General features: G+C 72.9%; 158 protein-coding genes, 1 tRNA gene and 3 pseudogenes. 75 read left to right on the top strand and 87 right to left on the bottom strand.

Annotated features, from left to right (window positions below; translation table 11 throughout):
- From ACFXG1_RS01820 to ACFXG1_RS01800, 5 genes and pseudogenes are all read left to right on the top strand, one after another.
- Positions 1-424: pseudogene (locus ACFXG1_RS01820) on the top strand (acyltransferase domain-containing protein); the annotation flags it as partial.
- 63 nt (positions 425-487) lie between these two features.
- On the top strand, positions 488-4,309 hold the full coding sequence (locus tag ACFXG1_RS01815) for a thioester reductase domain-containing protein (RefSeq protein ID WP_384740274.1): 3,822 nt from the start codon (positions 488-490) through the stop codon (positions 4,307-4,309).
- A complete protein-coding gene (locus tag ACFXG1_RS01810) occupies positions 4,309-5,232 on the top strand; it encodes a thioesterase II family protein (protein ID WP_384718780.1) in 924 nt (307 codons plus the stop codon). The genes ACFXG1_RS01815 and ACFXG1_RS01810 overlap by 1 nt, the downstream gene beginning before the upstream one ends.
- A gap of 2 nt (positions 5,233-5,234) precedes the next feature.
- The gene (locus ACFXG1_RS01805) at positions 5,235-6,389 is read left to right on the top strand and encodes an acyl-CoA dehydrogenase family protein (protein WP_384740253.1); all 1,155 of its coding nucleotides are present in this window, start codon (positions 5,235-5,237) and stop codon (positions 6,387-6,389) included.
- A 138-nt stretch (positions 6,390-6,527) separates the two neighbouring features.
- Positions 6,528-7,265 carry a dienelactone hydrolase family protein gene (locus tag ACFXG1_RS01800; protein ID WP_384740271.1) on the top strand — a complete coding sequence of 246 codons (738 nt, stop codon included), beginning with the start codon at positions 6,528-6,530 and terminating at the stop codon, positions 7,263-7,265.
- 106 nt (positions 7,266-7,371) lie between these two features.
- On the opposite strand, the gene ACFXG1_RS01795 is transcribed toward ACFXG1_RS01800, so the two are convergent.
- Positions 7,372-8,952 carry an aspartate aminotransferase family protein gene (locus ACFXG1_RS01795; protein WP_384740249.1) on the bottom strand — a complete coding sequence of 527 codons (1,581 nt, stop codon included), beginning with the start codon at positions 8,950-8,952 and terminating at the stop codon, positions 7,372-7,374.
- Between the two features lie 203 nt (positions 8,953-9,155).
- Between ACFXG1_RS01795 and ACFXG1_RS01790 the strand changes: the two genes are divergently transcribed.
- Positions 9,156-10,499 carry an FAD-dependent oxidoreductase gene (locus tag ACFXG1_RS01790; protein WP_384723018.1) on the top strand — a complete coding sequence of 448 codons (1,344 nt, stop codon included), beginning with the start codon at positions 9,156-9,158 and terminating at the stop codon, positions 10,497-10,499.
- 123 nt (positions 10,500-10,622) lie between these two features.
- Here ACFXG1_RS01790 and ACFXG1_RS01785 read toward each other — a convergent pair whose 3' ends face one another.
- Positions 10,623-11,399, bottom strand: a complete 777-nt coding sequence (locus ACFXG1_RS01785; protein ID WP_384740246.1) for a siderophore-interacting protein — start codon at positions 11,397-11,399, stop codon at positions 10,623-10,625.
- 229 nt (positions 11,400-11,628) lie between these two features.
- Between ACFXG1_RS01785 and ACFXG1_RS01780 the strand changes: the two genes are divergently transcribed.
- From ACFXG1_RS01780 to ACFXG1_RS01750, 7 genes are all read left to right on the top strand, one after another.
- Positions 11,629-12,366 (top strand): TetR/AcrR family transcriptional regulator, encoded by a 738-nt coding sequence (locus ACFXG1_RS01780; RefSeq protein WP_384708336.1) that lies wholly within the window; start codon positions 11,629-11,631, stop codon positions 12,364-12,366.
- 404 nt (positions 12,367-12,770) lie between these two features.
- A complete protein-coding gene (locus ACFXG1_RS01775; protein ID WP_384708333.1) occupies positions 12,771-14,375 on the top strand; it encodes an MFS transporter in 1,605 nt (534 codons plus the stop codon).
- A gap of 124 nt (positions 14,376-14,499) precedes the next feature.
- The gene (locus ACFXG1_RS01770) at positions 14,500-15,804 is read left to right on the top strand and encodes a cytochrome P450 (RefSeq protein ID WP_384708330.1); all 1,305 of its coding nucleotides are present in this window, start codon (positions 14,500-14,502) and stop codon (positions 15,802-15,804) included.
- Positions 15,805-16,057: 253 nt separating this feature from the next.
- Positions 16,058-17,470 carry a family 2B encapsulin nanocompartment shell protein gene (locus tag ACFXG1_RS01765; protein WP_384708327.1) on the top strand — a complete coding sequence of 471 codons (1,413 nt, stop codon included), beginning with the start codon at positions 16,058-16,060 and terminating at the stop codon, positions 17,468-17,470.
- Positions 17,467-18,687 (top strand): family 2 encapsulin nanocompartment cargo protein terpene cyclase, encoded by a 1,221-nt coding sequence (locus ACFXG1_RS01760; RefSeq protein WP_384740268.1) that lies wholly within the window; start codon positions 17,467-17,469, stop codon positions 18,685-18,687. Before ACFXG1_RS01765 ends, ACFXG1_RS01760 begins: the two co-directional genes overlap by 4 nt.
- Positions 18,688-18,718: 31 nt before the next feature.
- A complete protein-coding gene (locus ACFXG1_RS01755; RefSeq protein ID WP_384708324.1) occupies positions 18,719-19,600 on the top strand; it encodes a geranyl diphosphate 2-C-methyltransferase in 882 nt (293 codons plus the stop codon).
- A 154-nt stretch (positions 19,601-19,754) separates the two neighbouring features.
- A complete protein-coding gene (locus ACFXG1_RS01750; RefSeq protein WP_384740240.1) occupies positions 19,755-21,200 on the top strand; it encodes a glyceraldehyde-3-phosphate dehydrogenase in 1,446 nt (481 codons plus the stop codon).
- Between the two features lie 130 nt (positions 21,201-21,330).
- Here the strand turns inward: ACFXG1_RS01750 and ACFXG1_RS01745 are convergent, their stop codons facing one another.
- The 16 genes from ACFXG1_RS01745 to ACFXG1_RS01670 all read right to left on the bottom strand — a co-directional run bounded on the left by ACFXG1_RS01745 (position 21,331) and on the right by ACFXG1_RS01670 (position 37,665).
- Positions 21,331-21,903, bottom strand: a complete 573-nt coding sequence (locus ACFXG1_RS01745) for a MarR family winged helix-turn-helix transcriptional regulator (RefSeq protein ID WP_384718680.1) — start codon at positions 21,901-21,903, stop codon at positions 21,331-21,333.
- 5 nt (positions 21,904-21,908) lie between these two features.
- The gene (locus ACFXG1_RS01740; protein WP_384718682.1) at positions 21,909-22,820 is read right to left on the bottom strand and encodes a class I SAM-dependent methyltransferase; all 912 of its coding nucleotides are present in this window, start codon (positions 22,818-22,820) and stop codon (positions 21,909-21,911) included.
- Positions 22,813-23,406 (bottom strand): VOC family protein, encoded by a 594-nt coding sequence (locus ACFXG1_RS01735; RefSeq protein WP_384718684.1) that lies wholly within the window; start codon positions 23,404-23,406, stop codon positions 22,813-22,815. The genes ACFXG1_RS01740 and ACFXG1_RS01735 overlap by 8 nt, the downstream gene beginning before the upstream one ends.
- Entirely contained in the window at positions 23,403-23,735 is a 333-nt protein-coding gene (locus ACFXG1_RS01730) for a hypothetical protein (protein ID WP_384718686.1), read from the bottom strand. Before ACFXG1_RS01730 ends, ACFXG1_RS01735 begins: the two co-directional genes overlap by 4 nt.
- On the bottom strand, positions 23,732-24,832 hold the full coding sequence (locus ACFXG1_RS01725; protein ID WP_384718688.1) for a class I SAM-dependent methyltransferase: 1,101 nt from the start codon (positions 24,830-24,832) through the stop codon (positions 23,732-23,734). The genes ACFXG1_RS01730 and ACFXG1_RS01725 overlap by 4 nt, the downstream gene beginning before the upstream one ends.
- 112 nt (positions 24,833-24,944) lie before the next feature.
- A complete protein-coding gene (locus ACFXG1_RS01720; protein WP_384718690.1) occupies positions 24,945-26,534 on the bottom strand; it encodes an ABC transporter substrate-binding protein in 1,590 nt (529 codons plus the stop codon).
- A 104-nt stretch (positions 26,535-26,638) separates the two neighbouring features.
- Positions 26,639-27,568: an oligopeptide/dipeptide ABC transporter ATP-binding protein gene (locus tag ACFXG1_RS01715; RefSeq protein WP_384740232.1), complete on the bottom strand. Its 930-nt coding sequence runs from the start codon at positions 27,566-27,568 to the stop codon at positions 26,639-26,641.
- Positions 27,565-28,599, bottom strand: a complete 1,035-nt coding sequence (locus tag ACFXG1_RS01710; protein WP_384720276.1) for an ABC transporter ATP-binding protein — start codon at positions 28,597-28,599, stop codon at positions 27,565-27,567. The genes ACFXG1_RS01715 and ACFXG1_RS01710 overlap by 4 nt, the downstream gene beginning before the upstream one ends.
- On the bottom strand, positions 28,599-29,507 hold the full coding sequence (locus ACFXG1_RS01705) for an ABC transporter permease (RefSeq protein ID WP_384720273.1): 909 nt from the start codon (positions 29,505-29,507) through the stop codon (positions 28,599-28,601). Before ACFXG1_RS01705 ends, ACFXG1_RS01710 begins: the two co-directional genes overlap by 1 nt.
- Positions 29,504-30,466 (bottom strand): ABC transporter permease, encoded by a 963-nt coding sequence (locus ACFXG1_RS01700; RefSeq protein ID WP_384720270.1) that lies wholly within the window; start codon positions 30,464-30,466, stop codon positions 29,504-29,506. Before ACFXG1_RS01700 ends, ACFXG1_RS01705 begins: the two co-directional genes overlap by 4 nt.
- 94 nt (positions 30,467-30,560) lie before the next feature.
- The gene (locus ACFXG1_RS01695) at positions 30,561-31,580 is read right to left on the bottom strand and encodes an SDR family oxidoreductase (protein WP_384719360.1); all 1,020 of its coding nucleotides are present in this window, start codon (positions 31,578-31,580) and stop codon (positions 30,561-30,563) included.
- Between the two features lie 61 nt (positions 31,581-31,641).
- Entirely contained in the window at positions 31,642-33,129 is a 1,488-nt protein-coding gene (locus ACFXG1_RS01690) for an aldehyde dehydrogenase family protein (RefSeq protein WP_384719358.1), read from the bottom strand.
- 14 nt (positions 33,130-33,143) lie between these two features.
- A complete protein-coding gene (locus tag ACFXG1_RS01685) occupies positions 33,144-33,887 on the bottom strand; it encodes a hypothetical protein (RefSeq protein WP_384719356.1) in 744 nt (247 codons plus the stop codon).
- Entirely contained in the window at positions 33,881-35,056 is a 1,176-nt protein-coding gene (locus tag ACFXG1_RS01680; protein WP_384719354.1) for an FAD-dependent oxidoreductase, read from the bottom strand. Before ACFXG1_RS01680 ends, ACFXG1_RS01685 begins: the two co-directional genes overlap by 7 nt.
- A gap of 182 nt (positions 35,057-35,238) precedes the next feature.
- A complete protein-coding gene (locus ACFXG1_RS01675) occupies positions 35,239-36,084 on the bottom strand; it encodes an HpcH/HpaI aldolase/citrate lyase family protein (protein WP_384740226.1) in 846 nt (281 codons plus the stop codon).
- 129 nt (positions 36,085-36,213) lie between these two features.
- Positions 36,214-37,665, bottom strand: a complete 1,452-nt coding sequence (locus tag ACFXG1_RS01670) for a dihydroorotase family protein (RefSeq protein ID WP_384718100.1) — start codon at positions 37,663-37,665, stop codon at positions 36,214-36,216.
- Positions 37,666-37,872: 207 nt separating this feature from the next.
- Here ACFXG1_RS01670 and ACFXG1_RS01665 point away from each other — a divergent pair, with 207 nt between their 5' ends.
- The 5 genes from ACFXG1_RS01665 (at position 37,873) to ACFXG1_RS01645 (ending at position 45,039) form a co-directional block, all read left to right on the top strand.
- Positions 37,873-39,141 carry a CaiB/BaiF CoA transferase family protein gene (locus ACFXG1_RS01665; RefSeq protein WP_384718098.1) on the top strand — a complete coding sequence of 423 codons (1,269 nt, stop codon included), beginning with the start codon at positions 37,873-37,875 and terminating at the stop codon, positions 39,139-39,141.
- A gap of 2 nt (positions 39,142-39,143) precedes the next feature.
- A complete protein-coding gene (locus ACFXG1_RS01660; protein ID WP_384718096.1) occupies positions 39,144-39,974 on the top strand; it encodes a cyclase family protein in 831 nt (276 codons plus the stop codon).
- On the top strand, positions 39,971-41,416 hold the full coding sequence (locus ACFXG1_RS01655; protein WP_384718094.1) for an MmgE/PrpD family protein: 1,446 nt from the start codon (positions 39,971-39,973) through the stop codon (positions 41,414-41,416). Before ACFXG1_RS01660 ends, ACFXG1_RS01655 begins: the two co-directional genes overlap by 4 nt.
- 101 nt (positions 41,417-41,517) lie before the next feature.
- Positions 41,518-42,339: an IclR family transcriptional regulator gene (locus ACFXG1_RS01650; RefSeq protein WP_384740221.1), complete on the top strand. Its 822-nt coding sequence runs from the start codon at positions 41,518-41,520 to the stop codon at positions 42,337-42,339.
- A 195-nt stretch (positions 42,340-42,534) separates the two neighbouring features.
- Entirely contained in the window at positions 42,535-45,039 is a 2,505-nt protein-coding gene (locus tag ACFXG1_RS01645; protein WP_384740218.1) for an ATP-dependent Clp protease ATP-binding subunit, read from the top strand.
- A gap of 13 nt (positions 45,040-45,052) precedes the next feature.
- Here ACFXG1_RS01645 and ACFXG1_RS01640 read toward each other — a convergent pair whose 3' ends face one another.
- Positions 45,053-46,549 (bottom strand): MFS transporter, encoded by a 1,497-nt coding sequence (locus ACFXG1_RS01640; RefSeq protein WP_384722512.1) that lies wholly within the window; start codon positions 46,547-46,549, stop codon positions 45,053-45,055.
- Positions 46,550-46,706: 157 nt separating this feature from the next.
- On the opposite strand from ACFXG1_RS01640, the gene ACFXG1_RS01635 reads away from it, so the two are divergent.
- From ACFXG1_RS01635 to ACFXG1_RS01625, 3 genes are all read left to right on the top strand, one after another.
- Positions 46,707-47,345, top strand: coding sequence for a LysE family translocator (locus ACFXG1_RS01635; RefSeq protein ID WP_384740265.1), 639 nt, complete (start codon positions 46,707-46,709; stop codon positions 47,343-47,345).
- A 61-nt stretch (positions 47,346-47,406) separates the two neighbouring features.
- A complete protein-coding gene (locus ACFXG1_RS01630; RefSeq protein WP_384740215.1) occupies positions 47,407-48,666 on the top strand; it encodes an epoxide hydrolase family protein in 1,260 nt (419 codons plus the stop codon).
- Positions 48,667-48,729: 63 nt separating this feature from the next.
- Positions 48,730-49,311 carry a YdeI family protein gene (locus tag ACFXG1_RS01625; protein WP_384740212.1) on the top strand — a complete coding sequence of 194 codons (582 nt, stop codon included), beginning with the start codon at positions 48,730-48,732 and terminating at the stop codon, positions 49,309-49,311.
- A 226-nt stretch (positions 49,312-49,537) separates the two neighbouring features.
- Here the strand turns inward: ACFXG1_RS01625 and cobF are convergent, their stop codons facing one another.
- On the bottom strand, positions 49,538-50,293 hold the full coding sequence (gene cobF / locus ACFXG1_RS01620) for a precorrin-6A synthase (deacetylating) (RefSeq protein ID WP_384720594.1): 756 nt from the start codon (positions 50,291-50,293) through the stop codon (positions 49,538-49,540).
- On the opposite strand from cobF, the pseudogene ACFXG1_RS01615 reads away from it, so the two are divergent.
- Both ACFXG1_RS01615 and ACFXG1_RS01610 read left to right on the top strand, forming a co-directional pair.
- Positions 50,286-50,657: pseudogene (locus ACFXG1_RS01615) on the top strand (hypothetical protein); the annotation flags it as partial. The gene cobF and the pseudogene ACFXG1_RS01615 sit on opposite strands and share 8 nt — an antisense overlap.
- Positions 50,658-50,828: 171 nt before the next feature.
- The gene (locus tag ACFXG1_RS01610; RefSeq protein ID WP_384720600.1) at positions 50,829-51,440 is read left to right on the top strand and encodes a lactate utilization protein C; all 612 of its coding nucleotides are present in this window, start codon (positions 50,829-50,831) and stop codon (positions 51,438-51,440) included.
- Here ACFXG1_RS01610 and ACFXG1_RS01605 read toward each other — a convergent pair.
- Positions 51,426-51,905: a DUF309 domain-containing protein gene (locus ACFXG1_RS01605; RefSeq protein WP_384720591.1), complete on the bottom strand. Its 480-nt coding sequence runs from the start codon at positions 51,903-51,905 to the stop codon at positions 51,426-51,428. The genes ACFXG1_RS01610 and ACFXG1_RS01605 overlap by 15 nt on opposite strands.
- Positions 51,906-52,020: 115 nt before the next feature.
- Between ACFXG1_RS01605 and ACFXG1_RS01600 the strand changes: the two genes are divergently transcribed.
- Positions 52,021-52,097 (top strand) — tRNA-Pro (locus ACFXG1_RS01600).
- Positions 52,098-52,262: 165 nt separating this feature from the next.
- On the opposite strand, the gene ACFXG1_RS01595 is transcribed toward ACFXG1_RS01600, so the two are convergent.
- Together ACFXG1_RS01595 and ACFXG1_RS01590 are read right to left on the bottom strand one after the other, a co-directional pair.
- A complete protein-coding gene (locus ACFXG1_RS01595; RefSeq protein ID WP_384720588.1) occupies positions 52,263-52,688 on the bottom strand; it encodes a hypothetical protein in 426 nt (141 codons plus the stop codon).
- A gap of 169 nt (positions 52,689-52,857) precedes the next feature.
- On the bottom strand, positions 52,858-53,061 hold the full coding sequence (locus ACFXG1_RS01590) for a cold-shock protein (RefSeq protein WP_384740208.1): 204 nt from the start codon (positions 53,059-53,061) through the stop codon (positions 52,858-52,860).
- A gap of 349 nt (positions 53,062-53,410) precedes the next feature.
- Here ACFXG1_RS01590 and ACFXG1_RS01585 point away from each other — a divergent pair, with 349 nt between their 5' ends.
- Together ACFXG1_RS01585 and ACFXG1_RS01580 are read left to right on the top strand one after the other, a co-directional pair.
- Entirely contained in the window at positions 53,411-53,503 is a 93-nt protein-coding gene (locus ACFXG1_RS01585) for a putative leader peptide (RefSeq protein ID WP_384714801.1), read from the top strand.
- 173 nt (positions 53,504-53,676) lie between these two features.
- Entirely contained in the window at positions 53,677-55,098 is a 1,422-nt protein-coding gene (locus tag ACFXG1_RS01580; protein ID WP_384714798.1) for a sulfatase, read from the top strand.
- A 71-nt stretch (positions 55,099-55,169) separates the two neighbouring features.
- Here the strand turns inward: ACFXG1_RS01580 and ACFXG1_RS01575 are convergent, their stop codons facing one another.
- Positions 55,170-55,895, bottom strand: coding sequence for a TetR/AcrR family transcriptional regulator (locus tag ACFXG1_RS01575; RefSeq protein ID WP_384714795.1), 726 nt, complete (start codon positions 55,893-55,895; stop codon positions 55,170-55,172).
- Positions 55,896-56,046: 151 nt separating this feature from the next.
- Here ACFXG1_RS01575 and ACFXG1_RS01570 point away from each other — a divergent pair, with 151 nt between their 5' ends.
- Positions 56,047-56,973 (top strand): NADP-dependent oxidoreductase, encoded by a 927-nt coding sequence (locus ACFXG1_RS01570; protein ID WP_384714792.1) that lies wholly within the window; start codon positions 56,047-56,049, stop codon positions 56,971-56,973.
- 60 nt (positions 56,974-57,033) lie between these two features.
- Here ACFXG1_RS01570 and ACFXG1_RS01565 read toward each other — a convergent pair whose 3' ends face one another.
- The 7 genes from ACFXG1_RS01565 to speB all read right to left on the bottom strand — a co-directional run bounded on the left by ACFXG1_RS01565 (position 57,034) and on the right by speB (position 64,257).
- Positions 57,034-57,792 (bottom strand): SDR family NAD(P)-dependent oxidoreductase, encoded by a 759-nt coding sequence (locus ACFXG1_RS01565; RefSeq protein ID WP_384714807.1) that lies wholly within the window; start codon positions 57,790-57,792, stop codon positions 57,034-57,036.
- A gap of 51 nt (positions 57,793-57,843) precedes the next feature.
- Positions 57,844-59,187 carry an MFS transporter gene (locus ACFXG1_RS01560; protein ID WP_384714789.1) on the bottom strand — a complete coding sequence of 448 codons (1,344 nt, stop codon included), beginning with the start codon at positions 59,185-59,187 and terminating at the stop codon, positions 57,844-57,846.
- 76 nt (positions 59,188-59,263) lie between these two features.
- A complete protein-coding gene (locus ACFXG1_RS01555) occupies positions 59,264-59,848 on the bottom strand; it encodes a TetR/AcrR family transcriptional regulator (protein ID WP_384714786.1) in 585 nt (194 codons plus the stop codon).
- Between the two features lie 139 nt (positions 59,849-59,987).
- Complete coding sequence (locus ACFXG1_RS01550; protein ID WP_384714783.1) at positions 59,988-60,947, bottom strand: carbon-nitrogen hydrolase family protein; 960 nt, start codon at positions 60,945-60,947, stop codon at positions 59,988-59,990.
- Positions 60,944-61,810 carry a nitrilase-related carbon-nitrogen hydrolase gene (locus tag ACFXG1_RS01545; protein ID WP_384740199.1) on the bottom strand — a complete coding sequence of 289 codons (867 nt, stop codon included), beginning with the start codon at positions 61,808-61,810 and terminating at the stop codon, positions 60,944-60,946. Before ACFXG1_RS01545 ends, ACFXG1_RS01550 begins: the two co-directional genes overlap by 4 nt.
- Positions 61,807-63,255: a purine-cytosine permease family protein gene (locus tag ACFXG1_RS01540; RefSeq protein ID WP_384740196.1), complete on the bottom strand. Its 1,449-nt coding sequence runs from the start codon at positions 63,253-63,255 to the stop codon at positions 61,807-61,809. The genes ACFXG1_RS01545 and ACFXG1_RS01540 overlap by 4 nt, the downstream gene beginning before the upstream one ends.
- Positions 63,256-63,264: 9 nt before the next feature.
- Positions 63,265-64,257 carry an agmatinase gene (gene speB / locus ACFXG1_RS01535; protein ID WP_384721210.1) on the bottom strand — a complete coding sequence of 331 codons (993 nt, stop codon included), beginning with the start codon at positions 64,255-64,257 and terminating at the stop codon, positions 63,265-63,267.
- Positions 64,258-64,406: 149 nt separating this feature from the next.
- Between speB and ACFXG1_RS01530 the strand changes: the two genes are divergently transcribed.
- Both ACFXG1_RS01530 and ACFXG1_RS01525 read left to right on the top strand, forming a co-directional pair.
- On the top strand, positions 64,407-64,991 hold the full coding sequence (locus ACFXG1_RS01530; protein ID WP_384721207.1) for a helix-turn-helix domain-containing protein: 585 nt from the start codon (positions 64,407-64,409) through the stop codon (positions 64,989-64,991).
- A 421-nt stretch (positions 64,992-65,412) separates the two neighbouring features.
- Positions 65,413-66,258, top strand: a complete 846-nt coding sequence (locus tag ACFXG1_RS01525; protein ID WP_384740192.1) for a DUF4097 family beta strand repeat-containing protein — start codon at positions 65,413-65,415, stop codon at positions 66,256-66,258.
- Positions 66,259-66,369: 111 nt separating this feature from the next.
- On the opposite strand, the gene ACFXG1_RS01520 is transcribed toward ACFXG1_RS01525, so the two are convergent.
- Both ACFXG1_RS01520 and ACFXG1_RS01515 read right to left on the bottom strand, forming a co-directional pair.
- A complete protein-coding gene (locus ACFXG1_RS01520) occupies positions 66,370-66,879 on the bottom strand; it encodes a hypothetical protein (protein WP_384719385.1) in 510 nt (169 codons plus the stop codon).
- Positions 66,880-67,158: 279 nt separating this feature from the next.
- The gene (locus ACFXG1_RS01515) at positions 67,159-68,562 is read right to left on the bottom strand and encodes a cellulose binding domain-containing protein (protein ID WP_384719387.1); all 1,404 of its coding nucleotides are present in this window, start codon (positions 68,560-68,562) and stop codon (positions 67,159-67,161) included.
- 308 nt (positions 68,563-68,870) lie between these two features.
- Between ACFXG1_RS01515 and ACFXG1_RS01510 the strand changes: the two genes are divergently transcribed.
- The gene (locus tag ACFXG1_RS01510) at positions 68,871-69,086 is read left to right on the top strand and encodes a hypothetical protein (protein ID WP_384719389.1); all 216 of its coding nucleotides are present in this window, start codon (positions 68,871-68,873) and stop codon (positions 69,084-69,086) included.
- 22 nt (positions 69,087-69,108) lie between these two features.
- On the opposite strand, the gene ACFXG1_RS01505 is transcribed toward ACFXG1_RS01510, so the two are convergent.
- From ACFXG1_RS01505 to ACFXG1_RS01465, 9 genes are all read right to left on the bottom strand, one after another.
- Positions 69,109-70,347: a GNAT family N-acetyltransferase gene (locus ACFXG1_RS01505; RefSeq protein WP_384719391.1), complete on the bottom strand. Its 1,239-nt coding sequence runs from the start codon at positions 70,345-70,347 to the stop codon at positions 69,109-69,111.
- 52 nt (positions 70,348-70,399) lie between these two features.
- A complete protein-coding gene (locus ACFXG1_RS01500; protein WP_384740187.1) occupies positions 70,400-71,599 on the bottom strand; it encodes a YncE family protein in 1,200 nt (399 codons plus the stop codon).
- Positions 71,600-71,805: 206 nt separating this feature from the next.
- Positions 71,806-73,131 (bottom strand): flavin monoamine oxidase family protein, encoded by a 1,326-nt coding sequence (locus ACFXG1_RS01495; protein WP_384722335.1) that lies wholly within the window; start codon positions 73,129-73,131, stop codon positions 71,806-71,808.
- A 91-nt stretch (positions 73,132-73,222) separates the two neighbouring features.
- Positions 73,223-74,467, bottom strand: coding sequence for a beta-ketoacyl-ACP synthase II (gene fabF, locus ACFXG1_RS01490; RefSeq protein WP_384740183.1), 1,245 nt, complete (start codon positions 74,465-74,467; stop codon positions 73,223-73,225).
- Positions 74,464-74,727 carry an acyl carrier protein gene (gene acpP / locus ACFXG1_RS01485; protein ID WP_384740180.1) on the bottom strand — a complete coding sequence of 88 codons (264 nt, stop codon included), beginning with the start codon at positions 74,725-74,727 and terminating at the stop codon, positions 74,464-74,466. Before acpP ends, fabF begins: the two co-directional genes overlap by 4 nt.
- Positions 74,728-74,942: 215 nt before the next feature.
- Positions 74,943-77,618, bottom strand: coding sequence for an aminotransferase class III-fold pyridoxal phosphate-dependent enzyme (locus tag ACFXG1_RS01480; protein WP_384714985.1), 2,676 nt, complete (start codon positions 77,616-77,618; stop codon positions 74,943-74,945).
- An 85-nt stretch (positions 77,619-77,703) separates the two neighbouring features.
- Positions 77,704-80,211, bottom strand: coding sequence for a hypothetical protein (locus ACFXG1_RS01475; RefSeq protein WP_384714988.1), 2,508 nt, complete (start codon positions 80,209-80,211; stop codon positions 77,704-77,706).
- Between the two features lie 481 nt (positions 80,212-80,692).
- On the bottom strand, positions 80,693-82,969 hold the full coding sequence (locus tag ACFXG1_RS01470) for an MMPL family transporter (RefSeq protein ID WP_384714991.1): 2,277 nt from the start codon (positions 82,967-82,969) through the stop codon (positions 80,693-80,695).
- A 326-nt stretch (positions 82,970-83,295) separates the two neighbouring features.
- Complete coding sequence (locus ACFXG1_RS01465; RefSeq protein WP_384722384.1) at positions 83,296-83,925, bottom strand: TetR/AcrR family transcriptional regulator; 630 nt, start codon at positions 83,923-83,925, stop codon at positions 83,296-83,298.
- A gap of 73 nt (positions 83,926-83,998) precedes the next feature.
- Between ACFXG1_RS01465 and ACFXG1_RS01460 the strand changes: the two genes are divergently transcribed.
- The 3 genes from ACFXG1_RS01460 to ACFXG1_RS01450 are packed head-to-tail and all read left to right on the top strand — an operon-like array spanning position 83,999 to position 87,148.
- Entirely contained in the window at positions 83,999-85,195 is a 1,197-nt protein-coding gene (locus tag ACFXG1_RS01460; protein ID WP_384740175.1) for an MFS transporter, read from the top strand.
- Entirely contained in the window at positions 85,192-86,004 is an 813-nt protein-coding gene (locus ACFXG1_RS01455; protein ID WP_384740172.1) for a thioesterase family protein, read from the top strand. Before ACFXG1_RS01460 ends, ACFXG1_RS01455 begins: the two co-directional genes overlap by 4 nt.
- A 4-nt stretch (positions 86,005-86,008) precedes the next feature.
- Positions 86,009-87,148 (top strand): sugar ABC transporter permease, encoded by a 1,140-nt coding sequence (locus ACFXG1_RS01450; protein ID WP_384724111.1) that lies wholly within the window; start codon positions 86,009-86,011, stop codon positions 87,146-87,148.
- 85 nt (positions 87,149-87,233) lie between these two features.
- On the opposite strand, the gene ACFXG1_RS01445 is transcribed toward ACFXG1_RS01450, so the two are convergent.
- The 4 genes from ACFXG1_RS01445 to ACFXG1_RS01430 form a co-directional block, all read right to left on the bottom strand.
- A complete protein-coding gene (locus tag ACFXG1_RS01445; RefSeq protein WP_384740167.1) occupies positions 87,234-88,490 on the bottom strand; it encodes an acyl-CoA dehydrogenase family protein in 1,257 nt (418 codons plus the stop codon).
- Positions 88,491-88,503: 13 nt separating this feature from the next.
- Positions 88,504-90,171: a class I adenylate-forming enzyme family protein gene (locus ACFXG1_RS01440; protein ID WP_384718828.1), complete on the bottom strand. Its 1,668-nt coding sequence runs from the start codon at positions 90,169-90,171 to the stop codon at positions 88,504-88,506.
- Positions 90,168-92,093 carry a CoA transferase gene (locus tag ACFXG1_RS01435; protein WP_384740164.1) on the bottom strand — a complete coding sequence of 642 codons (1,926 nt, stop codon included), beginning with the start codon at positions 92,091-92,093 and terminating at the stop codon, positions 90,168-90,170. The genes ACFXG1_RS01440 and ACFXG1_RS01435 overlap by 4 nt, the downstream gene beginning before the upstream one ends.
- A 201-nt stretch (positions 92,094-92,294) precedes the next feature.
- Complete coding sequence (locus ACFXG1_RS01430; RefSeq protein ID WP_384740161.1) at positions 92,295-93,977, bottom strand: AMP-binding protein; 1,683 nt, start codon at positions 93,975-93,977, stop codon at positions 92,295-92,297.
- Between the two features lie 286 nt (positions 93,978-94,263).
- Between ACFXG1_RS01430 and ACFXG1_RS01425 the strand changes: the two are divergent.
- Positions 94,264-95,487 (top strand): annotated as a pseudogene (locus tag ACFXG1_RS01425) (MFS transporter); the annotation flags it as partial.
- Between the two features lie 341 nt (positions 95,488-95,828).
- Here the strand turns inward: ACFXG1_RS01425 and ACFXG1_RS01420 are convergent.
- A complete protein-coding gene (locus ACFXG1_RS01420) occupies positions 95,829-96,245 on the bottom strand; it encodes a DUF1992 domain-containing protein (protein ID WP_384740158.1) in 417 nt (138 codons plus the stop codon).
- Between the two features lie 214 nt (positions 96,246-96,459).
- Here ACFXG1_RS01420 and ACFXG1_RS01415 point away from each other — a divergent pair, with 214 nt between their 5' ends.
- Positions 96,460-97,017: a DUF2165 domain-containing protein gene (locus tag ACFXG1_RS01415; protein WP_384719977.1), complete on the top strand. Its 558-nt coding sequence runs from the start codon at positions 96,460-96,462 to the stop codon at positions 97,015-97,017.
- 157 nt (positions 97,018-97,174) lie between these two features.
- Entirely contained in the window at positions 97,175-98,455 is a 1,281-nt protein-coding gene (locus ACFXG1_RS01410) for an SGNH/GDSL hydrolase family protein (RefSeq protein ID WP_384719971.1), read from the top strand.
- Between the two features lie 92 nt (positions 98,456-98,547).
- Here ACFXG1_RS01410 and ACFXG1_RS01405 read toward each other — a convergent pair whose 3' ends face one another.
- Together ACFXG1_RS01405 and ACFXG1_RS01400 are read right to left on the bottom strand one after the other, a co-directional pair.
- A complete protein-coding gene (locus ACFXG1_RS01405; RefSeq protein ID WP_384719973.1) occupies positions 98,548-99,006 on the bottom strand; it encodes an RNHCP domain-containing protein in 459 nt (152 codons plus the stop codon).
- Between the two features lie 53 nt (positions 99,007-99,059).
- On the bottom strand, positions 99,060-99,458 hold the full coding sequence (locus ACFXG1_RS01400) for an RNHCP domain-containing protein (protein WP_384719975.1): 399 nt from the start codon (positions 99,456-99,458) through the stop codon (positions 99,060-99,062).
- A 1,312-nt stretch (positions 99,459-100,770) separates the two neighbouring features.
- Here ACFXG1_RS01400 and ACFXG1_RS01395 point away from each other — a divergent pair.
- A complete protein-coding gene (locus ACFXG1_RS01395; RefSeq protein ID WP_384740153.1) occupies positions 100,771-101,661 on the top strand; it encodes a S1 family peptidase in 891 nt (296 codons plus the stop codon).
- A 213-nt stretch (positions 101,662-101,874) separates the two neighbouring features.
- Here ACFXG1_RS01395 and ACFXG1_RS01390 read toward each other — a convergent pair whose 3' ends face one another.
- The 4 genes from ACFXG1_RS01390 to ACFXG1_RS01375 all read right to left on the bottom strand — a co-directional run bounded on the left by ACFXG1_RS01390 (position 101,875) and on the right by ACFXG1_RS01375 (position 107,928).
- Positions 101,875-103,146 carry a TetR/AcrR family transcriptional regulator gene (locus ACFXG1_RS01390; RefSeq protein ID WP_384740150.1) on the bottom strand — a complete coding sequence of 424 codons (1,272 nt, stop codon included), beginning with the start codon at positions 103,144-103,146 and terminating at the stop codon, positions 101,875-101,877.
- Positions 103,147-103,427: 281 nt separating this feature from the next.
- A complete protein-coding gene (locus tag ACFXG1_RS01385; RefSeq protein ID WP_384740148.1) occupies positions 103,428-105,140 on the bottom strand; it encodes a class I adenylate-forming enzyme family protein in 1,713 nt (570 codons plus the stop codon).
- Positions 105,141-105,367: 227 nt separating this feature from the next.
- A complete protein-coding gene (locus tag ACFXG1_RS01380) occupies positions 105,368-106,372 on the bottom strand; it encodes an esterase/lipase family protein (protein WP_384740145.1) in 1,005 nt (334 codons plus the stop codon).
- 278 nt (positions 106,373-106,650) lie between these two features.
- Positions 106,651-107,928 (bottom strand): helix-turn-helix domain-containing protein, encoded by a 1,278-nt coding sequence (locus ACFXG1_RS01375; RefSeq protein ID WP_384740142.1) that lies wholly within the window; start codon positions 107,926-107,928, stop codon positions 106,651-106,653.
- A gap of 169 nt (positions 107,929-108,097) precedes the next feature.
- Here ACFXG1_RS01375 and ACFXG1_RS01370 point away from each other — a divergent pair, with 169 nt between their 5' ends.
- Complete coding sequence (locus ACFXG1_RS01370; RefSeq protein ID WP_384740139.1) at positions 108,098-108,535, top strand: hypothetical protein; 438 nt, start codon at positions 108,098-108,100, stop codon at positions 108,533-108,535.
- A gap of 64 nt (positions 108,536-108,599) precedes the next feature.
- On the opposite strand, the gene ACFXG1_RS01365 is transcribed toward ACFXG1_RS01370, so the two are convergent.
- The 4 genes from ACFXG1_RS01365 to ACFXG1_RS01350 form a co-directional block, all read right to left on the bottom strand.
- Positions 108,600-110,510 (bottom strand): hypothetical protein, encoded by a 1,911-nt coding sequence (locus ACFXG1_RS01365; protein ID WP_384716848.1) that lies wholly within the window; start codon positions 110,508-110,510, stop codon positions 108,600-108,602.
- A gap of 158 nt (positions 110,511-110,668) precedes the next feature.
- The gene (locus ACFXG1_RS01360) at positions 110,669-110,890 is read right to left on the bottom strand and encodes a response regulator transcription factor (protein WP_384716845.1); all 222 of its coding nucleotides are present in this window, start codon (positions 110,888-110,890) and stop codon (positions 110,669-110,671) included.
- Between the two features lie 161 nt (positions 110,891-111,051).
- Positions 111,052-112,002 carry a hypothetical protein gene (locus ACFXG1_RS01355; protein ID WP_384716843.1) on the bottom strand — a complete coding sequence of 317 codons (951 nt, stop codon included), beginning with the start codon at positions 112,000-112,002 and terminating at the stop codon, positions 111,052-111,054.
- A gap of 107 nt (positions 112,003-112,109) precedes the next feature.
- Positions 112,110-112,526 carry a hypothetical protein gene (locus ACFXG1_RS01350; RefSeq protein ID WP_384716841.1) on the bottom strand — a complete coding sequence of 139 codons (417 nt, stop codon included), beginning with the start codon at positions 112,524-112,526 and terminating at the stop codon, positions 112,110-112,112.
- Positions 112,527-112,787: 261 nt separating this feature from the next.
- Between ACFXG1_RS01350 and ACFXG1_RS01345 the strand changes: the two genes are divergently transcribed.
- From ACFXG1_RS01345 to ACFXG1_RS01335, 3 genes are all read left to right on the top strand, one after another.
- A complete protein-coding gene (locus tag ACFXG1_RS01345; RefSeq protein WP_384740134.1) occupies positions 112,788-114,329 on the top strand; it encodes a peptidoglycan-binding protein in 1,542 nt (513 codons plus the stop codon).
- On the top strand, positions 114,326-115,081 hold the full coding sequence (locus ACFXG1_RS01340) for an ABC transporter ATP-binding protein (protein ID WP_384720099.1): 756 nt from the start codon (positions 114,326-114,328) through the stop codon (positions 115,079-115,081). Before ACFXG1_RS01345 ends, ACFXG1_RS01340 begins: the two co-directional genes overlap by 4 nt.
- 80 nt (positions 115,082-115,161) lie before the next feature.
- Positions 115,162-116,313 (top strand): ABC transporter permease, encoded by a 1,152-nt coding sequence (locus tag ACFXG1_RS01335; RefSeq protein ID WP_384740131.1) that lies wholly within the window; start codon positions 115,162-115,164, stop codon positions 116,311-116,313.
- A gap of 187 nt (positions 116,314-116,500) precedes the next feature.
- Here ACFXG1_RS01335 and ACFXG1_RS01330 read toward each other — a convergent pair whose 3' ends face one another.
- From ACFXG1_RS01330 to ACFXG1_RS01315, 4 genes are all read right to left on the bottom strand, one after another.
- Positions 116,501-117,730, bottom strand: coding sequence for a hypothetical protein (locus ACFXG1_RS01330; protein ID WP_384740128.1), 1,230 nt, complete (start codon positions 117,728-117,730; stop codon positions 116,501-116,503).
- Positions 117,731-117,945: 215 nt separating this feature from the next.
- Positions 117,946-118,182 (bottom strand): hypothetical protein, encoded by a 237-nt coding sequence (locus ACFXG1_RS01325; RefSeq protein WP_384720093.1) that lies wholly within the window; start codon positions 118,180-118,182, stop codon positions 117,946-117,948.
- A 218-nt stretch (positions 118,183-118,400) separates the two neighbouring features.
- Entirely contained in the window at positions 118,401-119,930 is a 1,530-nt protein-coding gene (locus ACFXG1_RS01320; RefSeq protein ID WP_384740125.1) for an amino acid permease, read from the bottom strand.
- A gap of 61 nt (positions 119,931-119,991) precedes the next feature.
- Positions 119,992-120,987: a hypothetical protein gene (locus tag ACFXG1_RS01315; RefSeq protein WP_384719821.1), complete on the bottom strand. Its 996-nt coding sequence runs from the start codon at positions 120,985-120,987 to the stop codon at positions 119,992-119,994.
- 584 nt (positions 120,988-121,571) lie between these two features.
- Between ACFXG1_RS01315 and ACFXG1_RS01310 the strand changes: the two genes are divergently transcribed.
- The 4 genes from ACFXG1_RS01310 to ACFXG1_RS01295 all read left to right on the top strand — a co-directional run bounded on the left by ACFXG1_RS01310 (position 121,572) and on the right by ACFXG1_RS01295 (position 125,864).
- Positions 121,572-123,092 carry an AlkA N-terminal domain-containing protein gene (locus ACFXG1_RS01310; protein ID WP_384740121.1) on the top strand — a complete coding sequence of 507 codons (1,521 nt, stop codon included), beginning with the start codon at positions 121,572-121,574 and terminating at the stop codon, positions 123,090-123,092.
- A gap of 95 nt (positions 123,093-123,187) precedes the next feature.
- Positions 123,188-123,373 (top strand): hypothetical protein, encoded by a 186-nt coding sequence (locus ACFXG1_RS01305; protein ID WP_384721616.1) that lies wholly within the window; start codon positions 123,188-123,190, stop codon positions 123,371-123,373.
- Positions 123,374-123,537: 164 nt separating this feature from the next.
- Positions 123,538-125,091 carry a class I adenylate-forming enzyme family protein gene (locus tag ACFXG1_RS01300; protein WP_384740119.1) on the top strand — a complete coding sequence of 518 codons (1,554 nt, stop codon included), beginning with the start codon at positions 123,538-123,540 and terminating at the stop codon, positions 125,089-125,091.
- Complete coding sequence (locus ACFXG1_RS01295; protein WP_384721622.1) at positions 125,088-125,864, top strand: crotonase/enoyl-CoA hydratase family protein; 777 nt, start codon at positions 125,088-125,090, stop codon at positions 125,862-125,864. Before ACFXG1_RS01300 ends, ACFXG1_RS01295 begins: the two co-directional genes overlap by 4 nt.
- Positions 125,865-126,020: 156 nt before the next feature.
- Here the strand turns inward: ACFXG1_RS01295 and ACFXG1_RS01290 are convergent, their stop codons facing one another.
- Positions 126,021-126,491, bottom strand: coding sequence for a cold-shock protein (locus tag ACFXG1_RS01290; RefSeq protein ID WP_384740116.1), 471 nt, complete (start codon positions 126,489-126,491; stop codon positions 126,021-126,023).
- A gap of 402 nt (positions 126,492-126,893) precedes the next feature.
- Between ACFXG1_RS01290 and ACFXG1_RS01285 the strand changes: the two genes are divergently transcribed.
- The 4 genes from ACFXG1_RS01285 to ACFXG1_RS01270 all read left to right on the top strand — a co-directional run bounded on the left by ACFXG1_RS01285 (position 126,894) and on the right by ACFXG1_RS01270 (position 132,052).
- Complete coding sequence (locus ACFXG1_RS01285) at positions 126,894-128,162, top strand: MAB_1171c family putative transporter (RefSeq protein ID WP_384740113.1); 1,269 nt, start codon at positions 126,894-126,896, stop codon at positions 128,160-128,162.
- The gene (locus tag ACFXG1_RS01280) at positions 128,159-129,622 is read left to right on the top strand and encodes an FAD-dependent monooxygenase (protein ID WP_384740110.1); all 1,464 of its coding nucleotides are present in this window, start codon (positions 128,159-128,161) and stop codon (positions 129,620-129,622) included. Before ACFXG1_RS01285 ends, ACFXG1_RS01280 begins: the two co-directional genes overlap by 4 nt.
- A gap of 524 nt (positions 129,623-130,146) precedes the next feature.
- Positions 130,147-130,803: a toxin-antitoxin system, toxin component gene (locus tag ACFXG1_RS01275; protein ID WP_384721562.1), complete on the top strand. Its 657-nt coding sequence runs from the start codon at positions 130,147-130,149 to the stop codon at positions 130,801-130,803.
- A gap of 7 nt (positions 130,804-130,810) precedes the next feature.
- Positions 130,811-132,052 (top strand): MAB_1171c family putative transporter, encoded by a 1,242-nt coding sequence (locus tag ACFXG1_RS01270; RefSeq protein ID WP_384740107.1) that lies wholly within the window; start codon positions 130,811-130,813, stop codon positions 132,050-132,052.
- Between the two features lie 69 nt (positions 132,053-132,121).
- Here the strand turns inward: ACFXG1_RS01270 and ACFXG1_RS01265 are convergent, their stop codons facing one another.
- Positions 132,122-133,168, bottom strand: coding sequence for a helix-turn-helix domain-containing protein (locus tag ACFXG1_RS01265; protein ID WP_384740104.1), 1,047 nt, complete (start codon positions 133,166-133,168; stop codon positions 132,122-132,124).
- 850 nt (positions 133,169-134,018) lie between these two features.
- On the opposite strand from ACFXG1_RS01265, the gene ACFXG1_RS01260 reads away from it, so the two are divergent.
- Positions 134,019-134,237, top strand: coding sequence for a DUF5988 family protein (locus ACFXG1_RS01260; protein WP_384723572.1), 219 nt, complete (start codon positions 134,019-134,021; stop codon positions 134,235-134,237).
- Positions 134,238-134,316: 79 nt separating this feature from the next.
- Here ACFXG1_RS01260 and ACFXG1_RS01255 read toward each other — a convergent pair whose 3' ends face one another.
- Complete coding sequence (locus ACFXG1_RS01255; protein ID WP_384740100.1) at positions 134,317-134,736, bottom strand: cold-shock protein; 420 nt, start codon at positions 134,734-134,736, stop codon at positions 134,317-134,319.
- 192 nt (positions 134,737-134,928) lie between these two features.
- Here ACFXG1_RS01255 and ACFXG1_RS01250 point away from each other — a divergent pair, with 192 nt between their 5' ends.
- Both ACFXG1_RS01250 and ACFXG1_RS01245 read left to right on the top strand, forming a co-directional pair.
- Entirely contained in the window at positions 134,929-135,933 is a 1,005-nt protein-coding gene (locus ACFXG1_RS01250; RefSeq protein WP_384721543.1) for a GlxA family transcriptional regulator, read from the top strand.
- Entirely contained in the window at positions 135,930-136,733 is an 804-nt protein-coding gene (locus tag ACFXG1_RS01245) for a DJ-1/PfpI family protein (protein ID WP_384721540.1), read from the top strand. Before ACFXG1_RS01250 ends, ACFXG1_RS01245 begins: the two co-directional genes overlap by 4 nt.
- A 54-nt stretch (positions 136,734-136,787) precedes the next feature.
- On the opposite strand, the gene ACFXG1_RS01240 is transcribed toward ACFXG1_RS01245, so the two are convergent.
- Positions 136,788-137,687 carry an NAD(P)-dependent oxidoreductase gene (locus ACFXG1_RS01240; protein ID WP_384721537.1) on the bottom strand — a complete coding sequence of 300 codons (900 nt, stop codon included), beginning with the start codon at positions 137,685-137,687 and terminating at the stop codon, positions 136,788-136,790.
- A 228-nt stretch (positions 137,688-137,915) separates the two neighbouring features.
- Here ACFXG1_RS01240 and ACFXG1_RS01235 point away from each other — a divergent pair, with 228 nt between their 5' ends.
- Positions 137,916-138,482 carry a DinB family protein gene (locus ACFXG1_RS01235; RefSeq protein WP_384740096.1) on the top strand — a complete coding sequence of 189 codons (567 nt, stop codon included), beginning with the start codon at positions 137,916-137,918 and terminating at the stop codon, positions 138,480-138,482.
- A gap of 81 nt (positions 138,483-138,563) precedes the next feature.
- Here ACFXG1_RS01235 and ACFXG1_RS01230 read toward each other — a convergent pair whose 3' ends face one another.
- The 5 genes from ACFXG1_RS01230 to aztB all read right to left on the bottom strand — a co-directional run bounded on the left by ACFXG1_RS01230 (position 138,564) and on the right by aztB (position 143,815).
- Positions 138,564-139,208 (bottom strand): dihydrofolate reductase family protein, encoded by a 645-nt coding sequence (locus ACFXG1_RS01230; protein ID WP_384724001.1) that lies wholly within the window; start codon positions 139,206-139,208, stop codon positions 138,564-138,566.
- 212 nt (positions 139,209-139,420) lie between these two features.
- Positions 139,421-140,623 carry a zinc metallochaperone AztD gene (gene aztD, locus ACFXG1_RS01225; protein WP_384740092.1) on the bottom strand — a complete coding sequence of 401 codons (1,203 nt, stop codon included), beginning with the start codon at positions 140,621-140,623 and terminating at the stop codon, positions 139,421-139,423.
- Positions 140,624-140,704: 81 nt separating this feature from the next.
- The gene (gene aztC, locus ACFXG1_RS01220; protein WP_384714153.1) at positions 140,705-141,700 is read right to left on the bottom strand and encodes a zinc ABC transporter substrate-binding protein AztC; all 996 of its coding nucleotides are present in this window, start codon (positions 141,698-141,700) and stop codon (positions 140,705-140,707) included.
- Entirely contained in the window at positions 141,697-142,941 is a 1,245-nt protein-coding gene (locus ACFXG1_RS01215; RefSeq protein ID WP_384740087.1) for a hypothetical protein, read from the bottom strand. Before ACFXG1_RS01215 ends, aztC begins: the two co-directional genes overlap by 4 nt.
- A 10-nt stretch (positions 142,942-142,951) precedes the next feature.
- A complete protein-coding gene (aztB, locus tag ACFXG1_RS01210) occupies positions 142,952-143,815 on the bottom strand; it encodes a zinc ABC transporter permease AztB (RefSeq protein WP_384714147.1) in 864 nt (287 codons plus the stop codon).
- A 14-nt stretch (positions 143,816-143,829) separates the two neighbouring features.
- On the opposite strand from aztB, the gene aztA reads away from it, so the two are divergent.
- The 3 genes from aztA to ACFXG1_RS01195 all read left to right on the top strand — a co-directional run bounded on the left by aztA (position 143,830) and on the right by ACFXG1_RS01195 (position 146,498).
- The gene (gene aztA, locus ACFXG1_RS01205; RefSeq protein ID WP_384714145.1) at positions 143,830-144,579 is read left to right on the top strand and encodes a zinc ABC transporter ATP-binding protein AztA; all 750 of its coding nucleotides are present in this window, start codon (positions 143,830-143,832) and stop codon (positions 144,577-144,579) included.
- A 69-nt stretch (positions 144,580-144,648) separates the two neighbouring features.
- Positions 144,649-145,629 carry a dipeptidase gene (locus ACFXG1_RS01200; RefSeq protein ID WP_384714143.1) on the top strand — a complete coding sequence of 327 codons (981 nt, stop codon included), beginning with the start codon at positions 144,649-144,651 and terminating at the stop codon, positions 145,627-145,629.
- Between the two features lie 182 nt (positions 145,630-145,811).
- Positions 145,812-146,498, top strand: a complete 687-nt coding sequence (locus tag ACFXG1_RS01195) for an N-acetylmuramoyl-L-alanine amidase (RefSeq protein ID WP_384714140.1) — start codon at positions 145,812-145,814, stop codon at positions 146,496-146,498.
- A 54-nt stretch (positions 146,499-146,552) separates the two neighbouring features.
- Here ACFXG1_RS01195 and ACFXG1_RS01190 read toward each other — a convergent pair whose 3' ends face one another.
- The 5 genes from ACFXG1_RS01190 to ACFXG1_RS01170 all read right to left on the bottom strand — a co-directional run bounded on the left by ACFXG1_RS01190 (position 146,553) and on the right by ACFXG1_RS01170 (position 152,595).
- Entirely contained in the window at positions 146,553-147,416 is an 864-nt protein-coding gene (locus ACFXG1_RS01190; RefSeq protein ID WP_384714137.1) for a BTAD domain-containing putative transcriptional regulator, read from the bottom strand.
- Between the two features lie 130 nt (positions 147,417-147,546).
- Positions 147,547-148,857 carry an MFS transporter gene (locus ACFXG1_RS01185; protein WP_384714134.1) on the bottom strand — a complete coding sequence of 437 codons (1,311 nt, stop codon included), beginning with the start codon at positions 148,855-148,857 and terminating at the stop codon, positions 147,547-147,549.
- 133 nt (positions 148,858-148,990) lie between these two features.
- Positions 148,991-150,091: a SagB/ThcOx family dehydrogenase gene (locus tag ACFXG1_RS01180; protein ID WP_384740080.1), complete on the bottom strand. Its 1,101-nt coding sequence runs from the start codon at positions 150,089-150,091 to the stop codon at positions 148,991-148,993.
- Positions 150,092-150,631: 540 nt separating this feature from the next.
- Positions 150,632-151,396 (bottom strand): response regulator, encoded by a 765-nt coding sequence (locus ACFXG1_RS01175; RefSeq protein ID WP_384718822.1) that lies wholly within the window; start codon positions 151,394-151,396, stop codon positions 150,632-150,634.
- The gene (locus tag ACFXG1_RS01170) at positions 151,393-152,595 is read right to left on the bottom strand and encodes a sensor histidine kinase (protein WP_384718820.1); all 1,203 of its coding nucleotides are present in this window, start codon (positions 152,593-152,595) and stop codon (positions 151,393-151,395) included. The genes ACFXG1_RS01175 and ACFXG1_RS01170 overlap by 4 nt, the downstream gene beginning before the upstream one ends.
- A 166-nt stretch (positions 152,596-152,761) precedes the next feature.
- On the opposite strand from ACFXG1_RS01170, the gene ACFXG1_RS01165 reads away from it, so the two are divergent.
- From ACFXG1_RS01165 to ACFXG1_RS01150, 4 genes are all read left to right on the top strand, one after another.
- Positions 152,762-153,946, top strand: a complete 1,185-nt coding sequence (locus ACFXG1_RS01165; protein WP_384718818.1) for an alpha/beta hydrolase family protein — start codon at positions 152,762-152,764, stop codon at positions 153,944-153,946.
- A gap of 207 nt (positions 153,947-154,153) precedes the next feature.
- A complete protein-coding gene (panD, locus tag ACFXG1_RS01160) occupies positions 154,154-154,573 on the top strand; it encodes an aspartate 1-decarboxylase (protein ID WP_384718816.1) in 420 nt (139 codons plus the stop codon).
- Positions 154,574-154,626: 53 nt separating this feature from the next.
- A complete protein-coding gene (locus ACFXG1_RS01155) occupies positions 154,627-154,995 on the top strand; it encodes a GNAT family N-acetyltransferase (RefSeq protein WP_384718814.1) in 369 nt (122 codons plus the stop codon).
- A gap of 2 nt (positions 154,996-154,997) precedes the next feature.
- On the top strand, positions 154,998-155,627 hold the full coding sequence (locus ACFXG1_RS01150; RefSeq protein ID WP_384740074.1) for an aspartate/glutamate racemase family protein: 630 nt from the start codon (positions 154,998-155,000) through the stop codon (positions 155,625-155,627).
- 494 nt (positions 155,628-156,121) lie between these two features.
- On the opposite strand, the gene gndA is transcribed toward ACFXG1_RS01150, so the two are convergent.
- A complete protein-coding gene (gndA, locus tag ACFXG1_RS01145; RefSeq protein WP_384723879.1) occupies positions 156,122-157,564 on the bottom strand; it encodes an NADP-dependent phosphogluconate dehydrogenase in 1,443 nt (480 codons plus the stop codon).
- A gap of 417 nt (positions 157,565-157,981) precedes the next feature.
- Here gndA and ACFXG1_RS01140 point away from each other — a divergent pair, with 417 nt between their 5' ends.
- The gene (locus ACFXG1_RS01140) at positions 157,982-159,337 is read left to right on the top strand and encodes a transglycosylase family protein (protein WP_384740070.1); all 1,356 of its coding nucleotides are present in this window, start codon (positions 157,982-157,984) and stop codon (positions 159,335-159,337) included.
- Here ACFXG1_RS01140 and ACFXG1_RS01135 read toward each other — a convergent pair.
- Positions 159,329-160,507: a DMT family transporter gene (locus ACFXG1_RS01135; RefSeq protein WP_384740067.1), complete on the bottom strand. Its 1,179-nt coding sequence runs from the start codon at positions 160,505-160,507 to the stop codon at positions 159,329-159,331. The genes ACFXG1_RS01140 and ACFXG1_RS01135 overlap by 9 nt on opposite strands.
- 388 nt (positions 160,508-160,895) lie before the next feature.
- Between ACFXG1_RS01135 and ACFXG1_RS01130 the strand changes: the two genes are divergently transcribed.
- The 3 genes from ACFXG1_RS01130 to ACFXG1_RS01120 all read left to right on the top strand — a co-directional run bounded on the left by ACFXG1_RS01130 (position 160,896) and on the right by ACFXG1_RS01120 (position 163,982).
- Complete coding sequence (locus ACFXG1_RS01130; RefSeq protein WP_384740064.1) at positions 160,896-161,639, top strand: IucA/IucC family C-terminal-domain containing protein; 744 nt, start codon at positions 160,896-160,898, stop codon at positions 161,637-161,639.
- 171 nt (positions 161,640-161,810) lie between these two features.
- Positions 161,811-163,277 carry an SDR family NAD(P)-dependent oxidoreductase gene (locus ACFXG1_RS01125; protein WP_384719732.1) on the top strand — a complete coding sequence of 489 codons (1,467 nt, stop codon included), beginning with the start codon at positions 161,811-161,813 and terminating at the stop codon, positions 163,275-163,277.
- Positions 163,278-163,808: 531 nt separating this feature from the next.
- Positions 163,809-163,982 carry a hypothetical protein gene (locus ACFXG1_RS01120; RefSeq protein WP_384740061.1) on the top strand — a complete coding sequence of 58 codons (174 nt, stop codon included), beginning with the start codon at positions 163,809-163,811 and terminating at the stop codon, positions 163,980-163,982.
- Positions 163,983-164,157: 175 nt separating this feature from the next.
- Here the strand turns inward: ACFXG1_RS01120 and ACFXG1_RS01115 are convergent, their stop codons facing one another.
- Both ACFXG1_RS01115 and ACFXG1_RS01110 read right to left on the bottom strand, forming a co-directional pair.
- A complete protein-coding gene (locus tag ACFXG1_RS01115; protein WP_384723776.1) occupies positions 164,158-165,570 on the bottom strand; it encodes a lipase maturation factor family protein in 1,413 nt (470 codons plus the stop codon).
- Positions 165,554-166,186 carry a DUF1990 family protein gene (locus ACFXG1_RS01110; protein WP_384740260.1) on the bottom strand — a complete coding sequence of 211 codons (633 nt, stop codon included), beginning with the start codon at positions 166,184-166,186 and terminating at the stop codon, positions 165,554-165,556. The genes ACFXG1_RS01115 and ACFXG1_RS01110 overlap by 17 nt, the downstream gene beginning before the upstream one ends.
- A gap of 223 nt (positions 166,187-166,409) precedes the next feature.
- Between ACFXG1_RS01110 and ACFXG1_RS01105 the strand changes: the two genes are divergently transcribed.
- The 4 genes from ACFXG1_RS01105 to ACFXG1_RS01090 all read left to right on the top strand — a co-directional run bounded on the left by ACFXG1_RS01105 (position 166,410) and on the right by ACFXG1_RS01090 (position 172,488).
- The gene (locus ACFXG1_RS01105; protein ID WP_384718701.1) at positions 166,410-167,585 is read left to right on the top strand and encodes a DUF6777 domain-containing protein; all 1,176 of its coding nucleotides are present in this window, start codon (positions 166,410-166,412) and stop codon (positions 167,583-167,585) included.
- Between the two features lie 59 nt (positions 167,586-167,644).
- The gene (locus ACFXG1_RS01100) at positions 167,645-169,711 is read left to right on the top strand and encodes a SpoIIE family protein phosphatase (RefSeq protein WP_384718699.1); all 2,067 of its coding nucleotides are present in this window, start codon (positions 167,645-167,647) and stop codon (positions 169,709-169,711) included.
- Between the two features lie 415 nt (positions 169,712-170,126).
- Positions 170,127-171,530, top strand: coding sequence for a wax ester/triacylglycerol synthase family O-acyltransferase (locus ACFXG1_RS01095; protein ID WP_384740056.1), 1,404 nt, complete (start codon positions 170,127-170,129; stop codon positions 171,528-171,530).
- Positions 171,531-171,627: 97 nt separating this feature from the next.
- The gene (locus ACFXG1_RS01090; protein ID WP_384720131.1) at positions 171,628-172,488 is read left to right on the top strand and encodes an Fpg/Nei family DNA glycosylase; all 861 of its coding nucleotides are present in this window, start codon (positions 171,628-171,630) and stop codon (positions 172,486-172,488) included.
- Positions 172,489-172,505: 17 nt separating this feature from the next.
- Here the strand turns inward: ACFXG1_RS01090 and ACFXG1_RS01085 are convergent, their stop codons facing one another.
- From ACFXG1_RS01085 to ACFXG1_RS01075, 3 genes are read right to left on the bottom strand one after another with little or no spacing between them, the layout of a single operon-like run.
- Positions 172,506-173,120 carry a GNAT family N-acetyltransferase gene (locus ACFXG1_RS01085; RefSeq protein ID WP_384740053.1) on the bottom strand — a complete coding sequence of 205 codons (615 nt, stop codon included), beginning with the start codon at positions 173,118-173,120 and terminating at the stop codon, positions 172,506-172,508.
- Entirely contained in the window at positions 173,113-173,733 is a 621-nt protein-coding gene (locus ACFXG1_RS01080) for a hypothetical protein (protein WP_384720135.1), read from the bottom strand. The genes ACFXG1_RS01085 and ACFXG1_RS01080 overlap by 8 nt, the downstream gene beginning before the upstream one ends.
- Positions 173,723-174,316 (bottom strand): TetR/AcrR family transcriptional regulator, encoded by a 594-nt coding sequence (locus ACFXG1_RS01075; RefSeq protein ID WP_384720137.1) that lies wholly within the window; start codon positions 174,314-174,316, stop codon positions 173,723-173,725. Before ACFXG1_RS01075 ends, ACFXG1_RS01080 begins: the two co-directional genes overlap by 11 nt.
- A gap of 122 nt (positions 174,317-174,438) precedes the next feature.
- Here ACFXG1_RS01075 and ACFXG1_RS01070 point away from each other — a divergent pair, with 122 nt between their 5' ends.
- Positions 174,439-175,248, top strand: coding sequence for a LytR/AlgR family response regulator transcription factor (locus ACFXG1_RS01070; RefSeq protein WP_384740048.1), 810 nt, complete (start codon positions 174,439-174,441; stop codon positions 175,246-175,248).
- A 99-nt stretch (positions 175,249-175,347) separates the two neighbouring features.
- Here ACFXG1_RS01070 and ACFXG1_RS01065 read toward each other — a convergent pair whose 3' ends face one another.
- A complete protein-coding gene (locus ACFXG1_RS01065; protein ID WP_384740045.1) occupies positions 175,348-175,662 on the bottom strand; it encodes a hypothetical protein in 315 nt (104 codons plus the stop codon).
- A gap of 413 nt (positions 175,663-176,075) precedes the next feature.
- Between ACFXG1_RS01065 and ACFXG1_RS01060 the strand changes: the two genes are divergently transcribed.
- The 3 genes from ACFXG1_RS01060 to ACFXG1_RS01050 all read left to right on the top strand — a co-directional run bounded on the left by ACFXG1_RS01060 (position 176,076) and on the right by ACFXG1_RS01050 (position 179,592).
- Positions 176,076-176,456: a hypothetical protein gene (locus tag ACFXG1_RS01060; RefSeq protein ID WP_384716202.1), complete on the top strand. Its 381-nt coding sequence runs from the start codon at positions 176,076-176,078 to the stop codon at positions 176,454-176,456.
- Positions 176,457-176,551: 95 nt separating this feature from the next.
- A complete protein-coding gene (locus ACFXG1_RS01055; protein ID WP_384716205.1) occupies positions 176,552-178,378 on the top strand; it encodes a cation acetate symporter in 1,827 nt (608 codons plus the stop codon).
- The gene (locus ACFXG1_RS01050) at positions 178,375-179,592 is read left to right on the top strand and encodes a histidine kinase (protein WP_384716208.1); all 1,218 of its coding nucleotides are present in this window, start codon (positions 178,375-178,377) and stop codon (positions 179,590-179,592) included. The genes ACFXG1_RS01055 and ACFXG1_RS01050 overlap by 4 nt, the downstream gene beginning before the upstream one ends.
- Positions 179,593-179,663: 71 nt before the next feature.
- Here ACFXG1_RS01050 and ACFXG1_RS01045 read toward each other — a convergent pair whose 3' ends face one another.
- Positions 179,664-180,182: a hypothetical protein gene (locus ACFXG1_RS01045; RefSeq protein WP_384716211.1), complete on the bottom strand. Its 519-nt coding sequence runs from the start codon at positions 180,180-180,182 to the stop codon at positions 179,664-179,666.
- 250 nt (positions 180,183-180,432) lie between these two features.
- Positions 180,433-180,984, bottom strand: a complete 552-nt coding sequence (locus ACFXG1_RS01040; protein ID WP_384716214.1) for a sigma-70 family RNA polymerase sigma factor — start codon at positions 180,982-180,984, stop codon at positions 180,433-180,435.
- 367 nt (positions 180,985-181,351) lie between these two features.
- Here ACFXG1_RS01040 and ACFXG1_RS01035 point away from each other — a divergent pair, with 367 nt between their 5' ends.
- Complete coding sequence (locus tag ACFXG1_RS01035; RefSeq protein WP_384716217.1) at positions 181,352-182,599, top strand: CapA family protein; 1,248 nt, start codon at positions 181,352-181,354, stop codon at positions 182,597-182,599.
- A gap of 93 nt (positions 182,600-182,692) precedes the next feature.
- On the opposite strand, the gene ACFXG1_RS01030 is transcribed toward ACFXG1_RS01035, so the two are convergent.
- Positions 182,693-183,175, bottom strand: coding sequence for a universal stress protein (locus ACFXG1_RS01030; protein ID WP_384716220.1), 483 nt, complete (start codon positions 183,173-183,175; stop codon positions 182,693-182,695).
- Positions 183,176-183,522: 347 nt separating this feature from the next.
- Here ACFXG1_RS01030 and ACFXG1_RS01025 point away from each other — a divergent pair, with 347 nt between their 5' ends.
- Entirely contained in the window at positions 183,523-184,389 is an 867-nt protein-coding gene (locus tag ACFXG1_RS01025) for a polysaccharide deacetylase family protein (protein ID WP_384740257.1), read from the top strand.
- 75 nt (positions 184,390-184,464) lie between these two features.
- Here ACFXG1_RS01025 and ACFXG1_RS01020 read toward each other — a convergent pair whose 3' ends face one another.
- Positions 184,465-185,118 (bottom strand): class F sortase, encoded by a 654-nt coding sequence (locus ACFXG1_RS01020; RefSeq protein WP_384740039.1) that lies wholly within the window; start codon positions 185,116-185,118, stop codon positions 184,465-184,467.
- A 382-nt stretch (positions 185,119-185,500) separates the two neighbouring features.
- Here ACFXG1_RS01020 and ACFXG1_RS01015 point away from each other — a divergent pair, with 382 nt between their 5' ends.
- Positions 185,501-186,184, top strand: coding sequence for a hypothetical protein (locus ACFXG1_RS01015; RefSeq protein ID WP_384740036.1), 684 nt, complete (start codon positions 185,501-185,503; stop codon positions 186,182-186,184).
- Positions 186,185-186,537 lie beyond the last annotated feature (353 nt).

The following is a 186,537-nucleotide window of genomic DNA, read 5'->3' as shown; positions in this document are numbered from 1 at the left end:
GGGGCGGGGTGTTCGGTGGTGGCGGGTGGCGGTGGATTATGCGTCGCATTGTGGTCATGTGGAGGTGGTGGAGGAGGGGTTGTTGCGGGTGTTGGAAGGGGTTGTGGGGCGGAGTGGTGGTGTTGGTGGTGTGGGGTTTTATTCGACGGTGACGGGTGGGTTGTTGGATGGTGGTGAGTTGTCGGGGGGTTATTGGTATCGGAATGTGCGGGAGCGGGTTCGGTTTGATGAGGCGGTGGGTGCGGTGTTGGGGGAGGGGGGTGCGGTTCATTTTGTTGAGGTGTCGTGTCATCCGGTGTTGGTGGAGGGTGTGGTGTCGGTTGCTGAGGGGTTGGGTGTGGGTGGGTTGGTGGGTGTGTCGGGTTCGTTGCGTCGGGGTGATGGGGGTGCTGAGCGGTTTGTGTTGTCGTTGGGTGAGGCGTTTGTGGGTGGGGTGGGGGTTGATTGGGGTGCGGTGTTGGGTCGGGACGAGAGGGGTGTGGGTCGGGTGGAGTTGCCGACGTATGCCTTCGACCGCAAGCGCTACTGGATAGGGAACAAGGCCCAGCGGCAGGACGCGCCCGGCCTCGGCCTCGGCACCGCGGACCATGGACTGCTGGGCGCCGTCGTCCACCCCGCCGGCGGCGACGAGGCCATCCTCACCGGACGGATCGCCGCCCGGACCCATCCCCGCCTCGTCGACCGGCGGACCGAAGGGCCCGCACGGGTCCGCGACGCCGTCCTGGTGGACCTCGCGCTCCGGGCCGGGGACGAGTTCGGCTGCGCCACCGTCGCCGAACTGACCGTCACGTCCCCCCTGACGCTCCCCGCCCACGGCGGTCTCCAACTCCAGGTGAGGGTCGGACCGCCCGACGCCGGAGGACATCGCCCGGTGACCGTCGCCGCGCGCACCGACGCCGTCGACACCGAATGGACCGAACACGCCCGCGGCCTGCTCACGACCGCCGGGGCCGCGCCGGGACCCGGCCTCGTCCCATGGCCGCCGCCCGGTGCCGAAGCCGTCGATGTCCCCCCGCCGCCCGGCGACGGCACCCCGGGCCTGCCGGAGCCCGCCGAGATCACGGCAGTCTGGCGCCGCGACGACACCGTGTGGGCCGAGATCCTCCTGACGGAGACCGCCAGGGCCGACGCCGACCGGTTCGGGCTCCACCCGGCGCTCCTCGACACGGCCATCGGCCTGGCCGCCGCCCCGTCCGACGGGACCGCCCCCCGGTCCGCGACCCGCTGGGAGCGGGTACAGCTCCACGCCACCGGCGCCACCGCGATCCGCGTGGAGGTCACCGGCGCCGACGGCGTCCACACCGTCCGCGCCGCCGACCGCACCGGCCGGCCCGTCGCGAGCGCCGACGCCGTCACCCTCGCCCCCCTGGACGCCGAAGGACTGAGCACAGCCGCCGCCCGCGCCCACGACGCCCTGTTCCGGATCGACTGGACCCCCGTCGCCCTGCCGGACGCCGCCCCCCTGAGGTGGGGCGTCCTGCCCGGCGACACAGGCCCGCGCCTCCCCGGCGCCGAAGCCCTCGGCGACGTACCGTCGGCGGCCGAAGGCGCGGGGCGGCTGGACGCCGTACTGACCGCGTACCGGACACCACCCGGCGGCGGATCGCCCGACGAGACGCACCGCGCGACGGCCGGGACGCTGGAGACCGTACGGGAGTGGCTCGCCGACGACCGGCTCGCGGACACCCGGCTCATGGCGGTCACCCACGGCGCCGTACCGGCCGGGGACGGCCGGGTCACCGACCCCGGCGCCGCCGCCCTCTGGGGACTCCTGCGCTCCGCCCAGTCCGAGGCACCCGGCCGGATCCAGCTCGTCGACCTCGACGACGCCCCCGAGTCCGCGGCCGCCCTGGCGGCGGTTGTCGCCTCCGGCGAACCCCAGACCGCGATCCGGTCGGGGCACGCGACCGTACCCCGGCTGCGCCGTACCCCACCGCCCGCGCCCTCGGCGGCCACCGGCCCCGGCTGGGACCCCGACGGCACCGTACTGATCACCGGCGGTACCGGATCCCTGGGCTCCCTCGTCGCCCGCCACCTCGCCGGGAAACACGGCGTCTCCCGGCTGCTGCTGCTCAGTAGGCGCGGCCCCGAAGCGCCCGGCGCCGCCGCCCTCAAGGCCGAACTGGCCGCGCTGGGCGCCGAAGCCGACATCGTCGCCTGCGACGCCGCCGACCGCGACGCCCTGGCCCGGCTGCTGGCGGAGCTGCCCGCCGACCGTCCCCTGACGGCCGTCGTCCACACCGCCGGTGTCCTCGACGACGCGATGATCCCCGACCAGAGCGCCGAACGGCTGCGGACCGTGCTGCGCCCCAAGGCGGACGCGGCGTGGAACCTGCACGACCTCACCCGGGACCACGACCTCTCGGCGTTCGTCCTGTTCTCCTCCGTCGCCGGCGTCATCGGCGGCGTGGGCCAGGCCAACTACGCCGCCGCCAACGCCTACCTCGACGGTCTCGCCGCCCACCGCGCGGCCATCGGCCTCCCCGCCACCTCGATCGCCTGGGGAGTGTGGGAGCAGGAGGCCGGGATGACCGGGCATCTGAGCGACGCCGATCTGAACCGGCTCTCCCGCGGTGGATTCCGGCCCGTCCCGCAGGACCGGGGCGTCGCCCTGCTGGACGCCGCCCTCGCCCTCCGTACCCCCGTCCTGGTCGCCACCCCCATCGACGTCGGCACCCTCCGGGAACGCCCGGCACAGCTCCCGGTCGTCCTCACCGGCCTGGTACGGACCCCGGTCCGCGACACCGCCCGCAATATCGACAACGGCTTCGACTCCCTCGGCGGACGGCTCGGCCAACTGGCCGAGCCCGAGCAGCGGAGCCTCGTCCTCGGACTCGTCAGGGCCGAGGCGGCGGCCGTACTCGGCCATACCGACACCGCCGGGATCGGCCCCGACCAGCCCTTCCCGGCCCTCGGCTTCGACTCCCTGACCTCCATCGAGCTGCGCAACCGGCTGAGCGCGACGACGGGCCGCCGTCTCCCCGCCACCGTCGTCTTCGACCGGCCGACGCCCTCGGGCCTCGCCGACTACCTCCGTACGGTCCTCGTCGACGCCGGATCCGACGAGGCGCCCGCCGCGTCCCGGCGGACCGTCGACTTCGCCGCGGAGATCGGCCTCCCCGACGACGTGGTCCCGGCGGCGGAGATCCGTACCGCGGCCGCCGACCCCGACGAGGTCCTCGTCACCGGCGCCACCGGATTCCTCGGCGCCTTCCTGCTCCGCGATCTGATGCGCACCACCCGCGCCACCGTCCATGTCCTGGTACGCGGCCGGGACGAGGCCGACGCCCGGGACCGGCTGCGCCGCAACCTCGACTGGTACCGGCTCACCGGCGATATCGACGAGACCCGGCTGAAGGTGGTGACCGGCGATCTCGCCCAGCCCCGGCTGGGCCTCGGCGAAGCCGCCTTCGACGCCCTCGCGCACCGCGTCGACGCCGTCTACCACGCGGCGGCGCAGGTCAACTGGCTCTATCCGTACGAGGAGCTGAAGGCGTCCAACGTCACCGGCACCACCGAACTGCTGCGGCTCGCCGCCCGCCACCGGACCGTACCCCTCCACTACGTCTCGACCGTCGGTGTCTTCCGCCCCTCCGACACCGGTACGCCCCGGAGGACCGGCGATCCCACCGGGCCCGGCGCCGAACTGCCCACCGGCTATGTGCAGAGCAAGTGGGTCGCCGAGCGGAACATCGCGATCGCCCGGGAACGCGGACTGCCGGTCTCCGTCTACCGGGTCGACGTGGTCTGCGGCGACCAGGTCAACGGCGCCTGCCAGACCAGCGACTTCGTCTGGCTCAGCCTCAAGGGGCTCATCCAGGCCGGAGCCGTACCGGAAGGGCTGGGCGGCCGGCTCGGCCTCGTCCCCGTCGACTACGTCACCGGCGCCCTCCTCGCGCTCTCCCGGCGGGAGGCCGCGGCCGGCGGGACCTTCCACCTCGCCAACCCGCAGGACACCGGCTTCGCCGAATGCGTCGAGCATCTGCGGTCCTTCGGCTACCGCTTCGAGACGCTCGACCGGGACGCCTGGTCCGAGCGGGTGCGGGGGGACCGGGACAACGCGATGCTCCCCCTCTTCGGCGCCTTCGAACTGATGGCACACGACGAAGCGCCCGGAACCCGCCTCGACGTCACCGACACCGAGGCGGCGCTGGCGGGCACCGGCGTCGAATGCCCGCCGGTGGCCAAGGAACTCTTCGCCCTCTACACCGACTTCTTCACCGAGGCCGGCTACTTCCCGGCCCCGCCGATCGCCGCCGGTACCACCACCGACACCGCACCCATCACCGTCACCGACAGGGAGAACTGATGCCCGCGCACTCCCTCACCGGCGCACCGGCCGCGGCGGGTACGACACCGGACGCCCGCTGGCTCCGCCGGCTGACCCCGCCGGGACGGGCCCCCGCCGTCCGGCTGATCTGCTTCCCCCACGCGGGCGGCGCCGCGGGCGCCTTCGCCCCGCTGGCCCGCGCCCTGGACCCGTCGGTCGACGCGCTCGGGGTGCAGTACCCGGGACGGCAGGACCGCCGGCACGAGACGCCCCTGGACATCCCCGGACTCGCCGACCGGATCGCCGACGCCCTCACGGACGACGCCTTCACGGACGATGCCCCGGCGCACTCCGCCGGCGGGCCCTACGCCTTCTTCGGGCACAGCATGGGCGCCCTGGTCGCCTTCGAGACCGCCGCCCGCCTGCGGGACCGGCCCGGCACCGGACCCGTACACCTCTTCCTGTCCGGGCGGCTCGCCCCCGGTCTCGGACCCGTCCCCGCCGACCGGCTGGAGGGCGACGACGCCCTCGTGGCCCGGGTCCTGGAACTCGGCGGCGTCAGCGGGGAGATCCTCGCCGACCCGGAGCTGAAGGAGCTGGTCCTGGTCCCGCTGCGGGCCGACTACCGGGCCCTGCGGTCCTACGCCTGGGCGGGCGGCCCGCCGCTCGACCTGCCCTGCACCGTACTGACCGGTGACGCGGACCCGCTGGTACCCGTCGGGGACGCGGCGGCCTGGGCCCGGCACACCACCGGCCCCACCGCCCTGCGCGTCTTCCCCGGCGGGCACTTCTACCTCGCCGACCGGGCGGCCGACGTCGCCCGCGCCGTGACCGCGGACCTCGCCGGGGCGCCGGACCCGGCCCCGGATACGGACTCCGACAACGCCGCCGCCGACACCACCGACACCACCGTCACCGCCCGCCCGCAGGACCCCGCCACCCGACCCCGACCGAGGACGTGAAGATGACGGAGCAGCTGGAGCGCGTCCGGGAGTTCGCCGCCGCGGAACTCCCCGGTGCCCACGCATCCCTCGATACGCTCGCCGAGATGCCCCTGCCCCTGTACGGGAGGTTCGGCGACGCCGGTCTCGCGAACTGGTGGATCCCCGAGGCGCACGGCGGCCTCGGCCTCGGCCTCGCCGAGAGCGTCGAGATCGTCAACGAACTCGCCTACCACGACGCCGGAGTCGCCTTCACGCTCTTCATCTCCGTTCTCGGCAGCAGCATGGTGGAGCTGTACGGCACACCGGAGCTGAAGGAGCGCCTGCTGCCGCCCCTGGCGAAGCGGGGGACGTTCTGCGCCACGCTCGGGAGCGAGGAACGCGCGGGCAGCGAACTGGGGAAGTCGGAGACCACGATCGCCCGTGAGGGCGGCGAACTGGTCGTCACCGGCGAGAAGTACTTCTCCACCAACTCCGCCTTCGCGGACTTCCTCGTCGTCATCGGCGTCTCCGCGACCGACCCGACGGACCCCCAGGCCGTCGTCGTCCCCCGGGACACCCCCGGCGTCACGATCGACAAGCGGTGGGACGTCATCGGCCTCAGGTCGTCCGGCACCTACCGGGTGAGCCTCGACCACTGTCGCGTACCCGAGGAGAACCGGCTCAAGGGCTCCGGACTGCGCCTGCTGGAGATCGGCCTCAACGCCAGCCGGATCCTGATCGCCACCACCGCCGTCGGCATCGCCCGCCGGATGCGCGATCTGTGCATGGAGTACGCCAAGAGCAAGCCGTTCCGGGACTCCACCCTCCTCGCCGGTCCCGTCTTCGCGGCCAAGCTGGGCCAGATGGAGATGCAGATCGCGGTGATGAAGAACCAGTGCGAGGCCGCGGCCCGCGAATACGACGCGATCATGTCCCGCCCCGACGCGGCCGGGGTCTTCACCCGGCTGGGAACACTGAAGTCGGCCGTGGCGGCGAAGATGTTCTGCGGCCAGACCGGCTGGGAGATCGCCGGAGTCGCCTCCCAGATGTTCGGCGGACTCGGCTACACCCACGAGTCGCCGATCGGCAAACTCGTCCGCGACATGCGCCATGTCTCGATCATCGAGGGCGGCGACGACGTCCTGCGGGACCTGGTCTTCAGCCGGTACGTGGTGCCGGTGGCCCGCCGCACCTGACCGGCGTACGGCGAGGGGGCGGACCGGACGGTCCGCCTCCTCGCCCTCCTGCGGAGCGCCGCCCGCGCCGTTCCGCCGGTGGCGGAACACCGGCCGTACCGGGCTCGGCGATGCCTACAGTCCCGTCCCATGACGATGATCACGACGATGGCGACACGTACCGTCGACTACCCCGCCGACGGTCTGACGATGACCGGGCACCTCGCGCTCCCGGCCGGTGCCGGCCGCCGGCCCGCGGTACTGCTCGGACCGGAAGGCACCGGGCTCAGCGACGTCGAACGCCGACGTGCCGACGCTCTCGCCGAGCTGGGATACGTGGCACTGGCCTTCGACCTCCACGGCGGACGCTACTTGGGCGACCCCGAGGAGATGCTGGCCCGCTGTCTGCCACTGCTCGCCGACCCCGACCGGATGCGGGGCATCGGCCATGCGGCGCTCGACGTGCTGCGCGCCGAACCGCGGACCGACCCCGACCGGATCGCCGCCGTCGGCTACGGCACCGGAGGCGCCGTAGCGCTGGAACTCGGCCGCGACGGCGTCGACCTCCGCGCCATCGGGACGGTCAACGCGGTGACCACGGGCCGGCCGGGCGAGGCCGCGCGAATCCGCTGCCCGGTATGGGCGGGGGTCGGATCGGAGGACCCGATCATGCCGCCCGCGCAACGGGACGCGTTCACCGCCGAGATGCGGGCCGCAGGCGTCGACTGGCGCCTCACGGTCTACGGCGGCGCCCTGCACGCCTTCCACCACCCGCCGGTCGACCACCCCGTGGTCCCCGGCGTCGGGTACCACCCGCGGCACGCGCGGCGGGCCTGGCGCGACATCGTCGATCTGCTCGCCGAATGCCTGCCCCTGCCGGAGGATCCGGGGGCGTGATCCGGGCAGGTCCGCCGACCCGAGCGGGATGTCCGCCCGGCGTCGACGCGGTCGTACGGTACGGCCCCGGGCCCGTCGGGCACCGGGGCCGTACCGCGTCCGTCCGTCAGGAGAACAGCCCCTGCTCGTCCCGGTCGCGCAGGATCGCGCAGATACCGCGCAGCCCCGCCTCCAGCTGGTCGATCTCCGCGTCGCTCACATCGACCGACGGGGCGAACCGCAGGGTGTCCACGGCGCTCGCCGTCGGCAGCGCCCGGATCCGGTGCCTGCGCAGCAGCCAGCCGGAGACGAGATAGCCGAGGACACCGTCCCGGGCCAGCGCCGCGATCAGCTCGGACGGGCTGTCGGACTGGTCGCGGAGCTCGAACCCCAGCATCAGCCCGCGCCCGCGGACATCGGCGACCACCTCGGGGAAGTCGCCCTGGACGGCGCGCAGCATCGCCGTGATGCGCTCGCCGCGCTCCGCGGCCCGCCGGTAGGCCCGTCCGTCGTCCTCCTCCAGCAGGTCGAGCACCTTCAGCGCCACGGCGCTCGACAGCCCGTCCTTGGCGAAGGTGGAGCTGTGGACCAGCTCGAACTCCTTGCGGTAGCGCGCCTCCCGCACCAGCATGACGGAGCTCTTGGTGAGCCCGCCGCCCAGGCTCTTGGAGAAGACGTAGTAGTCGCCGCGGAGGCCGATCGCCGCACTGGCGAGGAAGGCCCCCGTACGACCCAGGCCGGTCTGGATCTCGTCGACGACGATCGGACAGTCCACGTCCGCCGCGATCCGCTGGAGCTCCGCCGCGGTCTCCGCCCCCAGGGCCCTGATCCCGCCCTCGCCCTGGATCGGCTCCACCAGGAACGCGCAGAACACCGGGAAGTCCCGGGCCTCCACCTCGACCCGGCCGTCCCGCAGGACGACGTCCCACAGCCGGGCCCGCTCCTTCTCCACGGTCTTCGCCAGCGCCTCGGGCCGGTCGAACGGGACGAAGACGGCCTGGGCCGCCAGCGCCGAGAAGGCGGTACGGAAGCCCGCGTTATGGGTGAGCTGGACGCTGCCGACCAGCTTTCCGTGGAAGGAGCCCTCCAGGGCGACGAAAACCGGCGGCCGGGCCGCCGTCCGCGCGTTCTGCCGGGAGACCGCGGCCACCAGTCCTTCGAAACCGTCCTCGCCGGCCGACGGCACCACACCCAGCGCCGCGTACGCCGCGTCCGGTACGGTCGCCTCCCCGGCGCGGACCGCTTCCCCCGCCTCCTCGATATGCGTCTCGATCTCCCGGACCAGCGCCGCCGCCCGCAGGGACCGGTCGAACTCGGCGTGTTTGACGGCCGCCTCGACGGCCTCGGCACCGGTACTCGCGAAGGTCGCGAAATACGGTTCGGTGACTCCGGCGTCGCGCCGCAGGATCTCATTCAGCCGCCGGGCCACTTGATGGGCCGTCGAATGCCGGGAGAACTGCGCGTAGACCGGTGTTCCGGCGTCGAGGGCCGCCCTCAGCGCTCCGACGATCCGCGGATGGTTGTGCCCGAAGATCAGGGAGCCGTAGCCGCCCGCGAAATCGACGACCGGGACCTCGGTGCCGTCGCCGTCGCGGAAGTAGAGGGTGTTCCCGTCGGCCCGGACGTACTCCACGTCCAGACCCGCCGTGGCCAGCATCTCGCCGAGATGAGGTTCGGTGAGGTCGATATCAGGGGACACTGCGCTCATTGCGGCCCTCCGCTATTCTGAACATCGGTCAGATCACTTTTCAGGCACCCTACGGACGGCCAGTCACGCACCGGTAACCCCGGATTTCCCCGGCGTCGGACGGCCAGTTATCCGCCGGTGGTCGGACGATGACACGGGCTGCGTAGCTTTCCCTCCTCAGGCGCATATTCGCGCCCGCGCGCACAGGAGGAGCTGGTGGCAGCATGGAATTCCACGGGGAACGGCACGCGATCGTCCTGGGCGCCGGGATCGCGGGGCTGCTGGCCGCCCGGGTCCTGACGGACTTCTACGGCCGGGTCACCGTCGTCGACCGCGACCCGCTGGACGGGCCGCCGGCCGAACGGCGGGGCGTCCCCCAGGGCGGCCACTCCCACGACGCCCTGGCCCGGGGCCACCAGATCATGGAGGAGCTGTTCCCGGGGCTGGCCGGCGAACTCGTCGCGGCGGGCGCGCCCCGCGGGGACATCGCGCGGGACGCCCGCTGGATCCTCGGCGGCAGCCCCCTGAGCCGCGCCGACTCCGGACTCGCCACCGTCACCTGTACCCGGCCGTTCCGGGAGGGCCACATCAGACGGCGGCTGGCCGCCCTTCCCGGGGTCACCCTGCGCGGGGAGACCGCCGTCGTCAGGCCCGCCGTCGACCCGGGGCGGCAGGCGGTGACCGGTGTGGTGGTGCTGCGGGACGGGGCGGAGGAGACCCTCGCGGCGGATCTGGTCGTGGACGCCACGGGACGCGGCTCCCGAACCCCCGTCTGGCTGGAGGAGCTGGGCCTGCCCCGGGTCGACGAGGACCGGCACAAGATCGACATCGGCTATGTCACCTGTTTCTACCGCACCCCGCCCGAGGCGTTCGGCGGCGATATCTCCATCAACACGGTGGCATCGCCCGAGGTGCCGCGCGGCGCGAGCTGCGCCCGGGTGGAGGGCGACCGGACGATCGTCACCGCCTACGGTGTCCTCGGCGACCATCCGCCCACCGACCACGAGGGCTTCCTCGACTTCGTGAAGTCCCTCCAGGCGCCCGACGCCCATCAGGTGCTCCAGGACTCCGAGCCGCTGACCGAGCCGCGGCGCTACCGCTTCCCCACCAATGTCCGGCGGCGCTACGAGCGGCTCGCGAGCTTCCCCGCGGGGCTGCTGGTCATCGGTGACGCCGTGGCGAGCTTCAACCCCCGCTACGGGCAGGGCATGACGGTCGCGGCCCTCGAAGCGCTCGTCCTGCGCGGGCACCTGGCCGCCGCCGGAGCCCCGGACGGGCCGCGGTTCTTCCAGGAGCTGGCCGACCGGGTGATCGACGACGTCTGGGATATGACGATCATCAGCGACCTCAGCATCCCCGGGGTCGAGGGGGAGCGCACCCCCGAGGTGCTCCAGGCGCTGGAGCTGGTGGGCCGGGCCCAGGTCGCCGCCGCCCACGACAGCGGTGTGGCCCTGGCCTGTCTGCGCGTCTTCGGCCTGGTCGACCCCGTCACGGCGCTGCTGGAGCCCGCCGTACTGGAGCGGGTCGGCGAGGTCCTGGCGGCGGCCGGACGACCACCCGGCCACTGACGGGCGGCCGGCGGTCGGCGGGCGCTCCGGCCCGCAGGCCGCCGACGGCGTCCGCCCGGGCCGACGTGCGGCCCGCGTCCGGCGATGGTGCCGTGCGCGGGCCCGTCGTCGTCCGTCGCGGGATCAGTGGTGGAGGCCCTTCTTCCCCGGGGTCCAGAACGGCTTGACGGTGACCTGGGTGCGATCCCAGCCCCGTTCCCGTACCAGGTAGCTGCGAATGGCCTGGCCGGTCTTCGCCTCACCCGCGATATAGGCCACCCCGGGGTGGTCGGGCAGTTCGAGGGCGGCGACCGCGTCGAGCAGCGTCCGCGAGCTCACCGCCGACGCGCCCCGGCGATGGGCGCGGCGCAGCGTGTGCGGGCCGGGGACGGGCACCTCGTCCTCCGGCGTCTCGCTCTCCAGCACCCCGTACACCCGCTCGTCGGGGCCGAGTCCGCGGAGCAGCGGGCCGAAGGCCGCCGCCGCCGTCTCGTCCCCGGCGAAGAGGTGGTACGGAGCGCCGGGCCGCAGCACGAGATCGCCCAGGGGACCCCAGAAGGGGACCGTGTCCCCCTTCTTGACGTCGTGCAGCCAGCGCAGGCCGATGCCGTCGCCCTCGTACAGATGGCCGCGGATCTCGAAGGTCACGGTCCCGGGGTCGTAGTCCCAGATCGAGTAGGTTCGCAGGGTCTCGCCCGGCCGGAAGATGCCGTACAGGGACAGCGGGTCGTTGATCTCGATCCGGAAGTGCTGACCGGGGGTGAAGGTCATGTCCTCCAGCCGGTCACAGGTGATGCGCACCCTCTTGAGGGTCGGAGTGACCAGCTCGGCATCGGTGACCACCCCGTCCTTCCGGTTCTTGGCGAAGCGGTCCAGGGGGTTGAGCGTGCGGCGAGCGGGCTGCGCCGGACTGTTCGGCATATGCCTTCCTCCTCGGTTACGGGACCGGACCTCGGCCGATCGCGACGCGCGTAAAGGGGGTTGTACGAGGCCCCGCCGGGACGGCGGCCCGTCCGGACCGTGCCGGCGGCATTGGCCTCTCCGGTAATGTAAGTTACAGTGACGTAAGCTTTAATGCATAACGTTAGTGACAATCTCTAACTAAGCATAGATGGTCTACCGTGTCAATGGACGTGAGGTGAGCGACGGAATGACTCCACAAGCGCAAGCGACAGGCCGGGTGGCGCGGCGTCGGCAGGCGACTCTGGCGGAAATCCGTGCGACCGCCCGGCGGCTGTTGAACAAGGGCGGCCCGCCCGCCGTCACCATCAACGCGGTCGCCCGCGAGATGGGGATGAGCGGACCGGCCGTCTACCGTTATTACGCCAGCCACGACGAGCTGGTCGAGGCCGTCATCGCCGATTTCTACGACGAGTTGACGGAGACCATCGTCGCGGCCCGGGACGCCCAGCCCGCCGACTCGCACGGTGCCCGGCTGCTCGCCACCTGCCGCGCCATGAGGGCCTGGGCCACCACCCACTCGGCGGAGTTCACCTGGATGTTCGCGAGCCCGGCCCCGCCCTTCGACGAGCGGGGCGACGACTCGCCGAGGCGCCGTTCCGGACAGCGGTTCGAGCGGGTGTTCTTCGACCAGACCGTGGACGTCTGGGCGGTGGCCCCCTTCCCCGTCCCGGGCCCCGGGGAGCTCCCGGACGCCCTGCGCGAGCAGCTCGCCGTCTACTCGTCGGAGACCGGCGGCCTGCTGCCCCCCGAGGCGATGCATGTCTTCCTGTCCGGCTGGATCAAGCTCTACGGGCTGCTCTGCATGGAGGTGCTGCGCCAGCTGGACTTCGCCCGGATCGACCTCGAACCGGTCTTCGAGGAGTGTCTGCGCGATCTGTGCGCCACGCACGGCCTGGAGTACGAGCCGCCCGCGGCCGGCGGCTGAGCCGTCCGCGGTCTCCGGGGTCGCGGCGCGGGGGAGTCGGCACGGCGCGAGGACGTGTTGACAGGGTCTCGGGCGGATGATTTGCTAGGGGGTGTAACAGACCCTAGACATCGAAACGCTCGCGAGAGTTCATCGCATCGGTCGTTTCCGGCGGAGGGCAGGGACGCGACGCGTCCTCGTTCCCTCTTCCCGCGAGGGCTCCCTCACCCCCTGGGGGCCCTCGCGGGATCGTTCAGGGCTCGAATCCCCGGTATGGATCCGGGCCCGCCGACGACCGTGCGCCCCGCGCCGCGTCGCCGTGCCCGGCCCCGTGCCCCGGCCCGGTCCGCGGGCCCGGCACCCCGATGACCCCGTACGGCCGACCGGCCGGAGCGTCGTATCCCGCGGGCCGAGAGGACCTCACCATGACGTTGTGGGCGAACGAACCGGTGGAACGGATGGACCAGCCCTACGGCCGGCGCTGGTGGGCGCTGGGCGTGCTGTGTCTGAGTCTGCTCCTGGCCGTGATGGCCAATACCTCGTTGACCGTGGCCGCGCCCGACATGATCGGCGACCTGGGGCTCTCCAACACGGACCTGCAATGGGTGATCGACGGATACACCGTGCCCTACGCCGCGTTGATGCTGGTCCTGGGGGCGGTGGGGGACAAGTACAGCAGGCGCGGCGCGCTCGTCGCCGGACTGCTGATCTTCGGCGCCGGAGCGGTCGCCGGCACCCTCAGCGACACCTCGGCCGGGGTGGTCGCGGCCCGGGCCGTGATGGGCACCGGCGCCGCGATGATCATGCCCGCGACCCTGTCCCTGCTGGCCGCCACCTTCCCGCGCGGTGAACGGGTCAAGGCCATCATCCTGTGGAGCGCCACCGCCGGGGTCGCCATCGCGCTCGGCCCGCTCGTCGCCGGCGTCCTGCTGAAGCACTACGGCTGGGCCTCCGCCTTCGCCATGAACATCCCGGTCGTCGCCCTGACGATCCTCGGCGCCTTCCTCCTCGTCCCGCCCTCCAAGGCCGCGGACTACGGGCGGATCGACACCGTGGGCGGAGTGCTCTCCGTGGTCTGGATCGGCGCGCTGGTCTACGTCATCATCCAGGCGGCGCACCTCGGCTGGAGCAGTCCCGAGGTCGTCGTGGCCACCGTCGTCGCCGTCGTCGGCGCCGTGCTGTTCGTCGTCCGGGAGCTGCGCCACCCGCAGCCGGTGCTGAACGTCCGGCTGTTCAGGCGGCGCCGCTTCACCGGCGCCAACCTGGCCGTGGTGCTCTTCTTCGTCGCGGTCTTCGGCGCCTTCTACTTCCTCACCCAGCACCTCCAGTTCGTCCTGGGCTTCACCCCGCTGGAGACCGGCGTCCGGATGCTTCCGCTGGCCCTCGCGGTCTTCGTCGGCTCCGCCCTCACCGGCGTCCTCACCCCCCGGCTCGGTATGCGGGTCACCGTCACCGCGGGCATGGTCGGCGGAACCGCGGCGCTCATCCTCTTCGCCCAGGTGGACGGCTCCTCCGGCTACGGCGACCTGGTCCTCCCCCTGGTCCTGCTCGGCCTCGCCAACGGCCTCGCCCTGTCGCCCTGCACCGAGGCGATCATGGGCGAGTTCCCCGAATCCGAGCTGGGCATCGGCGGCGCGGTCAACGACACCTCCTTGGAGCTGGGCGGCTCCCTCGGGATCGCCCTGCTCGGCGCGGTCCTGGCCGACTCGTACGCCGCCAATCTGCGGGACGCGGTCGGCGACCGGGCCCCGGCCGAGGCGCTGAACGCCGCGGAGGACTCCGTCGGCGCCGGACTCGCGGTCGCCGCGGAGACCGCCGAGCGGGCCGGTCCCGAAGCGGCGCGGGAGATGCTGTCCGCCGTGACCGACTCCTTCGCCGACGCCGTGGCCCGTACCGGCCTCGTCGGCGCCGTGATCCTCGGGGCCGGCACCGTCCTGGTGGCCCTGGTACTGCCGAGCCGGAAGCGGAAGGCGCCCACCCCCGAGGCGCCCGCCGAGCAGCCGCGGCAGACCGTGTCCGCCCGGCGCTGACCCCGGGCCGCAGGGCTCCCCTCCCGCCCCGGCGACGGGGCCGGGGGAGCCCACGCGGTCTGTCCGGCACCACGACGGCTCCCCTACAGTGCGTGATGACGCGCCGTCGAACAGGAGCCGCCCCGTGGCCGGTACCACCAGCCCCGAAACCCCCGCCGTCCGCCGGATCCCCGAACTGGACGCCCGGACCGTGGCCGGCTGGCGGGCCGCGGAAGGCCCGCTCGTCGACCTCTTCGCCCTGGCCCGTGAGCGGCTGGGCGGGGTCGCCGCGATCCCCCTGGGGCCGCGCCCCACCGTCCTGGTCACCGCCCCCGACGCCGTACAGCAGGTACTAGCCCTGCGGCCCGACCTGTATGTGAAGCGCTCCCACCGGGCCCGGCTGCTGATCGGCGACGGGGTACTCGCCGCCACCGGCGAGGCCTGGCGACGGCAACGACGGCTGCTGCAGTCCCAGTTCACCGGTCGGGGCATGCGGCGGTACGAGGCACGGATCGACGCCGCCGCGGCGGCCGCCGCCGCGCGCTGGGCCGCGTACGCCCGGAACGGCGACGAGATCGACATCGGCGGCGAGCTGCGCCGCTTCGCCCTGGACACCATCTGGCGGTCCCTGACCGGGCACCCCGTCGACGACGCGACGGTACGCGAACTGGGCGCCCTGGCCACCGTGGCCGCCGCGCTGCCCGGACTGCCCGCCGACGGCGTCGCCGCCCAGGAGGCCGTCGGCGCCGAACTGGCCCGGATCGACGCCGTGGTCCGGCTGGCCGTCGCCGCCGCCCGCGACGACGGCCCCGGACCCGAGGGGCCCGGGCTGCTCCATGTCCTGCTGGAGGCGGGTGACACCCGGCCCGAGTACACCGACCGGCTGATCCGCGACGAACTGGTCACCCTGCTCGTCGCCGGACACGAGACCACCGCCTCCACCCTCACCTGGCTCTATCTCCTGCTGGACCGTCATCCGGCGGCCCGGGAACGGGCGCTCGCCGCGGGACCCGAGGGGTCGCCCGAGCGGCACCTGGCCGTCCGGGCGATCGTCCAGGAGACCCTGCGGTTCTACCCGTCGGCCTGGATCCTGCCCCGGCACGCGGCGCGGGACGACGTCCTCACCGGCTACACCGTCGAGGCCGGCACGGATCTGCTGGTCTGCCCCTATCTGACACACCGGGACCCCGGGCTCTGGGCGGAGCCCGAGCGGTTCGAGCCCGAGCGCTTCCTCACCCCCGGACGGCGGCCCGCCCATCCCGGGAGCTATCTCCCCTTCGGGATCGGCCCCCGGGCCTGCCTCGGGCTGCAATTCGCGCTCCGGGAGTCGACCGCCCTGCTGGAACGGCTGCTGCCCGCCCATGTGCCGCGGTTCCGGACCGTTCCTTCGGGCGCCGATTACGGCATCACGGTCCGCCCCGACGGGCCGACTCCGGCCACGCTGGAGTAATCCCCCGGCCACTCCGGGTCGCTCGTGAGTTCGAATATTGCCGATCATGGTCAATGGCCCGGCAAACGTACACGGGCGCGAATTCACCGGTTCGAGGGAGGAACGCGCCGCTCAATGGCTCAAGGGGCGGGGCAGTGCATACGGTTCTCACGGATCCGGGGGGATTTTCCGGATACCGCATCATCTCATCTCCGACGCCCGACTGACGTGCGCGTATACCGAGCGCTGCCCTCTTGAAGGAGACTTCTGCCCGATGACCGTGGACACCAGCCCGGAGCCGCAGCCCGAGGCGCGCCCGCAGAGCGCTCTCAGCACCGCGGCGGCCCGCAATCTCGCCACCACCACCAAGTCCCGCCCGCAGATGCAGGAGATCACCTCCCGCTGGCTGCTCAGGATGCTGCCGTGGGTCGAGGTCGCCGGTGGCGCCTACCGGGTGAACCGGCGGCTGACGTACACCGTCGGCGACGGCCGGATCGAGTTCGTCCAGGACGGGGCCTCGGTTCGGGTGATCCCCCGCGAACTGGGTGAACTGTCGCTGCTGCGCGGCTTCGACGACGACGACGTCCTCGCCGCCCTGGCCGGCCGCTGCGCACAGCGCGACTTCCAGCCGGGTGACGTACTGGTGGAGCGGGGCACGCCCGCCGAGCAGATCCATCTGGTCGCGCACGGCCGGATCGACCAGATCTCGGTGGGCCCCTACGGCGACGAGACCGTGACCAAGGTCGTGGCCGACGGCGACCGGTTCGGCCAGGAAGCACTGGTCGACGAGGACGCGGTCTGGGAGTACACCGCCGTCGCCCGCACCTCGGGCACCCTGCTCACCCTGTCCCGGGCCGACTTCGCCGGCGTGGTGGCCGGATCGCCGTCCCTCCAGACGCATATCCAGGAGTTCGGCGCGCTGCCCGAGCAGGCCCAGAACCGGCTGGGCGAGGCCGAGATCGCCCTCTCGGCCGGCCACACCGGCGAGTTCGAACTGCCCGGCGCCTTCGTGGACTACGAGCTCAAGCCCCGTGAGTACGAACTCTCCCTCGCACAGACCGTGCTGAAGGTCCACACCCGGGTCGCCGACCTCTACAACGAGCCGATGAACCAGACCGAGCAGCAGCTCAGGCTGACCATCGAGGCGCTGCGGGAGCGCCAGGAGTACGAGCTGGTCAACAACCGCGAGTTCGGGCTGCTGCACAACGCCGCCTTCAACCAGCGGATCCAGCCCCAGTCGGGCGCGCCGACCCCCGACGACCTGGACGAGCTGATCAGCCGCCGCCGCGGCTCCAAGTTCTTCATCGCCCACCCCCGGGCCATCGCCGCGATCGGCCGCGAGTTCAACGCCCGCGGTCTCTACCCGGACCATGTCGACGTCGGCGGCCAGAGCGTGCCCGCCTGGCGCGGTGTGCCGATCCTGCCGTGCAACAAGATCCCCATCACCAAGGAGAACACCACCTCCATCCTGGTGATGCGCACCGGCGAGGACAACCAGGGCGTCATCGGGCTCAACCAGACCGGTCTGCCCGACGAGTTCGAGCCCGGGGTATCGGTGCGCTTCATGGGCATCGACGAGAAGGCGATCATCTCCTACCTCGTCACCACCTACTACTCCGCCGCCGTCCTGGTCCCCGACGCCCTCGGCGTGCTGGAGAACGTGCAGATCGCCCGTACCAGCGGCTGAGCGGGCCCACGCGGACGGCGCACTCCGCACGGGGGAGTCCCGCCGGTGGAACGCGTGCCCGGAAGAGACCCCCTCACCCAAGGAGTAGTGGTGCGCTCATGAGCACCGACGCGCTGAAACGGATCCTGGGCGGCCCGACCGGCCTCGGTACCGCCGGTCTCTACCCGGGACGGCCCGCGGAACCGGCCGGGGCGGCGGAACCGGCCGGGGCCGCCGGGCCGCCGCCGGGCCGCCCGGCGGCGGGCAGCCCGGTCCCGGGCCTGTACCACCATCCGGTGGTGTACGACACCGGCCGGGCGGCCGAGGTCGACCGCCGGATCAAGGAATGGGCCATCGACGAGATCCGGCTCTACCCGCCGGAGTGGGAGGCGCAGTTCGAGGGCTTCGCGGTCGGCAGGTACATGGCCGCCTGCCACCCCGACGCCGTCGACGTCGACCGGCTGATGGTCGCGGCCCGGCTGATGGTGGCCGAGAACGCGGTCGACGACTGCTACTGCGAGGACCACGGCGGCTCGCCCGTCGGCCTCGGCGGACGGCTGCTGCTCGCCCATACGGCACTCGACCCGCTCCACACCGCCGAGGAGTACCGGCTCCCGTGGGAGGAGTCGCTGGAGTCCGACGCCCCCCGCCGGGCGTACCGCTCCGCCATGGGCCATCTGCTGGAGGTCGCGACCCCCTCCCAGGCGGACCGGTTCCGGCACGACATGGCCCGGCTCCATCTGGGCTATCTCGCCGAAGGCGCCTGGGACCACACCGACTACGTACCGGAGGTGTGGGAGTACCTGGCGATGCGCCAGTTCAACAACTTCCGCCCCTGCCCCACCATCACCGACACCGTCGGCGGCTATGAACTCCCCGCCGATCTGCACGCGCTGCCGGCGACCCAGCGGGTCATCGCGCTGGCGGGCAACGCCACCACGATCGTCAACGACCTCTACTCGTACACCAAGGAACTCGACAGCCCCGGACGGCATATGAACCTGCCCGTGGTGCTCGCCGAACGCGAGGGCCTCGCCGAGCGGGACGCGTATCTGAAGGCCGTCGGGATCCACAACGAACTGATGCACACCTTCGAGGCCGAAGCCGCGGCCCTGGCCGTCGCCTGCCCCGTGCCCACCCTGATCCGCTTTCTGCGCGGTGTGGCCGTCTGGGTCGACGGCAACCACCACTGGCACCAGACCAATACCTACCGCTACAGCCTGCCCGACTTCTGGTAAGGCCCGACCACAGGTAAGGAAGGATCCGTCCTTGACCACTTTTGACCTCGGCGCCGCCCCCGACGCCGTCACCATCCCGTCCCCGGCGACGCCCTACCAGGGCGACATCGCCCGCTACTGGGACCACGAGGCGAGGCCGGTGAATCTGCGCCTCGGAGATGTCGACGGCCTCTACCACCACCACTACGGCATCGGGGACGTCGACCGGTCCGCGCTCGGAGACCCCGGCGCGCCCGACCGCGAGGAGCGGCTGATCGCCGAACTGCACCGGCTGGAGTCGGCGCAGACCGAAGTGCTCCTCGATCACCTGGGGCCGATCCAGGCGGAGGACATACTGGTCGACGCCGGCTGCGGACGCGGTGGCTCCATGGTGATGGCGCACCAGCGCTTCGGATGCGAGGTGGAGGGCGTCACCCTCTCGGTGAAGCAGGCCGACTTCGCCAACGGGCGGGCCCGGGAACTGGGTATCGACAAGTCCGTCCGCGCCCAGGTCTGCAATATGCTCCGGATGCCCTTCGCCTCCGGAACGGCGCGGGCGTCCTGGAACAACGAGTCCAGTATGTACGTCGACCTCCACGACCTGTTCGCCGAGCACTCCCGCGTCCTCGCGGTCGGCGGCCGGTACGTCACCATCACCGGCTGCTGGAACCCGATCTACGGCCAGCCGTCGAAATGGGTCTCCCAGATCAACGCGCACTTCGAGTGCAACATCCACTCCCGGCGGGAGTACATGCGCGCCCTGGCCGACAACCGGCTGGTCCCGCAGACCGTGATCGATTTGACCCCCGCGACCCTCCCCTACTGGGAGCTGCGGGCCACATCGTCCCTGGTCACAGGCATCGAGGAGGCGTTTATCGAGTCCTACAAGGACGGCTCCTTCCAGTATCTGCTGATCGCGGCGGACCGGGTCTGACCCGAAGGCCCCGGCGGACACCCGGCCCGCCCCCGCATCCCGCGGGGGCGGGCCGGAACCGAAGGTGACGTTCCGCTCACCCGGCACCCCTTGAATCATGGCCGGATCAGGTGGTTAGCATATGAGCGCCACCTAGCTCGAAAGAGATTCGACTGTGACTGTCACCGAGGATTCGTTCACCAACTGGAAGAACCGTGAGGAGATCGCCGAGTCGATGATCCCGATCATCGGGAAGCTGCAGCGCGAGCGGGACGTCACCGTCCTGCTGCACAGCCGCTCCCTGGTGAACAAGTCGGTCGTCAGCATCCTCAAGACCCACAGGTTCGCCCGTCAGATCGCGGGCGACGAGCTCTCGGTCACCGAGACCATGCCGTTCCTCCAGGCCCTCACGACGCTCGACCTCGGCCCCTCCCAGATCGACCTGGGCATGCTCGCCGCCACCTACAAGACCGACGACCGCGGTCTCTCGGTGGCCGAGTTCACCGCCGACGCCGTCGCCGGCGCCACCGGGGCGAACAAGATCGACCGCCGTGAGCCGCGCGATGTCGTCCTCTACGGCTTCGGCCGCATCGGCCGGCTCGTCGCCCGGCTCCTGATCGAGAAGGCCGGCTCCGGCAACGGGCTGCGGCTGCGCGCCGTCGTCGTCCGCCGCAACGCGGGCCAGGACCTCGTCAAGCGCGCCTCCCTGCTGCGCCGTGACTCCATCCACGGCCAGTTCCAGGGCACGATCACCGTCGACGAGGCGAACGAGACCATCGTCGCCAACGGCAACGAGATCAAGGTGATCTACTCCGACGACCCGGCCGAGGTCGATTACACGGAGTACGGGATCAAGGACGCCATCCTGATCGACAACACTGGGCGGTGGCGGGACCGCGAGGGCCTGTCGAAGCATCTGCGCCCCGGGATCGCCAAGGTCGTCCTCACCGCCCCGGCCAAGGGCGATGTGCCCAATGTCGTCCACGGCGTCAACCACGACATGATCAAGCCGGACGAGCGGATCCTGTCCTGCGCCTCCTGCACCACCAACGCGATCGTCCCGCCGCTGAAGGCGATGGCCGACGAGTACGGGGTGCTCCGCGGCCATGTCGAGACGGTCCACTCCTTCACCAACGACCAGAACCTCCTGGACAACTACCACAAGTCCGACCGGCGGGGCCGCTCCGCGCCGCTCAATATGGTGATCACCGAGACCGGCGCGGCCTCCGCCGTCGCCAAGGCGCTGCCCGATCTGAAGGCCCGGATCACCGGCAGCTCCATCCGCGTCCCGGTGCCGAACGTCTCGATCGCCATCCTCAGCCTGCGGCTGGAGCGCGAGACCACCCGCGAGGAGGTCCTCGACTACCTCCGCGAGGTCTCCCTCACCTCGCCGCTGAAGCGCCAGATCGACTTCACCACCGCGCCCGACGCGGTCTCCAGCGACTTCATCGGCTCGCGCCACGCCTCGATCATCGACGCGGGCGCCACCAAGGTCGAGGGCGACGACGCGATCCTCTACCTCTGGTACGACAACGAGTTCGGCTACTCCTGCCAGGTCATCCGGGTCGTCCAGTACGTCTCCGGGGTCGAGTACCCGACCTTCCCCGCACCGGTGGCCTGACCGGTCCGCCCGGCCGCCCCGTACCGCGGCCGGAAGATCATGACGGTGGGGCCGTCCCCGAGCGCGAGCGCGCCGGGGACGGCCCCATCGTCGTACGGGCCCGTCCCGCCGCCGCGACCGCGGCGGCGGGTCAGTGCTGTGCCGGGCGGGCTGTCGGTCTCGGTGCCGGGCGTCGTGCCGGGCCCGGCGCCGGGACGGCCCGACCGGCCCGCCGGGGCGGCCGGTCCCGGGCGGGCAGTGCCGCCGTCGCCGCAGGCTCCAGCCACGACAGCACCGCGGTCAGGACCCGCATCGTCCGGGCCAGGTCCTCCCCGTCCACGATCCGCTCGATCTCCCGCTGGAGGCCGGAGATCACCGCGAACACCTCGCCCTCCAGATCCCGGCCCGCGTCGGTGAGGGTGATCACCTGCCGCCGGCCGTCGGTGGGATCCGGATAGCGGCTGACCAGGCCCGCCCGCTCCAGATCGCCGATGAGCAGCGTTCCCGACGGCCGGGCCAGCGCCAGCGATGTCACGAAGTCGTGCTGGAGCATCCGGCCGTCGGGGGTGCGCCAGAGCCGCACCAGCGCGGCGGCCTGGGCGTAGGTGACGCCGAGCGGCCGCAGCGCCGTGGAGAGGCGGTCCTGGATGAGTCGGGAGGTCAGCGTCAGCAGCCCGCTGAGATGGTTCTCCGAGCCGAGAAACGCTCCGGTGCGGTCGTCCACCCGACTCAGGCTACCTTTTTCCTCGCCCGCCAACTGGCGGACTGGCTGTGCCGTTCCACCAGGACGACGTCCTCGCAGTCCAGCTCGGTCAGCAGCCGCGGATGGTCGGTCCTGGAGTAGTCCAGCATGAACGGTTCGACATTGTTGCGGACCATGCCCTCGCGCTGCCGCCAGTCGCGCTCGTTCTCCGGGATCGCCCAGTCGAAGAAGCCGAGGAAGCCGCCGGGGGCGCAGACCCGGACCATCTCCGAGACCGTCCGCCGGATCTGGTAGCCGGGCATCTCGTGCAGCAGATGGGACTCGTGGACCACGTCGAAGGAGCCGTCGTCGAAGGCCGACAGATCCCCCGCGTCCATGTGATAGAAGCTGACGTTCCGGATGCCCAGTTCATCGGCGCGGCGCCTGGCCCACCGCAGTACCGACGGCGACAGATCGACCCCGATCACCTCCGCGTCGGGGAAGACCTGCGCGTAGACGAAGGCCGTCGCCCCGGTCCCCGCGCCCACTTCGAGGATCCGCCGGGGCCGTACCCCGCGGTCGAGAACCTGGCTCTCCACCCACCACCGGATCTGCTCCCGCTTGCCGAGGGGGAAGTCCTCGGCCATGCGCTCCAGCCGGTAGCCCATGGAGGGGTGCATCCAGTGCAGCCCCTTCATATGGTGCACGGGATTGGCGATGTAGTACGCGGGGAAGTCCGCGGGCCGCCGCTGCCCGGGGGCGAGCAGATCGGAGAGGTCGCCGGGCCCGGTGGCCTTCGGCGCCCGGTACATCTCCCAGCGGATCAGCGCCCGGGAGATCTTCGGATGCTTCCTGGCCAGCCGCAGCGACAGCAGGGTGGGGCGCCAGCCCTCCGGCAGCGGCGGCCGGCTCCTGGTGGGCGCCTGCGGCGTGCCGGGCGGGTTCACGAGGTCAGCCATCGCTCGCCTCCGGGTCGGGGACGTACGTCGGATCGTCCGGGTAGCGGGGGGTGTCGGGGTCGGTGAGGTTCTGCTCCGTCACGCACCGCTCGTTGGGCGCCTGGATCTTGATGATGTTGTGGTCGGGGTCGAGGAGGGTGAGGAGCTTCCCGTACTGCCCGTTGAACTCGGGGGTGAAGTAGGGGACGTCCATGGCGCGCAGATGGGCCCGGACCGCGTCGAGGTCGTCGACCTGGTAGGTGACGGAGACCGGGGTGTCCCAGACGTCGGCGGGCCGGTCCTTGGGCACGCCCCGGCCGGTGATCTCCACCCGGCGGTTGTCGGGACCGACCAGGACGGCCATCCGGAAGGGCCGGTTCGGTACCCGGATGGGGATGTCGAACTCCAGCTTGAAGCCGAGCACATTGCGGTACCAGCGGACCGCGCGCGGCTGGTCGGTGGAGCGAATGGTGATCATGCTGGTGCGCCAGAGCACCGGCGGATCGCCCTGTACCGGTTCGCGGGTCAGCCAGGCGGGCGTCGTCGTATCGCCGGGCGGGGGGTCCGTGGCGACCCCGGCTCCGGTCCCGACCCCGGCCCCGGTCATGTCCGTGCCGCCCGCGCCTGGGCGGCCGCCGCCTTGAGCGTGGCCTCCGGGCCGAACCAGTCGGCGGCCAGCGGGGTGAGGACGCGGTCGAAGAACGCGTCCCGTTCCGTCCGCCACTCGGCCGCCGCCTCGTCGGGGATCACATACGACTCCGCGGCCCCGGCCGGGAGTGTGCCGTTCTCCGTCAGCAGCCGCTCCAGGACCCGGATCCGGTCCCGCTGGACGTAGATCTCGCCCGCCAGGGCCAGGATCGTGCCGAGGAGTCTGTCGACGGCGGGGTCCTCGAAGAAGACCATCTGGCCGTCCCGGACGCGTGCGGGGTTCTTCATATCGGCTTCCTTCCCGTGACCAGGCGCCAGCCGCCGGCCCGGGCCCGGCGGGGGTCCGGGGGAGCGGCGGAGCCGTACGCCTTCTTGTCCCCGTGCCGGAACGCGTCCACGACGGTCGTGGTGACCTCCGTATAGCCCGCGTCGACGAGGGGCTTCTCCAGATCGGCCCTGAAGAAGTCGGACATAAACGGCTCATTGTTGATGTGGGCGTGCCAATCCATCATGAACAGGCCGTAGGTGGTGGGCAGTTCGCCCGCGGTGTAGACGGCGAAGGCACCGCCCGGCTCCAGCAGCCGGTAGCTCTCGCGGACGATCGCCGCGATCTGCTCGGCGGGCATCTCGTGGAAGATCATGGTCGAGGTGACGAGCTGGCAGGAGCCGCCCTCGATCCCGGTGTCGGCCGCGTCCTTCTGGACGAAGCTGATCGGCAGCCCCCGGTCCCGGGCCTTGAGATCGGCCCACTTCAGGAAGGGCGCGGCCAGGTCGACCCCGATCACCTCGGCCCCGGGGAAGGTCTCGGCGAGCCCGAACGTACCGTCGCCGGTCCCGCAGCCCAGATCGACCACCCGCCGGTAGTCGCCGCGCGGCAGGGCCTCCGTCTTGGCCCGGTGGATGGAGCCGACGTTCTCCAGTCCCGCGAAGTGGATCCGGGTACCGAAGTCGTAGACCGGACCGTCGAGGTCGTCCTGCCAGTAACCGCCCTTCTCCAGGTGGTAGTCGGTATCGGCGTAGTACGCGGGCATCGGCAGCGCCGGGTCGAGATCGGGCCCCTCCGCCTCGGCCATCCGCGCCGTCAGCTCGTCCCGGCGCGCCTCGATATAGGCATGGGTGCCGTACGGCCCGTACTTCATCAGCAGCTGGGTGTGGCGCTGGAGGTACATGAAGCAGCGGAAGAGCGCGGAGTCCTCGATGACGTCGCCGATCTCGGAGGTCTCCACGGGCTCGCGGCCGTGGGCGGCGGTCCAGTCGGCGGTGCGGGCGTCGAAGAGGTCGAGCAGCGGGTGGTGGAGTTTGGCCCAGCCGATGCGGAGCCCGAGATAGAAGTCGAGATAGGCCCGTTCGGTGCCCGTGACGGGCTCGTCGTTCAGTCCCAGCATGGGGATCCTTTCGCGGGAGGGTGCGGACGGGGATACGGATGTACGGGCGGGGGCGCGGCGGCCGGCAGGGGCGGTGGCGGCACCGGCCGGCCGGCGGTACGGGAGGTACGGGTCAGCCGCCGATCCGGACGCCCCGCAGATTGAGGCGGCCGAGGGTCAGGGCCCGCTCGTCGATCCCGGAGACCTCGGAGCGGGTGGCGATCAGCAGCTCGGGATAGACGGGCGGCAGCTCGACGGCGTCCTCGGCCAGGGCGCGGTTGAGCCGGGCGGCGATCGCGTCCCGTTCGGCGGGGGTCGCGGCGCCGAAGAGCCGGACGAACTCCCGGTCGTAGCCGGGGTCGCGATAGCCGGGGTTCTGCCGGGACGCGGACCGGTAGACGGTGAACTGGGAGAGCGGCATGACCCCGCCGACCAGGCCGTACTCCTGGACGGTGAGGGACATGTCGTAGTCCCGGACCAGCCAGCGGCGGTTCCAGTTGGCCGGGTCGGCGACGTCGAGGCCCACCTTCAGCCCGATCCGGCCCCAGTTCTCCGCCAGGACCTGGGCGATGTCCCGGGCCGCGCCGCTGGTCGACACCATGATCCGGAAGTCGGTGCCGCCCGATACGCCGGAGCGGGCGAGCAGCTCCCGGGCGCGTTCGAGGTCGGGCCGGGCCGGATAGGGCCGGTAGTCCGGTTCGTACCCGGTGACTCCCGGTCCCAGCGGCCCCTGCGCGATCCGGCCCCGGCTGTGGAAGACCGCCTCCCGTACGCCCTCGCGGTCCATGGCGTGGGCCAGGGCGCGCCGGAAGTCGGCCCGGTCGAAGGGGCGCCGGGTCATATTCATCATGGCCCGCACCCCGCCGGTGCCCTGGACCGCGTGCAGCCGGAGGGAGTCGTCGCGGCGGACGCCCTCGACATCGACGGGCTGGACCCCGGTGGCGATATGGATCCGGCCCTCGCGCAGATTGACCAGCCGGGTCGACGGGTCGGGGACCGAGGTCATCTCGATCGCCCGGAGGGCGGGCTTCGGCCCCCAGTAGCCGTCGAAACGGACCAGCCGCATGGACTGCCCGGTGACGACCTTGTCGATCCGGAACGGTCCGGTGCCCATCAGTTCGGCCTTTTCGGCCATGAAGTCCCGGTGGCTGACCGGGATCCGGGCGAGCTGGTCGGGGAGGATCCCGTACGGCATGCGCAGCTCGATCCGTACCGTCGTGGGATCGACCGCGACGGCGCGGGAGAACCAGGGCGACAGCAGGGACAGGAACTGGCTCTTGCCCCGGCTGCCGGGGATGAAGTTCAGTCCGGCCGCGACATGGTCGGCGGTCAGCTCGTCACCGTTGTGGAAACGCACGCCCGGCCGCAGCCGGACGGTCCACGCGACCCCGCCGGGGCCGGCCTGCGGGAGCGCCGCGGCGAGCTGCGGCACCAGCTTCCCGGCGCTGTCGTGGGTGTACAGGGCGTCGGTGGCGGATTCGGTGACCCAGCGGACGTTCTGCGAGTTCGAGTACAGCGGAGCGTAGCCGACCGGGATCTCGAAGAGCCCCACGGACAGGGTGCCGGAGCCGGAGCCGGCCCCGCCGGCGTCGGGGTCCGTACAGGCGGCGACCGCGGCCCCGGCGGCGGCGGCCGAGGTCATCCGCAGCAGATCGCGGCGGGACGGACGGCGGAGGGCGGTGCGGGAGGAGGCGATGGATCTCCGGGGGGTGGACGGTGTCATGACGGGCTCCTTGCTCGGTTTCGGCGGCCGTCAGCGGGGCGGTTCACGGGGCTTGCCGGTGCTGGTACCGGTGCTGGTGGTGTCGGAGGGATAGGGGAGGGGCTTCAGAAGGGCAGAAGACAGGCGGCGGTGTGGCCGGGCGTCACGTCCCGGGCCGCCGGACGGCTCAGGGCGCACTCCTCGACGGCGTGCGGACAGCGGGTGCGGAAGCGGCAGCCGCTCGGCGGGTCGACCGCCGACGGCACATCGCCGCTGAGCGGCAGCAGCTCCCGCCGGCGGCGCGGATCGGGGACGGGCACGCTGGCGAGCAGCGACCGGGTGTAGGGATGGGCGGGCCGGTCGAAGACGGCGTCGGCGTCGCCGGACTCCACGACATGCCCCAGATACATCACCAGCACCTCGTCTGCGAGCAGTCTGGCGACGTCGATCTCATGGGTGATCAGCAGATACGTCAGCCCCAGCTCGTCCCGGAGATCGCCCAGCAGATTCACCAGACCGGCCTTGACGCTGACGTCGAGACTGGCCGTCGGCTCGTCCAGGACGAGGACCCGGGGTTCGGCGGCGAGCGCCCTGGCGATGGTGACGCGCTGGAGTTCGCCGCCGGAGACGTCGGCGGGATAGCGGGGCAGGAACTCGGCCGGCAGCGACGTCAGTTCCAGCAGCTCCCGGACCCGGGCGGCCCGCCCGGCGGCGTCCAGGTCCCGGCGGTGGATCCGCAGCGGCTGGTCGAGGGCGTGTCCGATGGTCTTGCGCCGGTTCAGCGCCGACCACGGGTTCTGGGCGACGAGCTGGATCCGCCGCTCCCCGGTGACGGTGATCGTGCCCGAGGTGGGCCGGGTCAGTCCCAGCAGCAGCCGGGCGACCGTCGACTTCCCGCAGCCGGACTCGCCGATGACGGCCAGGGTGCGCCCGCCGCCGACCGCGAAGGCGACGTCGTCGACGGCGTGGACGGTACGGACGCCCCGGCGCGACCCGCCGCGCCCCTTGAGGGTGAAATGCTTGGTGAGGCCGGTGGCCTCGACGGCGGCGGTCATCCCGCGACCTCCTCGGCGTGGTGACAGCGGACCAGGGAGCCGGCGACGGTACGGGGCTCGGGGAGCAGCTCGCGGCAGACGGCGTCGGCGCGCGGGCAGCGGGGCGCGAAGGCACAGCCGGGCAGCCGGTTGGCCCCGGCGGCGGAGCCCTCGACGACCTTGATCCGCTGCCCCCGGGTGTAGCGGCTGGGCAGGGCGCCCAGCAGCGCCTGGGTATAGGGGTGGCGGGGCCGGTCGAACAGTTCGGTGACCGGGGCGCTCTCCACCAGCCGTCCCGCGTACATCACCCCGGCCCGGTCGCAGACCTGCGCGATCACCCCGAGGTCGTGGCTGACGAAGACGATCCCGACGCCGAGCCGGTCGCGCAGATCGAGCAGCAGCCGCAGCACCTGGGCCTGCACGGTGGCGTCGAGGGTGGTGGTCGGCTCGTCGGCGAGCAGCAGGGCGGGCCGCCGCGCCAGCGCGGCCAGCATGATCAGCAGCCGTTGGAGCTGTCCGCCGGAGAACTCGAACGGATAGCCGTCGAGACGTTCGGCGACGGCCCGCAGCCCGACCTGGTCGAGGAGTTCGGTGATCTCGTCGGGCCCGCGGTCGCCGAGGAACCAGCGGAGCTGTTTGCGCAGCGGCGTGACCGGGCTGAGGGAGGTCATCGGGCGTTGCGGTACGAGTCCGATACCGGTGCCGCGCACCGCCCGAAGCCGCCGGGTGTCGAGGCCCAGCAGATCGGTGCCGCGGAAGCGCAGGGCGTCGGCCTCGGTGACGGCGATCGACGGCAGCAGCCGCATGATCGCCGACAGGACGGTGCTCTTGCCGCTGCCGGACTCGCCGACGAGACCGAAGATCTCGCCGGGGGCCAGAGTGAAGGAGACGTCCCGGACGGCGGGCACCCGGCCGCGCGCGGTGTCGAAGACGACGCTCAGACCGCCGACCTCCAGCAGCGGCGCGGGGCGCGCGGCGGGGGCGGCGCCGTCCGCGGTCCGTACGGCCGTATCGCCGTCGAAGGACCCGGCCCGGCCCGTGCTCCTCTTCATCACCGCTCCCCTCGGTCGAGCAGATCGTTGGCGCCGTCGCCGAGCAGGCCGAAGCCGACGGTGGCGATCAGCAGGACGAGACCGGGCATGACGCAGTACCACCAGGCGCCGGCCATCATGTAGCGGGTGGCGTCGGCGATGACCCCGCCGAGGGTGGGGGTCGGTGGCTGGACCCCGACCCCGAGGAAGCCGAGCGCGCCTTCGGCGAAGACCGCGACCGCCATCCACAGACAGCTCTGGACGACGACCGGCGGCAACACGTTCACCAGCAGTTCGTTGCCGATGATCCGGCGGCGGGAGACCCCGATCAGCCGGAGGGCCGCGATGTAGTCCTCCTGGACCTCGGCGAGGGTCGCGGCGCGGGCGACCCGGGCGAAGTAGGGGGTGGCGGCGATCGCGATCAGCAGCACGATCTTCCCGGCGGCGCCGATCTCGACCGGCCCGAGATGGAAGGAGGTGACCCCGGTGATACCGAGGACGACCATCGCGAAGACGAACAGCGGCACGGTCTGGATCGCCTCGAACACCCGCATGATCAGCTCGTCGGGCCAGCGCCCGGCGAAGTAGCCCGCCGCGATCCCCAGCGGCAGGGCGAAGACCAGTCCGATACCGACGCTGAGGACGGCGACCAGGACCGAGACCCGGGCCCCGGCCGCGACCCTGGCCAGCAGATCACGGCCCAGATGGTCGGTGCCGAACCAGTGCGCGGCGGACGGGCCTTCGAGCGGCGCCCCGGTCCTGGCCAGCGGATCGGGGGTGAACAGCGGGCCGACGGCGGCGAAGAGCAGATACCCGGTGACGAGGACGACACCGAGAAGGGTGAGCCGTTTGACGTGACGGCCCTTGACGGTGACGCGCCGGCGGGGCCGGGAGCGGCCGCGGATCCGGGGCTGGGTGAGGGTGGTCATCGGGCACCTGCGAATTTCTGCCGGACGCGAGGATTGAGCGCCGCGTAGAGGATGTCGACGATCAGATTGGCGAGCAGGAAGAAGACGGCGAGGGCGAGCGTGGCGCCGACCGCCAGGGGATAGTCCTGGCGGCGGATGCCGTCGACCAGCAGCCGTCCCATACCGGGCAGGTTGAACAGGTTCTCGATCAGGACGGAGCCGCTGAGCATCACCCCCACGAGCTGTCCGACGACCGCGGTGGTGGGCAGCAGGGAGTTGCGGAAGGCGAGGGAGTGGTTGATGCGCCGCTCCGACAGGCCCATGGCGTGGCCGAAGCGGACGTAGTCGGTCCGGACGGATTCCAGCATCGACACCCGCAGGGTGCTCGCGGTGACCCCGAAGGTGCCGAGGCCCAGGACGAACGCCGGCAGGACCAGGGCTCGCAGATGGCCGAGCGGGTCCGTGCCGAAGCCCACCCAGCCGCTGGACGGCAGGACCCCGGGCAGATAGAGCCCGAAGAGCAGGATCAGCAGGGCGCCGAGCCAGAAGCTGGGGACGGCGATCGACAGATTCCCGGCCACGCGTACGGCCGCGTCCGCGGCGGTGTCGCGGTGGGCGGCGGCGAACCGGCCCGCGAGCAGGGCCAGGGGGATCCAGAAGGCGAGGGAGACCGCGGTGAGTTCGAGGGTGACCGGCAGCCGGAGCATCAGCTCGTGGACGACCGGGTCGCCGGTGAAGATGGAGTCGCCGAGATCGCCGGTGAGGATCCGGCCCAGTTCGGTGCCGTACTGCACCAGCAGGGGTTGGTCGAGGCCCAGTTCCCGCTCCACCTGGGCGATCTCGGCCTCGGTCGCGTCGGCCCCGACGATCAGATAGGCGGGGCTGCCGGGTGCCATCCGCATCAGGAAGAAGACGAGGGTCAGGACGATGAGGAGGACCACGGCCATGGCGGCCGCTCTGCGGAGGATGTGGCCTGTCAACGGAACCTCCTTACGTTGTTCGGGGTGGGCCGTCCGGCCCGGACGGGGTGGTCCGGGGATGGCGCCGGGCCGGACGGGACTCTGCGGACACGACCTACGCGACGGCCTTCTGCTTGCCGGTGTAGTGATCGCGGAAGACCCGGTACGCGGCGATCAGCTCCGGATCGTGGTCCGCCGAGCCCTCCGGCCGCAGCAGTCCGAACCGGAAGACGCCCTCCCCGCGTTCGTTGCGGACCATCACCCAGTACTCGTCCTTGCCGGAGTGCCGTCCGGGGCCCTCGCCGAACTCCAGCCGCCACCGGGTGCGCCGGGAGAAGTGCAGCTCGGGCCCTTCGAAGTAGTTGACGTAACCGGCGCTGACCTGCCAGTCGGTGAAGTGGACCTTCGCCTCGGCCATCGCCTCGCCGGTACTGCCGCCGAAGACCGCGAGATGGACCCGGCCCAGCCGGCGCAGATCGAAGAGGAAGTCGACGATGTTCACCGCCGGGGTGATCGCGTCGAAGGCCGCCGCCGGGTCGAGTTCGCCGCCCAGGACCTCCGAGGCCCGGCCCGACTGGTCGTGCCGGCCGACGAGTTCGGCGACGACGGCGGCCACATCGGCGCGGGTCACCCTGCCCCGTCCGAGGCCGTCGCCCAGAACGACCCCGCCGGTCGGCTCGTCGTCGGTGAGGCCGCCGGGCCGCAGCACGCTCCAGGTGAGTCCGCTGCCCGCCAGATGCGCCTCGGCCTTGGCCTTGATCTCCAGATAGGGGCGGAGGAAGTCGGGCGCCCGCTCGGGCGCCGCGGTGCCCTTCGACGTGACGAGGACGAATCTCCGTACGTCCTGGCGGACGCAGGCGTCGATCAGCGCACAGCAGGCGACGTTGTCCAGTCGCTCGGCGCTCTCCACCGAACCGCCGCCGGGACCGGCGAGCCAGATCACGGCGTCGGCCCCGTCGACGGCCCGGTCCAGTTCGTCGGCGCTCGCCGTAGCCAGATCCAGGCGGTGGGCCTCGGCGCCGGGCACCGGCCCGTCCGAGCGGGTGAGGGCCCGGGTGGCGTGTCCCGCGGCGGTCAGCAGCGGGATCAGCCGGCGGCCGGTACGGCCGGTGGCTCCCGCGAGGACTATCAGCATGGGTGACTCCAGGGTCGGTCGGATCCGAGGGGCGGGCGGACGGGTGAGGACGGCGCGCGGTTCAGAGTTCGTATCCGGGCGGCGGACCCGGCTCGGTGGAGGTCCAGACGGACTTGGTCCAGGTGTAAAGGTGGACGGCGTCGGGGCCGCCCTCGCGGCCGTACCCCGACCGGCCCACGCCGCCGAACGGCACGCTGTCCGCGAGCATCCGGTAGGTGTTGAGCCAGACCGTGCCCACGCGCAGCCGGGCCGCCATCCGGTGGGCGCGGCCCAGGTCCGTGGTCCACACTCCGGCGGCGAGACCGAAGTCGGTGGCGTGCGCGAGTTCGACGGCCTCCTCCTCGGTGTCGAACGGCATGGCCGCGAGCACCGGGCCGAAGATCTCCTCCCGCATCACCGTCATCTCCGGGTCGACCCCGGTGAACAGGGTCGGCGGTACGTAGAAGCCGCCCGCGAGCCGCTCGTCCGCCGGGACCGGGGCGGCGGCCGCGCGGACCGCGCCCTCCGCGACGCCGGTCTCGATCATCCGGAGCGTCTTGTCCCGCTGCCCCGGGGTGACCTGCGGCCCCACCTGCACCGACCGCTCCCGCGGGTCGCCGACGCGCAGCCCGGTGACGGCCTCCCGCAGCCGGGCCGTGAACGTCTCGTACACCTCCCGCTGGATCAGCAGCCGGGAGCCCGCGATGCACATCTGTCCGGTGGCGCTGAACGCGCCCAGCAGGACCGAGGCGAGCGCGGCGTCGAGATCGGCGTCGGCGAAGACGATCTGCGGGGACTTGCCGCCCAGCTCCATCGCGGAGGGGATGAGCCGGGACCCCGCCTCGGCGGCGATCGAACGGCCGGTGGCGTCGGCGCCGGTGAAGACGATCAGATCGGCGCGCGGGTCCGCCACCAGGGCCCGGCCGGTGTCCGCGCCGCCGGTCACGATCTGCGCCACCCCGTCCGGCAGCCCGGCCTCGGCGAGGACCTCCGCGAGCATCAACGCGGTCAGCGGGGTCTCCTCGGCGGGCTTGAGGAGGCTGACATTGCCGAAGGCGAGGGCGGGGGCGATCTTCTTCGCGGCGAAGACGTACGGCACGTTCCACGGGACGATCCCCACGGCCACCCCGTACGGCTCGCGCCGGGTGTACGTATGGAACGGGCCCGGTACGTCGAGGGTGTCCCCGGTGACCTTGTCGGCGAGGCCCCCGTAGTAGGCGAAGCAGGCGGCGGCGCGGGCGGCCTCGCGCCGGGTGTCCTTCAGCAGCTTGCCGGTGTTCAGGGTCTCGGTGGCGGCGAACTCCTCGACCCGGCTGTCCAGCAGGTCGGCGGTGCGCAGCAGCAGCCGCCCGCGCCGCTCGGCGGAGAGCCCGCGCCACTCGTCGAAAGCGGCGCGCGCGGTGTCGTAGGCGGTGTCGACGTCGGCCGGGCCCAGCCGGGGCACCCGGCCGATGGCCCGCCCGTCGATCGGGCTGACGACCTCGGTCCGCTGCCCGGCGGGCGGTTCCGGCGCACCGGAACCGGTATCCGGCGCGGGCGGCGCCTCGACGGGAGTTACGGGGGTCGGCATACGGAAGGTTCCCTTCAGTGTCGGGCCAGCAGTCGGCCGGCGCCGTCGGCCCGGTCGGTGATCCCGTGCGCCCGCAGGGCCGTCCACAGGGTGGCGGTGTTGATGGCGACGACGGGCAGGTCGAGCCGTTCCTCCAGCTCCGCGGCGAGTCCGGCGAACCACAGATTGGTGCCGACCTGCACGATGGCGTCCGGTTCGGTCGCGGCCAGCTCCTCGACGACGGGGACGATGTCCTCCTCGCCCACCTCGGCGATCTGGGTCGCCGATGTGCACAGCAGGGACCGGTAGCCGGTGACGGTGAAGCCGGCCTCGCCGAAGTAGCGCCGTACCTCGGTGTCGTTGACGGGACGGTAGGGGCTGAGGACCGCGATCCGGCGGGCGCCCAGGGCCCGCAGCGCGGTGGCGCAGGCCGTCGACCCGGCCACCGCGGGCACCCCGGCCAGGGCGGCGATCTCGGCCTCGTACGCTTCGGCGCCCTCGACGCCGCCGTAGAAGGTGGGGGCGGACATCCCGAGCAGGACCCGGTCCGGACGGCAGGTGAGGACCGACCGCAGCGCGTCGGGGACCTTGCCGCGGACGTCGGCGAGCAGCCGGGTGGTGTCGTCGTCGCTGGCCACGGAGGGCGCGGGGACGAACATCCGGCCGGTGTGGACGGTGACCCCGGGCGGTGCCAGGTCCGCGTACTCGGCCTCCACGACCGTATTGGTGGAGGGGACCAGGACCGCGAACCCGGCCCGCCGGCCGCCGATCCTCAGCACGGCAGCAGTCCCTGGCTGCGGACCGCGTTGAGCATGGAGGAGTCGAGCAGCCAGGCCCGGGCCCGCTCCGGGTCGGCCGCGGTGGCGGCCAGTTCGCGCTGGGCCGCCAGCCGTCGTCCGGGGTCCTTCTCGCCGAGGGCGCGGGCGTTGCGGTCGGTGATGATACGGACGTAGTCGAGGGCGACCCGGCGCCGCCGGTCGGCCCAGCCGTCGAGGGGGTCACCGGGGCCCGGCCGGGTGCCGGAACCGTGGACGGCGGGAAGTGTGCCGGCGAGGGCGAAGGCGTCGTGGATGCCGTTGTTCATCCCCATACCGCCGATGGGGCTGTTGACATGGGCCGCGTCCCCGACGAGCAGGATCCGGCCCTCCCGGAAGCGCCGCGCCACCCGCTGGTGGACGGAGTACAGCTGGTGGTGGAGGACGGTGTACGGCTCCGGACGGGCGACGACGCCCTGGAGCATCCGTTCCCAGACTGCCGGGTCGTGGATCTCCTCCCGGACCGGGAAGAGGACCCGCCAGGCGTCGGGGGCGCGCAGCAGCACCACGTACTCCTCGGGGTCGGAGATATAGGCGACGGTCGCCAGGTCTTCGAGGTGCTCCTCGAAGGGGAAGTCGGTCAGCAGGACGAGGTAGCGGTCCTCGTAGGTGAAGCCCTCGAAGTCGATACCGAGTTCGCGGCGGACGGCTCCGGCGGCGCCGCCGGCGTCGATCAGCCAGCGGGCCCGGCGGGTCAGTGCTCCGCCGGGTCCTTCGGCGCGGACCGTGACCCCGTGTTCGTCCTGGTCGGCGCCGGTGACGCGGTGTCCGAAGCGGACCCGGTCGCCCAGCCGGTCCACGAGGAGACGGCAGAGCTTGTGCTGTTCGGCCTGGAGCCGGAAGGGGAATCCGGTGTCCCGGGCCAGATGGGCGTGGTCGAAGTCGGCGACGCGGCCGCGTTCACGGTCGCGGTGCTGGTAGACGGGGGCCTTGAGGCCCTGGGCGATCAGCGGTTCGGCCAGTCCGATCCGGTGGAGCAGATCGAGGGTCGGCGGATGGAAGGTGGAGGCCCGCGGTTGGGTGGCGACGGCGTCGGCGGCTTCGAACACCTCGACCGTGAGGCCCCGTTCGGCGAGCAGAGTGGCGGTGGTCAGGCCCACGGGGCCCGCTCCGGCAACAAGGACATCCGGCATGATTGCCTCCCAGTTGTTTGGGGATAAAACAACTTTGCCGACAGGTCGTCAATACTTTTGGCCGAATGGCTTCGGCCGAAAATCGGGGATCGGGCGGGGTTTTCCTGGCGTGAAGACGTGTTCGGCGAGGTCGGAGGGGGGTTGTCCGGCCCCATCCGGCCTAGGCTGGCGGCGGCCGGTGGTCAGTCGCCGGTCAGCAGCCGTCGCGCGGACCGCACCACCGCCGGGTCGATCAGCCGCCCGTCGGCGCCGAGACAGACCGCGGCGCCCGCCGCCAGCGCCCGCTCATACCGTTCGACGAGGTCGCGGGCGCCCGAGAGCTCCGCATCGGTGGCGGTGAACACCACGTTCACCACCGGTAGTTGGGACGGGTGGACACAGGCGCGGCCGCGGAACCCGAGACGGCGGAAGGCGAGGGTGGACCGCCGTAGTCCCTCGGTGTCCCGGACGTCCGTGCACACCGGCGCCGGAGGGGGACGGATCCCCGCCGCCGCCGACGCCAGCACGATCCGGGAGCGGGCGTGGAGCAGTTCTAGGCCGTCGGGACCCGGTTCCACACCCAGCTCGGCCCGGAGGTCGGCCTCGCCCAGCTGGAGCCGGACGACCCGGGGCGCCCGGGCGATCTCCGGCGCCGCCAGCACACCGCGCGCCGACTCCACGAGCGCGACGATCCCGAAGGTGCCCGCGGCTGTGCCGTGCCGCCGTTCGGCCGCCCGCAGCGGCGCCGCGAGCGCGGCCGGCCCTTCGGCCGACTCGGTCTTGGCCGCGACGACGCCCGCGACACCCGGTACCGCGACGGCCGCGGCGTCCGCGAGCCCGGCCCGCCCCGGATTGATCCGTACCCAGATCCTCGGTACGGCCCCGGGGGCGTTGCGGACCAGCCAGTCTGTCAGGCGCTCGCGTGCCGCCGCCCGCGCATCGGGCGGGACCGCGTCCTCCAGGTCGACGATCAGCTCGTCGGTGTCGAGCCCGAGGGCCTTCGCCAGCTTGCGGGGCGCGTCGGCGGGGACGTACAGCGCCGATCTCACGACCCGCCCCCGCCCCGGTCGACCGGTCGGTCCCGCCCGGCGGAAGCGGCCGGTCCGCCCGGTGGTCGCGTCCACCGGATGCCGCGGGCCCCGCCGCTCGGGCGGACGGCGCTCCGGTCCGAAAACGACCTAGTCGCGGCGGAGAAAGCGGCCCGCCGGCTCATCCGTCACCTCCGCCTCGCCGTCCGCGCCCAGCCGGTAGGCGATCCGCCCGCCGACCACCGTCGCCACCGGCCAGCCCCGGACCCGTACCCCCTCGAACGGGCAGTGGTCCTGGCCCGACAGCAGCAGCTCCGTACGGACCTCCCGCTCCAGATCGAGGTCGACGACGGTGAAGTCCGCGTCGTAGCCGACCGCGAGACTGCCCTTGCGGCCCCACAGGTTGTACGCCCGCGCCGGGTTCGCCGACGCCAGCTCGGCGATCCTGGTCAGCGGGATCCCCCGGCGGTGATGCCCTTCGCCCAGCAGTACCGGGTAGAGCAGGGCGCTGCCGCCGAACCCGGGCCGTGCGGGCCACAGTTCGTCGCCCTTCTCCTCCTCCATACAGCAGGCGTGGTCGGAGGCGACCCAGTCGACGGAGCCGTCGCGGACGCCCTCCCACAGCCGTTCGGCGTCCCGTGCCGTACGGATCGGCGGATTGACCTTGCCGCCGAGACCGCCGCGGGCGTCCAGGCTCTCGTGGTCGAGGCAGAGATGGTGCAGCGTGACCTCGAACCGCATATCGGTGCCGTGGCGGCGGCGCGCGCCGAGCGCCGACTCCAGCGCGTCGGAGCCGGAGAGATGGAGCAGATTGACCCGGGTCCCGGTGTGCGCGGCGAGTTCGGCCGCCTCGCCGATGGCGACCCGCTCGGTCAGCGGGGGACGGCCTTCGGAGTACGCCCGCAGATTCTGCGGCGCCCCGCCCGCCCGGACCCGGTCGATGAAGACCCGCATCAACTCCGCCTGCTCGCAGTGGAGCGAGAGGGAGAGCCGCAGATCGGGGCGGTCCTCCTGGACGCGGGCCAGCTGTTCGAGGATCAGGTACAGATGGCCCAGGTCGTACTCGTCGCCCATGGTGAACGCGCGGGCGTCCCGGCTGTTCGCGGCCAGATCGAAGCCCTTGTAGAACATGTAGTACTTGAACGATGTGATGCCGTGGTCGGTGACCAGCGCCGGGATCTCCGCGATCTGATCGACCGTCATCGGCGCCAGATGGAAGCCGTAGTCGGTGTGGGAACGGCCCGCGACCTCGGCCAGCACCTCGGGGAAGATCTCCTTGTACGGCCCGGTCCGGTTCAGATAGTGCTGACCGGTCCGGAAGTACGAGAGCACCGAGGTGACCCCGCCGACCAGGGACGAGCGGGTCTCCTCGGCCGCGTCGAGCCCGAGGTCCCGGTAGATGCCGAGATGGTAGTGGGCGTCGACGGCGCCCGGGAGGACCGCACGGCCCGCGGCGTCCAGTACCTCGGCCGCGTCGGACGCCGGCAGATCGTCGCCGACGGCCGCGATCCGGCCGCCCGAGACGGCGAGATCGGCACGGATCTCACCGTGGTACGGCACCACGAGCACTCCGCCCTTGACGAGCAGATCGTATCGAGTCATAGGGATCGGGCCGGTCGGGGAGCGGACCGGCCCTCACCTCCTTCACGGTGAAGGGCCTTTGTCGCCTGGCCTGTTCCAAAAAACGTAACGCCGTTCTACATTCGAGCGCCAGGGTCGTGACGAGAATTCGTAACGGCGTTCCTTTATCCGGAACACGTCCCGGCCCGTGGACGCACCGCAGCCCCAGCTCCGAACGCGGGAGGACCGATGGCTCGACCGGTACCGCACCCCCACCCCGACTCCTCGCAGGACCCCGACCCCGGGCATGCTCCGGCACCCCCGGGACCGCTCGCCGGGACCGTCGTCCTCGATCTCGCCACCCTCTTCGCCGGACCCCTCGCCGCCACCGTCCTGGGCGACTTCGGCGCCGAGGTGATCAAGGTCGAACACCCCGCGAAGGGCGACCCCTCACGCACCCACGGCCCCGCCAAGGACGGGCACGGCCTGTGGTGGAAGATGCTCGGACGGAACAAGAAGGCCGTCACCTGCGACCTCGGTACCGAGGACGGCGCCGGACTGCTGCGCGCTCTGGCCGCCGACGCGGACGTCCTGATCGAGAACTTCCGCCCCGGCACCCTGGAGCGCTGGGGACTCGACCCCGAGGAGCTGCTCCGGCTCAACCCCCGGCTGGTGATCGCCCGGGTCACCGGCTTCGGCCAGTTCGGCCCGTACGCCCGCAGGCCCGGCTTCGGCACCCTCGCCGAATCCATGAGCGGGTTCGCCGCCGCCACCGGCGAACCCGATGGCCCACCGACCCTGCCACCCTTCGGGCTCGCCGATGGAATCGCCGCACTGACCTGCGTCAACGCCATACTGATGGCACTGCGCCACCGGGACTCCCCGGGCGGCGGAGGGCAGGGCCAGATCATCGACCTGGCCATCATCGAACCGCTGGTCACCCTGCTGGGACCGCAGCCGATGATCTGGGACCAGCTCGGGGTGGTCCAGCCGCGGACCGGCAACCGCTCCGTCAACAACGCGCCGCGCAACACCTACCGCACCCGGGACGGCCGCTGGGTCGCCGTCTCCACCAGCGCCCAGAACATCGCCGAACGCGTACTGACCCTCGTCGGCCATCCGGAGGTCGTCCGCGAACCCTGGTTCTCCGGCGGCGCCGGGCGCGCCGCCCATGCCGACCTCCTCGACGCCCATGTCGGCGACTGGATCGCCGCCCGCGACGCCGACGAGGTGATCAGCGCCTTCGAGTCCGCCGAAGCCGCGGTCGCCCTCGTCTACGACATCCGCGACGTCTTCGCCGACCCCCAGTACCGGGCGCTCGACACCGTGACCACCGTCGACGACCCCGACCTCGGACCCCTGCGGATGCAGAACGTCCTCTTCCGGCTCTCCGCGACCCCCGGCTCGATCCGCAGCACCGGGGCCGCGCTCGGCGCCCACAACACCGAGGTCTACGGCGCACGGCTCGGCCTCGGCCCCGACGACCTCGACCGACTCCACGCGAAGGGTGTCATCTGACGATGCGTACGATCGACCTCGCCCAGCCCCTGCGGCGCGGAATGCCGCAGTCGCCCAACCACCCGCCGTTCCGGATGGCCCTCGAACGCCGCCACGGGGACCTGGGCCGCCCCGACGGCGGCTCCGCCGCCAACGAGATCATCGTGATGGGCGGCCATGTCGGCACCCATGTCGACGCCCTCGCCCATGTCTCCCAGGACGGACTCCTGTACGGCGGGGTGCGCCCCGCCGACATCTCCGGCCATCTCGGCTTCGACACGCTGGGCATCGACACTTTTGAACCGTACGTGGGCCGCTGTCTGCTCCTCGACGTGGCCGCCGTCCACGGGGTGCCCGTCCTGCCCGCCGGCTACGAGATCACCCCGGACGATCTGGAACGCGCGGCGGACGGGGCCGAACCGCGCCCCGGCGACGTCCTGCTCATCGGCACCGGCTGGTCCCGCCACTGGTCCGACGCGGAGGTCTTCATCGGCCACGAGCACGGGGTGCCGGGCCCCGGCGAGGCCGCCGCGCGCTGGCTGGCCGGGCACCGGCCGCGGGCGGTCGGCGGCGAGACCATCGCCTTCGAACGCCTCGCCGCCGGGCGGGGGCACGCCACCCTGCCCGTCCACCGGATCCTGCTGGTGGAGTCCGGGATCAACATCGTCGAGACGATGAAGCTGGACACCCTGCTGGACAGCGGGGCCCGGGAGTTCACCCTCGTCCTCAACCCGCTGCCGGTGGTCGGCGCGACGGGCGCGCCCGTACGGCCCCTGGCGCTCATCGCGGATTCCCCGGACTCTCCGGATTCCCGGGACTTCGCGGCCGAGTCGCTCGGGGGTGGGGGCCGATGACCGCGACGGCGCCGACGGCGGCGGAGGACACCGCGGCCGACTCCGGTACGGCGGTCCAGCGGCTCGCCCGGTTCGCCGTGCGCTGCCGGGACGCCGGACTGCCCGCCGAAGTCACCGAGGACATCACCGGGCGGGTCCTCGACGTGGTCGGCAACTGTCTGGCCGGCCGGGCCGAAGGCGGTCCCGCCACCGCGGTCGCCGACACCGTACGCGCCATGGGCGGCACCCCGGCGGCAAGCGTCATCGGAGCCGCCGGCCGGGTACCCGCCGCCCAGGCCGCCCTGGTCAACGGCGTCCTCGCACACACCCTCGACTTCGACGACACCCATCTGCCGTCCGTACTCCACCCCAGCGCTTCGGTGGTGCCCGCCGCCCTCGCCGCCGCCCAGGAGACCCGGGCCGACGGCGCCGCCCTGACCGCCGCGATCGCCGCCGGGATCGAGATCTGCAACCGCCTCGGCATGGCGTCCTACCTGCCCGACCTGCGCAACTCCCTCTTCTTCGAGAAGGGCCAGCACGCCACGTCGATCTGCGGCACGCTCGGCGCCGCCGCCGCGGTCGCCCTCCTCCACGGGCTCGACGAGCACGGCGTCGCCGACGCGATGGGCATCGCCGCGAGCATGGGCTCCGGCATCCTGGAGGCCAACCGCACCGGCGGCACCGTCAAACGCATCCACTGCGGCTGGGCGGCCCACTCCGGGGTGATGGCCGCGGCCCTGGCCCGCGCCGGCGTCACCGGACCGCCCACCGTCCTGGAGGGCCGGTTCGGCTTCTTCCAGGCCTGGCTGGACGGCACCTGGGACGCCGGCGCCCTGCTCGGCGGCCTCGGCGAGCGGTGGGAGACCCTCCGTACCGTCTACAAGCCCTACCCCACCAACCACTTCACCCACCCGGCCATCGACTGCGCCCTCGCCCTGCGCGCCGAGGGACTCGACCCCGCCGACGTGGCCTGGGCCGAACTCGGCCTCGCCGCGCCCACCCTGCGGACCGTCGCCGAACCCCGGGCCGAGAAGACCCGGCCGCGCACCCCCTACCACGCCAAGTTCTCCGGCCCCTTCACCGTCGCCACCGCCCTGCTCGGCGGCGGCGGGCTCGGAGTCCACCTCGACGACTTCACCGAGGAGACCCTCGCCGACCCGCGCAGGCTCGCGCTCGCCGCCCGGGTCGGCTGCGTTCCCGACGAACGCGCCGGGGAGATCTTCCCGACCGCCTTCGCGGCCGTCCTGCGGATCCGCACCAAGGGCGGCGCCCGGCTGGAGAAACGGGTCGACTCCTCGCGCGGCGGCCCCGGCCATCCGCTCGGCCGGGCCGAACTGCTGACCAAGTTCCGGCTGAACGCGACGCGCGGAACGACCCCCGAGCGGGCGGAACAACTCGCCGAAGCCATAGGGTCGTTGGCGACCGCGCGTGATCCGGGCGCGCTGTTCGACCGGACCCTGTGAACCGATCCGCGGAACCGCGTTCCTATAATCGGAACACCACCGGCCCGGCCGGACGACCGACCACGACCGACCACGACCGCTCCACGGGCAGGGGACGCGCAATGCCGACCGACACCTCCACCGACACCACTCAGCGTCCGCCCCGGACGGCGTCCGGCGGCAGCCAGAGCGCCTCGACCGTGGAACGCTCATCGGACGTCCTGCTCCTCTTCGCCGAGCCGGGCGCCGCCACCCTCGGCGTCACCGAGATCGCCGACCGGCTCGGGCTCTCCAAGCCCACCGTGCACCGCATCCTGACGTCCCTGCGGCTGCGCGGCCTCGTGGAGCTGGACGAGGAGACCCGGCGTTACGCCCTGGGCCTGTCCATCATGCGTCTCGGTCTCGCCTATCTGGACCGTATCGACGTCCGCCGGATCGCCGCGCCCGAACTCGCCCGGCTCTCCCGTGTCACCTCCGAGACCGCCACCCTCTCCATCAGGACCGGCGACAGCCGGGTCTACGTGGACCAGGTGACCCCGAGCCGGGAGGTCATCATGGCCGTCCGGCTCGGCATCCCCTACCCCCTGCACGCCGGGGCGTCGTCCAAGGCGTTCCTGGCCTTCCTCGCCGACGAGGATATCACCGACTATCTGGACCGGGCCGCCCTCACCCCGCTGACCGACGCGACCTGCGTCGACCCGGCCGCGCTCCGCAAGGACATCGCGGCCATCCGCCGCCGGGGCTACGCCCGCTCCACGGGTGAACGGCAACCGGGCTCGGCGTCCGTCGCCGCGCCCGTCCTCGACCACCACGGCACCCCGGTGGGCGTGATCAGCGTCAGCGGCCCCCGCGAACGGTTCCGTACCCGGTCCGCCCCTTGCGCCGAGGCGCTCCTGGAGACCGTGACCCGCCTCTCGGCCCGCCTGGGCCACGAGCCGGGGTAACGGGGCCGTTCCGGCGGGTGGCGGTGGAGTGCCGACGGCCGGCAGTCGGCACCCCACCTCGCCGGGCAGGGCATACCCCGGCACTCCGGACGGCCGCGCCCGGCGACCCGGCTCCGGAAAGAGCTCAGGTCGCAGGACCCACCCCGCGAGGGAACAATGGTGCCGGTACGCGCCTCCACGCCCCCGCCCGGAGGGATGATCGCCGTGACGACCTCGCCCTTCGGGTCCGGAGACCCGTTCTCCGACCTGTTCGACCGCTTCTTCGGGATGAGCCCCGCCGCGTCACCGCCCGCCGTCCAGCGCGTCCCCATCGGCCGGCTGCTCAGCGAATCGGCGCACGAACTGCTCAACGCCGCGGGCGCGCGGGCCGCCGATGACGGTTCCGATCTCGACACCCCGCATCTGCTGTGGGCGGCGACCGGGATCCCCGCCGGACGCCAGGTGCTGGAGCACGCGGGGGCCGACCCCGACCGGCTCGCCGAGGACATCGCCCGGGCGCTGCCCACCGGGACCGGCGGTGCCGAACCGGGTCTCACCCCGGCCGCCAAACGCGCCCTGCTCGCCGCGCACGCCCGCTCCCGGGCGTCGGGCGCCTCCTACATCGGCCCCGAGCACATCCTCGCCGCCCTCGCCGACGACCCCCGCTCCGGGCTCGCCGCCGCCCTGCGCTCCGAGGGCCTCCCGCCCGGCGCCATCGGCTCGGCGGCGCCGCCGAGGGGCGGGCCCGGCGAGAGCCGGGGAACCGGGGGCGGTGCCGGCGCCACCCCCACCCTCGACCAGTACGGACGCGATCTCACCGAGGAGGCCCGCGGCGGGAGGCTCGACCCCGTCGTCGGCCGGGCCGACGAGATCGAGCAGACCGTGGAGGTCCTCTCCCGGCGTACCAAGAACAATCCGGTACTCATCGGCGACCCCGGGGTCGGCAAGACCGCCATCGTGGAGGGCCTGGCGCAGCGGATCGTCGCCGAAGAGGTCCCCAAGTCCCTCCGCGACCGCCGGGTGGTCTCTCTCGACCTCCCCGGTCTCGTCGCCGGATCCAAGTACCGCGGCGAGTTCGAGGAGCGGCTGAAGAAGGTCATCGACGAGGTCACCGCCGCCGACAAGAGCGTCGTCCTCTTCATCGACGAACTGCACACGGTCGTCGGCGCCGGCGGGGGAGGCGAGGGAGCCATGGACGCCGGGAACATCCTCAAGCCCGCACTCGCCCGCGGCGACCTCAGCGTCGTCGGCGCCACCACCATCGACGAGTATCGCAAGCACATCGAGAAGGACGCGGCCCTCGAACGCCGCTTCCAGCCGGTGATGGTGCCGGAGCCGACGGTCGACGAGACCGTGGAGATCCTGCGCGGTCTGCGCGACTCCTACGAGGCCCACCACCAGGTGCGCTTCACCGACGAGGCGCTGGACGCCGCCGCCGCGCTCTCGGACCGCTATCTCACCGACCGGTTCCTGCCCGACAAGGCCATCGACCTGATGGACCAGGCCGGGGCCAGGGTCGGACTGCGCAACGTCGGCGGCCCCTCCCCGGCGAACGGCATCGAGGAGCGGCTCACCAAACTGCGCCGGGAGAAGGACGAGGCCGTCGGCGCCGAGGACTACGAACGTGCCGGAGCCCTCAAGGAGAGCATCCGGCGGACCGAGAAGGAGCTGGCGGAGGCGGGCGAGGAGCGGGAGGAGGCGGCGAGCGTCACCGCCGACGACATCGCCGGAGTGCTGTCGGCGCGTACCGGCATCCCCGTCGCCCAGCTCACCGAGACCGAACGCGAACGGCTCCTGAAGCTGGAGGACGCCCTCCACGAACGCGTCGTCGGCCAGGAAGAGGCCGTCACCGCGGTCTCCCAGGCCGTCCGCAGGGGCCGGGCCGGGATGGGCGACCCCGACCGGCCCACCGGCAGCTTCCTCTTCCTCGGACCCACCGGCGTCGGCAAGACCGAACTGGCGAAGGCCCTCGCCGAGCTGCTCTTCGGCGACCCGGATCGTATGGTCCGCTTCGATATGAGCGAGTTCCAGGAGCGGCACACCGTCTCCCGGCTCGTCGGCTCGCCGCCCGGCTACATCGGCTACGAGGAGGCCGGTCAGCTCACCGAGGCGGTGCGCCGCAAACCGTACAGCGTCGTCCTCTTCGACGAGGTCGAGAAGGCCCACCCCGACGTCTTCAATCTGCTGCTCCAGGTACTCGACGACGGACGCCTCACCGACGCCCAGGGCCGGCGGGTCGACTTCCGGCACACCGTGGTCATCATGACCAGCAACATCGGCTCGAAGCGCATCCTCGACCACCACGGGGAGGTCGCCGAGATCAAGGACGAGCTGATGGCCGATCTGAAGACCCACTTCCGGCCGGAGTTCCTCAACCGGGTCGACGAGGTCATCGTCTTCCACGCCCTGACCCGCGCCGACCTCGTCCATATCGTCGATCTGCTGCTGGAGCGCAGCCGCCGTAGGCTGCGTGCCCAGCAGGTGGCGCTGGAGGTCACCGACGCGGCCAAGGAACTCCTGGCCAACCGCGGCTATCAGCCGGAGTTCGGGGCCCGCCCGCTGCGCAGGACCCTCCAGACCGAACTCGACAACCGGCTGTCGACCATGCTCCTCGACGGCACTGTCGGCCCCGGTGACACCGTGATCGCCGACGCCTCCGACGGTGAGCTGGCGCTCTCCGTCGACGAGGCCCCGGCGGCGGACGAGAAGCCCGCGGACTGAGCCGTACCGCCCGTCAGCCGGTCGAGGCCGGCGCCGACACCGACACCGACACCGGAGTAGTCGCGCCGGTCGCCCCGTCCGCCGTACCGGCGGTGCGTGCCCGTACCGCCAGTACGGCGGCGAGTACCGCGGGAACCAGCAGCAGACCGAAGGTCGCGCCGTACGCCACCAGCGGATCGGCGGGCGAGCTCAGCCCCGCGTTGAAGAGCGCGGCGGCCAGGCCCATCACCACGATCTGGCCCAGGTTCTGGGTGGTCTGGAGCGCGTTCCCGGTCGCGCCCTCGCGGCCCGGCGGGCTGTGGTCGAGGGCGAGCAGGGTCACCGACGGCGTGAGCATGCCCATCCCGAGCGCCGCGACGCCCAGGGACACCGCCGAGGTGATCGGGGGCGTGGCCGGGAACGTTCCGGCGACCGCCACCAGCAGACCCGCCGCCATGACGACCGCGCCGACCGTGACCGTACGGTGCCGGGGCCAGTGCGTCAGCCACTTGCCCTGCAACCACGACCCGGCCGCCCAGGCGATCGCGGCGGCCGTGAAGGCGATCCCCGTCTGAACGGGGGACACCTTGCGCTCCGTGTCCAGCAGCAGCGGAACGAACGCCTCCAGCGTGAAGTAGGTCCCCGACGCGAGCCCCCGCAGCAGCACCGTCACCGGCAGCCCGGCCGCGGCCCGTGCGGTGCCCCGCGGCAGCAGTCTCGGCGCGAACATCACCAGCAGGGTCACCCCGACCCCGGTACTCAGCAGATGCGGTACGTCCCAGGCGGAGACCCCGAACTGGGCCAGCGCCGCGCCCAGGCTGACCGCCACCGCGATCAGCAGCGGCGGGCGCGGCCCCTTCTCCTTCTCGAGAGTCTCGGGGCTCTCGGGGCTCTCGGCGCTCTTGGGCGGCGCCGCGGCGCGCGCCCGGCGGACCAGCATCACCACGACGACGATCGCCGGGACCACATTGAGCACGGCGAGACCCAGGAACACCGTCCGCCACGAGGACCAGGCGACCACCAGTCCGGCCAGCGGCGGGCCGATCAGGGAAGGAACGATCCAGCAGGTACTCATCAGGGCCAGCGCGCGGGGCCGCAGCCGGTCGGGGAAGGTATGCGCGACGGCGGTGTTGACCGCCACCGCGATCATTCCGGCGGTCAGCCCCTCCAGGAAGCGGCCCGCCGCGAGCTGCCAGATCGTGGTGCTCGTCCCGGAGATCACCAGGGTCACCACCGCCATCCCGATCCCCGCGGCGAGCGGACGGTACGGCCCCGAGCGGTCCGCCCAACTGCCGCCGATCACCCCGCCGATCAGGCTCGCCGCCACAAAGCACCCGGCGACCAGTGGATAGAGCGCGACCCCGTCCAGCTGACGGGCGGCCAGGGGAAGGGTCGGCAGTACGGCGAGGGCCGCGAAGCCCTCCAGGAACATCACCACGGCGAAGGTCGCCGTGGCAGTCGCGTACCGCCGGGAGAACAGCCCCTCCCCGGACGCCTTGTCGGCTGTATCGACCACTGATTCACGTGTCACGAGGGCGCAAAGTATCCCCCTCGGCGATCACATGCCATCGAATATCGGCGCCGTGTGATGACCGCGCGGCGGATCCCGCGAGTCCGGGCACCGGGCGGGGACTTCACCGCGGTAATACCGTTGGCCGCCCCGGACGTCCCGTGCTTGCATGACCCCCATGGTGTCCACCGAACGTCTGCTCGCCTTCGCCGCCCTGTCGTTCGTGCTGATCGTGGTCCCCGGACCCAGCGTGCTGTTCGTCGTCGGACGGGCACTCGCGCAGGGCCGCCGCGCGGCCCTCACCACGGTCGCCGGGAACACCCTGGGCGCCTACGCGCTGATCGTCGCCGTCGCGCTCGGCGTGGGCTCCGTCGTGGAGCGCTCGGTCCTCGTCTTCACCCTGCTCAAGCTGGCGGGCGCCGCGTATCTGGTCTACCTCGGCGTGAAGGCGTGGCGCGGACGGGGCGCGCTGTACGCCTCGTTCACCGGCGCCGCCCCGGCCCCCGACGGCCGCCGCACGTTCTGGGAGGGGTTCGTCGTCGGGGTCTCCAACCCCAAGACCATCGTCTTCTTCGCGGCCGTGCTCCCGCAGTTCGTCGACCGGAGCCAGGGGCAGGTCGCCGTCCAGATGCTCGTCCTCGGTCTTGTCTTCAGCGCCATCGCGCTCACCCTCGACATGGTGTGGGGCCTCCTGGCGTCCGGGGCCCGCGACTGGTTCGCCCGCTCGCCCCGACGGCTCTCCGCCGTGGGCGGGGTCGGCGGGCTCACCATGATCGGACTCGGTGTCGGGGTGGCGGCCACCGGGCGCCAGGACTGAGAGCCACCGCCCCGGTCAATGAGGACAGTGGCTGACCGCATGCCCTCCTAACGTGGGGCCCATGAACACCACCGCCACCGGCGTGGGCGCGGACCACGCGCCCGCCGCCGATTCCACCGTCCACCCCTTCCGCGTCGACATCCCGCAGGAGCGGCTCGACGATCTGGACGCCCGGCTCGCCGCCACACGCTGGCCCGCCGAGCTGCCCGGCGTCGGCTGGAGCCGCGGCGTACCGGTCGGATATCTGAAGGAGCTGGCCGAGTACTGGCGTACGGGCTACGACTGGCGGGCGCGGGAGGCGGAACTCAACCGATACCCCCACTTCCGGACCGGGATCGACGGCCAGACGATCCACTTCCTGCACATCCGCTCCGAGCGCCCCGACGCGACCCCCTTGCTGCTGCTGCACGGCTGGCCGGGGACGTTCGCCGACTTCCTCGACGTCGTCGGCCCGCTGACCGACCCGGCCGGACACGGCGGGGACGCCGCCGACGCCTTCCACCTGGTCGTCCCGTCGCTTCCCGGCTTCGGCTTCTCCACCCCGCTGGCCGGCCCCGGAGCCGACGCCGCCGCCATGGCCAGGACCATGACCGTCCTGATGGAACGTCTCGGTTACGAGCGGTACGGCGTCCACGGCTACGACACCGGGTCCTGGGTCGCCCCCGCCGTCGGCCGGCACGCCCCCGACCGGGTCATCGGCGTCCATGTCAACGGCATGATCACCTTCCCGGTGGGCGCCGAAGGGGAGTTCGACGACCTCGGCGACGCCGACCGGCGGCGCTGGTTCGCGATGGAGAACTTCAACGACGGCTACCTCCAGTGCAACGCGAAGCGCCCGCAGACCGTGGCGTACGGGCTCACCGACTCGCCCGTGGGGCAGCTCGCCTGGATGGTCGAAAAGTTCAAGGAGCTGACCCACCCGGAGGAGGGGCTGCCCGAGGACAGCATCGACCGGGACCGGATGCTGACGGAGGTGTCCCTCTACTGGCTGACCGGGACGGCGGCGTCCGCCGCGCAGATCTACTACGAGGAGATCTCGGCCGCCTCCTGGGACACCGGTGACGGCACCGGCGAGTCCGGAGAGTCCGGTGACAACGACGGCAGCGACGGCAGCGGCGGTTGGGGGCTTCGCGGGACCGTTCCGACCGCCGTCCTCCTCTCCGCCCACGACGTCACCGTCCGGCCCTGGGCCGAACGGGACCATCACATCGTCCGCTGGACGGAACTCGACCGCGGTGGGCACTTCCTCTCCCTGGAGGAGCCCGACCTGCTGACCGACGACATCCGCGCCTTCTTCCGGTCATCGCGCGCGCACGCCTGAACCCCGACGTGCCGGCCCGGCACAACACGACACGGCACGACAACGACGACGAAGGGACGACCCATGGACCAGCCCCGGGTCTTCGCCACGGCAGACGCGTACGACCAGTGGCTGACGGAGCACCACGACACCGCCACCGAGATGTGGATCGCCCTGCCCAAGAAGGGCACCGACGCCACCTCCCTCACCCGTGCCGAGGCGCTCGACGTCTCCCTCTGCCACGGCTGGATCGACGGTCTGGCGTCGTCGACCAACACTCCCGACGGCTGGTGGGCGCTGCGCCACTCGCCCCGGCGGCCCCGCAGCCCCTGGTCGAAGATCAACCGCGCCCGCGCGGAGGAACTCGTCCGCGAGGGCCGGATGCGCCCCGCCGGACTCGACCGGATCGAAAGCGCCCGCGCCGACGGCCGCTGGGCCGCCGCCTACGATCCGCCGAGCACCGCGCGGGTCCCCGACGATCTGCGGGCGGCCCTCGACGCCGTCCCGGCGGCGGCCGAGGCCTTCGCGGCGCTCGGCCGCGGTGCCTCCTACGGGATCCTCACGGACATCCAGCTGGCACGGCGGCCGGAGACCCGGGCCCGCCGGATCGCCGTGTTCACGGCCCGGCTGGCCGCGGGGGAGCCCCCGCGGGGCCACCGGACCTGACCGCGCCCGCACCCGGGGCGCGGGGCGACCGAGCGAAAAGGGGGCGGCGAGGACATGGCGGGGCGCCACGATCACCGTCGAGCGGTGACCGTTCTTCCGGCGGGTCGATGTCCTCACCGTCCCGGTCGGGGACCGCTCCTACTCCACCGGCGACGGCCATGACCCGGACCGCCGCCGGAGCCCGTGGGAGAACCGGCTGCGGGCCCCGTGAACCGCTCGTGGTGGATCAGTTCCGGCGCAGCAGACAGACATCCATGATCCAGCCCTTGCGCTCCCGGGCCTCCGCCCGCAGCCGCGCGATCCGCTCCGCCACATCGCCCAGCCGCCCCGCCACCAGGATCTCGTCCCCGGTCCCGACGTACGCGCCCCAGTGGACGGACGTGTCGGGGTCGAGTCCGCCGGTGAACAAGGGCTCGGAGCCCAGCATCACCACCACGTCGTCCACCCCCTCCGGCCAGCCCTCGGCGAGCCGCCGGCCCGTCGTGATCAGCACCGGGCGCCCCACCCGGTTCAGCCCCGTACGATGCCGCGCCAGCAGCGCCGACACCGAACTCACCCCCGGAACCACCTCGACGTCGAAGTCGACCGTCCCCCGCTCCCGTACCTCCTCCAGCACACCCAGCGCGGAGTCGTACAGCGCCGGATCGCCCCACACCAGGACCGCTCCGCACTCGTCGTCGCCCAGCTCGTCCGCGATGAACCGCTCGTACGGCTCCGCGCGCCGCGACCGCCAGTCGGCCACCGCGGCCGGATAGTCCGCGGCCCGCCGGTCCCGCTCCGGATCAGCCACCACGACCAGCCGGTACGACCCCGGCTCGCGATGGACGTCGAGCAGCCGCCGCCGCGCCTCCGTCTGCTCCGCCGCCCGCTCCCCCTTGTCGAGGACGAGAAAGGCGTCCGCCGCCTTCAGCGCCTTCACCGCCCGGAGCGTCAGGTCCTCCGGGTCACCCGCCCCGATACCGATCACCATCATCGTGCGCATCCACCGATCCTCCCCCTTCGGACCCGGCACGGGACCTATCCTCCGACCATGCGCGTCGCCCTCTTCGTCACCTGCGTCACCGACGCGCTCCACCCGGACACCGGGATCGCGACCGTACGCCTCCACCCTCTGCGGCGCCTGCTACGACGTCTGCCCCGTCGCCATCGACATCCCCGAGGTACTGGTACGGCTCCGGACCCGGATCGCGGACCGCGGCGGCCGGGGCCACCGGCGCGAACGGGCCGCGTTCCTGGCCGCGGGCCTGGTCCTCGACCATCCGGCGGTGCTCGCGGCCACCGAACGCCTCCTCGCCGCGACCCGCGCCCTGCACCCGGCCCGCCCGCCCGGCGCGGCGCCGTGGACCACCGGCCGTGCCCTGCCGCACATTCCCGAGCGGTCGTTCCGCGCCTGGTGGCGGACGCACCGCGAGCCGACCCCGCCACCGGTGCCTACAGCACCCGGGCCCGGCCCCCGCCGAGAAGACCCCGTCCGGCGCCGCCCCCTCCCGTCAGCCCCGACGGACTCCCGCACACACATCCTCGCCCGGGTCCTGGCGGCCGTGGCCGGGGCGCCCGAGCCCCCGGAGATCCGCCGCGACTACTCCGTACGCCACACCGACGGCGACCCCGCCGCACTGACGGAACTGCTGAGCCGGCGCCTGGCGGACTACCGGGCCGCGGTCCACCGCACCACGGCCGCCGCGCTGCCCGCCCTCGTCGCCGGGATCCTGGCCGCGCACCGCGCCCGTACCGTCGTCGTCCCCGGCGGAACCCCCGCCGACTGGCTCACCGACACCGACGCCACCCGGCTCACCGACGAAGGACCCCTGACCCCGTGGGACCTCGACCGCGCGGACGCCGTGATCAGCGGCTGCGCCCTGGCCGTCGCGGAGACCGGCACCCTCGTCCTCGACGGCGGCCCCGCCCAGGGCCGCCGTGCGCTCACCCTCGTACCGGATCTCCATCTCTGCGTCGTCCACGTCCCCGCGCAACTGGTGGCGTCGGTCCCCGACGCCCTGCCCCGGCTCACCCCCACCCGCCCGCTGACCTGGATCTCCGGCCCCTCCGCGACCAGCGACATCGAACTCGACCGGGTCGAGGGCGTCCACGGCCCCCGCCGCCTCGAAGTCCTCCTATGCGAGGGTTAGCCGCGGCGCCTCGGCCCGCGCGTCCACCGGCCCGCCCCCACCCACCAGCCGCCCCGCCAGATCCCGGGCCCACGCCGCGAGCCCCGAGACATCGACGTCGTACGGATCCCCGTACCCCGAGATGCGCTCCGCCCCCCGCTCCAGCAGCCGCGCCCCGCCCAGCGCGTTGCCGCGCGCCGCGTGCGTCAGCCCCACGGCGAGCTGCGCCAGCCCCTGCCACAGATCCCGCTCCGGCTCGGGCCGGGTCTTCCACGCGTCCTCGAACACCTCGTGCGCGTGGAACGGCTTCCCCTCGTCCAGCAGCCGCTGCGCCTCCAGCAGACTCTCCCGCGGCGCCCGCACCACCCCCTCGGCCTGCCGCTCCACCCCCGCCCGCCCGTACGGCAGCGGGCGTCCCAGCCCGTCCCTGGGCCGCGCGCTCCGGGCGCGCCCTTCACTGTCCCGGTCCCTCGGTGTCCTCTCCACACCCCGATTCTCCCCGAGAACCACCCCGGCCCGCAGGCCACCGTGACGGAACCCCCTGCCGAGTGGGGTAAAGTCTTCCCTGCGAGCCCGGCCGACCGACCGGCAGGGCGGACATCGGGACGTGGCGCAGCTTGGTAGCGCACTTGACTGGGGGTCAAGGGGTCGCAGGTTCAAATCCTGTCGTCCCGACCAGCGTTTTCGCAGGTCGTAGGCGGTATCGGAGAAATCCGGTACCGCCTTTCCGTCGTTCTTGGGGACCGATGAGGGGACACGGGCAGGGCGGGCCGGGAGGAAGAGCGCGCGTCTCCGCCCCGGTCGGGAGGGTGGCGCCGGCCGGGTTTCCGTTGGCGGGGAGGGTCAGGCGGGGATCCAGTCGGGCCACTGTGGCGGAATGTTGCTCGTGGGGCACAGGCCCGTGTGGCTGGGGTAGCCGTCCAGGGTGCCTCGGGTCGCGAAGACCCACCAGGCCAACAGGACCGTCGAGACAACCATCAGCAGGAGGGGGGTCAGGATCCGGGCGGCTTTCGGGGCACGGCGGGTCAGGCGCCGGCCGAGGAACAAGGCCGCGACCGCGGAAAGGACTCCCGCGCCCATGACCAGGGGAAGCAGCAGAGTGAGCTCGAAGCCTCCCCCCGCGTCGCCACCCCCTTCGCAGTAGAGGCGGGCCCAGACGGTCAGCGACCAGCCGCCGTATCCCACGGCGGCTCCGAACACGGCGGCTCCCGCCCAGGGGAGACGGGCGCGAGTTCCCGGCTTGAGGGTGTTCACGGGACGGAGGGACATCGAACACACCGCTCGCGGTTCCGCGAAGGGCACCGGTAGACCGGCCTCCGCCGCTGGTGATCATTCCGGCCATGGCCGGCGGTGGATCCCGATCGCCGCGGCGAGTGGCGGAAACGCACCACGGCACCCGCCCGGCGGGAAACGCCGGGCGGGTGCCGTAGGTGCGGGCTCAGGCGGGGGTGATGTTCTCCGCCTGGGGGCCCTTCTGGCCCTGGGTGACGTCGAAGTTCACCTTCTGGCCCTCCTGGAGCTCACGGAAGCCCGAGGTGGCGATGTTGGAGTAGTGGGCGAAGACGTCGGGGCCGCCACCGTCCTGCTCGATGAAGCCGAAGCCCTTTTCCGCGTTGAACCACTTGACGGTTCCGCTGGCCATTTTGTGTCCTCCAAGGGGACTCGAAGCCGTCTCCCGCACCCTGCGGGAGTCCGGAGGTGATCGCCCTGGTCCTCAGAGACTCTGAACAGCACAATCGCCCGTGAGCATGCACACGGGCGACCGGTACTTCGGAACCACGACAGCTGACCCTCACGCTACACCGGTAACCCCGCGTGCACAGCAGGTTTGCTCAGGATCACGTGTGCAAGTCCACCGGCCCGACCATCCTCGCCGTTGCCGGCCGCCCGGATTCCGGCCGTGTCGTCGCGTCCATGGCGCGGGCCGGCAAGGGCACACCGGCGGGGCGGGGCGTTGACAGGAGGAGGGGCATCGGGAAGGGTCTGGAGCCATGCAGCCACTGGGTGACCCGCGGGTCCGTCTTGTGGAGCGCCGCCACGTCGACCTGGTCCGTGTCGCGAGCGCCATCTGTCGCCGCGTCTGACGCGCCCCGCCGCCCCCTGAGGCTCCGTCGGTCTTCCGACTGATCTGGTACGCCCCGGATCTTCCCCCCTTCATCTCGGCGACCCCGTTCCCGGTTCCGGGTTCCCGCATCCCCCGTCTCCGCGCGCCGCCCGGCGTCCCGCGGAGCCCGTACTCCTGCCCTGGAGCACCCCTGTGACCTCTTTCGACCCGTCCCTGTCCCGGCGCGCCTTCGGCGGTACCGCCGCCGGGGCCGTGGCATCCCTCGGGCTGTCCGCCGCCGACGCCGCCGCCGACAGCGCCGGAACCCCGCCCGCCGAGCGCCCGTTCCGTGCCGCCCCCGCGCGCGGGCGGGGTGCCCGCCGCCCCAATGTGCTGTTCATCCTGGGCGACGACCTCGGCTGGGCCGATCTGTCCTCGTACGGGGCTCCGGAGATCCGTACCCCGCATCTGGACCGGCTCGCCCGGCAGGGCGTGCGGTTCACCGACGCGTACAGCGGCTCCGCGACCTGCTCACCCACCCGGTTCAGCCTCTACACCGGACGCTATCCGGGGCGTACGAAGGGCGGGCTCGCCGAGCCGATAGCGGACCGGTCGGCCGGGCTCGAACCCACCCATCCCACCCTCGCCTCACTCCTGGGCGACGCCGGGTACCGCACCGCCCTGATCGGCAAGTGGCACTGCGGCTATCTGCCCGACTACAGCCCCACCCGGTCCGGCTGGGACGAGTTCTTCGGCAACTTCGGCGGGGCGCTGGAGTACTACTCCAAACTCAGCTCCAGTGGTGAGTACGACCTCTACGAAGGCGACGCCGAATACCGCGACCTGCGCTACTACACCCGGATCCTGACTGAACGGGCGGTCGAGTACGTGAGCCGTGACCACGGCCGTACCCCCTGGCTCCTCAACCTCAACTACACCACCCCGCACTGGCCGTGGATCGCCGACGGCGACGAGGAGGCCGGTGCCGAGATCGTCCGCCGGATCGAGGCGGGCGACCGGCGCGCGCTGCGGCACCAGGACGGGGGCTCGCTCGCGAAGTACCGGCAGATGGTCGAGGACCTCGACCGCTCGGTCGGCCAGGTGCTCACGGCCCTGAAGCGGTCCGGGCAGGAGGACGACACGCTGGTGTTCTTCGCCAGCGACAACGGCGGCGAACGGTTCTCGTACAACTGGCCGCTCAGCGGCAACAAGGGCTCCCTCCTGGACGGCGGCATCCGGGTGCCCTCGATCCTGCGCTGGCCCGCGCGGATCGACGGCGGCCAGGTCAGCCGGGTCCCCGTGTACTCCCCCGACTGGACGGCGACCCTCCTGGACATCGGCGGCGCGCGCCCCCATCCGGCGTACCCCCTCGACGGCGTCAGCCTCGCGGGCCATCTGCTGCACGGCACCGAGGTGCCCCCGCGCGACCTGTTCTGGCGGGTCCGGGGGGAGCGGGCGCTGCGGCGGGGCGAGTGGAAGTACTACCGGGGCAAGGACGGCAGGGACCGCCTCCACCGCCTGTCGGAGGACATCCGCGAGCAGGCCGACAAGTCCGCCGTACGGCCCGAACTGCTCGCGGAGCTGAGGACGGCGTGGGAGCGGATCGACGAAGGGCTGCTGCCGTACGCCACCTGAGCGGCCCCGCTCCACCGGCCCCGGCGATCAACCCACGTCAGGGGTGTGTGCGCCCCGGCGGGCGCCTGCGGTCACTCCGTTCGACGCGGTGCCCTGTAGAGGTCGTCGAGGCCGAGCGGCGCGGGCCGGGGGAGAGGTGGGGCGTCCGTCGCGAGGCAGGACTGGAGGAAGTAGGCGAGCAGGCGGCGGGACGCGGCCATGGAGGCCGCGGGGGAGTCCCCTACGACGCCGTTGTTGGCCAGGAACAGGAGGGTGACGTCGCTGGGGTCGAAGTCCTCGCGCAGCTGTCCGGTGTCCTTCGCGCGCCGTACCAGCCGGGCGAGGCCCGCCTCGGCGCGGGCACGTTCACGGTGGACGTCGGGCGCGTCGGGGAACTGGGAGAGGAACGCGGCGCTGAACCCGCGGTCCTGGGCCTGCATCGCGCACACCTTGGTGAGGACGTCGCGAAGTCCGTGCCAGGGGTCGTCGTTCTGAAGGGCCTCGTCGAGGGCCGCGACGCACCGGCCGAATTGCTCGGCGAACGCGGCGGCGATCAGCGAGCCGCGGGTCGGGAAGTGCCGGTAGAGGGTGGCGGCACCCACGCCCGCCCTGCGGGCGATCGTGCTGGAGGGTACGTCGGTGCCGTCGAGGGCGTACGCCTCGCGGGCGGCCCGGAGGAGCCGGGCGCGGTTGTGCCGGGCGTCGGCCCGCTGCCCCGGGGCGGGAGGTCCCGGGGCGGGAGGTCCTGAGGCGGGAGGTCCTGAGGCGGGAGGTCCCGAGTCGGAGGGGGACGCGTTCCGAGGCAGTCGGGCAGGCATGTCTCCCACTTAATCACCAACGGAAGGGTTGGACCGTTCAGCCGGTTAGCGTGCTCGGGTACCGCGGTGTCCCGCGGTCGGCTCGCTGCCGCCGAGGTTGCGGCCGTGAGTCCTCCCGCCGAACGACGTGCCATGTGTACGGAGGTTTTCCGTGTTTGCTGTGCGATACCACCGCTACGGCGGTTCCGAGGTCCTTCGCGTGGAGGAGGCCGAAGAGCCGCACGCCGGGCCGGGGCAGGTCCGTATCGCGGTGCGTGCCACCGGAGTCACCCCTGCCGACTGGTACCTGCGCTCGGGGATGCTCCGGCACATCGCCACCGTGGACTTCCCCCATATCCCCGGTATGGACGCCGCGGGAATCGTCGACGAGGTGGGAGAGGGGGTGACCGGCACCGCCGTGGGAGACGCCGTCTTCGGCCTCGTCCCCTTCGCGGACCAGGGCGGCGCCGCGGCCCAGTACGCCGTACTGGAGGCGTGGGCGTCCAAGCCCGACTCGTGGTCCTTCGAGGAAGCGGGTGGCGCCGCGGGCAACATCGACTCGGCCACACGTGTGCTGGAGGCGCTGGCAGCCGCCGAAGGCATGACCTTGTTGATCGACGGTGCCGCCGGAGGCGTCGGCACCATCGCCGCCCAACTCGCCCGGGCCCGCGGCCTCACCGTGATCGGCACCGCGAGCGAAGGCAACCACGGCTTCCTCGAACGGCTCGGCGTCGTACCGGTCACCTACGGGCCCGGGTTGGCCGAACGCCTGGCCCCACTGGCTCCGCTCGGTGTCGATGTGGCGCTGGACGCGGCCGGCAAGGGTTCCCTCGCCGAACTGGTGGCCGTCGTCGGCGGCCCGCACCGCGTGGTGACCATCGCGGACTTCGACGCCGACCGGCACGGGGTGCGGTTCTCCCGCTCCGAAGCCGGACACTCGCCGGGCTGGGCGGGACTCCCCCTCGCCGCCGACCTCGCCGACCACGGCCGCCTCACCGTGCCGCTGCACGCCGTGTTCCCGCTGAAGGAGGCCGCCGCGGCCCATGACGTCAGCGCCACCGGCCACGCGCGCGGCAAAATCGTCATCACCGTGCCCTGACACGCGGACACGCGGACACACGGACACTTCGGGCCGCGACCAGCGGCCCGAAGCGGGGCGTCAGGCCGCGGCTCCGCTGTCGACGACCAGGTCGGTGCCGACGACCGCGCCGGCCGCGGGTGAGGCGAGATAGAGCACCGCGGCCGCCACTTCCTCGGCCTTCGCGACCCGTCCGAGCGGATTCTCCGTCCGCACCCGCTCGGCACGGTCGGCCGCGGTCTCGCCGGGCCGCAGCGACATGGGGGCGTCGGAGGCGCCGGGGCTGACCGCGTTGATCCGGATGCCCTGGTGGATGTGGTCGAGGGCGGCGGCGCGGGTCAGCGCGGCGACCGCCGCCTTCGAGGTGAGATACGCGCCGAAGCCCGGGATCCGCAGATGCGCGCCCAGGTTGGAGGAGATGTTGACGACGACTCCGCCGCCGTTCTCCCGCATATGCGCGATCTCGTGCTTCATGGCCAGCCAGACGCCGGTGACATTGGTCCGGAGCACCGCGTCCCAGTCCTCCTCGGTCACCTCGCCGACGGGGACGGTGCCGCGGAGTATCCCGGCGTTGTTGACCGCGATGTCCAGTCCGCCGAAGCGGGTGACGGTCTCGTGTACGAGGTTGTGGAGGCTGCCGGAGTCGGTGACATCGGCGGTGACGGCGACGGCCGTGCCGCCGGCCGCCCCGACGAGGCCGACGGTCACGTCCAGGGACGCCGCGGTGCGTCCCGCGGCGACCACGGACCCGCCCTCGGCGGCGAAGGCGAGGGCGATCGCGCGGCCGAGGCCGGAGCCCGCGCCGGTGACGAGGACGGTCTTGCCGGTGAAGCGGTTCATCGTGGTGACTCCCATGAAGTGGTGGACTGCCAAAGCCTTCTGCAACACGCTTTACGCGCGGTGGTTCAGGAGGGCGACGGCGGCGAGTGCGGCCCCCGTCGCGGCCAGGGACGAGGCATCGCCGCCGAGTGTGAGCAGGACGGCGAAGAGGACGGTCGGGCCGAACTCCATCGCGGTGTTCAGCACGCCACCCGCGAGGCCGGTCCGCTGTGGCGGTACGCCTTCGGTGGCGAGTACGGCGGCTCCGGCGAACGAGGCCGCGGCGCCGGCCGGCAGCAGGACGAGGCCGGGCAGCAGTCCGTACGCGTACGAGATGTGCGGGTCGAGCCCGGTGAGCGCGAGGAGGGCGAGCCCGGCCGCGGCCGTGGAGAGCCCGGCGGTCGTGACGGCTCCGGCCCCGTAACGGCCGATGAGCGGTCCCGCGGCCCGGCCCGAGGCGATCAGCGCGACGGCGAACGGCACGAAGGCGGCCGAGGTCTGCAACTGCGACCAGTCGCGCCCCTGCTGGAGGTGGAGCGAGAGGACCACGAAGGTCATGGCGGTCCCGCAGGCGCTCAGGGCGACGGCGGTGAGGGCGAGGGCCCGCCGCCGGTCGAGCAGGAATCCGGGTGGCAGCAGCGGGTCGCGGGCCAGGCGCTCGGTGTACCGGAACGCGGTCAGCAGCGCGGCCCCGCCGAGCAGCGGTACGAGCACACCCGCCGACGACCAGGGGTGGGCGTCGGTGACGACGAGCCCGTAACCGGCCAGGGTGATCCCGGCGGTGGCGAGCAGGGCGCCCGGCAGATCGAGACTCCTGCCCCGGTTCGGCGCGGTGTCCGGCAGCAGCCGGGGCGTGAGGGCCAGGGCCACGACGGCCACCACGAGCGGTACGGCGAAGGTCCAACGCCACGACAGCAGCGCCGAGACGACACCGGAGAGCAGATTGCCCGCGGTCGCGCCGAGCACCGAGAGCCCGCCCCAGGTGGCCATCGCCCTGCCGTACGCGGCGGGGGAGGGGAAGACGGCCCGCAGGACGGCCATGGCGGCCGGTGCGACGAGGGCCGCGCCCGCGCCCTGCGCGAAGCGCGCCGCGAGCAGGGTCCAAATACCGGGGGCGAGCAGGGCGGCGGCCGACGCGGCGGCGAAGAGGACGAGGCCCGCGGTGAGGACGCGCCGCCCGCCGTAGCGGTCGGCGAGACGCCCCCCGAAGAGCACCAGCCCGGCGAAGGTCAGTCCGTAGGCGGCGCTGAGCAGGATCAGATCGGCCCGCTCCAGAGCCCATTCGTCTCCGATGCGGGGCAGCGGTACGGCGATCGCGGCGAGTGTGAAGATCAGCGTTATCTGGACGCCGCCGAGGAGGACGAAGGCCCGGCGGTGCCGTGTGACGGCGACGCGGGTGGTGTCCGTGACGGTCATGTCTCCCCCTGATTTTTGACCGATCGGTTCATTATTCGGGCATGCGAAAGGGAGCCCAACGGCTCCCGTGTGCATGTCAGTCCAGCAGGGTCAGTGCCTGTTCGGCCGCGTCCCGCACCCGCGCGGGGTCGTTCGATGCCTTGCCGACGATCCGGATGCCCTGCAATAGGACGAGCAGCATGCGGGCCAGCGCGCGCGGATCGCGCTCCTCGGGAAGCTCGCCCCGGGCCCGGGCCCGAACGAGCGCGGAGTGCAGCAGGGTCTCGACGCGATCCCAGCCGATCTCGACCCGGCGGGCCGCCGCGGGGTCGTGCGGGGCCAGCTCGGCCGCGGTGTTGGTGACGAGGCAGCCGTTCAGCCGCCCGGCCGGCGATGCGGCCTCCGCGGCGAACCTGCGCACCACCGCCCGTACCGCGGGCAACGCGGGTCCCGGCTGGGACAGTTCGGCCAGGAGGAGCGGGTCGCGCAGCTCGGCGTACCGGTCCATGGCCTTCAGGAACAGCTCGTGCTTGCTGCCGAAGGTCGCGTAGATACTGGCGCGGCCGATGCCGAGATGCTCGACGAGGTCCGTGATCGACGTCGCTTCGTAACCGCGCCGCCAGAACAGCTCAAGAGCCGACTGCAGCGCGGCGTCCGGATCGAATTCCTTGGTCCTGGCCACAGGGCGACCTTAGGGGAATCTGGAACGCTCGGTCAAATAACTGGCCTTGGTGGCCCGGTGGTTCGTCGGGCTGCCGGCCGGCCCCGGCCGTGCCGCGGCCGGCCGGAGACCCGATGGCACCCTCCCGCAACCCGCGGGGTCAGTCCGTGAAGCCGACCCCGCTGTCGCGCCGGGTCCGGTCGACGGAGAGGGTGAAGACGTCGGGGCGGCCGTAGTGACCCGCGACGTCCAGGTCGAGCGTCTCGCCGTAGCGGTGGGCGGGGTCGACGGTGACGGTGATGAGGCGGGCCTCGTCGTACACCGGCTCCAGGACCCATGAGCCGTCCGGGGCCACGACGCTCGAACCCCCGGTGAAGAGCAGACCGTTCTCCGGGGCGTCCGGGCCCACTCCGGCGCGGTAGGCGGCGAGCAGATCGGCCGGGACGTCGTCCGTGGAGAGGACCAGGCCCGCCGACACCACGAAGCAGCGGCCCTCCAGAGCGTACGAGCGGGCGGCGATCACATGGCTCTCCGGCATATCGGGCCAGGCCGCGACATGGATCTCCTCGTGCTGCGCGTGCAGGGCGTGCCGGGCGAGGGGGTGGAAGTGCTCCCAGCAGACCAGCGACCCGATCCGGCCCGCCGGGGTGTCGACGACCCGCAGGCCCGCCCCGTCGCCGGCCGCCCAGACGATGCGCTCGGTGTGGGTGGGCGTCAGCTTGCGGTGGACGTTGAGGGTGCCGCCGTCGGGGCCGATGGTCAGCAGGGAGTTGTAGAGGGAACCGGAGCCGGCCGCGGCCCGCTCGTTGAGGCCGAGGACGACGGTCACCCCGTGCTCCCGGGCCGCGGCCCTGACCGGGGCGAGGGCGTCGTCGCCCCCGGGGTCCAGGACCGGGCTCTGCTCCAGCAGCCGGGCGTGCCACCGCCGGGCCTCCGCGTCCCGCCAGCCCGCGAGACCGAACACCCACGCCGGATAGCAGGTGAGCCAGGTCTCGGGGAAGACGACGAGATCCGCGCCCGCCCGCGCGGCCTCGGCGACGTACGCCGTGGCACGGCGCAGGGACTCGTCCAGGTCCAGCAGGGCGGGCGGCTGCTGGACGACGGCGACGGTGGTGGTCATGACCGCTCCTCACCTGGGCGCGTGTAGAGGGCGGGGCGCCGGTCCGCGTGGACGTCGTTGAGCTCGCTGATCGCCTTGTCGCGGGCGTCGGCGAGGGGGAGGGTGGCGGTGAGGACCGCTTCCTCGCCGAGGTGAAGCGGGGTCACGGGGTAGCCGTCGGCGTCGATGATCGCGCTGCCGCCGAGCCAGTCCTGGCCGCGTTCGGTGCCGGTCCGGTCGGCGACGGCGACGAACATCCGGTTGACGGCGGCGTCGGCCTGGACGCGGACGATCTCACCCGGCCGCTCACCGTCGGGGCGCGGATACAGCGGCCAGTTGACCGGGCCGCACAGCAGTTCGGCGCCGTCCAGCGCCGCGAGCCGTACCCACTCCGGGAACTCCAGGTCGTAGCAGACCATGAAGCCGATCCGGCCGTACGGGGTGTCGACGACCGGCGGCGGCGCGTCCCCGGGGGTGAAGCCCCAGGTCTTCTCGCCGTTCCACAGATGGACCTTGCGGTACGTGGCCCGCAGCCCGGCCGGATCGACGAGGGCGGCGGAGTTGTGGACCCGGCCGTCGTCGCCGCGTTCCGCGAAGCCGCCGACGACGACCAGGTCGTGGCGGGCGGCGAGCGCCTCCCACTCCTTGACCGTGGCGCCGTCCGCGGGCTCCGCGAAGGACCGCAGCTCCGCCGCGTCGGCGAAGACGTAGCCGGTGTTCGCCAGCTCGGGCAGGACCACGACCCGCGCGCCGCGCGCCGCCGCCGCCTCGACCGCCGTACGGATCCGCCGCCGGTTCCCCTCGACGTCGCCGACGCGGGGGGCGATCTGGCAGACGGCGACGGTGACCCCGGTGGTCCCGGGTCGGTTCGCGGGCCCGCTCATCGGCCGGCTCCTTCCAGTTCGGCTTCGCTCGCCGCGCGCGCGGCGGCCTCCGCCTCATGGTCCAGGTTCCGGGAGAACAGCAGGTACAGCACGCCGGAGACGGTCAGACCGACGACGAACGAGAAGTCCGCGCCGCCGAGCGCGTCCGCGACGGGGCCGACGTAGAAGCTCGTCGAGAAGAAGGGGATCATCGCGACGAATCCGAGGACGTAGGCCGTGACGCCGCGCCAGGCCCAGCGCCCGTAGATGCCGTCCGGCTTGAGGATCTCGGCGATGGCGTACTTGCCCCGGCGGACGAAGTAGAAGTCGACCAGGTTCACCGCGGTCCACGGGACCAGGAAGTACAGCATCATCAGGACGAAGTTGTTGAAGCTGCCGATGTAGTCGTCCGGGATCAGCAGGGCGACCACCAGGGACACCAGACCGACGACGGCGAGTCCGATCACGCGCAGCCGCACGGTGGGGCGCACCTTGCGGAAGCCGTCCAGCGCGCTGGCGCCGGTGAGCATCGCGCCGTAGGCGTTGACTCCCATGATGGAGATCAGGGCGAGCACCGAGGCCATCACGACGATCAGGCCGAAGCCGGGGAAGAGCAGATCGCCGACCTCGCGCAGGGCGAGGATCGGGTCCGGGTCCGGCAGATAGCTGGCGAGGATCGCGCCCAGGGACATCAGCCAGACGGCGGAGAACGCGGCGCCCGCGTAGACCGCGGTGATCAGCTTGCGCGCGGGCACCTTCGCCGGCAGGTAGCGGGTGTAGTCGGAGACGTAGACCGAGTAGCTGATGTTGTAGCCGGCCGCGAGGGAGAACTGGACCAGGAAGGCCGTCAGGTCCCAGCCCGCGGTGGCCGCGGGCACATCGGCGCCGACGGGTTCGCCGCCGAAGTGGACGATCGCGACCACGGTGAGCACGGCGAAGACGACGACCAGCAGATACGTCAGCCAGCGCTGGACGAAGTGGAGCAGGTCGTGGCCGACGACGGCGATGACGATGGAGACCGCGATCAGGACCGGGTACCAGAAGAACTCGCCGCCCGGCAGCAGCAGTCCGAGGCCCTGCTCGGCGAGGACCGTGTCGAAGACGAGGAAGCCCACATAGACGAAGACGGTCGCGGCGAACGGCACCGTGGAGCCCCGGCTGCCGAACTGCGCCCGGGACTGGATCATCTGGGGCAGCCCCATCCGGGGGCCCTGGTTGGCGTGGAAGGCCATGAAGAACGTGCCGGCGCCGACGCCGAGCACGATGGCCAGCACGCTGTACCAGACGCTCAGTCCCATGGAGGCGCCGACGAATCCGGCGACCATGGTCGGCAGGACGAAATTGCCGGTGAACCAGAACGGGCCCTGGTGCCAGACCTTGCCGTGCCGCTCGGACGAGGGCACGTAGTCGATGGAGTGCTGCTCGATGGCGGAGTCGCGCTGGGTCGCGGTGTCCGAGGAGGTCATCGCCTTCCCCTATCGTTCGGTCGGCCGGTCGGCCGTCGGGGGCAGGTGGTCGGGCGTCATCGCCGAGAGGATCTCGTACGCGGTGTGCGCGGCGGCGACGGCGGTGAGCTGGGCGTGGTCGTAGGCGGGGGCCACCTCGACCACATCGGCGCCCACCAGACGGGTCCCGCGCAGGGCGCGGATCATGGCGAGCAGTTCACGGCTGGTCATCCCGCCCGCCTCGGGGGTCCCGGTGCCGGGGGCGTGCGCCGGGTCGAGGACATCGATGTCGACGGAGAGGTAGACCGGCCGGTCGCCGAGGCGGGTGAGCATGCGCTCGATCGCCCGGGGCAGGCCCTCGGTCTCGATCTCGGGGCTGGAGATCACGGCGAACCCGAGGCGTTCGTCGTCCCGCAGGTCCTGCCGCGAGTACAGCGGGCCCCTGGTGCCCACGTGCAGGCTGGCCGTGCGGTCGATGAGCCCCTCCTCGGACGCGCGCCGGAAGGGGGTCCCGTGGGTGACGGGGGCGCCGAAGTAGGTGTCCCAGGTGTCGAGGTGCGCGTCGAAGTGGAGCACCGCGACCGGGCCGTGCCGCTTGGTGACCGAGCGCAGCAGCGGCAGCGCGATGGTGTGGTCGCCGCCGAGGGTCAGCAGCCGGGTGCCGTCCGCGGTCAGCGCGTCCGCGGCTTCCTGGATCCCGGCGACCGCCTCGTCGATGCTGAACGGGTTGGCCGCGATATCGCCCGCGTCGGCGATCTGCTGGGCGGCGAAGGGCGCCACGTCCTGCGCCGGGTTGTACGGCCGCAGCAGCCGCGATGCCTCCCGGATGTGCGCGGGCCCGAATCGGGCGCCGGGCCGGTAGCTCACCCCGCTGTCGAAGGGCACTCCGACGACGGCGATATCGGCGCGCGGGACGTCTTCGATACGGGGCAGCCGGGCGAAGGTCGCGATGCCCGCGTAGCGGGGACTCAGACTCGCGTCAGGGGGGCCGACCGGGGGCCTGGGGGGTTCGACGGCGTTCATCCGAACCTCGGATCTGTTGCGGGACGGGAAGTTACCTATACACAAGAAATAATGCTTATTAGGCAACTTGCATTCCGGGTAGTGTTTGCTCCGGGCGACCACTCTGTCAAGAGTTGTCCGGAAGCCGAACGAACGACGCGAGGACTTCGATGAAAGCGCTGCACCCGACGCCGTCCGGCGATCCGGTACGGGTCGGGGCGCGTCTGCGCTCCTGTCGCAAGGCGCAGGGCCTCACCATCGAACAGGTCGCCGCCGCGACCGGGCTGACCAGCGGATTCATCAGCCGGGTCGAGCGTGATGAGACCTCGCCGAGCGTGACGTCCCTCGTCACCCTCTGCCAGGTGCTGTCCCTGCCGGTCGGCTCCCTGTTCGAAGGTGCCGACACCGAGGTGATCCGGCTGGAGACGGCCCCGCGCCTCAATATGGGCGGACACGGCGTCGAGGACCGGATGGTCACGCCCCGCGCCCAGTCGAAGATCCAGATCTTGCGGTCGCTTCTCGAACCGGACGCGCACGGCGGCGAGGATCTGTACACCATCAACTGCGACGTGGAAGTGCTGCACGTCGTCAGCGGCGAGGTCGCCGTCCGCTTCACCGACCGTACGGAGACCCTGGCGGCCGGGGACACCCTGACCTTCTCCGGCCGGGAGCCGCACACCTGGCGCAACTCCGGCTCGGGGCCGGCCGAGGTCACCTGGACCTTTGTGCCCGCGCCCTGGAGCGGTTCCCACTGATCGCCCGCCCCTGTGCGTCAGGGGTGCGAGATCTGCCGATCATGGCGCCATTTTGGCGCAAGGTGCGAGGGGCCGGATGATCGCCCCTTGCCGGCCCCGCGGGGTCGTTGTCGTCGACCCTCGCGCCACCTTGACGCGTACCTGCTGTCGGTGGCGCCGGAGATGCCGTAGATTCCCCTCGTGAACCGCCGGATGGACACGGTTGGTCCCCGGGTTGTCGTGGCGCAACATCTGCGCCATAATGGCGCCATGGGGATGAGTCGCCGGTGGAAAGGCTCGGTCCCGGCTCCGCGGTACGCCGACAGGCGTGGCCCGCGAGGCCGGTGCCGCCGCACCGTCCGGGCACGCTGAACCGAACCGACCGTCGTCTTTCCCGTCCGGCGCCTGGGGACACCCACCGGACAAGCGAGAAGGGGCAGCCGTGCCTGTATTCGAAACTCCCGAGCCGATCACCGTCACGATCGACATGGGCGTCGGCGATGTGCAGATCACCGCCGAGGACGACCGCACCGAGACCGTCGTCGAGGTGCGGCCGACCGACGAGACCGACGAGTCGGACGTGAAGGCCGCGGAGCAGGCGACCGCCGAGTACACCGACGGCGTACTGGTGATCAGGACCCCGAAGTCGAAGAAGCTGGAGTTCTCCCGGAAGACCCGCTCGGTGGACGTGTCCGTCCTGCTGCCCGCGGGATCGCGGGTACGCGGCGAGGCGGAGGCCGCGGACCTGCGCGGCACCGGCCTCCTCGGCGAGTGCGTCTTCAAGACGGCCGTCGGCCACGTCCAGCTCGACCACGTGGGCCCGCTGCGGCTGAAGACGGGCGGCGGCCATCTCACGGTCCGCCGGGTCGACGGCGACGCCGAGGTCGGCACCGGCACCGGGCGGATCCGGATCGGGGACATCGACGGCGCGGCCGTGGCGAAGAACTCCAACGGCAGGACCGATATCGGCACGGTCGCCGGGGACGCCGAGATCCGCTGCGCCAACGGCGACATCTCCGTCGACCGGGCACTGGGCTCCAGGACCGAGGCCGAGACCGCGAACGGAAGCGTCCGGATCGGCGAGGTGGTCCGCGGCGCGGTGACGCTCAAGGCCGCGACCGGCGATCTGGAGATCGGCATCGTCGCGGGCGTCCCGGCACGGCTCGACCTGTCCACCGGCTTCGGCCGGGTGAACAACATGCTGGAGAGCGTCGCGGAGTCGTCCGACGGCGCGGTCGAGGTGCGGGGCAAGACGTCGTACGGGGACATCACGGTCCACCGCGCCTGACGTTCCGTCCGCGGCGGGCACCGCCGGAACGAACGCCGACGGGGGTACGGAGACACTCCGTACCCCCGTCCGCGCACGTCTTCGGCGGTCAGGATCCCGCGGTCGTTCGGGTCAGCGCACCCAGCCGGTGAACTGCTGCTTGCCGCGGGGCGCCCGCTTGCTGTTGGCCAGGGCCGCGGCGGAGGCGCGGATCATCCACGCGTTGACCGAGATGCCCTGCTTGGCGGCGGCCTCCTCGATCTGGTCCTTCATCGCCTGCGGCGGCCGGAAGTTGATCCGCGCCGTCGCGCCGCTCGCGGCACCCCCGAGCGCGCCGGCCCAGTCGTCCGCCGGGTCCTCGCCCTCGTCCGAAGCGCTCTCGGCGGGGCCCTCGTCACCCGTGGGCGGCGTCACCACGAAGCTGGGTTCCATCCCGCGCAGACGCAGGTCGACCGAGCCGGGCGCCAGATCCCGGGTGATCTCTTCGGCAGCGTCCGACAGGGCCTTGAGCAGCGTGAGCCGGACGGCCGACTCCAGTGGCGCGACGAGCCGCTCGGCCACCGCGCGCGTCTCGGCGTCCCCTGCCGCAGAGGCTGTGACCAGCTCGTCACGCAGGGCCTCGACGTACTCCCGTAGTTCCATCGCACCATGATGGCACACGCATTGCGCCGCGCGGCGCCTACGCGGCCCCACCGCTACCCGCGGCCCTTTCGCCAGGTGGGCGCGGGGCACCGTAAGCAGTCGGCGGCCCTGTGCGGTGGTCTTACGGGGTGCTGGGCACGGGCGGTTCCGGATGGACCATCGCCATGGGGGCTCGGGATGGCGCCATGGTGGTGCTAGCAACGGCGACGGAGGTGTAGGGCCACCGGGGCGGCGGCCCGGTCGGCCGCCGCCCCGGCGCGGGAGGTCCGGTAGGTCAGGTCAGACCGCCGGGACCGTGTCCTCGAAGGTGCGGCCCGCCGAGCGGTAGGCGGCGACCCGTTCGGCGATCTGGGCCGGGGTCAGGATCTGGTCCTGGACGTGCAGCACATAGTCCACGGCCTGCTCGTAGGCGCGGGTCGTGGTGGTGTCGGGCTGGCCCGCGAGGCTGGTGAGCCACTGGTTGAAGGCGATCAGCATGCCGCGCTCGGGCAGGTACTGGGCCCCGTGGGTGGCGAAGAGCCTGCCGTCGACGTAGTAGCGGATGGCGGTGTCGTCGATGGTGAGGACGAGGTCGCGCCAGCCGCCGTAGCCCGCCCGGTCGGCGGTGTGCGTGTTCACGGGCGGCTGGACGCCGTTCGAGTCGTAGGTCTCCCAGGAGGTGGTGAAGAGCGTGTTCCCGGTCTCGCCCCAGCCGCCGTTGGGCAGATACTCGAAGTCGTACTCGGCGTAGTCGTCCGCCATCGGCGCCTTGAGGTCGTTGATGGTGAAGAAGGTCTGGATCACATGGTCGCCGTCGGGCCCGTGGACGGGCGCGTCGCTGAACTTGACCCGCGCCGCGTAGGTCCCCTTGCGGAACTTCATCGTCGTGGTGGAGATCTCCGCCTGCCGGGTGGTCGCGGCGGTGCCCGTGGTCTCGGTCCGCAGCTTCATCACCGACGAACCGCCGTCGGTGCCGAAGGAGACGTTCCCCGGCGACCACGACGCCCCCGGAACGCCGGGACCGCCGCCCCAGCTCCGTACCATCCAGCCGTTGGCGCCGAGCTGCGGATCATTGTGCGCCGTGTACACGAAGTCGTCGAAGAGGGCCCGGGCGGGCGGCGGATCCACCGGCCCGCCGGGCGCCGTACCCCAGACGGTGGCGCCCCCGTGATGGGCGGTCACCTTGGTCCAGTCGGCGTACGAGGCGCGGTCGGGGCCGAAGGAGTGGTCGTCGCTCTGCCGGAGCTGGTTCCAGTCGGCGCGGTGGAAGCGGAGTTGCAGATCACCGCTGGTCGCCCCGGGCGCGATCGACCCGGCGGCGGCCGTGAAGCCGATCTCCAGATAGCGGTCGGCGGTGGCCGTGCCCGGGGTGAGCGTCCCAAAGGTGCCGGTGACGTTGGCACAGCCCCGTACGGCCCAGTCGCAGGCGAACCGGTACGAGGTGGCGGGTGTGTCGGCGCTGAAGTAGTAACGCAGCTTGACGTCCGCCAGCCGGACCGGCGCCGAGCCGGTGTTGCGGACGGTCAGCCAGGGCGCCGCCTGACTCGCGGTGGGGCCGGTGACCCCGGTGCGGTACTGCACACTCAGCGCCGTCCCCGCGGCGCTCGCGGTGCCGGGAAGCGCGGCGAGCCCGATGGCGGCGAGCCCGGTGGCGAGGAATCCGGCGACGGCGGTACGCAGCCGGTGGTGGGGGGTTCTTCGCATGGTGCTGTCTCTCCTGAACGTCGGTCCTGTGCGGTGAACGGTGGTACGGGAGTGAGCACAACAACCCACAGGTGTAGACCTGTTGATCACGCAGAACCTACTGAATCCGGGGGAGTTACAACAGATGGTTTGATCAACTACCGGGGTCGGCTTCATGGTCCCCGGTCGTCGCTCCGCCGGGCCGATCCAGGCGACGGCGCCCTCACCCGTTCGGCTCGGTCGGGGGCGCGGGGTGTCGCCGTGGATGGTCGGCTGCCTGTATCCGGGCGACCGCCCGGAGGAGTGCGCCCCGACCGAAGGAGCACCGGATGCCGTCGGAGACCGTCACGCGCTTCCTGGCCGCCCTGGACCCCCGGCACCGGGAGGAGGTCGCCCGGCGGCCGGACGAGGAGCAGGAGCGGCTCGCCGCGGCGTGGGAGACCGAGCTGGCGGGCGACGAACTGGACACCCTGGACGAGCTGTCGCCCCCGGCGGCGGAGAGCGCGGCGGCCCGGCGGGTCGTGGAGAACCCCGCGCGCGAGTAGTGACGGAAGGCCCCGGGTCTGCCTAGTACGGCAGGTAGAAGCTGAGGAGATCCGCGGTGAGCGGCGGGAAGAGCGCCCGGAACAGCTCGTCGTCCGCGGCGTAGACATCGGGGCGCAGGCGGGTGAGCCCCGCCATGCCGTGCGGGCCGAAGAGCAGGGCGGGCAGCTGGTCCGGGGCCACCCCGGCGCCCTTGGCCGCGCCCGGGCCCTGCATCGGGCCGCCGGTGACGACCTCGCCGAGGCCGTCGGGGAGGACCGGGATCCGGTAGTGGGCACCGAAGGTGGACAGCACGATGTCCCGGCCGGCGCGGTCCACTCCGGCGTCGGTCAGCCGCCGGTGGAACAGCGGTCGCAGCCGGTCCAGCAGGACGGCGGTATCGGGGATCCGGACGTAGTACTGCTCCGCCGTGGCGCGCGGCTCGTGGTCGAGGTACGAATGCCAGGCGTCGCCCGTCACCGTGCCCGCCCGGTGCACGACCCGCAGTCCGCCGTCGGGCACCCGGGCGGCGACCGCCCACAGCAGTGCCCGTGCCGACGCCTCGCCGTCCGCCGCGGGCTCGGCCAGGAGCATGCCGTCGTCGGGCGGTGCGGTGCGGCCGGTGGCGACCACCGCGCCGGCCCGCTCCAGCACCCAGGACGTGCTCGCCTCGTGCTCCAGCAGCCAGTGCCGGCAGGGCGCCGAGTGCGGTACGGCCACGTCGAAACGGTCCTGCGCCGCGTTCTGGAGCGCCGTCGTCGCGGCGACGTCGGCCGCCCGAGCGGGCCGCAGGAGGTAACCGTCGTCGTCACCGGGCGGTACGGCGCGCACCGCCGGGGCCGGCGCGATGTCGATCGCGTACTCGTAGCCGAACAGCCGGTAGAAGTAGGGGATCCCGATCATCACCTGGACGAGATGACCCCGCGCGGCCGACCGCTCGTGCGCCCAGCCCATCAGCGCCCGGACCAGCCCGCGCCCCTCGTACGCCGGGTCGGTCGCCACCAGCTCGACCTGTCCGGCGGGCAGGGTGACTCCGCCGATCCGGACGGTCTCGTCGAGGAGTGTCGCGGTGGAGACCACCCGGTCGCCGTCGACGACCACGGCGCACGAGGACGGGCCCGCCGCGGGGTCGGTGACGACGAGCCGGTGGTCGACGGCGTCGGCCGGTTCCATCCGCCGGGTCAGCAGCGCCCCGATGCGGTCCGTGTCGGACGCCCGTGCCTCGCGCAGGACGAGACCGTCGGCCAAGGGGACGGGCGCGGGAGGTTCCGGGGTCGGGAGCACAACCGGACCATGACACCGCCCGCACCCCGCCGTCCACCGGTTTCCGCCGCCGTCACAGCACCGCGATCCCCAGCGGCCGTGCACCCCCGGCCAGCCTGCGGGTGCCGCCCGACGCGAGATCGACGACCGTGATCCCGTCCCAGTAGCCGTCGCGGGTGAAACCGCCGGTCACATAGGCCGTCCGGCCGTCGTCCGAGACGGCCACGTCCTCGTGCGGCCCGTCCAGCGGTACGATCCGCTCCCGGCCGTCCTTCGTACGGATCGTCAGCGACGCCTCGCCGTCCGCCGCGCCGATCGGGCCCGTGCCGACGGCCAGCAGGGTGCCGTCGGGGGTGAGGGCGGCGCCGTGCTGATGGGTGTCGGCCGTCATCGGCTCCACCGCGACCCGGCCGGTCCGGGGATCGAGTACGGCCAGCCGCTCGCCCTCGAACGGCAGCAGCAGCCTGCCGTCCTCCCGGACCACCGCGTAGTGCGGCTTCAGCCAGGAACCCAGCCCGCCCTCCGTACCGTACGGCGCGACCTCGAAACGGCGCGGCTCCAGCGTCCCGGCGTCGATCGCGGTCACGTCGAAGGAGTCGTGATTGGTGGCGTAGACCTCGGTACCGTCCCGGGAGACGTCCACGTCGAACGGGCGGCGGCCGACCGGGACGACGTCGACGACCTCGCGGGACGCGGTGTCGACCACCTCCACGGTCCCCGGCCCGTCGGGCACGTTGACGCCGACGTACAGCCGCTTCCCGTCGGGCGCGAGGACGATGCCCATCCCGCCGCCCCGGTACTCGCCGTCGGTCACCGGGCCGGTCGCCGTACGGTACGGGATCCGGCCGAGGCTCTCGCGGGTCCGGGTGTCCACGACCGCGACGCCCTCGGCGGTGGCGACCCAGGCCCGGCCGTCCGCGCCGACGGCCAGCCCGTACGGGGCCGTACCGACCCGGACGGAGGCGAAGGGGCCGCGCGCGGGGTCGAGGAAGGTCACGGTGTCGGCGCCGAAGTCGGCGACCAGGAGGCTGCCCGCCGGGGTGGCGGCCCCCGAAGGCGGTGGCGCGGCCGAGACCACGGGCGGCGCCGAAGCCGCCGGGGCCGGGGCCGGGGAGGCCGCGGGGTCGGCCGCGCCCGTCTCCGCGGCGCCGCAGCCCGCGAGGAACGTCCCGGCGAGCACGACGACGACGGCGGTACGACGCCGGCCCCCGGCACCCGTGCGACGGTGGCGCGGGGCGGTCGCCCGCGGGGGTACGGCGTTCTCGGCGGTCATCTGACGGCTCCCGGTGGTGACGGCGGCGGGGGTACGGGTCCCGGACCCGTACGGTCTCCACCTTGTCACCGCCCCCGGCGGCCGGAGGTACCCGCTCCGGTCACCGTCGTCGCCCCGACGGGACCACCCCCGTGTCATCCGATCGAACGATGCGGACGGAGCCGGGGACGGTCCCGTCCGGGGGCCGTCGGGGGTTCATCCGGGGTTCATCCGGCGGGGGCGCCGCCCGGGGCACCGTCCGGCGCGTCGAGACCGGCCACCTGCCGGGCCGCCTTGAGCCCGGACTCCACGGCGCCGTCGATACAGCCCGCCCAGCCGTCCGCGAGATCGGCCCCGGCGAAGACGATCCGGCCGTGGGGGCGCCGCAGCTCCGTGTGGGACGTCGTCAGGGCGCCCGGCCTGCGATTGCCCCAGCCGCCCTTGGCGAACGGGTCGCCGCCCCAGTCGTGGGCCCGGTACGCGAGCAGTTCGGCGTCCGGCACCAGCCGCTGGACGGCCCTCTCCACCGCGCCGTGATCGGTGATGTCCAGCGACGGGTCGACGCTGAAACCGACCATGATCTGGCCGTCGTCCACGAGGGCGTGCGGCATCAGGGTGTTGATCGGGGCGCCCTCCGAGCCCTGGGCCAGGAAGGGGCCCCGGTCGGTGGCCACATGGAGCCACAGCTTGACGCTGTCGGGGACGCCGACGCCCGCCGCAGCGGTGGCGGTGTGGGCCGCGGGCAGGCCGGGGGTGAAGACGATGTCGGGCCAGACGTTGACCGGCACCGCGACCACGGCGTGCTCGGCGGTGAACCGCTCGCCCGCCCGGGTCGTCACCGCCACCCGGCGGCCGTCGTCGTCGATCGCCGCGACCGGGGTACCGAGGCGCAGCTCGGTCCCGGCGTCGGCCAGGACGGCTTCGACGAGCGCCCCCATCCCCGCCTCGGGCCGCAGACTCACCAGGGAGTAGTAGCCGTGGGTCGCCAGATCGCCCAGCGCCCACCACTGGGCCAGCATGGAGACCGCGCCCCGGGTGCTGGAGCCGCCCAGCTCGGTGGAGAGCGCGCCGGTGACCATGGTCCGCTCGTCGGGTGTCAGCTCCAGCCGGTCCAGCCAGTCCCGCAACGAGTACTGGTCGAACTCGGCCAGCGCTTCGGCGCGGAAGAGGGGATCGTACGGCCGGGGGAAGTACCGGTCCGTCCCCCGGAACACCCGGTTCAGCAGATCGGTGACCCGGGTGAGGACATCGTCGGCGGGGAGGGCGATGGGCTCCTCCTCGGTGGGGATCAGGACCTCGTCGGGCTCCTCGTCGCCCGTCACCGTCAGGCCGTAACGGGTCAGCTCCGCCCAGACGTGCGGCTGGGTCCAGTGGATCCACGCCCCGCCCAGCTCGACCGGCCGTCCGGCGAACTCCTCGGTCCTGATCCGTCCGCCGACCCGGTCACCGGCCTCCAACAGGAGTGTTCTGCGGCCCTGGGCCCGCAGTTCCCGGGCGGCCGTGACTCCGGCGAGGCCGGCACCGACGACGATGGTGTCGTACGCGCTGGTCATGATCTCCTCGTGACTGGCTGACTGGCTGACTGGCTGGCTGACTGGGGGAGTGGGGGGACGGGGGTGCTGGGCCGGGTGGGCCCGGGTGGGCTCAGTCCCTGCCGGGGCGGCCGAAGGCGAGGACCACGTTGTGCCCGCCGAACGCGAAGGAGTTGGACAGCACCGCCGTGCTCTCCGCCTCCCTGGGCTCGGCCCCGATGACATCGAGACCGATCTCCGGGTCGAGGCTGTCCAGATTCGCGGTGGGCGGCAGCGTGCCCAGGCCGAGGGCCTGGATCGCGGCCACGGCCTCGATCGCCCCCGCCGCCCCCAGCGAGTGGCCCGTCATCGACTTGGTGGCCGATACCGGGATCCCGGCCGCGGCCGTGCCGAGCGCCAGCCGCAGCGCCCGCGCCTCCGCCGCGTCGTTGAACGGGGTGCCGGTGCCGTGCGCATTGACGTACGACACGTCCTCGGGCGTCAGCCGCGCCGAGCGGAGCGCCGCCGTCACCGCCCGCGCCGCCGACGTACCGTCCGGGTTCGGCGCCACGATGTGATGGGCGTCGCCGGAGCGGCCGTAACCGCGGAACTCGGCCAGGGGAACGGCGCCGCGGGCGGCGGCGTGTTCCGCCGACTCCAGGACCAGGACGGCGGCTCCTTCGCTCAGCACGAAGCCGTCCCGGTCGGCACCGAACGGGCGGCTGGCCCGCTCCGGTTCGTCGTTCCGGGTCGACAGCGCCTTCATCCGGGCGAAACTGGCCACGATCATCGGGGTGAGCGGTGCCTCGGCGCCGCCCGCGAGCACCACGTCGGCCTCGCCCGCCATGATCATCTGATGGGCCGCCACCAGGGACTCGGCCCCGCTGGCGCAGGCCGTGACCGAGGTGGTGCAGGGCCCGGTCAGACCATGGTGGATGGCCACCCACGCGGCGGTGCTGTTCGCCATCGACATGGGGACGAACCGGGCCGGTACGGCCGACAGCCCCCGGTCGAGAAAGGCGCGTGAACTCTCCTCGATACTGGTCGCCCCGCCGCAGCCGGTGCCGATCGAGACACCGATCCGGGTCGGGTCCTCCACCGCCAGATCGAGACCGCTGTCCTCGATCGCCAGGGCCGCCGCGGCGGCGCCCAGCTGGGTGCACCGGTCGGTGGCCGCCCGCTCCCGCCTGGAGAGCGCCAGATGGTCGGGCAGATCGACCTCGCCCGCGATCCGGACCGGCAGCGGCGTCGCGTCGAAGCGGCTGATGGTCCTGACCCCGCTCCGGCCGTCGAGCTGCCCCACATGGAAGTCCTTCGCCCCGACTCCGACGGGGGTCACCGGGCCGAGCCCGGTGACCACGACACGGCGGGCGGTCACGCCGCGTTCCCGTCGGCGAGCTGCTGACGGCTCTCGAGGAAGTCGACGACGGCCCCCAGGGTCGTCAGGGATGTGGCCATCGAGTCGTCCATGGTGATACCGAGCTGTTCCTCCATGATGGTGACCATCTCCACCATGTCCAGGGAGTCGAGTTCGAGGTCCTCCTTGAAACGGGCGGTCCGGGTGATCTCCTCGGGCTGGAGGCCGAGGCGGTCGACCATGAAGGCGATGATCTGCTCTTCGGCGCCGGCGGTGCTCATAACGCGTGCTCTCCCGTGGGTCGGTGCGATGTCGGACGGTCGATCCGGGCGGTGCTCCGTGCGATCGGTGCCGTACGGAACACCGTGCGTTCGGTGCGGTGCGGTGCGGTGCGGTGCGGGGCCGTGCGCGATGGTGCGCTTGCCGTACGGGGCGCGGTCGGCGTTCCCCCACGGCCCCGGCGGACGGTGTCGGCGGTCCGCCGGGAGACGGGGCGTCAGGGTTTCGATGGCTGCCACGCCAGCAGATCGCCGTGCAGGGCGAGGCTCTGGCAGACGGCGTCGACACCCTCGACGAAACGATTCGCCTCGGCGATGTCGAGGATCAGCGGGGGCTGGATCCGCAGTACCCGGTTGTGGTTCGCGGTGACGAAGGTGAGGATGCGGTGGTCACGGGCGAGACCGCTGACGAACCGCAGACACATCAGATCGCCCAGGGTGGACTCCAGGGCCCGGCCCGTCCGGGACAGCGCCGAGCGCAGATCGTCCGGCAGGGTGTCGGCGAGCGCGTGCAGATCGCCCGGGAAACGGGTGAGCATCTCGTCCGTCATCGTCCGGACCGCGCCCGAGAAGTCCCCGTCGAACTCGATGGCGGACATCATCCCGATCCCGCGGACGTCCTTCACAAAGCTGTACGGGGCGCACACCTTCTTGAGCCCCTCGCGCAGATGCGCGCCGATCTCCCGGGCCCGGCGCGGCAGATCCTCCTCGATCAGGACGTCGAGGGTGGCGAGCCCCGCCGCGGCGGCGAAGTTGCCGCCGCCGAAGGTCGACGAGTGCAGCATGGCGCGGTTGGCGCTGCCGTACGCCGCGTCCCACAGCTCGGCGCTGCTCAGCGTCGCCGCGATCGGGACCAGACCGCCCGACAGGGACTTGGCCACGCACAGCACGTCCGGGTCCAGCCCGTCGTGCTCGGCGGCGAACAGGGCGCCGGTCCGGCCGAGCCCCGTCTGGATCTCGTCCAGGACGAACGCGGCACCGGCCCGGCGGCACAGCTCACGGGCCGCCTTCAGATAGCCGTCCGGCGGCAGGACCACCCCGCCCTCGCCCTGCACCGGCTCGACGATGAAGGCCGCGGCCCCCTCGATCGCGTCCCGCAGCGCGTCCAGATCGCCGTAGGGGACGGCGGCCGTGTCGGGCAGCAGCGCCCCGAACGGCTCCCGGTGCGAGGCCCGGCCGGTGACCGAGAGCGCGCCGAGCGTCTTGCCGTGGTAGCTGTTGTCGCAGTGGACCAGCCGGGTCCGGCCGGTCCCGGCGCGGGCGACCTTGAGCGCCGCCTCCACCGCCTCCGTACCGGAGTTGCTGAAGAACACCCGGTCGAGCCGGCCCGGCGCCAGATCGCTCAGCCGCTCGGCCAGCTCCGCGGTCTTCGTCGGCATCGAGACGTACTGGACGAAGGTGGGGGTCCCGGCGTCGAGGAAGCCGCGGAGCGCCTCGGTGATCCGCGGATGGTTGTGCCCCAGGTTGAGACAGCCGTACCCGGCGACGAAGTCGAGATAGTCCACACCGTCGGAGGTGGTGAGGGTGGAGCCGGAGCCCCGGGTGAAGACCCGGTCGAGGCCGTGGGCCGCGAACAGCCGCGCCATCGGCGGGTTCACCCGGTTGCGGAACCGGCGTACGGTGTCCCGCCCGGTGTCGTCGCCGGACCCGGCCGCCCCCGCGGCGGCCGTGCCCTCGGCGGCCGTCACCCCGGGGCTCGTACCCCCGGCGTTCGTGCCCCCCGCCGTCGTACCCCGCCCGGTGTCGTCGCCCCGCCGGGCCGAAGGCTGCCGGAAGTAGCGGCCCAGCCGCAGGATCTCGCCGTCCGCGAGGGGACGGCCGAAAGAGGCGAGGGGCACCGGGACGAAGCCGTGCTTCGCCGCCAGCGCGCCGATGGTGCGTACCCGGTCCAGGTCCAGCTCACGGCCGAGGGAGAACGACTCCGCCCGCCCCTCCAGCGCCAGCACCACGGTCTCGGCGAGACAGCCGTTGAGCTGCCGGGTGGGGCTGGGCAGACTGCCGTCGCCCACCACGACCTCGGGCACGGCGCTGACCAGCCCGCCGTCGACGATCACCACATCCCGGTCGTCGTGCGGCGCCTCGGTGACATCCCGGGGCAGCGCCACATCGACCACCACCGACCCCGGCCGCAGCTTCTCCGGTGTCACCAGACCGCCCACGGACGAGGCGCAGACATAGATCCGCGTCCGGTCCGAGCAGAGGGCGACATCGTCGACCAGCCGGACCCGTGGATGGTCCGCGGGGTCGAGATGCCGGAGCAGCGCCCCGGGCGAACGATTCCCCGAACGGCACACCAGATCCAGCTCGAACCCGTCGGCCAGCAGCAGCTTCGCCACCGCGAGACCGATCGAGCCCGGGTAGCCCACCACGGCGATCCGGGTGTCCTCGACGGGCAGCCCGAGCAGCCGGACGACGTACCGGACCTCCTCGTGCGCCGCGTAGACGGTAAGGGAGTTGCCGCTGGTCACCGGGATGCCGACCTGCTGGGCCGTCCACAGTCCGCGGTCCCCGACGATGGATGTCGCCCCGCCGAGCCCGGCCAGCAGCGCGCCGTCCGCGCGCAGCCGCTCCACCTCGTCGGCCACCATACGGCGGGCGGTCGTGGGCCGGGACAGCATCTGCTCGGCGGTGTACGGCAGATAGCGCACCCGGCCCTCGCAGCGGGCCCCGGTCCGGGATGTGACGGAGCGGAACAGGGGGAAGGGGACGCTGTACCCTCGCCGGTCCGGCGGCGCCGGGTCGTCACGGTGCTCGTCGACCAGCCTGGACAACAGGTCCATGGCGCGCACCTGGTGGCGATGGCCGGTACTGATGGGGTGGGCCAGGAAACCGAAGGCCGTCACGGGGTCGCCGCCCGGGGCGCGTACGGCCGGGTCGGGAGAATCGGGGGACAAGACACTGCCTCCGTGGGAAGGGGCCGGGCACACCGCGGGCACGGCGGTGGGCGCGAGGGAGTGCGGAAAACGGGACCTGCGCGGGTTACGCGCCGTTCACGGGGTACGCCGACCTGGCGGCCGCCCGGATGACGGTGAGACTGAGGTCGGACAGCTCGTCGCGCTGCCAGCCGTGCGCGGAGAACAGACTGAGGCCGTCGCCCTCGTTGTTGTGGGCGATCGGCACCGAGCAGATGTTGACCGTCGCCGGCCGGGTCAGCCAGTCGTCCAGATCGGCGTCGGCGACATCGGCGACATGCCGATGGTGCAGCGTCAGTCCGCTGAACGACCGGGTCCACTCGGGCTCCAGCAGATGCAGTACCTGGGTCTGCCGGCTCATGGAGGCGTCCGTACGGCCCTCGTGGTAGGTCCGGATCACCGAGTGGCCGCCGTCGATGAGCCGGAAGACGGTGAGGTTTCCGGTGAGCGGACGGCCGTACAGGCAGACCTGCTGGACGAGGGTGGGCACGATGTCCGGTACGAGCGCCGAGGCGCCGTCGCCGATGAAGGCGAGGACGTTGTCGTCGCGGGTGAGCGCGATGGCGGGGACGGCCTGGAGGGCGTCGCCCATCAGCGCCCGCCCGTACCAGCCGGAGAACCCCGGTCCGGTCCTGGGCAGATTGCGCACCGCGGAGAGCCCGCCCCGGCCGACGTCGTAGACGCCGGTATAGGTGTACGACTCCTCGGTGATGAGGCGCTCCAGCGTCCGCCCCAGCCGGGCGAAGAAGTAGTTGGCGCTCATCGGCAGGACGGGGAGTTCGTGCAGGGCGTCGGAGGCGCTCTCGCGGGCCCCGGCGAGAGCCGCGGTCCGCCGGGCCAGCAGCGCCGGGTCGACGTCCAGCCGTTCGTGTACCGCCCTGAGGAAGGCCAGGGCGTCGGCGCGCACCGGGAGGTCCGTGTACGGCGCCAGGTGCTCCGGCTCCCGGGTGACCTGCGCGATCCGCACGGACCGTTTCAGCACCCGGGGCGAGAAGGGGGTGGCCGCTTCGGCGACCCGGCTCTTGAGGAAGAGCAGGGCCTGCTGGTCCCGGGGGCGCAGCCGCCCGTTGTCGTGGAGGAAGTCGTGGACCCGGGCGGAGAAGCCGTACACCCCGAGCGTGCCCAGGTACGCGGGCACCACCGCGCCGTCGCGGTAGCGGGAGACGGCGCCGGGCCGGGTGAGGGAGTCGGCCAGGGCGATCCCGGCCTTCCCGGCGATCTCGTGGACCAGCCGCGACTCCTCGTCTGCGAGGGCGCCGCACTGCCACAGGAACCGGTCGGGGCCGTGGTTGACCAGGTCGACGACCGGGGCGAGTTCGTCCTCCCGTACGACGAGGGCGGCGGTGGACGGGCGCTCCGGGGCCGCGGGCAGCGGGAAGGCGTCGGCGCCGGACCCGTCGGTCGCGGTGTCCAGTACGGCGGGGGTGGCGAGGAGGACGACGGGGCCGCGGTCCTCGTCGTAGGCGGCGAAGGCCTCGGCCAGTTGGGCGCCCAGCCGCTCGGGCGCGTCCAGATAGACATGGCGGATCCCGCGGGCCGCCAGGACCGCCCGGGAGTCCTCGGCGCCGTGGACGGTGCCCTGGAACGGGAACCAGGAACCGGCGGGGGAGTCGGCGCACACGATGAAGCCGCGGGCGCGGGCGTCCCGGAGATTGGCCAGGGTGCCGCGGAACTCGTCGACCATGCCGCTGGTGACCACGGTGAGGAAGGGCGCCCCGTCGAGCTGCCACCGGGCGAGCGCGCCGCAGGCGAGGCTGTGCTCGCTCGGGCCGCGCAGAACGGGGTTGCCCGCGGTTTCGGCGAGGGCGTCGAGATCGCGGATGACTCCCGAGACCACCGAGCCCGTGTAGTAGTGCAGGCCCCAGGTGTCGCCGGAGCGCGCGGTGAGGAAGGCGTACAGGGCGTGTGCCAGGGCGGATGGGCCGGTACGGGTCGCCCGTGCCGCGGCGCCGGCCAGACAGCGCTGGATGTGGTCGGCGAGCTGGCAGACCACATCGGCGGTGTGGGCCCAGGCGTCCTCGGGGACCCGTCGTAAGTGGTACGGGCGGGCCACCAGGAGACCGTCGTCGGCGCCCTCCTCCGCGTAGACCACGGTATGGCGGGCGGGGAGGTCGCCGCCCGGGAGACCGCTCAGCCCGGCGGCCAGTTCGTCGAGTGCCGCGCCGACGGACTCCTCGAAGGGGGCGGTGCTCAGTCCGGCGCCGCCCGCGTCCACGAGGACCAGCGGTCCCACACCGGCGTCCGCTCCGGTGTCGGTGAGGGTCCCCGCCGCGCGGGCCGCGTCGGTCGGCGTGTCGGCGGTGATCAGATGGAGCCCGGCGGTGGGCAGGGCCGCGGTGAGGAAGCGGCGCGCCTTGGCGAGGATCGCCCGGTAGGCGTCGCTCCCGCCGGGGGCCTCCGGACCGGACTCCGGTGGCGCCGCCCGGCCGCCGTGAGTGCTGTCGAGTCGCCGGTCGGAGTCGTCGGTGAGATCCACGAGCGCCTGTCGCACCGCCTGGTGGAAGGTGTCGCGTTTGCCTATGGAGAAGATGAGTAGCCGGGGTCCGGTACAGCCGGACACATCGTCGGAATGCATAGCACCCACGCTCTGAACCTCCGCACACAGTGATACGAAGCGCATATGCGACCGCTGGGAAAGTCGCATCCGTAAAGCCGTTACAGGTATTAACGGAATTGGATTAGTGATCGTCCGGAAGGATTTCCGCACAAGATTTGCCAAAATATGGGCGAGTGGTGAAGGCGGCACCGACGGGCAATCGGGAGCCGGGGCGGCGGATCTTCAGCCGCGTGGGCCCGACCGGCGAGTCTGTTTCTCGCCGACTCCAGGGCAGGAGTCTGAGCTGGGTTGGATGTGATCCATCCCGACAATCCCCCGTTCGGCCGTGGCGCGTTGTGCCCTCAAGGTGAGCCGCCTTAGAGACCTTCGTTCCCGCCCCCCGGCGAGAACTCGTTGTATTTCTACTCTAGTTGCTCGCTTCAGTCAAGTTGCGCCCCATACCCGAGCGGCTGCCCCGCCAACCGTCCAACGGGGCAACCGCTCGGTACCGGACCGGAAATCATCCGTCGCGAAGACCGGCCTTGTCGTGGAATCTCCGAAGCGGTCCAGGGGCCCACCAGTTCGCCCGGCCCATGAGTTTCATGAACGCCGGGACGAGGATGCCGCGGACGAGTGTGGCGTCCACGAGCACGGCGAGCGCGAGCCCCGCGCCCAGTAGCTTGAGCAGGCTCAGCCCGGAGGTCGCGAGCGCCGCCAGGACGGTGGCCACGATCAGCGCGGCCGCCGTGATGAGCCGTCCCGTGTGGTCCATGCCGAAGGTGACCGCCCGGGTGTTGTCACCGGTGAGGAGGTACTCCTCCCGGATTCTGGAGAGCAGGAAGACGCTGTAGTCCATGGAGAGCCCGAAGGCGATGCAGAACATCAGCAGGGGCACGGTGACCTCGAGTTGGCCGGTGTGCACGAAGTCGCCCACCAGCCACTTCATATGGCCGTCCTGGAAGACGTAGACCATCGCGCCGAACGACGCCGTGAGGCTGAGCAGGTTGAACACCAGCGCCTTCAGCGGCACGATGACGCTGCCGGAGAAGAGGAAGAGCAGCACGAACATGCTGAGGGCGATGATCGCCGCGGCCCAGGGGATCCGGTCGGCCAGCGCCGCCTTGGTGTCCACCAGGCTGGCCGCGTCGCCGCCCGCGAGCCGGTCGGCCGGCGCCTCGACGTCCCGGACGGCTTCGAGGTGCTTCTCGCCCCGGCCGGAGTTGGGGTCGACGTCGGAGACCACGGAGAGCCAGGTGCCCCGGCCGTCGCTGTAGGCCGCCGACGCCGGTCCCGGCGGTGCGATCTGCCGTCCCCCGCTCCAGGAGCCGACGGCGCTGTCCACGCGCTGGGTGTGCTCGACCCGGGAGACCTCCCGGACGTACTCCGTGAGCTTCTCCTTCTGTGCCGCGGCGTCGAGGGAGGGCATGACCACGGTCACCGGGGCGGTGGCGGCGCGGTCGAAGTCGCTGCGGACGACATCGGCGGCCACCTGGGCGCTTGCGCCCTTCGGCAGGATCCGGTCGTCCGTCATGCCGAATCTGGCGTGCCCGAACGGCAGGGCGAAGAGGATCAGGACGACGACGACCGCACCGCCGATCAGGACCGGACGGCGCATCACCCGGGTGGAGAGCCAGTGCCAGACGCCCGCGCCCTCCTTCTTGAAGCCGGGCATCCTGCGGCGCAGCGGGGCGAAGATGTCGAACCGGTCGACATGCCGTCCGATCAGCGCCAGCAGGGCGGGGAGGATCAGCAGGGACGCCATCGCCGCCAGGATGACCACGGCGATGCCCGCGTACGCCAGTGACTGGAGGAAGTAGACCGGGAAGACCATCAGCGCCGCGAGGGAGATGGCGACGGTGAGCGCGGAGAACAGCACGGTCCGGCCCGCGGTGCGCAGACTCTCCACGATGGCCTCGGTCACGTCCAGGCCCCGGGCGAGCTCCTCCCGGTAGCGGGTGACGATGAAGAGGCTGTAGTCGACGGCGAGTCCGAAGCCGAGCGCCGTGGTGACGTTCATGGCGAAGATCGACACATCGGTGACCTCGGCCATCACCCGCAGGACCGCGAGGGTGCCCACGACGGAGACGATCCCGACGACCATCGGCAGGGACGCGGCGACCAGCGAGCCGAAGGCGGCCAGCAGTATCAGGAGGGTGAGCGGCGCGGCCAGGAGTTCGGCCCGGGTCAGGTCCTCGGCGCTCTGCCGTTCGATCTGGTCGTTGATCGGGGCCAGTCCGGTGGCGGTCACCGTCAGCGGGCCCTGTTCGCCGGTGACGTCCGGCTGGAGGTCGTGGGACTTCTGGGTGAACTCGTCCTCGGTACCGCCGAGCTTGATCAGGATCAGCGCCGTACGGCCGTCCTTGGAGCGCAGCGCCGGGTCCTTGGTGCTCCAGAAGGAGTGCGCGAAGACGACCCCGGACTCCTTGCGGATCCGTTCGGTCAGCTCCGCCCCGGCCCGCGCGTTGGCCGCGTCCTCGACCGGCCCGTCCGCCTCGGCGACCAGGATCATATTGGGTGAACCGGCCTTGAACCGGTCGCTGAGCAGGTGTTCCGCGCGGGAGGACTCCGACGCCTCGGGTGTGTAGCCGCCGCTGGCGAGATGGTTTCCGGCGCCCGCGCCGAGCAGTCCCGCCGCCACGGTGAGCGCCGCGACGATCAGGAAGACGGGGACTCTGCGCCGGGCCAGCAGCCGGGCGGTCCTTGCCAGCCAGCCCTCGCGCTTTAAGGAGTCCGTACCCTTGTTCACCGGTGTTCTCCCGCCGTCCTCGTCGGGGCGGGGCTGTGCAGAAAGAGCCATGGGCTCTCCCCCAGGATCTCGGGGGCGGGCGCGGTGAGAGCCACGGCCCGCCGCATGTCGGGGACTGGCCCGGACCGTCGCCGGGCAGTACGTGATCACGGCGCGGCGGATCGTGCCGCCGCCGCACCGAGAGGGGCGTGCCCGGCACAAGAGCGCGCCGGGCACCGATGGTGGAGCGGTTGTCGGGACCAGTGGGGTCGGTGGGTCCAACGAGGCCGACCGGCCGACGGGTCACGGGTCTCACGGAAAGAAGACGGGGAAGCCGGGACGACGGGGGCGGTGGGGACGACAGGGGGGATCGGGGGAACCGCGGCGGGGGAGTCCGGTCAGTCGACGCGGATGAGATCGCGGCAGAGCGCCGCGTGCACCCAGTCGGCCCACTGCTGGGTGGTCCAGCCGCGTTCCGTCACCAGGAGGTGGTAGACCTCGGGCCCCAGTAGGCCGTAACTGATGTCCACGGCCCGGTCGAAGGTCAGCTCCGGGGGAAGCTGCTCCTTCTCGGCCAGGGCCTTCATCAGGACGGTCTGCACCTCCAGCCGCTGTTCCTTGTTGCGCTCCCACAGCGGGGCGACGTCGGGATGGGAGGCGGCGGCGGTACGGAGCACCTCCAGCAGCTCGCCCACCCGCTCGTAGATCTCGCGGGCGGCGGCGACCTGGTGGCGCAGCTGGGTGGAGGGGTCCCCGGCCGCCATCGCCTGTTTCACCCAGGGCCGTTCCAGGGTGGGGATGGGCTCGTCGTCACCGGCGACCCGGATGTCGACCAGTTCTTTGAGGATTGTCTGTTTATTGCCGAATTTGAAGTAGATGGTCTGGACGGCGACTCCGGCTTCGCGGGCGATCGACTCGATCGTGGTGCTGCCGTAGCCGTTGTCCTTGAAGAGTCGTAGTGCGGCGTCGAGCACCCGGTTCCGGGTCTCCTCCGCCTGGCGCCGTCTCGTCCCGGGCTTGGCTGTCACGACTGCACCATCCGTTCATTAGAGCTAAGATCTAGAGTAATACTACACAAGGTTGTCCTGTGGGGAGGCAGGTATGGTCGCAGAGCCTGATATACAAACGGGTGAGCGGGTCGATCGGGTGCCCAAAGGGTTGGTCGGTCTGCTCACCACGGGCATGGGGCTGGCGATGTTCGTCCTGTTCGCCCTGGGTGCCCTCGGTCCTTCGCTCCTGGCGGAACTCGATATCACGCGGTCCCAGTTGGGCACCCTGACCGCCGTCGCCTTCGGTACGGCATCGCTCCTCTCCCTCTACGCCGGGCATCTCACCGATCTGCTGGGCGGCCGGTGGACCCTGGTGGCCATGCTGGTCACCATCGCCGTGGCGTTCACCGCCCTCTCGGCGGGCGGTACCTACGGCTGGCTGCTGGTCGCGCTCGTCCTGGCCGGCCTCGCCCAGGCGTTCGCGAACCCCTCGACCAACCGGCTGATCGCCACGCATCTGCCGCCCGCCCGCAGACCCGCCGCGATAGGAGTCAAGCAGTCCGGCGTCCAGTTCGGCGCCTTCGCCGCGGGTCTGCTGATCCCCACCCTGGCCTCGGTGCTCGACTGGCGTATCGCCCTCGCCCTGGTCATCCCGGTCGCCCTCGCCGCCGCCGTCGCCGCGGCCGGACTGCCCGCGGACCGCCCGGAGGGCGTGCGCCCCGCCGGGAGCCTTCTTCCTGAGGCTCCCAACGCTGCTGCCCGCTGGCTCGTCGTCTACTCACTCGGCGTCGGTACCGGACTCGCCGCCCTCAACACCTATCTGCCGCTCTACGCCCACGAGGAACTCGGCCTCACCGCCCGTACGGCGGGCGCCCTCGTCGCCGCGCTCGGCGCCTCCGGCATCGTCGCCCGGGTGCTGTGGACCCGCTACAGCGGACGGCTCGCCGATATCTCCGTCGCCCTGGTCACCCTGGCCGCCGTCGCCGTCGGCTTCGTGGCGCTGATCCCCCTGGCCGAGTCGGCCACCGCCCTCGTCTGGGCCGGGGCCATCGGCCTCGGCGGCTCCGCCGTCGCCGCCAACGCGGTCTCGATGGTCGCCGTCGTCCGCAGTCCCGCCTTCGGCGCCACCGGACACGCCTCCGCCCTGGTCTCCATGGGTTTCTTCGGCGGCTTCGTGGTGGGCCCCCTCGCCTTCGGCCTGCTGGCCGACGGATCCGGCGGCTACACCGCGGGCTGGACCCTCGTCGGCGTCGCCTTCCTCACCTCCGTCGTCTGCGGTCTCCAGGTACGAAGGGCGGTACGCGCATGAGCGGCCGGGTACGCATCGAAGGACCCGAGACTCCCTTACGTCCCGTCGGCACCCTCTTCCGCCCGGTCGACGGCGCCTACGAGCCCACCGACCTGGCCATCGGCCCCTGGCACGCCGGACGGCTGCACGGCGGTGCCGTCGCCGCCCTCGCCGCCCATCGGGCCGCCGCCGAACTGGGCCCCGAGCGGCCCCTGGCCCGGATCTCCGTCGACTTCCTCGGCCCGGTCCCCGCGGCCCCCCTGCGCGTCGACGTCCGCCCGGTGCGCAGCGGTCGCAGCTTCGCCGCCGTCGATGTCACGATCACCGCCGACGGCACCCCCGTCGCCGCCGCCGGGATCCTCGGCGTCCGCCGCGCCGCCACCGATCTGCCCCCGGGGCTGCCGCGGGAGCCCGACGCCCCGCCCCGGGACGGCGGCTGGGCCGTCGCCGACCGCTCCGAGCGTCCTTCGTTCAACCGCGACGCCACCGAGACCGTCCTCGTCGACGACCCCGACAACCCGCTCGGCGCGACCGCCTGGGCCCGGCTCCGTACCACCGTCGCCGGGGAGCACGGCGCGCCCGAACAGGCCGCGGTCGCCCTCGCCGACCTCACCCACGGCATCGGCGCCGTCCTCCCCCCGGACCTCTACCGCTGGACCAATCTCGATCTGACGGTCCACCTGATCCGGCCGCCGGTGGGCGAGTGGGTCGCCCTGCGGGCCAGGACCAGGCCCGGGGTCGTCGGCCGGGGTGTCGCCGAGGCCGTCCTCATCGACACCGCGGGGGAGTTCGGCACCGCCGCCCAGACCCTGCTGATCACCAAGGAGTGAGCCGGTGACCATCGACGCGTACGGCATCGAGTCCGCCGCCACCGCCATGACCGGGCGGGTCCGCCGCACCGCCGGCGAGGTCGGCGAACGCTTCCCCCTCTACGCCGACCCCGCCACCGGGGTCTGGACGACCACCCGTCGCGGCTCGTGGACCGGGGGCTTCTGGGCGGGTCTGCTCTGGCTCACGGCCGCGCACTCGGGCGCCCCCGAGGACCGGGCCCGCGCCCTCGACACCACCCGGCGGCTGCGGGAACGCGCCGCCGACGACACCGACACCCGCGGAATGACCTTCTGGTACGGGGCGGCGCACGGCGCCTTGCTGTGCGGCGAACCCGAGGCCGCGGCGGTGGCCAGGGAGGGCGCGGCGGCCCTCGCCGCGTCCGGCAGGTCCGGCGGGCCGGACGGCTCCGGCGGCGACTACGTCCCGCTCGGCACGGCGCTCGGCCACGGCGAACGCGGCGCCGGCACCCTCGGCGTGGACGCGGCGGCGGCCGTGATCGCCCTGCTGGACCGGGCCGGACGCGACCACGGCGAACCCGGCTGGGAGAAGCTGGCCGAGGCCCATGCCACCGCCGTCCTGACGCACTGCGTCACCCCGGACGGCACGATCCGGGCCACGGCCCGCCCCGGCGAACCGGCCCCCGCCGACCCGGCCGGGGCTCCGCACGACGGCTGGCCACGCGGCCAGGCCTGGGGCATGGCCGCCCTCACCACCGCGGCCCGCGCCCTGCGGTCACCCGCCCCGGCCTTCCTGGACGCGGCCCTGCGCACCACCGACGTCTGGCTGGAGCGCACCGGCGGGGACGTGCCCCCGTGGAGCTTCGACGACCCCGGCGGCCCCCGGGACACCTCGGCGGGCGCCATCGCCGCCGAGACGATGCTGCGGCTGGCCGACACGCTCGAAGGACCGGCCGCCGTACGGTACCGGCGGGCCGGGGCCGAACTGGTCGCCCGGCTCGTCGACGGCCATCTCACCCGGCCCGGCGCGGACGCCGCCGCACCGCCCGCCGGGGCCCTCCTGGACGGCTGCTACGACATGGCCTCCGGGACGGCCGTCGCCCATGAACTGGTCTGGGGCGACTACTTCCTCCTCGCGGCGCTGCTGCGACTACGGCCGGACACGGACCCCGCCCCCGGCGGCTGACCCGGCGAAGCGGCGGGCTCCGGTACGGGACTTCCCGTACCGGAGCCCGCCGCCGTCAGGTCCTACGGCCCGGGAGCGGCGGCCGTCAGAACACCTCCACCACCGCGTCGGGACCGGTGGCGAACGGCTTCAGCAGCCGCTTGGCGACCGTATGGGCGTGCAGCTCGTCCGGACCGTCGTAGATCCGGGTCGCCCGCGCCCGCCGGTACATCCGGCTGATCGGGGTGTCGTCGATCAGTCCCTCGGCGCCGAACACCTGCACCGCGCGGTCGAGTACCTGGCACAGCGCCCGCGACGCCAGCACCTTCGCCGCCGCGACCTCCACATAGGCCCGCCGCCCGCTGTCCACCGCCGCGGCGGCCCGCAGCACCTGCGCCCGCGCCGACTGGATGTCGGTGTACGAGTCGAAGATGTGCTGCTGCATCAGCTGCTTCGCCGCGAGCGGCTCACCGAACGCGCTGCGGGCGTGCAGCCGGTGGCCCATCAGGTCGAAGGCGCGCATCGACTGCCCCAGCCACTGGACGGCCCGCAGCGTACGGCCCAGATCGAGCCGCTCGCCCGCGACCGGGAAGCCCTTGCCGCGCTCCCCGATCCGGTACTCGTCCGGGACCCTGACATTGTCGAAGGTCATCTCGCAGTGATCACCCGTCGTCCCCAGGACCGACAGCTCCCGCACGATGGTGAAGCCCTCGGTCCCGGTGGGCACCAGGAACATGGTGAACGCCTGGCCGTTGGGTACGCCCAGCGGCTCGGTACGGCACATCACCGTGATGAAGTCGGCGTGCGCGGCCCGGCTGAACCATTTGCGGCCCCGGATCGACCAGCCCCCCTCGCACGGCTCGGCGCGGGTCGTCATCAGCGACGGGTCGGAACCGGACCGCCCCGGCTCCGACATGCCGTAACACGGCATCACCTCACCGCCCACCAGACCCGGCAGATAGCGCTCGCGGATCCCCTCGGGGGCGTGCCGGTGCAGCATCAGCGCGTCGAGGAGGTGCTCGGAGCCCAGTACGGCGGGCCCGAACTCGGACTCGCCCTCGGCCTCGCCGATATGGACGTACTCGGTCAGGGACAGATCGCGGCCGCCCAGCTCCTCCGGATGGGCCAGCGCCCACAAGCCGTTGGCCTTGGCCTTCCCCTGGAGGTCGCGCAGCAGGGCCCGTGCCTCGGGGGTGCCGGAGGCCAGGACGGGCTCGGCCGGGAAGACCTCGGTACGGATGAACTCCCGCACCTGCCGGCGGAGCGCCGCGATCGGCTCGGGCAGGGCGAAGGGGTCCTGAGCCGGGGTGCGGGCGGTGGTGTTCTCGATGGTGTCGATGGCGTTCGTCATGGGCACGTTCATCTCGGTCTCGTCCTTAGGAACGGGCTCGGGAAGCCGGGGATTCGGGCGGCACGGCCGCCTTGAGCGCGTGCTTGTCGACCTTGCCGGCGGGGCTGATGGGCAGTTCGTCGAGGACGACGATCCGCTCGGGCAGCTTGGCCCGCTCCAGACCCCGGTCCTCGAAGAGATAGCGCCTCAGCTCGTTCAGCTCCGGCACCGGCTGGCCGGGCAGCGGCACCACCCAGACACAGACCTGCTCGCCGAGGAGTGTGTGCGGGATGCCCAGACAGACGGCGCTCTTCACCGCCGGGTGGGTGTTGACCATCGACTCGACCTCGGCGGGGCTGATGTTGAGCCCGGCCCGGATGATGATCTCCTTCTGGCGGCCGGTGATGTTCAGCCGCCCGGACTCGTCGATCCGCCCGAGGTCACCGGTGCGCACCCAACCGCCCTCGGTACGGTAGAGGGCGTCCAGTTCGGGGGCGTTGACGTAGCACAGCGGGGTCATCGGCCCGCGGGACCAGATCTCCCCGATGCCGCCGAGCGGCACCTCGGAGCCGTCGTCGGCGGTGATCCGGATCGTGGTGACATCCGGGTTGGGGCGTCCCGCGGTGTTCTGCACGGTCGCCAGATCGTCCTCGATCTGGGTGTGGCAGTTGACGCCGTCGGCCGATCCGTACAGATTGACGAAGGCACAGCCGAAGGCCCGCACGCACTCCTCGACGGTCCTGGGGTCCACCCCGGCGCCGCCGCAGACCAGTGCGGTGAGGGACGAGGTGTCCACCCGGTCCGCCGCGTCCGTCCCCAGCCGGGGATCGGCCAGCATCTCCTGGAACATCGTGGGCACGCCCATGAGGTGCGTCGGCCGGTGCTCCCCGATCAGCCGGACCGCATCGGCGGCGCTGAACCGGGGCATCAGCACCAGGCTGCCGCCGAGGACCGCGAGGGTGACGAAGGTCCCCGTGGAGCCGAAGGACGACGCGAGGGGCACCATGAACATGATCCGCGGCGGTCCCTCGCCGCGCACCAGGGAGCTGACGAACGCCCCGCGCCCGCCGGCCAGCGCGTTGTGCGAGTAGGCGACCATCTTCGGCTCGGCCTCGGATCCCGAGGAGACCAGGATCCGCGCGACGGAGTCCGGGTCCGTCGCGGGGAGGGCGGCCGGGGGCTCGGGCAGCTCGGCGAGCAGCTCGTCGACGGAGCGCATCCCAGGCAGGGGCTCGCCGACGACGAAGACCTCCCGCAGATCGGGGAGTTCCGGCCGCAGCTCGTCGATCAGGGCCCCGTAGTCGGTCTCACCGACCTGACGGGTGATCACCGCGGTGGTCGGCCGGGCCCGGCGGAGCATGGCGTAGGTGTCCTGGCGCCGCCGTCCGATGGGGTACGGCAGCCCGATCGCGCCCACGGCGGCGACGGCGAGGTCCACGGCGCAGGCCAGCCGGCCGTTGCCGAGGTTGACGGCGACCACGTCGCCGGGGCGGGTGCCCGAGTCGATCAGGGCGCTCGCCAGACCCAGGGCCGTACGCTCCAGCTCGGCGTAGGTCGTCACGCCCTGTCCGTCGAGGACGGCGGGGGCGTTCGGCCGGGCTGCGGCGTGCTCCTGGAAGAGCGCGAACAGGGACTTGCCGGGGTAGCGGCCCTCGGTGGTCCACCGTGCGCGGAGTTCGGCGGGCACCAGGTCGTGGAAGACGGTGGCGGTCATGCGTCGAACCTCCAGGGGGCGGTGACGAGGGTGCACTCCCGACGGGCGAGGGCGCGCCGGGCGACCGGGGCGTCCGGCAGCGCCGCCAGGTCGGTGGCGACGGGGGTCGCCGGGACGCCCGCCGCGGTGAGTCCGGCGACCCACTCGGCGGTCGTCCCTCCGGCGAGCAGGTCCGCCACCGCGGACCCGAGGTCCTCCTCGGTCAGGGCGGTGTCGAGGCCGAGGGCCCGGCAGAGCCTGCCGGCGGCGGTGTGGGAGCGCGCGGACAGGGCGAGCAGCCCGTCGGAGGTGGCCCAGGGGCCGTCGAGCACCGGCGCCGCGGTGTTGCCGCAGCCGGGGGCGTGCCGGTTCCTGGCCCGTTCGAGGACGTCGTACTGGAGCACGGTCGACGCGGACAGCAGGGATGTGTCGACCCGGAGACCGCGCCCGTTGCGCTCCCGCCACAGGAGCCCCGCGAGAAGACCCTCGGCGGCGACCAGTCCGCCGAGGACGTCGATCAGCGTCATCAGGGACGGCCGGGGGGTGCCGTCCACCGACATCTGCCGGGCGAGCCCCGAGTACGCCTGGGCCATGAAGTCGGTGCCCAGGGGCGGGTTGTCGCCGAGCGCGTCGCCCCATCCGGACGAGTAGCCGTAGACGAGCCGGGGGTTGACCTTCAGCAACTGGTCGGAGTCGAGTCCGAAGGCGGCGGCCTTGCCGGGCGCCCAGTTGTGGAGGAACACATCGGCGTTCCTGACCAGTTCGACTACGGCGGCCCGGCCGTCGGCGGACTTGAGATCGGCCCAGAGCACCTCCTTGCCCCGGTTGAGGGCGATGAAGCGGGCGGAGCAGTCGCCGACCATCGGCGGCATACCGCGCAGCGGATCGCCGTCGTGGGGTTCGATCCTGACCACCCGGGCGCCGAGGAGCCGTAGGACCAGGGTGGCCATCGGCGCCTGGATGCGCCGTCCGGCCTCGACCACCGTGATGCCCCGCAGGGGCTGGTCCGGGGTGGGCGGTACGGCGGCGGGCGCGTCCGGCGCCGGGTCGTCGGACGGGGTGAGCCTCCAGGGCCCCGGCACCCTGCCGTCCACCAGCGCGTCGCGGTCGGCCCGGCGCTCGTCGACGGTCCGGATCCGGCAGACGCTCATCCCGGTCCGCGCCGCGATGTCGTCGAGGTCGGCGAAGTCGCGTTCCGCGACGGCGGCGGCGAGGGAGGCGGGCAGCGGGGAGACGGCCTTGGGGTAGCGCATCACGAACGGCTGGTAGCCGCGGCGCACATCCTGCTCGGCGACGCCGAGTTCGGCCCAGAACGCCTGCCAGGGCCGCTGGTCGAGGGCCTCGATCTCGAACCAGACCCCGTCGCGGCTGCGGAACGGCGGACCGTTCTCCGGGGTGTCCTTCGGCACGATCTCGTCGTCCTCCGCGCTGGCGGCGGCCAGGTACTGGGAGATCGCGAGCAGACCCGCGTGGGTGACGGTGGTGCCGACCCGGGACACGGCGGTGCCCCGTTCCCGGGCGATCAGGGCGGCCAGGACGCCCTGGACCGCGACGACGCCCGAGCAGGCCGACGCGTAGTCCACGGGTATCCGGGTGGGTATCCCCGTCCGCCGTCCGTGGACGGACATCAGGCCCGCGGCGGCCTGGACGGCGGTCTCGTCGGTGATGGAGGCGGTGTCGGGGCCGGGCTCCGACCAGTCGATACGACAGTCGAGCACGGGGCCCGATGCGCCGAGCGCCGTGAGCCGTACGGCCTGATCGGGTCTGCCGCTGTCGTCGCGGGTCAGGACCGCGCCGAGCGAGGACAGATGCCGCAGGAGCACATCGCTCGCGGGGAGCCGCTCCGGGTAGGCGACGGTGAAGCCGGCGAGTGGCGCGGCCGCGTGGGCCAGAGGGTTCCCGCCTTGTGGTGCGGCGACTCCTGAAGGGGCGGTGGCAGCCATGTGCATGCTGATCTCCTTCATGCTGGATAGGACCGGTGACAGCACGGGGGCGTGGGGAGATGGACGGGGTCCCGGCGGTGGGCGCGGGGGTGCCCGTGAGCGGCGGCGGACCGTTCCCGGCGTCATCGGCGGATCCGCCGTGGCGGGGGAGGCGGGAAACGGAGGTGGCGTTACCGGCCGGTTCGGCCGGAACGGGGGGCGTCAGCGCCGCAGGGCGCCGACCGCCGAGGGAGCCCTGCGGACCAGGACATGGGGGGCGGCCGGGGGAGCGGGCCGGGCGTCGGCCAGTTCCAGGGCGCCGTCCGCCCGCAGCCGGGCGAGCCGGCCGGAGGCCAGCAGGGGATCGGGATAGCCGGGCTGGCTGCCACCGGGCGGCAGCGTCGCGCAGGACAGGGCGCTGCCCTCGGCGCGGAGTTCGCCGACGAGCCCCGGCGGCAGGGCCCGGCCGGCCTCGTCCAGGATCCGTACGCGGACGTTGGGCGCCGGCCGGCCGATCGGGGTGAACGCCGCGGCGGGGTCCCCGGCCGCGGCCGCCGGTGCCGTACCGGTGAGCAGTTCGCGTACGGTCCACGGCAGTGGTGCGCCGTCCCCGCTGAACTCGGCGAAGAGCCTGGCCCCCGGCAGTTTCGCGGCATGCCGCGCCGCCGTGCGGTCGCCCGTCGGCTCCCCGGTCAGCACCACGGCGCGGGCGCCGGGCGCGGCCGGGCGGTCCACGGCCGCCAGGACCCGTGCGTACTGCTCGGCGGTGAGCAGGGCGTCGGGCCGGAGGCTGCCGGTGAGATGCCGGGCGACGGAGCGGTGGACGTCCGCCGCCGACGGATCGTGCCAGCGGAGCAGTCCTCCGCAGGCGAAGGCCCACCACATGGCGGAGACGAAGGCCGGGTCCCAGGGGCGGGCGCAGACCGCGATCTCCCCGGAGGCGCGGCCGATCCGCCGGATCCTGGACAGGGTGGCGGACCCCCAGGCGTCATGGGCGGAGAGCCGGCCGCCCGGCCGGCCCCGGTCCGGGGTGTCGACGAGGCAGTACGCGACGTCGGTGAAGCCCGAGCGGGGCAGGGAGGGCTCGGGGGTTGTCCCCTCCGGGCCCCGCTCGGGGGTCTGATGGGCCTGCCGCGCGGAGAGCGTGCGGCAGTACGGTTCCCAGGGCGCGACACCGGGGCCGTCCCCGAGGACGTAACGGGCCCCGCTCAACGCGGTCAGCTCCCGGGCCCGCAGCCGGGTGACCCGGCCGACGGGCAGACAGACGGCGCCCGCCTTGAGGACGGCGAGCTGTTCGACGACCGCGCGGAAGGGGCGGTCGCTCACGACCACGACGGGTTCGCCGAGCTGGACGCCCGAGTGGACGAGCAGCCCGGCCAGCCGGGACGCCTGCGCCTCCACCTGCGCGTAGGTGAGCCGGTGGTCCCCGGCGGCGACGGCGGTCGCCGCGGGTAAGGCGCGGGCTATCCGGCTGAAGGTGGCGTCGAGTGTGGTGGCCGGGATCGGGGCGAGGTTCTCGTCCCAGCGGGCCAGGTCCCTGGCGTCGTCCGGGGAGACCAGCGGGACGTCGCGGACCGTCGCCGACGCGGTGTACGGATGGTGCCAGGCGTGGCGGAGCCGGTCCGCCTGACGGGCCGAAGCGGTGACGGGAACGGCGAGGGTCCCGTCCGCGCGGCGAAGGACCTCCAGCCGGACCAGCTCGGGCAGGCCCGAGCCGCCGGTGGCGGTGGTGACGACGACCGAGCCGGCGTCGCCCACGAGTTCCCCGGTGAGCCGGGCGGCCTCGGCGATGCCGATGGTGCGGGGCAGGACGAGCCGCCCCCGGTCGACCCCGTCCGCGCGCAGCCGGACCGCGCCGTCGACGGCCTGGCGCCCGAGCACGGTGAGGGCGATGGCGTGGATCACATGCTGAATCGGTCGGCCCCACTGGGCGGACAACGTATCGAGCCTTGCTCCGCAGTCACCGGAGAGTTCCGGACAGTGACCGGGTGTGCTGCTGTCTCCTTGCATCTGGCGTTCCCCCTACTGCCATCCAAAGGTGGCCATATGAATACTCTAGCGTCCAACTCCAGTCAAGGTCGATCATTTTCCGCCGATGCTGATCAGCCGTGGTAGTCAAGCTCAGCTTGACTAGAGTGGAGCTTTAGAGGAAAGCTTTAGTTAATTTTAGTCAGCCGTGCGGAGGAGAGACATGAGCGGTGTTCTCCAGGGGAAAAGGGCGGCTTTGCTGCTCCTCACCTCGGTGGAGCTCGTGGTGTTCTTGGATGTGTCGATCGTCAACGTGGCGCTGCCCGCCATCGGGGCGTCGCTCGGCCTGACGGTCGTCGGGCTCGCCTGGGTCGGGACGGCCTACCAGGTGACGTTCGGAGGGTTCCAGCTGGGCGCCGGACGGGCCACCGACATCCTCGGGCGCCGAAGGATGTTCCAGGTCGGTCTGGCCGTCTTCACCTTCGCCTCCCTCCTCGCGGGGCTGGCGGCCTGGGACTGGATGCTGATCGCCGCCCGCGCGCTCCAGGGCGTGGGCGCCGCCATCCTGATCCCCGCCGAACTCTCGCTGCTCACCGTGATCTTCACCGACCCCGCCGCGCACCGGCGGGCCTTCGGCTGGTGGAGCGCGATGGGCGCGGTCGGCGCCGCGGGCGGTGTGGTGCTGGGCGGTCTGATCGTCGAAGTGCTGAGCTGGCCGTGGATCTTCCTGATCAACGTCCCCATCGGAGTGGCTGGGCTGTTCCTCAGCGGACGGCTGCTGCCTCCGGACGACGTGACGTCCCTGATCCGGGTCCGCGACCGGCTCGACCTGCCCGGTATCGCCACCGGTACGTCGGCGCTGCTCCTGCTCGTCTATGTGGTCACCGTGGCGGCCGAGGGCGACCTGGACGGCTTCACGGTCCTGCTCGGCGTGGCCGGGGCCGCGCTCGGCGTCGCGTTCGTGGTCGTGGAACGCCGCTCGGACGATCCGCTGCTGCCCTTCCGGCTCTTCCGGAACCCCGATATCAGCGGCTCCACCCTCGCCAGTGTCATCGTGGGCGCGGCGCATGTGCCGGCTTTCGTCTTCCTGGCGCTCTACTTCCAGGAGGTGCGCGACTACACACCGCTGGAGAGCGGACTGGCCGTCCTGCCCATCGCCGTGGTGAACCTGATCGTCTCCCGGACGGCGATCCCCCCGGCGCTGGCGGCCTGGGGGCCGCGGGCCGTCCTCACCCTCGGGATGGCCTTCCTCGCGCTCGGGCTGCTGCTGATGAGCAGGATGCCGGTCGGCGCCGACTTCCTGACCGACTATCTGCCCGCCGCGGTCGTCTTCGCCGTCGGACTCCCCGCGGTGTTCGTCGGATCGACGATCCCCGCGGTCAAGGCCGTCGAGGTGCACGAGACCGGGGTGATCTCCGCCGTCGTCAACACCGCCCAGCGCATCGGCGCGGGACTGGGCATCGCCGTGCTGGCGGCGCTCGCGGAGGCCCGTACCGACTCCGTGGACGGACCGTCGGACGCCTTCGCGGTGAACGAGGGCTTCCGCCTCGGGTTCCTGGGCGCCGGACTGCTGGCCGTCGTCGGTGTGCTGATCGGTATCTGGCTGATCCGCCGCGGCCGGGCCCTGGACGCGGCGGAGGGCAGCGGCCAGCCCGAGGGCGACGAGTCCATGAAGCCCGCGGACGGCGTACGGCTCCGGGCCCGAGCGGACGGCGTACGGCTCCCGCCCGGTCCGGTAGTACGGCTCCGGGCCCGGCCACCGGACCCGCGCGGTCCGCCGGAGATCCGTCAGGCGCCCCCGGGGGGAGTCCGGCGGGTGCGCCACTCGCGGGCGATCTCGCCGAGGTCGAACGGCTTGAGCCCCAGGGGAGGTCCCGGCGGCGGGCGCAGCATCATCTGCCGGATCCGCGGATTGATCTTCTCGACCAGACGGCACGCCGCCGCCTCGGTCGGGGCGGCCCAGGCGGCGTCGAGCACGTCCTCGACCTCCTTGCGCAGGGCCAGGGTCGGCGGCAGCGACGCGAAGCCCTCGCGCTCCAGCTTCCGCTTGATCCACCAGTTCTCGTCGTAGGGCGCCTCGACGGCCGAGGGCAGCGGCTCGCCCGCGCCCGGCAGCGACGCGAACTCACCGCGCCGCTCCGCGTCGCGGATCTGCCGGTCCACCCAGGACTCGAAGTTCATGCCCGGCGGCTTGCGTTCCGTCATGCGTCCAGTGTCCCACCGGGCGCCGGAATCGTCCCCGGAGCCCCGGTCGCGCGGCCACCGCCGCCCCGTACCGGGCCGCCGGGCCGCGTGGCACGATGCCGTGGTCCGTACGCGAGGGGCGTACGGGGCGGGAGAGGAGCAACGGGTGGGCGACAGGATCGAATCCGGGAAGAGCGAGGCCGGGACCGGTGCGGGGGGCCGTGCCCGGGACCGGGTGTTCGCGCTCGGCACCCCGCAGCTGGCGGCGGCCGTCTTCACCGCCGTCGTCGCCGGGTACATGGCCCTGGTGGCGTTCGGGAACATCACCGACTTCGGGACGAACCGGGAGTTCGTCCGGCATGTACTCGCCATGGACACCACGTTCCGGGACGAGGACGTCATGTGGCGGGCGATCGAGTCCCGTACGGTCGCCGATATCGCCTATGTCGCCATCATCGGCTGGGAGACCCTGACCGCCGCCGTCCTGCTGCTCGCGACGGGGTACTGGGTGAAGGGGATCCGCCGGGACGGCGGCGCCCGGCGCCGGGCGCGCCGGGCGAGCACCCTGGGCCTGGTGATGGTGGTGCTGCTGTTCGGCCTCGGCTTCGTCGTCATCGGCGGGGAGTGGTTCCAGATGTGGCAGTCGTCGGACTGGAACGGTCTGGAGCCCGCGGGCCGCAATGTGATGATCGCCGCCTTCGGCCTGGTGCTGGTCCATCTGTCCGGCGGCCGGGACCGCGACAGCGACCGGGACCGCGACCGGGACGACGGGGCGCGACAGGACGCCGTCTGATCCCGTACGAGGGGGTCCGGCCCGGCCCCCGAGGGCGCGGGCGCGGTGGAGAAAAGGAACGGGGCCGGGCGTCGATCATGCGTACGATGCCGGAGCTGAACCCGCGAACTCCCCGACCCACCGGGCCCGTTGAGCCCGAGAACAGGCGGCAAGGACCATGCGCGACAGATTCCGGCAACGCTCGGCCGCGGCGCTCGCGGCGGTCACCACGGCCGTGTTCGCCCTGACCACCGGCCCCGCCACGGCGACGGACGGCGAGCGCCAGGCCCGCTGGACGGGGGCGTGGGGAGCCGCGCACCAGGCCCCGGTGAGCATCCCGGGCTGGTCGCCCAACTGGTCCGTCGGCGGATTCACCGACGAGAGCGTCCGGCAGGTGGTCCGGGTCGCCTCGGCGGGCGAGCGGCTGCGGATCAGGGTGTCCAACCAGTACGGGACCCGTCCGCTGCGGGTCGTCGCCGCGACGGTCGGCCGGACCGGTGAGGGCGCCGCCGTCCGGCCCGGCAGCGTGAGGACCGTACGGTTCGGGGGCGACCGCGAGGTCGTCGTACCGCCCGGGAAGGAACGGGCCTCGGACGCGGTCGGGTTGCCGGTACGACCTCTGGAGCGGCTGACGGTAACCCTCCACTTCGGCGGGAGCACCGGCCCGGTCGGCTTCCACTCCGAAGGGCTGACGACCACCTATCGCGCCGCGGGCGATCTGACCCGGGACACCTCGGGCGCGCCGTTCGCCGGGGAGACCACCTACTCCTACTACGCCTTCTCCGGAGTCGATGTCGCGGGTGCGGCGTCGCGGGGCGCGGTCGTCGCCTTCGGAGACTCCATCACCGACGGCTACGGGTCGACGCCCGACGCCGACAACCGCTTTCCCGACCAGCTCGCCGAGCGCCTGACCGCCGCCCGCACCCGGCTGTCCGTCGTCAACTCCGGCATCAGCGGCAATCACCTGCTCACCGACTCGCCGTGCTCCGGCGTGAAGGGGACGGACCGCTTCCGCCACGATGTGCTCGACCGGCCCGGCGTAAGGACCGCCGTCGTCATGCTGGGCATCAACGACATCGGCTCCGGCGGTCAGCCCGACTTCGGCTGCGGCGCGGCCCCGACGGTCACCGCGCGCCAGTTGATCGAAGGGCACAAGGACCTGATCCGCCAGGCCCGCGCCCGGGGCGTCGAGATCGTCGGAACGACCCTGCTCCCCTTCAAGGGCGCGGGCTTCGGCTACTACACCGAGCCCAAGGAGCGGGTGCGCCAGGAGCTCAACCACTGGATCCGCACCAGCGGCGCGTACGACGCGGTCGCCGACGCCGATCTGGCCCTCCGCGACCCGGCCGACCCGGCGCGCCTGCTCCCCGCCTACGACTCGGGTGACCATCTCCACCCGGGCGACACGGGTATGGACGCCCTGGCGCGGGTGGTGCTTCCGCATATCGCGGGGGACTGAGGGCTCCGGTCACCGCGTGGGCCGGCGATCCGCCGTCCCGGCCGGGAGAGAGCGCCGTCACCCATGACGGCGCTCCCCCCCGGCCCCGCCGGTCAGAGGGTCAGCAGCGCCCGTACCGGGACGCCCGGGTCCGCGAGGGGGCGGGTCGCCAGCCGGATCAGGGGCAGCGGGTTGTCGTCGCCCGCGATCCGGTTGGCGCTGACGCCGTCACAGGAGAGACAGCGGTGGATGACCAGCCACTCGCCGTCCGGTCTGACCGCGAGGCCGATCGCCGTCATCCGGCCGCGGCACCGCGAGGCCCGGTCGCCCGGTATCCGGGCGTCCAGATGGAGGCTGGCCAGGCACTGCGGGCAGTGGTTGCGGTGCGCGGTGCCGGGCGCGTCGACGGACACGTCTAGCCGGCAGCCGGCACAGCGGAAGGACTCCCCGTGTTCACCGCTCCGGCCGTGCAGGACGCCCTTGGGCGCCTGGGGGCGTGGTCCGCCGCGGCGGCCCCCGGGGCCGCGCCCGTCTTTCGGCGGTTTCTCGGTTCTTCTCACCCGTCGTGGCACGGGGTCGTTCCTTTCTTCTTCGGCTTTCTTCCGTGCGGTGGGGGATGTCCGGGTCACAGCTCGCCGAAGAGTTCCAGGGGGAACGGAGGCGTGGCGAGGGGTCGGACGGCCATCCGCATGAGGATCAGATGGTTGTCGTCGGGGCTGACCGGTCCGGTCGACAGCTCACCGCAGCGGGTGCAGCGGTGGACGACCGTCCAATCGCCCGCGCGCAGGACGGCGACGGAGATCGGGCTCATCCGGGACCGGCACGCCGAGGGCCCGCCGTCGACGTGGTCGTCGAGATGGCGGGAGTGCAGACAACTCGGGCAGTGGTTGCGTACGGCCCCCTCGGGATCGAGGGCGCCGACGGTCAGTCCGCAGCGCACGCAGGTGAAGGTGTTGGTCCGCAGGACGGGGTGAGGTGTCGAAGGACGCGGACGGGAGGGGCTGTTGCCCTGGTGGGTGGACACTCGGGACTCCTGGCTGGAAGTGATGACGACAGCACGAGGAAGCCGAGCGGCACTCGGGGAGCGACGCCGGAACGGCCCGAAGGGGCACCGCCGCACGGTCGGCCGGGCGCGCGGGGGCGCACCGGGAGGACCGGCGGACGAACGGTGACGTACGGGAAAGGGACCGGCGTTCACCGGAGGGCGGGGCGGGAGACCCGGGCGAGGAGTACACCGGAACGGCCCGTGACACGGAGGTGTCAGGGGGGTCCGGGGACAGCCGGGGTCAGTTGCCGGACGCGCTCGCGGTGTGACGAGGCACGCTCGGCCCGGGCCGGGGCATACATCAGCTCTTTCCGGGGCGTGGAGCCCGAACGGCGACACCGGAACGGTGTCGCGACGACGAAGCACCCCTGGAGAAGGAGCGCGTCCGCACGCTAACAGCGGCGGGCGCGGGGGCGCGACCGATTTTCCCCGTCGTGCGCGAAGCGGTCCCGCGTCCGTTCCGGAGCAGGCCCCGCGCCTCCCGGCGGAGTCGGTACGGTTCCGCCTCCCGCGCCCCGGCCGGAACGGGCGCCGGGCACCACGCCGAGGCGGTCACTCCGGTCACGCCGGGCCCTGGGATCCCATGCGGCGCTGCGGTGTTTTGTCGTCACGCCGGGAAAATCGCCGCTTCGACGTGAACATGGCAAAAATGGCCACGGCGGAGGGCAGGGAAGAGGGTCAATCCGGCGCATACGGATACCGGGCCCGGTGGGCGGAGTGGTGTATTTTTTGCCGCCGCGCCGTCGGAGCGTCCCGGCGGGGGCGCGGGCGCCGGGGCGGGGCTCCCGGGTGAGATCGCGGAAAGTCGCCGCATGTGGCCTGGATCACAGTGCGTACCGGAATTCTTTGCCGGGCCTTGGTGAACCCGACCGCCAATTCCTTCGTAGTACACGACGGTTCGGCCGCCTCGCGGTCCTGAGCAGCCGGGCCGCGCCGTTCCCGGGTCGGTTCCCGGCGGCGGAGGCACGCCTCGGCGCCCCCCTCGGCGGGTCGGCTACCGGAATCAGGAAAGCGGTTGCTCGTTCAGCAGCGCGCACGCAGCGCCGCGCCACCGGAACGCGAGCCTCCTTCGATTTCGGCAAGAGCGCCTTCCTGCCAACCCCGGAACGGCGGCGCCCCGGCCCGGCAGGGCGGCCAAAAGTCGAACTTGTTGCGAGGGGTCGGTGCGGCCCAGGATCCCCATCACGTTGATTTGGCAGGCACATGACCCCCGTGTGGTGCATGGACCCGCCGAAGCGCGTGACCAGGGGCCCGTACACCGGACGGGCCCCGGCTTCCCATCGGAGGATTCGTGAAGGTCAAGACGCTCCTCGCACGGACCACTGGCCGAAGAGGCGTGGCCGCCGTCGTGGCCGGCCTCGCCACCGTCGCCGCCCTCTTGGCGCCGACCGCCGCGGCGGCCGACGCGCCCAAGGCGTCCGCCGCCAAGCTCGCCGCGGTACACAACGCCGTACTGGCCGCCGACGTCGGCGGTACGTCCTGGCTCACCGACGCCAAGTCGGGCAAGGTCGTCGTCACCGCCGACAGCACCGTGTCCAAGGCGGAGATCGCCAAGATCAAGAAGTCGGCCGGCGCGAGTGCCGACGCGCTGGTGATCAAGCGCACTCCCGGCAAGTTCAGCCGGCTGATCGCGGGCGGCGAGGCCATCACCTCCGCCGGTGTGCGCTGTTCCCTCGGCTTCAACGTCGTCAACAGCGCGCGTACGCAGTTCGCGCTGACCGCGGGCCACTGCACCAAGGGCAGGCCCAGCTGGAACATCGGTACCGCCGTCCCGGGCTGGACCGTCTTCCCGGTCTACGACCACGGTGTCATCCAGCACTCCAACCCGGCCGCGTCCGACGGCCGCGTCTATCTGTACAACGGCACCTACCGCGACATCATCAACGCCGCGAACCCCGTCCTGGGCCAGCGCATCGAGCGCTCCGGCAGCACCACCGGCTACCGCACCGGCACCGTGACCGGGCTGAACGCCACCGTCAACTACGGCGGCGGCCAGCTGGTCTACAACACCATCCAGACCAACGCCTGTGCCCAGCCCGGTGACAGCGGCGGCTCCCTCTTCAGCGGCAACACGGCTCACGGTCTGCTCTCCGGCGGCAGCGGCAACTGCACCGTGGGCGGCATCACGTTCTACGAGCCGGTCCTGCGGCCGCTCAGCCTCTACGGCCTGAGCGTCTTCTAACCGGGGGAGTCGACCGGCGGCCCCGCGGCCCCGTGGCCCCGAGCCCGTGGCCCTGAGCCCGCGGGCCGCCGGTCCGGCCCCGACGACCGCCGCTCCCGGACACCGGCCGGGCGGCGGGCGGACATCGCACGGGCGGTACGCGAAGGGGTATCCCCAGTCCCCTTCCCGTACCGCCCGTCACGCCGTACCGCACCCGATGGACCCGGACCGGGATCAGCCGGCCCGCAGCAGCGCGAGGCCGACCTCCACCAGCCGGTCACCGAGATCCGCCCGCGCGCCCAGCCGTCCCGTGCGTACCGCGTTGTCCACGACCGTCAGTACGGCGCTGACCACGATCCGGCCCTCCGCCGGATCCGTACCCGGCCGGGCCTCGCCGAACAGCCGCCCCCACAGCGCCAGATACTCCCGCTGCGCCTGGAGGGCCGACCGGCGCTCCTTGTCGGGCAGCTGGTCCAGTTCGGCGAGGAGGATGCCGATCAGACGCGTATGCCCGAGGGCGAAGTCGACGTACGAGCGCAGCAGCCGCTCCAGCGTCTCGAAGGGGGTGCCCGGTCCCTCCAGCGCGCGGGCCGTCCCGGCGCGCCGCTGCTCCCCGGCGCGTACCACTCCGGCGATCAGCAGATCGGTCTTGGTGGGGTAGTGCTTGTAGATACTGGGGCCCGACGCGCCGGCCGCCTCACCGATGTCGTCGGTGCTCACCGACTGGAAGCCCCGCTCGTCGAAGAGGCGCAGCGCCGCGCCGAGGATCTCCTCCCGGCGGGAGAGCGCGAGGGCGGCGTACGCCCCCGGCTCACGGGTGGCGTTCTCGCCCTCCGCGGTCGGGTCGCCGCCCCCGGGCGTCCCCAACTCGCAGCGGGCCGCCGCGGTCGCGAGACCGCGCATCACCTCTTCGAAACGGCGGCGCGGCAGGGACGTACGGTGCCAGGAGATGGAGCCGAGTACCGAGAGCACGGCCCACGCCAGCAGGGTCCGGTCGGCCGTCGGCAGCTCCGGCCGCTCGGCACCGATCAGCCCCCCGAGCGATCCGGCGGCGGCGCTCAGCACATGCCGCTCCCGTTCCCGCTGCTCGTCCGGCAGATGACGGGCCTCGCGCTGCCACAGCACGGCCGCGCCCCGGCGCTCGATGCTGTGCCCGGCGGCGGTGCCGAGATAGGTGTCGAGGTCCGGGGCGGCGGCGGTGCTCGCGGCGATCGTGTCGACGGTCCGGTCGACGACGCGGGCCAGCAGATCGGGCTTGCCGCGGAAGTGGCGGTAGAGCGCGGGCGCCGTGATGCCGACGGCACCGGCGACGTCCGCCACCGACACGTTGTGGTAGCCCCGGTCGCGGAAGAGGACGGCGGCCGCGTCGAGGATCCGCTCCTTGCGGTCCGGCGGTCTGCGGGCGGGCGCGCGGCGCGGTGTCGCGCCCGGTCCGGCGGCCCGGCCCCGGGAACCGGCCGCCGCGGGGACGGTGGGGGAGGCCGGGGAGTCGGCGGCGTCAGTCATCCGCACAACGTACCCCAACGGACGTCTCCGGTGACCCGTCCCTCACCTGGTGTTCGACCGGGTGTGCGGGCGCCGCGCCCCATGCCCCGCAGCACATAAGGCAGATGCCGCGTCTCGCCATGCCCTTACTCCCCTAAGTGAATGAGTCATAACGTGGGCCGGGTGAGGTGCGCGGATCGGATCCCCGGCGTTGGACACCGGATCCGCGCGGGTGCGGCGCCGGGCCCGGGCCCGTACCGGTGCGCGCCCGGTACCCCGGCCGGGGCGCGCACCGGTACGGCCTACGAGGCGGACGCGAGCCCGGCCGCCGGGCGCAGCCGGTCGCGGAGGCTGGTCTTGAGGACCTTCCCCGTCGGGGTCAGCGGCAGCGCGTCCACCAGATACGCCTCCCGGACCTTCTGGTACGGCGCGACCCGCGACGCGACATGGGCCATCAACTCGGCGAGGAACGCGTCGGCGCGCTCCGCCTCGGCGCGGGCGCCCGGTTCGAGGACGACGAAGGCGACGGGGATCTCCCCGGCGACGGGGTCGGGCCGGCCGACGACCGACGCCTGCGCCACCGCCGGATGTGAGCAGAGGACGTCCTCCAGCGGCTGCGGATAGACGTTGTAGCCCTTGTAGATCAGCATGTCCTTGGCCCGGCCGACGAGGAACAGGAATCCGTCCGCGTCCAGCCGGCCCAGGTCGCCGGTGCGCAGCCAGCCGTCGACGAACTGCTCGGCGGTCAGCTCGGGTTCGTCCTGGTAGCCGTCGGTGACCTGGGGGCCGCGGACCCAGATCTCGCCCGCATCGCCCCGCGGGAGTACGGTCCGGCCGTCCTCGGCGCGGATCTCGATCTCGGTGTGCGGCATCGGCGTGCCGACGGTGCCGTCGGGCACCGCCATGCCCGGCGGCACCATCGTGACGCCCATGGTGGCCTCGCTCAGGCCGTATCCCTCGTTGACGCTCGCGTCCGGCAGCGCCGCCCGCAGCCGGGCCAGGGCGCGCGAGTCGATGGGTGCGGCCCCCGAGGTGACCATCCGCAGCGACGAGAGGTCGCGCCGGTCCAGATCCGGGCTGCGCAGCATGGCGTAGAACATCGCGGGGGATCCTGCGACATGGGTGACGCCGTGGGTCTCGATCTCCTCGATGAACCGGTCGGCGTCGAACCGGCCGCCGGTGATCACACAGGTGGCGCCGAGCAGGGTGTTGGAGTTGTGCCCGACCAGGCCGAGGCCGTGGAAGAGCGGGGCGACGGCGATGTTGACGCACTCGCCCGGGACGACGCTCCCGGCGGGCGCGCCGGTCATCCGCTCCAGCCGCAGCCCGCCGTCCGCGTCGAGATAGGCCCGGGAGCAGGCGCGCCAGGTGACGCCCTGGAGGACGTTGGCGACGATATTGCGGTGCAGGACCCGGACCGCCTTGGTGCGTCCGGTGGTGCCGCCGGTCAGCTGGAGATGGGCGACCAGATCGGGGTCGGGGCGGTAGCCCTCCAGCGGGGGCGCGGTGAGCAGCGCCGTCAGTGGGATCCAGGTGCCGGGCGGCTCGGCGCCGGCCGGGGCGGGGCTGACGTCCGAGCCCGGTACATGGACCACGAGACCGGTCGCGGAGAGGACCTCCGCGACCGGCCCGGCCGCGGCGGCGGCCGGGTGGGTGAAGACGGCCGTGGCCCCGCAGTCGGCGAGCTGGGCGCGCAGGGCCTCGGGCGGCTGGGCCGGGTTGAGCGGTGCCACCGTGAGCCCGGCGCACAGGGCGCCGTAGTAGGCGACCACGTACCACATCGTGTTGGGCAGATGGAGCGCGGCGACATCACCCGGTACCAGTCCCCGGGCGCGCAGCGCGCCCGCCACCCGCAGGGCGGCTTCGCGCAGCTCGCCGTAGGTCAGCGTCTCCCCGCCGTCGCGCAGGGCGACACGGTCGGGATAGGCGCCCGCGGCGCCGGTCAGGATGGCGTCGGCGGCGACCCGGGGGATCTCGGGGGACGGGGGCTGGGACGAGGACCAGGCAAGGGTCACGGGGGTCTCCTGGTGACTGGCGGCGGCGGGGAACCCGGTCGGTCCGGTGAATGTCCGGATTCCGTTTTCGGACGGCAACTGCCCGTCGAGGGCGGGGTATCCGGCAGGCGAATACCAGGGATCCAGCGGTGCGAAGGGCCCTCGTTGTGACATTGAAGTTAATTCACGCTAACGCTGCTGTCCATGGTTGGGCGGCAGATCTTTCGCCGCCGTCGCAGGTGCGGGGGTCAGGACACGTACGGGCGCGGGGGCGGCTCGTGGCGGGTCTTCGGCGCGGTGGCGATCGCCGCGGCCGCGGCCGGCGCCACCACCGCCGCCGCAAAGCCGAGATCGGCGGCGCCGACCCCCGGGAGGTAGGGACCGGCCAGGCAGGCGCCGGACGGCAGCCGGGCCGGATCGGCGGGCCCCGGCCGGTCCAGCGCGTCCCGGACGAGACGGAAGGTGACGGAGTCGTACAGCAGGCCGATATGGGTCACCAGGCGGATCCCGCACACGTCCTGGAGCTTGATGTTCCGCGCGCCCTCCCGTATCGAGGTGGAGTACGGCACGACCACGGTGTCGTTCCTGGTGTAGATCCCGGTGTACGACACCGGTCCCGGCGTCGGGTCCCCGGAGTTCAGGGCCTTCAGGAACTCCGAGCCGCGGGACATCTGGTGCAGCGCAGGGGCGCAGGACAGGGCGCACACCAGGTCCCCGGCGGCCGCGCCGTACTCGGGCGTGCCGAGGCTGACCACGTCGTCCACCGACTCGCGCAGCCCCGGCCAGTAGGTCAGCGCCCAGCGGATCTGGAGCCCGCCCTGGCTGTGGCCGATCGCGTCCACGGGCCGCCCGGTGGCCGCCCGTATCGTGGTCAGGGCGTGGACGACGTACTCGGCCGACTCCTGGATGTCGACCAGGGACCGGCCGGGGAGGTCGACCGTACAGACGTCGTAGCCGAGGTCGCGCAGGGCGGGGACGTAGTTCCAGCCCCAGTTCAGTTCGGCCCCGACACCGGTGCCGTGCACCAGGAGCACCGGGTCCCGCTGTGAACGGCCCAGCTCGTCGGGGCAGTCGAGGGCGGCGGCCAGCCGGTCGGCCGGCACGCTCAGCGGTGGATCCGCGGCCGTGGCCGGGGGCGGCGGCACGGCGCCCGTGGCGGGTACGGCGGGCGCCAGCGCGAAGAGCGCGGCACACAGCGCGGCGACGGCGCTCCGCCGTCCGCGGCGGCGGTGGACTCGTTCGGCGGTCGGCATGAGGACTCCTTCGTCCGGGTGGTACGGGGCTGCCCCGGTGGGGCGGTGTGCGGGGGAGGCCGACTGTCACACGGTCGCGGTCCCGCGGTAACCCGCGGGACACGGCATCGTCGCCGTGACCCGCGGACGTGTGCCCGGGCACACCCGCCGCCCACGACCGCGCGTCCACCGCACAAGGACGGCGACGCCCGCGCGACGGCGGTGAGGCTTCCGCGCGACGCTGGTGAGGCTTCCGGGCGACGGCGGTGCCGGCCGGGCGGTGACCGGGATCCCCCGGATCAGCCCCCGGGCTCCGGCGGCGCGGTCAGTCCCTCCGCGTCCAGGGCCATCGCCAGGTCCACCACGTCCCGGGGGTTCGCGAGACTTCGGCCGGTGAGGCGTTCGAGGCGGCGCAGACGGTTGAGCACCGTGTTGCGATGGCAGTACAGCAGCTCACCCGCGCGCCGCGTGGAGCCGCCGCGGTCCAGCCAGGCGGCGAGCGTCGTCAGCAGATCGGCCCGCTCCGCGGGCTCCACCGCCCGCAGCGGACCGAACACCTGCTCGGCGACGTCCGCGGCGAGATCGGGCCGGGCCACGACGAACGCCCGCGCCAGGCGGTCGCCGAGCCGGTGGAGCGTCCCGTCCGCCGGACACGCGGCCAGGGCGAGCCCGGCCAGTTCGCGGGCCCGGCCCAGCCGCTCCAGGCCGTCCACCACGGTACTGACACCCCCTCGGGCCCCGGGCGCCACCGGGACCAGTCGCGTCAGCTCCTCCGGCGGACGGGCGCCGAGGTGCGCCACGACCGCCGTGGCCCCGTCCAGCGGGCACCAGAACAGCGCCACCCCGTCCACGACCTCGTGGACCGGATCCGTGTCGGCGCGCTCCGCGCCGGGGCCGCGCAGCAGCGCGACCGCGTACCGGCCCCGCTTCGGCAGCCCGAGACAGACGGCGAACGCCGCGACGCGCACCGGATCGGCCCGGCCGCGCAGCAGCGCGCGCAGCGCCGGTCGCAGACCGCGCCCGTCGCCGTCGGAGAGCCCGGCGGTCACCCGCCGGTACGCCTCGACCAGCAGGGCCGTGTCCCGGTCCACCCGGCGCCAGACGTCGCCCGCGGCGAAGGCCAGCGCCGGGGTCCGGTCGGGGCACTCCCGGACGACCAGGGCGACCAGTTCCTCCCACAGCCGGGTACCGCCGATCCGGTACGCGTGCAGCACGGCCTGGAGCGGAACGCCGTCGGAGGCCCGGCGGCGGCCGGTCTCCCACGCGTACTCCCCCGACTCCGCCGCCCGGCCCGGGTCGACGAGGCCCCCGAGGAACGTGTCGAGACCGAGCCGCGCCGACTCCGCGAGATCCGGCGGCGCGAGCAGCGGATCGCCGTAGAAAGCGCTGACGGTACGCAGCCGGGAGACGGCGCCGTCGGCCAGGGCGGGCAGCCCGGGCCGGAGCAGCCCGGCGGCCAGCCGCAGTACACCGTCGGCGCGGTCGGTATCCGTCCCGGATCCGGTCCCCACCACGCCCGGGGAGTCCGCCGGCCATCGGTCGTACGGGCCTTCGCGGGATGCTGTCGGCTGCCGCACGGTCTCCCTCCGATCTCCGGGTCGCACCGGCCCCGGTAGCGCCTTCTCACGTTAGGGCGAAATCACATACTGGTCCATAACGCGAGGAAGGAGATTTGTTTGACCTTCTCAGGAGTCCCCAACTCCGGTTTACTTGTTGATGATCGTTCAGCAGGGTGGGGAAAGGGGCGTGGCCGCCATGGCGGGACCGGCGGGAGCGATGGGGGCGGACGGCCCGGGGGCGGCCCCCGGAGCCCCCGCCGCCGACATCTCCGGCGAACTCGCCGGGTTCTACCGGCTGATCGACTCCGCCATCGGCGCCTGCGAGGAGTTCCGGGAGGCCGTGCTGCGGGTGGAGGAGTCCCTCACCCGGTTGCGGTCCGCCCGGCCCCCCGGCCCGCCGCCCGCGGTGCTGGGCGGCGACGCGCTGCGGGACGCCTGGTCCGCCTACGCCGAGGCGCTGCTGTCGATGAACCGGGCCGTCACCCACGCCCGGGCCGAGGGCTACCGGGCCGCCGTCGACGACGGCGGGGTCGGCCTCACCGAACTCGCCCGGCTCTCCGGTCACTCCCGCCAGCAGGTGACCCGGCTCGTCAACCGCGGCCGGGCGGCCCGCGAGGACATCTGACGGCTCCTCGCGTACCGCCGGCCGGTCGTGCGGTCGGGCCGGGCCGGGTCGGTGCGGTCGTCCGTCAGAAGCCGCCGACGCCCGCGTCGCGCGCGGCGTTCTGCGCGTCCTTCGGCAGCCGGGTGTCCAGCGGGGCGCGCTTCGCGCCGGCGCTCAGCCGGTTCAGCTCCCAGCCGCCGCGGTCCTTCGCGGTCGCCCGCAGATTCCACGACGAGGCCATGCCCGCGTACAGGAAGCCCTTGTCCTCGAAGGGCAGGAACACCCGTACGCCGTGCTGCGACCGGTTGCCGAAGCCGTTGAGGGTCTCCGCCACCGCGGGCTTTGCCGGGTCGTCCATCCGCCAGACGTCACCCCCGCCGAGGGTCGCCTTCATCGACGGGCCGACGACCGACTCCAGGCTTCTGCGGGTGGTGTCCGACAGCCCGTTGTTCACGGCGGTGAAATGCGCGCCGGGCGTGATCAGGCCCGTGCTGTCGAACGTCGCCATGTAGAGCCGGTCCTGGAAGACGGTGAACGTCCACGCGTAGGAGTTGCCGACGTTGCCGTTGAAGCCCGAGGGGCCGAACTTCGGGGTCTGGCCCAGCAGGTTGGGCTTGGCCGTCCACCGCTTGGTGTTGGGGTTGTAGACCGGCAGATTCTTCTCCCCGTACAGCAGGGTCGCCCGCTGCTCGTCGGTACCGGGGTCGCTGATCCGGAAGACCGTGGTCGGCCGGGAGCCGGAGATCATGTCGCGCTTGATCAGCGCGTCGCCCTTCGGCCTGCCGTACGTCTTCCACATCGTCTGGACCGCGCCGACCGCCGCCTGGTTGTAACTGCCGACGTACAGCTCGCCCTTCCACTCGGCGAGCGCGCCCCACGCCACGCCCTTGCTCAGCGCCGGGTCGGGGTCGTACTGGTCCCAGGAGAAGATCGGCTTCCACGCCGCCGCGGCGTCGAAGGTCAGCCCGGTGGACGGGATCGGCGGGCTCATCCAGATCTTTGCGGCGCCACCGCTGACCGCGCCGTTGTCGCCGGGCAGCTGGGTACCCCAGCCGGAGGCGACGAGCCGGTCCTTGAACGTGGTGAGGTAGCCGGGGTCGTTCTCCAGCTGGGCGACGGTGTCGAAGACGAACGGGTTCGTCTTGTCACCGGCCCAGCGCAGGATCCGGCCGCCGTTCACACCCGGGGCGCGCCCGGCGAGATAGAGGTTGCCGTCCGCGGCGACGACACCGCCGCGCGCGCTGACCAGGTCCGTATACGCCTTGGAGCCGAGGAAGCGGCCGGTGCTGCCCTCGAACGCGAACATCGAGAGACCGTGGCCGACGGTCTGGCCCTCGGCCACCAACTGCCCGAACAGGAAGACCACATCGCCGTGGGCCGCGGCGCCGCGCAGCCCCACGGTCCGCTTGATCAGCGGGTCGGCGGCGGGTGTGATGTCCTCGGTCTTCTGGGTGTCGGCGTCGACCCGCAGGATCTGCGGGGTCCGCGCGTCACCGTAGATGGGGCCCAGCGCGTCCGCGCCCGCGCCCTTGCCGTACTCGCAGACGTCGGCGTTCCTCACCAGACGCGGAGTCAGGTCCCCGTTGTACGTCGACGACGCGTTGCAGGTGACATTGGCGAGAGTGCCGAAGTAGGCGTAGTCGCCGGAGCGGGCGGCACTCCATACATACGCGCCGTTGATCTTCGGCTGGAAGCCGGAGGGGCAGGCGCCGCCGCTCGGCTGCGGGCGGGGCCCGCCGATCGACCGGAAGCACTCGTCCACCTGGGCGCGGGCGGTCTGTTCGACATCGAGGACCGGACCCCGGTGGTACGACGCACCGGTCCGCGCGGCCTCGGTGGTCTGCCCGGTCTGCTCGGTCTTCGTCGTCCGGTCGGCGGGGGCCGCGGACGCCGTGACGTTCGGGACGACGAGCGCGGCGATCGACGCCAGGCCGGTGGCGACGATCGCGAGACGGCCGCGGGGTGACACCGTACGGCCGGTTCTGCGGAGTTTCATGACATGCACCTTCGTGTGGTCGTCCGCTCACTTGTGGGATGAGGGAGAGCATCGGGGCGCACGCCGGGGGTGCGTCAACAGCCGCCGGGGACGGCTTCTCCGAGACCCGTTCCGGGGTCCCGGGAGCCGGCCGGGCCGTTATCGGAGGGCGGTTCGGGTCAGGCGGCGTCGCGGTGCGGCCGGTCCAGCAGCAGATGGAGCGCCGCGATCAGACAGATCTGGTGCCGGGACACCCCGCCCAGCTTTCTTCGCAGGTTGGCGATATGGAACTTGACCGTGCGTTCCGATATGTAGAGCCGTTCGGCTATTTCATCGTTGGACGGCGCATGGGCCAGCAGTTCGAAGACGGTTAGTTCCTGATCGGTAAATGATTGGATCATTGAGAACCGTTGGCGCAGATCACCGAAGCCGAACTGCCGGGTCAGGAAGAGAATCACATGCCGGGCTTCCGTCATAACTGGCCTCCACGGGTCCGGGTCCTCCAGATTTGATCGGTGGACTCTAGCAAGCGCTGCTCGACCGGTCGGTTATCACGGAGTAATCAGTTCTTGATGAGCGACGAGGCGAGCAGAAAGCGCTGATCCGCCTGCGCCTTGGCGAGTTGGAGCTTCTCGGTGTGCTGTTCGACCAGTTGTTGCTGGTAGGCGGAGTCCACGGCATGGGCAATGCCGACCAGATTGACCTTCTTCTTGCAGTTCACATCGGCTTTGGCGGCGGTCACGGCTGCGGCGGAACTCGCCTCGGGCCCCTCGAAGCCGAGTTCCTTGGCGGCCCGCAGCGGTGAAGTTGTCGAGTAACCGCTTTCCTTCATGCACGACGACCAGCGGGCGAGCACCTCGCGTATCCGGGAGTCCTTGAATGCGCGCGCTTCGGCCTCGGCGCGCAGATGGAAGACGAAGAGAGCGTCGACGCTGTCGGGAGTGGGTGCCCAGAGTTTGAGATACGACTCCCTGACACAGCCGCCTGCGGGTATCACAGCCCCATTGACCCGCGGCCCTTCGGCGCGGCGTTCGGCCTGTTGCTGGGATGTCGGCCAGGTGCCCGGATCCTCTTTCTCCCGGCCGTAGAGGGCGAGCCTCTCCGCACCGCTCACGACGGGCGTCGGCGGTGCGCCCCGGGAACCGCCCGGCCTGGCGTAGCCGTGGCGGGCCGCCCGCGCCGGGTCGGAGACGCCGTAGCGTGCTGCCCCCTCGGCGCCGGCCCGGGGTGGCTGGGCGAGGCCGGTGAAGGTGAATCCGTACCGGCTCATACATCGGCTGACCAGCACCGACTGACTACGGTTCACCACCTCGCGGTCGGCGGAACGGTGTTCGTAGGCGTCCAGAGGGTAGGCGAGTCCGGCGGAGCCGACGAGGGTACGGACCTCCTCGACGGGCGGCTCCTTCGGCTCCTTCGATGACGGGTGATCCGGCGAGCCGCCGCAGCCGGACAGGGCGAGGGCGGCGAGCAGGGGCACGGCGGCGCGGCGGACGGCGGCGGGTTTCTGGCTCATGGCGATCCTCGGGAGGGCGGGGGCGGGCGCACCGCCCGTCGTACGATGGACGCCTCTGGTCCGCCCGCTGATTCCGGGCGGACCAGAGGCGTGATGGGGCGGGACGATTACCAGCAGGCGCCCCAGCTCGACGAGGAGATCTTGTTCTTGAAGTTGACCGATGCGTTCCCGATGTGGCCGGACGGGATCTGGCCGGCGGCGCCCTGCCAGTCGGCGTCGGTGAACACACACCACTGGAGCAGGCTCCGGTTGCGGTACGAGGCGGTGTCGTCGTTCACGACGTTGTCGTAACCGCTGCAGGACGGAGAGCCCTTGAAGCGGTTGTTGCTGAACGTCTTGTCGTCCGCGGTGTAGTCGTGGACGCAGCCGCCCTGGTTGGAGTTGTAGTACAGGCCCATCTCGGCGTCCTCCAGAACGCCGTTCTGCGGGGTCGGCGAGGCGACGGCAACACCGCCGAGACCGACGACGGCGGTCGCGGCGAATGCGAGGGCGGCGAACCGCAGCCCGGTACGTGAACCGATCATGGATCCACTCCTTCAGGGGAGTCGGTGGGGACGACCGGGGCGAGGCGTGCCCTGATCGGCGACCACTGCAACAGACCCGCTCACAGCGCGTCTACTGTCCTCGGGGACAGTGGACGGCACCCCCTGTCGACCGTATGTTCGGGGGCCATCGCCCCGCCCGCCCCGACGTCACCCCCCGGTCCCTCATGGCCGAACGGGGGCGGCGGGGACGTCCGGACCGCGGCGCGTGGCAGCAGCGGATCGGCGGGAAGGGCGCACGACATGCCGGAACAGGACGACGACGACCGTACGGCCGATCCGGCCCGCCGCCGCACCCGGCGGGCGCCGGACGGCCTCGCGCGGCGCCGCCGGCTGGTCGTCTTCACCATCGCGGGATCCGTCCTGCTCGCCGGGGCCGGGGTCGCCGCGTCCCGGGTGGTGAAATCGCCGGCGCAGTTGGCCGCCGAGGCCGAACCGCCCCGGCAGGGCCCGCTGACGGCGCCGGTGGAACGGCGCGTCCTGACCTCGTCGGTGATCACCCGCGGCAAGGTCACCGCCGCGCAGACCGTGGAGGTCGCGCCCCGCTCGTCCGGCGGCGACGGCGACGGCGGGGGCCGCACGGTGGTGACACAGCTGGCGGTACGTTCCGGGCAGACCCTGAAGCCGGGAACGCTGCTGATGGAGGTATCGGGGCGGCCCGTCTTCGTCCTGCCGGGAGCGCTCCCCGTCTACCGGGACCTGCGGCCGGGCGCCGAGGGCCGGGACGTGGCCCAGCTCCAGCGCGCCCTCCGCGGCCTCGGACACGGCACCGGGAACGACCGGAGCGGAGTCTTCGGATCCGGTACGAAGGCCGCGCTCGGCGCCTTCTACGCGGCACTCGGCTACGACCCCGTCCCCGCCACCTCCGACGACGGGTCGGCACTGCGGGAGGCGCGTGCGACGGTCGCCGCCGCCGAACGGGCCCTGGAGGACGCGCTCGACGAGCGGGAATCCCGGAGCACGGGACCGGATCCGGCGGCCGGCGGTACGACTCCGGGGCCCGGGGTGGCCGGTACGGAACGCGTGGCCGGGGGGAACCGGGGCGTCGAACGCGCCCGGGAGGACCTGGCCGCCGCCCGGCAGCGGCTCGCCGAGGTCGTCGCGGCCACCGGCCCCACCCTCCCCGCGGCCGAGGTCGTCTTCCTGACCGGCTTCCCGGCCCGGGTCGGCGCGGTGACGGCCCGCGTCGGGACCGGGACGGACGGCGGCGCGATGACGCTCTCCGCCGGAGCGCCGATGGTCACCGCGGAGGTGGCGGAGCATCAGAAGGACCTGGTACGCGCCGGACAGCGGGTCCGGGTCCTGTCCGAGCTGACGGGGATCTCCTTCGGCGGCGAGGTGGTGTCGGTGGGCGCCGGGACGGCGGCCGTCCCGCCGTCCGGCGAGCACGGCGGTCAGGACGACTCCGGCGACGGCGACGGTGGCGCAGACGGCGGCGGGGAGGACGGGGCCGCCGCCCGTGCCCCCGGGTACACCGTCGAGATCGCCCCCGACCGGGCGCCGGACCCGCGGCTCATCGGCCAGGACGTCCGGGTCACCGTCGAGGCCGCGGCCACCGGAGGTCCCGCCCTGGTGGTCCCGGTGACCGCGATCACCGCCGGCGCCGACGGCCGTACCGCGGTCGCCGTGGTGGCCGGGACGGGCGCCCCGCGCCGGGTCGAGGTGCGTCCCGGCGGGACGGGCGACGGCTTCGTGGCCGTCACCCCCGTCGGCGCCGCCCGGCTACGGCCGGGCGACCAGGTCGTGACGGGGGTCCGCGAGCGCGCCGAGGGGGACGGCGGATGACCGCGCCGGTGATGGAGTTCCGCGAGGTGGGCCTCGTCTATCCCGGTCCGCCGCCGGTGACGGCGCTGGCGGAGTGCCGGCTGGTGGTCGGACGGGGCGAGTTCGTCGCCGTCGTCGGCCCCTCCGGCTCCGGCAAGTCGACCTTCCTCAATATCGCCGGTCTGCTGGACGTCCCCACCTCGGGGACGTACCTCGTCGACGGCGTCGACTCCCGTACCCTCACCGAGGGCGAGCGGACCGCCCTGCGCGGCCGCCGGATCGGCTTCGTCTTCCAGTCCTTCCATCTGCTGCCGCACCGCTCGGCCGCGGAGAACGTCGGACTCGCCCTCGTCTACACCGGCACGCCTCGGGCGGAGCGGGACCGGCGGGCCCGTGAGGCGCTCGACCGGGTCGGCCTCGGGCGGCGTACCGAATCCCCGCCCACCCGGCTGTCCGGTGGCGAGCGCCAGCGGGTCGCCCTGGCCCGGGCGATCGTCGCCCGGCCCGCGCTGCTGCTCTGCGACGAGCCCACGGGCAACCTCGACACCGGGAACGCGACGGCCGTGATGGACCTCCTCGCCGGACTCAACGCCGACGGTATGACGATCGTGGTCATCACCCACGACCCGGAGGTCGCCGCCCAGGCGGGACGCACGGTCACCATCCGGGACGGGCGGCTCACCGAACCACCGGCCGCCGCCCCCGGTGTCGCAGCCGGTGCCGCAGCGGATGTCACAGCCGATGTCGCCGCCGGCGCCCGGGTGGCGCGGTGAAGCGGCCCGGCCGGCGGGCCCGCGACGTCCCCCCGTCCCGGTTCCGTCCCCGGGACCTCGTCACGGAGGCCGTCGCCGGCATGCTCCAGCGCCCCGCGCGGTCCGCCCTCACGGCGCTGGGCACCGTCCTCGGTGTGGGGACCTTCGTCACCGTACTGGGGCTGACCGCGACCACCTCGTCCCGGATCGACTCCCGCTTCGACCGGTTCACCGCGACCGAGGTGACCGTCGAGGACGTCGCCCGGCAGCAGGACGAGTTCGCCGGGCCCGGCTTCCCCGAGGACGCCGACCGGCTGGTCCGGCGGCTGAACGGGGTCCGGCACGCGGGGGTCTACTGGCCCGTCAGGCTCGGCGACGGCACCACCGTACGGTCGTCCCCGCTCGAGGAGGCCCGCGGGGAGCCGGCGGAAGTGGTGGCGGCGTCCCCCGGCGTACTCGCGGCGGCCGAACCCGTCGTCTCCCGGGGGAGGCTGTACGACGCCTATCACGCGGACACCGCCCAGCCCGTCGCCGTGGTCGGCGCCGGAGTCGCCGCCCGGCTCGGCATCACCGGCCTCGACGGCGCCCCGGCCGTCTTCATCGGGGACCAGCCGTTCACCGTGACCGGGATCATCGACGACACCGAACGGAAGGCCGATCTGCTGCTGTCCGTCGTGGTGCCCACGACCACCGCCCAGCGCCTCTGGGGACCACCGGCCGACGGCGCCCGGATGCTGATCACCACCGAACTGGGCGCGGCGCGGCAGATCGCCCGGCTCGCGCCGACGGCCCTGCGGCCCGACCACCCGGAGTATCTGAAGGCCGTGCCGCCCCCCGACCCGCGGACCCTGCGCGGCGATGTGACGGGCGAGCTGGAGCGGCTGTTCCTGCTGCTCGCCGGGGTCTGCCTGGTCATCGGAGCGGTCGGGATCGCCAATACGACGCTTGTGGCGGTGCTGGAGCGGACCGGCGAGATCGGGCTGCGCCGGGCGCTCGGCGCCCGCCGGCGGCATATCTCGGCGCAGTTCCTCGCGGAGTCCGGGGCGCTGGGTGTCCTGGGCGGCCTGGTCGGGACCGCGGTGGGGACGGCGACGGTGGTCGTCGTGGCGGTGGTACGGGACTGGACGCCGGTCGTCGACCCCGTGACGGTGGCCGCGGCCCCGGTGACCGGTCTCGTCACCGGTGTGGTGGCCGGGCTGTATCCGGCCTGGCGGGCCTCGGGCATCTCCCCGGCCGACTCCCTGCGGCGCTGACCCCGACGGCACCGCCCGCCTCCGGACCCGGAGGAGTGCGGACCCGGAGGGGTACCCGTCCTGTCCCGATCGTGTACGCGCGTACGGACCCGGGCGGGTACGCGTCCGGCCCCGGGGCACGGACATGCTCCGGGGCCGGGTTCCACGAACCGCCCCGGGCGCCCGTCGTGGGCGCCCGGGAACGGGCTCAGCTGGGGTTCAGCTTGATCGCGAAGTTGTTGAAGATGGACCACACATCGACCCAGGCCACCCCGCCGCTGCATTCCTTGGCGGCGTTGCAGCCGGTGCCGTAACTGATGATGCCGTTGAGCTGGCGCGAGTCGGGGTCGTTGATCGTGATCACCGGGCCGCCGCTGTCACCGCCGCGGCCGACGATTCCGCCGTAGTGGGGGACGCCGTAGCTGCCGCGGATGGTGTAGCCGTCGATGGGCCAGGTCGCGTTGCCCGCGTACACCGTCCGGATGTTGCAGACGACCTTCGAGTTGTAGCCGAGCTGACAGGTGAAGTCGTTGACGGCGACGTTGCGGACGCCGTTGAGATAGCGGACGTATCCCGCCGCGTCCACACCGTCCCAGGTGTAGCGGTAGGTCGGGGTCTCGATGAACAGGGAGTCGATCTCGGGACGCTTGAACTTCACCTGGCCGACGTAGTTGCCGCCCACGGCGTAGACGTGGTCGCCCACGTTGTAGCAGTGCCCGGCGGTGACCAGCCACTGACGGCCGTCCCAGGTACTGATCGCGGGGATACCGCTGGTGCACTGCGAACGGCCGCCGTAGCTCGGGCCGAGCGCCGCCGCCGCGTAGAACGGGGCGCTGTCGTTCTCCCGGCTCAGTGGCGCGGCCCCGGTCGACTCGGTGATCCGGAGCGGAGTCGCGGACGCCTCCTCGCGGTCCTTCGCCACGGACGGCGTGGCGAAGTAGGCGCGGGCGGCGGCCGGGTCGTCCACCATCAGATCGATCGTCCCGCCGTCGACGGAGGGACCGGCCAGGGCGATGTCGAACGGGAGATCGCGCCGCGAGGTCAGTGCGGTGATCTCGGCGTCGAGCTGCTTGCGGGTCTTCTTGCCCGCGACGACGTCGATGAGTCCGGTATCGACCCTCGGCGCGGTACGGCGGACGTCCGCCAGGAAGTCGGCGCCCGCGGAGACATCGGTCAGATAGACCTTGACCGAACGGTAGTCGGTGCCCAGGGCGACCTGGGTGTACACATCGGACCTGGTGCTCCCGCCCACCTTCGCCACGGCCTCCGCCGCGGCGCGCAGCGGGGCCAGCACCTCGGCCTGCCGCTCGGGACTCATCTTCGCCACCTGGTCGGCCGAGAGCGGATCGGCGCTCCCGGCCTGGGCCGCGACGGTGCTCAGCGGCAGCAGGAGCAGTGCTCCCACGACCGCCCAGGTACGCCGCACGGTGATTCTCATCCGTTCCCCCTTCGAACGGCCCCGCGACGCGGGGTCCTTCTGTGGTCACCCGGGACGGTAGGAACAGAGAGAGATGTCGACAAGGGAGTGTGCGAGGGTGCGTCGGGAGACGCGGAGGCGTGCGGAGGCGGCGACGGCGTACGAGGCGCGTGAGCGCGTCGGGAACCCGGGGGACGACCGTTGCCGCTCCCGTCGGTGCCGGTGCCGACGGTCCGTCAGTCGGCCCGGCCCTCCTCGGACGGCACCGGTCGCAGCCTGCGGCCCACCAGCCGGAAGAACGCGGCCTCGTTGCCCGCCATGCCGAGCGCGTCCAGGGCCCGGTCGGCCTCCGCCATCGGCGCGGTGAGCAGGGGCAGGGCCGGAACGGGACGCCCGGAGTCGTCGAGTACGGCCCGGGTGGCGCTGAGCAGCCGTACATACGCCTGGGCCGCGGTCGTTTCCGGATCGGTCATATCGCTTCCCCCACAGAGCAGTCGCGGTTCGCGGTTCGCGTTCGTCCAGCATCTCGCGGACCACTGACATTCCCCGGGGAACCGCTCGCCGGACGGCGTGCCGCGGGCGGCCGGGCACACGGAGCGGCCGGGCACACGGAGCGGCCGGGCACAGGGACGGGGCCGGCCCGGTCGGCGGGGCCGGCCCCGTCCAGGTGACGATGCCACCGTACGGAGCGTCAGACGATGTGCTCCGCGATCTCCGCCTGCTCCCGCGCCGAGCCGTACGACGGCGGGGTGCTGTACGAACGCCTGGCCACGAACCACCAGACCGTGGCCAGGCCCAGGACCGACACCAGCGCCACCGAGGCGTAGTTCATGGTGTCCACGGTCACCGGACTGGACTGCGGCAACAGGAAGAGGACCGTCACACAGACCACCCACACCACCGCGATCCAGCCGATGGGCTTGCTCCACCGGCCCAGGGTCCACGGACCCGGCTCGAACCGGTCACCGGCCCGCAGCTTCAGATAGACCGGGATGATGTAGGCCGGGGTGATCCCGATGACATTGATCGCGGTCACCGCGCCGTACGCCGTACTCGACCAGAGCGACGGCAGCGCCAGCACCCCGGCGAAGCACACCGAGAGCCAGACCGCCGGTACCGGCGTGAGGGTCCGGCGGCTGACCCGGCGCCACAGCTTCGACCCCGGCAGCGCGTTGTCCCGGCTGAACGCGAACACCATCCGGCTGGCCGCCGCCACCTCCGCGTTGCCGCAGAACAGCTGGGCCACGATCACCACCAGGAGCAGCGCGGCCGCGCCCCCCGAACCCAGGGCGTCCAGCAGGATCTGCGCCGGTGGCACCCCGGTCTCGCTGTCCAACGCCCCGTTGTAGTCCTGGATGGCGAAGGTCAGCGCCGTCAGCAGGACGAAACCGGCGATCCACGACACCCAGATGGCCCGGACGATGCCCTTGGCCGCCGACACGGAGGCGTTCGACGTCTCCTCCGACAGATGCGCCGACGCGTCGTACCCGGAAAACGTGTACTGGGCCAGCAACAGGCCGATCGCCGCCACGTAGAGCGGATTCTCCCAGCCCGTGTTGTTCACGAATTCGGTGAACACGAACTGCGGCGACTGGTGGTTGTCCGGCACGATCGCGATCGCGCCGACGATGAGACCCACTCCGCCCAGATGCCACCACACGCTGACCGAATTGAGCAGGCTGACCAGCTTCACCCCGAAGAGATTGAGGGTGGCGTGCAGCAGCAGAATGGCGAGGAAGATCAGAAAGGTCGAGCCGGGCGTCGGATCGAACCCCCACTGGAGATTGAGGAACGCCCCGATGAACAGGGCCGCGCCGTAGTCGATACCCGCGATCGCGCCCAGCAGACCCAGCAGATTCAGCCAGCCGGTGTACCAGCCCCATTTACGGCCGCCGAGTCGGTCCGCCATGTAGTACAGCGCGCCGGAGGTGGGGTACGCGCTGGTGACCTCGGCCAGGGCCATGCCGACGCAGAGCACGAGCAGCCCGACGCCCAGCCAGCCCCACAGCATCACCGCCGGGCCGCCGGTGTTCATGCCGAAGCCGTACAGGGTCATCCCGCCGGAGAGGATGGAGATCACGGAGAAGCTGATGGCGAAGTTGCCGAAGCTCCCCATCCGGCGGGCGAGGACCGGCTGATAGCCGAGCTCCCGTAGCCGTTGTTCCTCGTCGACGGGTTTGGCGGCGCCCTTCCGGGCACGTCGGGGTGGCGCGAGTGACATGAGAGACCTCCGTGAGGACGGATCTGCGGACTGTCGCCGGGCGCGTGCCGGGGTGGTGTGCTCAGTAGCCCGCGTCGCGCGCGGCGGTGAAGCACCGGCTGCGGGCCCGGAGGAAGATCTCCTCGGCCAGGCCCGGATCGCCGGGGTTCTGGGAGCGGTACTGCCAGGGCGGCGGGGTGTAGAACGGCCCCAGCGCGTCGAAGACCCGGGAGGCCTCGACGAAACGGCCCGCGCCCCACAGCGCGTGGGCCAGGTGGTTCAGATCGAGCAGGGACGTCGCGTACGGATCGGCGCGGTCGAACCAGCCGTCCAGCGCCAGGACCGCCTCCCGCAGGGCGTCCTCCGTCACCCAGTGCAGATCCAGGGCGCGCTCATGGCCTCGGTCGCGGCGGTAGCGCTCGACCCGGACGAAGAGCGGCAGCACCAGCAGCGCCGAACCCGCGGGAGCCGTCGAAGCCGCCCACTGGACGAAGTTGACCGCTTCCGACAGATGACCGCCGGACTTGCGCGCGTACACGAACTGGAGCATCCGGTGGTACGCCTCGCGGTTGTACGGATCGCGCCGGTGCGCCTCCGACAGCAGTCCCCACGGGCCCGGGAAGAGCATCGGTCCCGGCGGTGGCTGGCGGTGCTCCTCCAGACGCTGCTTCTCGTCGAGTTGGGCGAGGGCGAGCAGACAGACCCACGGCACCGGGTCGTCGGGGCCGTGCTGTGCGGCTATCCGGCACGCCTCCCACGCCTCGTGCCACCACTCGGGGGTACGCGCGTGGTTCTCCCGGTGCGCCCGCAGCGCCCGCTCGACCGCGACCCGGCACTGCATGACATGCCCGGCGACCGATTCCGGTTCCTCCGTGAGCCAGGCCCGTACCGCGTCCGAACCGGCGGCGACAGCCCCGAGCACCTGGGTGCGCTGCGTCCACAGGCCCCAGCCGCGGGTGCCGTCCAGCAGATTCCGCGTCGAGAGCCAGCGGCCCGTACGTAAGTCCTGTACGGCGGTGCGCAGTTCTTCGTCGTGGCCCGCCGGATGGTAGACGGGACGGAACTGGTCCTGGGCCATCAGCCCGTCGCCGATCCCGCCGCCGGACCGAGGCGGGTGGGGACATCCGGGCAGGACTGTCTCGACGTCATCGACATGAGCCCTCTTGAGAACGGTGGGGGGTGGCTTCGGCGGGTGGAGAGTCCACTCCACCCTCTGTTGCGCGCCGATCTTACTCATCCCGTCGATTCCGACAAGAAGATGACGAGGATCGATCACCTGGCGAGACAACTGGGTTGTACACACGATGAGTTGAATACATTCCAGCGGTTTTCGCACGGTCGTGAACGGTGAAGACCGTGATGGAGCCGACGGTAATGATCAAGAAGTTTCGGAAGGTGTCCTGGTCGCCGGGGAATGCCGCCCTCCGCGTATCGGAGACGGGCTTCGGCGGGCGAGGCGATCCGACGGGAACCGGCGCACCGGTTAACCGGCGAGCGCCGCCGCGAACGAACGGGTAACAACCCGAACCAACGAGTAACAACGAGAATCAACGAGAATCAACGAAAAGCCAAGCGCCAAGGATCGCCCGCTGTTGTCCGCCCCTGAAACGTCCTGTCCGAAATCCGCCGGAACCAGACCGGTTCCTTCCCCATACTGGGCCCATGAGCAGCCAGGACACCAGGACGGACCGGCAGAGGGACCGTACGGCGGGCACACCGTACGCCGACAGCCGCTACGAGGCCGTGGCCAGCCGAGACGCCCGCTTCGACGGCATGTTCTTCTTCGCCGTCGCCACCACCGGCATCTACTGCCGCCCCAGCTGCCCCGCGACCACGCCCAAGCGGGAGAACGTGACCTTCTACCGCACGTCCGCCGCCGCCCAGGGCGCCGGATACCGGGCCTGTCGCCGCTGCCGCCCCGACACCGTCCCCGGATCCGCCGAGTGGAACGCCCGGGCAGATGTCGTCGGCCGCGCCATGCGCCTCATCGGGGACGGGATCGTCGACCGGGAGGGCGTCACCGGTCTCGCCGACCGGCTCGGCTACAGCGCCCGCCAGGTGCAGCGCCAGCTCAACGCCGAAGTCGGCGCGGGCCCCCTCGCCCTCGCCCGGGCGCAGCGCGGCCACGCCGCCCGCGTCCTGCTCCAGACCACGACGCTGCAGGCCGCGGAGATCGCCTTCGCCGCCGGATTCGCCAGCGTCCGGCAGTTCAACGACACCATCCGGGCGATCTACGCCGCGACCCCCACCGAACTGCGGGCCGCCCGTCCGGGCCGGGCCGCGCACACCGTACGGCTCGCGCCCGCCGCCGACGGGACCGCGGGCGTCCCGCTGCGGCTGGCCCATCGCGGCCCCTACGCCGCGGCCCAGGTCTTCGACTTCCTGGCCGCCCGCGCGCTCCCCGGCGTCGAGGAGATCACCGGCGCCCCCGGGCGACGGGTCTACCGAAGGACCCTGCGGCTGCCGGGCGGTCCCGGGATCGCCGAGGTCGCCGAGGCCGTCGGGGGCCGGGGCGGCGGAACGGGCTGGCTGGAGTGCCGGCTGCGACTGAGCTGTCTGCGCGATCTGACCACCGCGACCCACCGGATGCGCCGCCTTCTCGACCTCGACGCCGATCCGCTCGCCGTCGCGGAGCACCTGGGCGCCGACCCGGCGCTCGCCCCGCTGGTCGCCGCCCGCCCCGGGCTGCGCGCGCCCGGCGCCGCCGACCCCCAGGAGACCGCGATCCGGATCGCGGCCGGCGCGGACGGCCCAGGACGGTCCGGGAAGGGCCCGGCCGCCGCGCTCGTCACGGCGTACGGGGAAGCGCTTTCCGAGCCCAGTGGCGGACTCACCCATCTCTTTCCGGAGCCGGGCGCCATCGCCGCGGCTGCGCTGGACGAATTTCCGGCGCCCCGCCGCGCGCCCCTGCGCGCCCTCGTCACCGCCCTCGCCGACGGTACGGTCCCGCTCGACCCCGGCACCGACCGGGCCGAGACCGAACGGCTGCTGATCGCCCTGCCCGGGATCGGGCCCAGGACCGCGGCCCTCATCCGGATGCGCGCCCTCGGCGATCCCGATGTCTGGCCCTCCGGGGACCCGGCCCTCGTGGCGGCCCTGCGGCGCGCGGGGGCGACGCCCGCGGGACAGCGGGCGTGGCGGCCGTGGCGTTCGTACGCCGTCCACCACCTCATGGCCCCCTGAGGCCCGGGCCCCGGAAGGACCGGCTGCCCGGAAACAGCCGGGAAGAGTAGGATTCGAGGAGAGATTCCTGGTAGGGCCCACGGCAGGTGATGGTCATGGCGGACAGTGACTTCTACACCCACGACCGCCCTCCGGAAGCGAGCCTTCCGGAGGACCGCCCGCGCGGCACGGGCAGGGATCCGGCGGGGCCGAAGCTGCCCCACAGCACGCTGTGGCGGATCGTGGTCGTGGTCCTCGCGATCATCGTCGTGATCTGCTTCGGGATCATCCTCTTCCCGTGAGCCCGTGAGCCCGTGAGCCCCTGGGCCCCTGGGCCCCTGGGCCCCTGGGCTTGTGAAGTGCGCGGAATCGGGCGCGCCCCGACCGTCCGGATCCAGCCGAAAGGCCACGTCACCCGTCACATACCGTCTGGACGGATTGTAGTGGGTCGACTACGTTCCGCCCCATGCTTGCCGTAGACCTCGTCCGCCGGGGCGCAGCACGCTTCGCCGGACGTACCGCCCTGTACTACGGGGACCGTGCCCTGACCTTCGCCGAGGTCGACGGGGCGGCCAACCGCATGGCCCGGGTCCTGATCGGACTCGGCGCCCGCCGCGGCGGCCGGATCGGACTGCTCGTCGGCAACGGCCCGTGGTCCCTCTCCGTCGACATCGCCTGCCTCAAGACCGGCTCCGCCCGGGTACCGCTCAACGGCCGGCTCTCCGCGGCCGAGCACACCCGGATGCTCCTGGAGACCGGTGTCATCCTCCTCGTATACGGCCCCGAACTCGCCTCGCGCGCCCGGGAGCTGAAGGACGCCCTGCCCGGCCTCGTCCTCCTCAGGCTCGGCCCCGCCGACGCCTCCGGCGACACCTCCGGCGAACCCGACGCCCTCGACCTCCTCGCCGCGGCGGGGGACGCCGACCCGTCCGACCCGCTCGTCCCCGCCGCCGCCGACGATGTCACGATCATCATGTACACCTCCGGCACCACGGGAGTCCTCAAGGCCGCCCAGCACACCCAGGCGAGCTCCGCCGCCGTGACCGCCAACATCCTCGCCAACCTCGGACGGCCCCGGCGGGACGACGTGATGCTCCACTCCGCGTCCCTGATCCACGCCAGTGGCGCCTTCGTGCTGCCGTACTGGATCAGCGGCGCCGCCTCCGCCGTCCTGCCCGGCTTCACCCCCGACTCCTTCCTCGACGCCATTCCCCGCTACCGCGTCACCGCCGTCAATCTCGTCCCCACCATGCTCGGCATGGTCTTCGCGACGGACCGCGCCGAGGGCACCGACCTCGGCAGACTGCGGACCGTCGTCTACGGCGCGAGCCCGATGCCCCGGCCGCTGATCGAGCGTGCCGTCGCCGCCTGGGGGCCGAAGTTCGTGCAGTACTACGGACAGACCGAGGCCCCGCTGGCCATCACACTGCTCGACAAGGACGACCACGCCGAGGGCGGCGAACTGCTCGGCGCCGCCGGACACCCCTCCACGGACGCCGAGGTCGCCGTCACCGACGCCGAGGGGAATCCGCTGCCCGCGGGCGAGATCGGCGAGATCCGGGTACGGGGCCCCTTCACCTCCGTCGGCTACTACCGGGCACCCGAGCTGACCGCGGCGACCCGTACCCACGACGGCTGGATACGCACCCGCGACCTCGGCCGCTTCGACGACCGCGGCTACCTCCATCTCGTCGACCGCAGCGGCGACATGATCGTCACCGGTGGGTACAACGTCTATCCGCGCGAGGTCGAGGACGCGCTCGCCGCCCACCCGGCCGTCGCCCTGTGCGCCGTCGTCGGAGCGCCCGACGACACCTGGGTGGAGTCCGTCACGGCCTTCGTCGCCCTCCGTCCCGGGGCCGGGGCCGGGGCCGACGAGCTGCGCGCCCATGTCCGGGCCAGGCTCGCCGGATACAAGGTGCCCAAGTCCGTCCGCTTCGTCGACTCCATCCCGATGTCACCGGTCGGCAAGGTGCTGCGCAGGGCGCTGCGCGACCCCCTCTGGGAGGACGCCGGATGACGGCGGCGGTCCGGGTGGCGCGCGAAGGGCCGGTGACCACGGTCGTCCTGTCCCGGCCCGAGGTCCGCAACGCCGTCGACGGACCCACCGCGGCCCGGCTCGCCGACGCCTTCCGCCGTTTCGACGCCGACCCGGACGCGTCGGTCGCGGTGCTGTGGGGCGAGGGCGGGACGTTCTGCTCGGGCGCCGACCTCAAGTCCGTCGGCACGGAGCGCGCGAACCGGATCGCCGCCGATCGCGAAGGGCCGCTCGGCCCCACCCGGACCCGGCTCGCCAAACCGGTGATCGCCGCCGTCGCCGGACACGCCGTCGCGGGCGGACTCGAACTCGCCGCCTGGTGCGATCTGCGGGTGGCCGAGGAGGACGCCGTCTTCGGAGTGTTCTGCCGCCGCTGGGGCGTACCCCTGATCGACGGCGGTACGGTACGCCTGCCCCGGCTCGTCGGCGAGAGCCGGGCCATGGACATGATCCTGACCGGCCGTCCGGTGTCCGCCCCTGAGGCGTACGCGATGGGGCTGGTCAACCGGCTCGTCCCGGTGGGGGAGTCCAGGGCGGCGGCCGAGGAACTCGCCCGGGAGATCGCCGCGTTCCCCCAGCGGTGTCTGCGCTCCGACCTGGCGGCGGTCCACGCCGGGCACGGTCTGCCCGAGCCGGAGGCGCTCGCCGCCGAGTACCGGCACGGCCGGATCACCCTCGGCACGGGCGAGGCCGCGGCGGGCGCCGGCCGGTTCGCCCGGGGCGCGGGCCGCCACGGCGCCCCCGGCCCCGGCTGAGCCGTACGCGCCGCGAAGCACTCGGCCGCCCCGGCACCGTACCGTCGCCGCCAAGCGCCAAGCGCCAAGCGCCAAGCGCCAAGCGCCAAGCACTCGGCCGCCCCGGCGCCGTACCGTCGCCGCGGAATCCGCGACGACGGCGCCCGGCCGGTTCGATCAGCCCTCGGTCCAGCCGTGGTTCTTGCCGAACTGGAGCAGCGCCTGACGGATCTGCAGAAGCTGCTCCCCGGTCAGCGACGGCGCCGCCGCCAGCAGCACCTCGGTCAGTTCACCCCGGAGCTCCTCCGGGGTGAACACGTCGCACAACGAGTCGTCCCCGTCCGCGGCCGTCCGCGCCACCGACGGCACGGAAGCCGGTACGGCACCCGTCCCGGGACCCGGGGGCCGCCCGCCGACCCCGCTCACCGGCGGGGGCGGCGCCGCGCCGTCGGCGAAGCGCACCGACGACGCCTTCAGCCCCCGGTCGCCCTCCTCGACCTCGAACTCCACGGCCAGCCCCGAGCGCACGTACTGCTCGGGGATCAGCAGATCGTTCACATGCAGGAACACGTCCTCCCCGCCGTGATCGGGAGCGATGAAGCCGTAACCCCGCATCCCGTCGAACCGCACCACACGACCGGCGACCATGCCAACAACCCCCAAACCCATCCGGGCCCTGTGCCCGGATGACCACCTGGGTAGACGATAAGCCCGCAGAGCGCGCCACGGGAGGACCCGCCGTGCACCGGGGGTAGCCTCCTGCACACAGACCGCCCCCGCTGTGGTCAAATGTGAACAGCTGTGCGGAACACGGGGGTTGGGACCGGTCGAGGGCGGCCGGGGAGAGCCGGGACGCACCCGGCGGCGCACGGCCGACGGGCGGCCGGCGTGCGGAGCCAGGGGGAGTGGTCGCAGGTGGGCGAATGGCACGGACACGGGACGCCCGCCACGCCCCGGCCCGCCGACGGGCCCCGCGGCGACGGCCCTCGCGTACCCGGTGTCGCCGGTCCGGCCGGCCCGGCGGATGCTCCGGCGTTCCGGTGCTGAGCCGTGCGGAACTCTGACTACTATCTGCCGGCCGTGGCCCTGACGATCGCGTTCATCGCCAAACTGCCGTCGCTGTGGCACGGCTGGCGCGACCCGCTGGTGCGCTATGTGTGCTTCCTCATCCTCACCGGGGCCGCCTGCTTCTTCTTCGCCTCACCGCCCACCATCTCCGCGGTCAACCGCGTCACCGGCGTCGCCAACTTCTCCGGACCCCTGGTCTACACGATCACCGCCTCGTTCAGCGCCGCCTGTCTCCTGCTCATCGTCAACTGGCGCGGCGGCCCCGAGGACCGGGTCCGGCTGGCCTCCCGGCGCTGGCTGACCCTCTACGCCGTCGTCATCACCGCCATCCCGGTCCTCTTCGTCCTCGGCGACGCGCCGGTGGAACGGCTGCGCGACCTGGACACGTACTACGCCACCACCCCGTTCATCCGCGAGATGATCGTCACCTACTCCGCCGCCCATCTGCTGTCGGCCGTGGTGACGACCTGGATGTGTCTGCGCTGGGCGCGGGCCGTCACCGGATGGCTGCGGGCCGGACTGCTCGTCCTGGTCGCCGGGTTCGGCCTGAATCTCGTCTTCGCGCTGACCAAGCTGTCCGCCGTGGTGGCCCGCTGGACCGGCCGGGACTGGGACCACCTCAGCACCACCGCCGCGCCTCCGATCGTCGCCCTCGGCGGTCTCGTGGTCACCTGCGGTTTCCTGCTGCCGCTCGTCGGCCCCCGGCTCGGCGCCTTCGCCGGCGGCTGGGCCGCGTACATCCGCCTGGGCAGGCTCTGGCGGCTGCTGAAGGACACCCGCCACGAGGCCGACGCCGCGTTCCACTCCTCGATCCCCTGGTGGTCCGACGCCGATATGCGGCTGACCGTACGGGAGACGGGCATCCACGACGCCCTGCTCCGGCTCCACCCGCGGCTCGACGACGGGATCCGCCGCCGGACCCTGGACCGGCTCACCGGCCGGGGGCCGGACGCGGTGCCGTCGCTCCGGACCGCCGAGGCCGTCGCGATCGCCGCGATGATCCGGTACGCGGTCACCGGCCGGCCCGGGCACCCGGACAGCGACGACCGCGCCGCACCGCCGGAGTCCGCCGACGGCTCCGGGGCCGACGCCCTGGCCGACTTCCTCGCCCCGGGCCGGCGACGGCTCCTTCTGCTCTCCCGGGCCCTCGGCTCCTCCGAGGCGGCCCCGGGCGCCCCGGACGCCGCCACCGATACCACCGCCGCCGCGCCGGAGCATCCGGCCCGTCCAGAAAGCCGATCCGCTTCATGACTTCGATGTCCTCGCCCGAGCCGACCGCCCCGCCCCGCACCCCGGGGCGGCCCGTCCGCGCCGTCGTCATCGGCGGCGGGCTGACGGGGATGCTCGCCGCCCAGGTCCTGTCCCGGCACGCCGACGAGGTGACCGTGGTCGAACGGGGCGAACTCCCCGAAGGGCCGCGCCCGCGCAAGGAGATCCCGCAGGCCCGGCACGTCCATCTGCTGTACTCCGGCGGCGCCCGGGTGATCGAGGACCTGATACCCGGCGTCACCGAGGGCTGGCTGGCCGCCGGGGCCCGCCGTATCCCGCTGACCGGCGGGCTGGTGTCCTACACCGCCCAAGGCTGGCTCAGACGCTGGCCGGTCGAGATGCAGTTCATGATCGCCTGCACCCGTGACCTGCTGGACTGGGGCGTACGGGAACGTGTGCTGCGCCGCCGTACGGTGCGCCTGCTCGACCGGCACGAACTGCTCGCCCTGACCGGCACCCGCCACGGTGTCACCGGTGTCCGGGTCCGCACTCCCGACGGCGCCGAACGGACCCTCGACGCCGACCTCGTCGTCGACGCCTCCGGGGCGGGCTCCCGGATCCGGCACCGGCTGGCGGAGATCGGTGTCACCGGTATCGAGGAGGAGAAGGTCGACTCCGGGCTCACCTATGCCAGCCGCTTCTACCGGGCCCCCGCCGGAGCCGAGAACTTCCCCGTCGTCAACGTCCAGTCCGCGCCCCGCGCCCCCGTCCCCGGCCAGACCGCGACCATCGTGCCCGTGGAGGACCGCCGCTGGCAGGTCACCCTCTCCGGCACCCGGGGCGGCGAGCCCACGGGCGACCCGGACCTCTTCGAGAGCTTCGCCCGCGGCGTACGCCACCCCGTGGTCGGGCAACTCCTCGCCCGTACCGAACCCCTCCCCGGTGACATCGCTGTCAGCCGCAGTACCGTCAACGGCCGCCGCTACTTCGAACGGGCGCCCCACTGGCCCGAGCGCTTCGTGGCCCTCGGCGACAGCGTGGCCACGTACAACCCCCTCTACGCGCAGGGTATGAGCGTCGCCGCCCAGGGGGTGGCGGCGATGGAACGCGAACTGGTCCGCGCGGCCCGGCTCGACACCCCCGGCCTGGCCCGGCGGATCCAGCGGGCCGTCGCCGAACCCGCCGACCTCGCCTGGCAGATCGCCACCTCGCAGGACGTCCTCTACCCCGGGACCACGGTGGAATCACGGGGCGGACGCCCCCGGTCGACGGCGCTCGTCGCCGCCTACGTCGACCGGCTCACCGAGTCCGCGACGGGACGGATGAGCGTCACCCAGGCCCTCTTCGACGTCATCACCCTCTCCGCCCCCGCCACCCGCTGGCTCCACCCGGACGTCGTCGTCGCCGCCCTCCGCGGCCCGGGCCGCCGCCAGCTGGAAGCACCCCCGCTGACCGCCAAGGAATGGGAGGCCGTCGGCGGGAACGATACGAACCGGCCATAAGTCCGGGCAGGCGTGATCGGCCGGTACGCCGACCGGGTCCCTCCTCCCGGGCCCCGGCGGCGCGCCGGTGAGCGCGCACGGTCGTGGAGCCCACCCACCAGGCGTGGCCGCCCGGATCCGGCGACGGCGTCTTGAGCGGTGCCGCGCCGACCTCGCCGTCGCCGTCGTGGCCATCGCCCCGCTCGTCGCACTCGCCCCCGGCGACCGGCCGGGCCCTCGCCCGTACGAGGTCCGGGCCGCGGAACGGGCCGAGGACCGACTCCTCGGCGCCCGCGGGCGCGAACCGACCGGCCCATCTCCGGACGGCCGAAGTGCCGCTCGCCCCGCCCCCGTCGCACGGCCGGCGCTACTTTCGGACACGGCCCCGGTACGGTCCTCGTCCGGGACACGGACCCTGTGGCGGAGCACCCCCGGGCGTCCCTAGAGTGAACCGTGACGGCCGCCGTCCGGGCAGTCGGCGCGGAGACGTCCGCCGGTCGGCCGGACCACCGGCCCGTGCGGAGACGAGAATCCGGGAGCGGCACGTGGGCACCAGGCGCGAGATGCGCAGACTCCGGGGCGAACTGGCGCGCGCGGTCGAGCGGGAGTGGCCGGGGCCCGATCCCGACGCCGTCTTCAGCGTACTGTGCGACCGTCTCCGGGGACTGCGCGGCCGGCCCGTGGTGCACCGGCTGCTGCCCTTCCCACCAGGGACCGCCAGCGGTCTCTACCTCGACACCGCCGACCGGGACATCATCTGTGTCGAGGAACGCACCAGCCTCCTCCACCAACTGGTCATCTTCGGCCACGAGGTGTGGCACATGGCCGCGGGACACTGCTCGGCCCACCCCGACGGCGTCGGCACCGCCGCCCGGATCATCGGTGACGACGTCGATCTGACGGCCGTCGTCCAGCGGCTGGCCCTGCGGACCGGTTTCGCGGCCTCGGAGGAGGCGGAGGCCGAGCAGTTCGGCGTCGACCTCGCCACCCGGTTGCGGCCCTGGGTGGAACGGACCGGCAGCGGCCCGCGCAGCCCGCTGGAGCGGCGCATCGAGGAGACGCTCTCCCATACGTCCCCCGGGCCCGGGCTCCTTCCGAACCCCACGACCGTCCGGTTGTCCCGGTTATCCCGGCCCGCCCCGCCCCCGGGCCCTCCGGACGACGACGGGCGCCGCACCGGCCGTCCGGACGGGCGGGACTGACCGACCCGTGCGCAGCACCGACTACTACGTTCCCGCGGCCCTGCTCACCGTCGTCCTCGCGGCCAAGATGCCCGCCCTCGTCCGCGGCCGGGACAGCCCCCTGATCCGGTCCGTGTGCGCGCTGATCGGCGCGGCGGCCCTCTGCTTCCTCTTCGCGGCGCCGCCCACCATCTCCGCCGTCAACGAGGTGACGGGGATCCCCAATGTCTCCGCGCCCCTCGTCTACTCGATCATGGGCGTCTTCGACTGCTCCTGCCTCGTGCTGATCGTCAACTGGCGCGGTGGACCGCCGGACCGGGTACGGCGCCGGATCCGGCAGTGGATCGCGGTGTACGCAGCGGCCACCGCCGCCGTGCCCGTGCTTTTCCTGCTGGGCGACGCGCCGGAGGAGCGGCTGCGCGATCTGGACACGTACTACGCGACGACGCCGTACATCCGCGAGATGATCGTCGTCTATCTCGGCGCGCATCTGGTCTCCGCGACCGTCACCACCGTGGTGTGTCTGCGCTGGGCGCGGCTGGTCGGCGGCTGGCTGCGCGCCGGTCTGATCGTCCTCGTCGCCGGCTTCCTGCTGAACTGGGCCTTCGGCGCGGCCAAACTGACGGCGGTGACGGCCGCCTGGTTCGGCGAGGACTGGTCGCGGCTGAGTACGGGTGCCGCCCCGCCGATCGCGGCCGTCGGCGCCCTGGTGATGGCGGCGGGCTTTCTGATCCCTCTGGTGGGGCCGCGCGTCGGCGAGCAGGCCACCTCGTGGACGACGTACCGCAGGCTCGCCCCGCTGTGGCGGCTGCTGCGGGCCACGCCGGGGGAGACGGCGGGCGGTACCGGCGCCTCGGTGTGGGCGTCGCCCCGTACCCGCCGCACGGTGCGCGAGACCCTGATACACGACCGGCTGCTGACCCTCGGGCCCCATCTCGACGACGGGGTACGGCGCACGGCGCGGCAGCGGGCGGTCGCGGGCGGCGCCCGCCCGGAGGACGCCGAGGCCATCGGGCTGGCCGCGATGGTGCGTACGGCGGTCGACCGCCGGATCCCCGAGGCGAACGGCGCGGACGACGCGAACGACGCGAACGGTGTGAACAACGCGGACGGCGCCGACGGCTCCCCGCCGGACGGGGGTTCGGGTACCGGGCCGTGGGAGGCGTCCATCGGGGTGGTGGCCCTGAACGCGGCGGTCAGGCCCGGTGGCGACGGCCTGGTCCGCCTCTCCCTCGCGGTGGGACGCGTACCGGTACCGGCGGACGGGTGACCGCCCCGGGGCCGCCGGCCGTGGGCCGGGTGACACCCACGCCCACGGCCCCGGGGACGCCCCGCCCGGTCAGACGCGTTCGATGACGAAGACCTGACCGTCCGATGCGGTGCAGCGGCTCATCACGGCCTCCACCCCCGCCTCGTCGGAGTCGTCCTTGATCCCCGCACAGCCCCGGCCATCGACCCGGAGGACGAACCTGCCCGCGCCGGGTGTCCCGGACGGCTCGATATGGAAACGGCTCGCCATCGAGCAGTCGTCCCACGGCTCCAGCAGCCCCCTGCCCGAGCCCTCGCCGAGGGCCTTGAGACAGCCGGTGCCGTAGTCGGGATGGTGCCAGAGCACGCGGTACGAGTCCCCGCCCATCGGCTCCAGCGTCGTCGACTGGGGAGCCACCTCCTCACAGGGCCGCTGGACGGCGACCAGCGGGGTGTGGCGCCGGTCGGTCACCCGGCCGTCGGTGAGGCACAGCTCCGGTGCCGACAGCGGTCTCAGCCGGACATAGCCGTCCGGGGGCGCGGCGGCGGACATCCTCTCGGTGTCCCGCGGCCCCCGGTCGGGCTCGTCGGACGCCGCGCCCACCAGCCAGACGGAGAGCCCGGCGACGACGGCGGCGGCAGCGGGCAGCGTCGCCAGGACGGACAGCCGCCTCCGCCGCCGGTGTTCCGGGCCGTCACCCGGGCCGTCACCGGGAGAGGTGTCCTGGACGGCGACGGCAGTCCGCGCCCCGTCCCGGGTCCCGGGCCCGCCGGGCGCGAGCGCGAGGGCGCCGTCACCGCCGCCCTCCGGGTCCGCTCCGGCGGACCGGCGCGGTCCGTGTCCGGTCCGGCCGGCGCGTCGCCCGGCGAGCCGGGCCCGCGCCTCCAGCCATTCCTCCATCCGGTCGCCGTCGCCGCAGACATGGACGAAGGCGGTCAGCAATTCGGGTCGAGGCAGACCACGGCCGTTCAGCACGGCGGCGCACGTACTGCGCGGCAGTACGTCGCCGCGCCGGGCGGCGGCTTCCTCCAGGCCCCGGTACGTCAGACCCGACTGTTCTTTCAGGCCTCGTAACAGGGCGGCGAAATCGGCAGCGTCCCGCGCCTCGCGCGGTGACAGTTCACGCTGGTTCCCCACCTCGAACATGCTTGCCGATATCCCGAACGACCACCAGAAGAGTTTCGGTCACGCCCGAAAGTGGTGAGTGATCGGACGGGACGGCGGCCGGGACGGTCGCCATGTCCCGGACAATGTCCGGGACATGGCGATCCTCTCCGGCGCCACCTGCGGCGACGATGTCCCACCGCGACGGGGTGCCGGACGCACTCCGCCATCTCGTGCTCCCGGACTGTCCGTTACCGGGATTTCGGCGAAGCCCCAACGGCCCACGCCGTCAAGGGTTTCGACCGCTCGCCGACGCAATAGGTTGTGCCGGTGGGCGCGTCGGAGGAGGGACACACGCCGACCGATGGACGTCTCGACGCGGGGAACAAGGGGGTACGGGTGGACGCCCCGGGCTCCGCGCCGCACCACGGGCCCGATGACCGCGCCGTCCCCGCCGCACGACGGGGCCGGCTACCGCGCACTCCTCCACGAGCCGCCGAACACCCTCCGGGGCGCCGGCGGGGGCCCGTATCCGTGCGCGGGGGAGTGACGGCCGACCCCGGGCCTGTGGGGCCGTGGCTCACTCCGGGATGCGGCCGGTGTCCCGTCCCCGGCCGGGCTCGGCATGCGTACGGGGCCGCCGGGGCCGCCCGCCCGGTCCGGCGCCGCTGGTGGCACGCTGGAGAACGGCTGGTTTAGGGGTCTCTTAGGGGTTTCCAGCCGGACGGCTCCGAATTACGTTGACGGCGAGTACCGGCCGGAACCGCCGGGCCCGCCGCGGCGGGCGCCGTTCGGACTTGCCGGACTCCGTGAGACCAGGACGCTGCGAGATCGCCGCCGCACCTGCGACCGGCCGCAGCGGACGTCGAGAGGAGTTTCCCGCATGACCGTGGCCCGGCCGAATGTGGTCCTCCGTGGCTGCACCTCGCCCTATCTCGCCGAGGAGCAGCGAATACGGCATGTCCCCGACCCCGGCGAGAAGGTGAAGTTCCTCTTCGGCAACCGCTACGAGCACTTCGTCGCCACCTCCGAGTGGGTGAACCACGAAGGCGAGACCCTGCGGGTCTTCGCCTGGGCGGGAGCCACCAGCCCCGCCGAGTGACCCGGGCGCGGGGGCTCGTACCAGAAGAGCCCGGAACGCGAACGGCGTTCCGGGCCCCACCCACGACTGGCGGAGAGTCCTAACCCTCCACCCATCCGTGCTTCCTGCTGAACCGCAGGAGCCCCTCGCGGACCTGAAGGATCTGCTCACCCGTGAGCGTCGGCGCGGCGGCCAGCAGCACCTCCGTCACCTCCTGCCGGAACTCGGCGTTCCGCAGGACGTCGCAGAGTGTGTCGTCGCCTTCGACCGGCCGGGCCGGCGCCGCGCCCACCACCGGCACCCGCGGTACCACCGCACCCTCGGCGAGCCGGACATCGGCGGCCTTCAGCCCCCGGTCGCCCTCCTCGATCTCGAACTCCACCTCAAGACCCGAGCGCAGATACTGCTCGGGAAACCGCAGATCGTTGACGTGGAGGAAGACGTCCTCCCCCTCGTCGTCCGGAGCGATGAACCCGTAGCCCCGTGAACTGTCGAACCTCACCACGCGACCGGCAACCACGTCACAACCCCCAAAATGCCCTCTAGCCCCAGAAGGGCCACTGTTCCGCCGAGGATAGGACATCGCCATCCAGACCGGAGAGCCCGGGGGCCGAGTGGCGGCCGGGACTGCCGGGACGGCCGGGGTGGAGGGGGCCGAGGAGAACCGACGGCGGCCCGGCGCGCCGGGCGCGTCCCGTGATGGCATCGCCGTATGGAGACGACCCGGCGGATGCTCATCGTCGCGTACGACGACGCCCAGATCCTCGATATCGCCTGCCCCAGCGGCGCACTGGACATCGCCAACCGGTACGGGGCCGACCCGCCGTACACCATCGAACTCGGCACCCTGGGGCGCCGGGCCGTCCGCAGCTCCACCGGGATCGTGCTCGGCGCGGGACGACGCCTGGAAGGGGTGACGGGACGCCTCGACACCCTCATGGTGGTCGGCGGGGCGGGCTCGGACGACGCCGCGGCCGACCCGCGGCTGCTGACCCAGGTGGTACGGCTCGCGGAGCGCAGCCGCCGGGTCACCTCCGTCTGCACCGGGGCCTCCGTCCTCGCCGCGGCCGGCCTGCTCGACGGCCGCCGGGCCACCACGCACTGGGGCTACGGCGACCGGCTCGCCGCCCGGCATCCCGAGGTCGCCGTGGATGTGGCGCCGCTGTACATCCGGGACGGGAACGTCTACACATCGGCGGGTGTCACCAGCGCCCTGGACCTCACGCTCTCCCTGATCGAGGAGGACCACGGCGCGTCGCTGGCCCGCGCCGTCGCCCGGGAACTGGTGACGTATCTGCACCGCCCCGCCGACCAGGCGCAGCTCAGTGTGTTCCTGTCGGCCCCGCCGTCAGGGAGCCGCGCGGTCGGCGAGCTCATGGCCTACGCGGCGGCCCATCTCACCGCGGACCTCGGCCCCCGCGCGCTCGCGGCCCGCGCCGGGGTGAGTACCCGCCATCTGACCCGGCTGTTCACGGCGCACCGGGGGACGACCCCGGCCCGCGCCGTCCGGGCGGTACGCACCGAGGCCGCGGCGCAACTGGTCCGCTCCTCCCGGCTCTCCCTCGCCGCCGTCGCCCGACGCTGCGGATTCCGGTCGGCGGGGACCCTGCGGCAGGCGTTCATCGACCACTACGGCATGAGCGGGGACACGATCCGCAGGATGCCGGACATGCCCGCGGCGCAGGCGCCGCCGGGGCACGAGACTCCCGCGGTATGACGACGACACCAACACCCCGAGCGGCGGCGTCCCGCCGGGCCCTGATCCGTACGACCGCGGCCGCCGGAGCCGCCCTCGCGACCGGAGCCGCCGCCGCCCCGCGCGCGTCGGCCGCCGAACACCCCAGGACACGGAAGGCGCCGGGCCCCCGGGTGGGCGTCGTGCTGTACGACGGCTACAGCCTGCTGGACCCGACGGGCCCGGCCGAGGTCCTGTCCCGGCTCCCCGGCGCCGAGGTGACGATGATCGCCGCGCGCCGGGGACCGGTCCGTACCGACACCGGCGACGTCCGCGTGATGGCGGAACGCGCCCTGGCCGAGGTGGACCGGCTGGATGTGCTGGTCGTCCCCGGAGCGGGCAACCGGGGCACGGTCGCCGCCATGAACGACCGCGAACTGCTCGCCTGGATCCGGCGGATCCACCGCACCAGCCGCTTCACGACCTCCGTCTGCACGGGCAGCCTGGTACTCGCGGCGGCCGGACTGCTCGACGGGCGGGAGGCGACGACGTACTGGGCCTCGGCGCCGTATCTGGAGGCCTCGTTCGATGTGACGTACCGGCCCGAACGGTATGTCCGCTCGGGCCGGATCATCACCGCGGCCGGGGTCTCCGCCGGTCTCGACATGTCCCTCTATCTGGCGTCGCTGATCGCCGGGGACACCACGGCGGAGGCGATCCAGCTCGCCCTGGATTACGACCCCCGGCCCCCCTTCGACACCGGGAACGCCGCCGAGGCCGACGACCGGCTGAAGGCACTGGCGCTGCGGCTGCTGGAGGAGTCCCAGGACCCGGGCGCCTGACGGGGCGTACGCGGGGCGGCTCCCCGGCAGACGTCCGGGGGCGCCCCGCGGGGGTCAGCCGAGCGGCTCGGACCTGATCTGCCGGACCGAGAGCGGGGCGCTCCAGTCCCGCTGCCCGGCCGCCGACAGCGCGTCGAGCGCCGCGGCGGCCCGCTCCATCGACTCGGTGGAGACCCCCGCCTCCCGCGCGGTGGCGATCTTGTTCGCCGCCGCGGTCCGCTGGACGTCGAGGCCCTGGACGATCCGCGGGGCGGTGCCGTCGGCGCGATGCGCGTCGATCTCGGCCGCGAACGCGGGCATGATCCGGGTCATATTCGTCAGCCAGGGCACCAGATGCTCCGTGACCCCGGCGGCCGTGCCGCCCTCACGGGCCACCGCCAGCGCCACCGCGTGGTGGAAACCGTCGTACATCATGTCCATGGCTGCCAGCAGCGCCTGGTCGTAGAGGGCGGCGAGACCCACGTCGGGGCCGAGGTAGTGCGCGGCGCCCAGGTCCGTCAGCACCGCCCGATGCCGGTCGAGAACGCTCTCGTCGCCGCTGTAGAAGACGAACGCGTCATCGGTGGCGATCGTCGCGGGGATCGCCATGATCCCGCCGTCGAGGTACTCCGCGCCGTGTCCCGCGGCCCAGCCGGCGAACTCGGCCGCCTGGGCCGGGGTCCCGTTGGTCAGATTCACCAGCGCGCGGCCGCGCAGCTCCGCCGCGGCGGGTCCGAGGACATTGTGTACGGAGTCGTGGTCCAGCAGACAGACGACGACGAGGGTCCCGGCGCCGACCGCGGCCGCGGGGGAAGGCGCGAGCGTCGCGCCGCGCTCCACCAGCGCGTCCGCCCGGGCCGGCGTACGGTTCCAGACCGTCACCCGCCGCCCCGCGTCCAGGAAGGCCGCCGCCAGGGCCCGGCCCATCTCCCCGAGCCCGATCACACTCACCGTCTCGTCGCTCGTTCCGCTCATCCCGCGCACTCCCACCCGTCCCGTGACACCTGCCGTGTCCCCCCACCCTCCGGTCCGCGCCCCCGCCCGGCAAGTACTGACTTCGAGGTGCGTTCCTTACCTCCAGGTGCGCGACACCGCCCGGCCGCCCGGCCGTCGTCCCGGGGAACGGCGCCGGCCGACAAAAGCCGGCCGGCGCCCCCGGACACCCCGGAAACTCGATGGCGGCACCCGTGACCAGGGGCGATCATGACGCCCATGAGCGACGCACCCGCACGATGGACAGAGGCGACGGTCTACCCCGATATGTGGGCCGACCCCGACCTCGACCCCCGCAACAACGACGAGACCCCGGAGGGTGAAGCGGCCACCCTCCTGGACTTTCTGGCCAACTACCGGCTGACCCTGCGGATGAAGTGCGAGGGCCTCGACCCGGAGCAGCTGGCCCGCCGCTCGGTACCGCCGTCGACGATGTCCCTGCTCGGCCTGGTCCGGCATCTCGCCGAGGTCGAACGGGACTGGCGCAACTGGATCACCGACGGCGAACCCCTGCCGAAGCTGTACGGCAGGCGGGACGCGGACTTCGACGGCGCGGTCGCCGACCGGGCCGTGGTCGACGCCGCCTTCGCCGACCTCGCGCGCGAGCAGGCCGCGACCGACGCCGCGCTCGCGGGGTTCGGGGATCTCGGCGAGCGCGTGGGCGACGACCGGATCTCCGTACGCGAACTCATGGTCCACCGGATCGACGAGTACGCCCGCCACAGCGGCCACGCCGACCTGCTGCGCGAGTGCGTCGACGGCCGCGTGGGCCAGTGACGCCAGCCGGACCGGACCGGCTCGGACCGGACTGAGCCGAGGCGACCGAGCAAGCCGTTCAATCCGGTGCGGAACGCCGGATCACTTGCGCCAGAAGAGGTGGTGCGTCACCCCGCTCGGACTGGGCACGACATCCAGATGGAACCGGTCGAGCAGCTCCCCGGGCGAATCCCAGAGCCGCAGTCCGGACCCGAGCCGCATCGGTGAGACCGCCACATGCAGGGTGTCGACGAGGTCGGCGTCGAGGAACTGGCGGATGGTGGTGACCCCGCCGCCGAGCCGGACGTCCTTGCCGTCCGCCGCTTCGCGCGCCCGTTCGAGGATCTCCGCGGGTTCCCCGGAGACGAAGTGGAACGTGGTGTCGGAGAGGGTGAACGACGGACGCTCGTGGTGGGTCAGCACGAAAACCGGCGTGTGGAAGGGGGGTTCGTCGCCCCACCAGCCCCGCCACTCGTCGTCCTGCCAGGGGCCCCGCAGGGGACCGAACTTGTTGCGGCCCATGATCTCGGCGCCGATGTTGTGCGGAAAGTCGCGGGTGAAGTAGTCGTCCAGGCCCCGGCTGCCCCCGGGATCCGTACGCATGGGCCAGCTCGCCGTCGCGCCCGCCCAGGCGAACAGCCGCCCGGGATCGACATGGCCGAACGGTCGCTCCAGGCTCTGGTCCTCGCCGGCGCCGATGCCGTCGCTCGACACATTGAAGTTCTGGACTCGCAACAACTGGGGCATATGTTCCTCCCGGGGTCGGTGTCAACGGTGGTGAGACTCTTCGGGAGGGGTGAACTCATCGCCGGTCCACGGTCCTCCGGGAAGATTCTCGGCCGACGCCGCGCCCGATCCCGGCGGCGCGCCGCCGGCCGGGGTCCCCTTCCGGCCGGACACCCGCGGAGTCGCGGGGGACTCCGCGGCCGGCCGGCCGGAGCGATGGCGTCCGAGGACGGTCAGTGGTCCCCGGCGACCCCCGACAACTCGTTGGTCGACCGGGGCAGGGACACCGAGGCGACCTTCTTGCCGGTGGTCAGATCGATGGCGTGCAGGGCCTTCTTCCCCGGCTCGGATACGTAGGCGGTACGGCCGCGGACGAAGAGGGTGGGCCTGGCCCCCTGCCAGTCGAGCGGCTCGTGCCAGGCGCCCACGACCGGAATCCTCTTCGCGACCTTGCCGCTCACCGGGTCGACGACATGGATCCTGCCGTCGGTCCCGAGGACGAGCGCCTCGCCGTGCGGTCCGCGGGCGAGTGACCGGAACGAGTAACTGGTGCCCAGCTCGACCAGGCGGATCCGGTTCTTCCCGGTATCGATCAGGGAGACCCGGGTCGGCCGTTCGCGCTCCGCCTCCGGGTCCGTCTTGTAGTCGCCGAGGAGGACCGGCGAGTGCGGACTGCCCGCCTGGTTGCCGATCCGGCCGTACGCGTCCGGCGCGTCGATCTTCGTGAACGCGCCGTCCTTGTAGACCAGGACACCGTCCTCGCAGCCCACCGCGACGGCCCCGCCGCGGGCCGCGGCCTCGCCGTGCACACCGGGGCAGTTCTCGGCGCGGGCGATCTCCTTGTCGTTCCGGTCCAGGACCAGGGCCCCGGTGCGCTTCTCCTCGGTGCCGACCGTGGTGAGGAGCTCGCCGCCGGCCAGCCCCACGGCGACGCCGTGGTGGGGCACGGCGACGGTGTGGGTACGGCCCTTCGGCCGCTCGCCGCCCGCGAGATCGGCCGGGTCGAACACCTCGACCTTCCCGGTCCCGTCGGTGAACAGGGCCGTCTTCCCGGCGTGCCGGACGACGTGGCCCGGCTTGGCGCCCTCGTACACGATGTCGGTGAAGGCCTGTTTCGACGCGTTCAGGAACAGGAACCCCTTGTCGGTGGAGACGACGACATGGTCGTGGTCCCCGGCGGGGTTGACCCGGTTGAAGCCGGGCGCGGTCAGGGTCGCGGCGAGCTTCAGGCTGGTGCCGTCCAGGACGTAGAGACCGCCGTCGAAGGTGGCGACCAGCGGGTCCTTCACCGGTACGGAGGGTGTGGCGGCGGGCGCGTCGCCCGGCGAACCGGCGCGGGAGGAGCCGGTATCGCCCCCGCAGGCGGTGGTGACCGCCGACAGGGCGAGGACGAGGGCCGTCCCCGTCAGGACTCTGGTACGTGCGGATGGCCGCATGGTGGTGTTCCTCTCGGAGTGGTGGGCAAAGGAGTGGCCGGGGTGTCCGGTGCGCCGTGGGGCCGCGGCGCACCGAACGTGTCAGCCCCGGGTGGTGCCGGGAGCCAGACCGTCGGTCAGGGCGGTCGTGTTGGCGCGCATCATCCGCAGATAGGAGTCGGCGCCGCCGCCCTTCGCGGTCAGGGATTCGGAGAACAGCCCGATGACCCGTACATCGCCGTTCAGCTCCGAACGGAGCACCTCCGCCAGGCGCCGGGGCCGTGAGGAGTCGGCGAAGACGGTCCGTACACCGGCCTGCTCCATCGCGCGGGTGAGCGCGCGGAGATCGGACGAGCTGGGGGAGGCCAGGGTGGTGCCGCTCGGGATGACCGCGCCGATGACACGGAAGCCGAAGCGTTCGGCGAGATAGCCGAAGACGTGATGGTTGGTGACCAGGGCGCGCCGGTTCCCGGGGATGCGGTCGAACGACGCCTCCATCCAGGTGGTCAGCTCCACGAGGCTCCGGTCGTAGCGCGCGGCCCGGTCCCGGATCACGGTCGCGTCGACACCGTCGACGTGCTCGATCACCTGATCGGCGATCAGGCCGGTTGCCGTACGCATCCGGTCCGGGTCGGTCCAGAAGTGGGGGTCGGGCCGTCCGGCCTCTTCGGCGGGGCCGCCGCCGTCCTTCCCGAAGACGAGGGGGTCGACCGCCTTCCCCACCTCGACGACGGCCACCCCGGAGTCCCGGGCGGCGTCGACATGGCGCAGCACGTTCTCCTCCAGCCCCAGACCGTTGAAGACGACGAGGTCGGCCCGCTCCAGTTCGGCCGCCTGAACCGCGGAGAGCCCGAAGGAGTGCGGGTCGGCTTGGGGCTTCATCAGCACGGTGACCTCGGCCTCGTCGCCGACGATCTCCCGGGTGACATCGCCCAGGATGTTGGTGGTCACCACGACATGGGGCCGGCCGTCGTCGGACGCGGTGGTGCAGGCGGTACCGGCGGCACCCGTCGTGAAGACGAGCAGGGCCAGCAGCAGGGCGCGCGGCCGCACGGCCCGTACCCGCGTATGCCGAAGATTCGTACGTTCCGTCGTCATCGGCCGGTCTCCGCCATCAGGACCGGCTCGATGTCCAGCTCGAAGGAGCGGGCGATCCGCAGACCGTCGTTGTAGTCGATCTCGTGGACGCGTCTGCCCCGGGGGTCGTTGACATAGGCACGGCTGCGGTCGACCTCGATCACGGGCCCCCCGCCGCCGGGCCCGGCGGGATACCCGCCGGTCAGTAGTTTGCCGGTCCGGGAGATCCGCTTCCCGGTGGCGATGTCGTAGCCGTTCAGGGTCCCGTCCTTCTCCAGGACGAGCAGGGGGGAGCCCTCTCCCGCGGTGCCGGTGGCGACGACGGGCCCGGTCGCGATCCGCCGCCACGAGCGTTCCGTGACATCGAGGACCCATACGGCCCGTTCCCCGGCCGGCGCGGTGAGCGTGTCGCCGCCGGGGCGCTGCCGGAAGGCGGCCGCCCGCTCCGCCGCCGGTACCGCCCTGCCGTACGGGATCTTCTCCGCCGTGAAGGCGCCCTTCGAACGGCGCACGAGGAGGGCCCCGTCGGCGCAGCCGAAGACCACACCGCGGCCGGTGACGGCGTCGCCCCCGGGTGCGTCGCACTCCGCCCCCGCCGGGGACGCGACCCGTTCTCCGGCGCGGTCGTACACCACGGCCGTCGCCGGGCGGCCCGCGCCGCCGACGAGGGCGACCAGATGTTCCGCGTACGGGACGACGGCACCGGTATGCGTGCCGGGGAGGGTACGGGCGGCGCCGGTGCGGCCCTTCTCCAGAGCGGCCCGGTCGACGAGCCGGGCCCGGCCGTCCGGGGCGGTCACCGCGGTCACGGCGGCATCGCCGCGGATCCGCGCGTCCGGGTCCGCGGGGAGGTCGCCGACGTCGCGTATCGCCGCGCGGTAGTAGTGCACATGGTCTCCGTGGTCCACCGTCCACGTACCGCCGTCGACGACCCGGACGCCGTCCCGGGTGTGGAGGAAGCCGAAGCGGCCGTCGGTGCTCAGCCGGACGAGGCCCGCCGACCGGGGGGACCGGTGGACCGAACCGGTGACGAGGTCGAGGATCCGGACATCCCCGTCGGAAGGGTCGCCGAGCAGCAGCCGGGACTGCTGTTCGGCGGTCTCCCGGGCGCCTTCCACATAACCGTGCGGAGGGTCGGCCGACGGGGAACTCCGGGCCGGCGCGGACGCGTTGTCCGCCGTCCCGGCGCAGCCGGCGGCGAGCAGCGCGCCCAGCGCCACCGCGGCCGAGGCCCGAGAAGTGACGTTTCTTCGAATGGTCAAGACGATCGCCTCACGCTTTCTTCGATCGGCCGGGGCTTATGGCACCGGTGGCGCCCGTACCGCGCCCGCGCAGCCCCGACGCCAGATGGGAGAGGAAGAACAGGCTCACGGCGAGGGCCGAGACGGTCGCCCCGGCGGCGGTGCCGAGATGCCAGGACAGGAGCAGCCCGCCGGCGGTGGCCGTGACGCCGATGAGCGCCGCGATCCCCATCACGGCGGGCACACCGCGCGCCCAGGGCAGCGCCGCCGCGGGCGGGGCGATGAGCAGCCCCAGCACGAGCAGCGTCCCCACGATGTGGAACGAGGCCACGATGGCGAGGCCCAGCAGGCCCAGCAGTACGGCGTGGGCCAGGCCCGGCCGCAGTCCGAGGGTCCTGGCCTTGCGCGGGTCGAACGCCAGGGCGACGAAGGCCCGGTGGCCGAGCGCCGAGACGACCAGGGCCACCGCGAGCGCGGCTCCCAGCAGCACCAGGTCCCGCTCGCGGACGGCGAGGACGTCGCCGAAGAGGAAGCCGGTGAGATCGACCGCGAAGGACTGCGACCGCGACACGATGATCACGCCGAGGGAGAGCATGCCCACGAACAGCAGACCGATCCCGGTGTCCCGGGAGAGCCGTGGGGAGCGCTCCAGCACGGTGACCCCCGCGGTCATGACCGCCGCGCTCACCGCCGCGCCCACCAGCAGGTTCCCGCCGAGCAGCGCGGCCAGCGCCACTCCGGGCAGCAGCCCGTGGGACATGGCGTCCCCCAGGAAGGCCATCCCTCTGAGCACGACCCAGGTGCCGGCCGGCGCGCAGATCGCGGAGACCAGGATTCCGCCCCATAGGGCGCGTTGTACGAAGGCCGCCTCGAACGGCGCCGTCAGCCACTCCATGGCAGGACAGTACAATGAAAATCATGTTCAATAAAATGGCTCGTTCCGTCGGACCCCCGGATCCGACGACAGGTGTCCGGTTCACCGGCCTCTGCGCCGGCTACCCCGGACGTCTCGTTCTCCGCCAACTCACCGCGGCGATACCGGCGTCGGCGTCGACGGCGCTCGTCGGCCCGAACGGCAGCGGGAAGTCGACGCTCCTCGCGGTCCTGGCGGGCGTGATCGAACCGACATCGGGAGAGCTGCGATACGGAACGGAGCGCTCACCCGCCTTCGTCCCGCAGCGCACCGCCGTCGCCGACGCCCTGCCGCTGACCGTGCGGCAGACCGTGGCGATGGGGCGCTGGGGCGAACGGGGCCCCTGGCGCAGGCTGACCCGCCGCGACCACACGGCGGTGGACTCCGCGCTCGACCGGCTGGGCCTCGGCGACCTCGCCGCCCGCCAACTGGGCGAGCTGTCGGGCGGACAACGGCAGCGCGCGCTGGTCGCCCAAGGGCTCGTACAGGAGGCGGATCTCCTGCTCCTGGACGAGCCGACCACCGGGCTCGACCCCGAGGCCCGGGAGCGGATCGCGGCGCTGCTCACGGAACTCGTCGCCGACGGTGTCACCGTCGTCCAGGCCACCCACGATCTGGAGACGGCCCGCTCGGCGGACGCCTGCCTGCTGCTCCACGACGGACACCTGGCCGGCCGGGGACACCCCGATGAGGTCCTCACCGAGCCGGCGCTCGCCCAGGTATGGCATCCGGTCCCGGGGGCATGAGGCGGGGCCGCCGCGCGCCGGTCGGCCGTCCCGGGCTTGCGGTCGGCGGGGACGGGCAGGATGCCCACTATGCCGAACGAATCCCCGGTCCCGCGCCGCCCGCCCCTGCTGTGGGAGCAGCACTGCTGCCTGCCGTTGGAGAGGGGCGCCCCCGTCGGTGAACTGGCCCGCTACCGCCGGCCGGGAGGCAGCTTCGTCTCGGTGAACGTGGGCTATGTGCCCCACAGCGGCGACGATGTCACCGCCCTGATCACCGACTGGCGGGAGCGGATCGCCGCGGACGGCCGACTGCGGATTGCCGCGGGCGTCGGCGACATCGACGCCGCCGCGCTCGCGGGGGATGTCGCGGTCGCCTTCGACCTGGAGGACTCCGGCCCGCTCGAAGGGCGGCTCGACCGGGTGCGCCACTTCTACGACCTCGGTGTCCGCACGATGCTGCCGAGCTACAACACCCGCAACGCGGCGGGCGGCGGTTGTCTGGACGAGGTGGACGAGGGGCTCACCGCGTACGGCCGGGCGCTGATACGGGAGATGAACGCCGTCGGCATAGTGGCGGACGGATCCCACTGCGGCGCCCGGACCGGGCTCGACATGTGCGAGGTCTCGGAGCAGCCGGTGATCTACAGCCATTCCTGTATGCGCTCGGTGTGGGACCACCCCCGCAACATCACCGACGAGCAGGCCGAGAAGTGCGCCGCCACGGGCGGGGTCATCGGTATCACCGGGGTCGGAATCTTCCTCGGCCCCAACGACGCCGGCGTCGAAGCGCTGGTACGCCATATCGATCACGCCGTCGACCTCGTCGGCCCGGAACACGTCGGAGTGTCGACCGACTACCCGTTCGACCACGAGGACTTCAACGCGATGCTCCAACAGAGCCCGGAGCTGTACCCCGAGTGCTGCACCCGCTGGGGCCCGATCCGCTTCATGCCCCCGGAGGGCCTGCTGACCGTCGAGGACGCGCTGCTCGCCCGGGGCTACCCGGACTCCGCCGTCACCGCGATCCTGGGCGGCAACTTCCGCCGTGTCGCCGCGCGGGTGTGGCAGTAGGCCGTCAACCCGAGGCGGAACGAACTCGGGCCACCGGGGCCTGCTCTCCGCCGAGCGGCACGCGCGGTGTTACCGTCCCATCACATCGCCATGGAGAGGCGATCATGATCACAGATCATGTTGGAGCCCATGGCGACCTTCTGCGACAGCCGTACGGCCCCCGGCGACGGCGTGAGACGCCCATGAGCCAAAAGCACCGGCGACCGTCCCGGCGCGGTCTGTTCGTCCTCGGCGGCGGGCTCGTCCTCGCGCCGGTGCCGCTGGCCCTCCTCATCAAGGCGGAGCGGTCCGGAGAAAAGACCCCGGTCGAGCCCCGGCCGGGGGCCGACCGGCGACCCCACGCGGCGCCGGCCTCCACGGCCCCGCAGCCCCCGGGATGGATGGACGGCGTCGTCCGGAAGCCGATCGACGTGAACTTCCGCCCGGCTGAACGGACGGGGCAACGGGGGCTGATCCTGCACGTACAGGAGGGGGAGGGGTCGCTGTTCGAGCGGTTCTCGAACCCGTCGGTGCGGAGTTCGGCTCATTTCTGGGTCTCACAGGCCGGTGAGATAGAGCAGTACGTATCCGTCCACGACCGCTCCTGGACCCAGCGCGCGGGCAATGCCGACTGGTCGTCGATCGAGACGTCCGGGTTCGCCGGCCAACCGCTCACCGCGGCGCAGGTCGATGCCGTCGCCCGGGTCTATACCTGGGGCGCCCGGGTGCACGGCTGGCCGCCGGAGGTGACGGACTCCCCGAACGGCAGAGGTCTGGGCACCCACTCCATGGGCGGCGGAGCCTGGGGCGGGCACGCGTGCCCCGGGACGATACGGGCGCGGCAGCGCGAAGCCGTCATGGACCGGGTACGGCACTCCCTGCGCGGCTGACCGCGGAGGAGAGGCGGAGAAGAAGGAGAGCGGAAGCGCACCGGTGCGTACGGTCTATCCGGGGGGTACGGCCTCGGAGTGGGAATTCAGGATCGCCAGCTGGAGTTTCTGCAGGGGCAGTCCGGGCTCGATCCCGATCTCGGTCACCAGCCGGGTTCGCAGATCGCTGAAAACCTCGAGTGCCCGGGCGCGGCGGCCGCCGAGTGCGAGCGCCCGCATGTATTGGGCGTGCAGTCCTTCGTGCAGTGCGTGCTCATTGGTGAGGCCCGCCAGATCCGCGATGACCTCCTGGTGGCGACCCGCCCTGATTCTGGTCTCCGTCAAGGTCTCGATCACACCCAGCCGGGATTCGGTGAGCAGACGGCGCTTCGACTCGACGACCGGCCCCGCGGTGACATCCGCGAAAGCGGTCCCGCGCCATAGACCCAGCGCCTGGTCGAGCAGTCGAATACCGTCGAACTCACTGCCGCGGTTGATCGCCCGCCCGCCGAGATTCACCAGACGCTGGTACTCGACCCAGTCGAGTTCGGCGCCGCCGCTGTGGAAGCAGTATCCGCCGGCCCGGGTCTCCAGCACGTCGCGGGCAATGCCGGACGCGGGTAACCCGGCGAACCGGGCCAGCGACTTACGGCAGTTCAGAACATACGTCTGCAGGGTCCGCAGACCGCTCACCGGCGCTCCGTCGGGCCACAGTTCCCGCATGAGCGCCGAGGCCGGAACGACATGGTCCGCGTCGATGAGCAGCATCGCCAGGACGGTACGGACCTTCGGGGCGACCGTCATGGTGGCGGTCGAACTCCGCGCGCCGATATGCAGCGGGCCGAGTACTCCGAACCGGAATCCTTCGAGCGTCTCGCCGGCTGTGGACGAGTGCGGCGGTGTCAGTGGTCCACCGGTTGGGCGTTCGGGAAAATCCATGAGGTCTCCCATCGGCAGTCGAACCGCCGGGCCGCTCCGCCCGCCGGATGGTCGCCTGGTGCAATCTTTGCGTGCGAAGACCATCTGAGGCTAGTTCATATCATTTCATTACGCCTCCACTCGGGGCTTATCACGTGAGCGATGGCCGGATCGCGGGGGGCGTATCCGAGGAAGTGTTCTCGAACCGCGCGACGCCGGGCACCAGCAGACACAGCAGGCTGGACACGGCGACCACGACCCCGCCGCCGACCAGCGTCGCGGTCGCACCGATCAGCTCGACGACCGGCCCGACCAGGAGGTACCCGACGGGCAGCAGCGCGTAGGCGCCCAGTTGGTCCAGTGCGAACACCTTGCCGAGCTGATCGTTGGGGAAGGCCCGTTGCAGGGCGGACACCCAGTAGACGAAGTACAGCTCCACCACGAAGCCGCCCACCGCGAAGCAGAGCATCACCAGGGGCAGCGGAAGCGGTCCTGCGAGGCTCAGCGGCAGCAGCGCGTAGCCGGTGAGCGCGATCATCGACACCGTCCCCCGGGCCTTCGGCCGCAGGTGCCCGGCCACGGCGATGGCGGGCAGCGCGCCCAGACCCATGGCCGCCAGGATGTAGCCGTACGCGATATCGCCCCCGAACGCGTCGCGCGCGATCACCGGCAGCAGGGTCAGGGCGGTCGCCGAACCGGCGAACAGATGCAGACAGACCGTGCCCATGACGACCATCACCCAGGGGCGGCGGCGGATCGCCCGCAGCCCGTCGGCGGCCTCCGCGAGGATCGCGGCGCGGTGGCCCGTCCTCCGCGCGGCCTCCGGCACCCGCAGTACGGCCACCGCGCCGAAGGCGAAGACGGCGCTGGTGATCAGCAGGGCCGGGCGGATGCCGATCAGCGTCACCGCGGCGGCGCCCGCTATCGCCCCGAGGACGGCCGAGCCGCGATGCGCCGCGGACACCAGGGCGTTGCCGCGCTCCAGCAGCCGGTCGGGCAACAGGGTCGGGACGAGGGAGCGGTACGCCGGACGGGACAGCGCCTCGCCCGCTCCGACCAGGGCGGTGATCACCGGGAGCAGCCCCAGGGGCAGCCGGGTCAGCAGCACCGCGGTGGCCAGCAGCACCACGGCCCGGAAGCAGTCGGCGCCGATCAGGACGCGGGTGCGGCGCAGCCGGTCGGCGATGACACCACCGATCAGGAGACAGCCGACGAGGGCGATCGCCCGGCCGGCCAGCACCAGGCCGACATCCGCCGCGCCGCCTCCCTCGCGGAGGATGTAGAGGCTGAGGGCCACCGGAAGCAACTGGTCGCCGATGGCTCCGCCGGCCTGGCCCAGCCACAGGCGCAGAAAGCGGGGATGGCTCCGTAACGTCCCGCCGTCGGGCTTGTGGGGCTCGTTGGGGTCGTCGGGGTCGTCCGTCACGCCGATGTCGTCCGGGAGCGGCGTGTGTTCGGTCATGTATCGCCTTCTGTGGTCGGTTCTCCGCACGGCGCGGTGCCGGGGCTCCCAGTCTGTCAACCGCCGGACCGTGGGCGGGGGAGGACGGCGTGAACAGGCCGTCTCCTGCCGGTTCGGGCGCGGATACGGAGGATCAGCCGACCGCCGAGGGCGACGGGAAGGCGAAGTCGGACGGGTGCAGACGATCGGAACCGTCGGGGACGCCCGCGGACAGCAGATAGACGGCGAACTCCTCGTCGGGGTCCACACCGAGCAGCTGTTCCACCTGGCTGTCCGCGAAGGCCACCGTCTGGAACGGGCCGAGCCCCAGGGCGGTGGCCGCGAGGGCGAAGGTCTGGCCGTAGTGACCGGCGTCGTACATCCACAGGCGGTAGGCGCGCGGGTGGCGGTACTTCCACGCCAGCCGGTTCGCGACCGCCGTGGTGAAGACGGTGAAGGCGCCCTGGTAGGAGGCCTCCTGGTGGTAGGTCAGATCGGCGATGCGTTCGCGCGGGGCGTCGGTGCCGAGGAGCTCCAGGCAGTGGCGTGCCGCCGAGTAGTGGTACAGCCCCGGTGGCAGCCCGGTGATGTTGTACGCCACCACATACGCCTCGACCTCGTGGCGGCCCCCCGCGGAGGCGCTCACCCGGCACTGCTGTGTACCGAACGTGCCGCCGCTGATGAACCGATGCGGGGCAAAGCTGTGGAACAGCAGGGTGCTGAGCTGGTCCAGCGTGACCGGATCGGCCGTGAAGAGGCGATGTGTACGGCGGCGGGCGAAGACCTCGTCGGCCGGCATGTCCAGGGGCAGTATCCGGCGCGGCAGCGGTACGACGGGTGCCCCGGGGTACTCCTTGAAAGCCTCCGGCGCTCCGCCCTCGGCCACGATCTCGTCGGCCACCCCGGCCCGCTCGGGCGCGTCCTTGAGATAGTTGGCGTCCCGCGCCTCCAGATGGAAGCGCCGGGCCACGGCGCCCCATCGCTCCCAGAGCGCCGGGGTGGTGTCGGCGCCGTCGGGTGTGACCAGTATTCCCAGCCGTATCAGGGATATGACGGCCTCGCGGACGTCCTGTTCGTGTTCCGGGCCGAACGCGACGACGAGTTCGTCCAGTTCGATCCCGCTGCCCGCCTTGTCGACCACCTTCAGCAGATCCGGTGACAGTCTGACCCACTGCCGTCGCCCCGGGAGGCCGAGTTCCAGGCCGTCGGGAAGCCAGCGGCAGACCAACTGCTCCGGGCGGCGGACCTTCGTCATGGTTTCCCTTTCCGGGCGGGAGCGGTGAACGGGCGGTACCGTGACGGGAGTACGGTCGGCGGCGGGACGGCGCCCGGCTGCGCTGCGCGGCTCGCAGCGCAGCCGGGCGCTCTCGTCCTCAGCCCGGTGGTACGGGCCGTCAGCTGGACGGGTGGTGCAGCAGCACCTGTCCGGCGTCCTCGATGATCTCGATGACGAGCTTCATTTGTGTCACCCCCACTCCACGTCCGGTCGTCCCGCGGACGGATCGTCGACGGGGCCGCAGAACTCCTCCGAATCCCCGGGAAATATCCGAAGGATTCTCGATGAGTTCTCCGGTTGCGTAGAGAACGCTACGTTGTTCGGATTAATTCAATCAAGACAGTGCGGCGAGTCTGACGCAAAAGCGCTTGCCCGAATATGAAGGGTATATGAAATGCCTGGTCAGGGCGTTTTCTTGGAGTGTTGAAGTCCTTTCGGCGGTGCCAAAAAAGATTGCAGATGTTCTGCGAACGGGTTGCGAGTGAATCTCGACAGGGGTGCGGTATGGTGTCCGCGAATTTATGCCCGATGGGTGGGCCGGACGCTTGACGCGCGGACCGCCCGTCGGTCCGGACCGCCCGGGCCCGCGCCCATGTGCGGATCGGCCGGCGGATGTGAGCCCGCGGTGACGAGGCCGGTCTCGTACGCCACGACGACCAGCTGGGCCCGGTCCCGGACCCCCAGTTTGGCGATGAGCCGTCGTACATGGGTCTTCACCGTGGCCACACTCAGCCCGAGATGTTCCGCGAGATCCGGGTTGGGCACGCCCTGGCCCACGAGACGGAGGACTTGCAGCTCGCGCCGGGTCACCGAGGCCAGGTCCTGACGCAAGGGCGGACGGGGATCCCCGCGGCTCGCGAACTCCTGGATCAGCCGGCGGGTGATTCCCGGGGCGAGCAGCGCGTCTCCCGCCGCGACGATCCGGATCGCGGCGAGCAGATCGGCAGGCAGTACGTCTTTGAGGAGGAAGCCGCTCGCGCCGCCGCGGAGTGCCGCGTACACGTACTCGTCGAGGTCGAAGGTGGTCAGGATCAGTACCCGGGTGCCCGCGGTACGGGGGTCCGCGCAGATGCGGCGGGTCGCCTCCAGACCGTCCGTACCCGGCATCCGGATGTCCATGAGGACGACGTCCGGCCGCAGTCTCAGGGCGAGGTCGACGGCCTGGTCGCCGGTCACCGCCTCACCCACCACCGTCAGATCGGGAACACTGTCGACGAGCAGACAGAACCCCGCGCGCAGCAGGCCCTGATCGTCCGCGACGAGGACCCGGAACGGAGCCGTCACCGCTCCGCCCCGCGACGCCCGGTCCACCGGCCCGCGGTGGCCTGCCACCTCGGGACCCCGGACTCAGGGCCGGGCCCGCGGGGCAGCAGCAGCCGGACCCGGAACCCGCCGTCCGCCGTCGGCCCGGCCTCCACGTCACCCCCGTGCGCCGCGGCCCGCTCCGCCATCCCGACCAGCCCGTATCCCCCGCCGAGCCCCATCGCGGAGCCGGGCCGGGGCGATGGGCCGTTGACGATCTCGGCGACGACGGATCCCCGGTCGCCGGGGCGGATCACGACCCGGCAGCCGGCGGAGCCCGCGTGCCGGACGACGTTGGTCAGCGCCTCCTGCACGATCCGGTAGACCGTCGGACCCGTACCCGGTGGCAGTGCCGTGGCGGGGTCGACCGACAGCTCCACCGCCAGCCCCGTACCCGCCACCAGGGACGGCAGGTCGGCGAGCCCCGGCTCCCGGCCCGGCGCCGCCCACTCCCCGGCGGGCCCCGAACGCAGGGCGGTGAGCATCCGCCGCATCCCGGCGAGCGCCTCCCGGCCCGCCACCCCGACGAGCTCCAGCGTCTCCTCGGCCTCCCGCGGCCGCGTCGCGGCCACCGCTCGGGCGATCTCCGCCCGTACCGTGATCGCCGTCAGCTGATGGGCCACCACATCATGCAGGTCCCGGGCGATCCTGAGCTGTTCGTCCACCAGGGCCTGCCGGCCGGCGAGCGCCGCGTGCGCACGCTGCTCCCGGAGCGCGGTGCCGACCAGCCAGGACAGGGTCATCAGCACGGACGCGAAGACCGCGTCCGACAGGGCGTCGGACGGTGCCATCGGTCCCGGGCCCGCAGCCAGGGCGGCCGCCGACCAGGCCGCGCCGACGGAACCGGCGAACGCGACGCCCGCCCGCCGGCGGGACTCCCGTGTCGCGACCGTGTACAGAACCGCCCCCGCCGCCACCCACCCCCCTTGCCAGCTGGTGACCGCCACACCGCAGCCCGCCGCGGCAACGGCCACCGCCAGCGCCGGCAGCGGATGGCGCCGGCGGGCGGTGAGCGGCAGCCAGGCCACGACCGTCACGGTGACAGCCGCCGGCCCGGCCCGCCATGCCTCCCCCAACCCGAACACGGCGGCGAGCAGCACTCCCGCCCCCGCGTCGACCCCGGCCCAGTGGCCCGCGCCCAGCCTGCCGGCCACCAGTGGCCGAGACTCCCGTGTCCCCATGGCCGAACGCTATCGGCGCCCGTCCCGCCCACCGGTCAGTCCACAGGAGGGTCGTCCCAGGGCTGACTCATCCGCCCGGCCGATACCCCCACTACCCTCCTGGGCTGACAGCGGATTCCTGCCCGGGGCCGATTCCCCGGCGCCGGGGCGCCGGGAGGGTGGACGTATGACCTCCACCCGCAGAACCGTGCTCACCTCCGTCGCCGCGCTGGGCGCCGCGCTGACCGTCCCCGTCGGCAACGCCGCCGCCACCCCCGCCGGGTCCGTGCCGTTCCGGCTGCCCACCCCCGTCGGCCCGTACCGGATCGGAACCGTCCCCCTCCATCTCACCGACTCCTCGCGGCCGGAGCCCTGGGTCCCCTCCCGGCCCTGCCGCGAACTGATGATCACCGTCTGGTACCCCGCCGGACCCCGGGTCCCGGCCCGGTCCCACCCCAGGGCACCCTGGATGCCACCCGGTGAGGCCAGTCGCTGTCTGGCCCGGTCCGGACTCGGCCCCGACGCCGTGGACTTCGGCCGTACCCACGGACACCTCCGCGCCCCGGCCGCGGCCGCTCCCGCCGAAGGCCGCCCCGTGGTGCTGTACTCGCCGGGCTCCAACGCCTCGCGGGCCTTCGGCACCACCATCGCCGAGGACCTCGTCTCCCACGGCTACATCGTCGTCACCGTCGACCACACCTACGACGCGATCGCCGTCGAATTCCCCGGCGGACGGGTGGAGAGCCACCCCGATGGTGAGATCCGCGACTACGCGAAGGCACTCGCCGTCCGTACCGCGGACATCCGCTTCGTCCTGGACCGCCTCGACGACCTCCATGCGGCCTCCACCGACCCGCGTCTGCCGCCGGGCCTGTGCGAAGCCCTGGACCTGCGGCGCGTCGGTATGGTCGGCCACTCCCTCGGCGGAGCGACCACCGCCGGAGCCCTGCACTCCGATCCACGGATCACGGCCGGGGTGAGTCTCGACGGCGGTGCGGCCGGCCCCGTCGTGCACGCCGGTCTCGACCGCCCCTTCCTGATCGTCGACACCCCGGGCAAAGGCGGCTTCGCACACAACCCCGCACTGCGCGAACTCTGGTCACGACTGCGCGGATGGCGTATGCGCCTCACGGTCACCGGGGCGGCCCACCAGTCCTTCGGCGACGACGCGTTGCTCCTGCGTCTGATCGCCCCGCTGCTGGGCTGGACCCGACAGGAGCTGGAGGACCAGGTCGGAACACTCCCGCTCCACCGCGCCCAGGCGTTTCAGCGCGGCTGGCCCCGGGCCTTCTTCGACCTCCACTTCCACGGCCGGGACGGGCTCGTCGAGCAGTTGCCCCACCACTTCCCCGAGGTCCTTGTCAGCCGCTGACCACCCGTGCCCGGAGCGTGAGCGACTTCGCGCGGTCGCCGCCGCAGTGACGGTGATCACGGAGCCGCGCCGCGCGGCCTTCCGTAGGCTGTGGAGGTAGCTGGGACCCGGCGCGCACTGCCCGGACACACCCTTCGTTGTAGGCTGAGGAAACAGCCCTTGACCTGCACATACGCAGGCAGGGAGCCAAGATCCGGGAGTACCTCCATGCTGCGCACCATGTTCAAGTCGAAGATCCACCGGGCCACCGTGACACAGGCCGATCTGCACTACGTCGGCTCCGTCACCATCGACGGCGCCCTGATGGAGGCCGCGGATCTGCTGCCCGGTGAGCTGGTCCATATCGTCGACGTCACCAACGGTGCCCGGCTGGAGACCTATGTCATCGAGGGCGAGCGCGGCTCCGGTGTGATCGGGATCAACGGGGCCGCCGCCCATCTGGTCCACCCCGGGGATGTCGTCATCCTCATCAGTTACGCGCAGATGGACGACGCGGAGGCGCGGTCGCTGGTGCCGCGCGTGGTGCATGTGGACGGTGCCAACCGCATCGTGGAGCTGGGGACGGACGCCGGGGCGCCCGTGCCCGGGAGCCGGACCGAACGGAGTCCCGGAGCCGTCGTCAGCTGAGGCCGTCGGGCGGTGGCGGGGCGGAGGACCGAACCAACGCGAGGAGCGGGGCGATGGCCGACACACCGGAGTACGAGCTGCGGGACGACCGGACGCGAGGAGTACTGGAGGCGTCCGCGGGCGACGGCACCGACGCCGTGGCCGGGCGGATCGCGTACTTCGTCCTTGAACGGGACGGCGGGCCCGCCGCCCTGGTCGCCGTGCATACGGTGGTCGAGCCCGCGTACGAGGGCCGGGGCATCGCGGGCGCGCTGGTCCGCGAGTTCTACGCGATCGCGGGCCGCGAGGGCGTGGCCGTCGTACCGCTGTGTCCGTACGCAGCGCGCTGGGCCCAGCGGCATCCCGACGAGGCGCCCGCGGCACCGGCCGATCTCGTGGCGGCGGCCGACGCGGAGCTGCGGGCCCGGCCCGACCGGTGGTGAGCGTGCTCGCGCTGCTGCATACGTCGCCCGTGCACCCGCCGGTCTTCGACGCCCTGCGCGACCGGCACCATCCGGGCGTCGCGCTGCGTCACCTCGTCGACGAGGGGCTGCTGGCCCGCGCCGTCGCGCGGGGCCCGGCGGCGGTCGCGGGCGAGGTGTCCGCCGCCGTGGGGCGGGCCGTCGCGGACGGGGCCCGGGCGGTGCTCTGCACCTGCTCCACCATCGGGGCCGCCGCCGAGGCGAGCGCCGCCCGGCACGGGGTGCCCGTGCTGCGGGTCGACCGGCCGATGGCCGCCGAGGCCGCCGCCCGTGGCCGGGTCGTGGTGCTCGCCGCTCTGGAGAGCACCCTGGGCCCCACGGAGGCGCTGATCGGGGAAGAGGCCGCCGGGCGCCCCGTCGAACTGCGGAGCGTCCTGGTCCCGGACGCCTGGGCACGCTTCGAGGCCGGGGACGCGGAGGGGTATCTCCGGACGGTCGCCGCGGCGGTGGACGCCGTACGCGACGCCGGGGTGATCGTGCTGGCCCAGGCGTCGATGGCCCCGGCCGCCGACCGGACGGCCACCACGATCCCGGTCCTGTCCAGCCCCCGCCCGGGCCTGGCCGCCGCGGTGAAGGCCCTGACCGGAAGGTGATCTTCAGGGTGTGGGCCCGGCGGGCGCGGGAAGGCGTACCGGGAGACAGTGGAACGCAGGACTCCGGATCTGGGAGGTCCGTATGACCCAGCCCCCCGTACCCCCCTCGCCCATCCCCATGCCCGGCCCGCCGGGACCCGACCCGGGGCCGCTGCCCGGCCCCGTGCCGACCCCGCAGCCGCCGCCCACCCCGCCGGACCCGGTGACCCCGCCCGGTCCCGGCCCCGGCCCCGGTCCGGGACCCGAGCCCCAGCCGCAGCCCGGCCCGGCCTGAGCCGGCCGCCGAAGGGCCCCGCCCGGGCCTTGCCGCCCGGGCGGGGCCCTTAGGTCGTCTCTTGTGGATCTTGCCGGGCTCGCGTGCCCTGGCACCGCGCCTCGCCGCGTTGTCGTCAATCACCAATGCTCCGCAGTGGCTCAATCCTCCGCCTTGCGATCCACGGCACCAGACCCCGCTCCCTGATCCGGCCTGATCCACAAGAAACGACCTAGGCGGGTCAGCCCGCCGGGATCTCCGAGCGGTCGCCGCCCCACAGCGTGTGGAACGAGCCCTCACGGTCGGTACGCCGATAGGTGTGCGCCCCGAAGAAGTCGCGCTGCCCCTGGGTGAGGGCCGCCGGGAGGCGCTCCGCGCGCAGCGCGTCGTAGTAGGCCAGGGACGCCGAGAAACCGGGCGTCGGCACACCCTGGCGGGCCGCCGTCGCGACGACCTCCCGCCAGTCGTCCTGCGCCGTGCCGATCTCCGCCGCGAACTGCTTGTCCGACAGCAGGCTCGGCAGGTCGGGACGGACGTCGTACGCCTCCCGGATCCGGTCGAGGAAGTCCGCCCGGATGATGCAGCCCGCCCGCCAGATCGACGCCACCGAGCCGAGGTCGACGTTCCAGCCGTACTCGTCGCTGCCCGCGGCGATCTGGTGGAAGCCCTGGGTGTAGGAGACGATCTTCGACGCGTACAGCGCCTGCTCCACGGCCGCGGCGAAGGCCGCCGCCTCCGCTTCGCCGAGCGGTCGCGGCGAGGGACCCGGCAGGTCCCGGGACGCCTCCCGCAGCGCCGCGTGGCCCGAGACGGAGCGGGCGAAGACCGCCTCCGCGATCCCCGACACGGGCACCCCGAGGTCCAGCGCGATCTGCACCGTCCAGCGGCCCGTGCCCTTCTGCTCGGCCCGGTCGGCGACGACGTCCACGAACGGCTTCCCGGTCGCCGCGTCCCGATGGGCCAGGACCTCCGCCGTGATCTCGATCAGATACGAGCCCAGCCGCCCGCGGTTCCACTCCCGGAAGGTCTCGGCGATCCGCTCCGGCGAATACCCCGCCACCGAGCGGAGCAGATCGTACGCCTCGGCGATGAGCTGCATGTCGGCGTACTCGATGCCGTTGTGCACCATCTTGACGAAGTGCCCCGCCCCGTCCGGGCCGATATGGGCCACGGTCGGCGCGCCGTCGGGCGCCTTCGCCGCGATCCGCTCCAGGAGCGGGCCGAGGGACGCGTACGACTCGGCCGAACCGCCGGGCATGATGCTCGGACCGTGCAGCGCGCCCTCCTCGCCGCCGGAGATGCCCGTCCCCACGAAGTGGATGCCGCGCTCGCGCAGTTCCCGCTCACGGCGCCGGGTGTCGGCGAAGTGCGCGTTGCCGCCGTCGATGATGACATCGCCCTCGTCGAGCAGCGGCGCGAACTCCTCGATCACCGCGTCCGTCGCCTCGCCCGCCTTGACCATGACCACCAGCCGCCGCGGCCGTTCGAGCGCCGCGACGAACTCCTCGGCGGTCTCGGCGGGGACGAACGAGCCCTCGTCGCCGAACTCGTCGACCAGCGCCCTGGTCTTGGCCGCCGTCCGGTTGTGCACCGCCACCGTGAAGCCGTTGCGGGCGAAGTTGCGGGCGAGATTGCGGCCCATCACCGCGAGTCCCGTGACGCCGATCCGGGCGGTACCGCTCATGGCAAACTCCTGGAGTCCGAAGGCATGTGCCGAACATCACCCGCGCCGGGCACGGGTGATGTCCTGCCGGTCGATTGGTCGGTCGTGCGTGGTGCCGCGGGTCTGCCGCTCACTCGTCATCAATTCCTGCGGGGCCCCGAAAATTTCCCCGCCCGAGCCCATGTTCGCCCCGATGCCACGGGCATACGGCGGCGTTCGGGCGATGTCCCGGACCCCCGTGAAAACGGCCCGCCCAGGGTGTCCGCCCCCGTCTGCCGCCGTGCGCGGGTGGCTGAGCCCTTGTCACGGCCCGAGTGCACGGCCTAGGTTGACGGCTTGGTACGTGACCGTTCCGTGATCTACGGTGCTTGAGCTCGACCAGCCGTACCGTCGTACCAGTTCGTATCAGTTCTGCCTGCACCCAGGGGGAGAAGCACCATGGCCGCAACCGGTCGCCACCGCCGCCAACAGCCGAGCCGAATCAACCGTGCGTCGTTGACGGTCACCGCGGGCGGCGCCGGAATGGCCCTCCCGCTGATCGCCGCGGGCACCAGCCAGGCCGCCTCCGTCGACGTCTGGGAGAAGGTCGCCGCCTGCGAGTCGACCAACAACTGGAAGATCAACACCGGCAACGGCTACTACGGCGGGCTCCAGTTCAGCCAGTCCACCTGGGATGCGTTCGGCGGCCGGGAGTACGCCCCCCGCGCCGACCTCGCCAGCAAGGACCAGCAGATAGCGGTCGCCGAGCGGGTCCTGGACGCCCAGGGCCCCGGCGCCTGGCCCACCTGCTCCTCCCAGGCCGGGCTCACCCGCGGCGGCGACAGCCCCGACATCTCGCCCGAGCGCGGCGGGGGCGACCAGCGGGCCGCCTCCGCGCAGGGCGGCCGTACCGCGGCCGCCCCCCAGGAGCGCAAGGCCGCCCCGCAGCGGACCGCGCCCCCGAAGCAGCAGAAGGCGACCCCGACCACGGTCCCCACCCAGCGCCAGGGCTATACGGTCGCCGGCGGCGACTCCCTCTCCCGGATCGCCGACGCGAAGAACGTCCGCGGCGGCTGGCCCGCCCTCTACGAGCAGAACCGCGACACCGTCGGCTCCGACCCCGACCTGATCTATCCCGGCCAGAAGCTGGTCATCAAGATGACCGCGCCCGCCGGCACCAAGGGCTCGGCGCCCGCGAAGGAGCGCGCGACCACCCCCGACCGGACCCCGAAGACGGCCGCCCCCGCGCCCCGTCAGCGGACCAGCGGCGACGAGACCCGGAAGCAGGCGCCCCGCAAGGCCGCGCCCGAGGCGAGGACGGACCGGGCCGAACGGCCCGCCGCCAAGCCCGCGCAGAGCCACCAGCAGAAGGCCAAGCCCCGGAAGACCCAGCAGGCCGCACCGTCCCGGGCCGGGCTCAGCGCCCCCGTCGACGGCTCCATCGGCACCTCGTACCGCAAGTCCGGCTCCGCCTGGTCCAGCGGCTACCACACCGGGGTCGACTTCCCCGTCGCCACCGGGACCTCGGTGAAGTCCGTCGCCAACGGTCTCGTCGTCTCCGCGGGCTGGGCCGGCGCCTACGGCTACCAGGTCGTCGTCCGCCACAACGACGGCAAGTACAGCCAGTACGCCCATCTCTCCGCGCTCACCGTGCGCTCGGGCCAGCAGGTCGGCAGCGGCCAGCGCATCGGCCGCTCGGGCAACACCGGCAACAGCTCGGGGCCCCATCTGCACTTCGAGGTCCGTACCGGCCCCGGCTACGGCACCGATATCGACCCCGTCGCCTACCTCAGGTCCGGTGGCGTCTCACTCTGAGCGCCGCGCCGCCGCGGCGGTCCGCCGTCCCTCCGCGGGCGCCGGTACCGCCCGGTGGTCCCGGAGCCCGGCGGCGGCCCGGTATCGCGTACGGCGGTGTCCGCAGGTACGAAACCCCCGCCTCCCGGCCTTCGGCGCGCCCCGGCCGCCGGACCCGGCCGCTCCGTGCCCCGTACGCGACGAACCGCCCGGCAGCTCCCCGGCGGTGGCCGGACCCCCGGCCACCGGTGCCGCGCCCGTGGCGTCGGACGGCTCACCGGACATCTCGCCGGACGACCCGGCCGGTGTCCCGCGGGTGTGCCCCGACGCCCCGCCGGCCACGGCGATCTCGCGGTCGCGGGAGGCCGCCAGCCGCTCCGACGTGAGGAGCGCGAGCCCGGCCGCCGCCACCGCGCCGAAGCCGATCGCCAGCACCGTGCCCGGCGCGCCGCCGCGGAACGACTCCCCGAGCATCGTCAGCCCGACCGCCGTCGCGACCACCGGGTTGACCACCGTCACCGTCGCCAGCGGAGCCGCGAGCCCCGCGCCCCGGTACGACGCCTGCGACAACAGCAGTCCACCGGTGGCCAGTACGGCGACCGCGATCAGGCTGGGCCACTGGGCGAACGGATCCGACCAGTCCCAGTCGACCGCCACGGTCTTGGTGAACACCGAGGCGATACCGAACGCCACGCCCGCGGCCGCCGCGAGCAGCACGCTCCGCAGCACCGGCCGGTTGATCGTCTGCGCCACCAGGAACAGCAGGGCCACCGCCCCGAACGTCACCGCCGCCAGCAGACCCCGCTGACCCGTCCCCAGCGACGAGGACGCGGAGTTCCCGGCGTCGCCGCTGAGCACCAGCAGCCCCGCGAGCCCCACGGTCGCCAACAGCGCCCCGCGCCAAGCCGCGGCGCCCGCCCGCCGCCGTACGAACACCGCGGCCAGCGGCAGCGCGAACACGATCGTCAGCGCGCCCAGCGGCTGGACGACACTGAGGGGCCCGTAGGCCAGGGCTATGACATGCAGCAGCGCGCCGACCCCGTTGAGGGCCACGGCACACCACCACCCGGCGTGGTTCAGGGGGGCGTAGGCGCGCGCGGTCGCCGCGACGTGCTCCTGCACGATCGCCCCGGCCGCATAGGCGACCGCGGAGACCAAGGACAGCAGCACGGCGAGCAGAAGGGGACTCATAGAGATCACGATCCCTCTGTTACGACGTCCCGTCGTCGTCCTGGAGCAGGCGATGTCTCATACTGCCGACGGAGTACGAGCGTAGGCCCCAAGTCTGAGACCCGGCGTTCGAGCAGGTCAGCGGGGTAGTACCAGGGGGACGTCCAGTAAGGGGCGGAACCCGCGGGTCCGGACGTACCCGCCCCGTGCGCCCGGGGGACGTACGGGACGCGACCGGCGCCCCGCGCGGCGGTTCGACGGCCGATACGACCACGGTACGCCCGTCGTGCCACGATGCGACAGCCGTCGACGGGCACCGGAACGCCGGAACGCCGGAACGTCGATCCATCGGACCGTCGGACCGTCGGAAACACAGCACGGTCGTGGAAGCAGGAGGAGGAGCGGCGCGATGAGCGGGAGAACAGGGCTGGAAGCCATCGGGGGCTTCTTCGCCCTGCGCACGACGGGCGCGCCGCCGGAGGGCGCCGCGGAGCCCGACGGTACGGAGCCGGGCGCGGCGACCGCCCCCACCCTCGCCGCCGTCTACGCGGGCGGCACCGACGCGCTCGCCCGCCGGGTGGATCTGGTCGCCGGCCGCCTCGGAGCCCGTGAGCGGCGCGTCGCCGCGTCCGTCGCCCAGCTCGGCCTCGCCGCCCGGCTCTGGTCCGTCGCCCTCGGCTCCGCCGCGCTCCACGGCACCCTCCCGGCGCTGCGCCCCGCCGACCTCCGCTGGACGTACGACCGTTCGTCCCCGGACGATCTGCTGCTGACCGACCCGCACACGGTGCCCGCTTCGGTCACCGCGATCCGGTCGGCCGTCCAGGAAGCCCATCTCGTGCCGCTCGCCGCGGCCCTGCGCCGCGACACCCCGGTCTCGGCCCGGCTGCTGTGGGGCAACGCGGGCTCGGCGCTCGCCGGGGCGGTCCGCGAGATCGACGCCTGGGCCCGCCGTACCGGCCGTACCGACGCCGCCGCCAGGGCCAGGACCCTCGCCGACGGGCTCTTCGCCCATCCCGACCTCGCCGGGACCGTCCGGGGCCCGGGGATGCGGCGGACCAGCTGCTGTCTGTACTACCGGACGGGCGGCGGGCTCTGCGGCGACTGCGCCTTCGACGCTCCGCCGGGGCCGCGGGGAGCCGCCGGGCCCGGCTGAACCGGGCAGCGGGGCCGCCGGAACCGGGCCGGCGGAGGGGGCCGGGCACCGGCCGGGACGATCACATTTGGTCCGTACCCCTCCACTCGGTAAAATCGCGATTTTGGAACCCCCGGGTGATCAGTGCGCGGTCCGCCCCGCGTGCCCCGCGATCGAGGAATGGCACAGCTCATGACGGTGACAGAGGACAGCCCCGCCACGTACGGGCCCGGTATCGACCCGGAGCGGCTGGCCGTCTGCCTCAGCGTGCTGGACGAGCTGGACCAGCTGGACGTCGACCACCCCGACGCGATCACCGTCCGCCGCGCCACCGCGGGCATCTACCGTACGGTCAAGCAGCGCAGGCGCCAGGAGCGCCGGGCCTCCAAGACCGCGCACGACAAGGCCGTGACCGAGGCCACCGCCACCGGGTCCGCCGAGCGGATCGACGACGAGACCGAGGGCCTGCTGCCGTCCTCGTCGGTCAGCGGCGACCTCGCGGGCATACTCAGGCGCCCCCGGTCCTGCTACGTCTGCAAGACCAGGTACGTCGAGGTCGACGCCTTCTACCACCAGCTCTGCCCGCCGTGCGCGGTCGAGAACCGGGCCCGCAGGGACGCCCGTACCGACCTCGCAGGCCGGCGCGCGCTGCTCACCGGCGGCCGGGCCAAGATCGGGATGTACATCGCGCTGCGGCTGCTCCGTGACGGGGCCCACACCACGATCACCACCCGCTTTCCCCATGACGCCATCCGCCGCTTCAAGGCCATGCCCGACAGCGACGACTGGATCCACCGGCTCAAGATCGTCGGGATCGATCTGCGGGACCCGGCGCAGGTCGTCGCCCTCGCCGACTCGGTCGCGGCCGAAGGGCCCCTGGACATCCTGATCAACAACGCGGCGCAGACCGTCCGCCGCTCCCCGTCGGCCTACCGCGAGCTGGTCGCCGCCGAGTCCGCGCCGCTGCCTGCGGGCGAGCTGCCCCCCGCCGAGGTGATCGGCACCTTCGGCAGCGGCGCCGTGGACGCGGTCGCCGCCCTGCCGCGCGCCGCGGGCGAGGGCCTGACGGCGGCGGACGTCACCGGGCTCGCCCTGATCTCCGGATCGGCGACCCCGGCCCGGATCGAAGCCGGTACGGCGATCGACGCGGGCGGGCTCGTACCCGATCTGGACCCCACCAACAGCTGGATCCAGACCGTCTCCGAGGTCGACCCGGTCGAGCTGCTGGAGGTCCAGCTCTGCAACTCGACCGCGCCGTTCATCCTGATCAGCAAGCTCCGCCCGGCGATGGCTGCGGCGTCCGCGCGCCGGACGTACGTCGTCAACGTCTCCGCCATGGAAGGCGTGTTCAGCCGCGGCTACAAGGGTGCCGGGCATCCGCACACCAATATGGCCAAGGCGGCGCTGAACATGCTCACCCGCACCAGCGCCGAGGAGATGTTCCGTTCCGACGGGATCCTGATGACGGCCGTCGACACCGGCTGGATCACCGACGAGCGCCCGCACCCGGACAAGATGCGGCTGGCCGACGAGGGCTTCCACGCCCCGCTCGACCTGGTCGACGGCGCGGCCCGGGTCTACGACCCCATCGTGCGCGGCGAGGCGGGCGAGGACCTGTACGGCTGCTTCCTCAAGGACTACGCGCCCGGGAAGTGGTAGGGCGTCCCGCGCCGGGCGGGCGGTAGACCCCTCTCCCGGCGCCGCCCGGCGCCCTATGGGCGGTGAACCGGCCACCCGGCCCGGTCCCGGGCCCCTGCGCCGTACGGCGGTGAACCGGCCACCCGGCCCCGGCGGGCCCGTCCCGAGCGGCCGGAATTCGCCGAATCCGGGGCGGCCGTCGGACGGCCGCGACCGCCGAAACGTTTCCGCTCGGTAACCACTCGCGTCACCGATGCCACTGCTCCATCCGGGGCACCACCCCTCACATCGGTCAGGCCCTTCTCCCGGGCCCCGCCGCCGCGGTTCTTCGATCGGATCACGGCTGGAATGCGAGGAATTCTCCAGTACCCATCGAGCGGCCACCCGCTCATGTGGTTACTCTGAGAGGCACGGACGCCACCAAGAGGATCCACAAAAGCCCCTTGGCCGTCCTGGGACACGTCTGCAACCAGGCTGCGGTCCCGCCCGAAAGCCGGCGCCACCGCGACCGAATCGCCCTGTCCCTTGTTACGCGACACAGAGGAGTTCGCGGTGACACCTGAGGTGAAGCAGCACGAGACGCGCCCCCCGGAACGCACCCGGGAGCGGGTCGCCCGCTCGGAGAAGCTCGGCAGTCTGGACGTGTGGGCCAGGTCGGCCCCGATCCGGCTGGCGGGATACGAGGACGATCTCGCCGAGCCGCATATCCTGCCCGGAATCGACTGACCGGAATTGATCGACTGATCGGCGGATCATCCGCCCGACGCCCGTGCCCCCGCCGAACCGGCGGGGGCACGGGCGTTCCGGGAGCCGTCCGGCATCGTCCGGCCCCCGACCGGCCCGCCGGGGGCATCGCGCCGGATCGGGCCGGTGCCGGACGCCGCTGCCGGACGGGTCCGGGTCAGCGGTCGAGCCGTGTCGGCGGCCAGAACTCCCGTACCCCGTCCCGGTGCCACCACGCGCCCGTCTCCCGCCGCTCGCGCCGGGTGGTGTACCGGTAGCGCCAGATCCGGGCGCGTACGAAGGCCGGCGGGGCGTCCGGGAACGGATTCGCCCCCAGCAGCCGCAGGGTGTCCCGGTCACCCGCCAGCAGCCGCTCCAGCAGCGGCCCGAACCAGGGGCGGGCGTAGCCCGGCGAGAGCGCCGCGAACCACATCAGCCAGTCCAGCCGCAGATGGTACGGGGCGAACTGACGGGGCATCCGGTACGGATCCGTCGGCTTGCCCCGGAAGCCGTACTCCCGCCACACCGTGTCCGGGCCGACGGCCGGTTCGTCCGTCCCCTCGATCACCACCTCCCGCCGTACCCGGCCCACCGAGCCGAACGCGCCGTAGGAGTTGACCAGGTGCAGCGGATCCCAGCTGGTGTTCATCCGCTGCTCCCGGGAGAGCAGATTGCGCGCCGGCCGGTAGCTGCGGACCGCCACCAGGGCGGTGACCGCGAAGACGAGGACCGCGTACCAGAGCGGTGGCGCGGGCAGGGCGTGCGGCGGGGAGGCGATCAGGGACCCGTCGACCGCCGAGAGCGCCAGGGCGATCGTCAGCCAGTTCAGCCAGGCGAAGTTGCCGGACAGCACCAGCCACAGCTGGGTGCAGACGATCAGACCGGCCGCCGCGGTCGCCACCGGTCGGGGCGTGAAGAGCAGGAACGGCAGTACGAGCTGCGCGACATGGTTGGCCGCGGCCTCCACCCGGTGCAGCGGGCGGGGCAGTCGGTGGAAGAACCGGCTCAGCGGGCCCGGCATCGGCTGGGTCTCGTGGTGGTAGTACAGACACGTCAGATCGCGCCAGCACCGATCGCCGCGCATTTTGATCATCCCGGCCCCGAACTCCACCCGGAACAGCAGCCAGCGCAGCAGGAACAGCACCAGGACCGGGGGAGCGGTCCGGTCGTTGCCGAGGAAGACCGCGAGGAAACCGGTCTCCAGCAGCAGGGACTCCCAGCCGAAGCCGTACCAGATCTGGCCGACGTTGACGATGGAGAGGTACAGCACCCACAGCACCGCCCACCAGGCCATCGCCGCGGCGAGCGGGAGGTCGTCGGCGGCCCCCGCCACCAGCGCGGCGGAGAGCGCCGCCCCCGCCCAGGCGCAGCGGGCGAACAGCCGGTCCGAGTAGTGGAACCGGAAGATCCCCGGCGCCCTGCGGAACGGCAGCCCGCGCAGATACGCGGGCACGGGCAGCATGCCCTTCTCGCCGATCAGCGCCCGGAACTGGAGCGCCGCCGTGAGAAAGGCGACCAGGTACACGGCCGCCAGGGCCCGCTGGAAGAGCAGACGGCTCAGCCAGTAGCCGTCGTCACCGAACCACTCCATCGCGTCCAGTATCCGACGGCGCGTACGGACCCGGCACCCGGGACGCGCCCGCCGGGGCCGCCAGCCGTCGTACCGTACGGCCCAGCCGGCGGGCGTAGGCGCGCTGCACCGGCGGTACCAGCGGACCGGCGAGCCGGACCAGCGGGCGGGCCGGGCGGCTGAAGGCCATGACGGTGAACCAGACCGAGCCGTCGTCCCGGATGTCGACGACGAAGCACTCCTCGCCGCGTTCCGGGTGGCCCGGCAGCGTGCCGTAGCCGAAGCCGGTACGCGCCGGGCCCGTCTCCGCCCAGACGACCGCGCAGCGCCCCGAGATCCGCAGCGGCCCGACACCCAGGGACACCTCCACCTGGGTCCCCGGCTCGGCCCGCGGCCCGGTGGTCCGCGGCCGGGTGCCGGACGCGCCGTGCATCCGCCAGTCGAGGACGGCCGCGCCCGCGGCCTCGTACACCGCGCGTCCGCGGCCGATCCGGACCGTGTGGTGCAGATGGCTGTAGCCGTCGGGCATCGGTCCCAGCCGGGTCGCCCCCGTCTCCGGGTACGTCGGGACGGCCCGGAGGGGGACGAGCCCGCCGGGCGGCCGCGGTGCCCCGCCGCCGCCGGACGCCCGTTCCACGAGCCGGGTCACCAGGCCCACCACCGCCGACGCCATATGTGCCACCCCCATGAAGTCCTTCCCCCTGACGGCCGAGCCTAGGCGCACTGTTGAACGCGTTCAAGTCGCGGGGTCCGGGCGGATCCGGAAGAAAGGACGCAGAGGCACCGCGGACCCCGGGTCCCGGCTGCGCGGCCACGGCATCGGCACCCCGGAGGAACGGGCGGAGAGGCGGAAGCGGACCATGCGGAAGCGGAAGTTGTACGGACGGGCGAGGCCCGGCCGCCGGTGGCCGCTGGCGGTCGCCGCCCTGCCCGCCGCCGTCTGCATCGGCGTCCTCGCCGCGGGCTGCGGCGGCGGTACGGGGCAGGAACGGGAGCGGGACGAGGAGGTCCATCTCCGGCCCGCGACGGAGCAGGGCCCCGATCCGTACACCGCGACCAGCGCCAGGACGCTCTCCACCCCCGTACCCGAGCCCGTCGTCCCGGGCACCGGCGGTGGTGGCGCGCCCGAACGCGGCCACACCCTGCGCACCATGTCGGGCGCCACACCGGGGCTGTACGGCGGTACCCGCTCGGTCGGGAGCTGCGACGTCGAACGCCAGCTCACCCTGCTGCGGGCGGACGACGCCAAGGCGGGCGCCTTCGCCGACGGCGCGGATGTCTCCCGCGGCCGCCTCCCGGCCTTTCTGCGCGGTCTTACGCCCGTGGTGCTGCGGGCGGACACCCGTGTCTCCGGCCACGGCTACCGCGCCGGAGGGGGCGCGGTCCCCGCCCGCCAGCTGGTGCTCCAGGCGGGGACGGCGGTGCTGGTGGACCGGTACGGCGTGCCCCGGGTGCGGTGCGCTTCGGGGACACCGCTGTCCCCGCCCGTCGCCGTGAAAGGCGGGGTGATCCAGCGGGGGGCCGCGTGGAAGGGGTACCGCACGGACCGGGTCGTGGTGGTCAAGGCCACCACCAGGCCCCTGGAGAGCCTGGTCATCGTCGACGTCTCCGAGGACACCTGGATCGACCGGGCGACCGGCACGGACGGCGAGGAGGACCGGCGGCCCGACGTGGTGCCCCCGGTCAACCCCGACGACGTCTACGCGTATCCGGCGGCGAGGGAACAGGAGGCCGCCGCCGCCCCCGACGCCCCGGACGACACCGGGGCCGCGGACGACACCGGGGTCGCGCGGGACACGGCTCCCGGCGAGCCCCTGTTCGCACCGGACGGCGAGGGCGCCGCGGCCGGGGAGGACTACGCGGACGCCGAGATCGACCCGCTGGACCCGCTGGACCCGCTGGACGGCCGGGACGTCCCTGACGCTCGGGACGCCGAGGGATTCGATCTCCTCCCCGGCGAGGACGCGGATGTCCTTCAGGGCCCCGTGGAGACCGGATCCGGTGCGGCCGGGGAGCCGGACACCTACGCGGGCTGACCCGCCGAACCCGTAGACAATCGTTCGAATAATCCGGCAAATGATGGCAGAGTGGCGGCATGGTTGATCGGGTGGCGGGGGCCCGGACGCTTCCCGGCGACTGGCCCGCCGATCCGGGCCGAAGTCTGACCCTCAACCTGATGGGCAGCTTCGACTGGGACCTGGCCAGCGGACTGATGCATCTGGACCCGCCCGCGCACGAGGTGCTCGACCTGCCACCCGGCGATTACGACGGGCGGCGGGCCAGTGTGATGGCACGGATGCCCTCCGACGAGGCGGCGCGTCTCGACGCCCGGGTGGCCCAGGCCCTCAAGAGCGGCCGGGAGCACTACGGCGCCTACTTCCGCATCCGCCGCCGCGACGGCACCCTGCGCTGGACCCACTCCCAGGGCTGCGTCCGCCGGGACGCCGAAGGCCGCCCGGTGCGGATCATCGGCATCGTGCGGGACGCCACGGCCGAGCTGGCGGACTCCACCGTCCGGATCGCCGCCGACACCGAGCGCCGCCGGCAGACCAGCGTCGTCGAGGCCACCACGGCCGCGCTCGCGCACGCCAGGACCGTCCAGGACGTGATCGACGTCCTCAAGGACGCCCACGGTCTGGAGATCTTCGGCGCCCGCAGCCTGGTCATGGGCCTGCTGGAGCCGGGCGGCCGGATCCATCTGGTCGCCGAGGGCCCGCAGGAGGCGTTCGTCCCCGGCACCCGCTTCACCCGCGTCGACGAGCCGTACCCGATGAGTGAGGCCATCCGCACCCTGGCGCCCCGCTTCATCGAGGGCTCCGACGACTTCGCCCGGTCCTTCCCGATCCTGTGGCCGAACATCACGGGGCTCGGGGTACGGGCCGCCGCCTATCTCCCCCTGATCGCCCAGGGCCGCCCCATCGGCGCCTTCGGACTGCTCTACGACGACCGGAGCGACTTCTCCGCCGAGGAGCGCAATCTGCTCGTCGCCCTCGGCAGCACCATCGCCCAGAGCGTCCAGCGCGCCGTCCTCTACGACCAGGAGCACGATCTGGCCGAGGGGCTCCAGCAGGCGATGCTGCCGCGCCGCATTCCCGACGTACCCGGCGCCCAGATCGCCGTACGCTACCGGTCGGCCCGGATGGGCCGCGACATCGGCGGCGACTGGTACGACGTGATCACCCTGCCCGGCGGCCGGGTCGGCGCCGTCATCGGGGACGTCCAGGGCCATGACACGGACGCGGCGGCCGTCATGGGCCAGCTGCGGATCGTGCTGCGGGCGTACGCGGCCGAGGGCCACACCCCCGCCACCGTGATGGCCCGGGCCTCCGGCTTCCTCGACGAACTCGACACCGACCGCTTCGCCACCTGCCTCTACGCCGAGGTCGACCTGTCGACCGGGGTGGTGCAGATCGTCCGGGCCGGCCATGTCGACCCGCTGCTGCGCGACACGGACGGAAGCTGCCGCCGCGTCCCCGTCGACGGCGGGCTGCCGCTCGGCCTGTCCGCCGAGTTCGGACGGCTGGATTACCCCGTCACCACCGTCGAACTCGACCCCGGACAGACCCTGCTCCTCTACACCGACGGCCTGGTGGAGCAGCCGGGCGCCGACCTCGACGACGGACTGCAACTGCTGACCGGGCTGGTACGCGGCGGGCCCCGGGACCCCCAGCGGCTCGCCGACCACCTCTGCGACGTCGTCGACGAACGGGGCGGCGATGACGATGTGGCCCTGCTCCTGCTGCGCCGTCGCGGCACGCTCACCCCGCGGTCCGGCGGCCGGCTCCACCAGCACGTCGCCCAGAACGACCCGGAGGCGCTCCGCTCGGCCCGGCAGCTGGTCCGCTCGGCGGTCACGGCCTGGGGCGCCGGGGCGCGGGCCGACGAGATCGAACTGGTCGCCGACGAGCTGGTGACCAACGCGCTGATGCACACCGAGGGCCCGGCGGAGGTGACCGTACGGATCCTGCCGGGGCCGCCGCGGCGGCTGCGGGTCGACGTCGAGGACGGCTCCAGCGCGCTGCCCAGACGCCGGGAGGCGGGGGAGGACGGGGTGTCGGGCCGCGGACTGCTGCTGGTGGACCGGCTGGCGGACGCGTGGGGTGTGGACTCGCGGGGCAGCGGGAAGTGCGTGTGGTGCACCTTCGCCGTTCCCGAACGATGACGACGTGCCGTCCCCGGGCGATCACGACGTGCCATCCCCGGACGATGACGATGCGCCGGTCCCGGACGATCACGACGTGCCGTCCCCGGACGTGAGGCGCCGACTCCGGAAGTGAGGCGCCGCCGTCCGGCCCCGTACGGGCCGCCGACCGTCGGTCGGGACGGGCCGTTCGGGCCGTTCGGGTCCGCCGGCGGTGCGGACGGCCGCGGACGGAGGCGCGGAACGGAACGACCGGCTAGGGTCACTGTCAGTAAAGCCATCGTCCTCGGTCGTCAGGGAACCGTCGTCATCCGGGGCCGTGGACCGCCGTCCCCCGGTTCGCGGCCGGCCCGCCCCGGACACCGGGAAACCGGCCGCCGCCATCGGGACCCGGGGCGGCCCGACATCCGACCGGACCCCCGAGCCGGAGGCCACCGTGAGCCCGAGCACCGAGCGACTCGCCCCCCTCGACCTGGCGTTCTGGCATCTCGAATCCGCCGGTCACCCGATGCATCTCGGCGCCCTCGCGCTCTTCGACCCCGATCCCGGGCCCGATCCGGCGCACGGCCAGGACCGGCCACCGCCCGCGCATGCCCTGCTTGCCCTGCTCGCCACCCGGGCGGCGGCCGTACGGCGGCTGCGGTCCCGGGTCCGGGACGTCCTGCTGCCCGTCGGCGGGGCCGTCTGGATCCCCGACCCCGACTTCGACGTCACCCGCCATGTCCACCGGGTCCGGCTCCCCGGTGACGCGCCCCTGGCGGACGAGGCCGTCGCCGTCGCCGGAGAGCTGATGGAGCGCCCCCTCGAACGGGGCCGTCCGCCGTGGGAGATGTATCTGCTGACCGGCCGCCCCGAGGACCCCTTCGGGGTGCTCGTCAAGCTCCACCACGCCCTCGCGGACGGGATGAGGGCGGTCTCCATCGGGTCGGCGATCTTCGACGAGATCGCCGATCCCCGGGGCGTCCGCGCCCGCGCCAGGGCCCGGCTGCAGGGCGCCGCCGCCGCGCCGGGCCGCCCCTGGTTCAGCGACCCCGGACGGTTCGTCGGCGTCGCCCGGGACCGGATCGACGACCTCGGCCGGGCCGTCGGCGTCGGCGCCTCCGTCGTCCTGGCCAGCCGGCTCGATCCGCGCGCCCTGCCGCCGTCGCTGGCGGCCGGGACGAGCGGCACCCGCCGGCTCGGCACCGCCGTCCTCGACACCGAAGACGTCCGCCTGGTGCGCAAGGCGTTCGGCGGCACCACCAACGACGTCCTGCTCGCCGTCGTCGCCGGAGGACTGCGCCGCTGGCTCGACGAACGCGGCGAACCGCTGCCCGCCGACGGGCCGCGCGCCCTCGTCCCCGTCTCCCGCCGCCGCCCCGGCGGCCCCATCGGCCCCGGCAACGAACTCTCCGCGTACCTCCTCGACCTGCCCGTCGCCGAACCCGACCCGCGGACCCGGCTCGACCGGGTCCGCCGGGCCATGGACCGCAACAAGGAAGCCGGGCCGCTGCGGGGCGCCGGGGCGCTCGCCGTACTCGCCGACCAACTGCCGCCCATCGCCCACCGCTTCGGCGCGCCCCTCGCGGGCGGCGCGGCCCGGGTGCTCTTCGACCTGGTGGTCACCAGCGTCCCGCTGCCGCGTTCGGAACTCTCCCTCGGCGGCTGCCCGCTGCGGTCCCTGTACCCGATGGCACCCCTGGCCCGGGGCCACTCCCTGGCCGTGGCGCTCACCTCGTACGGCGGCGGGATCCATGTCGGTCTCGTCGCCGACGGGCAGGCGGTGCCGGACGTGGCCCGGCTGGGCGCGGCGACGGCACGGGAACTGGCCGAACTGGTCGCCGCGACCCGCGCCGGCTGACCCGAGCCGCGCCCGCGGACCGACCCGCACCGGCTGACCCGAGCCGGGCCCGCGGACCCGGGCTGCGGCCCCGTCGGCGCTGCGGCAGTCTGGAGACATGCCGGAGCTACCCGAGGTGGAATCGCTGCGAGAGTTCCTCGACGGCAGACTGACGGGTGAGCGGATCGCCCGGGTACAACCCCTGAACATCAGCGTGCTGAAGACGTACGATCCGCCGCTCGGCGCCGTCGAAGGCCGTACCGTCACCGGCGTCGCCCGCCACGGCAAATGGCTGGACATCGGCATGGACGATCTCCATCTGGCGATCCATCTCGCCCGCGCGGGCTGGCTGCGCTGGCGGGACGAGACCCCCGCGACACCGCCGCGCCCCGGGAAGGGCCCCCTCGCCCTGCGGGCCGTGCTCGCATCGGGCGCGGGCTTCGACCTCACCGAGGCGGGCACCACCAAACGCCTCGCCGTCCATCTCGTCCGGGACCCCGCCGACGTCCCCGCGATCGCCCGCCTCGGCCCCGACCCCCTCGCCGACGCCTTCGACCGCGACGCCTTCGCCGCGCTCCTCGCGGGCGAGCACCGGCAGATCAAGGGCGCCCTGCGCGACCAGAGCCTGATCGCGGGCATCGGCAACGCCTACAGCGACGAGATCCTGCACGCCGCCCGGATGTCCCCCTTCAAACAGGTCCGGCATCTCGACGACGACGACATCACCCGGTTGTACGAGGCGCTGCGCGCCACCCTCGCCGAGGCCGTCGAACGCTCCCGGGGCGTGGCCGCCGGACGGCTCAAGGGCGAGAAGAAGAGCGGACTGCGGGTCCACGGCAGAACCGGCCAGCCGTGCCCGGTGTGCGGGGACACCATCCGGGAGGTGTCGTTCAGCGACTCGTCGCTCCAGTACTGCCCCACCTGCCAGACCGGCGGCAAACCCCTGGCGGACCGGCGGATGTCCCGGCTGCTGAAGTAACCGCCGTCCGCCGCCGGTCAACGGGGCGGTGGCGGTCCCGGCGCCCGCCACATGGCGACGGTCTCCAGCGGCCCGATCCGCAGCCGTCCGGTGACCGTGAAGCCGAAGCTCTCGTAGAGGCCGACATTGGCCGTGTCCGACGTGGTCAGGAAGATCCCGCCCGGTGCCGGTGCGCTCGCCGGCAGCTCTTCCAGCAGCCGCCGCCCGGCCCCCTTCCCGGCGTACTCGGGCCGGACCCCGATGAACTCCAGGGTCCAGGCGTCCGGCGGTGCCGACCGTTCCGTGACGGCCAGATACCGCAGGGTCCTGGTCAGGGCCCGCCCGCCGCAGTGCGCCAGGGTGCGGGCCGTCCAGGTCACCCGGGCGCCGACCGGCGGCCGGCCGGACGGCGGGGTGAGCACCGCCGCGCCGACGGCCCGCCCGTCCGGGTCGGTCACCAGCAGTCGGCGCCCGCCCGCCACGGTGGCCTGGGTCCGGAGCAGGGCGGCGAACCACCGCCCCCGTACCGCGTCCGAGCCGCGGCAGATCCAGCGGGCGGTGGACTCCTCGGCGAAGGCCGCCGCCAGCACCTCGGCGCAGACGGCAGGACCGGGCGCCTCCGCCACCCGCCACCCGGTCCTCCCCTCAGCCATCGGCCCTCCTGCGGCGCAGCGGGGCCTCCGGCACCAGATGGCAGACCAGGAGCTTGAGGAAGAACAGCGGGGCGATCCAGAGCAGCGCGTCCGGCACCGGCAGCCAGAAGAGGTTCACCACGACCGCGGCCGTGTACACCCCCATCGCCACGGGCCTCTTCAGCTCCAGCGGGGTGAACTCCACGACGCCCGCGCCCCACAGCAGCAGCCCGGCGTTGCCCAGCGCCCAGTGCCAGTCGCCCTCCAGCACGATCAGTCCGATCGCGGCGAGATGGCCCAGATGGGCGAGGACGAAGACGATCCGCCCGCGCCGGGCCTTCGGATCCTCGCGGTGGTACCAGCGTTTGGCGGCGTTGGTCGCGTTGGTGAGGATCCCGCCGACGAGATCGAGCCCGGCGAGCACCACGATCGCGAGCTGGAGGCCGGACCAGTCCCGGTGGACGTCCGACGACCAGACCCCGGCCGCGAGCAAGAGCACGCAGAGCGTCCCGCCGACGGCCTCGACCACTGACTCCGCGGTGGTCTTGCCGGGGCCCATAAACCGTTCGAGCCGCCCGGTGAGCCCCTTGGGGGTCGCCGGTATCTCCCAGTCGGTCTCCAGGTCAGCGCGCACCGCCGGCCCCTCCGCCCCACAGCCCGTGCAGCAACTCCCACACCTGCCCGGTATCGGGTTCGCCGCCCGCCCGCCAGGCGGCCAGGGTCCAGGCGTCGCCCGCCCGCAGCACCGCGGCGGTGGTCGCGACCAGCAGCGCGCGGTCCACATCCGTACGGACGACACCGAGCCGCTGCCCATCGGTGATGAGGGCGTCGAACCAGCCCGCCCAGGCCGCGCCCGCGGGCCGCGCGGCGGCCGCCTCGGCGAGCGCGAGATCGTCGGGATGCTCCCGCAGATGCGCGGACAGGGACCGGGTCCCCGCTTCGAGCGCGGCCCGGAAAGCCGCCGGATCCGGGGCCGGTGTCCAGGGGCCGAGCACACCGAGGAGCCGTTCCAGCACATCGTCGAGCACGGTGGCGAGCAGATCGTCCCGACCGTCGAAGTACTGGTAGGCGGCGGTCTTGGAGAACCCGGCGGCCTCGATGATCCGGTTGTACGAGGCGCCTTCCGGGCCCTGCTCGGCGAAGTGCCGCCGGGCGACGCGCAGGATCGCCTCCCGGCGCTCGGGAGGCAATCGGCGGAAACGGGGGAGTGGACTCATATACCGATAGTACACACCAGTGGTGTGTACTACTAGTACACCCTGCCGGTACGCCAGGTCGCTCCCGGCTCGGATGGGTGCGGCCGTGGCCCGGCGGCCGACGCGCGCCTACACTCCGCACCATGCTGCGCGCCCTCGCCGTCGACGACGAACGCCCCGCACTGGAGGAACTCCTCTATCTGCTCCGTTCCGACCCCCGGATCGCCGGCGCCGAAGGCGCCACCGACGCCACCGACGCGCTCCGCCGGATCACCGCCGCGCTGGACGCCGCGCCCGGAGGCGACGACGGGGCGAGCGGGCTGGACGTCGTCTTCCTCGATATCCATATGGCCGGTCTCACCGGTCTCGACGTGGCCAAGCTGCTGGCCCGCTTCGCCCATCCACCGCTGATCGTGTTCGTCACCGCCCACGAGGGCTTCGCGGTACAGGCGTTCGACCTGAAGGCCGTCGACTACATCCTGAAGCCGGTACGGCGGGAACGGCTGGCGGAGGCCGTACGACGGGTCTCGGACCGGGTCGGGGCCGTCCGCGACGCCCGGCCCGCCGAGGGCGCGGGCGCACCCCCGGGGCGGACCGCCGTGCCCGGGACAGTGGCGGGCAGTGGGCAGATCGCCGTCGAACTCGGCGGTGTCACCCGCTTCGTCGCCATCGACTCCATCGCCTACGCCGAGGCCCAGGGCGACTACGCGCGGCTGTACACCGCCGACGGCAGCCATCTGGTCCGCATCCCGCTGTCCACCCTGGAGGAGCGGTGGGCGGTGCACGGTTTCGTCCGGATCCACCGCAGCCATCTGGTGGCCCTGGCCCGGATCGACGAACTCCGGCTGGACGCCGGGGCCACCACGGTGCGGGTCGGCACCGCCGAACTGGCGGTCAGCCGCCGCCACGCCCGCCAGCTGCGGGATCTGCTGATGCGGCACGCCCGCGGCTGACCCCGGCCGTGGCGCCCGTACGGCCGTGGCGGCTGTGCGGGCGGGTGCGGGGCGTTCGGCCGGGTCCGGGGCCGTTCGGCGGGCGGGCCCGGCCCGGAGCTACCCCGGCGGGACCTGCCCCGGGCGGGACGCGCCCGCGCCGTCGCCGTACGACGGTCGCGGCCCGAGGTCCCGCAGGGCGATCTCCAGCTCGACGTAGGACTCCTCGGCCCGGCGGAAGGCCACCGCCAGGGCCGCGTCGGCGCGCGGGCCGACCAGACCGTGCGCCGACTCGTGGACGGCGTACAGCACATCGGCCCACCGCCCGGCGGCGCTCGTGACGGTACCGAGCAGGGCCTGGAGTTCACGGGCGCTGGACGCCCGGGTCTCCGGCAGGCTCCGGAGCTCCGCCAGCAGCGCTTCGATATCGGACATCGGACCCCTTCATTCCACGATCAAGGCTAGTGACGCGACGCGTGCCCGAGCGGCTTCGGAGCCGAACCGCTCGGTGGATGGGCGGGGCGGCGCGGCGGACGGCGGCGCGCGGCGACGAACGGTCGGCACCGGCCGCCCAGCGGTCGACCCCGCCCGGTGTCGTTCCGGTGGGAAGCCCCGGCCGGCCGGCCGTCCGCGCCCGGCCCGCAACCGGCGCCGATCCGTGCCGCGACGGCGTCGACGGCCGGGGGACATCCCCGTAGACTCCCCGGGGCTTGTCCTCGGAGGAGCGTCGTCCACGCGCTGGACGCCGCGGCCGGGCGGGACTTCGACGACACAGCCCCCGCCCCCGCTGCCGTACGGCGCCGGGGCCGGTCCGACCGGTTACGGCTCGCCCGAGGGAGCAGGCGACGATGCCGGGAGAGCAGCGGCCACGCCGTGAGGTGGTGACCGGGGTGCCCCGCGCGGGACGGCGGGCGCCGGGACCCGCGCCGGCCCGCTCGGAGATCACCGAACAGACGACCCTCGGCGCCACCTACATCCGGTCCCTGATGCGCAGCCAGCTGCGGACGGCGCTCCACGCCGTCGGCGTCCTCGCCCTGCTGGTGGGCACCCTGCCGCTGCTGTTCGCCCTGCCGTCCGCCTTCGACGGCCGGGCACCGTCGCCCGAGCCCTTCGTCTGGGCGGCGCTGGGCGTCGGGGTCCACCCCGTGATGTGGCTGACGGCCCGCTGGTACGTACGCCGCGCCGAACGCAACGAACGCGACTTCCTCCGGCTCCTCGAAGGCCGCTGACCGGTGGCCCCGTCCCCGCCGAGCCCGCACCCCGCGATATCCGGCCGCGGCGCGCCGTACCGATCCGTCCCCGGCACACCGCTGGGCGGGCCCCGGTGAACCAGACGTACGCCGTGGCGGCCGTGACCGCCGTCGTGCTCGCCACCGTCCTCATCGGCGGGCTCGGGCTGCGGATCTCCCGGACCACATCCGACTTCTACGTCGCGTCCCGCACCGCGGGACCGGGCCTCAACGCCGCCGCCATCAGCGGCGAATACCTCTCCGCCGCCTCCTTCCTCGGGATCGCGGGTCTCGTCCTCCTCCAGGGCCCCGAGATGCTCTGGTACCCCGTCGGCTACTCCGCCGGATACCTCCTTCTGCTGGTCCTGGTCGCCGCCCCGCTCCGGCGCTCCGGCGCGTACACCCTCTCCGACTTCGCCGAGGCCCGGCTGGAGTCCGCCGCCGTCCGCCGGCTGGCGTCGCTCTTCGTGGTCGGGATCGGCTGGCTCTATCTGCTGCCGCAGTTGCAGGGCGCGGGGCTCACCCTGGAGATCCTGACCGGCGCGCCCGGCTGGGTCGGCGGGGTCGTCGTCGCCGTCGTCGTGACCGGGGCCGTCGCGGCGGGCGGCATGCGGAGCATCACCTTCGTCCAGGCGTTCCAGTACTGGCTGAAGCTGACCGCCCTGCTGGTCCCCGCCCTCTTCCTGGCCGCCGCCTGGGCCGCCGACGACACCCCGCGCGCCCGGTTCGACGCCCCCGCCGTCCTGCGCGAGCACACCGCCGTCACCATCGACGACTCCGTACGGATCGAGCTGGCGAAGCCGCTGACCCTCGACGTCGAAGGCACCGTCGACGGGACCGCGTACCCGGGGCGTACCGTCACCCTCGACGAAGGCGAGCACCGGATCGCCGCCGGTACCCGGCTCGGGCTGCCCGCCGGCACCGAGGTCCCCCAGCGGGTGACGTCGGAGGCCGACCCGTCGAGCTGGTCGCAGCCCCTGTCCGGCGGCCGTGACGGCTCCCATCTGTACGCCACGTACGGGCTCATCCTCGCCACCTTCCTCGGCACGATGGGCCTGCCGCACGTCGCCGTCCGCTTCTACACCAGCCCCGACGGGCGGGCCGCCCGCCGCACCACCCTCGTCGTCCTCGGCCTGGTCGGCGCGTTCTATCTGCTGCCGCCCGTCTACGGGGCGCTCGGCCGGATCTACGCCCCCGAACTCGCCCTCACCGGCGCCGCGGACGCCGCCGTACTCGTCCTGCCGGAACGCGTACTCGGCGGTGTCGCGGGCGATCTGCTGGGCGCGCTCCTCGCGGGCGGGGCCTTCGCCGCGTTCCTGTCCACCGCGTCCGGGCTCACCATGGCCGTCGCCGGGGTGATCTCGCAGGACGTGCTGCCGCCGCGCGGAGTGCGCTGGTTCCGGCTGGCGACCGTACTCGCCGTGGTCGTACCGCTGGGCGCCAGCACCGTGGCCACCAATGTCCCCGTCGCCGACGCCGTGGGCCTGGCCTTCGCGGTCTCCGCCTCGTCCTTCTGCCCGCTGCTCGTCCTCGGGATCTGGTGGCGCCGCCTCACCCCGCCGGGCGCCGTCGCCGGGCTCGTCGTCGGCGGCGGCTCGGCGCTCACCGCCGTGATGGCCACCCGCGCCGGACTCGCCCCCGACGGCTGGGGGTACACCCTGATGGCCTGGCCCGCGGTCTGGTCCGTACCCCTGGGTTTCCTCACCATGGTCCTGGTGTCGCTGGCCACCCCGCGCCATGTCCCCCCGTCCACCACCGCGATCCTGGCCCGGCTCCATCTGCCGGAGGACCTGGCGGGCGGCGAGCCGCGGCAGACGGAAGGACCCCCGAAACGGTCTCCGGGACGCCCCCCGGCACGCCCCCGGGGGCGGTCGTGGGGACGGTCGCGGGAACGGTTCCAGAAGCGAGGAGGACGGCGATGACCGGTACGGGACTGGCGGCCCTGGCCGCCGCCGGAGTGTTGCTGCTGGCCGCCGGGATCGTCGTCGGACGGCTCACCGCCCGCCGCGGCGACCGCGTCGACCTCGATCTCGGCACCCCCGTGGAGCGCGCCACCTTCCACACCCTGCACACCGCGTCCCTGGCCGCGCCCCCGCTCCGGGCCGGCCTCACCGAGGACACGGCCCGCAAGGCCGCCCGCCGCCTCCGCTCCCTCCTCGGTACCGAGGCGCTCTGCCTGACCGACCGGGAACGGGTCCTGGCCTGGGACGGACCCGGCGAGGACCACCACCGGCGACGGGTGATGGCCCGGGTCTCCGACGTCCTCGAATCCGGGCGCGGCAAGACCGTGGAGACCCGGTGCGAAGAGCTGGAATGCCCGCTGCGCTGGGCCGTGATCGCCCCCCTCACCGGTGAGGACGGCGTCCTCGGCACCCTCGTCGCCTACGGCTCCCGGGAGTCCGCCGTCCTGGTACGGGCCGCGACCGAGGTGGCCCGCTGGGTCTCCGTCCAGCTCGAACTCGCCGAACTCGACCGCTCCCGCACCCGGCTCATCGAGGCCGAGATCCGGGCCCTGCGCGCCCAGATATCCCCGCACTTCCTCTTCAACTCCCTCGCCGCCATCGCCTCCTTCGTCCGTACCGACCCCGAGCGGGCCCGCGATCTGCTGCTGGAATTCGCCGACTTCACCCGCTACTCCTTCCGGCGGCACGGCGAGTTCACCCAGCTCGCGGACGAGCTGCGCTCCATCGAGCAGTATCTGGCGCTGGCCGGGGCGCGGTTCGGGGACCGGCTGAAGGTCACCCTCCAGGTGGCGCCCGAAGTCCTGCCCGTGAACCTGCCCTTCCTCTGCCTCCAGCCCCTGGTCGAGAACGCCGTCAAACACGGCCTGGAGGACACCACGGGGGAGCGCCGGATCACCATCGCCGCCCGCGACGCGGGCGCGGAGGCCGTCGTCACCGTCGAGGACGACGGCGTCGGGATGGACCCGGCGGAGCTGCGCCGCATTCTCGCGGGGGAGCGGTCCGCCTCCACCGGTATCGGACTGCCGAACGTGGACGAACGGCTGCGGCAGGTGTACGGCGACGAACACGGTCTGGTCATCGAGACCGGCGTCGGCGCCGGGATGAAGGTCACCGTCCGGATCCCCAAGTACCGGGCGGGTGTGCACTCGTCGTCGGGCCGCCGCCCCCTGTGACCGAGGCCGGGACCGGCCCTCGGCGGGTCGTCGGCGGCCCTTCGGCGGGTCGTCGTCGGGTCGTCGGCGGGTCAGAAGAGATGGATCGCCAGATGGCCCAGCGGCACTCCGAGCCGCCAGGCCGGGGTCCACACCAGGGTCTGCTCGTCGACGGTGCCGGATCCGGTCCCGGCCGGATGGCGGGCCTCGTCGTCCCCGAGGTCGGCGGTGAGCAGTTCCGTACGGCTCAGCCAGCTCCAGGACTCCCGGGCGAGCAGCAGATCGGGCCCCGCGCCGCCGAGGGCGCGGGCCCGTTCCCCGCGTACCGCGAGCCGGTCCCGTACCCACTCCGGCCACGGATGCCCGTACGAGGTCAGATCGAGCCACTCCTCGATCCTGGCCATCGCGCGCACCCCGACGAGTTCCCCGGACCCGTCGCAGAGGTAGATGGTCAGTGCCAGGGTCTCGTGGCCCGCCCGGTACTCCAGCGACCCGCCGTCGACCAGGGCCCCGGAACGCAGCAGTTCGTCGGCGATGTACTCGGCGCGGAACCACGCCATGGGTACGTCGGGCGTCTCTCCACCGGTGTCGTTCGTACTCTCGGTCTGCACCGTTCCCACCTTCCTCCGGACGACACGGTGACGGTGTCGGTTCGGGACGAGCCTCCACCGAGTGACACGGCCCGTGGCGCGTCTTTACTCAACTTCACCGTGACGTTGCGCACTCCGCCGTCCTGTCGTCGTGGCCACAGGGGGAGGCGGGAACAACGGGACGTCCGGTGCTCATCCGTGGGCCCAGGGGCCCGTGCGGGGGAGGCCATCGGGTGCGGGGACGGGGGCGGGGCGGGGTACCGGAGCGGAGTCAGGCGGCGGCCCGCCCGGGGCGGGCGTAGCCGGGCAGTTCGCGGGCGAGCGCCCGCAGCGCGTAGTGGGAGCGGGACTTGACCGTGCCCGCCGGGATCCCGAGGGACCGTGCCGTCTCGCGCACGCTCAGCCCCTGGAAGTAGAGCCGGTCGAGGACCGCCCGGTGGTCGGCGCTCAGGGCACCGACGGCGGCCCTGACGTCCAGCTGGGCCACGGTGGTCTCGGTGGCGTCCGCCGGATCGGGGGTGGCCGCGAGTACACCGTCGCCGATCTCGGCCGGGCGGGCGAGCCGGGATCTGCGGGCGTCGATGGCCAGCCTGCGCCCGACGGTGAAGAGCCAGGGGCGCATCGACTCGTAGGGGGCGTCGAACGCCTCGGGATGCTGCCAGGCCCGGACGAGGGTCTCCTGCAGCAGGTCCTCGGCGCGCTGCTGGTCGCCGTAGGTGAGCTGCTGGAGAAAGCTCAGCAGGGCCGGTCCGTGTTCGCGTTGCAGCTCCGCGATGGCGCCCTCGTCGGCGGTCACGGGAGGGTTCAGGGTCGCCGTCGCCATGGTCAACACCTCTTTCGCACCTGATGGCTCGTGGTTCGGACGGCTCGTCGTACGGACGGGGCTCGGGGACGGGGATCGCGGTTCGGCGGGCCGTGGCCGTATGGGAACCCATCGCGAGGGGCGGGGACAGTCGGCCCGCCGCGATCGTCGGCGAGCGGTCGCTCTCGGCGACGAGTGGTGCGACGAGCGGGCGGCCGGATCCGGCCGGCCGGGGAAACGGGGCGGTGAACGGACGGCCGTCGCGGTGACGTCCGCCGCCTTCCCCGGCGTGTCGCTTGCGTCCCGGCGACGGGCCCGGTCCATTCGGATTGTCGTATCAACATCTTGTCCGCCCGGACGGGTGGGCCATGGCGATCGGGAGCGGCTCATGGGACGGAACCTGAATCGGAGCGGGAACGGGAACAAGAACCGGAGGCGACGGACGGCACGGCGGTACGGGGCCTTCGCCCTCGCGGCCCTGGTGTCGGCGGCCGGGGCGACCGCCTGCACGGCGCAGGACCGGGCCGCGCCCCCGGCGCCGTCCCCCGGCGCGTCGCGCGGCGCGGCCCCACCGGCCGCCGAACGCGGCTTCACCCTGGTCGCCAGCGGGGACGTCCTGCCCCATGACTCCGTCATCGCCCGCGCCCGCGACGACGCCTCCGACCCGGCCGCCGACGGCTACGACTTCCGCCCGATGCTCGCCGCCGTCCGCCCGGTGGTGGCCGCCGCCGATCTGGCGATCTGCCATATGGAGACCGTGTACGGCGCGGACGGCGACTACCGCGGCTATCCCTTCTTCACCTCACCGCCGCAGGTCGCCCGCGGGCTCGCCGCCACCGGCTACGACGCCTGCTCCACCGCGTCCAACCACTCCCTCGACGACGGCTCCGACGGCATCTCCCGCACCCTCGACGCCATGGACACCGCCGGGCTCGCCCACCACGGATCCGCCCGTACGGAACAGGAGGCCACCACCCCCGCCCGGCTGCGCGCGGGCGGCGCCGACGTCGCCCATCTCGCCTACACCTACGGCACCAACGGACAGCCGCTGCCCGAAGGCCGGCCCTGGGCCGTACGCCTCATCGACGAGGACCGGATCATCGCCGACGCCCGCGCCGCGCGCCGGGCCGGGGCCGATGTGGTCGTCCTGAGCCTGCACTGGGGCACCGAATGGCAGACCGAACCCGATGAGCAACAGCTCGCCCTCGCCCGGAGCCTGACCGCCGCGACCACCGGCGGACGGCCCGACATCGATCTGATCCTCGGCACCCACGCCCATGTCCCGCAGGCGTACGAGAAGGTCAACGGGGTCTGGGTGATCTACGGCATGGGCGACCAGATCGCGGGCCCCATGTTCGACTACACCGGCGCCCGTGACCACCGCGGCAACATGGGCACCATCGGCCGCTTCACCTTCGCCCCGCCGAAGACACCGGGCGGGCGGTGGGACGTCGTGCGGGCCGAGTACGTGCCCCAGTGGTACGACACCGACGGCGGACGGGTCGTCAACCTGCCCGCGGCCCTCGCCGACGACCCCGGCCGGGACGACTACCGGGCCGTGACGGAGACCATCACCGACGCCGTACTCGGGCGGGGCGCCGGGCGGGACGGACTCGTCGTCGCCGCCACCGGCTGACCGGCCGCGGACCCGGCCGCCGCCCGCCGCCGCGGACCGACGCCGGAGACCGCCGACCGGCCGCCGCCCGCGCGGTGGCCGGCCGGCGGCCCGTCACGGGACGACCGTCACCGGCCACCGACCCGCCTTGACCAGCCGTACCGCGACCGACCCGATGAACCGGTGCCCCGCCGACTCCGAGAGACCGACCACCACCGCGTCCGCCTTCAACTCGTCCGCCGCGCTGACCAGCCCGTTGAACGCGTCTCCGGGGAAGGTGTGGAACTCCCAACGGACGTCCCAGATCCCCCGCACCCGCTCCGTCGCCTCCCGCACCTCGGCGATCAGCTCCTCCGCGATCTCGCCCATGGTGTCCGCCACCGGTACGCCCAGGGCGGCGCTCGTCGCCATCACCGGCTGCACGTACACGATCGCCAGCAGCGCGTTCTGCCGCCGGGCGAGACCGCCCGCGTACGCCGCGGCGCGCAACGAGGCGTCGGAGCCGTCCACACCGGCGACGATCACCTTGGGGCCGTCCGTGCCGCGTTCGAAGGGCGACACGGGGGCCGGGGTTTCCTGGGGTCCGGACTCTGACATACCCCCGAGGCTAGTGCTGTGACCGGAAAGGTTCACCGGCCCGCGACGCCCGGCACGGCACCTCGCCGCGTTGTCGGACCACGCAAGTACGTCCAGTACGAGCCGTGGACCTCCGCCTTGCGATGCACCGCACCGAACGCCGCAGGCCCACGGCAAACCTTTCCGGTCACAGCACTAGTCAATCCCGCGAACACCCGGAGCGCGGGGCGGTCTCCGGCGGCGGCCTCCGGCTGGGAGTCGGGCGGCTGTGCGGAGGGTGGTCTGTTCGACTGCTCCCATCGGGTACTTTCCCCCGAGTCCGCGTGTTGATCATGCTCGGCGGCGGGCCGCCGTGCGAGCAGTTGGTCATGAAGAAGGATCAGACGCCGCCGGACCGCCGAACGGCGCTCCGGATCGCCGCGGGCATCGGCGCCCTCGCCACCGCGGGCCTCCTCGTCACCGAGGGCACCGGCGAGCGGGCCTCGGCCCCCCGTACCGCCGCCGCCGGAGCGGGTGGCGCGCCGGGCCGCCCGGCCGCCGGGGCCGCGGGCACGGCCGGACGACGCGTCCAGGCATCGGCCTACCGCCTCCAGCCCATGACGGCCGTCCCGCGCCGGCCGCGCCGCGTCCGGCCGCCGGTCCGCGACAACCCGTTCCTCAGCCTGCCCGCGCCCGGCCGGACGATGGTGCTGACCTTCGACGACGGGCCCGACCCCCGCTACACCCCGGACGTGCTGGACATCCTGCGGCGGCACGACGTCCCCGCGATGTTCTTCGTCTGCGGCGAGGTGGTCGCCGCCTACCCCGATCTGGTGCGGCGGATGGTCGACGACGGCCATGTGATCGGCAACCACACCTGGTCGCACCCGCTGATGCCGTCACTGACACCGTCCCGGATCCGGGACGAGATGGGACGGACGAGCGATATCGTCGAGGAGATCGTCGGGCAGGCACCGCTGTGGTACCGGGCGCCCTTCGGAGCCTGGAACCGGCACTCCTTCGAGATCGGCGCCCAACTGGGCATGGAACCGCTGGCCTGGACCGTGGACACGCTCGACTGGACCGAACCCGGCGCCGGCACGATCGTCAGCCGGGTCCTGGACGGCGCGGGACCCGGCGCCGTGGTCCTCTCGCACGACGCCGGGGGCGACCGCTCCCAGAGCGTCACGGCGCTCCGCAACTACCTGCCGAAGCTGCGGGAGGCCGGGTACCGGATCACCGTGCCGCAGCGCTGACGGAGTTCCGGGGGCGCGGTACGGGGCCGCGGGTGCTGCCACAGGGGTGGACATGGGGCGGTGAGCAGTCGGCGGTCAGCGGGAGGAGACCATCCGGGCGAAGACCACCACATTGCCCTCGTAGCCGTCGGCCCGTGTCCACAGCCCGCCGCAGGTGATCACCCGGAGCTCCGGATGGCCGGTGTCGCCGTACACCAGCGGCCCCGGGAAGTCGAGCTTGGAGTAGACCTCGACGCCGTACACCTCGAACGCGGCGGTCTTCCCGTCGAGCCGGGGGACCTCGATCCGGTCCCCCTTCCGTACCGTGCCCAGGCCGTAGAAGACGGCGGGCCCGGAACGGTTGTCGACATGGCCGACCAGGACGGACGTACCGCGCTCCCCGGGCGCGATGCCGTTCTGGTACCAGCCGGCGACATCCGGGGCGTCGGCGGGCGGCGCCTCGATCCAGCCGTCCGTGTCGAGCCCCACGTCGATCAACGGCGCGTCCACGCCGATCGCGGGGATACGGATCCGGTCGGCGGGCGAGTGCGGCAGCGCCTTCGACGCCGTGAGCGGGGCGAACGTCTCCCCCTCGTTACGGCCGAGGGACGCGGCCGCGGCGGGCTGCGGCGGGCCGAGCGCCACATCCACCCCGTTCTTCATCAGGGCGATCCCCGTCAGCATCACCAGTGCCAGTACGCCCCAGGGCGAGCGGCGCCGCGGCTCCGGGTCGTCGAAATCCGCGCCCATCTGTCTCCCTCCGAGGGGCGGTCCCGACACCGTCGTCCGAACTCCCCGCGCGCTCCGGTCGCTTTCCGCCGATTCCTTCCGATTCCCTGGGCACGGTAGGTCAGCCCGGCCCACCCGGCGATCGGGACGGGGCGAACGGGTGGCGGCGCGGCCCGGTCGTCCGTCCGCGCCAACGCCCCGACAAAATCTCCCCGGCCGGGTCGGCAGTCCGTGACCTGGGGCTCCTCGGAAACCATTCGGCGCGTCGTGGGCGTGTCGCGCGCCGGGCGGGGGCGATGCCGACATGCGGCCGGTGGCGCGCCCGGTGAGGGTGCGTCATGGAAGGCGTACTCGTCGACTATCCCGGAGCGCCGTTCCGGACGTCTTCCGCTGGAGGTTCACGATGCGTGCTTCACGTGCTCTCGCCGTGGCCGCGGTCGCGGGCGTGGCCGTCGGGCTCCAGGCCCCCCTCGCCGTCGCCGGTGGCGACAACCGGGACACGGGGCCGTACCACATCTCCGTCCACCCCCACGCGGTCCACGCGGGCGGGACCCTGACGATCACCGTCGACGGCTGCTCGCGCGGCGGCACGGTGACCTCGAACGCCTTCCACACCGCCCGGCTCGAAAACCGCGACAACCGGGATAACCGCGATAGCCGCGATAACCAAGACAACCGCGATGGCCGTGGCGGCGGGGAGAGCAGAGATACCAGAGAAAACAGAGACGGCGGGGAGAACAGAGACAGCAGGGACAGCGGACGCGACAACCTCGGCAATTCCGGCAATCTCAACAACCGCGAGGGCGGACGGGGCGGTGACGGTGGTGGTCAGATCGCGGTCGCCCGGATCCACGACCGGGCCGCGCCGGGCGCGTACAACCTGGCCGTACGCTGCCGGGACGGCAACCGCGTGGAGACCGCGGAGTTCGCCGTGCTCAGGGGCCGGGGTGCCCGGGGCGGCCTCGGTGGCTCGGCCGGCCCCACCACCGCCGAGACGGCGGTCGGCGGTTCCCTGGCCGGCGCGGCGGTCATCGGCGGGGCCCTGATGATCTCCCGCCGCCGCCGGGAGGCCGGCGGCACGCTCTGACGGACCTCCGGACGCCCCCGTGAGCCGGGGCGGTCGGCCGGTCGGCCGTACGCGGCCGACATCCGGCGGGCCCGCCCCGGTGGGCGCACGACGCCGTGCCGCCGACTCTCCCGGTCCCCCCTTCGGCCGTGGAGAGCGGCGGCGCGCGGAGCCGGCTCGCACCCGGCACCGCGCGGTCCGCGCCGACGGGGGCGTCCGGGACGACTCCCCGGCGGAGGGAGCCGACGGAGTGCCGCGGCCCGGCCTCGGGGTGTCATGTCTGCGCCGCATGTATCCGCCGGGCCGGCCCGGGGCCCGGCCCGCGCCTGGGTCTTATACACAACAGACGGGGCCGACGACAACAGCCGGGGAGT

The sequence above is a fragment of the Streptomyces sp. NPDC059248 genome, from assembly GCF_042753905.1.
GTDB lineage: Bacteria > Actinomycetota > Actinomycetes > Streptomycetales > Streptomycetaceae > Streptomyces.
The sequence above is the reverse complement of the archived record's forward strand: the minus strand, read 5'-3'. Positions and strand labels throughout refer to the sequence as shown.

What these genes read in the sequence shown, in the direction of transcription:
- ACFXG1_RS01765 (WP_384708327.1), top strand. Translation starts at nt 16,058, where the DNA reads ATGACCGTGGACACCAGCCCGGAGCCGCAGCCCGAGGCGCGCCCGCAG.
- ACFXG1_RS01775 (WP_384708333.1), top strand. Translation starts at nt 12,771, where the DNA reads ATGACGTTGTGGGCGAACGAACCGGTGGAACGGATGGACCAGCCCTAC.
- ACFXG1_RS01575 (WP_384714795.1), bottom strand. Translation starts at nt 55,895, where the DNA reads ATGCCTGCCCGACTGCCTCGGAACGCGTCCCCCTCCGACTCGGGACCT.
- ACFXG1_RS01435 (WP_384740164.1), bottom strand. Translation starts at nt 92,093, where the DNA reads ATGGCTGCCACCGCCCCTTCAGGAGTCGCCGCACCACAAGGCGGGAAC.
- ACFXG1_RS01190 (WP_384714137.1), bottom strand. Translation starts at nt 147,416, where the DNA reads ATGGATTTTCCCGAACGCCCAACCGGTGGACCACTGACACCGCCGCAC.
- ACFXG1_RS01545 (WP_384740199.1), bottom strand. Translation starts at nt 61,810, where the DNA reads ATGAGCGGGCCCGCGAACCGACCCGGGACCACCGGGGTCACCGTCGCC.
- ACFXG1_RS01230 (WP_384724001.1), bottom strand. Translation starts at nt 139,208, where the DNA reads ATGCCCCAGTTGTTGCGAGTCCAGAACTTCAATGTGTCGAGCGACGGC.
- ACFXG1_RS01365 (WP_384716848.1), bottom strand. Translation starts at nt 110,510, where the DNA reads ATGAAACTCCGCAGAACCGGCCGTACGGTGTCACCCCGCGGCCGTCTC.
- ACFXG1_RS01565 (WP_384714807.1), bottom strand. Translation starts at nt 57,792, where the DNA reads ATGAACCGCTTCACCGGCAAGACCGTCCTCGTCACCGGCGCGGGCTCC.
- ACFXG1_RS01135 (WP_384740067.1), bottom strand. Translation starts at nt 160,507, where the DNA reads ATGAGTCCCCTTCTGCTCGCCGTGCTGCTGTCCTTGGTCTCCGCGGTC.
- ACFXG1_RS01660 (WP_384718096.1), top strand. Translation starts at nt 39,144, where the DNA reads ATGCGTACGATCGACCTCGCCCAGCCCCTGCGGCGCGGAATGCCGCAG.
- ACFXG1_RS01725 (WP_384718688.1), bottom strand. Translation starts at nt 24,832, where the DNA reads ATGCTGGGACTGAACGACGAGCCCGTCACGGGCACCGAACGGGCCTAT.
- aztA (WP_384714145.1), top strand. Translation starts at nt 143,830, where the DNA reads ATGAAAATCATGTTCAATAAAATGGCTCGTTCCGTCGGACCCCCGGAT.
- ACFXG1_RS01025 (WP_384740257.1), top strand. Translation starts at nt 183,523, where the DNA reads ATGAAGAAGGATCAGACGCCGCCGGACCGCCGAACGGCGCTCCGGATC.
- ACFXG1_RS01730 (WP_384718686.1), bottom strand. Translation starts at nt 23,735, where the DNA reads ATGAAGAACCCCGCACGCGTCCGGGACGGCCAGATGGTCTTCTTCGAG.
- ACFXG1_RS01245 (WP_384721540.1), top strand. Translation starts at nt 135,930, where the DNA reads ATGACGACGACACCAACACCCCGAGCGGCGGCGTCCCGCCGGGCCCTG.
- ACFXG1_RS01345 (WP_384740134.1), top strand. Translation starts at nt 112,788, where the DNA reads ATGCCGGAACAGGACGACGACGACCGTACGGCCGATCCGGCCCGCCGC.
- ACFXG1_RS01810 (WP_384718780.1), top strand. Translation starts at nt 4,309, where the DNA reads ATGCCCGCGCACTCCCTCACCGGCGCACCGGCCGCGGCGGGTACGACA.
- ACFXG1_RS01540 (WP_384740196.1), bottom strand. Translation starts at nt 63,255, where the DNA reads ATGACCTCCTCGGACACCGCGACCCAGCGCGACTCCGCCATCGAGCAG.
- aztD (WP_384740092.1), bottom strand. Translation starts at nt 140,623, where the DNA reads ATGCGGCCATCCGCACGTACCAGAGTCCTGACGGGGACGGCCCTCGTC.
- ACFXG1_RS01340 (WP_384720099.1), top strand. Translation starts at nt 114,326, where the DNA reads ATGACCGCGCCGGTGATGGAGTTCCGCGAGGTGGGCCTCGTCTATCCC.
- ACFXG1_RS01475 (WP_384714988.1), bottom strand. Translation starts at nt 80,211, where the DNA reads ATGCATTCCGACGATGTGTCCGGCTGTACCGGACCCCGGCTACTCATC.
- ACFXG1_RS01350 (WP_384716841.1), bottom strand. Translation starts at nt 112,526, where the DNA reads ATGATCGGTTCACGTACCGGGCTGCGGTTCGCCGCCCTCGCATTCGCC.
- ACFXG1_RS01655 (WP_384718094.1), top strand. Translation starts at nt 39,971, where the DNA reads ATGACCGCGACGGCGCCGACGGCGGCGGAGGACACCGCGGCCGACTCC.
- ACFXG1_RS01500 (WP_384740187.1), bottom strand. Translation starts at nt 71,599, where the DNA reads ATGACCGCCGAGAACGCCGTACCCCCGCGGGCGACCGCCCCGCGCCAC.
- ACFXG1_RS01445 (WP_384740167.1), bottom strand. Translation starts at nt 88,490, where the DNA reads ATGAACGTGCCCATGACGAACGCCATCGACACCATCGAGAACACCACC.
- ACFXG1_RS01650 (WP_384740221.1), top strand. Translation starts at nt 41,518, where the DNA reads ATGCCGACCGACACCTCCACCGACACCACTCAGCGTCCGCCCCGGACG.
- ACFXG1_RS01130 (WP_384740064.1), top strand. Translation starts at nt 160,896, where the DNA reads ATGAGCGGGAGAACAGGGCTGGAAGCCATCGGGGGCTTCTTCGCCCTG.
- ACFXG1_RS01100 (WP_384718699.1), top strand. Translation starts at nt 167,645, where the DNA reads ATGGTTGATCGGGTGGCGGGGGCCCGGACGCTTCCCGGCGACTGGCCC.
- ACFXG1_RS01015 (WP_384740036.1), top strand. Translation starts at nt 185,501, where the DNA reads ATGCGTGCTTCACGTGCTCTCGCCGTGGCCGCGGTCGCGGGCGTGGCC.
- ACFXG1_RS01240 (WP_384721537.1), bottom strand. Translation starts at nt 137,687, where the DNA reads ATGAGCGGAACGAGCGACGAGACGGTGAGTGTGATCGGGCTCGGGGAG.
- ACFXG1_RS01165 (WP_384718818.1), top strand. Translation starts at nt 152,762, where the DNA reads ATGACCTCCACCCGCAGAACCGTGCTCACCTCCGTCGCCGCGCTGGGC.
- ACFXG1_RS01300 (WP_384740119.1), top strand. Translation starts at nt 123,538, where the DNA reads ATGCTTGCCGTAGACCTCGTCCGCCGGGGCGCAGCACGCTTCGCCGGA.
- ACFXG1_RS01495 (WP_384722335.1), bottom strand. Translation starts at nt 73,131, where the DNA reads ATGACCAGCGCGTACGACACCATCGTCGTCGGTGCCGGCCTCGCCGGA.
- ACFXG1_RS01720 (WP_384718690.1), bottom strand. Translation starts at nt 26,534, where the DNA reads ATGACACCGTCCACCCCCCGGAGATCCATCGCCTCCTCCCGCACCGCC.
- ACFXG1_RS01070 (WP_384740048.1), top strand. Translation starts at nt 174,439, where the DNA reads ATGCTGCGCGCCCTCGCCGTCGACGACGAACGCCCCGCACTGGAGGAA.
- ACFXG1_RS01790 (WP_384723018.1), top strand. Translation starts at nt 9,156, where the DNA reads ATGGAATTCCACGGGGAACGGCACGCGATCGTCCTGGGCGCCGGGATC.
- ACFXG1_RS01360 (WP_384716845.1), bottom strand. Translation starts at nt 110,890, where the DNA reads ATGATCCAATCATTTACCGATCAGGAACTAACCGTCTTCGAACTGCTG.
- ACFXG1_RS01705 (WP_384720273.1), bottom strand. Translation starts at nt 29,507, where the DNA reads ATGACCACCCTCACCCAGCCCCGGATCCGCGGCCGCTCCCGGCCCCGC.
- ACFXG1_RS01630 (WP_384740215.1), top strand. Translation starts at nt 47,407, where the DNA reads ATGAACACCACCGCCACCGGCGTGGGCGCGGACCACGCGCCCGCCGCC.
- ACFXG1_RS01560 (WP_384714789.1), bottom strand. Translation starts at nt 59,187, where the DNA reads ATGACCGTCACGGACACCACCCGCGTCGCCGTCACACGGCACCGCCGG.
- ACFXG1_RS01530 (WP_384721207.1), top strand. Translation starts at nt 64,407, where the DNA reads ATGAAAGCGCTGCACCCGACGCCGTCCGGCGATCCGGTACGGGTCGGG.
- ACFXG1_RS01455 (WP_384740172.1), top strand. Translation starts at nt 85,192, where the DNA reads ATGAGCGGCCGGGTACGCATCGAAGGACCCGAGACTCCCTTACGTCCC.
- ACFXG1_RS01260 (WP_384723572.1), top strand. Translation starts at nt 134,019, where the DNA reads ATGACCGTGGCCCGGCCGAATGTGGTCCTCCGTGGCTGCACCTCGCCC.
- ACFXG1_RS01420 (WP_384740158.1), bottom strand. Translation starts at nt 96,245, where the DNA reads ATGACGGAACGCAAGCCGCCGGGCATGAACTTCGAGTCCTGGGTGGAC.
- ACFXG1_RS01290 (WP_384740116.1), bottom strand. Translation starts at nt 126,491, where the DNA reads ATGGTCGCCGGTCGTGTGGTGCGGTTCGACGGGATGCGGGGTTACGGC.
- ACFXG1_RS01380 (WP_384740145.1), bottom strand. Translation starts at nt 106,372, where the DNA reads ATGCCGACCGCCGAACGAGTCCACCGCCGCCGCGGACGGCGGAGCGCC.
- ACFXG1_RS01680 (WP_384719354.1), bottom strand. Translation starts at nt 35,056, where the DNA reads ATGCCGGATGTCCTTGTTGCCGGAGCGGGCCCCGTGGGCCTGACCACC.
- ACFXG1_RS01805 (WP_384740253.1), top strand. Translation starts at nt 5,235, where the DNA reads ATGACGGAGCAGCTGGAGCGCGTCCGGGAGTTCGCCGCCGCGGAACTC.
- ACFXG1_RS01170 (WP_384718820.1), bottom strand. Translation starts at nt 152,595, where the DNA reads ATGGGGACACGGGAGTCTCGGCCACTGGTGGCCGGCAGGCTGGGCGCG.
- ACFXG1_RS01325 (WP_384720093.1), bottom strand. Translation starts at nt 118,182, where the DNA reads ATGACCGATCCGGAAACGACCGCGGCCCAGGCGTATGTACGGCTGCTC.
- ACFXG1_RS01185 (WP_384714134.1), bottom strand. Translation starts at nt 148,857, where the DNA reads ATGACCGAACACACGCCGCTCCCGGACGACATCGGCGTGACGGACGAC.
- ACFXG1_RS01510 (WP_384719389.1), top strand. Translation starts at nt 68,871, where the DNA reads ATGCCGTCGGAGACCGTCACGCGCTTCCTGGCCGCCCTGGACCCCCGG.
- aztB (WP_384714147.1), bottom strand. Translation starts at nt 143,815, where the DNA reads ATGGAGTGGCTGACGGCGCCGTTCGAGGCGGCCTTCGTACAACGCGCC.
- ACFXG1_RS01320 (WP_384740125.1), bottom strand. Translation starts at nt 119,930, where the DNA reads ATGTCACTCGCGCCACCCCGACGTGCCCGGAAGGGCGCCGCCAAACCC.
- ACFXG1_RS01315 (WP_384719821.1), bottom strand. Translation starts at nt 120,987, where the DNA reads ATGGCCCAGGACCAGTTCCGTCCCGTCTACCATCCGGCGGGCCACGAC.
- ACFXG1_RS01060 (WP_384716202.1), top strand. Translation starts at nt 176,076, where the DNA reads ATGCCGGGAGAGCAGCGGCCACGCCGTGAGGTGGTGACCGGGGTGCCC.
- ACFXG1_RS01635 (WP_384740265.1), top strand. Translation starts at nt 46,707, where the DNA reads ATGGTGTCCACCGAACGTCTGCTCGCCTTCGCCGCCCTGTCGTTCGTG.
- ACFXG1_RS01035 (WP_384716217.1), top strand. Translation starts at nt 181,352, where the DNA reads ATGGGACGGAACCTGAATCGGAGCGGGAACGGGAACAAGAACCGGAGG.
- ACFXG1_RS01180 (WP_384740080.1), bottom strand. Translation starts at nt 150,091, where the DNA reads ATGACGAAGGTCCGCCGCCCGGAGCAGTTGGTCTGCCGCTGGCTTCCC.
- ACFXG1_RS01520 (WP_384719385.1), bottom strand. Translation starts at nt 66,879, where the DNA reads ATGGAACTACGGGAGTACGTCGAGGCCCTGCGTGACGAGCTGGTCACA.
- ACFXG1_RS01690 (WP_384719358.1), bottom strand. Translation starts at nt 33,129, where the DNA reads ATGCCGACCCCCGTAACTCCCGTCGAGGCGCCGCCCGCGCCGGATACC.
- ACFXG1_RS01155 (WP_384718814.1), top strand. Translation starts at nt 154,627, where the DNA reads ATGGCCGACACACCGGAGTACGAGCTGCGGGACGACCGGACGCGAGGA.
- cobF (WP_384720594.1), bottom strand. Translation starts at nt 50,293, where the DNA reads ATGCGCACGATGATGGTGATCGGTATCGGGGCGGGTGACCCGGAGGAC.
- ACFXG1_RS01355 (WP_384716843.1), bottom strand. Translation starts at nt 112,002, where the DNA reads ATGAGCCAGAAACCCGCCGCCGTCCGCCGCGCCGCCGTGCCCCTGCTC.
- ACFXG1_RS01115 (WP_384723776.1), bottom strand. Translation starts at nt 165,570, where the DNA reads ATGGAGTGGTTCGGTGACGACGGCTACTGGCTGAGCCGTCTGCTCTTC.
- ACFXG1_RS01410 (WP_384719971.1), top strand. Translation starts at nt 97,175, where the DNA reads ATGCGCGACAGATTCCGGCAACGCTCGGCCGCGGCGCTCGCGGCGGTC.
- ACFXG1_RS01075 (WP_384720137.1), bottom strand. Translation starts at nt 174,316, where the DNA reads ATGAGTCCACTCCCCCGTTTCCGCCGATTGCCTCCCGAGCGCCGGGAG.
- ACFXG1_RS01470 (WP_384714991.1), bottom strand. Translation starts at nt 82,969, where the DNA reads ATGGCTCTTTCTGCACAGCCCCGCCCCGACGAGGACGGCGGGAGAACA.
- gndA (WP_384723879.1), bottom strand. Translation starts at nt 157,564, where the DNA reads ATGAGCGGTACCGCCCGGATCGGCGTCACGGGACTCGCGGTGATGGGC.
- ACFXG1_RS01785 (WP_384740246.1), bottom strand. Translation starts at nt 11,399, where the DNA reads ATGCCGAACAGTCCGGCGCAGCCCGCTCGCCGCACGCTCAACCCCCTG.
- ACFXG1_RS01595 (WP_384720588.1), bottom strand. Translation starts at nt 52,688, where the DNA reads ATGTCCCTCCGTCCCGTGAACACCCTCAAGCCGGGAACTCGCGCCCGT.
- ACFXG1_RS01780 (WP_384708336.1), top strand. Translation starts at nt 11,629, where the DNA reads ATGACTCCACAAGCGCAAGCGACAGGCCGGGTGGCGCGGCGTCGGCAG.
- ACFXG1_RS01735 (WP_384718684.1), bottom strand. Translation starts at nt 23,406, where the DNA reads ATGACCGGGGCCGGGGTCGGGACCGGAGCCGGGGTCGCCACGGACCCC.
- ACFXG1_RS01235 (WP_384740096.1), top strand. Translation starts at nt 137,916, where the DNA reads ATGACGCCCATGAGCGACGCACCCGCACGATGGACAGAGGCGACGGTC.
- ACFXG1_RS01625 (WP_384740212.1), top strand. Translation starts at nt 48,730, where the DNA reads ATGGACCAGCCCCGGGTCTTCGCCACGGCAGACGCGTACGACCAGTGG.
- ACFXG1_RS01105 (WP_384718701.1), top strand. Translation starts at nt 166,410, where the DNA reads ATGCGGAAGCGGAAGTTGTACGGACGGGCGAGGCCCGGCCGCCGGTGG.
- ACFXG1_RS01710 (WP_384720276.1), bottom strand. Translation starts at nt 28,599, where the DNA reads ATGAAGAGGAGCACGGGCCGGGCCGGGTCCTTCGACGGCGATACGGCC.
- ACFXG1_RS01740 (WP_384718682.1), bottom strand. Translation starts at nt 22,820, where the DNA reads ATGGCTGACCTCGTGAACCCGCCCGGCACGCCGCAGGCGCCCACCAGG.
- ACFXG1_RS01460 (WP_384740175.1), top strand. Translation starts at nt 83,999, where the DNA reads ATGGTCGCAGAGCCTGATATACAAACGGGTGAGCGGGTCGATCGGGTG.
- acpP (WP_384740180.1), bottom strand. Translation starts at nt 74,727, where the DNA reads ATGAGCACCGCCGGCGCCGAAGAGCAGATCATCGCCTTCATGGTCGAC.
- ACFXG1_RS01295 (WP_384721622.1), top strand. Translation starts at nt 125,088, where the DNA reads ATGACGGCGGCGGTCCGGGTGGCGCGCGAAGGGCCGGTGACCACGGTC.
- ACFXG1_RS01715 (WP_384740232.1), bottom strand. Translation starts at nt 27,568, where the DNA reads ATGACCGCCGCCGTCGAGGCCACCGGCCTCACCAAGCATTTCACCCTC.
- ACFXG1_RS01335 (WP_384740131.1), top strand. Translation starts at nt 115,162, where the DNA reads ATGCTCCAGCGCCCCGCGCGGTCCGCCCTCACGGCGCTGGGCACCGTC.
- ACFXG1_RS01125 (WP_384719732.1), top strand. Translation starts at nt 161,811, where the DNA reads ATGACGGTGACAGAGGACAGCCCCGCCACGTACGGGCCCGGTATCGAC.
- ACFXG1_RS01200 (WP_384714143.1), top strand. Translation starts at nt 144,649, where the DNA reads ATGCCGAACGAATCCCCGGTCCCGCGCCGCCCGCCCCTGCTGTGGGAG.
- ACFXG1_RS01695 (WP_384719360.1), bottom strand. Translation starts at nt 31,580, where the DNA reads ATGCTGATAGTCCTCGCGGGAGCCACCGGCCGTACCGGCCGCCGGCTG.
- ACFXG1_RS01050 (WP_384716208.1), top strand. Translation starts at nt 178,375, where the DNA reads ATGACCGGTACGGGACTGGCGGCCCTGGCCGCCGCCGGAGTGTTGCTG.
- ACFXG1_RS01390 (WP_384740150.1), bottom strand. Translation starts at nt 103,146, where the DNA reads ATGACTGACGCCGCCGACTCCCCGGCCTCCCCCACCGTCCCCGCGGCG.
- ACFXG1_RS01670 (WP_384718100.1), bottom strand. Translation starts at nt 37,665, where the DNA reads ATGACTCGATACGATCTGCTCGTCAAGGGCGGAGTGCTCGTGGTGCCG.
- ACFXG1_RS01030 (WP_384716220.1), bottom strand. Translation starts at nt 183,175, where the DNA reads ATGTCAGAGTCCGGACCCCAGGAAACCCCGGCCCCCGTGTCGCCCTTC.
- ACFXG1_RS01140 (WP_384740070.1), top strand. Translation starts at nt 157,982, where the DNA reads ATGGCCGCAACCGGTCGCCACCGCCGCCAACAGCCGAGCCGAATCAAC.
- aztC (WP_384714153.1), bottom strand. Translation starts at nt 141,700, where the DNA reads ATGACGACGGAACGTACGAATCTTCGGCATACGCGGGTACGGGCCGTG.
- panD (WP_384718816.1), top strand. Translation starts at nt 154,154, where the DNA reads ATGCTGCGCACCATGTTCAAGTCGAAGATCCACCGGGCCACCGTGACA.
- ACFXG1_RS01250 (WP_384721543.1), top strand. Translation starts at nt 134,929, where the DNA reads ATGGAGACGACCCGGCGGATGCTCATCGTCGCGTACGACGACGCCCAG.
- ACFXG1_RS01645 (WP_384740218.1), top strand. Translation starts at nt 42,535, where the DNA reads ATGATCGCCGTGACGACCTCGCCCTTCGGGTCCGGAGACCCGTTCTCC.
- ACFXG1_RS01280 (WP_384740110.1), top strand. Translation starts at nt 128,159, where the DNA reads ATGACTTCGATGTCCTCGCCCGAGCCGACCGCCCCGCCCCGCACCCCG.
- ACFXG1_RS01085 (WP_384740053.1), bottom strand. Translation starts at nt 173,120, where the DNA reads ATGGCTGAGGGGAGGACCGGGTGGCGGGTGGCGGAGGCGCCCGGTCCT.
- ACFXG1_RS01305 (WP_384721616.1), top strand. Translation starts at nt 123,188, where the DNA reads ATGGCGGACAGTGACTTCTACACCCACGACCGCCCTCCGGAAGCGAGC.
- ACFXG1_RS01550 (WP_384714783.1), bottom strand. Translation starts at nt 60,947, where the DNA reads ATGACCACCACCGTCGCCGTCGTCCAGCAGCCGCCCGCCCTGCTGGAC.
- ACFXG1_RS01330 (WP_384740128.1), bottom strand. Translation starts at nt 117,730, where the DNA reads ATGAGAATCACCGTGCGGCGTACCTGGGCGGTCGTGGGAGCACTGCTC.
- ACFXG1_RS01020 (WP_384740039.1), bottom strand. Translation starts at nt 185,118, where the DNA reads ATGGGCGCGGATTTCGACGACCCGGAGCCGCGGCGCCGCTCGCCCTGG.
- ACFXG1_RS01585 (WP_384714801.1), top strand. Translation starts at nt 53,411, where the DNA reads ATGCAGCCACTGGGTGACCCGCGGGTCCGTCTTGTGGAGCGCCGCCAC.
- ACFXG1_RS01440 (WP_384718828.1), bottom strand. Translation starts at nt 90,171, where the DNA reads ATGACCGCCACCGTCTTCCACGACCTGGTGCCCGCCGAACTCCGCGCA.
- ACFXG1_RS01195 (WP_384714140.1), top strand. Translation starts at nt 145,812, where the DNA reads ATGAGCCAAAAGCACCGGCGACCGTCCCGGCGCGGTCTGTTCGTCCTC.
- ACFXG1_RS01040 (WP_384716214.1), bottom strand. Translation starts at nt 180,984, where the DNA reads ATGGCGACGGCGACCCTGAACCCTCCCGTGACCGCCGACGAGGGCGCC.
- speB (WP_384721210.1), bottom strand. Translation starts at nt 64,257, where the DNA reads ATGAACGCCGTCGAACCCCCCAGGCCCCCGGTCGGCCCCCCTGACGCG.
- ACFXG1_RS01590 (WP_384740208.1), bottom strand. Translation starts at nt 53,061, where the DNA reads ATGGCCAGCGGAACCGTCAAGTGGTTCAACGCGGAAAAGGGCTTCGGC.
- ACFXG1_RS01665 (WP_384718098.1), top strand. Translation starts at nt 37,873, where the DNA reads ATGGCTCGACCGGTACCGCACCCCCACCCCGACTCCTCGCAGGACCCC.
- ACFXG1_RS01795 (WP_384740249.1), bottom strand. Translation starts at nt 8,952, where the DNA reads ATGAGCGCAGTGTCCCCTGATATCGACCTCACCGAACCTCATCTCGGC.
- ACFXG1_RS01090 (WP_384720131.1), top strand. Translation starts at nt 171,628, where the DNA reads ATGCCGGAGCTACCCGAGGTGGAATCGCTGCGAGAGTTCCTCGACGGC.
- ACFXG1_RS01515 (WP_384719387.1), bottom strand. Translation starts at nt 68,562, where the DNA reads ATGCGAAGAACCCCCCACCACCGGCTGCGTACCGCCGTCGCCGGATTC.
- ACFXG1_RS01065 (WP_384740045.1), bottom strand. Translation starts at nt 175,662, where the DNA reads ATGTCCGATATCGAAGCGCTGCTGGCGGAGCTCCGGAGCCTGCCGGAG.
- ACFXG1_RS01310 (WP_384740121.1), top strand. Translation starts at nt 121,572, where the DNA reads ATGAGCAGCCAGGACACCAGGACGGACCGGCAGAGGGACCGTACGGCG.